This window comes from Paraburkholderia jirisanensis (assembly GCF_054782355.1).
The window spans coordinates 458,895-685,896 of sequence record NZ_BAAGSQ010000029.1 but is presented as its reverse complement, the minus strand read 5'-3'; the positions used below and the strand labels follow the sequence as shown (position 1 = coordinate 685,896).

Below are 227,002 nucleotides of genomic sequence, written 5' to 3'. Positions count from 1 at the left end.
TGATGTTCTCGCGCGAGATGATATGCGCGCCGATCGCCGCCTGGATCGCGACGTCGTACATCTGCCGCGGAATGATCTCGCGCATCTTCGCCGCCACTTCGCGGCCGCGATACTGGCTCTGCGAACGGTGCACGATCACCGACAGTGCATCGACCTTGTCGCCGTTGATCAGCATGTCGACCTTCACGACGTCCGACGAACGGTATTCCTTGAACTCGTAGTCCATCGACGCATAGCCGCGCGATACCGACTTCAACCGGTCGAAGAAGTCGAGCACGATCTCGGCCATCGGAATTTCGTAGGTCAGCTGCACCTGACGGCCGTGGTACTGCATGTTCACCTGGTTGCCGCGCTTTTGCGTGCACAGCGTGATCACCGAGCCGACATAATCTTGCGGCATGTACAGGTTCACGGTGACGATCGGCTCGCGCACTTTTTCCATGCGCGAAGGGTCGGGCATCTTCGCGGGATTCTCGACAGTGAGGATCGTGCCGTCGCGCAGCAACACTTCGTAGACCACCGTCGGCGCGGTGGTGATCAGGTCCATGTCGAACTCGCGTTCGAGCCGCTCCTGCACGATCTCCATGTGCAGCAGACCCAGGAAGCCGCAGCGGAAGCCGAAGCCGAGCGCCTGCGAGACTTCCGGCTCGTACTGCAGCGACGCGTCGTTCAGCTTCAGCTTTTCGAGCGATTCGCGTAGCGCGTCGTACTGGTTCGCTTCGACTGGATAAAGGCCGGCGAACACCTGCGGCTTCACTTCCTTGAAGCCCGGTAGCGGTTCCGGCGCGGGGTTCTTCAGCGTCGTGACCGTGTCGCCGACGCGCGCAGCGGTCAGCTCCTTGATGCCCGCGATGATAAAGCCCACCTGGCCGGCCGACAGCGATTCGAGATTCTTCGATTTCGGCGTGAATACGCCGAGGTGCTCGACCGGATATTCGGCGCCGCTCGCCATCATGCGAATGCGGTCTTTAGGGCGCAGCGTGCCGTTGACGATGCGCACCAGCATCACGACGCCCACGTAGTTGTCGAACCACGAATCGATGATCAGCGCCTGCAGCGGCGCATCGACATTGCCCTTGGGCGCCGGCACCTTGGCGATCAGCGCCTCGAGCACGTCTTCGACGCCCTGGCCCGTCTTCGCGCTGCAATGCGTCGCGTCAGTGGCGTCGATGCCGATCACGTCTTCGATTTCGGTGATCGCGTTTTCCGGGTTGGCGGCCGGCAGGTCGATCTTGTTGAGCACCGGCACGACTTCGACGCCGAGTTCGATAGCCGTGTAGCAGTTAGCAACCGTCTGCGCTTCGACGCCCTGGCTCGCATCGACCACCAGCAGCGCGCCTTCGCACGCCGACAGCGAGCGGCTGACTTCGTACGAGAAGTCGACGTGCCCGGGCGTGTCGATCATGTTCAGGTTGTAGATCTTGCCGTCGCGCGCCTTGTAGCTCAACGCCGCGGTTTGCGCCTTGATGGTGATGCCGCGCTCGCGCTCGAGATCCATCGAATCGAGCACTTGCGATTCCATTTCGCGGTCCGACAGGCCGCCGCAAATCTGGATGATGCGATCCGCGAGCGTCGACTTGCCGTGGTCGATGTGCGCGATGATCGAGAAATTACGAATATGATCCATTAAGGCCGCTATCAAGCGAAAAAGGCGCGCTCGAGGGGTAGCGGAGCACGCCTTGTAAACAGACTGAAAAACCCACCTATTTTAGCCGAAAAGGGGTTCGACAGGCGGATTTGCGGGGAGGGAGGACGCCGCGCGTCAAACCCCACGCAGCGCAGCGCGGACACGCGCCTCGTCCAGGTGATAGCGGCACAATTCGATGCCGCCCAACTCCAGTACCGGTACCAGCTCGTTATAGCGCGCTTCGAGCGCCGGGTCTGCATCGATATCGATGACGTCGACGCGCGCGCCGAACTCGATCAACAACGGCTCGAGCGCGGCGCGCATGTCGTCGCACAGATGGCACCACGCGCGTCCGTACAGCGTCAACGCCGCCGGCGCGCGCGCAGCAGAACCCGTCACTTCTGCGACGACGAACGCGGGCGAATTGGCACGAACTGCGTGTTGTCGTTACGACGCACCAGCAGCGCAACCATCTTCTGCGGATCGAGATGCGCGGTGAGTTCATCGAACTGCTTCGCGCTGGTGATATCCGTATCGCCGACCCGCATGATGATGTCGCCCTTCTGCATACCGACCCGCGCCGCCGGTCCGTCCACCACATCGACCTGCACGCCGTTGCGGATCTTCAGCGTCTTCAGCTGATCCGCCGGGATATCGCTGACCGCGATGCCCAACGCATTGGTGGCCTGCGGCTTCGGTGCGGGCGGCTTCTTCGAATCCGCTCGGGTGGTCTTGTCCGGCTGCATTTCGGCGATGGTTACCGGCAGATCGCGCGTCTGGCCTTTGCGCCAGATCGTGATGCTGGTCTTGGTGCCCGGCTTCGTGTCGCCGACCATGCGCGGCAGATCGGTTGCCGTATCGACCGAATGGCCATTGAACTTCAGGATGATGTCGCCCGGCTGGACGCCTGCCTTGTCCGCCGGACCGCCCGGCTCGACGCTGCTGACCAGCGCGCCTTGTGCCTTCGGCAAACCGAGCGAATCGGCCACGTCCTTCGTCACTTCGCCGATCGCCACCGCGATGCGGCCGCGCACCACCTTGCCCGACGTCTTCAGCTGATCGGCCACGCGCATCGCCTCGTCGATCGGAATCGCGAACGAGATGCCCATGAAACCGCCGGTGCGGCTATAGATCTGCGAGTTGATGCCGATCACCTCGCCTTGCATGTTGATCAGCGGACCGCCGGAATTGCCCGGATTCACCGCGACGTCGGTCTGGATGAACGGCAGATAGTCGCCGGTGTCGCGCCCCTTCGCGCTGACAATGCCGGCCGTCACCGTATTCTCGAGGCCGAACGGCGAGCCGATCGCCACCACCCACTCGCCCACGCGCACCTTGTTCGAATCGCCGATCGTCACGACCGGCAGGTTGGTTGCGTTGATCTTCACGACCGCGACGTCGGTGCGCTCGTCGACGCCGATCAGCTTCGCCTTGAACTCGCGCTTGTCGGTGAGCGTCACGTAGATCGAATCGGCGTCGTCGATCACGTGTGCATTGGTCATCACGTAACCGTCGGCCGACAGGATGAAACCCGAGCCGACGCCGCTATTGGTCTCGGAATCGCTGTTGTCCTGCTGGTCGCCCTGGCTGCTGCCGCCCTGGCTGCCGTCGTTGTTGTTGCTACCACCACCGCCGCCACTGCCACCGCCGCGCGGCGTGCTGCCGGGCGGCGTCTGCGGCATCGGAATACCGAAGAAGCGGCGGAAAAATTCGGACATGTCGCCGTCATCCATCCCCGGCGGCAACCCGCGCGGGCTGCTCGACACGTGTGCGGTAGTGCGGATGTTCACGACCGCCGGGCCGACCTTGTCGACGAGATCAGTGAAATCGGGAAGGCTGGCTGCCGGCGCCGCCGCCGACGCGGTGTGCGGCGTAAACGGCAGACAAGCCAGCAGCAACGCGGCCGCCAGAAATTTGCGCACCGAGGATGTCGTCATGTCGTAGTAGACCGATGGATTACTTGGGAGCCTTGTATTCTATGGCAGACGCAAATTGCTGCAACGTCGCCTGGGGCACTTCGCCAAGCAGCGTGATCCAGAAATCGCCGCGACGCTTGACCAGCACGTGAGTCGCCCCACTGCTGCCTGCCCCTTCCTTGCGCGTATTTTTTTCGACTGGCTCGACAAAGATCGAGATAGCCGCAAGGCCATCGGAGAATACCATCTGATCGACCGGAATCGGCGGATTGGCCGGATCGAGCGCCGCCATCGGCCGGCGCAGCTCGCGAATCTTCCTGAAACCCGGCACATTCGGCGTAATCTGCCAGCCTTGCGCTTCCATATCCACCGATTCGACCGGCGGACGCACGACCGTCCAACCTGCCATATTACGAATGCCGGCGGCGATCGGCGCCTTGTCGACCGGCACGCCGACGCGGATCTGCGAGAACGACACCTGCTCGAGCACCTCGCCGCTCGGGTCGAGCGTCTGCGCGCGCAGCAGCAAGCCTGTCTTCGTGTCGGCCCACAGCTTGTGGGTGTAACGGTACTCGTCCTTCGGATCGAGCTCGATCACATTGGCTTCGAGCCCTGCGACGCGGTCGTTGCCGAGCAGCTTCGGCTCGTACACCGCCAGCACCTGGTCGCTGCTGGCGGACAACAGCGCCGGGAACGAATCCTTGTTCTGCCGTGTTTCGACCACGCACAGATGGCGCTCCGGCACGAACGTGTACAGCTCGTCGTTATGGCGCAGCATCTTGCGCGGCTTGCCGTCGAGGCTCTCGAGCTGCTCGTACTCGCCGTCGTTGCGGGTTGCGTAGTGCGTGATGCGCGAGGTCTGCACGAAGGTGCCGCGCTGATAGACGAAGGCGCCCTCGTAGTTCTGCTGCTGGGCGGCCTGATGGATCCGGTTGAGCAGTTCGGCCGCCGTGTGGCGGGCCGACGAGTCGTCCTGCGCGAGCGCGCGTGGCGAGATGGATAACGCTGAAAGCAATGCGGCTGCGCAGAACATGAACGCCGGCAGCCGACCCCAGGTTGTCGTTTTATTGAACCGCAGAGTCTGCATCAAGCTTATCGGCCTTGCGTAGTCACGGCGGCGGCACGCAACAGCGGCATCGAGCCAGCCATCACCGGCTGTTGCGCGAATTGCTGGTGGGCTTCCAGATATTGATCGAGACTGGCGTCGCGAATGATGTTCGAATCCTGCACGGCAGGCCGGGCGCTAGCCACGGTCACCGCCGCGGGCATCGATGCCACCATCGCAACGTGCTGCAGCGAGTCGCTGCCCGACGACGCCACTTGCGACGCACCGGTGTTCACGCCCTGCAGTTGCGGCACAACGATCCACGTCAGCGTGGCGGCGGCCGCGGCGACCGCGAAGGCCGGTGCGACACGGTTGCGCAACGCGAACAGATGCCGCCCGGCAAACGACTTCGTGGGCGCCAGCACGTGCGCTTCGCTTTCGAAGCGCGCGGCAAAACCGCTCATGAAGGCCTGGCTGGCAGCCGGGTTCATCGCCAGATCGTCGGAACGCAGCGCGTCGCCGATCAGGTGATAACACGACCAGGCGGCCCGATCCTCATGATCGAGCCCAGCCAAAACATTGTTTGGTTCGTCGCCGTGCAATTCGCCGTCGACGAAAGCGGAAAGACGCTCGCCGCGCGAGCTCGTTGGCGAATTCGCTTGTGCATGCATCGAAACCGACCCCATGATGCTCCCCATCTTACAGACACCCCGTAGTGACACCACCTGACCCAGAGATTGCCCCGCCGCCCCGCCAGCATGCTGGAAAGCCCCGGCCGACTATCGATATCGACCGCAAGCCTGCGCGCCATTCATGGCGCCACTACCAGCGTTTGCCTTCGGGTGTGTCCAGCAACGGACGCAATTTTGCCGCAATGGCCTCGCGAGCACGAAAAATTCTCGATCTGACGGTGCCGATCGGGCAACTCATCATTTCGGCGATTTCCTCGTAGCTCAAACCCTCAATTTCACGAAGAGTAATGGCAGTGCGCAGTTCTTCCGGTAAAACCGCCATCGCAGCATTGACCGTCTCTGCGATCTGTTTGCTCATCAACATCGACTCGGGCGTGTTGATATCCCTTAGTTGGTCGGCATCCGAGAAAGTTTCAGCTTCTTCTGCGTCCGCTTCGGTCGAGGTCGGCGCACGCCGGCCCTGGGTCGCAAGGTAGTTCTTCGCCGTGTTCACGGCAATCCGGTACAACCACGTATAGAAAGCGGACTCGCCGCGGAACTGCGGCAACGCCCGGTACGCCTTGATGAACGCGTCCTGCGCCACGTCTTCGACCTCGGCGGGATCCCGCACGAGGCGCGAGATCAGCCGGATGATCTTGCGCTGGTACTTCGTGACCAGCAGCTCGAATGCCGCCTTGTCGCCCTTCTGTACGCGTTCGACCAGCACCTGATCAATTTCTTTTTCGCTCACCTGATAAATCCGTTAGCTAGGAGGCCCGCGGGGGGACCATTGTAGCGTCCCCTTCATCTGCCGACGTTACAGCGGTAACCGCTGCCGGTAACAGTCGTTACAGCGACTCGTTACAACGCGCCGTGCGCGGCGCGCCGCGCCTCGACCGCCAGTTCGCGAAACGGCTCGGGGTGCAGCATGTCGGCGGCCACCAGCAGCGTGTGGGTGCGGCCATTGTCGCCTACAAGCGCGATCGACAGCAGCGAACCGCTCCACTGCGCGCAACCGGCGACGCGGCCCTGTGCGATCTGGCGCCCGGCGCCGTTCCATACGGTCAAACCATCGGGCCCGATTTTAAGCGACGCGGGCCGGCGGCGGTCGTAATGCGCGAAAGCGGTGCGCAGCACGGCGAGCGCCACTAGCGCTGCGACTGCGGCATCAACCAGGGCAAAGCGTGCGGCGAACGTGGTGCAGACTGCCACAACGGCAAGCGCAATGAATCCGGCCGTTGCGCCAAACAGCAAGGCGGACCTGCGCAACGCAATGCGTTGTACAGATCCGCCATTCGATAGAGCCAGGTGAGCGCCCGGGCCTGCCGGCGGCACCGCCTGCATCGGTCCGATCGACTGGATCGACTGCGGCGCCTTGCTGGCCTGCCCCGACGGGTAAGACTGAAGCGACTGCGTCAAACGGTCGAACGCACGCTCAGGTGCGCTTGAACACCAGCGTACCGTTGGTGCCGCCGAACCCGAACGAGTTCTTCAGCGCCACGTCGATCTTCATCTGCCGCGCGGTGTTCGCGCAGTAGTCGAGATCGCACTCCGGATCCTGGTTGAAAATGTTGATGGTCGGCGGCGACACCTGATGATGCACGGCCAGCACCGTGAACACCGATTCGAGGCCGCCCGCGCCACCCAGCAGGTGCCCGGTCATCGACTTCGTCGAGTTCACGACGATGTTCTTTGCGTGATCGCCGAACGCGCGCTTGATGCCGATCGTTTCCGCGAGGTCGCCCAGCGGCGTGGACGTGCCGTGCGCATTCAGGTACTGGACCTGATCCGCATTGATGCCGGCGTTTTTCATCGCCGCCAGCATGCAGCGGCGCGCGCCGTCGCCGTCTTCGACCGGCGCCGTCATGTGATACGCGTCGCCGCTCATGCCGTAGCCCGCCACTTCCGCGTAGATCTTCGCGCCGCGCGCCTTCGCATGCTCGTACTCTTCGAGCACCATCACGCCCGCGCCTTCGCCGAGCACGAAGCCGTCGCGTTCCTTGTCCCACGGACGGCTCGCGGTAGCCGGATCGTCGTTGCGTTGCGACAGCGCACGCGCCGCCGCGAAGCCGCCGATGCCGAGCGGCGACACGGTCGATTCCGCACCGCCCGCGATCATCACGTCCGCATCGCCGTATTCGATCAGGCGCGAGGCCTCGCCGATACAGTGCAGACCGGTGGTGCACGCGGTCACCATCGACAGATTCGGGCCTTTCAGGCCGAACTTGATCGACAGATGCCCGGAAATCATGTTGATGATCGAGGCCGGCACGAAGAACGGCGAAATCCGGCGCGGGCCGCGATTGAGCAGTTCGGTTTGCGTGATTTCGATCATCGGCAACCCGCCGATGCCCGAACCGACCACCACGCCGATGCGCTCGGCATTCTCAGCGGTGACTGCGAGGCCGCTGTCCTGCATCGCCTGCATGCCGGCCGCGATGCCGTAATGGATAAACGTATCCATATGGCGCGCTTCCTTGGCGGGCATGTAGTCCTCGACAGCGAAGCCCTTGACCTCACCCGCGAAGCGGGTGGAGAAGTTCGACGCATCGAACTTCGTGATGTCGGCGATGCCTGATTTGCCGGCGACCAGATTGGCCCAGCCATCAGCGACATTATTGCCAACAGGCGAAATCAGCCCCAGGCCTGTAACAACAACACGACGGCGGCTCACGGTAACCCCTTTTCCATAGAATGACGAAAGCAAAAACTGCTGGATGCCAACCGGACAGCGTCTGCAACAGCAGCGGCCAAAGCAAAAGCCACAGCGGCCACAGGAACCGAACCTGTGAGCCCTGTGGCTTTGAGCGCGGCTAGCATGCCGGTGGCGGCGGCGTGCCGCGGTTCCTGCGCTTGCCGGTAACCGGCGCGACAGCGGAACAACGCAGCAGACGCGGCGGTGCGCTGGCGAATGGCCTTACGCCTTGACGTTGGCGCGCGCGTAGTCGATCGCTTGCTGCACCGTGGTGATCTTTTCGGCTTCCTCATCCGGAATTTCCATGCCGAATTCGTCTTCGAGAGCCATCACGAGTTCGACGGTATCGAGCGAATCGGCGCCCAGATCGTTGACGAACGACGCTTCGTTCTTGATTTCGGCTTCTGCGACGCCCAGTTGTTCTGCAACGATCTTTTTAACGCGTTGTTCGATGTTGTCCATTACCCCTCCAAGGGAAAGAAGTTCATAAATACAGGTGCGCGCATTTTATCAGGTTTGCCCCGCAGAAAAACGGCGCGCACATTGCTGCGAAGGCATGTGTCACCAGCGCGCGAAACTGCAAGGAAACGACATCGCGGCGCGGATAGTAACCGAATTTGATTACGCCATGTACATGCCGCCGTTTACATGCAGCGTGGTGCCTGTGATGTAGCCGGCCTGCGGCGATGCGAGGAACGCAACCGCATGCGCGATGTCTTCCGGCGCGCCCAGACGCCCCGCTGGCACTTTGGACTTCAGCGCGGTTTGCTGCTCTTCGGACAGCGCGCGCGTCATGTCGGTGTCGATGAAGCCCGGCGCCACGCAGTTCACGGTGATGCCGCGGCTCGCGATTTCCTGCGCCAGCGCACGCGACATGCCGGCTACGCCAGCCTTCGCGGCGGCATAGTTCGCCTGCCCCGGGTTGCCCGATGCGCCGACGATCGACGTGATGTTGACGATCCGGCCGCCGCGCGCCTTCATCATCGGGCGCAGCACCGCGCGCGACAGGCGGAATACGGCCTTCAGATTGGTGTCGAGCACCGCGTCCCAGTCTTCGTCCTTCATGCGCATCGCGAGCTGGTCTTGCGTGATGCCCGCGTTGTTCACCAGCACGTTGAGCGCGCCGAATTCCTTCACAGTGCCGTCGATCAGTGCTTCGATCGCAGCGGCGTCGTTGACGTTCAGCACCGCGCCGCGGCCGTTCAGTCCGGCTGCCTTGAAGGTTTCGGTGATCGCCTGCGCACCGCTTTCGCTGGTCGCCGTGCCGATCACGGTCGCGCCGCGACGCGCCAGTTCCAGCGCGATGGCGTTGCCGATGCCGCGCGAAGAGCCGGTCACCACGGCGATCTGTTTGTCGAGAGAGTTGTCCATCATTGCGTTCCGCTTATTGCCTTCTACTCATCGTGTGCCGCCCGGCGACGCACTGCGCGCGACCGGCGGTTTGACTCATTGCTACTGCGCGTTGACCAGCTTCAGCGTTTCTTCCAGCGAAGCCGGATCGAACACCGCCGCGCCGACCAGATTGCTGTCGATGCGTTTGGTCAGCCCCGCCAGCACCTTGCCGGGACCGCATTCGATCACGTGCGTGACGCCCTGCTGCGCAATCGCCTGCACGCATTCGACCCAGCGCACCGCGCCGGCCGCCTGGCGCACCAGCGCATCTTTGATCGCGGCCGGCTCGTTGACGATCGCGACGTCGACGTTATTGACCACAGCGATCGACGGCACGGAAAGATTGACGTTGGCCAGATACTCGCGCAGCTGATCCGAAGCCGGCTTCAGCAGCGACGAATGGAACGGCGCCGACACCGGCAGCGGCAGCGCGCGTTTCGCGCCCTTTGCCTTCGCGATCTCGCAGGCCTTCTCGACCGCGGCCTTGTGGCCGGCAATCACGACCTGGGAGGGCGCATTGAAGTTGACCGCCTCGACCGTGCCCGCCGATGCCGCTTCGCTGCACACTTCGCGCACGGTTGCGTCGTCCAGGCCGAGCAGCGCCGCCATACCGCCCTCTCCGACCGGCACCGCGGTCTGCATCGCCTGCGCGCGAAAGCGCACCAGCGGCACCGCATCGCTGAACTTCAGCGCGCCGGCCGCGACCAGCGCCGTATATTCGCCGAGACTGTGGCCGGCCACGATCGACGGCGCCGGGCCGCCCGCCGCCTGCCACGCGCGATAAATCGCGTAAGCGGCCGTCAGCATCACCGGCTGCGTGTTGGTGGTCAGATTCAGGTCTTCGATCGGACCTTCGGCGATCAGCTTGCCGAGATCCTGGCCCAGTGCATCGGAGGCTTCCTGCAGCGTTTCACGCACCACAGGATGATCGCCGAACGCATTCAGCATACCGACCGTTTGCGATCCCTGGCCTGGAAAAACGAACGCAAATTTCATAACGTCCCCAAAATCGTTGATTCGAGTGGGCGTGGCCGCGGCGGGCATACAGGTGGTTTGCCGTATGCCGCCTGCGAGCCCGGCAGCAGCGCTGGTGCGTGCGCGTATCGCGCGCGAAGCGCCGGTCTGAAGTTGCCGGGTATCCCGTTTTGCCGGTGTCTAGAAGCGAATGACCGACGCGCCCCAGGTAAAGCCGCCGCCGACGCCTTCGAGCAGCACGTTTTGGCCGCGCTTGATGCGACCGTCGCGCACCGCGACGTCGAAGGCGAGCGGAATGGAGGCAGCGGACGTATTGCCGTGCTCGTGCACGGTGACGATCATCCGTTCCTGCGGCAAGCCCAGCTTGCGGCAGGTGCTCTGCATGATGCGGATATTGGCCTGATGCGGAATCAGCCAGTCGATCTGTTCGGGCTTCAGGCCGGCTTTCTCGATCGCTTCGATCGCGACCTTCTCGAGCACGCCGACCGCGAGCTTGAACACCGCCTGGCCATCCATATGCAGAAACGCGCTGCCGCTGACGATGCCGCCGTTCACATTGCCCGGCGTGCACAGAATGTTCGAATAGCTGCCATCCGCATGCAGCGCGCTCGACAGCACGCCCGGCTCATCCGATGCCTGCAGGATCACCGCGCCGGCGCCATCGCCGAACAGCACGCAGGTGGTGCGATCGTTGAAATCGAGAATGCGTGAGAAGGTCTCTGCGCCGATGACCAGCGCCGTACGATGCTGGCCGCTGCGGATGAAACTGTCGGCGGTTGCCACCGCATACGCGAAACCGGAACACACCGCCTGCACGTCGAATGCGGCGCCGTTGTTCTTGATGCCGAGCTTGTTCTGCAGCAGGCACGCGGTACTCGGGAACACGAAGTCCGGCGTGGACGTGGCGACGATGATCAGATCGATCGACTGCGGATCGACGTCGGCGGCTTCGATCGCGCGTTGCGAGGCGATCAGCGCGAGGTCGCTGGTGGTGACGTTGGGTTCGGCGAAGTAGCGCGCATGAATGCCGGTGCGCGCGACGATCCATTCATCGCTCGTCTCGACACCCTGCTTCGCGAGACGGTCGGTCAGTTCCTGATTGGAGACGCGACCGGGTGGCAGATAGCTGCCGGTGCCGAGCACGCGGGAATATAGAGTCGATTGAGCCATTATGCCTTCGAGGATGATGCAGCGTAGGGCCCGGCCTGACCTGCGATCGGACCACCCGGCCCGACCGGGTTTGCGAGACCCGCGCCGCCGCTTGTGCCACCTACGGTGCCACCTGCAGTGCCACCTACGCCGCCCGCGACGCGTGCCGCCTGCTCGAGCGAGCCCGCGTTCTCTTCCATTGCGCGTGCGAGGCGTTCCAGCACGCCATTTTTGACGGCATCATACCCGCGTTTGATAGCCCACTCAAACGCATAAGCGTCCGCAGAACCGTGGCTTTTGATCACCAGACCACGCAGGCCGAGCAGCGCCGCGCCGTTGTACTGGCGATGGTCGACGCGCCGCTTGAAGCGCAGCAGCACCGGCAGCGCAAGTACGGCCATCACCTTGGTGAGCCACGAACGGCCGAACTCTTCCTTGATGATGTTCGACAGCATCTGCGCGAGACCTTCCGACGTTTTCAGCGCGACATTGCCAACGAAACCGTCGCAGACGATCACATCGGTCGTACCTTTATAGATGTCGTCGCCTTCGACGTTGCCGCGGAAATTCAGTGTACTCGCGCGCAGCAGCTCGCCGGCGCGCTTGATGGTCTCGTTGCCCTTGATGACTTCTTCGCCGATGTTCAACAGGCCGATCGTCGGACGTTCCTTGCCTTCGAGCGCCGATACCAGCGCGTGCCCCATCTCCGCGAACTGCAGCAGATGCTGCGGCTCGCAATCGACGTTCGCGCCCAGGTCCAGCATCATCGTGTAGCCGGTCGGATTCGGCAGCGCGAACGCAATCGCCGGGCGCTCGATGCCCGGCAGCGTTTTCAGCACGTAGCGCGACACGGCCATCAGCGCGCCGGTGTTGCCGGCGGAGACACAGGCCTGCGCCTCTCCTTCCTTGACGCGATTGAGCGCCACGCGCATCGACGAATCTTTCTTCTTGCGCAGCGCGACCTCGACCGGATCGTCCATTGCGACGATCTCGGTAGCCGGCACGACCGTCAGCGCCGGCTCGTCTGAAGCCTTGAGTTTTTTCAGTTGCGCCCGGATCGCACTTTCGATGCCGACCAGCAACAGCTGCGCATCGGGGTGCGAGCGAACGAAATTGACGGCGGCGGGAACGGTCACAGATGGACCGTGGTCGCCTCCCATGCAATCGATCGTGAGCTTAACAGTCATGGAATGCGACGATTTTCACGCACAAAAAAGCGGCAGTTGAATGCCGCCTTTTCGATGTACCGGAAAGAGTGTCAAGCGAGCCGGTCGCCACGCGAAACGCCATATTGAGTGCGCAACACACCCAGGCGTTTAGTCGTTTTTCGTCTTGACGACTTTCTTGCCGCGATAGTAGCCGTTCGGGCTGATGTGGTGACGCAGATGCACTTCACCGGTGCTCGGCTCAACGGCCAGCGGCGCTGCGTTGAGGAAATCGTGCGAACGGTGCATGCCGCGCTTGGACGACGACTTCTTGTTCTGTTGGACTGCCATGATAACTCCTGAAAATTTTCCGAATTCTAACACAGCCCGATGTCGCCACAGCCATCAGCCGTTTGGCTGACTGGCCTGCTGCCTGACACTCAGGCTACCCTTGCAACGTGTTCAATGCCCGCGTTGATACTCGCGCTAATGCTTGTTGCCGCGCTTGTTGCCGCCCGAACCGTCCGATCCATCCGGATCGTCCGTCTTCAGGCTGCGCAGCGCAGCGAACGGATTGGGCCGCTTGGGCTCGTCGTCCGCTGCGGCTTCGTCCTGCACTGCTTCGCCGCCTTCTCCGTCTGCCCCGCTCACGCCCGACACGAGACTCTCGTGCACTTGCGGACAGACGTCATGCTTCGGTATGAGCGGCAGCGAAAGCAGCAATTCATCTTCGATCAGATCGATGAGATCGAACTGGCGCGAGCCCACGATCACCTCGACCTCATCTTCGTCGAGCGGAAACTCTTCAGCCTCCGCTTCAGTCGCAACGATCCGATAGGTCGTGTCGACATTGAGCGCCTGCTCGTACGGCGTCAGGCAACGCTGACATTCGAGCCACGCGACACCGTGAACCGCAAGCCGCAAATACGGTTGCGGGCCCTCGGTGCCGTCTTCCTGCAATTCCGTCTGCGCCGACCCTTCGACTTGCCAGGTGAACGCGGTATCGCGTTGTTCAGCCGACACTTCCGCCGGGACTTCGTTTAACATGCGCGGCAACTGCGAAACCCGCACCACACCCGCTGCCTGCCGGCCACTGCGCGCAAACTCGAATACGTCGAGCTGCCGTGGGTCGATAGCAGCGGTGGGTTTGCCAGCAGGTTTGCCAAGACTGCGATTCGTATCCGTCATGTGCACTCCTGCTGGGCGATTGCGTGGCGAGCTGCAGTTGGGCTTTGTAGCCGGAATCGCAACTCTTATAGCGCGCGGTTGCTGCGGCTTGTGGGCTTGTGTTCAACGCGCTTCAGCCGCCCTGCTTACGACTACAACAAGGCGCCGCTAGAAAAGCCCAAGACTATATCCGTATTGTCTTTTCGAGTCAAACACTTAAGCCCCGCTGCAGCGCGCCTTCCGCAGCCTGTGTTGCAGACACCCATTTAGCATCTGAATCCAGCATGTCCGAACCCGCCGAAACCGACGCACCCACCGCAAATCGCCCGCCTCGCCTGATTCTGGCATCGAGCTCACGCTATCGCCGCGAACTGCTCGAACGCCTGCGCATTCCGTTCGACGTCGCGGTACCCGCCATTGACGAAACGCCGCTGACCGGCGAAACCCCTGAAGCCACCGCACTGCGGCTGGCGCAGGCGAAAGCACGCGCCGTCGCCGCGAGCCTCGCCAGCACGGATACGGCGCTGGTGATCGGCTCCGATCAGGTCGCGACCTTCGACAACCTGCAGATCGGCAAACCCGGCACGCATGAAAAAGCCCTCGCCCAGTTGCAGGCGATGCGCGGCCGCGAAGTGCTGTTTCACAGCGCGCTATGCCTGTTCGACAGCCGCTCGGGCGACGCGCAGAGCATCGACGTGGTGACCCGCGTGCGCTTTCGCAATCTGCCGGACGCGGCGCTCGACGCCTACCTGCGCGCCGAAACGCCGTACGACGTGGCCGGCAGCGCGAAATCCGAGGGGCTCGGCATCGCGCTACTCGAAGCAATCGAATCCGACGATCCGACCGCGCTGATCGGCCTGCCGCTGATCGCGCTGTCGAGCATGCTGCTTGCAGCCGGTTATCCACTGTGGGAGACGCGATGAGCGGCGTACTGTATCTGATCCCGAACACGCTCGGCGACGGCGACACGGACGCACTGGCCGCCGTGCTGCCGGCACCGGTCCGGGCGCGCGCCGCGGCGCTGCACTATTACATAGGCGAAAACGCGAAAACCACGCGCGTGTTCCTGAAGAAAGTCGGCACCGAGCGGCCGATCCAGGAAATCGAGGTGCGCGAACTGAACGTCAACACGCCGCCCGGCGCGATCGAAGCGCTGTTGAAACCGATTCTGGCGGGCACCGACGCGGGCCTCGTCTCCGAGGCCGGCTGCCCGGCGGTCGCGGATCCGGGCGCGCTGCTGGTGCGGCGCGCGCACGAACGCGGCGTCAAGGTCGTGCCGCTGGTCGGGCCGAGTTCGATCCTGCTGGCGCTGATGGCGTCCGGGCTGAATGGCCAGAGCTTCGCGTTTCACGGCTACCTGCCGATCGATGCGGCCGAGCGGGTAAAGCGCCTGCGCGAGCTGGAGCAGCAATCGCGCAAGGCTCGGCAAACGCAGATCTTTATCGAAACGCCGTATCGCAACAAGGCGCTGCTCGACACGCTGATCGCGACCTGCGCGCCGTCGACGCTGGTGTGCGTCGCGGTTGATCTGACGATGGAAAATGAGACGATCGCGAGCCGTGCGATCAGCGACTGGAAGAAAAAGCCGGCGCCTGATCTGCACAAGCGTCCGGCGATTTTTCTGCTGCTGGCCAACTAGGCGGCGACCGGGCGAAACCAGGCGGAACGGGCGGAAACGGGCCGCAATCACGCCGCAATCGGGCGGCACCCAGGAACCATCTGGGCCGCAATCAGACCGCAAACCGCTGCGCCAGGCAAAGCAACCCGAGGCAAAGCGGCGCCAGGCTCGGCGCCGCACAACCGCCCCACAAGCGCGCCGCTCAACGCAGATTCAGCTTCCCGCCCAGAATCAGCGCATGCACCGCCGCACCACCGACCGCCGCACCGAATTTGCGCGCGACGCGGTCGGTGATGCTTTCCTTCACCGTGTAATCGACCACGTCGGGCGCCTTGATGATCTCGCGCGCAACGTAATCGGTATCGCCAAAACCATCCGCAAGACCGAGTTCGACGCTCTTCTCGCCGGTCCAGAACAGCCCGGAGAAAATATCGGGAGTCTCGTGCAGCCGCTTGCCGCGCCCCTGGCGCACCGCGTCGATGAATTGCGCATGAATTTCGTCGAGCATCTGCTGCGCGTGCGCGTCCATCTTCGGCGTCTCCGGCGAGAACGGGTCGAAGAAGCCCTTGTTCTCCCCAGACGTATGCAGCCGGCGCTGCACACCAAGCTTGTCCATCAGGCCGGTGAAACCGAAGCCGTCCATCAGCACGCCAATCGAACCGACGATGCTCGCCTTGTCGACGTAAATCTTGTCCGCCGCCGCAGCCGCGTAATACCCGCCCGACGCGCACATATCGCCGACCACCACATACAGCGGCACCGAAGGGTGCTTCGCGCGCAGCCTGCGGATCTCGCTATAGATGATGCCCGCCTGCACCGGGCTGCCGCCCGGGCTGTTACAACGCAGCACGACCCCCGCCGTGCCGGCGTCTTCGAACGCATCTTGCAGCGCGGCGTCGACATCTTCGGCGTTCGCGTTCGTATTGGCGGAAATTTCGCCATCAAGCGTGACGAGCGCGGTATGCCGGCCGGTCGCTGCGACCTTGTCGCCGGACAGATCGAACACGCCCCAGCCGATCACGACCAGGATCGCCAGAAACACGAACCGGAAGAAAATCCGCCAGCGACGCGCGGTGCGCTGCTCGGTGATCGCGGCCAGCGCAATACGCTCGAGCGCCGCGCGCTCCCAGCCGGGCTCGCCAGCGGACGCAGCCGGACGGCTTGCGGCAGGCTCTTTGGAATCGGGATTGAAATTGTCGGACATGCGTTGCCGCCAGAGTGAATCGGGGTTTCAGGGCGCTTCGGGTTGCGCTGCCGGTTGCCCTTCAGGCGCCCCGTCAGGCCCGGCATCGGCCGGCCGGAGTTCGCCGTCGGGCAGCCAGAATACCGCGCGACCGTCGGGCGTGTCGCGTTCGTCGACCTGCAGCGCGCGCAATCTGCCGCCGCGACAAGGTCCGCCGACGCACTTCCCCGTGTCCGGCGCGTAGATCGCGCCGTGGGTCGCGCACATCAGATACAGGCCGGAGGATTCGAAGAACTGACCTTCGTTCCAGTCCAGTTCCATCGGCACATGCGCGCACTGGTTCAGATAGCCGTACGCGTTGCCATCGTAGCGGACGAAAAATACAACGGCGTTACCGCCGCCCCAGCGCGCGGCGCGCCGCACGCCGGCGCCGCCGTCGACCAGTTCCGCCGATGCGCAAACGCGTACTGCCTCGGGCGCGGTATCGCTCATGCGTGCTCGCGCAGCCACGCGGCGAGCGAGACAACGCTCTCCGCGACGAACTTCGGCTGCAGCGCGGCGAGCGAATTGGCCGGATGCGCGCCGTACGTGACGCCGATGCCGGCGATGCCCGCATTGGCCGCCATCTGCAGATCGTGCGTGGTATCGCCGATCATCACGGTGCGCGCCGGATCCTGGCCGAGTTCGCGGGTCAGCTCGTGCAGCATTGCCGGATGCGGCTTCGAGAAGGTTTCGTCGGCACAACGAGTGCCGTCGAACAGGCTGGTAAGCCGCACGGTATCGAGCGCGCGGTTCAGCCCGACGCGGCTCTTGCCGGTCGCGATACCGAGCAGATAACCGGTATCGCGCAGTTCGGTGAGCATTTCGCGCACGCCGGTGAACAGCTCGGTGGTTTGATCCTTGATCAGGTAGTGAAACCGGTACCGCTCGGCGAGCCGCGGATACTCGGCCGGGTCGAGCGTCGGCGCGGCGATCTGCAGCGCGTCGCGCAGACCGAGGCCGATCACATAGCTGGCGGCCTCGGTGGCCGGCACCGGCAGGCCCAGATCGCGGCACGCCGCCTGGATGCTGCGCGCAATGTGCGCGGTCGAATCCATCAACGTACCGTCCCAATCGAAGACGATCAGATCAAATTGCTGTCGGGCCATGCGTGGCTGTCTCACTATTGTTTGGACTATTTGATGGATTATCGGGTGCGGCCTCACCGTTCAGCTCGGCCAGTTGTGCGACGAAACGCTTGCATTCGGCCGGCAGCGGCGCGTCGAACTGCAACGTGTCGCGCGTGGCCGGGTGCGTCAATTTCAGGCGATACGCATGCAGAAACATCCGCTTGAGGCCGGGCACCGCGTTCGCGCGGGCGAGCGCCTTGTTCAGCGCAAAATCGCCGTACTTCGCGTCGCCGATGATCGGCAGCCCCAAATGCGCGAGATGAACCCGTATCTGATGAGTCCGACCCGTTTTCAGTTCCGCTTCGAGCAGCGCATAGCCGGGCCAGCGGTTGATCAGGTTGAAAATAGTGTGCGAAGGCAAACCGTCCGGCTGAACCCGCACGCGGCGCTCGCCGTCCGGCAGCAGATATTTGTGCAGCGGCTCCTTCACCGCGCGGCGGCGGCCCCAGTCGCTTGCCCATTCGCCGTGCACGCACGCGTAGTAGCGCTTGTCCATGCGGTTTTCGCGGATCTGCTCGTGCAGGTCGACCAGCGCCGCGCGCTTTTTGGCCAGCATCAGCACGCCGGAGGTTTCGCGGTCGAGCCGATGCACCAGTTCGAGGAATTTCGCGTCCGGACGCGCCGCGCGCAACTGCTCGATCACGCCGTAGGCGACGCCGCTGCCGCCATGCACCGCCACGCCGGCGGGTTTGTCGATCACCAGCAGGTGGTCGTCTTCGAACAGCACGCTGAAATGGGCGGAAGTCGGCACCGGCGGCGCGACCGCCGCCTGCGACTCGGCAATCCGAATGGGCGGCACCCGCACCAGATCGCCATGCGCGAGCCGGTACTGGGCATCGACGCGGCCCTTGTTCACGCGTACTTCGCCGCTGCGCAAAATGCGGTAGATATGGCTCTTGGGCACACCTTTACAGACGCGCAACAAAAAGTTATCGATGCGCTGACCGGCCGCGCTGTCGTCGATCTCGATCATCGAGACCTGATCACTTGCGACCTTTTTCTGGGAAATTTTGCCTAACTCTTTCATTCTGAATATAATTTGCCCAGCAGTCTGCGGCGGCCGGCGGGTTCGACCGGCGCGATGGAACCGGCGCATTAGCCGAACCGCGGGCGGATTGCGCAGGTGCAAGCGTTAAACCGACATTTTACTTGCGCCCGGGGCTGGTTGCTCGTCCCGAAAAACGAGATGCAACAAGTTGCACGCACGGCAACCATGTCCGGCAGGGACGGCGCCCACAGGCGCGTTCGGTCGGCAGGTAGCTGACGGTAACGGAATTTTGGTCAAAAAGAATTTGACTGGCGAGCCGAGGCAGCGGGCGGCGCCCACCGGGTTGAAGTTCCGGAGGCGGTCCGCGGCGCAGCGCGCCAGTGGCGAAGTTACGGCGAGCGCCTGAAGGGTTCCGCGAAGAAATGCGGAACAGGGCGACGTCAAAAATCAGGCGAGGCACCCCCCGAGCGGGAAATCGCGAATTTGAAGCGAACCCCGCTGCGGCTAACCGCAGCCCCTTCGCCCGTCCGGTCATGCGCCCATCCTGGCGCACCGGCGGGATATGGAAGAAGGCGTAAGCAGGCGGTAGTCCGGGGCTCGTGGCGTGTCGCGCGGTTATTTGAAGCCGTATTCGCAGGTGCCCTGCGGCAGTCGTCCATTTCTGGCGGACGGCGCCCTCTTGCGGCAATTCTCCCGCCAACTTTCCCGCTCCAGCGTGCTTGTGAAAACACAATAAGGCGCGGCCTGCCGCTGCCCGTTCGTCCGGCGCTGAGGTCACAAGCCTCGTCGCATGCCGGCGTATGGGTTGCGCGAAGCCGCTCTGGAGCCGTTCAATGAAACGCATGCTGTTCAATGCGACGCAGCAGGAAGAATTGCGCGTCGCCATCGTCGATGGGCAGAAGCTCATCGATATCGACATCGAAACCGCCGGGCGCGAACAGCGCAAAGGCAACATTTACAAGGGCATCGTTACCCGCATCGAGCCGTCGCTCGAAGCCTGCTTCGTCAATTACGGCGAAGACCGGCACGGCTTCCTGCCGTTCAAGGAAGTCGCCCGCCAGTACTTCCGCGACGGCGTCGAGATGCGCTCCGCGCGCATCCAGGACGCGCTGAAGGAAGGCCAGGAGCTGATCGTCCAGGTCGAAAAGGAAGAGCGCGGCAACAAGGGCGCGGCGCTCACCACCTTTATCTCGCTGGCCGGCCGGTACCTGGTGCTGATGCCGAACAACCCGCGCGGCGGCGGCGTGTCGCGCCGTATCGAGGGCGACGACCGACAGGAACTGCGCGAAACGATGGCGCAGCTGCAATTGCCCGAGGGCATGAGCATCATCGCGCGCACCGCCGGCATTGGCCGCAGCGCCGAAGAGCTGCAGTGGGACCTGAACTACCTGATGCAGCTGTGGCGCGCGATCGAAGCCGCGTCGCAAAGCGGCAACTCCGGTCAGCCGATGCTGATTTACCTCGAATCGAGCCTCGTGATCCGCGCGATTCGCGATTACTTCCAGCCCGATATCGGCGAAATCCTGATCGACACCACCGAAATCCATGACCAGGCCCGCGCCTTCATGGACATCGTGATGCCGGACAACGTCAACAAGGTGAAGCGCTACCACGACGACGTGCCGCTGTTCTCGCGCTTCCAGATCGAGCACCAGATCGAAACCGCGTACTCGCGTACGGTGCCGCTGCCGTCGGGCGGCGCGATCGTGATCGACCACACCGAAGCGCTGGTCGCGATCGACGTGAACTCGGCGCGCGCCACCAAGGGCGCCGACATCGAGGAAACGGCCGCACGCACCAATCTGGAAGCCGCCGACGAAGTCGCGCGCCAGTTGCGTCTGCGCGACCTGGGCGGCCTGATCGTGATCGACTTCATCGATATGGAGTCGGCCAAGAGCCAGCGCGAAGTCGAGCAGCGTCTGAAAGACGCGCTCAAGCACGACCGCGCGCGCGTGCAGATGGGCAAGATCTCGCGCTTCGGCCTGATGGAGCTGTCGCGTCAGCGGCTGCGTCCGGCGCTGTCCGAAGGCAGCCACGTCACGTGCCCGCGTTGTAACGGCACGGGCCACATCCGCGATACCGAATCGTCCGCGCTGCAGGTGCTGCGGATCATTCAGGAAGAAGCGATGAAGGAGCACACCGCGGCGATCCACTGCCAGGTGCCGGTCGAGGTAACCGCCTTCCTGCTCAACGAAAAGCGCTCGGAAATCAACAAGATCGAGTCGCGCTTCAAGGTCAACGTGGTGCTGGTGCCGAACAAGCACCTCGATACGCCGCACTACAAGCTCGAGCGTCTGCGTCACGACGATGCGCGTCTCGACGACCCGCGCGCGTCGTGGAAGATGGCCGAAGAAGCGGCTCGCGAGCTCGAATCGGAAACCGGCTACAGCAAGCGCACCGAAGAGGTGAAACCGAAGCAGGAAGCCGCGGTGAAGGGCATCACGCCTGAAAAGCCGGCGCCGAGCGCGCCGGTCCGCCCCGCTGCTGCGCCGACGCCCGCGCCGGTCGCGGTGACGCCGGCTGCCGGTGGCTTCATCGGCTGGCTGAAGGGCCTGTTCGGCGTGAAGCCGGCGGCACCGGTAGCAACGCCGGTCGAGGCTGACAAGACTGCACGTCCGGCACGCACCGAGCGTACCGAACGTGGCGAGCGTCCGGGTGAACGCGGCGGCGATCGTAACCGTAACCGCCGTGGCGGTGCGGCCCGCGACACCGTGAGCCGTGGCGAAGGCGCCGCAGCCGGTGCCCGTCCGGCCCAGCCGGCGCCGCGCCGCGAAGAGCGCGAAAACCGCGACGGGCGTGAAAATCGCGAGGGCCGCGAAGGTCGTGAAATCCGCGACAACCGTGAGCCGCGCGAAGCACGCGAAGGACGTGAAGCTCGCGGCAGCCGTGAGGGTCGCGAAGGACGTGAAGCTCGCGACACGCGTGACAATCGCGAAACCCGCGAACCGCGCGAGAACCGCGAAGGCCGCATGGAGCGCGCCGAACGCGGTCAGGACCGCACCGCCGAGCGCACCGATACGGTGGAAGCCGGCGCACGCGGCGAGCGCCAGGAACGCCGCGAACGTCCGGACCGCGTCGAGCGCGGCGAGCGGCGCAAGCCGCAGCAGGAAACGGCCGAAGCGCTGAATCAGAACGATGCGGAGCAAGACGCCGACACCGCGCTGCAGGCCCAGGCCAACCTGACGGGGGGCGCTGCGCCGCTCGATCAGGACGCTGCACGTGACGGCGAAGAGCGTCGTCGGCGCCGGCGCGGTCGTCGTGGTGGCCGTCGCGAGCGTGAAGAAGACGGTCTGAACGTCAACACCGCAGCCGATGTCGCTGAAGCAGAAGGCGATGCTGCGTCCGTGCCTGCAGAAGTACCGCACCGCGCGCCGGAGCACACTGGCCGCCACGAGGCACCGCAGCAACCGGTGGTACCGGTGGAAGTGGTGGTCGCCGCAGTCGCGACGGAAACGGCTGTGGTCACCGAGTTGCACGCCACGGCGGACACCCCGATGCTGGCTGCCGAGAAAGCGGCAACCGCCGAAGCAGTCGTACCGGTCGCGCAAGCGCCGGTAGCCGTCGAAACGGTACAGCCGCAAGCACCAGTTGCACCGGCGCAGGTGGAATCGGCTTCGTTTAGCACGCCGTTCGCATCCGAAGCCCCCGCCACGTCGTTCGCACCGGTCGCATCGGTTGAGGCAAACGAGGCGCCGGTCGCTGCGCCGCAGGCCACGCACGTGGAAAGCGAAGTGCAGAACGCGCCGTCCGCTGCGCCTGAAGCGCCGCAAGCTGCGCCAGTGGCCGCTGCGTATGAACCGGTCGCGCAAGCCGCACCGGCTGTGCAGGCGCCGGTTGAGCCGGCAACCGTCAGCGCGCCAGCGCCGGCCGAGCCCGCACCGCACGTTGCCGCCGAGCCGGTCGTACCGGCACAAGCGCCCACGGCACAACCGGCACCCGCCGAAGCCGCCGAAGCTGCCGCCCCGGCCGCCGAGGTAAGCAGCGTCGCGGTGCAACCGGCCGCACCCGCGGTGCAGGAACCGGCTGTCGAAGTCGCTGCTCCGGCAACGGCCGCCACCCCGGCACCGGCAGCAGCCGCGGCTCCGGCAGCGGCTCCGGCAGCGGCTCCGGCAGCGGCTCCGGCAGCGGCTCCGGCAGCGGCACCGGCAGCCGAACCGGCTCCGCCCGCACGCGCCAACGGTGCAACCAGCGCAAACGGCATCCACGTGACGCCCGCGCTGTCGCCGGAAGCACTGCAGCCGATGCTGGAAAGCGCCGGCCTCGTGTGGGTGAACACCAGCGCCGACAAGCTGCGTGCCGCACAGGAAGCCGCCGCGCAGCACGCCGCGCCGGCGCGCGTGCCGCGTGAGCGCAAGCCGCTGCCGCCGGCCGACAGCGCGCCGATGCAGCAGGTCGAAACGGTGAAGCATCCGCAGTAACGGCGGTTAGTCGTCTCGCCTCATCCCGGCGCGTATCGAAACATCGAAGCGCGCCGGGACCGAAGCCCGCCCGTCAAAAGGCGGGCTTTTTCGTAAACAGCAGGCATTTCCCGAATCGAGACAGGCCGGGCATTCCGCTAGAATGAATAGCTTGAGCCAGATAAACAAACCATGTCCCGACGCATCATTCCCCTCACCGATATCAGCGCTGTGCCGATGGTTTCCGGCCCGGCGCACGCGCCGCGTGGCCAACTGCACGACATGCTGGCGCGGCCGCTGCGCGACCTGCGCATTTCGGTGACGGATCGCTGCAATTTCCGCTGTGTGTATTGCATGCCGCGTTCGGTATTCGACAAGGATTACCCGTTCCTGCCCCACAGCGCGCTGCTGACGTTCGAGGAGATCGAGCGCGTCGCGCGTCTTTTCGTCGCGCACGGCGTCGAAAAAATCCGGCTGACCGGCGGCGAGCCGCTGCTGCGCAAGAACCTTGAATTCCTGATCGAGCGGCTCGCGAGCCTGACGACGCCCGCCGGCCACCCGATCGATCTGACCCTCACCACCAATGGCTCGCTGCTCGCGCGCAAGGCGCGCAGCCTGAAAGACGCAGGCCTCACACGTGTGACGGTGAGCCTCGATGCACTCGACGACGCGCTGTTCCGCAAGATGAACGACGCCGACTTCGCGGTCGAAGACGTGCTCGCCGGCATCGAAGCCGCGCAGGCGGTCGGCCTCGCGCCGGTGAAGGTGAACATGGTCGTCAAACGCGGCACCAACGACACGCAAATCGTGCCGATGGCGCGGCACTTCAAAGGCACCGGCACGGTGCTGCGCTTTATCGAATACATGGATGTCGGCACGTCGAACGGCTGGAACATGACAGAGGTGCTGCCGTCCGCGGAAGTCGTCGAGCAGATCGGCGCGCACTTCCCGCTGGTGCCGCTCGAGCCGAACAGCGCGGCCGAAACCGCGCAGCGCTGGGGCTACACCGATGGCAGCGGCGAAATCGGTGTGATTTCGAGCGTGACGCGCGCGTTCTGCGGCACCTGCACGCGCGCGCGGCTCTCGACCGAAGGCAAGGTTTACCTGTGCCTGTTCGCATCGTCCGGCCATGACTTGCGCACGTTGCTGCGCAACGGCTCCAGCGACCCCGACATCGCCGCCGCCATCGCCCACGTGTGGCAGATGCGCACCGACCGCTATTCGCAGTTGCGCGGCAGTTCGCGTGCACAGCCGCGCACGGACGAACGGCGCGTCGAAATGTCGTATATCGGCGGCTAGCGCGCGGCAACGCCACGCCGCGCACGCCTTCGCCACCCTGCTCCGCTCACGATCATTCAAAGCCCCATGCCGATTCCCTCCCACCAGATCACCGGCCTGCTGCTGGCGGGCGGTCGCGGCATGCGCATGGGCGGCGTCGACAAAGGGCTGCAGGTCCTGCACGGCAAGCCGCTCGCACAACACGTGATCAGCCGCCTCGCGCCGCAAACCGGCGCGCTGCTGATCAGCGCAAACCGCAATGCCGGGCGCTACGCCGAACTGGGCGCGCCATTCGGTGCAACCGTGATCGCGGATACGCTGCCCGACTTTCCCGGCCCGCTGGCCGGCCTGCTCGCCGGTCTCCGCAGCGCGCGCACGCCATTCGTGCTGAGCGCGCCGTGCGACACGCCGGCCTTCCCCGTCGACCTCGCAGCGCGTCTGGCCGATGCACTCGACGCCGCGCAAGCCGACCTCGCCACCGTCACGACCACCAACGCGCGCGGCGAAGTATCGCTGCACCCGGTGTTCGCGCTGATGCGCACCTCGCTCGCCGACGATCTCGCGGCCTGGCTGGGCGCGGGCGAGCGCAAGGTACGCGCGTGGTACGCGCGCCACAAGACAGTCGAAGTCACTTTTGCCGATGAACGCGCGTTTTACAATGTCAATTCTTTGCAGGAACTGGCCGACCTCGAACGAATTTGAGGTTTCTGCTATCCATGCCGCGATTGTCCGGCCTCGGCCGAACCCGCATCCGGTCGCGACGCCTCCCCATTCATGACCACGTCTAACGAACTTTCTCGCAGCGTCGCCCAGTTCGACCCTCAAGCATTGCCGGTCTCAGCCGCCCAGGCGATCGTTCGCCAATGGGCGACGCCGGTGACGACTGTCGAGCGCGTGCCACTTGTCGATGCGCTCGATCGCGTGCTGGCCGAAGACATCGTGTCGCCGATCGACGTGCCGGCGCACGACAACTCGGCGATGGACGGCTACGCGTTCAGCAGCGCGGCGCTCGATGGAGCAGTGTCGCCGCAAGCCGCGCCGCACGGCGAGGCCCGCCAGCACACTCAGCAGCAGCTCACCCTCACGATCGCCGGCAAGGCGCTCGCCGGCCATCCATTCGCCGGCGCGGTGGATGCCACGCAATGCGTGCGCGTGATGACCGGCGCACTGATGCCCGCGGGCTGCGACACGGTCGTACCGCAGGAACAGGTCGAAGCAGCAGACGACGGCCGCACCATCCGCTTCGCCGCCGGCGCCCTGCGCGGCGGCTCAAACCGGCGGCGCGCCGGCGAAGATCTGGCGCGCGGCGCGGCGGCGCTGCACATCGGGCGGATCGTGCGCGCGTCGGACCTCGGCCTGCTTGCGTCGCTTGGGATCGGCGAAGTCGCGGTGCGGCGACGCCTGCGCGTCGCGTTCTTTTCGACCGGAGACGAACTCCGCTCGATCGGCCAGCCGCTCGACGCCGGCTGCGTGTACGACAGCAACCGCTACACGCTGCTCGCGATGCTGCGGCGTCTGAACTTCGATGCGATCGATCTGGGTGTGGTGCGCGACGAGCCCGCGGCGCTGGAAGCCGCGCTGCTCAGCGCAGCGGCCAGCGCAGATGTGATCCTCACGTCGGGCGGCGTATCGGTCGGCGAAGCGGACCTGACCAGGCAGTTATCGCGTGCGCTCGGCGACGTCGCCTTCTGGAGCCTCGCGATGCGCCCGGGCCGGCCGATGGCGTTCGGCCGCGTATGGTCCGGCGGCCGTGCCGGCGTGGGCCAGCCGGCGCTGTTCTTCGGCTTGCCGGGCAATCCGGTCGCGGTGATGGTGACGTTCTACCAGATCGTGCGCGACGCGTTGCTGCTGATGGCCGGCGCCACGCTGCAACCGCTGCCGCTGATCCGCGCGGCGAGCACCACGCCGATCCGCAAGCGCGCCGGGCGCACCGAATATCAGCGCGGCGTCGCGAGCCGCGCGGCCGACGGCGGCTGGCACGTCGTGCCGACCGGCTCGCAAGGCTCCGGCGTGCTGAGCTCGATGAGCGAAGCGAATTGCTTCATCGTGCTCGCACACGACCAGGGCGATATCGACACTGGAGACACGGTCGATATCATGCCGTTCGACGGTTTAATTTGAAGCGCGCGGTTTCACACCCCGCTTCACGCACACTATGCACGCAAGCTACACCGCTCACACACGACCTACGGGTAAGACCTCAATGAAAAAACAGATCTCGTCCATTGCACCGGGACAAACCGCCAAGGCACTGATCCTCGTGTACCTGACATTCAGCGTGCCGATCGTGCTGCTCGGCGTGCTGGTTGCCTTTATCCGCTACGGTTCGGTCGAACTGAGCACGGTGTTCAGCGCGCTGCTGCTGAACGCGATTCTCGGCTTCGTGCTGCTGTGGATCGCCTGCCATGCGTACAACTGGGTCGCGTCGCGCTTCGGCGGCATCGAGATCCAGCTGAGCGACGTGCCGGAGGAAGCGTGATGACCGCAACCGCGCCAACCATCCGTGCCGCGACCGCCGCCGATGTCGAGCCGATGCTCGCGCTGATGCTCGAACTGGCCGAATACGAAAAGCTCACGCATCTGTTCATTGCGACCCCGGCCAGCCTGCACGATGCGCTGTTCGGTGCGCAGCCCGCGGCGGAAGCGCTGGTCGCGCAACGCGACGGACGCATCGTCGGCTATGCGCTGTTCTTTCATAACTTCTCGACCTTTTTGGGCCGACGCGGGCTGTATCTCGAAGACCTGTACGTGCAGCCGGCCGAACGCGGCAGCGGTCTCGGTTCGGCGATGCTGCGGTATCTGGCCGCGCTCGCGCTCGAGCGGCAATGCGGACGCTTCGAATGGACCGTGCTCGACTGGAACCAGACGGCGATCGACTTCTACGAAAAAATGGGCGCGAGCGTGCTGCCTGAGTGGCGCATCGTGCGGATTACCGGCGATGCGCTGGAGCAACTGGCAGGGGCGGGTAACGGCGCTCAATAGCGTCATGTGCGGCGCAGTTGCACCTGTGGTTGCGGGGCGTGGCGGCAAGCGCGGTTGAGGCCGCGCCTGCCGCATTACCGCTAACGCCGGTTCAGCGTCTCGTCTGCGTCACTCGTCCGCATCCGCACCTGACAGCGCGTCGCCCAGCAACTCTTTGGCTTCTTCGCCCGGCAGCGCCTCGACGTCGCGCAACTTGCGGTTCATCGCGCGCGTGCGGACTTCCGCCTTTTCGATCGAGCGCGTGACCGTTTCGAGCTGCGCCTTGGTCCGCGCCAGCACGTCGCCGAACTGGCTGAACTCGGTCTTCACCGCGCCCAACACCTGCCACACTTCGCTCGACCGCTGCTCGATCGCCAGCGTGCGGAACCCCATCTGCAGACTGTTCAGCAACGCCGTCAGCGTAGTCGGCCCGGCCACTGTCACGCGGTAGTCGCGCTGCAGCAGATCGGTCAGCCCCGGACGGCGCAGCACCTCCGCATAGAGCCCTTCGGTGGGCAGGAACAGCAGCGCGAAATCGGTCGTATGCGGCGGCGCCACGTACTTCTCCGAGATCGTGCGTGCCTCGGCGCGGATGCGCGCTTCGAGCGCGCGCGACGCCTCCTCCACCGCGACCGGATCGGCGCGTTCCTGCGCGTCGATCAGGCGCTCGTAGTCTTCGCGCGGGAATTTCGCATCGATCGGCAGCCACACCGGCACGTCGACGCCATTCACCGACGACCGCCCCGGCAGCTTGATCGCAAATTCGACGCGCTCCGCGCTCTTGGGCACCGTCGCGATGTTCTTCGCGTACTGGTCCGCAGTCAGCATCTGCTCGAGCAACGCTTCGAGCTGCACTTCGCCCCACGTGCCGCGCGTCTTCACGTTGGTCAGCACCTTCTTCAGGTCGCCGACACCGGCCGCCAATGTCTGCATCTCGCCGAGGCCGCGATGCACCTGCTCGAGCCGGTCGGAGACCAGCTTGAACGATTCGCCCAGGCGCTGTTCGAGCGTCGCGTGCAGTTTTTCGTCGACGGTGCGACGCATCTCTTCGAGCTTGGTTGCGTTGTTCGCCTCGATGTCCTTCAGACGCTGCTCGATCGTCGCGCGCACTTCGGCGAAGCGCCGGTCGTTCGCTTCGGTCATCTGCACCAGTTGCTGCGTCAGCGTGTCGCCGAAGCGCTTCAGCGTGATGCCCTGTTCGTCGCGCGCCTGGTGCGCCTGCAGTTGCAGGCTCTGGCGCACTGCGTCGAGCTGTTGCGCGTTGGTTTCGGTCAGCTTCACGAGTTGCTGTGCAAAGCCGTCGATCTTGCCGCCCTGCACCGTCGTCATACTGCCGAACTGCGCGGCGAGCGTCTGCTGGAATTGCGAGAAGCCGCCGCTTTGTTCGGTACGCGACACGCGCGCGGTTTCGGTGATGTCGTTACGCAGTTCGCGCTCGAGCCGCTCGAACTCGCGTGCCTGCGCGTCGGCACTCGCGACGATGCGCTCGCCCAGCTGGTCGAGCTGCTCCGTCTGTTGCATGTGCTGCGCGCGGTTGCCCCCGCGCAGCAGCACCACGAGCGCGATTACAAGCGCAACCGCCAGAACCACGACGGCTGCCACCAGGGCGAGGGTCATGAACGCGCCTTCCCGATCACATCCGGGTTGATCGGATTCGGCGGACGCCCGGCGCGCGGACCTTCGCCGAGGCCTGCGATCAGGTTGTCGGCGGCCAGATTGGCCATCGCGCGACGGGTCGCTTCAGTCGCGCTCGCAATATGCGGCGTGAGCACGATGTTCGATACGCTCAGCAGCGCCGGGTTCACGCTCGGCTCGCCTTCGAACACGTCGAGGCCGGCGGCCGCGATGCGCTTCGTGCGCAAGGCTTCGGCCAGCGCCGCATCGTCGACGATGCCGCCGCGCGCGAGATTGGTCAGCGTTGCGGTGGGCTTCATCAACGCGAGTTCGGCCGCGCCGATCGTGTGGTGGCTGTCCTTCGTGTACGGCAGCACCAGCACGACGTGATCGGCGCGCTTCAGCAGATCTTCTTTCGATGCGTACTGCGCGTTCAGCTCAGCCTCGATCTCCGGCGCGACGCGCGAACGGTTGTGATAGATCACCTGCATATTGAAGCCGCGCGCGCGGCGCGCCAGCGCCTGGCCGATGCGGCCCATGCCGATCACGCCAAGCGTCGCGCCGTGGATGTCTGCGCCGAGAAAGCTGTCGAACGACCACTTGCGCCACTCGCCCGCACGCAGCCAGTGTTCGGATTCGGTGATACGGCGGGCGGTGGCCATCATCAGCGCCCAGCCGAAATCGGCAGTCGATTCGTTGAGCACATCCGGCGTGTTGGTGCCGAGCACGTTGGCCGCGTTGAACGCGGCCATATCGAAATTGTTGTAGCCGACCGCCATGTTCGCCACGACGCGCAGCCGCGGCGCGGCCGCGAACACCGAAGCGTCGATCATGTCGCCGGCGGTCAGCGCGCCGTCCTTGTCTGCGAGGCGTTGCTTCAATTCGCCGGCGGCGAGCACCTCGCCGTTGTTCCACTCGACGTCGAAATACTGCTTGAGCCGCTCGACCACGTCCGGAAAAATTCCACGTGCGACCAGGATCTTTTGCATTGCGCTTCTCCGAATAAGGCGCCGGGCTCAGCATGCACCGGCGCAGCAAGACGTCTTAAAAAAACAGCCACGACAGCGCGGCGAACAGCGGCAGCAACACGATGCCCGACCACGCGAGGTACGCGAAAAAACTCGGCATGCGGATGCCGCGCGACTCGGCAATCGCCTTCACCATAAAGTTGGGCGCGTTGCCGATATAGCTGTTCGCGCCCATGAACACCGCGCCGGCCGAGATCGCCGCGAGCGTCGACGCGCCCGTGGTCATCAGCGTCTGCGCATCCCCACCCGCCAGGTTGAAGAACACGAGGTAGGTCGGCGCGTTATCGAGAAACGACGACAGCAGACCGGTGGCCCAAAAGTACATCGCATCGTGCGGCTTGCCGGACGCGTCGTTGACGAGCCGCACGATGCCGGCGAACGCGCCCGATTCGCCGGCGCGCAACATCATCAGCACCGGCGCGATCGTCACGAAAATACCGGCAAACAGCTTCGCGACTTCTTCGATCGGCGCCCAATCGAACGCATTGCCGGTGCGCGCCGAACGCGGCGTGAGAACCAGCGATGCAAGCGTGAGCGCGACCAGCGCGAGGTCGCGCAATGCATCTTGCAGCGCGACGTGCGTGCCGAACAGGTCGAACGCGATGCCCGGTTTCCATACGCCGCTCATCAGCACCAACGCGATCACTGCGGCCAGCAGCACGAAGTTGATCTTGCCGTCGATCGACCACGCTTGCGTGTCGGGCGTCGGGTCGAGGCGCGGCGCCCGCGCTTCCCCGTCGCGCCGGAAATGGTACGAATCGAGCGCATAGAATAGCGCGAGCAGAATCGCGCAAAGGAACAGCATCGGCAACGCGAGATGCACCGTTGTCCAGAAAAAACCGACGCCGTTCAGAAAGCCGAGGAACAGCGGCGGATCGCCAAGCGGCGTCAACGAACCGCCTGCGTTGGCAACCAGAAAGATAAAGAACACGACTACATGCACGACCTGCTTGCGGTGGTCGTTCGCGCGCAGCAGCGGGCGAATCAGCAGCATCGCGGCGCCGGTCGTGCCCATGATGCTCGCGAGCAGCGTGCCGAGTGCCAGCAGGCCGGTATTCAGACGCGGCGTGCCGTGCAGATTGCCGTTGATGCAGATGCCGCCGGCGATCGTATAAAGCGCGACGAGCAACACGATAAACGGCACGTACTCCTCGAACAGCGCGTGCATCAGCGCACCGAACGCGGCACCCGAGCCGAAGGCGCATGCAAACGGCGCGAGAAACGCCAGCGCCCATGCCGCGGAAATCTTGCCGAAATGGCGATGCCAGAGTCTCGGCGCGAGCAGCGGAAAGATCGCGATCGACAGCAGCATGCAGGCAAACGGCACGCCCCACCACGCCGACAGTACGGCACCGTCGATGGTCGCGGCCTGCGCGCAGCCGGGCGATGCTGCGCATGCGGCTGCCAATGCAGCCAACACGACGCGCCACGCCGCCGGGTGGGTGCCGCAGTCGTTGCGGACATCACGAGAGGCACGCGCACTACGAGCACGAACACCGGCAGCGCCCCCGGCAATAACGTCAGCACCGGCATGCGCCGCAACGCACGGCAATGGCGGGCGGTTCGCATGGCCGCCGCGCAGCGCGGTCAAACGCTGCGCGGACCTCGTCGCACGCAGGCCGGAATGACGGAATGCAAGCGAAGCGACGGGCAGCACGCAATCGGCAAAAGCAGAGACAATCGACTGCACAAGCGAGGACACAAACGCGCGGCTCAAGCGCAACTCAAGCGCCACGCACGATCAACGCATGCACGCGATACGGCCCATGCGCGCCGAGAACGATGGTCTGCTCGATATCGCCGGTGCGCGACGGCCCGGAGACGAAGTTCGTCGCGCGCGGCAGTTCGCCCCGCTCGGCACGGATCAGATTGAACGCGTCTTCGTGCGCGCCGACGATGCGCGACGCGGGCACGATCGCGATATGCGTTTCCGGCAGCAGCCCGGCCGATGCATATGTTTCCGGGCCCGACAACAGCGCCAGCGTGCCGGTCTCGGCGATCGCGCAAAAGCAGCCGGTGATGCCGACCCGATCAAGATCTTGCGGCTTGCGAAACTCGACCGCAACGCCCGCCTCAGCCCACGGCATATCCTGCAGCGTCTGCCATGCGATCGCCTGCGGCGGCAAATTCAGTTGCGCCAGATAGCGCTGCACGGCCGCTGGTACATCGGCAAGCGATTCGACGGTATCGACCGTGGTAGCCATCAATTGCGCGCGCTCGACGAAGCATGCAACCAGGTCGTCCGGCAGCGGCGGCCGCGGCCCTTGCGGATGAGCTTGCAGATAACTCTCGACAGCCGCGCGCTCGGCGGCGGCCGGTTCGGGCTCACGCCCTTGCGCCGCGCGAATGCGCGCGAGGATGTTGCGGCGGGCAGCGGATGTATCCATGAGCGAAATCCCCGTATCGGTCCTGCATGCCTCTTTGCACATGCGACATCTGGCGGATTATACCGGCCGCCCCATGCGCGTCACACTCGTCCGTTCGGCAGATGTACACGCCGTTTGCAGCGAGCTACGATGCGTCTTCTTCGGCGGGTTGCGGAATGCCGAATACCTGGCGCAGGTAGGCAAGATAGGCCTTGTCGTCGCACATGTTCTTGCCCGGCGAATCGGACAACTTCGCCACCGGCTGGCCATTGCAGCGAACCATCTTGATCACGATCTGCAGCGGCTGGTAGCCGAGGTCGTTGGTCAGGTTGGTGCCCACGCCGAACGCCAGCTTGCAACGGCCGCGAAAGCGTTCGTACAGCTGCAGCACCTTCGGCACGTCGAGCGCGTCGGAAAACACCAGCACCTTGGTACGCGGGTCGCAGCGGTTCGCCTCGTAGTGCCGCAGCAGCCGCTCGCCCCAGTCGAACGGGTCGCCGGAATCGTGGCGCGCGCCGTCGAACAGCTTGCAGAAGTACATGTCGAAGTCGCGCAGGAACGCCTGCATGCCGTACACGTCGGACAGCGCGATGCCGAGGTCGCCGCGGTATTCCTTGGCCCACATCTCGAAGCCGTAGATCTGCGAATCGCGCAGCCGCGGGCCGAGCGCCTGACACGCCTGCAGGTACTCGTGCGCCATCGTGCCGAGCGGCGTCAGGCTGTGCTTCATCGCGTAGTACACGTTGCTGGTGCCGGCGAACTGGTCGTGCAGCCCTTCCTTGAGCGTGAGGATCACTTCCTCGTGCCACTGCTTTGAGAAACGGCGGCGCGTGCCGTAGTCGGCGATCTTGCAGTCCGCGAATTCCGGCTTCGCACCGAACAGCTTGATCTTGTCCTTCAGGCGAGCGCGCCCTTCGGTGTAATCCGGCTGCCGCTGCGTGTTGCGAAAGTACACCTCGTTGACGATCGCGAGCACCGGGATTTCGAACAGGATCGTATGCAGCCACGGGCCGCTGATGTCGATGTCGATTTCGCCGTTGCCCTTCGCGGAGGGCGTTACCGAGATGTACTTCTCGTTCAGATGGAACAGCGCAAGAAACTCGACGAAGTCGCCTTTGATAAAGCGCATGCGCCGCAGGTAGTCGAGCTCGTCGTCGGTGAAGCGCAGCTCGCAGAGCTTGCGCAGTTCGTCGCGAATCTCGCCGATGTACGGCACGAGGTCGATCTTCGGCGTACGGCAGCGGAACTTGTATTCGACGGAAGCCGCCGGGAAATGATGCAACACCACCTGCATCATCGTGAATTTGTACAGATCGGTATCGAGCAGCGAAGTAATGATCATGGTGATGTTGCATGCCGGACTGCGGACAATCGATGGGCGCGTAGGCCCGCGTGGGTCTTCCTTCAGAAATTCAGAAGCTACCGCTGTCACTGTGCACCGGGTCTCGCGGCGGTGCTGTCGGATGTTACCCGAAGCGCGCGCATTCGCGCCCGGATAGCGCAGATGAACGGCCCATGGCCACCATAAACTAATCACCAAACGATATAAGGGGCGCGGAACTGTGCCACATGCGCAGGTTGGCGTTACGTTACAATACCGCTTTTGGCGTTTTTGCCACCCCGTTTTGCGATCCCAATACCCACGAATACCGCATGCAGGAGCTGCCTGAATGACTCACGTTGTAACCGAGAGCTGCATCAAGTGCCGCTATACCGATTGCGTCGATGTGTGCCCGGTGGACTGCTTCCGTGAAGGTCCCAACTTCCTCGCCATCGATCCGGACGAGTGCATCGATTGCGCCGTCTGCGTCGCCGAGTGCCCGGTGAACGCCATTTACGCAGAAGAAGACGTCCCGTCGGACCAGCAGCACTTCACGCCGCTCAATGCAGAACTGGCAAAGGGATGGCCGAGCATCACGAAGACCAAGGCGCCGTTGCCGGAAGCCGACGAATTCAAGGACCTGAAAGAAAAGCTCGCGCTGCTCGAGCGTTGATTCCGAACCTTGGGCCCGTCGCAGTGAGGCTATTGGTGAAGCCTCTATTGGTGAAGCGTCATCAATGAGGCCCATTGTTCACAGCAGCCCCGCGCGTTAGCACAACCTATCGAGATGCCCGCTGCCTATTGACAGGTCCCGCGGCACCTCATACAATTTCGCTTCTCTGCTGTTCCCCGATAGCTCAGTTGGTAGAGCGCCGGACTGTTAATCCGTAGGTCCCTGGTTCGAGCCCAGGTCGGGGAGCCAAGAATTGCAAAGGCCCGTTCGCCATAACGGGCTTTTTTATGTACCGAATGAAGTGAAGCTGTAACTGCTGTTCCCCGATAGCTCAGTTGGTAGAGCGCCGGACTGTTAATCCGTAGGTCCCTGGTTCGAGCCCAGGTCGGGGAGCCAAATTTGCAAGGCCCGCATGCGTGCGGGCCTTTTCTTTTTGTGTCCGCGATTCACGCTGAGCCCAATATTCTTCGCGATGATCGCCTTTTACTAGTTCGGCACAACGAAACCGAAAAGGTATGACGCCAACAAGGTTTCGACAGTCCCCGTAGTCGATACAGCAGTCTCAAGGACACACACCGCACTCATGGCATAATCTGCCATTCACGTGTTCTCGAGGACCTAACGTCATGCCCACTCGCAATGTCGTGCTGACTACCCACCAAGCCACCTTGGTGGACCGCCTTGTCAAATCCGGTCGCTATCAGAACGCGAGTGAGGTGCTACGCGAAGGCCTGCGGCTAATCGAGCGTGAGGAGACTGAGGCGCAGGCCCGCATCGAGGCATTGCGAGATGCTGCACGCCTCGGTCTTTCTGACGTTAAGGCTGGCCGGCTGCGCAGTTTTGGCTCGGCGCATGAGCTAGATCAGCATCTTGCCGGGCTCACGGAAGACGCGCTCACGCCGGCGGCCAAATCAAAACTAACCCAGTGACCAGCCAGACGACGGGCTGGACGATTCGCCTTACGGAATCTGCGGAAGACGACTTCAGCAGCATCATCCGCTGGAGCGCGGACCAATTCGGCAAAACGCAAGCGCGCGCCTATGCAGCCACGCTCTCGACGGCCTTGCAAGATCTGGCGGCAGGTCCGACGCTGGCTGGCGTTGCTATACGGGACGAGATTGCTCCCGGCCTGCTGACTCTCCACGTAGCACGCAAGCGGCGCAAGGGGAGGCACTTCATCATGTTCCGCGTCGCCGACCACAACCAGCGCGTAATCGACGTGCTCCGGATTCTCCACGATGCGATGGATCTGCCCAGGCATGCGCCTGCTGCAATCGATGCCAAATGAAAGCGCCGCCAATCCAATGGGATCAATGACAACAGCTAGCGCTTCTATATTGCAGGGCTAGCAACACGCGGCGATCAGCGCACCTGCGCCCGCCATCCACGCTGGTATACGATGTGGCTTTTTTCCGGTGTCCCGATGAAAGCTACCCTGCTTCGCACGCTGTTCGCCGCGCTCACCGCGAACGTCACGCTAGCGGCGCTGCTTGCCGCGCAACCCGCCGGCGCCGAGGAAGTCGCGAGCGTCAACACCAACTTCCGCATCACCGGCTCGGACCGCGTGGTGGTCGAGGCGTACGACGATCCAGCCGTGACCGGCGTGACCTGCTACGTGTCGCGGGCTCGCACCGGCGGCATCAAGGGCACGCTCGGCATTGCCGAAGATCCGACCGAAGCGTCGATCGCGTGCCGTCAGGTCGGCGCGATCCGCTTCGAGGGTGGGCCGCTCAAGCAGCAGGCCGATGTGTTCACCGAGCGCATGTCGCTGATCTTCAAGACACTGCATGTGGTACGCGTGGTCGACACGAAGCGCAACACGCTCGTCTATCTGACCTACAGCGATCGCGTCGTCAGCGGCAGCGCGAAAAACAGCGTGACCGCGGTGCCGATGCCCGCCGGCACGACCATCCCCATCAAATGAACTGAAGAACCGAAGCCAGCGCCGGCGACGCGACGCATGCCCGGCGCGCTAAACTGGTGGATCCTCCGGACCGCACGATGACCACCACCCGTTTCCGCGATTCCGCCCGTTACTGGCGCACGCCGCTGTTGCCCGGCGCCGATCTGCTGACGGCCGAATACCACGATCACGCGTTCACGCCGCACTGGCACGACGCGTACACGATTCCGGTCATCGAAGCCGGCGCGGAGACTTACCAGTACCGTGGCTCGCGTTATACCGCGGAGGCCGGCAGTGTGCCGGTCATCAACCCGGGCGAGGTGCACACCGGTTCGCGAGCGATGGACGAAGGCTGGCGCTATCGCGTGCTGTACGCGCCGGTCGACTATCTGCAACAACTGGCGACGGACATCGCGGGTACGCCGCAAGCGCTGCCATGGTTCGATGCCGACGTGATCCGCGACGCCGATCTGGCGCAGCGCCTGTCGCACGCACATCGGCTGCTCGAAACCGAGCGCGACCCGCTGGCCGCGCAGGCGGCCATCGTCGATGCGTTGTCGGCGCTGCTTACGCGCTATGGCCGCACCCGCCCCGACACGCTGCAGGCAGGGCGCGACGACGCACGCGTCGCGACGATGAAAGAGCGCTTGAGCGGCGAACTCGCCGCTCCGGTTTCGCTGACCGAGCTGGCGGACACGGTGGGCTTGTCGCCCTTTCACGCGGCGCGGCTGTTCACACGCAGTACCGGCTTGCCGCCGCACGCGTGGCGCAATCAGATGCGCCTGCAACGTTCGCTCGGGCCATTGCGCGCGGGCGTGCCGGTCACGGACGTCGCGGCGGCGAGCGGCTTCACCGATCAAAGCCATTTCACGCGGCACTTTCGCCGTATGTTCGGCGTGCCGCCAGGACGGTGGCAGGGTAACTAGACGGGCATCGCGCCGGCGGGACATGGCAAGGTCGAGCCAGGCCATGCGTTCACACACAGCGATTGCGACAGCGGCGGCGCATGACCTGCATCGATCGGGTGCATCGCGTGCATCGGCTGCGGCTGCGGCTGCGGCTGCGGCCACATCGCATCGCCGCAACGCGCTCCCAGCAGCAAGAACGTACAAGCGCCGCCGGCCCCGTCGCGCTACGCTCCTCATTCAGAGGAGAACAGCGTGTCCCATCCCAACCGTCTTCGTGAATTCACCTCCGGCGCGCGCGATACGATCCCGATGCTGGTCGGCGCCGCACCGTTCGGCGTGATCTTCGGCACCCTTGTCGCGTCCGGCCCGCTGCATCTGTGGCACGGCCAGTTGATGTCGCTGCTCGTGTTCGCCGGCTCCGCGCAGTTCATCGCGCTCGGCCTGATCGCAGGCCATGCGAGCTTCGCGGTGATCTGGGCGACGACCTTCGTCGTCAATCTGCGCCACCTGCTGTACAGCGCGACGCTCGCGCCGTACGTCGCGCATCTGCCCGCACGCTGGCGCTGGGCGCTCGGCGGCCTGCTCACCGACGAGGTATTCGCGGTCGCGTGGGCACATTACCGGCTACATCCGCCGGGTGCGATCGGCCCTTACTATTTTCTCGGCTCGGGCCTGTCGATGTATCTGAACTGGCAAGTCTGGACGCTCGCCGGCCTGCTGTTCGGCGCCGCGTTTCCCGGCCTGCAATCGCTCGGGCTCGACTTCGCGATGGTCGCCACCTTCATCGCGATCGTCGTGCCGCAACTCGTCGCGCTGCGCTACGTCGCCGCGGCCGTGACGGCCGGCGCACTGGCGTTCTTCTGGCAGGCGTGGCCTTACAAGCTCGGCCTGCTGGCCGCGGTGTTCGTCGGCGTGGCCGTCGGCGTGATGTTGTCGCGGCCGCAGACACCGCGCCGCACCGCAGCGGGGGTGTCGCGATGAGCAGCGTATTGCTGATTGTCGGCATGGCGCTGATCACCTGGCTGATCCGCGCGACCGTGTTCGTGCTCGGCGAGCGCATCGCGTTTGCGCCGCTGGTGCGCACCGCGCTCGGCTTCGTGCCGGTGACGGTGCTGACCGCGATCATCGTGCCGATGGCGGTGGCGCCGCACGGCGGCGGCGCCGAACTCAGCTGGCGCAACCCGCAACTGGTCGGTGCGCTCGCTGCAGTGGCCGTCAGCGCGCTGACGCGGCGTCCGCTGCTGACGATCGCGGTCGGGCTCGCGGTGTTTTTCGTCTGGCAGGGCGTCGTGCTCAAGTAGCGGATTGCGGTGCTGCGCCGCGTCGCATACCCCTGCCCAGGCAGCAAGCCGCCCGTCAGCTCCCCTCAAGTTTCGCCGCTCGCCGCCGTTAAATCAGTCGAGTCCGTCAGCCTGGCAAGCTTCCGAGCGCCGCGGCTGACCAACCAGGATACGACATGGGGCAAATCACCCTTTTACTGAAAGACGAAACCATCGCGTCGCTGCGCAAGGATTTCGACGCGTTCGTGCGCGTCTCGCTCAAGCTCGATCCGCAGTTCGCGACGCCGTCTTTCGAAGATTTTCTGCGCGCCAAGCTGCTCGACAGCATGGTGCCGCTCACCGAACACGCCGTGCAGCGGATGCTGCAGGGCGGCCAATACGCATGGGCAAAACGTACGCTGGACAAGGAGTTTCCTGACGTCGTCGCGATTTTGATGCGACAGGCATCGGAATTCGGTTTTGGTTTCGCCGCGCGTTCAGAATGGACGCCGGAAGAGCTCGCCAAGCAAAGCCGCGAGTGGGCCACCGCGATCGTCAACGAGGCGCAGGCCGCGCCGAATCTGGTCGATCCGCTCGCCGCGCAGATCAAGTCGGCCGCGCAAGACATCCAGGTGCTCGAGGAAGCGATGCAGACGCCCGCGTGGCGGCTTGCCGAATCGCTGCGCCAGCGCGTGTATGAAGCAAAGGTGGCGTGCGAAACCAGCGTCGGCAGCACCGCGCGCGAAAAGCTCGGCGAATTGCGCGGGCTGTTGCGCCTGGGCATCACGCACGGGTCGTTTCAGAAGCAGGAGGCGCAGCAGATCATGGAGTATCTGCGTTTGCTGAAGCCGGAGATCTTCGTCGAGGAACCGTACGACGTGTTCGCCCGGCTGGCCGCCTGGCTGCGCAACTTCTTTATGCCGCCGCCACCGGCGCGGCCCCCGCAGCAGCGACCGCAGCCGCGCCAGCCGCAGTAGCGGTGCGACCGGCCGCACGGGCGGCGTGCACAGGCTGCAGGCACGCACCGCAAACGCACTGCCCACGCCGTCACGTCATAGGCGCTTGCGGCTCCGTCTGCCGGCTGATACGGCGGACGCAGGGAGCACAAGCACCGCCTGCGTACCGCGTCAGTCCCACATCTTCCTGAGCTTCGCCGCGATCTCGACTTTGGCCTTCGCCGCCGCCGCGCGGCCGGCCTCGCTCGGCGCGGTCGGCTGCGGGACGGGCGGCCATGCGTGGACGTCGAACAGCGGCAGCAGATCTGCCGGAATGAAGCGTGTGCGCGACGCCCACACGTGCCGGTCGCCGAGCTGCGTCTGGTTGTGCACGTAAAAACGCTGCGGCACGACGACGTGCAGGTCTTCTTTGGCACGCGTCATCGCGACGTACAGCAGACGCCGCTCTTCGTCGATCTCTTCGTCGCTGCCCGTGCCGAGATCGGACGGAATGCAACCGTCGACGCCGTTCAGCACGAACACGTTGCGCCACTCCTGCCCTTTCGCCGAGTGGATCGTCGACAGGATCAGATAGTCCTCGTCGAGTAGTGGCACGCCGGATTCGCCGCTGGTCGCGTCGGGCGGATCGAGCGTCAGTTCGGTCAGGAACCGCTCGCGCGACGCATAGGTACCCGCGATGCTTTCCATCTGCATAAGGTCCGCGTGACGCACCAGCGCGTCTTCGTGATTGCGCTCCAGATGCGGCTCGTACCAGCGGCGGATCTGCTCGAATTCGGCCGGCCACGACGACGCGTCGCCGCACAGCGTCGACATCAACGCGACGAACGGCTGCCAGTCTTCCAGCGTGCGCGCGGGCGGTGCGAAACTGGCTAAGGCGTGCGCGGTGCCGTTGATATGTGCCGCCTCCACCTGCAACCCCGCCCGCTCGCCCACCACATCGAGCACACGCGCCGCAGTCGCCGGCCCGACGCCCGGCATCAGCTGCACGACGCGAAAACCCGCGACCCGGTCGCGCGGATTTTCGGCCCAGCGCAGCACCGCGAGCACGTCCTTCACGTGAATCGAATCGAGGAATTTGAGCCCGCCGAACTTGACGAACGGGATGTTGCGCCGGGTCAGCTCGATCTCGAGCGCGGCGCTATGGTGCGCGGCGCGAAACAGCACCGCCTGCGCCTTCAGCCTGACGCCGGCTTCGCGCGCCGCCAGCACCTGTTCGACCACGTAGCGGGCCTGCGTGGCATCGTCGGCGACCGTCACGAGCCGCGGCAACTGCGCGGACGCCTTGTCGGTCCACAGATTCTTCGTATAACGCTCGCTGGCGAGGCCGATCACCGCATTCGACGCGGCGAGAATCGGCTGCGTCGAACGGTAGTTGCGCTCCAGCGCGACCTGCCGCGCCGGCGGATCGAACTGCGCGGGGAAATCGAGGATGTTGCGCACCGTTGCGCCGCGAAACGAGTAGATCGACTGCGCATCGTCGCCGACCACGGTCAAGCCGCGGCCGTCCGGTTTCAGTGCGAGCAGGATCGACGCCTGCAGACGGTTGGTATCCTGGTATTCATCGACCAGCACGTGATCGAAGCGCTCCGACAGTTCGGCGGCAATCGACGGTTCGGCCGCCATATGCGACCAGTACAGCAGCAGATCGTCGTAGTCGAGTACGCCTTGCTTTTGTTTCGCCTCGACGTACGCGGCGAACAGCACGCGCAAGTCGGCCTCCCATTCGCGGCACCATGGGAAGCTGCTGTGCAGCGCGTCGGCGAGTGTCGAGCCCGTGTTCACGACGCGCGAGTAAATCGCAAAGCATGTCGACTTCGACGGAAAGCGCCGCTCCTTGGCCGAAAAGCCGAGCTCATGGCGCACGAGGTTCATCAGGTCCGCCGAGTCTTCGCGATCGTTGATCGTGAACGACGGCGTCAGGCCGATCAGATCCGCATATTCGCGTAACAGCCGTGCACCCACGCTGTGGAACGTGCCCGACCAGACGAGGCCCTGCGCGAGCGAGGCGCGCGCACCGAGCGCCTCGCCGGCGATGCGGGTGACGCGTCGCGTCATTTCCAGCGCGGCGCGACGGGAGAACGTGAGCAGCAGGATGCGGTGCGGGTCGGCGCCCTTCACGACCAGATTCGCGACGCGGTGCGCGAGCGTATTGGTCTTGCCGGAGCCGGCGCCCGCGATCACCAGCAGGGCGCCGGCGGGCTGTGCGAGGTCTGCGGTGCCGTGTTCGACCGCTTCGCGCTGTGCGTCGTTGAGCCTGGCGAGCCAGGCGGCGGCATCAGGCGGAGAAGAAGCGGCGGCGGAAAGCACGGCGGACGGATCGGCGAGAGTGGAGGCGACGCATACTGTATATCCATACAATGTGCGGCGACAAGCGCCCCTTTTTTCGGCAGCCCTGGATGGCAGTTCGCGGCCACAGCGAAACGACCGCAGTTGCGCGGTCGCTTAGTCACGCCAATCGCCCCGATCCCTCAGCCTCATCAATCAGACTGCTTCTTCGCATCCTTCACGCGCGCATCGGCGGCGGCCTTGTCCGCGTCCGACTGCGCTTCAGTCTTTTCCTTATCGGCCTTCGCCTGCGCGACCGCCCCCTTCTTGTCAGCCTTCGCCTGTTCCTTGGCGGCCTTCTTGTCCGCATGCGTGGCCGGATCGGTGGCCGGATCGTGCGTTGTCTGCGCGAACGCGGCGGTGCCGGCGCTACCCGCAATCAAGGCCGCCAGCAGCAGATTGATCGATTTTTTCATCGTGTCCTCCCTTCGTGAATGATTCGTCGCCGGATGCGGGCCACCATCGCCTGTCCTGTCGAACGGGCTCATGTCAGGCCAGCCCGCGCTCCATCAGTGCTTCGTTTCGTCGTCCGGCACATGCGGGCCCTGGCCCGCCTGCGTATCGGCGTTCAACTGGTTCCGTGCGGCCTGCTTGTCCGCCTGGCGGTTCACCTTTGCGTTGTTCACCTGTTCCTTGTATTGCGCCTTCGATGTCTGCTTTGCGCTGCGGTATTCGGCGTTGGCCTGTGCGTCGGCATTACGTTTCTGTACCAACGGATCGGGTGAAGTCGGCGCGGCGAGCGTTTGCTGCGCAGGCGTCGGCGCGGGCATCTGCACGCCTCGCGCGGCAGGCGCGCTGGGCGGCGCGATATGGCCGGCGCCCGGTGCGGGCGTCGGCACGGCGGGCGCCATCTGGCCGTTCTGCGCGGGCGCCGTCGCCGAAGGTGGTTGCATCTGGCCGATCGGCGGCGCAGGCATCACCGGCGCAGAAGTCTGCGCAACAGCCGCCGTAGTGGCCAATGCAGCAAACGAAGTACCGATCAAAAGCGTACGAAGCTGGCTCATGGCAATCCTCTCTGAAAGTTCGTCGGCACGGGCGTGCAAAGCCGCGCCAACTGGCGCGTTACCGCCCTGCCTTTGTCTACCCAATGCAAAAGCGCAGCAGGTTATTCCAATGACCCCGCCCTTCCGAGTGAAGTTCACCGAAATGACCCGCTGTTACTTGCGGTTTCATTTTCTGACAATTGAATAACCTCGCCAGCTGATCGCCCGCGATCCACGCAGCAGGCACGCAGCACACCAGGCGGCATAAGCGGGTCAAGATGGCTTACGCTTTGGCTTATGATGCGAGTCCTTTTCGATTCCTCTACGCCAAGGTCGCAACCGTCATGCCCAATCTCGATTTCACGCTGACCGGCGAATTCGTCGAACTGCACAACCTGCTGAAAATCACCGGTCTCGCGGACAGCGGAGGCTCTGCAAAAGCGCTGGTCGCGTCCGGCGCCGTGACGGTCGACGGCAACGTTGAACTGCGCAAGACGTGCAAGATTCGCGGTGGCCAGGTGATCCTGCTCGGCGACACGCGCATCGCCGTTCACCACGCGTAACGCGCAGCCGGCTGCCCCGCGCAGTGCGCACCGGCCCGGGCCAGCCCGGACGCCATCATCGCTGCAGCGCGCCCGCGCAGCCCCGCACCAAAATCGTGCCGGCTGATCGACAGCTGTCGCGCAACGCAATAAGCTGTTCGTTTTGACAAAAAGATTACGCACGGCACGCACTTGCGCGTGCCGCGCTGCGCCCATGTCCCAAACCGGTCTATCCCGTCCGCTCGCCGGCCACCCGACGCTGTCGCGCCACGCCGCCGACACCGCGCGCCTCGCCGCGCCGCTCGCCATCGCGCAGCTGTCGCAGATGGCGATGAGCGTCACCGACACCGTGCTGCTCGGCTCGCTCGGCCCCGACGCGCTGGCCGCCGGCGGCCTCGGCGCGAACCTGTTCTTCGTGGTGGTCACGCTGCTGCAGGGCGTGCTGACGTCGGTGAGCGTCAGCGTGTCGCACGCGCGCGGCGCGCAGGACGAAGGCCGCGTGCCGCACATTTACTGGACCGGTTTTCTGCTGTCGCTGTTGCTGGCCGTGCCGGCCTTCGCGCTGCTGTCGTTCGCCGCGCCGATCCTGATCGCGTTCGGCGAGCCCACCGTGCTCGCGCAGCACATCGGCGAATACTGCGCGGTGCTGCGCTGGGGCGCGCCGGCCAGCCTGATCGGCGTGGGGCTGATGCGCTCGTTCCTGCCGGCGATCGGCGCGGCAAAGCGGCTGCTGTGGGTATCGGTCGGCAGCGTGGTGATCAACGGCTTTCTGAACTACGGGATGATTCACGGCGCGTACGGTCTGCCGCGGCTCGGCTTTCTCGGCTCCGCCGCGGCCACCACCGTGACGGTGTGGCTGAGTGCGCTCGTCCTGATGATGCTGCTGCATCTGCGTCCGCGTTACCGGCACTTCGTTGCGGCCACGCGACCGAACGTGCCGCTGATGGGCGAGCTGTTCGGCATCGGCTGGCCGGTCGCAATCACCTATGGCGTCGAATCGCTGCTGTTCCTCGCCACCGGCCTGATGGTCGGTCTGCTGGGCGAAGCGCAGCTCGCCGCGCATCAGATCGCGCTGAATATTGCGTCGGTGACGTTCATGGTGCCGCTCGCGATCGGCCAGGCGGCCAACGTGCGGGTCGGCTTCTGGTCGGGCGCCGGCGCGCCGCTCGCGGCACGACATGCGGGCTTCGTCGCGCTCGGGCTCGGCATAGCGTTCATGTCGCTGTCCGGGCTGATGATGGTTACCGTGCCGCAGTGGATCGTCGGGCTTTATCTGCATCTGGACGATCCAGCCAACGCGACCACGGTCCGGCTCGCCAGTTCGCTGCTGCTGGTTGCCGCGCTGTTCCAGATCGTCGACGGCATGCAGACGGTCTGCTCGGGGTGCCTGCGCGGACTCAAGGACACGCGCGTACCGATGCTGGCCGCGACCTTCGGCTATTGGGTGATCGGCTTTCCGACGGGCTACGTGCTGGCATTCCATGCCGGGCTCGGCGCACGCGGGCTGTGGTGGGGGCTGGCAGCGGGCCTTGCAAGCGTCGCGCTGCTGATGACGCTGCGCTTTCACCGCATCAGTTCGCGCAGTATCGCGGCGCAGGCGCGCGCGGCGAGCCACAGCGGCAAGCCATAAACGCAAGCCGCGGCTGCAGCGGCAATCGGGGCGTGCGCGCGGTACTTGCCCGGTTGCTTGCCGGTTGCTTACCGGTTGCATGCCTGTTGCTCGCCCGGTTTCTCGCCCGTCGCAGTCGCCTGATCGACCCACCGCAAACCACCCGCTCCGCGCCGCGGTTAAAATGCACGCCCGGCCGCCGCGCCGCGCGCGTGCGCGTCACGCTATGGCACGCGCCGCCACGGCCCGCACCACGCACGCTGCCGTGCTGCCCGGCGCATCGCGCGATCCCACGATCCCACGATCGACACCCTCCAGACCAACAGGAACGTCCTCCATGCTCGCCCGCGTCACCCGCCTCTTTCCGCTTTGGGCCGTGCTGGTTTCGCTCGGCGCGTATCTGTCGCCCGCCGCGGTCACCGGCATCGCGCCGCACGTCACCGCGCTGTTGACGCTGATCATGCTGTCGATGGGCGTCACGCTTTCGATCGGCGATTTTCAGCGCGTCTTCACGCGTCCCGCGCCGGTGGTCGCCGGCATCGTGCTGCACTATCTCGTGATGCCGCTCGCCGCCTGGCTGATCGCGAAAGCGCTGCGCATGCCGCCCGAGCTGACCGCCGGCATGGTGCTGGTCGGCAGCGTCGCGAGCGGCACCGCGTCGAACGTGATGATCTATCTGGCGCGCGGCGACGTCGCGCTGTCGGTCACGATCAGTGCGCTATCGACATTGGTCGGCGTGTTCGCCACGCCGCTGCTCACGCGGCTGTACGTCGACGCGTCGATCGCCGTCGACGTGCGCGGCATGCTGCTGAGCATCCTGCAGATCGTCGCGCTGCCGATCGTCGTCGGGCTCGCGATCAATCACCTGTGCGGCAAATGGGTGCGGCGCATCGAACCGGTGCTGCCGCTCGTGTCGATGGTGTCGATCCTGCTGATCATCGCCGCGGTGGTGGGCGGCACGCAGAAAAGCATTGCGTCGGTGGGGCTCGTGGTCGGGCTCGGTGTGGTGCTGCATAACGGCATCGGGCTGCTCGGCGGCTATTGGGGCGGCCGTCTGCTCGGCTTCGACGAGACCGTGTGCAGGACGCTCGCGATCGAAGTCGGCATGCAGAACTCCGGTCTTGCGGCGACGCTCGGCAAGCTTTACTTCGCGCCGGTCGCCGCGCTGCCCGGCGCGTTGTTCTCGGTGTGGCACAACCTGTCGGGGTCGCTGCTTGCGGGCTTTTGGGCGGGTCGGCCGCCGCGCACTGCCACGCACGAAGACCGCGCCGCGGCACTCGGCGCGAAGCGCGGCTGAAGCCAGCCGGCCGCAAGTTCCCGGATCGACCGGCGCGGCAACCAGCCAGACACGCCGCGCGGTAGCGCCCGCCACTAGCCCCTGCACGCCGTCAGTCTTACAAGCCCGCTCCCCCAAATCCCCGTAGAATGGCCATCCCAATATAACGCCCGGCATCCTGGCGTTAGTGCGACGACCATCCGGAGGGACCAGCGTGCCGCCGTACGACAGTCATCCCCGCCACACCTCGCAGCATCGAACGTGGCACGCCGCATTTGCTGTTCTGACTGCCGCCCTGTTTCACGCGCCGCGCGCCACACGCAGTGTGCTGACGCGCTTCGCGCTGCTCGTCGCGGTCACCGCCGCGGCAATCGCCGTCACGGGTTGCGCGACCCGGCCGCCGGCCGATGCGTTCGAGCGCCCGGTCACGCACGCGCTGCCGCAAACCGCCGCGACGCCGCTCGCCACCGCCCTCGCCGCGCCCGAACGCGCGCATCCGGACCAGTCCGGCTTTCGCGTGCTGCAAAGCGGCACCGAAGCCCTGCAGATGCGCATCGCGCTGGCGCGCGCCGCGACGAAGACGCTCGACATGCAGTACTACATCGCGAACGAGGACACCACCGGCAAGCTGCTGCTCGGCGCAGCGCTGTACGCGGCGGATCACGGCGTGCGCGTGCGGATGCTGGTCGACGATCTGAATTTCAAGGATCTCGACGACATCATGGCGGCGCTGAACACGCACGACAACATCGAGATCCGCGTGTTCAACCCGTTCGGCAGCGCACAGCGCAGCACCTACGAGCGCACCCAGAATTTCCTCACGAAGATCGGCGCGTTCACGCGCCGCATGCACAACAAGGCGATGATCGCGGACAACCAGATCGCGATCGTCGGCGGCCGCAATCTCGGCGACGAATACTTCAGCGCCAGCGAGACACTGCAGTTCCGCGATATCGACGTGCTCGCGGCCGGTCCGGTCACCGGCGATATTTCGGCGAGCTTCGACCAGTACTGGAACGACAGCAGCGCGTATCCGCTGCGCGCGCTGAACAAGCAGAAGTTCGATCCGCAGCAACTCGACCAGACGCGCGACGCGCTGCGTCAGCACTGGCGCACCAACGCCGACCCGTACAACGCAAAGCCGCTGAACGCGACCCCGCTCGCGTCGCAGATCGCGCAGGGCGAACTCGGGCTGGTGTGGGCCAACGCCGAATTCAGCGCGGACACGCCGGACAAGGTGCGGCTGCCGCAAGACCAGTATCAGAGCCCACCGCTCGCGCGTATCACCGAACTCGCGCAACACGCGCAGCAGGAGCTGCTGATCGTGTCGCCGTACTTCGTGCCGCATGACGCCGGCGTGAAAACGCTCGGCGCGCTCACGGCACGCGGCGTGAAGGTGAAGGTGCTGACCAACTCGCTCGCCGCCACCGACGCGGTCGCCGTGCAGGCCGGCTACAGCCCGTACCGCGAGCCGCTGTTGCGCGCGGGCGTCGATCTGTACGAATTCAAACCGGTGCAAGGCGACGGCAACAGCGGCCGGGCCGGTGTGTTCGGCTCACGCTCGCGCTCGAGCCTGCACGCCAAGACACTGGTCTTCGACCGCAAGACGCTGGTGATCGGCTCGATGAATCTCGATCCGCGCTCCGCGCATCTGAACACCGAACTCGCGCTGGTGATCCACAGCCCGCAACTGGCGGATCAGGTCGCGCAGATTTTCGACCGCGTCACCGGGCCCGGCGCGAGCTACCACGTGACGCTCGCGCCGCCCGGCCCGAAGCTGAGCCGCGGGCCGGCCAATGTGCAGTCGAACCTGATGTGGACCGACGTCGAAAACGACGTCGTCACGACCTACACCGTTGACCCGAACGCCGGTTTCTACCGGAACGCGCTGACAGGTTTATTCTTGCTTCTGCCAGTCGACGATCAGCTTTGACGGTGCGTCCGCCGCGCCGTCTTCATTCACCCAATTCAGCCAAAGCGGAGTGAACACCATGACCGAAGATGTACGGATGGAACGCGACACGTTCGGCGAGATCGCCGTGCCGAACGCTCGTCTGTGGGGCGCGCAGACCCAGCGCTCGCTGCAGAACTTCAAGATCTCGACGGAGAAGCAGTCGCCCGAACTGATCAACGCACTGGCGGTGATCAAGCGCGCCGCCGCCGAAGTGAACCAGGGCCTCGGCGTGCTCGACGCGAACAAGGCGAAGGCGATCCTGCACGCCGCCGACGAAATCATCGAAGGCAAACATCCGGAAGAGTTTCCGCTCGCGGTCTGGCAAACCGGCTCGGGCACGCAGACCAACATGAACCTGAACGAGGTGATCGCCAACCGTGCGAGCGAGTTGCTCGGCGGCGAACGCGGCGAAGCGCGCCTCGTGCACCCGAACGACGATGTGAACCGCGGCCAGTCGTCCAACGACGTGTTCCCGACCGCGATGCACGTGGCGGCGGCAGTCGGCATCGAAAAGCATCTGGTGCCGGCGCTGAAGACGCTGCGCGACACGCTCGACAGCAAGGCGAAGGCGTTCAACGACATCGTGAAGATCGGCCGCACGCACCTGCAGGATGCGACGCCGCTCACGCTCGGCCAGGAATTCTCCGGTTACGTCGCGCAGCTCGAACAGGGCGTGCGCCATCTCGAAGCGACGCTGCCGCATCTGTATCAGCTGGCGCTCGGCGGCACGGCGGTCGGCACCGGCCTGAACGCGCACCCGAAGTTTGCCGTGCAGGTGGCCGAAGCGATCGGCAAGCTGACCGGCCTGCCGTTCGAAACCGCGCCGAACAAGTTCGAGGTGATGGCCGCAGCCGATGCGCTGGTTTTCGCGCATGGCGCGCTGAAGACGGTCGCCGCGAGCCTGATGAAGATCGCCAACGATATCCGCTGGCTGTCGAGCGGCCCGCGCTGCGGTCTGGGCGAACTGTCGATTCCGGAAAACGAGCCGGGCAGCTCGATCATGCCGGGCAAGGTGAACCCGACACAATCCGAAGCGATGACGATGCTGTGCTGCCAGGTGTTCGGCAACGACGCAGCGGTCAACTTCGGCGGCGCGAGCGGCAACTTCGAACTGAACGTGTTCCGCCCGATGATCGCGCACAACGTGCTGCAATCGATCCGTCTGCTGGCCGACGGCGCGCACAGCTTCAACGACAACTGCGCGGTCGGCATCGAGCCGAACCGCGAGCGTATCGATACGCTGCTCAACGAATCGCTGATGCTGGTCACCGCGCTCAATCCGCACATCGGCTACGACAAGGCCGCGAAGATCGCGAAGAAGGCGCACAAGGAAGGCACGACGCTGAAGGCATCGGCGCTGTCGCTCGGCTATCTGACCGAAGCGCAGTTCGACGAGTGGGTGCGGCCGCACGAGATGGTCGGCAACGCGAAGGGCTAGTCAAGTCGCAAGACGGATGCTGGATCGCTGAAAAAAAGCGCGCCCGGACCTGAACGGTTCGGACGCGCTTTTTTTAGCCTGCTGCCGGCGCGCTCAGACCTTCCCTTGCGCCACTTCTTCCGGCTTCAGCTCGACGATCGCGTCGAGTGCCGCCTTCACATCCATCGCGTATTTGGCCAGACGCTGCTGCTCGTCGGTGACCGGCTCGAACGACGGCACCTGCACCGGATGGCCATTCTCGTTGACGGCCACCATCACGACGAGGCAATCGGTGGTTTGCAGCAGTTCGCCGCCCTTCGGGTCGCCCGCAAACACCGACACGTGGATATGCATGCTGGTGCGGCCGGTCGCCACCACGCGCGCGCGCAGCTCGACCAGGTTACCGACCAGAATCGGCCGGCGAAAGCGGATGTTGCCGACGCTCACCGTCACGCAGTAGCGGCCGGACCAGACCGCGGAACATGCGTAGGCGGTTTCGTCGATCCACTTCATCAGCGCGCCGCCGTGCACCTTGCCGCCAAAATTGACCGAGGTTGGCTCGGCGAGGAAGCGGAAGGTCGTTTCCGAACGCTCCAGCGGTGCGGTGGGTGCGTGGCTCATGTTGACTCCGGCGATCTGCGAATGATTGAAAGGAGGCGATTATACGAGCGTGGCGGCGCGGCGGGCGGGGGACGTCGGATGGTGGGCTGCTCATCGCGCAACCCATGCGTTGCGGCAGCGCGCTCACGCCGAGGCGCACAAGCAGGGCTGGCGGAACAAACCCTGCGCTATTTGCGCACGGACACGCCTTCGTCGATCGTGCCGTACATCGTGATGCTGCCCGAGCCGGCGCCCGGCGAACTCGCGCCGCCTTGCGCGCAAGCGGCGCATGACAGCACGGCAAAAACCGCGAGGGCGGCAAGAATGAGCTTCATCGACTGCACTTCTCGTTCGGGAGATCAGAGTCCGATTCTAGCCTGGCAGCCCACCGTTGCTCCGGATGCGCTGCAATCGCGGCAGGGGAAGCGGACGCATCGCGCGGGGCTGCCTGATCGCCCCTCATCGCGCATTCGACGCTTCACGCCGGACTGAAACGTCGAATGCGATGCTCGCGTTACAGTGCATCTGTCCGCGCTCGAGTGTCACTACAGCTTTCATTGCAGTTGTCACTCCAGCTGGCACCCCGGTTGCCGCCTACTGCGGCATCCATGCCGCCCAAAGGAGCCCCAGATGACCTCCCCGCTTACCGACGAAACCGGCCATTTCCCGGGCCTGAGCCGGCTCGGCGCGCTGCTCGCCGACCCGGGCCGCGCGGCGATGCTGTGGGCGCTGATGGACGGCAGCGCGCGCCCGGCCGGCGAATTGACGCTGATCGCGGGCCTGTCGCCGTCGGCCGCCAGCGCGCACCTCGCGAGGCTGACCGAAGGCGGTCTGCTCGCGCTCGAAGTGCGCGGCCGGCATCGCTATTTCCGCATCGCGTCGGCGGATATCGCCGCGTCGATCGAGGCGCTCGCCAACGTCGCGCAGGCCACCGCGCCGCAGCGGCCTACGCCGCGCGCGGCGCGTACCGTGCCGGTCGAGATGCGCTATGCGCGCACCTGCTACGACCATATGGCCGGCGAACTGGCGGTGCGCGTCTACGAGCGGCTGGTCGGCGACCGCCTGCTGACGCGTACCGGCAGCACCCTCGAGGCCACCTCCGCCGGCACCGAGCGCCTCGCCGGCTGGGGCATCGATGTGGCCGGCCAGCGTGCGCACCGGCGCCGCTTTGCGTGCACCTGCCCCGACTGGAGCGAGCGGCGCCCGCATCTGGGTGGCGCGCTCGGCGCCGCGCTGCTCGATTCGTGGACCTCGCACGGCTGGGTCGAACGGACGACGCGGCCGCGCATCCTGCGCGTGACGCCCGCCGGGCAGCAGTATTTCGACGATTTCCTGATGCAGCGCACGTAATGCGAAGCGAATTCGCAACGCGCGACACGTCTTGTTACAGCGCGGCGGGGATGGCTTACAAATGAGCGGGCCTTGAAACAGGCGGCGCGGGTACAGTGATTTCCACACGGTGCCGATATTGCGTGGGCACCCGACGGAGTCATCAATGAGATCACGAACCCTTACTACGCGCCGTTCATCGCCCGGTTTCAAAGTCGCACGTGCCGGCGCTCCCGCCGGATCGCTCGCCGCCGCAGTCAGCACGGTCGCGATCGCTGCGCTCGCCGCGTTTGCCACGTATCCGGCCTATGCACAGCAAGAAGCGCCTCCGCCACCCGACGTCGCAGACGCAGCCCCCGCACTGCCGCCCGGTTCTTCCACCACCGCGCAGGACGCCGATCCGCCGGGACGCGTGGCGCGTCTGAACTACACGGCGGGCACCGTCACCACGCAACCGGCCGGTGCCGACGACTGGTCATACGCGCAGGTCAACCGCCCGTTGACCACCGGCGACCAGCTGTGGAACGACAAGGGCGCGCGCTCCGAACTGCATATCGGCTCGACAGCAGTCAGGCTCGGTGCGACCACCAGCGTCGACGTGCTCAATCTCGACGACGACAGCACCCAGCTGAAGGTCGCGCAAGGCACGCTGTCGACCCGCGTGCGCGAATTGCCATCCGGTACCGCGTATGAAATCGACACGCCGAATCTCGCGCTCGGTATCGGCGGCCCCGGCGACTATCGCGTCGACGTCGCGCCGGACGGCAGTTCGACCACCGTGACGGTGCGCAGCGGCAGCGCGACCGTGTATGGCGACGGCAATCAGATACCCGTCGCAGCGGGCCAGCAGATCCGCTTCGCCGGCACCAACCTGCAGCAGGTCGCCAGCAACGGCGCGCCCGCGCCCGACAGTCTCGACCAATGGGCCGCGAGCCGCGACGCCGCCGAAGACCGCTCGGTGTCGGCGCGCTATGTATCGCGCGACATGCCCGGCTATCAGGATCTCGACGCGAACGGCGCGTGGCGCGAAGACCCGCAATACGGCGCGGTGTGGACGCCCAACCAGATGCCGGCCGACTGGGCGCCGTATCGCGACGGCCACTGGATCTGGCAGGCGCCGTGGGGCTGGACCTGGGTCGACGATGCGCCGTGGGGCTTCGCGCCGTATCACTATGGACGCTGGGCCTATATCGGCAACGCGTGGGCGTGGGTGCCGGGCGCGGACGTCGCCAGCGCGCCGCCGGTGTATGCGCCGGCGCTGGTCGCGTTCGTCGACGACGGCGGTGGCGCCAGTGGCGGGGTCGACTGGGGCGTGAGCCTTGCGGTCGGCGGCGTCGCGACCGCGGGCCTCGCGTGGTTCGCGCTCGGCCCGGGCGAGCCTTGGCATCCGCACTGGGCGCACGGCTGGAGCCCGCGCTATTACGAGCGCGTGAACCGTCCGGTCTATGGGCACAACTCCGTCACCAACATCCACAACACGTACGTGAACTACCGCGCGCCGCATGCGGTGACCTGCGTACCGGCCACCGCGTTCGTGCATGGACAGCCGGTCAATCGCTTCGCGCAGAAGATCAATCCGCAGCAGTGGCACAACGCGCGCTTCAATGCAGGCGCGCCGGGTATTGCGCCGGTGCGGCAAAGCTTCCGGCCCGGCGTGCGTGAAGCCGCGTACCGGCCGCCGGCAGCGGCGATCGCGCGACCAGTGGTCGCGACGCGCCGGCCCGATGTGCCGGCCGCATGGCACGATCAGCTCGCGCAGCATTTCGCGCAAGGCGGCGGGCGCGTGCCGGGAGCGGGTAATCCGGTGGTGCATACGGCCGTGCCGGCGCATTTCGGCGGCCAGCGGATCGGCTCGGCTGGAGTGCCGGCGCAGAACGTACGGTTGGTGCAGGCGCGTGGGCCGGGGGCTGCGGCTGGGCCGGTGCGTAGCGCGACGATGGGTCCGCAGCAGGTGCCCGGCATGGCGCCCGCGGGGACGCCGCGTGGCGCGCCGAATGCGCTGAATGCGCCGCAGTCGGCCGGTAGCGCGGGACAAGGGCGACCCGGTGAAGGAAGAGCGCAGGCGGGCTCGCCGGAACGGCCACAACAGTCTGGTAATGGCGTGCCACGCCCGCCGCAGTTTGCGGGCGGCAACCATCCTGGCTACGGTGCGCCCGGCGGCGCGCTGCCGCCCGGTGCGCAAAATGGCGGGCAAAACGGCACACGGCCGGGCGCGCCGTCTGGTGGACAGCCGGTCTGGACCCAGCCGCATACGCCGATGGCTCAGCAGCGACAAGGCCAACCGGAGCAGCCATACGCACAACGTGCGCCGGGCGGCGGCAACCCTGCGGCCACCGGGCAGCAGCGCCCGGGCTTCAATCCGCAGGACGAGCAACATGCGGTGCCGCGCGTACATCAGCCGATGCCGACGCAGCAAAACGAGCCGCGCGCGCCGCAAGGACAAGCTGTGCCGCAGCAGGCGCAGCAGCCAAGGCCGGAGTTTCATCCGCAGCAGGTTCAACAGCCACAACAGGTGCAACAGCCACAACAGCCGCGGTCCGAGCCACCGCGACAGGTTCAACAACCGCAGCAGCCACGGCCCGAGCCGTCGCAGCAAGTGCAACAGCCGCAGCAGCCGCGGCCTGAATTTCACCCGCAGCAGGCACAGCAGCCGCGCCCCGAGTTTCACCCGCAGCAAGCACAGCAGCCGCGCCCCGAGTTTCACCCGCAGCAAGCGCCGGAGCCGCGGCCACAGCAAGTGCAGCAGCCGCGTCCTGAGTTCCATCCGCAGCCGGCGCCGCAGCCGCGGCCGCAGGTGCAGCAGCAGCCTCGTCCGCAGCAGCAGTCGCAGCAACCGCAACATCAGGAGCAGCGAGGGAACGGCGGCGGTCACGACGAGCACCGCCGCAGCTAGGGACGATACTTGCCCGTCACGGCAAGTACCGCACGACGACCACACGATACAAACAGGCCCGCTCGCAGCGCTAGCTGCGGCGGGCCTGATTTCATTGCGCGCAGTCGCGTCGCGGTATCGATTCGTGAACGCGCCCCGCAACAGCACCCGGGATGAGACATCGCAGTTCCCGCTGCGCCGCCTCGTCCGCGACGAGCACCGTTGTTCAGATACCCATCATTCGCCGCAGCGCGCAATGTGCAGCAAATTGGTCGTCCCCGATTCGCCGAACGGCAGCCCGGCGGCGATCACGATCGAATCCCCTGCTACCGCAAAGCCTTCCTCGGTAGCGGCGTGCTGCGCCAGCTTGATCATCTCCTGCACGTCATGAGCATTTTTGAACGGCAGCGCGTGCACGCCCCACGCCAGCGCCAGTTGCCGGCACACCTGCAGCGACGGCGACATCGCGATGATCGCAGTCGGCACGCGTTCCCGCGCGGCCCTGAGGCTGGTGAAACCCGACGACGTATAAGTCACCGTCACCGCAGGGTCGATCACCCGAACCACCTGACGCAGCGCGCTGCAGATCGCATCGGCAGGACCCGATTCCACCGCCGCGTGCGACGCATCGATACCGCGGCGATATTCCGGATCGAGCTCGACCTGCTCGATGATCCGGTTCATCACCGACACCGCTTCAACCGGGAACTGGCCGCTCGCCGATTCCGCCGACAGCATCACCGCGTCCGCGCCGGCGTAAATCGCGCCGGCCACATCGGAGGTTTCCGCGCGCGTGGGCACCGGCGACGCGACCATCGATTCGAGCATCTGCGTGGCGACGATGACCGGTTTGCCCGCTTCGCGGCAAGCCCGAATGATGCGCCGCTGAATCTCGGGAATCTTCTCAGCCGGCAGTTCGACGCCAAGATCGCCGCGCGCGACCATCAGGCCGTCGCAACGCTCGACGATGCCGGCCAGATGATCGATCGCCAGCGGCTTTTCCAGCTTGGCCATCACCCACGCCTTCGAACCGATCAGACGGCGCGCCTCGTCGATATCCTCCGGCCGCTGCACGAACGACAGCGCGACCCAGTCGACACCATGCTCGAGACCGAACGCGAGATCTTCGCGGTCCTTCGCCGTCAGCACCGAGATCGGCAGCATCACGTCCGGCACATTGACGCCCTTGCGGTCCGAGATGCGGCCACCGACGAGCACCTGCGTGTCCGCAAAATCGCGCTCCTTGCGGATCACCCGCAGGCGAATCTTGCCGTCGTCGAGCAGCAGTTCCGAGCCGATCTGCAAAGCGCTGAACACTTCCGGGTGCAACAGCGGCGCACGGCTGCTATTGCCCGGCGTCGGATCGAGGTCGAGGCGGAAATGCTCGTTCACGGACAGCATCGCAAAGCCGCCATTGAACGTGCCGAGACGAATCTTCGGCCCTTGCAGGTCCAGCAGTACCGCGATCGGCCGGCCGCATTCCGCTTCGACTTCGCGGATCGCCTTCAACCGCCGCAGGTGATCGTCCTGGGTGCCGTGGCTGAAGTTGAACCGGAATACGTCGACGCCCGCGTCGAACAGCTTCCGGATAATCGCCTTGTCGGAACTGGCGGGGCCGAGGGTTGCCACAATCTTGGCGTTGCGTTGCCGCTTCATCTTTTATCCTCAAACACGTACGCAGACGGAAATCTCCTTGATGCGGCGGTGCCATGTCAGGCTGGCCGCCGCCGTCGGGCGCGAGGGAGAAGCTTAGAGTCAGACCGGCAAGAGCGGAACGCAAAGTTAAGTCGTAGGAGAACAGACTTAAAGTATCGAATCGCGCTGGCTCACCACGCCATGCCGCGTGCCTCGATCGGCCAGACCGCTTCGACCCGGCCCCCGCGATGACACACGTAAGCATCGTGAAGGTTGACGGTGGGGTCGACGTGCCCCGGAATCAGCCGCAGCTGACTGCCCCAGGCGGGCGCTTCAGGTGACGAATGCTGCGGCGCGCGCCTCAGAATGCCGTGCTCGTCGTTGGCGACCGCGTAGTCCCACCCCTGCAGCGCGGGCGCGTTACGGTCGTGCGCGAGCGCCGGCAAGCCGGCGTCGACGGTGAGGCTCTTCAGACCCGCATCGCAAACCACCCGGTCGGCCGCCGGCGTGCTCATGATGGTCGCGCTCAGATGCAGCGCGTGGGCCGGCCTGAAGCTATCGCGCCACTCCAGTTCGCCGTACTGGCGATCCATCAGCGCGTAGCTGCCGGCCTGGATCTCGGTGAACACGCCGCTCGCGACGTCGAACTCGATGCTGCCGGTGCCGCCACCCGTGACAGTCAGGCCGCGCAAACCGCGTTGCTCGAGCGCGGCGACGAAATGTGCGGCGCGCGCTGCCGACTGCTGCGCCAACTCGAGCCGCTGCTGCCACGCATGGATATGCTGCAAGCCGCCGTGATAGGCCTGCAAGCCTCTGAACGACAGCGACGGATGCGTTGCGATCTCGTCCACCAGTTCCAGCATGGCCTCTACCGTCGACACGCCGCAGCGGTTCTGGCCGATGTCGACCTCGACCAGCAGTTCGATGCGCGAGCCCGCGCTGGCAGCCGCGACGCCCAGTTGCCGGACCGATTCCGCGTGGTCCACGCACACGCTGAGCTTCACCTGCGCGGCGAGTTGCGCAGCCAGCGTAGCCTTGCGGGCGTCGGCGAGTTCGTTCGACAGATGGATGTCGGTAACCCCGGCGGCGGCGAGCGCAAACGCTTCCGCGAGCTTCTGGCAGCACACCCCCACCGCACCGGTGGCGATCTGCCGTTGCGCGATCGTCGCGCACTTGTGCGCCTTGGCGTGAGGTCTGAGCGACACGCCATGCGCCGTGGCCAATGAAGCAGCGAGCGCGAGGTTGTGCTCGAACAGGTCGAGATCGATCAGCAGCGCCGGCGTGGCGACGTCGTCGACGGGATTGCCGATATGCAAGCCAGGCAGCGGTACATCGAAGCGGTAGGGTTCTGTCATGAAGGTCCTTCGGCAAGGGCATGGAAGCGGGACGCCGACCGGCATTGCGATGCGTTGCGGCGAAACAGACCGCGGCAACGGATCATCTCACCAGACAAGGGGAATCGCGCGCAGCAGCGTCTCGCGCGGGAAGTAGCAGCGGCACAAAGCGGCCGGAAGCGCCCAGACGCACCCAGAAGCGGGATGCCTGCCACCGCGCGAATCGGCATTCATCAGGACGATACCTGCACTGCCGCCGGCAATCCAGTGCCGGCGGCAGTGTGCCAGCGAAGCGCGCGGGGCAGCGCGTTCGCCGGCGGGCTGAGAGCGCGCGTGCGCGTGGGGCCGCGCGCACGCGCCGCGCATCACGACAACAGATGCGTGTCGGCGCCATACGGCGCGTCCGGGGCCTGGCCATTGCGCGCCGGCTGCGCCGCGGCGTCGTCGCTTGCGTCGTCGTGGAAATGCGCGGGACGGTGCGCGCGGCGATTCACCTTGAATTCGAACACGTCGAAGCGGTTGTAGTAGCCGACCACGTCCTGGAACTGCTTCGGCACGACGCAGCGGGCCAGATCGAGCTCCGCGTAGGCAATGCCTTCGTCTTCGCGGATCACTTCGCTGATCGGCTGACCATCCGGACCGAGAATCATCGACACGCTCTTGGGCGACTGTTCGAGCAGATCGCGCACGCCCTTGTCGCCGCGGCTGATCATGTCGATGGCGTCCTGCGGCAAAAAGCCCGACGCAACGAGGTTGAACAGCTTGCCCTCGAACGCATGCGCACCGGCGCGCAGGCGAATCGCCGCTTCGAGGTCGTAGCCGCCTTCGCCGAGCGGGTGGGTCGGCCAACGCGGCGAAAACGACGACACGTGAACGTTCTCGCCTTGCGCGAGCAGCGCGAAACGCGCCAGTGCATTGGTGTTTTCACCGCACACCAGCGCGCCGATCCGGCCGATGCGCGTATCGGCCACGCGCAGGCCGCTGCCGTCGCCCATCGCCCACGCGAGCTTTTCCCAATGCGTCGGCATCAGCTTGCGGTGCACGTTCAGCAGCGAGCCGTCGTCGCCGATCAGCAGGTTGGTGTCGTACACGCAGCCGAAGCTGTTGGGGGTGCTCTCGTTGATCCCGATCGAAACGAATACGTTGTGACGGCGCGCCGCATCGCGAATCCGCTGGATCTCCGGGCCGTCGACCAGCACCGCGCTCGCCACCATCTTTTCGAAGAATTCGTGCGTGTGCACCGGCGCCCACACGCCGCACCACACCGGAAACGACGACAGATACGCTTCTGGGAAAGCGATCAGCTCCGCGCCGTGCGACGCGGCTTCCCCGATCCACGCGACGGCCTTCTCGACGCAGGCTTCCGCATCGAAATAGACCGGCGCGATATGACAGACGGCCGCTTTGAATTTCGGGTATTGCTTCATCTACATCTCCATGTCTGATAGTGAAGAACCTTTCCGTACGCTTGAAATTGTCTGACGCAGCACTCCTGGTCGAAACTTCAATCCAGATCGGCCCGATAGCGCGCTACCGCTTCCTCATTCCACTCGATGCCGCTGCCCGGCGTATCCGGTGCGGTGACGTAGCCGCCGTGCGCCGGCAACGGCGCGGCGAGCACCCCGTCGGCAATGCCGAAGTACTCGAGGTAATGCGCCATCGGCGACAGCGCCAGCAGATGCGCGCTGGTCTCCTGGAAAAAGTGGTTAGACACCGGCATGCCGTGCGCCTCGCACAACGCGACGGTATCGAGCCATCCGCTGACGCCGCCGGCTTTCATCAGATCGGGCATCGCGAGGTCCGAGGCGCTTTCGCGGATCATCGCCAGCATGCCTTTGGGCCCCCACGCGTTCTCGCCTAGCTGCAGCGGCGTGCTCATCTCGCGCGCGATCTGCGCGTGGCCGCGCAGGTCGTCGCACAGCACCGGCTCTTCGATCCACGCAAGCCCGAAGCCGTCGAGCGCGCGCGTGCGGCGCAACGCCTCGGGTACGCTCAACGCCTGGTTGTAATCGACCATCAGCTCCGCTTTCGTACCGAGCGTGTCGAGCACCGCCTGCACGACTTCGAGATCCTCACGCAACGTCGCGTAGCCGATCTTGATCTTGATCGCCTGGAAGCCTGCGTCGACGCTGCGTTCCACGGCTTTCACCGCATCCGCGAGTCCGTCCATGCCAAAGCTCGCGTACGCCTTCACCGGGCGCGGCGCGCCGCCGAGCAGGCGCGACAGCGACAGCCCGGCCGCGCGTGCATGCGCATCCCACAGCGCCATGTCCAGACCGGCGAGCGCCATGTCGAGCAAGCCCGGCGTGCCGAGCAGCACGAAGCGGCGGCGCAGCGCGCGGATCGCTTCGCGCGGACGCAGCGCTTCGCCCTGCAGCAACGCGCCGGCTTCGGTCGCCAGCCGGGTCGCGGCGGCCAGCACGGTCGGCGTGTAGGTGAAGAAATACGCGCGTCCGGTCACGCCCGCGTCGGTCTCGATATCGATCAGCACCAGCGGCGCATGCGTCATCGCACCGCTCGCGGTGCGCAACGGCGGCGTGAGCGGCACGCGTACCGGGCGCGCCGTCACACGCGTCACCACAGGCGCCAGCGAATCGGCATGAAGATTCGATGCAGAGGAAGTCATATGGACCGATCCGGTAGAGGTTCAGATTGATCAGGCGCAGATGCCGGCGCAGGACGGCCGCCATCGCGTGCTTCGAGCGCGTCGATCGTACTGCAGCAACCCGCCAGCGGCACTTGAAAAAAATGCGCTACGCCGCCGCAATAAATTTCAAGCGGTATCGGTTTCAGGACAGATGAGGTTCGTGCGATCGCATGCTGGCGCAACCGGAGGTTTGATCCGGAAATTTTCTTCGGCTAAGCTTCGACGGGCGCGAAGCGTCCGGTCCGCGCAGCCGATATGGATGTCCGGCGACATCCGAACCGACATCTGAACCCGCAGGCAGCCCTCCGGTCCCGGCAGCAACCGTGCATCCGGTGACACGCAACGCTTCCCGGCCAATCATGAAACGTTTTTCCCGCCTGCCCCCGCTGCATTGCCTGGTCGCCTTTGAAGCCGTGGCCCGCTTGCGCAGCGGTGCGCTGGCCGCCGCCGAGCTGTCGGTTACGCCGAGCGCGGTCAGCCATCGCATCAAACAGCTTGAAGAATCGCTCGGCGTCGGCCTGTTCACGCGCGCGCAGAACGAGCTGAATCTCTCTGCGGCCGGGCTGGAGTATCTCGACGTGGTGCGCGAGTGCCTCGTTGCGTTGAGCCGCTTTCCGGCGCGCAGCACGGGCTCCGACGAACGGCCGCAACTGCGCGTCTCGTCGCCGCCGACCTTCGCGCGGCAGATCATCGTGCCACGGCTGCAAAACTTCCAGCACCTCTACCCGGACGTCGACATCACGCTTCAGTTGTCGGTGCCGTTCGTCGGTCTGAAGGCCGACGATGCCGACGTCGAAATCCGCTTTGGCAGCGGTAAGTATCCCGGGCTGAATGTGGAAGCCGTGCTGAACGAGCCGGTGTCGCCGGTGTGCAGCCCCGCCTACCTGAAGCAGAGCGGGCCATTCGAGGTGCCGTCCGACCTCGCGCGCGCCAACCTGCTGCGCTGCCCGATCGAACCGTGGCGATCCTGGCTAAAAGCCGCGGGCCTCGCGCTGGGTGAGCCCAGCTCCGGGCCGCAGTATGTGGATGTCGGCTTGCTGGTCGAAGCCGCGATCAGCGGGCACGGCGTCGCGCTCGCGCGCCGCAGCATGATCCAGAGCTGGCTCGATACCGGCATGCTGAAGTTTCTGTTCCCGATCGACGCGCAAGGACAGCATGCCTACTACGCGACCTGGTCGAACGTGTCGCCGCAATTCGGCTATGTGGAAAACTTCGTGCAGTGGTTGAAGCAGGAACTATCGGACAAATGAAGCGGGGCCCGCCGTTCGATGTTTCACCGGTGCCCCGCCTGATGCGTCAGACTGCCATCGGCGCCGTCAACGGCGCGTGATGCTGATAGCCTTCGAGTGAAAAATCAGCGGGCTCGATCTTCTCGAGCCACTCGGGCTCGTATTGGCCGGTCACCGCGTAATCCGGAACCCGATCGGCAATCAGCAGTTTCGGCGCCGGGAACGGCTCGCGCGTCAACTGCTCCTTCAGCATGTCCATGTGGCTTTCGTAGATGTGCGCGTCGCCGATGAAGTAGCTGAACCAGCGCGGCGTGTAGCCGGTCAGCCGCCCGACCAGGTGCAGCAGCGCCGCGCCCTCGGTCAGGTTGAACGGCGTGCCGAGGCCGACGTCGTTGCTGCGGATATACAGGCACAGCGAGATCTCGCGCTTCGATGCATTCGGCAGGAACTGGTAAAGCAGATGGCACGGCGGCAACGCCATCTCGTCGAGTTGCGCCCAGTTCCAGCCATGAAACAGAATGCGGCGGTCCGACGGATTCTTGATGATCGTATCGAGGCACTGACGAAGCTGGTCGACCGCCTTGTAGAGCAGCACCTTGCGCGCACCGTGTTCTTCGAATTCGGTCACGCGTGCGAAGCCGGACTGCAGCGCCGCGTCGATCTGCGCCGATCTGGTCGCGTCGAGCAGCTTGTAGGCGGGCCATTGGCGCCATTGCACGCCGTAGATTGCGCCCAGATCCGAGTCGGACTCGCGGAACGGGTTGGCCAGCCACTGTTTGTTTTCATTGGCGTTCTGGTCCCACACCTTGCAACCCAACGCGCGAAAATCGGCGGCATTGCGCGCCGCGCGCAGGAAGCCGACCAGTTCGCCGATGGCGGACTTGAACGCGAGCTTCTTGGTCGTCACAGCGGGAAAACCCTGTTGCAGATCGAAGCGCAACGCGGCGCCCGGAAAGCTGAGCGTGCGCACGCCAGTGCGGTTCTCCTGCCACGAGCCGTTTTCCATGATGTGCCGGACGAGGTCAAGATACTGTTGCATGTCGGTGGTTCCCAATGTGTGGCGGGTATCGCGGATGTGCAGCGCGCGGCCGGGCCGGCTGCGTGCCTCACCAAACCTGCAATGATAACGTGACTGCCGCGATGGCCGGGCGGCGGTGCTTTCGGGAGATCGGCATGGCTCGCCGCGGCGGTGGCAGACTGCGCATCCGCAAAACAAAACGCCGGCCCCAAGGCCGGCGTTTTGTATCAGAACGGGATGAGATCGGGGGGCGATCAGAGATGCTGCACAGTCGGCGGCGGCATGCCGGCGTGCGGCGCCACCATCGGTTCGCTTTCCATATGCCGCATGCCATGCGAACACAGCAGACGATACAGCGTGACACGCGAGATGCCGAGCTCCTGCGCGGCGTCGCCGAGGCGCCCGCGATGACGCAGCAACGCGAGTTCGATCGCCTGCCGCTCGGCCGCCTCGCGTGCCTGCGCGAGCGACACCGGCACGATCTCCACGTACTCGGACAATTCCAGATCGCGCGCAGTAATGGCGCGCCCTTCCGACATCACGATTGCGCGCCGCACGCGGTTGATCAGTTCGCGTACGTTGCCCGGCCAGCTGTAGTTATGCAACGCCGCGATCGCATCCGGCGAAAAGCCGCGCAGCCGACGGCTCGCATCTTTTCTGAAACGTTCGAGCATATGCCGCGCGAGCAGTTCGATATCCTTGCCGCGCGCGCGCAGCGGCGGCTCGTCGATCTGCAGCACGCACAGCCGGTGATACAGATCTGAACGAAAGCGCCCTTCGATCATCGCGGTATTCATATCGACGTGCGTCGCCGAGATAATGCGCACGTCCACCTCGATCGAGCCGTGGCCGCCCAGTCGCTCGACCTTGCGCTCCTGCAAAAAGCGCAGCAGGCTCGCCTGGCTTTCGAGCGGCAAATCGCCGATTTCATCGAGAAACAGCGTGCCGCCGTTGGCCGCTTCGACGCGCCCGATCTTGCGCTGGTTTGCGCCGGTAAACGCACCGCGCTCGTAACCGAATAGTTCGGATTGCAGCAGATGCGGCGGAATCGCGCCGCAATTGATCGGCACGAACGGCGCATTGCGGCGCGCCGAGCGCTCATGAATCGCAACCGCGGTCAGTTCCTTGCCGGTGCCCGATTCGCCGGAGATAAACACCGGTGCATCGGTCATCGCGACCTTGCGGATCGAGCGGAACAGCGCCAGCATCGCATCGCACGAACCGACCATTTCGCCTTCGGTGCCGCCCGGTTGCGCCGCGTCGTTCGACGCGCTTTCGCCCAGCGAGATCATGCCGTACGCGTGGCCAACCGAATCCACAATGCGGTCGCCGGAATAAGGGACCGTTACGTAATCGAAACAGTAGTCGCGCACGAGCCGGCGCAAAGCGGCGTCCTGCAATTGCCCGGGCATGGTCGCGGCGACCCAGCCTACATTAGGCATCGTCAGGCAGGATTCAAATGCAGCGATTTCATGCTGCTGGAAACAGCTCGACAGATCGAGCAGGCCACCGGCGGCGCTGTTGGCTCGCACCGCGCGCCGCACATCGCGCGCCGAACCGACTACTTCGACATGCCAGCCGCGTTCATGAAAGCGCGCATTGAGGTCAGCACTGGGATCTCTTGAAACATATATCAGTTGCCGCGTTGCGGATTCCATTATTCAGATCCTCTCGTCAACGAACGTTAAGGATGACGCACGCACCTGAAGCGCTATTCTCGTATTCCTCAGATACGTCGATCGCATCGGGATTCGCAAAACCACGAAAACCGAACGGCCATTCCATTCCGTACGGACAGCTGATCCCCGACAAACGGCGCGTGTTATTGGACGGCCCAGTTCGGGCTTTTTTTGAAAATTTTTGTGCTGTGTTCGAGAGCTTACTATACGTACGGGACTTCGAAAAACAAATATGCAAATTAATTCAGTAACCCTTGATTAGGTAAGGCTGACCGCCAATTCGATAAACGACGGTAAGTTCTTTCTGCATAAAAACTCCATATCCAGAGCTTTCTGCATACTTAACTAGTCTCTGAAAAATTCCCGCTTTACTGTTTTTTGTCTGGTTTGCCCGATCCGGCAGGTGCCGTATCAACGCTGAAACGTTTTCCCGCGATTTAGACACATGCGCGCCGCATCGCATCGGCCCGCCCGTTCTGCAGCAACGCTTTGCCCGCTATGGCATACGTTTCGCTAAATGTGCCTCACCAAGGAGACACATCATGCGACTCGTTTTCCGCGGCAATGCGAGATCCCGTTCGGGACTCGCCCCGAGCCCGGCACTGCATGCTTCATTGCGCATGTTCACTTGCGCCGCACTGCTTGGCGGCACCCTTTCCCTGCTCGCGCTGCCGCTGGCCGCGCGCGCCGAAGAACCCGCTTCGTCGCTTTCGTCCGACGCCGGCTTCGTTGCCCTCGCAGGCCTGACGCCTGCAGCGGCAGCGACGCCGGAAACGGCGGTTGCCGACGCGGCCACGATCGATGCGTCCGCAACGATCGATTCCTCCGCCACCGTCGATGCTTTAGCAACCGACGGGCCCGCACCGCTATTGAACACGCCCGCCGATGTCGTTTCGATGACCGCCAATCCACTCGACGACCGCGTGCTGGCGCAACAGCGCGGCGGCGCGAGCGGACTCACGATGATCGCCGCGACGCCACGCTCGATGGGCAACGCCGTGACGCTGTGGGACGAAATCGCCCCGCCGGCGCCGCTGCCGGTACCGGTGGATGCCGCGCGCACCGCGCAGGGCAATGCGGCCAGCTACATCAGGAAATGACAGAGGAAACGAATCAGGAAACGACTGACGAAATGACATCGACTTAAAGCAAGTGCAGCCCCGCGAGAGACCACTCGATTCGGCAACACAGAACAGAACGCTATTGGGGAAGACATGATCGCCTCATTCAATGCTTCGTTTCAAACGTCGCAGCGCCGCCGTGCGCGCGTCCCGACGATGCTCGCCGCAATGTGCGGCGCCGCAGCCGTCCTGACGTTCGCCAGCATCCCGGCGCAGGCCCAGCAGAGCAATCCCGGCGACATCGTGCTGATGCGCGCAGTCGAACCGCGGATCGCCTACGACTCGGTGCCGAAAAACCAGCAACCGGTGATCGCCAGCGCCAGCACCTTCCCCGCTAACAGTTTCAATCCGACGATGGCGCAGCTCGCATCGGATACCGATCTGACCAATGCGCGCGGCTCGTCCGGCGTGGCCACCAGCGGCGTGCTGGTCAACTCGGGCATGCAGGCTGTCACGCAGATTCTCAGCGGCAGCGCGAGCGGCAACAACATGGCGTTGAAGTCGAGCGGCATCGCTCCGGTGGCCGGCATCGGTTCCACCGTGTCGTCGACGGTGACTGGCGCGCTGGCGCCGCTCGGCAGTGTGCTGAGCGGCGCGCTCGGAGGCCTGAAATGAGCGCGCGCCAGCAGCAGCATCAATCCCATCCGCACCACCTGCGGCCCCGCCGCGCAGCACGCGCCGCCTCAGCCGCCGCCGCGCTGACCCTCCTGTTCGCCTGCGGCGCGCTGCACAGCGCCCACGCGCAATCGGTCGCGCGCATCACCGGCGACGCCGGCATCGCCACCGGCGCGGCGGTCGGCGCGAACGGCGCGATCACCGTGAACGAAGCCGCCGGCCTGAACAACGTACAGGCCAACCAGCTGACGCTGACCATCGGCAACACCGCAGCCGCCAACGACAACCCGAGCGTGCAGAACGCCAGCGCGTCGGCGCGGGTAACGAGCGCGCGCACCACGATTTCAGGCAATGCGTTTTCGAATACATCCGGCGCCGTGCTGGTGAACCAGTCGGCGGGCGCGGGAAATATCCAGCGCAACAGTGTGCAACTGAACACTGCTGCAGTGGGTGTCGAGACCGTTTCGGATAGCGTGCTATCCGCAGCGGTCCCGAAGGGAGGCGGTCTGGCCCAGTCCAACGGGGTTCATGACGTGCGCGAGGCGACGATTTCCAACGAGGCCTTCAAGAACGTCAATGGGGTCGTGCAGATCAACCAGACAGCCGGCGCCGGTAACGCTACGGCAAACAGTTTTGTGCTCCGTCCCCCGGCGGGCACTCTTTTCTAAATGACCACAACTAGTATCGGAGCGAGATCATGAAGCGCACTTTGATTGCTGCAGCCGTCTTTGCCGTCGCGTCGACCAGCGCGTTCGCAGGTTCGATGAAAAACCCCTACCTGTTCAACGCCACGATGGTCGGCACCCAGGTCGGCATCGAAGGGTTTGTCCGCCTGTTCGGCTGTGTGTCCGTGTCGAGCACCGCCGGCGCCGTCGTCAACAACAACCAGTCGGTTTCCGTGCATGCGTCGCTCGACCCGATGGCGCAAAGCTACATGAGCGGCGCGATCACGACCCGCGTCAACAATCGGACGACCGGCATTTCCGGCACCGGCGCCAACAGCGTGTGGAGCAACAGCTCGTTCGCCACCGCGTCGCAGAGCGCATCGGCGCATCAGTCGTCGAGCTCGCATACCGCCAACTCGACCACCACGGTCAGCGCGGCGGCAGCCTACGCGTACGCCAATCAGGCGGCCTCGAGCGGCTCGAAGAGCTCCAGCCAGTCGAGCGACAGCGGCCACAACAGCAACAGCTCGTCTTCGTTCGACGCTGCGATCGCTCACAACGACGGCAACACGCACACCAGCTCGCAGTCGGGCAACTTCAGCGGCACGGTGTCGCAAGGCGCGTCCGGTTCGGTGTCGTACAAGGAGCAAAGCAGCAAGGGCTGGGGCAACAAGAGCTTTATGGCCAGCGGCTCCGAGCAATCGTCGGCCGGCGCGAGCGGCTCGAACAGCAAGAACCATATGTCGACCGCGTCGAATTCGTGGGGCGCATCGGATTCCGGCCACCTGAACACGGCTCACACCGATACGCAAAGCGAACACAAGAACAGCTCGAAGAACTGGGCGTCGAATTCGGCCAACAGCGGTTCGGGCAGCGCGGCGGCGGCAGCCACCACGACTTACGCGCATAGCGATTCGAAGACCAGCCAGGATGCGCACTCCAGCTCGTCGTCGTATGGCACGGCTTCGGCGGCGTCGAAAAACTGGGGCTATAACGTCAACGATACGTTGACCACCACCGACACCAGGACCACCGGCAGCGTCACGCAGTACGTCAACACGCAGGCAGCCAGCACGCTCAATGCCGGCACCGGCAACAACGCAGCCTCGGGTGTGTCGGGCAACCTCGGCGTGAACATTGCGCAAGGCATCAGCAATGCGCAAAGCAACGACGTGGCGCTCGCTTCGGTCGACATCGGCAACGTGTTCGGCAATGCGCAGATCTTCAGCACGCAATCCTCGGCGGGCATGGCGAAGATCAACAACGTCAACCTGAATGCGTCAGTCGGCGATGGCTCGCTGTCGGGCGTGTCGGGCAACGTCGGCGTGAACGTCGCGTCGGGCATCGGCAACGTACAGAACAACAGCCTTGCCGGCGCCGTCACGACGACCAACGCAGGCACCGCGATGACCACCGCAATGGTCGCCACGGATGACAACGCGCAAAGCGCCACGATGTCGGTCAAAGGCCAGTTCCAGGGTACCGCGATGCTCGGCGCCAACACGCTGGCAGGCGCGTCCGGCAACATCGGCGTGAACATCGCCGGCGGTGCGGGCAACCTGCAGCACAACGGCATGTCGATCGCCGCGCTGCGCAACGGGCACTAAGCCGCAAGGCACGCAACACGCTGTAAGCAGTTCATCGAAGTAAAAGCAGTGTAGCCATCACGACGGCTCGCGCCGGCTGCCAGAGAAGCAGCCGGCGCTTTTCAGGAGACCAGCATGTCCGGGTGTGTTCGCTTCCCGGCGTTACCGCTCGCCCTGGCGTTTGCATGTAGCACTTTATGTGCGACAGCAAACGCACAGGCGACCATCGATACGTCTACGCTCGCAGGTATTCCGCTGCACAAGACGGTGCGTTCGATGAGGGACATTCGCTACAGCAATATCGTCAGCCAGCAGTACGACTACAGCTGCGGCGCGGCTGCGCTCGCCACGATGCTGAAGTACGGCTACGGCATCGACATTCCGGAAACGGAACTGATCCAGCGGATGATGGCCTTCTCGTCGCCCGAGGTGGTGGTCAAGAACGGCTTCTCGATGCTCGACATGAAGAAATTCGTCGAGACCATCGGGCTGCGCGGCCGGGGCTTCCGGGTCGGCGCAGACGCGCTGTACCACCTGCAGATCCCCGTGATGGTGCTGATGAACATCGACGGCTATGAGCACTTCGTGATCGTCAAGCACGCCGAGAACGGCCGCGTGTTCATCGCGGACCCGGCGCTCGGCAATCGCATCCTGCTCGAGGAAGACTTCGCGAAGACATGGAACGGCCTCGTGTTTGCCGTGGTCGGCAAACCGTTCAGGGAGGATTCTCCGCTGTTGCAGGACAACGAGTCACTGGCGCTGAAGCTGCGTGAGCGGGCGCTCGCGACCGGCACCGCCATGACTCCCTTTGTCGAATTCGGCTTGACCAGGGCAGACCTGTTCTGACAAGACATGAAAAAACCATACTCAACCATCCGCCGCACCTTGTTAGCCTCCGCGCTGGCGTGCGGCTGCGCGGGTGCGGCACAGGCCGCGTCGGCCGCGGCCGATGCGGCGCCGGCGTTTCTCGCGGCACGTGATACGGGATCCGAATCAATCAAGTGGCAGGCAGTGGGCGACGACGTGCTGGCCCATCAGACCGGCAAGTTCGCCAACGGCCAGATGATCTCCGGCTTCGTGCTGAACCTGCTGTCGCAGTGGAACCTGCCGAACGGCTCCAACGCACTCGCGCAGGGGTCGCTGACGGTCGCGCAGAATGCGGCCAACCAGATGGGCGCGAGCGTCAACACGATGGCGCGAGTGACCGACGGTAGCAACGGCGGCATGGGCGCCAATCCGTCGGCAACCGTCAACGGCGGACAGAGCATCTCGGTGAACGGTGTATCGCAGGTCACCCAGGTGGCGGGCGATCGCAACCTCGGCATGAATGCGGCGCAGATCGACTTCAGCAACGGCGTGCCGCTTGCCGGCGGCAGCAATGCAACCAGCGCGAGCGCAAGCAACCTCGCCGGCAACGTCACGGCGAACATCACGTTCGGCAACGGCGGCGTAAACCTCGCACTGCGCACGCCCGCCGGCCTCGCGACCCAAAACATCGCACCGGGCGGCGCCAGCCAGGCCGGCTCGATTGCGCAGCTGGTGCAGATCGCCGGCAACAGCCAGCAGGTCACCAACCAGTTGCAGTTGCATCTGCAGACCGCGCAGATGTCGCCCGCGATGCTGCGCCAGGCCGGCGTAATGCAGGCGCTGCAAAACGCAATCAACGCCAGGAGATAGCGCGGGCCGCCACCCGCAGCACAACAAAAGCACCAGGGGGCAGTAAACAGCAGGACGAAGAGACAGGCTGCACAAAGCACAACAAACAGCGGCGCGCAGCCAGAAATACCGGGGGAATAACAAGATGATTACGGAGACGAAGGCCAGAAGGCCGCGCGTCAGGCTCGCGGCCATCCCGGCCGCGGCAATGATATTTGCGTTCTCGCAGGGGGCGGCGGCACAGTCGCTCGCGAGTCAATCGATCGACGAGCGGCTGAATACGCTGATGCGCGTGATCGACGAGCAGCAGCGGCAAATTCAATCGCTAGAGAGGCAAGTGACGAATCTGGAGATGTCGCAGCGCGGCCGCGGTGCACCCGGTTATGGTGCGCCCGGCTCGACCGCCGTGGCCGAACAGCCCGGCGCCGACGGCTTGCCGATGCCGCTGCCGCCGCTTGCGCAGATCACGCCAGGTGCGCCGGCACCGGGCGCGCAGAGCGGCACCGCGACCGGCGTGCCGGTCAATCCGCCGGCCCCCGAAGGCTCGACACCGACCGGCTCGACCGCGCCCGGCGCGCCGGTGGCGCCGCCCACCGCGATCGGCGAAACCCAGAAGGCCGCCGAACCGGTGCGCACCCAGGCCGAGGAAGCGGTCGTGCAGCGCGAGCATGCGCCGCTGTTCGACCGCAAGCTGACGCTCGACTGGGGTATCAGCGATACCTATTACGACCGGCGTCAGTTGCAGCTGTCGGGCTTTCTCGCACTCGATGCGATCTTTCTCGGCAACATCAACCTGGGGCAGACCAAGTCGCACCAGCTGATGGCCGACCTCGACACGCGTTACGGCCTCACCGACCGCATCAGCGTCGACGTCGACGTGCCGTACGTGTACCGGCATAGCAGCTTCATCTCGGGCGGCGCGGGCGGCGCGGCCAGCACCTTGTCCGATGCGTCGGTCAGTTCGCATGCGATCGGCGACGTCAACTTCGGCATCTACTACCAGATCCTGAAGGAGACCAACGACTGGCCGGACGTAGTCGGCAGCCTGCGCGTGAAGGCGCCGACCGGCACCTCGCCGTTCGGCACCAAGGTGGTCCAGCAGACGGCGGACAACACCAACCTCGTCGCGCCCACCGAGCTGCCGACCGGCACCGGTTTCTGGAACGTCACCGCCGGTTTGTCGCTGCTGAAGACCTACGACCCGGTGGTGCTGTTCGGCAGCGTCTCGTACACGTACAACATCGCGCGCTCGTTCGCCGATATCTCGTCGGTGGTAGGCCAGACGCAGCCGGCCACCGTCAAGCTCGGCGACATCATCCAGCTCGGCGCGGGCGTGGCCCTGGCGTTTTCGGACAAGGACTCGGCCAGCATCTCGTACACGCTCGCGCTCGAGCCAGAGTCGAAGACCAAGGCGCCGGGCGGCACCTACCAGAGCGTGCCGGGCAGCCAGACCACCTCCGCGATGATGAATTTCGGCTTGAACCACGTAGTGAACAAGCACCTGACGATCAACGGCGCGGTGTCGATCGGCTTGACGCCGGATGCACCGAACTTCGTGGTCGGCGTGCGCTTTCCCTACACCTTTTGACGTGTCAACGATACGAGGCCGATCGTGCGCGACTTCTCTCACCTGACTACCGTTCCAAAGCCTGCGGTTGCTGCCGTGCCGCTTGCGGTGGCGCGCGTACCGGAGCCCGTGGACCGTCCCGGCGGCACGCCCGTGTCCGCGCATGATGCGCGCGCCGCCGGCACGGGCGAGCGGGCCGAGCGCACACTGCTGTACCTGACGCGCACGCCGGACGATACGCTCGTCGCGCATCTGAAGAGCCGCAGCTGGGCCGTGTGCGTGGCGCGCTCGGCGCACGAAATCGCGCGCCTGTTGAAGACCGATGCGACCTGCGCGGGCATCGTCGACCTGGCGAGCTTCGCGGTGCGCGATCTCGCGGCGCTGGAGGCGAGCCTGCGCCAGCAGCAGGTTGGCTGGATCGCGCTCGCCAATGCGGAGCGCCTCGCCGACCCGGAAGTGCGGCGGCTGATCCGCCACTACTGCTTCGATTACGTGAAGCTGCCGGTGGCGCATGCGACGGTCGATTATCTGGTCGGTCACGCGTTCGGCATGGTGACGCTATGCGACAACGAGCTGATGATCGACGCCTCGCACGACGGCGACGAGATGGTCGGCACCTGCGACGCGATGCAGCAGCTGTTCCGCACGATCCGCAAGGTCGCCAATACCGATGCGCCGGTGTTCATCTCCGGCGAATCGGGCACCGGCAAGGAACTGACCGCGGTGGCCACGCACGAGCGCTCGCCGCGCCGCCATGCGCCGTTCGTCGCGATCAACTGCGGCGCGATTCCGCATCATCTGCTGCAGTCCGAGCTGTTCGGCTACGAGCGCGGCGCGTTTACCGGTGCAAACCAGCGCAAGATCGGGCGGGTCGAATCGGCCGACGGCGGCACGCTGTTCCTCGATGAGATCGGCGACCTGCCGATGGAAAGCCAGGCGAGCCTGCTGCGCTTCCTGCAGGAAGGCAAGATCGAGCGGCTGGGCGGGCATGAATCGATTTCGGTGGACGTGCGGATCATCTCGGCTACTCACGTCGATCTCGAGAGTGCGATGCGCGACGGGCGCTTTCGGGCTGACCTGTTTCATCGTCTGTGTGTGCTGCGCGTCGACGAACCGCCGCTGCGCACGCGCGGCAAGGACATCGAAATTCTCGCGCACCATATCCTGCACAAGTTCAAGTGCGATAGCGCGCGCAAGATTCGCGGCTTCACGCCTTCCGCGATCGAGGCGATGTACAACTACAACTGGCCGGGCAATGTGCGCGAGCTGATCAACCGGGTGCGCCGCGCGATCGTGATGGCGGAAAACAAGCTGATCGCGGCCGAGGATCTCGATCTCGGGAACTACAGCCAGCAGGAAACCATGACGCTGACGCAGGCCCGCGAGGCCGCCGAGAAACGCGCGATCGAGGCGGCGCTGCTGCGGCATCGGCACCGGTTGAACGAAGCGGCAATCGATCTGGGTATTTCGCGGGTCACGCTGTACCGGTTGATGGGTGCGCATGGGCTGCGCGAGCCGTGTACGGACGACAAGGGGTTGTTTGGCAGCGAGGGGGAAGTGCGGGAATAGCGGCGTTGGTCGTGGTCGTGGTGCCGGGATGCGCGAGCCAGTGCGAACCGGTGCGAATGAGCGCGAGTAAGTGCGAACACGCGCGGAGCCGGCGCGCAATCGTGGCGCCGGGAAGCCGGGAAGCCGGGAAGCCGGGAAGCCGGGAAGTAAAGGGGCGCATTTCCGGCGCGAGGTCGTCATGGCGCCGCGCGCTCGGTTAAAATCGCTGCCACTCTACGCTTCCCGCTTCCCTTCCATGACGACGCTGACCCTGATCGTCGCGCGCGCCCGCAACGGCGTGATCGGCCGAGACAACCAACTGCCCTGGCGGCTTCCCGAAGACCTCGCGTTTTTCAAGCGCACCACGATGGGCGCGCCGATCGTGATGGGCCGCAAGACGCACGAATCGATCGGTCGCGTGCTGCCGGGCCGCCGCAATATCGTCGTGACGCGCGACGCTACGCGCCGCTACGAAGGCTGCGACACGGTGACGAGCCTGGCCGACGCGCTCGCGGTGGCGGCCGCGGATAACGTGCCGGAAGCGTTTCTGATCGGCGGTGCGCAGCTGTACGAAGAAGGATTTCGCCGCGCCGATAAACTGCTGATCACGGAAATCGCGGCGGATTTCGCGGGGGATACCACGTTCCCCGCGCCCGATCCACGCGAATGGGAAGAGGTGTCGCGGGAGCCGCATCGCGCGAATGCGCCGAATGAGTTCGACTACGCGTTTGTTGCGTATCGGCGTAGAGCGGGTTGAGTGTCGACTGGCTGCGCGTTGCCGCGTGTTGCGAAGCGCACGTGCGTAGCAGCACGGCAAAGTTAGGGGCGGCGCTGCGGCGCGGTCCTACAGGCCTGCCGCACCGCCGCCGCGCGGGCCGCACGGCCCGCGCATCACATCCGCTTACTGCCCGGCGATCGTCATCCGCTCGATCAGCACCGAGCCGGTCTGCTTGGTGCCGCGCACGATCGTATCCGCACCAATCGCGACGATATGGCGGAACATCTCCTGCAGCGTGCTCGCCACAGTGATTTCCTCCACCGGATACTGGATCTTGCCGTTCTCGACCCAGAAACCCGACGCGCCGCGCGAGTAATCGCCGGTCACGTAGTTGACGCCCTGCCCCATCAGCTCGGTCAACAGCAGACCGGTGCCGAGCTTCTTCAGCATCGCTTCGAAGTCGTCGTCGGCTTTCGTCAGCGAACTGCGCAGCGACAGGTTATGCGAGCCGCCCGCATTGCCGGTGGTCGGCATGCCGAGCTTGCGCGCCGAATACGTCGACAGGAAGTAGCCTTCGACCACGCCGTCCTTCACCACCGAGCGCTGCCGCGTGCGCACGCCTTCTTCGTCGAACGGCGCGCTGCCCATCGCGCGCGCGACGTGCGGATCTTCAACCACCTGCACGTGCGGCGCGAACACCGGCTGGCCCAGGCTATCGACGAGGAAAGTAGTCTTGCGGTACAGCGCGCCGCCACTGGTGGCCTGCACGAATGCGCCAAGCAGGCCCGCCGCCAGCGGCGCCTCGAACAGCACCGGCACCTTGCGCGTGTCGAGACCGCGTGCGCCGGTGCGCGCCAGCGCGCGTTGCGCCGCGTAGCGCCCGACCGCTTCCGGATCGGCAAGTTCGGTCGAGCTGCGTTTGGAGGTGTACCAGTCGTCGCGCTGCATGTTGCGGCCACTGCCGGCGATCGGCGCGCACGCGACGTAGTGCCGCGAATACGGGTAGCCGGCGAGGAAACCGCGCGTGGTGGCAAGCACGAACTGCGAATGCTGCGCCGACACGCTCGCGCCTTCCGAATTGCGGATCTGCGGGTCGGTCGCGAAAGCGGCGTCTTCCGCGCGGCGGGCGATCTCGACCGCCTCGTCGGCGGACAGGTTCCACGGATGATACAGATCGAGATCGCGGGGATCCTGCTCGAGCAGTTCCTCTTCCGCGAGGCCTGCGCAATCGTCTTCGGCCGTGAAGCGCGCGATGTTGTAGGCGGCCGTCACCGTGTCCTTCAGCGCTGCGGGCGAGAAATCCGACGTGCTCGCATTGCCGCGCTTGTTGCCGATGAACACCGTCACGCCGACCATCTTGTCGCGGTTGTGCTCGATCGTCTCGACCTCGCCGCGCCGCACCGAAACCGACAGGCCGTCGCCTTCGGAAATCTCGGTCGCCGCGTCGGTTCCGCCGATCGCCTTCGCATGCCGAAGAATGTCCGACGCGATCTGCTTCAGTTCATCCTGCGTGTGCGGGAAGAAGCGCTGCCGGGTATCCGTTTCGATGTCTGCTGCCATTGTCGTTGCCGTCCTGAGTTGACGTCCTGAATGTGCGTGCTGCACGGGCGCGCTGCAGGCGCCCGCGGTTACGCGTTCGGTTGCGCGGAAGCCCGCGCGTCATCGTGTCCAGCCTGGCAGATGCGGCTCGCCGGCGGTTATGCAAGCTGCGCGCGGACGCTACCTGAACGCCGCACGCGCGGCACACCGAAGTGCGGCATAGCCGGGCGCGATAGATCCCGGATCACGCAGCGCACGCAGGCTCGTTTGCACTGCCTGTGCCGATACGTATTCTGCTAAAAAAGCGGGCCACGATGCATCCCGCGATCATAGCAAGGTACGCGACGCTGCACCTGGCATTCACTGCGCGAAATGTGCGGCGCGCAGCAGCGGCGGCGGCCTGCGGAGGGCGGGTATACCGGTATGTCCTGACGCGCGGCGCGATCGTGCCAGCGATACTTTTCGGCACGCGCGGCGCCGCGCCGGGCGCTGCGGGGCAATGCAGGGTGATACGCGGCGCCGCGAGGTGATACGGCCGATGCCGCGTCGCCCCGCCGCCGCGAGACGAAGCAGCGAAGCCGCCGGCCCCGACCGCCGGCCCCCACGGCTGAGCGACGCCGCCAGGCAACGCCGCCGCAGCGAGGCAAACAGCGAAGCCGACCCGGCGCGGCAGACGTCGCAAGTTACAATATCGGCTATGTCACGTAAAACCCGTATCCAACCTATCGAGCCCCCTGCCGTTGTCGACGACAACGGCTACGATCGGCCCAGCAAATCACAGCTCAAGCGCGACATGCTCGCGCTGCAGGTGCTGGGCGAAGCGCTCGTCGACCTGCCCAAAGATGCATTAAAGCGCGTGCCGATGCCCGAAAAGCTTGGCGATGCCGTGCGCGAAGCGCGTCGCATCACCGATCACGAAGGCAAGCGCCGGCAGATCCAGTACGTCGGGCGCGTGATGCGCTCGCTGACCGACGACGAAACCGCAGCGCTGCGCACGGCCCTCGAAACGCATCGCGGCGTCAACCGCGCCGAGACCGCGAAGCTGCACTGGATCGAGCGCACCCGCGAGCAACTGCTGGCGGACGACGCCGCGCTGACCGAGTTCCTGCGCCGGCATCCGGGCGCCGACCCGCAAGAGGGCCGCACGCTGATCCGCAATGCACGCAAGGAAGCGTTGGCCGGCAAGTCGCCGCGCTATTTCCGCGAGCTGTTCCAGTGGATCAAGCAGGCCGCCGGCGTGCCCGCCGACTCCCCCGATTCCGACGACGAGGACCTCGACGATGACGACGATGACGACTCCCGCGCGTAGCCATCCCGACGAGCTGATCGTCGGCCTCGTGTCGATCAGCGACCGCGCGACCAGCGGCGTGTATGAGGACAAGGGCATCCCGTCGCTGCAGGAGTGGCTGGGCGGCGCACTCAGCTCGCCATGGCGCAGCGAAACGCGCCTGATCCAGGACGACGCGCCGACCATCACCGCGACGCTCATCGAGCTGGTCGACAAGGCCGGCTGCGACCTCGTGCTGACCACCGGCGGCACCGGCCCGGCCCGGCGCGACGTGACGCCCGAGGCGACGCTCGCTGCGGGTACGAAAGAGATGCCGGGCTTCGGCGAACAGATGCGGCAGATCAGCCTGAACTTCGTGCCGACCGCGATCCTGTCGCGTCAGGTGGCGGTGATCCGCGAGACCGCGGCGCGCGCGGCGTTGATCATCAATCTGCCCGGGCAGCCGAAGTCGATCCGGGAAACGCTGGAAGGTTTGCGCGACGAAGCCGGCGCAGTGAAGGTGCCGGGGATTTTCGCGGCGGTGCCGTATTGCATCGATCTGATTGGCGGGCCTTACATCGAGACCAATGCGGCCGTGGTGGCCGCGTTCCGGCCGAAGAACGCCGTGCGGGCGCCGCGCTGAGCGGCTAAGGCTGAGGCCGGCGCGGGCCATCTTTCGTTCGGGATGGCCATAGCCGCGTAGCCGCAGCCCGGTGCGTCTGGTGCGTCCGGTGCGCAGATTGGATAGCGCGATTGAAAACCGCGCAACTGAATGCGGCGGCGCGACGCCGGCACAAGCCAAACAGTCTGCTCGGCTATACGGCGCGCCCCTGTTACGGCGCGCGCAAGCCTGGTCAGGCCTGCGCGTCGCCCGGCGGCGTGCTCGCGGCCGGAATCAGGAAATGCTCGCGGTAATAGCGCAGCTCGTCGATCGATTCGTGAATGTCCGCCAGCGCCGTGTGCATCGCGCGCTTCTGGAAACCCTTGTAGATCGCAGGCTGCCAGCGGCGGCACAGCTCTTTCAGCGTGCTGACGTCGAGGTTGCGGTAGTGGAAAAACGTCTCGAGTTCCGGCATCCAGCGCGCCATGAAGCGGCGGTCCTGGCAGATCGAATTGCCGCACATCGGCGACTTGCCGGGCGGCACGTGCTCGCCGAGAAAGGTGCGGATCTGCGCGGCCGCTTCCGCCTCGCCGATCGCCGACGCGCGCACCCGGTCGATCAGGCCCGAGCGGCCATGCGTGTTCTTGTTCCAGTCGTCCATCTTGTCGAGCGTCGCGTCGCTCTGGTGCACCGCGATCACCGGGCCCTCGACGAGCCGGTCGAGCTGCGAATTCGTCACGACGACGGCGATTTCGATGATACGGTCGTGGTCCGGATCGAGGCCGGTCATTTCCATGTCCAGCCAGACGAGGTTCATGTCGCTGCGCACTAGCGGCGCGGCGGAAGCGAGGATATCGGTCATTGAGAGCAAATGGGTCAGCGGATTTCAGCAGGGGCCGGCGCGGCGGCGGCATGTGACGTCTCTAACGCAGGTCACGACACGAGGCAGCAGGAATCGGCAAGGAATCGGCAAAAAACTGCAAGAAGCAGCAACCCGCGCGTAACAAGCGGGCCGCCAGCGCGAACGACCTTATAATTGTCGCATAGTTACCACGCACCTCCGGATGCCTACCGTGTACTTCTCCATTCTGTTCGTAATCGCCGTGCTGGCGATGGTCGCAACGAAGCTGTGGCTGGCTTCCCGGCAAGTCCGCTTCGTCGCCGCGCATCGTGAAAACGTGCCGTCGCAGTTCGCGGAGAAAATCGCACTCACCGCGCATCAGCGTGCCGCCGACTACACCGTCGAGCGCACCCGCCTCGCGATGTTCGAAATTGTCGTCAGCGCCGCCGTGCTGATCGGCCTCACGCTGCTGGGCGGCGTGCAGGCGTTGGATCTGGCGCTGTCCGGCTGGCTCGGACGCGGCTACGTCGGGCAGATCGCGCTGGTCGCGGTGGTGCTCGCAATCACCAGCGCGATCGACCTGCCGTTCGACTACTACCGCCAGTTCGGCATCGAACAGCGCTTCGGCTTCAATCGCATGAGCAAGCGCATCTTTATCGTCGACCGGATCAAGGGCGCGCTGCTCGGCGCCGCGTTCGGCCTGCCGCTGCTGTTCGTCGTGCTGTGGCTGATGAACCAGGCCGGCAGCCTGTGGTGGCTGTGGACGTGGATCGTGTGGGTCGGCTTCCAGATGCTGGTGCTGGTGCTTTATCCGACGCTGATCGCACCGCTCTTCAACAAGTTCGAGCCGCTGAAGGACGAAGCGCTGCGCGGCCGCATCGAAGCGCTGATGAAGCGCTGCGGCTTCGCCGCCAAGGGCCTGTTCGTGATGGACGGCAGCCGCCGCTCCGCGCACGGTAATGCGTATTTCACCGGCTTCGGCGCGGCCAAGCGCATCGTGTTCTTCGATACGCTGCTCGCGCGTCTGTCCGGCAGCGAGATCGAAGCGGTGCTCGCGCATGAGCTCGGTCACTTCAAGCGCCGCCACGTGATCAAGCGGATGGTCGTGACGTTCCTGCTGAGCCTCGCGATGCTCGCGCTGCTCGGCTGGCTCACGCAGCGGGTGTGGTTCTACGAAGGGCTCGGCGTGCGGCCTTCGCTGAGCGGCAGCAACGACGGCCTCGCACTGGTGCTGTTCTTCCTCGCGGTGCCGGTGTTCCTGTTTTTCGTTACGCCGTTCGGCAGCCTGAGCTCGCGCAAGCATGAGTTCGAAGCCGATGCGTTCGCCGCGTCGCAAACCGATGCGAAGGACCTCGTTAGCGCGCTCGTCAAGCTCTACGAGGACAACGCGTCGACCCTCACGCCCGATCCGCTCTACACCGCGTTCTACTACTCGCATCCACCCGCGTCCCAGCGCATCGACCGTTTGCTGCAACACGCATGAGCGGCCGCTCGCCGAAAACGGCACGCCGCGCTTCCGTTGCCATAGCCGATGGCGGAGCGGGCCGAGTCGACCCGCAACGGCTGCACGGCCGCGTGATCGCCGCCCACGGGCGCCATTACATCGTCGCGCCCGCCACCGGCGGCGCGCTGCTGCAATGCTTTCCGCGCGGCAAGCGCAGCGAGATCGCGGTCGGCGATCAGGTGGTCTACGAGATGAGTTCGGCCGATCAAGGCGTGATCGTCGAGATCGGTACGCGTCGCAATCTGCTGTATCGCTCGGATCAGTACAAGGCGAAGCTGTTCGCGGCGAACCTCGATCAGTTGCTGATCGTGCTCGCGACCGAACCGTATTTCAGCGAGGATCTGCTCGGCCGCGCGCTGGTCGCCGCGGAGGAAAACCAGCTCAAGCCGCTGATCGTGCTGAACAAGACCGACGTGACAGTCGCACTGCCGGTCGCGCGGCAGCGGCTCGAGCGGTATCGCTCGCTCGGGTACGAGGTGCTCGAACTGTCGATCAAGACGCAGCCGGAAGCGGCGCGCGAACTGCTCACCGAACATCTGCACGGCCACGCGACGCTGCTGCTCGGCCAGTCGGGGATGGGCAAGTCGACGCTGGTCAATCTGATCGTGCCCGACGCCGAAGCCGCGACCCGCGAGATCTCGACGGCGCTGAACAGCGGCCGGCACACCACCACCTTCACCCGGCTCTACCCGCTCGCGGGCGCCGACGCCGCGCTGATCGATTCGCCCGGCTTCCAGGAATTCGGCCTGTATCACCTGACCGAAGGGCGCCTCGAGCGCGCGTTCCCCGAGTTCCGGCCACTGCTGGCGAACTGCCGGTTCTACAACTGCCATCACCTGCATGAACCCGGCTGCGCGATTCTCGAAGCGGTCGCCGATGGTCGTATCGCCCGGGAACGGCACGCGTTGTACGCGCAGCTGGTTCACGAGGCAAGCCAGGTGGTGCGCTGAATCCATGCTGAAGCTGATGCGCGCGCCGAATCTGCTGATCGGCCAGCACTGGATCAACGTGCTGGCCACCGCGGGTATTGCATGTGAACTGCATAACCGCTATTTGAACGGCGCGCTGGGCGACATTCCGGCGGATCAATGCGCGCCCGAGTTGTGGCTGGTCGACGAACGCGATGCGGTGATCGCCAGAAGGCTGATTGAGGCCGCATCGCGTGGCCCGGCGCGCGATGCGCCGGCGTGGCGCTGCGCGGAATGCGGCGAGACGCTGGAGCCGCAGTTCACCGTCTGCTGGCAGTGTGGGACGGCGCGCAATCCGCTAGATGGTTGAGGGATTTCTGGTTGCAACCGGGCTGCGGCGCCGCGCTCAGGACAACCACACCGCGATCGTCAGCATCAGCAGCAGGATCATCCATAGAATCACCGCGCGCCACACCAACCCCACCGCCGATTGCAGCGTGCGCGGCGTGCAGTCGTCGCCGACCGGCATCGGACCACCGTCGCCGGTGACGAGCGCATCGACGCTCGACGGCTCGGCCAACGGCCCTGCGAGCCGTGCGCCAAGCGCGCCGCTGCCAGCCGCGAGCAGCACGCCATCGTTCGCATCGGGCCATTGGCGCGCGTGATTGCGCCATGCATAGATCGCATCTTCGAAATTGCCGACGATCGCAAAACCCAGCGACGTCAGCCGCGCCGGCAGCCAGTCGATTACGAAAAAGGCGCGCTGCGCGAAGGTGGAGAATTCCGCGGTGCGATCCTCGACCGGTTGCGCCCACGTGCGCGACAGATACTCCGCAATGCGGTACAGCACCGCGCCGGCAGGCCCGATCGGCACCAGAAACCAGAAGAACACGCCGAACACATGCCGGTGCGAAGCCACCACCGCGTGAATCAGCGTGTGCCGCACGATCTCGCTGACCGGCATGTCGACCGTGTCGATACCGGTCCATTCGTTGAGAATTTCGCGCGCGCGCGGCACGTCGTCGTTGTTCAGCGCGAGATGGATGTCGGTGAAATAGTGGCTGAACTGCCGGAAACCGAGCGTGAAATAGACGATCACCACGTTGCACAGAAACGCCAGCGCAAAGTGGATCTGGTACAGCACGAAGTAGATCAGACCGACCGCAAGGGTCCACGGCAGCACGACCACCAGCCACGCAAGCACGCCGTGCCGCGGTTTGCCTGCATCGAACCCGTGCGCCGCCGACTCCGCATGGTATTGAAGCAACGCCGCCACCGGATTGCTCGATGACAACGCGCGTACCTGTTCGAGAATCAAAGCGAGCAATACGGAGAAGAAAGTCATGCGTGGCGCCGTGCTATTCGAGTTTTTGCCGAGTCTTTACGTTAGACCTTCAGGTTCGATCCGTACGATAGCACAGGGCCGAAGCTGTCTCACCAGCGGCAATTACAGTTGCACAACGGCAGCGGCCGGGCGCGCACACGGCGCAGCACGGCACGATGCCGTTATGCCGCGAGGAAGCGATAGAAATTGCGCAACATGCCGGCCGTTGCGCCCCAGATGAAATAATCACGGCCCGCCTCGCCCTGCCGCGCGCGTGGATACGGCATGGCGAAAAAGCGACGCTCGCCTTGCTCCCAACGCAGCACGCGCACCTCGTGATGGGCAGGGTTCATCAGGAAATCGAGCGGCACCTCGAAGATCTCGGCCACCTCGAGCGTGTCCGCATGCACCGTCAACGGCGGATGCACGAGGCTGACTACCGGCGTCACGCGATAACCGGTGCTTGTCAGATAGTCGGGCAGCGCGCCCAGCACCTCGACGCGCGACGGGTCGAGGCTCACCTCTTCCTGCGCCTCGCGCAGCGCGGTGGCGATCGGCGTTGGGTCTTCGGGCTCGTGACGGCCGCCCGGGAAACTGATCTGGCCGGCGTGATCGCTCAGATGGTCGGCACGCTGCGTCAGCAACACCGTCAGGCCGGTTTCCCGGACCACCAGCGCAATCAGTACCGCCGCCACCCGCGGATCGACGTCGTCGCGCCAGCGCACCTCGGTGGCCTCGGGTTCCCAGCGCAGGCGCTGCTCGAAACGGGCACGCAGCCCGTCCGGCGTCAGGCGGCTGGGCGCTACGGCAGGCAGATCGGCACCCGTCGATTCGACGGGCAAGCTTTCAGGCTCGAAGACGGGGCGGGCAGGACGGGACAAAGGGACTCTCGAAGCGGGTCGGGAAGGAGCACCCGACGGAACACCCGCTATTCTGAACCACCAAACAAAAAAGCACCCGAGGTGGGTGCTTTTTCTTACAGCTTTTACTCCTGAGCGGCGGAGGCAGCTGCGCGGTCTTTCGACACCAGCTTTTCCTTGATCCGGGCCGACTTGCCCGAACGCTCGCGGAGGTAGTACAGCTTCGCACGACGCACATCGCCGCGGCGCTTCACGACGATGCTGGCCAACAGCGGCGAATACGTCTGGAACGTACGCTCGACGCCTTCGCCCGACGAGATCTTGCGCACGATGAAGGCCGAGTTCAGACCGCGATTACGCTTTGCGATCACCACGCCTTCGTAAGCCTGAACGCGCTTACGGGTACCTTCGACCACGTTCACGTTGACGATCACCGTATCGCCGGGAGCGAAGTCGGGGATGGTCTTGCCATCGAGCGCGCGCTCGATTTCTTCCTGCTCGAGTTTTTCAATCAGATTCACAATGGACTCCTTATGCCATCTTGTCGGCGTTCGTACCTGCCTTGCGTGCAACGCGCGGCGACGGCCCCGATAGAGGATGGATTCACCACTGGAACCGCACACGCATGTGCGGCCCCGCCTATGCCCGCAGCCGTGCGGTGCAACCCTGAACCAGTGCTTCAGGACTGCGCCGTGCCGTTCGCGAGACTTGCGAGCCATGCCTCATCGGCACGGCTCAACATCTTGTTCTTTCTGGCCCGCTCGATCAGATCGGGCCGCTTCATCTGCGTGTTGCGCAGCGCTTCGCGCCGCCGCCACTGGCCGATTTCCGCATGATGGCCGCCAAGCAGCACATCGGGTACGCGCACGCCGTCATACTCTTCGGGCCGCGTGTAATGCGGACAGTCCAGCAGCACATCGACGAAACTATCCTGCACCGCCGACTGCGCATCGTTCAGCACGCCGTGCAGCTGGCGAATGACCGCGTCCATCAAGGCCATCGCGGGTAGTTCGCCGCCAGACAACACGAAATCGCCGAGGCTCACTTCCTCATCGACACAGCGCTCGATCAGACGCTGGTCGATCGCCTCGTAGCGGCCGCACAGCAAAACCAGACCTGGCTGCGCTGCGAAGCGCATGACGCTGTCGTGGTTCAGCGGCGCACCCTGCGGCGACATCATCACCACACGCGAGCCGGTCACGCCCTGCTCCGCCTGCGCCGCTTTCGCGGCACTGATCGCGTCTTCGAGCGGCCGTGCGAGCATCACCATGCCCGGACCACCGCCGTACGGACGGTCGTCGATCGTCCGATAGTTGTCGGTGGTGAAATCGCGAGGGTTCCACGTGCGCAGCGCGTAACGCTGCTGCTTCGCCGCACGGCTCGTGATGCCCCAGTCGGTCAGCGCATGAAACATCTCGGGAAAGAGCGTCACGACGTCAAACTGCATCGCTCTCTCCGTTCAGCGAATCATTCAATAGTCGGCTTCCCAATCGACGACGATGCGCTTCGCCGCCTGATCCACCGTTTTTACATAGACCCCGACAAACGGAATCAACCGCTCACCGGTGATGACTTGGCCGTCTTTGCCGGTGTCCGGATATTCGATGCGCAACACCGACTGCGCGCCGTTGTCGATCATATCCGCCACCTTGCCGAGTTCGACACCCGCCTCGTTGACTACATCGAGGCCGAGCAGGTCGACCCAGTAGTACTCATCGGCCTCGAGCGCCGGGAAATCGCTGCGGCGCACGTAGACGCTGTAGCCGCGCAACGCGAGCGCCTGATCGCGATCGGCCGCGGCGTCCAGATGCGCGACAATGCTGTCGCTGTGAATCTTCGCCTGGCGGGCCTGCACCAACTTGCGCTCATGCCCCTTCAGCAGCCACCAGCGCTTCGCGACCAGCAAGGCATCGCCCCCCCGACCAGCGTCCGCATGGGCGGCAACCTTGACCCAGCCTTTGAGACCATATGCGTCGACGATGGCGCCGACTTCGAGCACATCGTCCGGCCAGTTTTCGGCCGACTCGAGCCGGGTTACCCCGACTGCTTTCGCTGGCTTTGCATCAGGCTCGGCCGCGGGTTGGGCGGCACTCCGTTCGACAGGCTTGCGGACAAACGCGCCGAATGAGGCCTTGGCGGGCACCTTCGCGCGACCCGATGCGTCTGAATCACGCCCAGCCATCAGCCAACCTCACTACTGGAGCCATGCACTGGCGGCAGACAGGCCGCCGGCTGTAAGACAAGTGTATTGCCGTTGCACCGGACGTTCCGCGCAGCGCGCGCGGCTGGCCGCCGATGCGAATACCGACTGTCATCAGGCAGCCGGTTGCGCCTTTTGCGCTTCCTTCACGAGACGTTGCACCGTCTCCGACAGTTGCGCGCCAACGCTTTGCCAGTGGGTCAGACGATCTTGAGCGATGCGCAGTGCTTCGCCCTTCACAGCGACCGGATTGTAGAAGCCGATACGCTCGATAAAGCGGCCGTCACGACGGTTGCGCGAATCAGTAGCGACGATGTTGTAGAACGGGCGCTTCTTCGAGCCGCCACGAGCCAAGCGGATGATGACCATACGTAAGTCCTTGAAAACCGGGTTCGGAACTACTGAAACGCGAGATTATAGCGGGAAACCAACGCCATAACAAACACTTACCGCGATAAATGACCTGCCGGCGGTTAACCCGCATGGAAGCCGGGGGAAAGCCACAGGTAAATTTGCAGACGATTTTCCTGCAGCCAGTCCACGCTGGGCGCCACGCCGGCGCGTTAGAACCGCGGCTAAAGCCGCCTCAAGCCGGACCCGCGCCGGCCTCACAACAACCGGGCCACCAACCGGGCCATTGAGCGGCACCGGCAGGTCGCCCCCAAAACGGTGTCTGAACCATACAACAGCGCCGCCCGGCACGCGCAACCACGCGAGGCGGCCGGCAGCTACGGCGCTGGCCAGCGAACCGGCCCGCAATCTGCACGCAATCGGCGCACGACGCCGCGATGACGTACAGCGCCAGGCAGGCGCGTCATCATGTCGCTTGCCGCGCCACCGCCGCGCTGCACGTCGCGCGGCGTAGAATGCGCGTCGGCGTTTCCACTACGCGGCCGCCGGCCCGTTTGACCGCCCGTCACCTGTTGCTTAATTTCATGTCGACTGTCGCTTCGCATCCCGCGCGCTTCCGCTCCAAAACCGTCACGGCCGCCCTCGCGTTCTTTTTCGGCTCGCTCGGCGCGCACCGCTTCTACCTGTACGGATTGCGCGATCTGTTCGGCTGGGCGCACATCGTCGGCATGTTGTTCGGCGTGCCGGGCCTTCTGTTGCTGATGGCCACCGAACGCGCGTCGGCGCTCGGCTGGGTGCTGGTGATGCCCGGCGCAATCTCGCTGCTCGCCGCGTTCCTCGCAGCAATCGTCTACGGCCTGCGCCCCGACGAAAAGTGGGACGCACAATTCAACGCACAGACCGGCCGGTACAGCGAGTCGGGCTGGACCGTCGTCTTCATCGTGATCTTTTCGCTGCTGATCGGCGCGTTCCTGCTGATGACCGGTCTTGCGTTCTCGTTCCAGACCTATTTCGAGTCGCAGATCGAAGCGGCGAAGTCACTGTCGCAATAACGGCACGCGGCTAGCCGGCAGCCCTAGAACAAATCGAGCTGCGCATCGTCAGCGCGCGGCCGCTGCGGCTCCATACGCTGAAACAGCGACATATCGAGAATGCCGCGCTGCCGGGCGTTCAAACCAAGGCGACGGGTCGCCTTCGCAAAGCGCTGCTTCATCAGGTCGGCCCACAGCCCCTCGCCTTTCATCCGGGTCGCGAACGACGAATCGTAGTCTTTGCCGCCGCGCATATCGCGCACCCGGTTCATCACGCGGTCCGCTCGATCCGGAAAATGCGCCGCCAGCCAATCCTTGAATAACGGCGCGACTTCCCATGGCAAGCGCAGCACGATATAGCTCGCACTTGTCGCGCCGGCTTGCGCGCAGGCTTCCAGCACGCGCTCCATATCGGGCTCGGTGACGAACGGAATGATCGGCGCAATGCTGACGCCGACCGGCACACCCGCGTCGGCCAGCGTGCGGATCGTGCGCAGGCGCCGCGTCGGCGTGGCCGCGCGCGGCTCGAGCGTGCGCGCGATATCGGCATCGAGCGTCGTGATCGTGATGGCGACCATCACCTGACCGCGTTCGGCCATCGGCACCAGCAGATCGAGATCGCGCTCGATCAGCGACGACTTCGTGATTGCTGCGAACGCATGCTGCCGCTCATGCAGCACCTCGACCACGCGGCGCGTCAGCTGTAAATCCCGCTCGACCGGTTGCCACGCGTCGGTATTGACGCCCAGCGCGATCGGCTCCGGCACGTAGGTCTTCTTCGACAGCTCGTGCGCCAGCAACTCCGGCGCGTTGACCTTCGCATAGATCCGGCTCTCGAAATCGAGCCCCGGCGACAACCCGAGATAGGCATGCGTAGGCCGTGCAAAGCAATAAATGCAGCCGTGTTCGCAGCCGCGATACGGGTTGAGCGACACGTTGAACGGAATATCTGGCGACGCATTACGCGTGAGGATGCTTTTCGCACGCTCTTCGAACACTTGCGTACGCAGCGCGGGGCGCTCGCCGTTGCCGTCTTCGTCGGCCGACGCGGCCCAGCCGTCGTCGACCACCTCACGCTGGTCGACTTCGTAGCGGCCTCGCAGGTTCGTCACCGCGCCGCGCCCTTTGCGGGGCGCAGGCGGCGCGACCGGATATTCGCCGATCGGGAAGTCGATATCGGGATCAGGGTCGGCGTTGGGTTCGGATTTGGGCTTGAAGTCGCTCACGGCACACTGTCGAACAGCAAAAAACACCTGTATAAATATACAGTGTTTACGCCGTTTGTCGAGGCCACAAACGAGACCGCAAACGAGGCCACAAACGCGACAGGAAAACCCGTCAATCGCCAACCTCGATAGTCAGCGTCTCCTTGATCTCCTCCATCACCATGTAGCTCTTCGACTGCACCGCCCCGGGCAGCTGCAGCAGGATATCGCCGAGCAGCTTGCGGTAGTCGGCCATCTCGCCGATGCGTGCCTTGATCAGATAGTCGAAATCGCCGGACACCAGATGGCACTCGAGCACTTCCGGGATTTTGGTCACCTCGCGGCGAAACTGGTCGAACATGTTGCCGCTTTTGTGATCGAGCGTGATCTCGACAAATACCAGCAGCGCCGCGCCAAGCTCGGCCGGATTCACACGCGCGTAGTAACCGGTAATCACGCCGTCGCGCTCCATCCGCTTCACACGTTCGATGCACGGCGTGACCGAAAGGCCGACCTGCTCGGCGAGGTCTTTCATCGCGACACGGCCGTCCTGCTGCAGCACTTTCAGGATCTTGCGGTCGATTTTGTCGAGCGCCTTGACCGGCTGACGTTGGATTCGCATGATTCCGCCGAATTTACTAAAATTTGAAAAAATACAATAACAAAACCTGCTCAAACATCAATAGCATAGCGGATGAAACTGGGCATTCGGAAATTTACCTCGCGATTCGACCAAATCCGACCAAATCAGACGGAAGTCAGGTCACTCAAAGCGAAACGCACCGCCGAAGTCCGCAACATTCTCTGGAGCAGCTATGCGAGTCGTCGTGTTGGGCAGTGGCGTGGTCGGTGTGACAAGTGCCTATTATCTTGCGCGCGCGGGGCACGATGTGACCGTGGTCGATCGCGCCGCCGGTCCGGCGCTCGAGACGAGTTTTGCGAACGCCGGCCAGATCTCGCCGGGCTATGCGTCGCCGTGGGCCGCGCCGGGCGTGCCGCTGAAGGCCGTCAAATGGATGTTCCAGAAACATGCGCCGCTCGCGATTCGCCTCGACGGCACCCAATTCCAGCTGCAGTGGATGTGGCAGATGCTGCGCAACTGCACGTCCGAGCGCTATGCGGTGAACAAGTCTCGCATGGTGCGTCTGGCCGAATACAGCCGCGACTGCCTGCAGGCACTGCGCACAGAAACCGGCATCCAATATGAAGGCCGTACCGGCGGAACACTGCAACTGTTCCGCACGCAACAACAACTCGACGGCGCGGCGAAAGACGTCGCGGTGCTGAAAGAAGCAAACGTACCGTATGAACTGCTAATGCCCGGCGACCTGGCGCGTGCCGAACCAGCGCTCGCCAAAACCGCGCACAAACTCACGGGCGGCCTGCGCCTGCCCGGCGACGAAACCGGCGACTGCCAGCTGTTCACCACGCGCCTCGCCGCACTCGCCGAACAACTGGGCGTGAAATTCCGCTTCAACACGCCGATCGATGCACTGCTGATGTCCGGTGGCCGTGTCGCGGGCGTGCGCTGCGGCGAAGAAACCCTGCGTGCGGACAGCTTCGTCGTCGCGTTCGGCTCGTACTCCACGCAGTTTCTTGACGGCATCGTCAAGATTCCGGTCTATCCGCTGAAGGGTTATTCGATCACCGCGCCGATCGTCGACGCGAGCGCCGCGCCGGTCTCGACCGTGCTCGACGAGACCTACAAGATCGCGATTACGCGCTTCGACGACCGGATCCGCGTTGGCGGCATGGCCGAGATCGTCGGCTTCGACAAGAAGCTGAAACAGGAACGACGCGAAACGCTTGAAATGTGCGTGAACGATCTGTTCCCCGGCGGCGGCGACACGTCGCAGGCAAGTTTCTGGACCGGGCTGCGTCCGATGACGCCAGATGGCACGCCGATCGTCGGCCGCACTCCGGTGTCGAACCTGTTTTTGAATACCGGCCACGGCACGCTCGGCTGGACCATGTCGTGCGGGTCGGGACAACTGCTCGCCGATCTGATCTCGGGCAAGAAGCCGGCGATCCAGTCCGGTGATCTGTCGGTGCACCGCTATCTTGGCGATGTCGCCGGCACAGGGCGGCCTGCCTACGCATAAGCGCGGCTCGTCAGCTGCGCCTGAAAATCAAACGGCGCTCCGCACATTTGCGGAGCGCCGTTTTGCATGGCGTGCGTTAAAGCCATCAAGAGCCGCGAAGCACGCTACAGCTCAAAACTGATCCTCCGACAACGCCAGTACGCCCTCGCCGCCTCGCGCGCTGACGATCGCCGTCTCGAGCGAGCTTGCCTGCGACAGCACATGTTCCGCAAAAAACTGCGCGGTCGCGATCTTCGCGCCATAGAACGACGGATCGTCGGCCTGCTTATGCGCCGCAGCCAGCATCGCGCGCGCCATCTGCCAGCCGCCGAGCACGATGCCTGCCAGCGTCAGATACGGCACGCTGCCCGCGAACACCGCATTCGGATCGTTCTTCGCGTTCCACACCACGAAGTTCACCGCGGCTTGCAGCGCGCGATGCCCATGCGCCAGTTGCGTGCGCATCGATTCGAACGCCGCGCCGCGTTGCGCGCCGAGCGCTTCGACAGTCTGCGCGACCTGCTGCAGCAGCTGGCTCGCCACCGCGCCGCCATCGCGCAGCGTCTTGCGGCTGACCAGATCGTTGGCCTGGATCGCGGTGGTCCCTTCGTAGATCGGCAGAATGCGCGCGTCGCGGTAGTACTGCGCCGCGCCCGTTTCTTCGATAAAACCCATGCCGCCGTGCACCTGCACGCCGAGGCTCGTCACGTCGAGCGACAGCTCGGTGCTCCAGCCCTTGACGATCGGCACCAGGTATTCATAAATCGCCTGATGCTGCGCTTGGGCCGCCGGGTCCGGATGGCGATGCGCGAGGTCGCAATGCGCGGCCGCGACGTAGGCGAGCGCGCGTGCGCCTTCGGTCAGCGCGCGCATCGTCGCAAGCATGCGGCGCACGTCCGGGTGATGAATGATCGATACCGGCTGCTTCGCCGAACCGTCGACCGGTCGGCTCTGCACGCGTTCTTTCGCATAGGCGACGGCTTTCTGATACGCCCGGTCCGACACCGCGATGCCCTGCATGCCGACCGCAAAGCGCGCCGCGTTCATCATGATGAACATGTGTTCGAGGCCGCGGTTGGCTTCGCCGATCAGATGGCCGACCGCCCCGCCGTGGTCGCCGAACTGCAGTACCGCGGTCGGGCTCGCCTTGATGCCGAGCTTGTGCTCGATCGACACGCAGTGCACGTCGTTGCGCGCGCCCGCCGAGCCATCCGCTCCAACCACGAACTTCGGCACGATAAACAGCGAGATACCCTTCACGCCTTCCGGCGCATCCGGCGTGCGCGCCAGCACCAGATGGACGATGTTGTCCGCCAGATCGTGCTCGCCCCACGTGATGAAAATCTTGGTGCCGAACAGCTTGTAGCTGCCGTCCGGCTGCGGCTCGGCGCGCGTGCGCACCAGCGCGAGGTCCGAGCCGGCTTGCGGCTCGGTGAGATTCATCGTGCCGGTCCATGCGCCGGAAATCAGCTTCGGCACGTAGATCTGTTTCTGCGCTTCACTGCCGGCGGTCAGCAACGCTTCGATCGCGCCGTCGGTCAATAGCGGGCACAGCGCGAACGACAGGTTCGCCGCGTTCAGCATTTCGATGCAAGGGGTCGCGATCAGCTTCGGCAAGCCTTGGCCTTCATAGTCGACCGGATGCTGCAGCCCTTGCCAGCCGCCTGCGGAAAACTGGCGGAACGCATCGGCGAAACCCGGCGTTGCGGTGACCTTGCCGTCGCGCCAGCTGCTCGGGTTGCGGTCGCCTTCTACGTTCAACGGCGCCAGCACCTCGCCGCACAGTTTCGCCGATTCTTCGAGCACCGCCTGCGCGGTGTCCACGCTCGCATCGTCGAAGCCGGGCAGCGCCGCGATCTGATCGAGTCCGGCCAGTTCCTTCATCACGAACAGCATGTCCTTGATGGGTGCCGTGTAGCTCATCTCTGTCTCCTCCCTGCGGAAAAAAAGGGCGCCGGATTGCACATCCTTGCGCCCTTTGCCTGCTGACACGCGCCTCGTTCAGGCGCCGTCTTGCGTCAGCCGAGTTCGTTGACGAGCTCCGGCACCAGCGCAAACAGATCGCCGACGAGGCCGTAATCCGCCACGCTGAAAATCGGCGCTTCCGGATCCTTGTTGATCGCCACGATCACCTTCGAGTCTTTCATGCCGGCCAGATGCTGGATCGCGCCGGAGATGCCCACCGCCACGTACAACTGCGGCGCGACGATCTTGCCGGTCTGGCCGACCTGGTAGTCGTTCGGCACGTAGCCCGCATCGACCGCGGCGCGCGACGCGCCCATTGCCGCGCCAAGCTTGTCGGCCAGCGGCTCGAGCACCTTCGTGTAGTTCTCGCCGCTGCCCAGCCCCCGGCCGCCCGACACGATGATCTTCGCGCTGGTCAGTTCCGGACGGTCCAGCTTGGTCACTTCGCGGCTCACGAACTGCGACAGGCCGCTGTCGGCCACCGCGTCGATCTTCTCGACCGCTGCGCTGCCGCCTTCGGCAGCCACCGGGTCGAAGCCCGTCGCACGCACCGTAATCACCTTGATCGGGTCTTGTGACTGCACCGTGGCAATCGCGTTGCCCGCGTAGATCGGGCGCTCGAACGTGTCGGCGCTGTCCACTGCGGTGATGTCGCTGATCTGCGCGACGTCGAGTTTCGCGGCGATGCGCGGCGCGATGTTCTTGCCGTATGCGGTGGCGGGCGCGACGATGTGCGTGTAGTTCTTTGCCGCATCTTTCACCAGCGTCAGCACGGTCGCTTCGACGTTTTCCGCGAGGCCTGCGGCCAGTTGCGCGGCGTCGGCGTGCAGTACCTTGGCGACGCCCGCGATCTTCGCAGCGGCTTCGGCAGCACCCTGCGCGTTGTGCCCGGCCACCAGCAGATGAATATCGCCGCCGATCTTCTGCGCGGCGGCTACGGTATTGAGCGTCGCTGCCTTGATCGACGCATTGTCATGTTCAGCAATTACCAGAATCGTCATCTTTTGCGCTCCGCTCTCACAGCACCTTGGCTTCGTTTTTCAGCTTCCCGACCAGCGTCTTCACGTCCGGCACCTTCACGCCGGCGCTGCGCTTGGGCGGCTCGACCACTTTCAGCGTCTTCAGACGCGGCGTAACGTCCACACCGAGGTCGGCGGGCTTCAGCGTTTCGAGCGGCTTTTTCTTCGCCTTCATGATGTTGGGCAGCGTCACGTAGCGCGGCTCGTTCAGGCGCAGATCGGTGGTCACCACGGCGGGCAGCGTCAGCGTCAGCGTTTCGGCGCCGCCGTCCACTTCGCGCGACACCGTCGCCTTGCCGTCGGCGACCGTCACCTTCGATGCGAAGGTTGCCTGCGGCAGACCCGCGAGGGCGGCAAGCATCTGGCCGGTCTGGTTCGAGTCGTCGTCGATTGCCTGCTTGCCGAGGATCACCAGCTCCGGCTTTTCCTTGTCGACCAGCGCCTTGAGCAGCTTGGCCACCGCCAGCGGCTGCAGGTCTTCGCCCGATTCGATCAGGATTGCACGGTCCGCGCCGATCGCGAGCGCCGTGCGCAGCGTTTCCTGGCATTGCGTGACGCCAGCCGATACGGCGATCACTTCGGTCGCGATGCCCGCTTCGCGCAGGCGCACCGCCTCTTCTACCGCGATTTCGTCGAATGGGTTCATCGACATCTTGACGTTCGCGATGTCCACGCCCGTGTTGTCCGACTTCACGCGGACCTTGACGTTGTAGTCGACCACTCTTTTGACTGGCACCAGAATTTTCATGCACACGCTCCAAAGTTACGAATACGTCAACCTGACGGTCAATTATAACGACAGCCCTCGCGGCAGCCGCCCGTCGGTCGTGGATCGGGGATTTTCTCTCCAACGGCGTGACAACAATAGCGAACGATCGTGCGATTTAATCTCAAAAATGGCGCGAGCGCTAGTCCGGGCTTCGATCGGCGGCTCTAAACCGCTGTCAGGTGTCTCGGCAACGCTCGCTGCGTCGCCGACCCATGACCCGAAAGTGATCGTCAGGCTGGGCACGATAGTCGGCAGCACTTCCGGCAGCGGCACGGCCACGAAAAAGCGGCGGACCGATGCCGGCAAGCGCTGTGCGCTCCTAGCCATCGCCGCCGCTGCTTAGGTTCGGATTCGAGGACGTCGATTTTATCGCAGCCGCGCCATACCCTTTAATAATCGTTTTCGCTTCTTTCATAACGGCTGGGCATTAGAGGCCGGCGCCGAGCGGCTGCGCACGAAACTGCTGCAGCGCTCACATAAGATTGCGCGGCAGGCCCCAAAACGAACAACGACCACTCCCACCATGGCCGCAACGACACTGCAACCCGACCTACAGCGTTTGCCGGCTTATCCGGCGCGGATCTCGCGCATCGCGTCCGGCGATGGTACTGAATTGCCGTTGTACTGCTGGCCCGCGATCGGTCCGACTCGCGCGACCGTGGCGCTGCTGCACGGCCTCGCTGAACACGCCGGCCGTTATGCGGCGCTGGCGCGCGCGCTGAACGAGTGCGGGATTGGGTTGTGCGCGATCGATCTGCGCGGCCATGGGCTCGCGCCCGGCGTGCGCGCGTGGGTCGAGCGCTTCGACGACTATTTGCTGGACGCGCAAGCGCTGCTCGCGGCAGCACCGCGTGACGGCGCGCCGGTTTTCCTGCTGGGTCACAGCATGGGCGGCACGGTTGCCGCGCTGTACGCGATCGAACGGTTGCCGCGCAGCGGCCAGCCGCTTGCCGGGCTGATCCTGTCGAGCCCCGCGCTTGCACCGGGCCGTGACGTGCCGCGCTGGATGACCTCGCTTAGCCAGTTGATCAGCCGCGTGTGGCCGCGTTTTCCGGCGCTCAGGATCGACGCTGCGTTGCTGTCGCGGGATGCGGCGGTGGTGCAGGCGAATTTGCAGGATCCGCTGGTGCATCACGGTCCGGTGCCGGCTCGGACCGGCGCGGAGATGCTGCTTGCGATGGCTCGCATCGCGCGCGGCCGGGATGCGCTGCGCGTGCCGCTGCTGGTGTTTCACGGCAGCGCCGACAAGCTGACGGAGCCCGACGGCAGTCGCGCGTTCCATGCTCATGCCGGGTCGACGGACAAGACGCTGAAGATCTTCGACGGCAGCTATCACGAGACGATGAACGATCTGGAACGGGAGCGCGTGATTGGCGAGGTGGTGGCGTGGGTGCTGGCGCGCGCGGGGTGAGCGTGGGGTGAGCGCGGGGTGACTCTGCGGGGTGACTCTGCGGGGTGACTCTGCGGGGTGACTCTGCGGGCTGACTCTGCGGGCTGACTCTGCGGGCTGACTCTGCGGGCTGACTCTGCGGGGTGACTCTGCGGGGTGACTCTGCGGGGTGACTCTGCGGGCTGACTCTGCGGGCTGACTCTGCGGGCTGACTCTGCGGGCTGACTCTGCGGGCTGACTCTGCGGGCTGACTCTGCGGGCTGACTCTGCGGGCTGACTCTGCGGGCTGGGTCCGCGGGGTGGGTCCGCGTTAAATCCCTGCCGGCGCGCTCAGCGCGGCCATGCAGGTGGCCGCTTGTCGACAAACGCCTGCACGCCCTCAAGCGCCGACGCCTCCATCATGTTGCAGGCCATCGTCTGGCCGGCCAGTTGATAGGCCGCATCGATTCCCATCTCGAGCTGCCGATAGAACAACGCCTTGCCCGCTTGCACAGCCTCGCGCGGTTTCGCGCAGATGCTCGATGCGAGCTCGGCCACTTGCGCATCGAGCGTGTCGAGCGGCACCACCCGATTCACCAGCCCGCGTTGCTGCGCGGCCAGCGCATCGATGAATTCTCCCGTCACCAGCATCTCGAACGCGGCTTTCTGCGACACGCTGCGCGACAGCGGCACCGCCGGCGTCGAGCAGAACAGGCCCAGATTGACACCCGATGTTGCGAAGCGCGCGCTATCGGCTGCGACGGCAAGATCGCACATCGCGACCAGCTGACATCCGGCCGCGGCCGCGACGCCGTGCACGCGCGCAATGACCGGCTGCGGCATACGGCGAATCGTCAGCATCATCTTCGAGCAGCGCGCGAACAGTGCCTGATAGTAGTCGCGCGAAGGCGACGCGCGCATCTCCTTCAGGTCGTGCCCCGCGCAGAAAGCGCGTCCCGCGCCGGCCAGCACGACGACGCGCGCAGCGGATTTTTCGATTGCCGAGAGCTGCGCCTGCAAATCACCGAGCAGCGCTTCTGAAATCGCGTTGAACGCGTCGGGGCGATTCAGCGTTAGTTGCACGACGCCGGCGATGCCGTAGGCGTCGCGGGTGACTTCAACGAGGCCGCCCGTCGCGGACGAAGGATGAGACTGAAGCGATGCGCTCATGACTGTCTCCTGCCGATACGTTGTGGCGTGATCCCGTGATGCGTTACGGCGTGCGGCGATGCGCTGCTGCGCTGATGCGTTACCGAGCTAATGTATTGCTGCCCTACTACGCTGCCGCATTGTTTGCGCTGACGCACCGTGCGCCTGAGTCGGGCGCCACGGTTACATCGTGCGCCGGCAGCGCGCAGCCCCATCAAAGACCGGCGAGCGCCTTCACATGCGCGGCGACACTGCGACCCAGCGCCGACAGGTTATATCCGCCTTCGAGACAGCTGACGATGCGCCCTTGCGCATAGCGCCCGGCGATCTCGCGAACCTGCTCGGTGAGCCACGTGTAATCGGCTTCGACAAGGCCCATGTTGCCGAGGTCGTCCTCGCGATGCGCGTCGAACCCCGCCGACACGAACAGCATCTGCGGCTTGAACTCATGCAGACGTGGCAGCCACATCAGATCCACCGCCTCGCGCACCACCACGCCTTTCGAACGCGCGGAGATCGGCACGTTCACCATATTGGCGGCCTGGTTCTCAGTGCCGCTGTACGGATAAAACGGATGCTGGAAGATGCTGCACATCAGCACACGCTCATCGCCCGCGAACACCGCCTCGGTGCCGTTGCCATGATGCACGTCGAAGTCGATGATCGCGACGCGCTCGAGCCCGTGCACTTCCAGCGCATGACGCGCGGCAATCGCGACATTGTTGAAAAAGCAGAAGCCCATCGCGCGCGCCGGCTCCGCATGATGTCCCGGCGGCCGCACGCTGCAAAACGCGTTGTCGTAGCGGCCTTCAAGCACCGCACCGGTCGCCGCCACCGCCGCGCCCGCCGCGCGCAGCGCGGCTTGCAGCGTGTAATGATTCATCGATGTGTCGGGGTCGATCGCCGCGTAGCCGGATTCGGGCGCGCACTGGCGCAGGTAGTCGATGTGCGCCTGGGTGTGCACGCGCAGCAGGTCGGCCTCGTCAGCAAGCGGCGGCGACTCGCGCTCGATCAGCGGCGCGATGCGGCTTGCGATCAGTTGGTCTTCGATGGCCTGCAGCCGGGCGGGACACTCGGGATGCCAGTGGCCCATCTCGTGCAGCAGACAGTCCGCGTGCGAATAGAAACCGGTTGCCATGAATTTGCCTTCGGGCATTGACTTGTGTCGGCGCGAGCCCAGGGACCGGGCCCGATGCCGCAGCAGCGCGTCAGCGCCGTGCTGCCCGCGCGATATCGCCAACTTACCACAGCGCACGCGTAGACCGCGCCCTGCCCTACTCCTGCATCATTTTGCGACACCATCGTCGGGTATACTGCCCCGGTCCGCTTTCGCAGCTTCTTCTACCGATCTCTCACGCATCGCGAACCCCGCTCATATGACCGTCACGCCCGCTCTGCCCGCACGACATCGGCTACGTGCAACCACCGTAGCCGCCGCACTGTCCATCGCATGGTGCATGTTCGCGGGAGCCGGCCCGGCAGCGGCGCAAACCAGCGGCGGCGCGTCGAAGCCGCGCGCGCTGGTCGCCCAGGCGCAGCCGCAGCAACCGGTCCAGCAAGGGCAAACCTTCGAAGAAGAAATCATCCCGCAGCGCTACGCGAACAACGGCGATGTCGAAGCGTTCATCAACGACATGGTCGCGCGCTACGACTTCGATGCGGGTGCGCTGCACGATCTTTTCGCGCACGTCAGCTACTCGGCCACCGCGGTGAAGCTGGTCACGCCTGCGCCCACGCCGGCGGCGAAGAACTGGCGCGCGTACCAGGCACGCTTTCTCGACCAGGTGCGCATCAACGCCGGCGTGAAATTCTGGCGCAACAACCAGGCCACGCTGCAGCGCGCGTACGAGCAGTTCGGGGTGCCGCCCGAAGTGGTGGTCGGCATTATCGGCGTGGAAACGCTGTACGGCCGCTACATGGGCAACTTCCGCGTGCTCGACGCGCTGACCACGCTGAGCTTCGACTATCCGGACACGCCGAACCGCGCGGACCGTCAGGCGACCTTCCGCAAGAATCTGGCCGACTATCTGGTGTGGACGCGCGATTCGCAACTCGATCCGACCTCGGTGCTCGGCTCGTACACGGGCGCGATCGGCATTCCGCAGTTCCTGCCGAGCAGCATCGTGCAGTACGCGGTCGACTACGACGGCGACGGCACGATCGACCTGCGCACCAGCCAGGCCGATGCGATCGGCAGCGTCGCCAATTATCTGAAGCAGAACGGCTGGGAAACCGGCCGGCCGGTGGTATGGAACATCGCATCGGATGCCGGCAGCCAGGGCATCGCACAGGCGGCCGCGACTGGCCAGCCGGAGCCGCGCTGGACACTCGAGCAGCTGCTGCGGGCGGGCCTGTTGATGAATGAACCGTCGCTGAACCTCACCGCCGAAGCGAGCTCGCCGGTGACGGTGGTCGATCTGCCAACGCCGGGACGGCCGACCGAGTATGTGCTCGGGCTGAAGAATTTCTACGTGCTGACGCGCTATAACCGCAGCTTCTTTTATGCGCTGACGGTGTATCAGCTGGGGCAGCGCGTGAAGGCGCAGATGGCCGCGAGCAATCCGGTCAATCCGAACGGCAACGGCGCTGCAGGCGGCGTGAACGGCGGTGCTTCCGTGCCGGCCATGCAGTAACGAAAAGCTTGGGGCGAGCGCGGACGCTCGCCTCGTCTTTACGCCGGGAACACGCCCGTCGACAGATAACGGTCGCCGCGATCACAGACGATAAACACAATGGTCGCGTTCTCGACCTGGCGCGCGATACGCAGCGCCACTTCGCAGGCGCCGCCCGACGAAATGCCGCAGAAGATTCCTTCGACCGCCGCGAGCCGGCGCGCCGTCGCTTCGGAAGCCGCCTGGCTGACGCTCTCGACCCGATCCACGCGGCTGCGATCGAAGATCTTCGGCAGATACGCTTCGGGCCATTTGCGAATGCCCGGAATGCGTGAGCCTTCTTCCGGCTGTGCGCCGATGATTTCGATGCCCGGGTTGCGCTCTTTCAGATATTGCGACACGCCCATGATCGTGCCGGTGGTGCCCATTGCGGATACGAAGTGCGTGATGCGCCCTTCGGTGTCGCGCCAGATTTCGGGGCCGGTTGCTTCGTAGTGCGCAAGCGGATTGTCGGGATTCGCGAACTGGTCGAGGATGATGCCCTTGCCTTCGCGCTGCATCTGCTCGGCCAGATCGCGCGCGTATTCCATACCACCCTTGACCGGCGTCAGCATGATTTCCGCGCCGTATGCCGCCATGCTTTGACGCCGCTCCAGCGACAGGTCTTCCGGCATGATCAGCACCATCTTGTAGCCTTTGATCGCCGCCGCCATCGCAAGCGCGATACCGGTGTTGCCGCTGGTCGCTTCGATCAGCGTGTCGCCAGGCTTGATGCGGCCGCGCGCTTCGGCCTTTTTGATCATCGACAGCGCGGGACGATCCTTCACCGAGCCCGCAGGATTGTTGCCCTCGAGCTTGCCGAGCACGACATTGTTGCGGCTGCGGATTTCGTCGTCGATCACTCGCACGAGCTGCACGAGCGGCGTGTTGCCGATCGTGTCTTCAATCGTTTTGTAAGTCATGTCGGTCGCGTACTGCTGTTGCGGTGGGTTCTGGGATGCTCAGATTCTAAACCACGCTGCGTGCCCCTGCCGGCTGGCGCCCAGATGTGCACGAGCCGTGTGCCGGTGCTTCAGTCGCGCAAAAAGCCCGCGGCTTGCGCCGCGGGAAGCCAGTCGTCTCAGTCGCGCTCGCCTCAGTCGTCCCAGTCGGGCCATCTAAGCCGAGTCGCCCAATCGACAGCTCAAAGAGGCAGATGGCGCCGCCTCTACCATGAAGAGCCCAAATGAAGCCGCAGGGCAGCGCGCACCAGCGCCGCACGCTGCCCTGAGCGGCTATTTCTTCACCACCACGGCAGGCTCGGTCTTCGCGCCGGCTGCGGGCTTGTCGCCCGCGGACGCCGCAGCCTGTGCGCCAGAAGCAGCTGCAACCGTCGCACTAGCGCCGACCGCGAGCCCTTCCGCCTGCAGGCGTTCGACCGTGTGGCCGCCCAGCCCCTTGACGCGCTTCGCAAGGTCGGACGGATCCTTGTAGGGACCGTGCGCCTCGCGCTCGTCGAGTATCGACTTGGCCTTCGCCGGGCCAATACCCTTGATGGTGCGCAACGCGTCTTCGTTCGCGGTGTTGACGTCGACCGCCGCATACGCGTGGCCGAATGCGGCCAGCATCGCCGCAGTGACAAGAATTTTTCGAAGCATGTGAAACCTCCCTCAACAACCGGCCGGTGACGATCACCGACCGAACCGTTAGTTTAGAGAGGCATACGAAATATTTACACCTGGCCGAATAGCCAACGCACGTAGCGATCGACACCTTGCTGCACGGTCAAAAACGGCGCGTCGTAGCCGGCAGCGCGCAGCTTCGTCAGGTCCGCCTGCGTGAAGCACTGGTACTTGCCGCGCAGCGCGTCGGGAAACGGCACGTACTCGATCAGCCCGCGCTGCACCTGCTCGGCCAGCGACAGCGCCGGTTCGTTGCGCAACGCGCGCAACGTATTGACCGCGCTCGACGCGATGTCGTTGAACGGCTGCGCGCGCCCGGTGCCGAGATTGAAGATGCCCGACTTGTCCGGATGATCGAAGAAGAACAGGTTCACCTTCGCGACGTCTTCGACCGACACGAAATCGCGCGTCTGCTGCCCCGCTGGATAGCCGTTGTATTCGCCGAACAGCTTGACCTTGCCTTCCGCGCGGAACTGGTTGAAGTTGTGAAACGCGACCGAAGCCATACGCTCCTTGTGCGATTCGCGCGGCCCGTACACGTTGAAATAGCGGAAACCGGCGATCTGGCTTTTCGCCTGCGGCAGCACGCGGCGGATCACCTGGTCGAACAGGAACTTCGAATAGCCGTACACGTTGAGCGGCTGCTCCACCTCGCGCTCTTCGACGAAACGGTCCGAGCCGCCGTAAGTCGCCGCCGACGACGCATACAGAAACTGCACGCCTTGCGCCAGACACGCGTCGAGCACCGCGCGGCTGTAGCGGAAGTTGTTGTCCATCATGTAGCGGCCGTTGTGCTCCATCGTGTCGGAGCACGCGCCTTCGTGAAACACCGCGCGGACCTTGCCGAAATCGCCGCGCGCGAAGCGTTCGACGAACTCGGTCTTGTCGAGGTAGTCGTCGATTTCGCAATCGACCAGGTTCTTGAATTTGTCCGCGCGCGTCAGATTGTCGACTGCGATGATGCGCTGTTCGCCGCGCTCGTTGAGCGCCTTGACGAGATTGCTGCCGATGAAGCCGGCCGCGCCGGTGACGATGAGTGTCATGGTCGTCCTGCGTGTAAAGAGGGAGTTGCACGAATCGCGACGTGCGCCGCGGCGTTATCACTGCTGTGGGCCGCTGCGGCGCGCTCGCTGCTGCTGTTTGTTGCAGGGCTTGCGCTCGCGGCGCAGGCCCGCATCAGTTGAAGAGTTCGTCGTAGTCGACGGTGGCGGTGCCGAGCTTGCCGACCACGATGCCCGCTGCGCGATTGGCCAGCGAGACCGCTTGCGCCAGAGGCAAACCCGCGCCCAGCATCGCGGCGAGCGTCGCGATCACGGTATCGCCCGCGCCCGACACATCATACACTTCGCGTGCAACCGCCGACGCGTGCAGCACGCCGTCGTTCGAGAACAGCGTCATGCCCTCTTCCGAGCGCGTCAGCAGCAGCGCATCGATGTCGAGTTCGAGGCGCAGCTTCGTCACGCGGGCGAGCAGATCGGTTTCGGATTTCCACTGGCCGACCACTTCGCGCAGTTCGGCGCGGTTCGGCGTGATCAGCGTGGCGCCCCGGTAGCGTTCCCAGTCGTCGCCCTTCGGATCGACCAGCACCGGCTTGCCCGCGGCGCGCGCCTTTTCCATCATCTTCGTCACATGCGTCAGACCGCCCTTCGCATAGTCCGACATCAGGATCACGTCGTGGCCGGGCAGCAGCGCGTCGAAGCGCGCGAGACCCGCGAGCAGCGCTTCGTGCGCCGGCGTGTTCTCGAAGTCGACGCGCAGCAGTTGCTGCTGACGCGACAGCACGCGCAGCTTGATGGTGGTCGGCAGCGCGGGGTCGCGCTCGAGGTGCGCTTCGACGCCGCTGTCGCCGAGCAGTTGCACGATGCGCTCGCCGGGTTCGTCGTGGCCGACCACGCACAGCAACCCGGCCCGCGCGCCGAGCGCCGCCGCGTTGCGCGCGACGTTCGCCGCGCCGCCCAGACGGTCTTCCTGGCGCTGCACGTGCACCACCGGCACTGGCGCTTCCGGCGAGATGCGGTTCACGTCGCCGAACCAGTAGCGGTCCAGCATCACGTCGCCAACTACCAGCACGCGCGCGCCGGCGAGGCGTTCGCGCGGCACTACACCCGCTTCGGGCACCGGCGTCGCGGTTTCGGGGATCGCGTCACGCATGGCCGGCACCGTTGGTTGGCTGGGTTGGCTGGGTCGACCCGCTTACGTACGGGCGGCCGATCGAATGATAGTCGATGCCGAGTTCGGTCATCGCGTCGGGTTCATACAGATTGCGGCCGTCGAAAATCAGCGGCGACTTCAACTCCGATTTCAGATGAACGAAATCCGGGCTCTTGAATTCCTTCCATTCGGTCACGATCACCAGCGCGTCGGCGCCGGTCAGCGTGTCGTCCTGGGTCGTCACGAAATGCAGGCGCGCGCGCGCTTCGGGCGCCTCCTGCAGGTCCATCGCGAACACGCGGCGGGCTTCGTCGATCGCCACCGGATCGTACGCGCGCACCGTCGCGCCGCGCGCGAGTAAAGCCGCGATCACGCGGCGGCTCGGCGCTTCGCGCATGTCGTCGGTGTTCGGCTTGAAGGCGAGGCCCCAGACCGCGAAGGTGCGCCCGTGCAGATCTTCGCCGAGCGTCTGCGTGATCTTGCGTACGAGCACTTCCTTCTGCTCATCGTTCACTTCCTCGACCGCTTCGAGAATGCGCAGGCCGTGCCCCGACTCGCTGCCGGTGCGGATCAGCGCCTGCACGTCCTTCGGAAAGCACGAGCCGCCGTAACCGACGCCTGCATACAGGAAGTGGTAGCCAATGCGCGGATCCGAGCCGATGCCGCGGCGCACCGCGTCGATGTCCGCGCCGACGCGTTCGGCCAGGTTCGCCATCTCGTTCATGAACGAGATGCGCGTGGCGAGCATCGCGTTGGCCGCATATTTGGTGAACTCCGCCGAACGCACATCCATGTACATCGTGCGCTCGTGATTGCGGTTGAACGGCGCGTACAGGCGCTTCATCAGTTCGCGTGCCTTTTCGCCGGGCACGTCCTCGTCGCTGCCGATCACGATGCGGTCCGGGCGCATGAAGTCTTCGACCGCGGCGCCTTCTTTCAGGAACTCGGGGTTCGACACGACCGAAAACGCCTGTTCCAGGCTGCCGGCGCGCCCGCGCGCGGCGAGCTGCTCGGCGATCACGTCGCGTACGCGCGCGGCCGTGCCCACCGGCACCGTCGATTTGTCGACGATCACCTTGAAGCCGTCCATATAGCGGCCGATGTTGCGCGCCGCCTCGAGCACATATTGCAGATCCGCGGAGCCGTCCTCGTCGGGCGGCGTGCCGACGGCGATGAACTGGATGTCGCCATGACGCACGCTGGCTTCGATATCGGTCGAAAAAGTGATGCGGCCCGCCGCGCGCGTGCGCGCAATGATCTCCTGCAGGCCGGGTTCGTGAATCGGCACGCCGCCGCTATTCAGGATGTCGATCTTGCGCGGGTCGACGTCGAGGCAAAACACGTCGTTGCCGATTTCCGCGAGGCACGCGCCGGTAACGAGACCGACGTAACCCGTGCCGATGATGGTGACTTTCATACGCTTTCCGGTAGTTGGTCCGGTAGTTAGGTCCGGTAGGTGAGGCCGGTATTCGCGCTCCGGATTCGTGCCGGAGCGCTGTTTCATTTGTCATGCGGCGCCGTCATGCGGACGCGGGGTTCGCTGTAATCGCGTTGCTGCTCGACCGGTTCGCTGCGTCAATGCGTTGCTGTCTTTACGTTTGGTTGCCGCATCGGTGCCGCATTCTGCTGCAGCATCCGGTCGCCACGCGCCGACGCTCAGCTTGCGCCAGCTATCGGCTCGACGCGGCGCGGCGCATAGGTTTCCCAACCGCTACAGCCCGGGCACTGCCAGTAGAAAAGACGCGCGCGGAAACCGCAATTCTGGCACGTATACCGCGGCAGATTCTTGGTGCGCTGGCGGATCAGCGTGCGCATCAGTTCCAGTTCGCTGCGGCGCGGCTCCTCGGCGGTAGCCTGCTGCGCTTCGAGCAGGCGCGTCATGCCGGCCAGATTCGGCGACTTCTGCATCTGCGCGCGCGCCAGCGCATGGGCGGAGTCGAGGCCACGCAGCGCGGCGACGTGCTGATAAGCGACGTCGAGCAGATCGTTCGACGGGTAGCGGTCGACCCATTGCGTCAGCAGGTCGGCGCCGTCTTCCTGGCGGCCGAGCGCTTCGTATGCCTTCATCAGCTTTTCCGCAACCAGCGGCAGATACGCGGAGTTCTGCTCCTCGACGCGCCGCCAATGCGCGATCGCCTTGTCATACTCGCCGGCGGCCGCATCGACGTCGCCGTACAGGATCGTCGCGCGCACGTTCTGCGGGTTCGCATGCAGCGCGAGATCGAGCTGGCGATGCGCCTCCTGCGGATTTTTCTGCTGCAGCGCTTCCTGCGCGAGCTCGCAATGGAATTGCGCAATCTCCCGGCCGAGCGGCTCGGCGCCCATCGTTTCGAGCTGTCGCGCGGTATCGATCGACTTGAGCCAGTCTTTTTCGATCTCGTAGATCGTCTGCAGGGCGCGCTGCGCGCCAAGCGCGTGATCGCCGCTTTGCAGCATGCGGAAGGTTTCTTCGGCGCGATCGAGCAAACCGGCCTTCAGAAAATCCTGGCCCAGCTCATACAGCGCGTGATCCCGCTCCTTGACCGGCAGATCGGAACGGCTCAGCAGATTCTGATGCACGCGGATCGCGCGATCGGTTTCGCCGCGGCGCCGGAACAGATTGCCAAGCGCGAAGTGCAGTTCGATGGTTTCCGGATCGAGCTTGACGACTTCGATAAACGCGTCGATTGCCTGGTCGGGCTGCTCGTTCAGCAGGAAATTGAGGCCGCGAAAATAGGAGCGCGGCAGGTTGGAGCTTTCCGAAAGCAGCGCCTTCAGGTCGTAGCGCGCAGCCACCCAGCCGAACGCAAACGCGACGGGTATGACCAGCAGCCACCAGAAATCGAGATCCATGCGTGTGAGCGGAAAGACGTGGACATGAGCCGCACGCGACTGCGCGCACGGCGTGAAAGGGGCTTAAATGAGCGGCGGCATCGGCGGTTCTTCGACCGGCACCGGCGTCTCGCGCGCGGTGCGCAGTTCGCGCTTCAGGCGGCCGTTTTCGAGCCGCATGCGAAACACGCCAGGCAAGGCCGACACCAGCCCGGCCAGCAAACCGACCACGAAGAACGCGAGGCCGATCAGGATCAACGGCGCCTGCCATGCATAACCGGCGAGGAAATTCAGCGTGGCGTTTTGCGTATTGGACAGTGCGAGCACCAGCAGCAGCACGAACACCAACACGCGGACCAACCAGACGATAAATTTCATTGATAAGTCTCTTGACGGCGGTTGCAGGGACGACGCCGGCCTGATGACGCGTCGCGCCACGGTGTTTGCCCGCGCCGAAGTGACCCGTATTGTAATGGAAGCCCTCGGTGGTGAGCGCACGCTCGTGCGGCGATGCAACGGCACATCGCCGGGCCCGTGCCGCCGCCGGCGAAAGCCGGAACGCCAGCGCCGCCGAAACACGGACGAAAAAAAAGCGCCTCGAGGCGCTTTTTCTGGTCTTTGCCGTACTGCCTGGCTTTGCTGCCGGCCGACGAGCCGGAGGAGCCGACGGCGCCGCGCGCATCAGACGACGCACACGGCACACGGTATTTCTACTGGTCCTCGTCCGGCGTATCGTCTTTCAGCGGCTCGCCTGCCCGCCGGTCGACGCGCTCGCGCAACTCCTTGCCCGGCTTGAAGTGCGGTACGTACTTCTCAGGTACCAGCACCTTTTCACCCGACTTGGGATTGCGCCCAACGCGCGATGGACGGCGATTCAGGCCGAAGCTGCCGAAGCCGCGAATTTCGATGCGATGGCCGTTGGCAAGCGCCTCCGACATCGCATCGAGCATCGTCTTCACCGCGAAATCCGCATCTTTCAAAACAAGCTGCGGAAATCGCGTAGCCAGCTGGGCGACCAATTCCGATTTGGTCATTCTGCAGCAGACCTCTCAGGACTTACTGGTTCTGGCCGTCGAGCTTGGCCTTCAGCAGCGCGCCCAGGTTCGTCGTGCCGCTTGCTGCCGCGTTGGTATCGGACGCCAGGCCGCGCATCGCTTCCTGTTGTTCGGCCGAATCCTTCGCCTTGATCGACAGGTTGATGCCGCGCGACTTGCGGTCGATGTTGATGATCATCGCATTGACCTTGTCGCCTTCCTTCAGCACGTTGCGAGCATCTTCGACGCGGTCTTGTGCGATTTCCGAAGCACGCAGGTAGCCTTCGACTTCCGCGCTGAGCGTAACTACCGCGCCCTTCGCATCCACGGCCTTCACCACGCCGTCGACGGTCGAACCCTTGTCGTTCATCGCAACGAAGTTGCTGAACGGGTCGCCTTCGAGCTGCTTGATGCCCAGCGAAATGCGTTCCTTCTCGACGTCGATGCCGAGCACGACCGCTTCCACTTCGTCGCCCTTCTTGTACTTGCGCACGGCTTCTTCGCCGGTTTCGCTCCACGACAGGTCCGACAGGTGAACCAGACCGTCGATGCCGCCCGGCAGACCGATGAACACGCCGAAGTCGGTGATCGACTTGATTGCGCCCTGGATCTTGTCGCCCTTCTTGAAGTTGCGGCTGAAGTCATCCCACGGATTCGGCTTGCACTGCTTCATGCCGAGCGAGATACGGCGGCGGTCTTCGTCGATTTCGAGAACCATGACTTCGACTTCGTCGCCCAGCTGCACAACCTTCGACGGTGCAACGTTCTTGTTGGTCCAGTCCATTTCCGACACGTGGACGAGGCCTTCGATGCCCGATTCCACTTCGACGAATGCGCCGTAGTCGGTGATGTTGGTGACCTTGCCGAACAGACGCGTGCCCGACGGGTAACGGCGCGAGATGCCTTCCCACGGATCGTCGCCCAGTTGCTTGATACCGAGCGAAACGCGGTTCTTCTCTTGATCGAACTTGAGGATCTTCGCGGTGACTTCCTGGCCAACCGACAGCACTTCGCTCGGGTGACGCACACGACGCCATGCGATGTCGGTGATGTGCAGCAGGCCGTCGATACCGCCGAGGTCCACGAACGCGCCGTAATCGGTGATGTTCTTCACCACGCCTTCGACGATCGCGCCTTCCTTCAGCGTTTCGAGCAGCTTGGCGCGCTCTTCGCCTTGCGTGGCTTCGATCACTGCGCGGCGCGACAGCACGACGTTGTTACGCTTGCGGTCGAGCTTGATGACGCGGAATTCGAGCGTCTTGCCTTCGTACGGGGTCGTGTCCTTGACCGGACGCGTGTCGACCAGCGAACCCGGCAGGAACGCGCGGATGCCGTTGACCATCACGGTCATGCCGCCCTTCACCTTGCCGGTGATGGTGCCGGTAACGAGTTCGTTGTTGTCGAGGGCTTTTTCCAGCGACAGCCACGAAGCGAGGCGCTTCGCCTTGTCGCGCGACAGGATCGTGTCGCCATAGCCGTTTTCGAGCGCGTCGATCGCGACCGAAACGAAGTCGCCCGCCTGCACTTCTACCTCGCCCGCGTCATTCAGGAACTCTTCGAGCGGGATGTAGGCTTCGGACTTGAGACCAGCGTTGACGACCACGAAGTTGTGGTCGACACGCACGACTTCGGCGGAGATCACTTCGCCGGCGCGCATGTCTTGCTTGGTCAACGACTCTTCGAACAGAGCCGCAAAAGATTCGGTATTCGGGGTAGAGGTTTGCAGGTCGGACATAAAAATCTGAATTTGCATGGCTGTTTCGCGTTGCTACCGGTCTTGCTGATCGAGACTCGGCAATATGCAATCGGGCGAAGGCCACACGGGGTTAAAGGGTTAACAAACACGCCCCGCCATTTCCGGAAATGCGGGGCACCAACTCCACTGCTTAAAGTTCTACTGCTTTGGCATTACTGCTGGATTCTGCTGCTTTGCGACTGCCGATTCGTACCACTGCGCCACCTGAGCGACGGCCTCGTCGACCGACAAGGTGGAGGTATCGAGCAGCTTTGCATCCGGCGCAGGCTTGAGCGGCGCGGCTGTGCGCTGACTGTCGCGCTCGTCGCGCGCCCGCAAATCCCGGAGCAAGTCATCCATATTAGCAGAAAAACCTTTTTGGATCAATTGCTTATGCCGGCGGGCTGCGCGTGCCTCGGCGCTCGCGGTCAGAAACACTTTCAGGCCGGCGTCCGGGAAGATCACCGTGCCCATGTCGCGGCCGTCGGCCACCAGCCCCGGCTCCTTGCGGAACGCGCGCTGGCGCGCGACCAGCGCGGTTCGCACGGGGCCATGCACGGCAATCGCCGAGGCCCGGTTGCCGATTTCCTCGGCGCGAATTTCGGCCGACACGTCCGCGCCATCCAGTTGGGCAATCCCTTCGCGAAACGTAATGTGCAGTTCGCCAATCAGCTTCGAAAGAGCTTCTGCATCGTCCGGCGCGATGTCGTAGCGCACACTCGCGAGCGCCGCCAGCCGATACAGCGCGCCGCTATCGAGCAGGTGGAAGCCGAGCTGTGCGGCCACCAGTGCGGCCACGGTGCCTTTGCCGGAGGCAGTCGGGCCGTCGATCGTGATGACGGGCGTCTGGTGAAATGGCCGGGTGTGTTTCATCTAATGTATCGGGTCAGTCGCGGGTCAGTCGGCGGCGGCTCGTCGAGCACGCTCAGGGTTGCGCGAGCGCGATAAAGCGCTCGAAGTAATCGGGGAACGTCTTCGCGACGCATTTCGGATCGTTGATGCGCACCGGCACGCCACCCAGACTCACCAGCGAGAAGCACATCGCCATCCGGTGGTCGTCGTAGGTGTCGATGACGGCGTTCGGCGTCAGTTTTGCCGGCGGCACCACCACCAGGTGGTCTTCGCCTTCGGTGACGGTCGCGCCGACCTTGCGCAATTCGGTCGCCATCGCGGCGAGGCGGTCGGTTTCCTTCACGCGCCAGCTCGCGATGTTGCGCAGCGTGGTCGCGCCGTCGGCGAACAGCGCAGCCACCGCGATCGTCATCGCGGCGTCCGGGATCAGGTTGAAGTCCATGTCGATCGGCTCAAGCTTGCCGTCGTCGCGGCCCACGCCGCGCACTTCGATCCAGTCTTCGCCCATCAGCACGTTGGCGCCCATCCGGTTCAGCGCGTCGGCAAAACCGACGTCGCCCTGGATGCTGGCGCGGCCGACGCCCTCGACCCGCAGCGGCCCGCCGCCCAGCACGCCCGCCGCCAGAAAGTACGACGCCGTCGACGCATCGCCTTCCACCATGATCCGGCCCGGCGATTGATAGCGCACGCCAGCCGGCACCGTGAAGCGGTGCCATTCGTCGCGCTTCACCTCGATGCCGAAGCGCGCCATCAGCTTGATCGTAATTTCGATATACGGCTTCGAGATCAGCTCGCCATCCACTTCGATGACCGTCACGCCGCTGTCGGTACGCACCAGCGGCAGCGTCATCAGCAGCGCGGTGAGGAACTGGCTCGACACGTCGCCACGCACGCGGATCGGCCCGTCGACCTTGATCGGCGCCGAGCGGATGCGCAACGGCGGATAACCGTCGTTTTCCTCGTAGTCGATCTGCGCGCCGATTTGCCGCAGCCCGTCGACGAGGTCGCCGATCGGCCGCTCGTGCATGCGCGGCACGCCGTGCACGCGGTAGTTGCCGCCGTTGACCGCGAGCGCCGCCGTCAGCGGGCGCACCGCGGTACCGGCATTGCCGAGAAACAGGTCGGCGGTTTTCGCGGTAAACGCGCCGCGGGTGCCGGCCACCACGCAGGTGTCGCCGTCGCGCTGCAGCTTCACGCCGAGCTTTTCGAGCGCGGCGAGCATCACGCGCGTGTCGTCGGAATCGAGCAGGTTCGTGATCGTCGTCTCGCCCTCGGCCAGCGCGGCCAGCAGCAACACACGGTTCGAAATGCTCTTCGAGCCGGGCAAACGAACCGTGCCGGACGCACGGGAGAAAGGTCCGAGATCGAGGTAGTCCATGAGGGGTCCAGGTTTGCTGTTATTTCGCCGGCTCGGTGCCTGCCGGGCCGGGGGGCGCCGCGTGCGCCTGCCAGTCGCTGCGCGCAGCGCGCGAGCGGGCGAACACCGCTTCGAGCGCGGCGCCGTCGCCCGTTTCGATCGCTTGCCGCAATTGTGCGAGCACCGCCGTATAGCCGTCGAGTTCTTCGAGCAAGGCCGCGCGGTTCGCGACGCAGATGTCGCGCCACATTTCCGGGCTCGACGCCGCGATCCGCGTGAAATCGCGGAAACCGCCCGCCGCGAACCCGAAGCGCAGCGCGGCATCAGGTGTGCGGATGATCTGTTCGATGTAGGCGAACGCCAGCACGTGCGGCAGATGACTGACCGACGCGAGCACGCGATCGTGCTGCGGCGTGGCCATCTCATGCACCCGCGCGCCGGCCGCGCGCCACAGGTCGGCTACCCGCGCCACCGCGGCCGGCGAATTCTCCGGCAGCGGACACAGGATCACGTTACGGTCGACATAAAGATCCGGCAAGGCCGCATCGACGCCGCTCGCTTCGCGGCCGGCGATCGGATGCCCCGGCACGAACTGGCCGATCCGTTCGCCGAGCGCCGCGCGCGCCGCCGCAACGACATCCGACTTGGTGCTGCCGGCGTCGGTGACGAGCGTCGCCGCGCCGAGGAACGGCACGATGCGCTCGAGCAACGGCTGGGTCTGCGCGACCGGCGCCGCGAGCAGCACGAAATCGGCACCTTCGAGCGCCGCGGCCAGCGCTGCGTCGTCGTCGAGCGTGGCCGCGCCGTCGATCACGCCGAGCTCGAGGGCCCGCGCGCACGACTGCGGCGAACGGCCGACGCCGATCACCTTGCGCGCGCCCGCCGCCGCGCCGCGCTCACGCAACGCGCGCGCGAGCGAGCCGCCGATCAGCCCGACGCCGAAAATCACCAGTTTTTCAAAAGAGAACGCAGCCACGTGAAATCGCATTAAGGGCGCGCCGGCAGGTCTGGTTCCGGCACGCGAGTCGATGTGAGGCGCTCAGACGGCTGCAAGCGTCTTTTCGAGCGCCGCGAGGAATGCGTCGTTTTCTTCGGGCAAGCCGATCGACACGCGCAGCCACTGCGGCAAACCATAACCGCCGACCGGACGCACGATCACGCCCTGCTTCAGCAGCCCGAGATTGACGCGATTGCCGGCGTCGTCGTCGTTGCCGACGCGCACCAGCACGAAGTTGCCGTACGACGGCACGTATTCGAGGCCGAGCTTGTCGAACGCCTCGGTCAGGCGGCGATAGCCTTGCGCATTGAGCTGCGCGCTCTTCTCCAGAAACGCCTTGTCGTTCAGCGCGGCCACCGCGGCGGCCTGCGCCAGCGTGTTCACGTTGAACGGCTGACGCAGACGGTTCAGCAGATCGGTCAGATGCGGCTGCGCGATCGAGAAACCGACGCGCAATCCGGCCAGACCGTAGGCCTTCGACAAGGTCCGCGACACCAGCAGGTTCGGATAGCGGCGCACCCATTCGATCGAGTCGTAACGGTGCTCTGGCCTCAGGTATTCGGTGTAGGCCTCGTCCAGCACGACCACCACGTGGCTCGGCACTTTCGCGAGGAACGCGTCGAGCGTCGGGCCATCGATGAAGGTGCCGGTCGGGTTGTTCGGGTTGGCGATGAACACGAGACGGGTGTCGTCGGCGATCGCGGCCAGCATCGCGTCGAGATCGTGGCCGTACTGCACTGCCGGCACCACGATCGCGCGCGCGCCGAGGCCTTGCGTGGCGAGTGCGTACACCGCGAACGAGTACTGCGCGTAGACCACCGACTGCGTCTTCTCGACGAACGCATGGGCGGCCATCTCAAGAATGTCGTTGCTGCCGTTGCCGAGCGTGACCCACTCGGGCGGCACGCCGTAGAGCGCGGCCAGCGTGGCCTTTAGTTCGAATGCGTTCGAATCGGGATAGCGGCCGAGTTCGCTCGCGGCCTGCGCCATCGCGCGCTGCGCGGACTCGGGCATGCCAAGCGGATTCTCGTTCGACGCGAGCTTCACGATGCGTGCTTCGTCGAGACCGAACTCGCGCGCCACTTCGGAAATCGGCTTGCCGGCGACATAGGGCGCAATTGCGCGTACGTAGGAAGGACCGTAGGTAGTCATGTGTAACTCCGGATCGACGATCTGTTGGATGTGTCTATGTTGGGCTGCGCGACGGTGCTGCTACCCGGCGCCGCTATCGGCGGCAGCAGCGAGCAATGCAGGATGCGTCAGATAGCAACAGACGCGGCACGCATTGTGCATCCGGCTGGCGGGTGCGCGCGCACCCCGCCCGCTTATCGCGCACGCGGATACGAGCCGAGAATCTTCAGCAACGCGGCTTTCTGCCCCAGCTCCGCCAGCGCGGCCGCCACGTGCGGCTCGTCGCGGTGGCCTTCGACATCGATGTAAAAGTAGTACTCCCACGTGCCGACGCGCGCCGGACGCGACTCGAAACGCGTCATCGATACGCCGTGGCGCGCGAGCGGTTCGAGCAGCTTGAACATCGCGCCCGGCTCGTTGGCCACCGATACGATCAGCGACGTCTTGTCGTAGCCGCTCGCGCCGGTCGGCTGCTTGCCGATCATCACGAAACGGGTTCGGTTGTGCGGATCGTCCTGGATTAGCGCGGACACGATCTGCAGGCCGTACTGCGTGGCGGCACGGTCGCCGGCAATCGCGGCGATGCTGGGATCTTCCGCCGCCATGCGCGCGGCTTCAGCATTGCTCGAGACCGCCTGGCGCTCGAGGTGCGGCGCGTTCGCCGACAGCCAATGCTGGCATTGCGCAAGCGCCTGCGCATGCGCGCATACGCGCTTGACGCCGGCGAGATCGCCGCTTTGCGCGAGCAGATTGTGGTGGATCGGCAGCGCCAGCTCTCCGCCGATCAGCAACTGCGTTTGCAGCAGCAGATCGAGCGTGCGCGACACCGCGCCTTCGCTGGAATTCTCGATCGGCACCACGCCGAACTCGGCCGCGCCCGCTTCGACCGAACGGAACACTTCGTCGATCGACGCGCACGCGAGCCCTTCGACCGACTGGCCGAAGTATTCGTGCATCGCCTGCTCGCTATACGTGCCGGCCGGCCCGAGAAACGCGACGTGGATATCCTGTTCGAGCGCACGGCTCGCGGCCATGATCTCGCGCCAGATCGCGCTGATATGGTCGTCCGCGAGCGGCCCGTCGCTCATTTCCTGCAGCCGCGCGATGACCTGCTGCTCGCGCTCCGGGCGAAACACCGGCGCGTTGAAATGCTTCTTGACCTCGCCCACTTCGAGCGCAACGGCAGCCCGCTGGTTGAGCAGCGCGATCAGCTGCGTATCGATCACATCGATCTTTTCGCGCAGCGGTTTGAGTCGTGAGTTGAGTTCGTCGTCCATGCTTGTGACTTGCAACGGCTTGATGGGCAGATGCGCTGCACACCACACCGTAGCGTGCCTGGCAAAATGCGCGTCAAAAGAAGCGCGCCCCCGAGCGGATCTTGCTCCGCTCAGGCGCTGCGCCGTTCGAATTCCTTCATGTACTCGACCAGCGCCTTGACGCCTTCGAGTGGCACCGCGTTGTAGATCGACGCCCGCATGCCGCCGACGGACTTGTGGCCCTTCAGCTGCACCAGCCCGCGCGCCTTCGCGCCGGCCAGAAAATCTTCGTTGCGCGCTTCGTCGGCGAGGAAGAACGGTACGTTCATCCGCGAGCGCACGCCGCGCTCGACCTTGTTCAGATAAAAGCTGCTGGCATCGATCGTGTCGTACAGCAGCGTCGCTTTCTCGACGTTGCGCGCCTCGATCGCGGCAAGGCCGCCCTGCTTTTTCAGCCATTTGAACACGAGCCCGGCGATGTAGATCGCGTAGGTGGGCGGCGTGTTGTACATCGAGTTGTTCAGCGCGACCGTCTTCCATTCGAACGCCGACGGGCAGACCGGCATCGCGTGGTCCAGCAGATCCTCGCGCACCACCACGACCGTGACACCCGCCATGCCGATGTTCTTCTGCGCGCCGCCGTACAGCACGCCGTACTTCGCGATGTCCATCGGACGCGACAGGATGTGCGACGACGCGTCCGCCACCAGCGCAATGTCGCCCAGATCGGGAATCTCGAAGGTCTCGACGCCGTGGATCGTCTCGTTCGTGCACAGATGCACGTAAGCCGGGTCAGCCGACAGCTGCCATTCGGCACGCGCCGGCGAACGCGTGAAGCCGTCTGCGGTCTGGCCGCTCGCGGCGATATGCACGCTGCCGTACTTCTTCGCTTCGTTGAGCGACTTTTGCGACCACGAACCGGTGATGATGAAATCCGCGCGCGGCTTCGTGCCGAACAGGTTCAGCGGCACGATCGCGTTTTCGCCGAGGCCGCCGCCCTGCAGAAACAGGATCTGGTGGCTCGCCGGCACCGCCAGCAGCTCGCGCAGATCCAGCAGCGCTTCTTCGTGGATCGACATGAACTCTTTGCCGCGGTGGCTCATCTCCATCACGCTCATGCCGCTACCGCGCCAGTCGAGCATTTCGTCGGCTGCCTGGCGCAGCACTTCTTCGGGTAGCGCCGCGGGGCCGGCGGAGAAATTGAACACGCGCATCGAGAGGATCCCGGAAACAGGCGCGCGATGGGCAAAAGACCGGATTCGCGCCCAGAAAAGAAAACGCCCAAAAACAAAACGGCCGTCTGCGCGCTCGCGCAAACGGCCATTATCGCATCGCCGCCCGGAACCCGCTACGCGGATGCCCGTCGGCGCGTCGACAGCAAGCTTACTTGGCTGCCGGCTTGACCGAAGCGACTTCCTTGTCCGCCTGATCGCGCGTTGCCTTGATCGATTGCGGCATGTACTTCTGCATCAGACCGTTGACCACGTCGCGGCCCACCTGATCTTGCACGGCGATGAATTTCTTGCCGGTCTGGCTGCGGTAGAACGCCGTCAGATCCTTGATTTCGCCGATGCTGTAGTACTTCGCGTACGCGTCGTACTGAGCTTGCATCGCGTCCTGGCGGAACGAATCGGTAGCGAACACCTGACCTGCCGAGTCAACCAGCTTCGGCACAGCGTTCTTTTGCAGCGCCGGCACCGAAGCCTGCTTCTGCTTGTCGTTCAGCGACTTGTTTTCCGACAGCGCGTCCGACAGGATGGCCGGCACCAGCTGCTTGGCTTGCATCTGCGCGCTGTTGCCGATCGCGCCGACCAGCTTCTGCGCGTCGATCGCGTCGAGCAGGTCCTTGATCGCGGCCTGCTTGGCCGGATCCACCGGAGCCGGGGACGTCACAGCCGCCGGGGCCGCATTCGGATCCTGGCTCTGCAGTGCCTGAGCCATCGCGAAGGTCGGCACGAACGCGGCCAGCAACATCCACAGTTTGAATCGTTTTTGCATCACTACTCCCTAAGAGAAATTAGTCCAAACGCTTGCCGCACTGCTCGCGCACCGGCATCTTCCGATGCCCTGGATGCGCGTCACGCGGCTTGACTCGTTACTTGAAAAGCATCGACGCGATTCAGGCGTTTTCGCCGCCGTCGCCGTTGACACCGCCGTCAGGCGTTTCATCATCCCCGCCGGTGCCGGTTTCGGCCGGACCCTCGGCTTCGCCGTCTACGTCGGCTTCCGCTTCGGCAATATGCTGCAGACCGGAAAGCTTGGTGCCTTCATCAAGGCTGATGAGTGTAACACCTTGCGTGGCGCGCCCCATTTCGCGAATCTCCGACACCCGGGTGCGGATCAGCACGCCGGTATCGGTGATCAGCATGATCTGCGCTTCCTGATCGACCAGCGTTGCGGCGACAACCTTGCCGTTGCGCTCGGAGGTCTGGATCGCGATCATGCCCTTTGTACCGCGCCCATGACGCGTGTATTCGGAGATCGGGGTGCGCTTGCCGTAGCCGTTTTCGGTTGCCGTCAGTACCGACTGCTGCTCGTCGCCGGCCACCAGCATCGCGATCACCCGCTGGCCGTCTTCGAGCTGCATGCCGCGCACGCCGCGCGCTTCGCGGCCCATCGGGCGGACGTCGTTTTCGTCGAAGCGCACCGCCTTGCCCGAATCGGAGAACAGCATCACGTCGTGCTGGCCATCGGTGATCGCGACGCCGATCAGGTAATCGCCGTCATCCAGACCGACCGCGATGATGCCCTTGCGCAGCGGCCGGCTGAACTGCTCGAGCGGCGTCTTCTTGACGGTGCCGAGCGCGGTGGCCATGAATACGTATTTGTCTTCCGTGAAGCCCTTGACCGGCAGCACCACGGTAATCTTTTCGCCGTCCTGCAGCGGGAACATGTTGACGATCGGCCGGCCGCGCGAATTGCGCGAGCCTTGCGGCACCTCGTACACCTTCACCCAGTAGACCCGGCCGCGATTCGAGAAGCACAGGATGTGGTCGTGCGTGTTGGCGATGAAGAGCGTGTCGATCCAGTCGTCTTCCTTCATCGACGTCGCCTGTTTGCCGCGACCTCCGCGCTTCTGGGCGCGATATTCCGACAACGGCTGCGATTTCACGTAACCGGTGTGCGACATCGTGACCACCATGTCCTGCGGCGTGATCAGGTCTTCGGTGTTCAGCTCGGTTGCGTTCATCTCGATCTTCGAGCGGCGTTTGTCGCCAAATTCGCTCTTGATCGCGGTGAGTTCGTCGGTGATGATCGCAGCAATGCGTTCGGGCTTCGCGAGAATGTCGAGCAGATCGGCGATCTGCGCCATCACCTCGCGGTACTCGCCGATGATCTTGTCCTGCTCGAGACCGGTCAGGCGTTGCAGACGCATCTGCAGGATTTCCTGAGCCTGCGTGTCCGACAGCCGGTACAGGCCATCGCCCTGCATGCCGAACGCAGCGGCCAGACCTTCCGGCCGGTACGCTTCGCGGCCGCCCACGGTCGAATTCTCGGTTTCCGCACGCTGCAGCATTTCGCGCACGAGCGACGAATCCCATGAACGGGCCATCAACTCCTGCTTGGCGATCGGCGGCGTCGGCGCGGCCTTGATGATGCTGATGAATTCGTCGATATTCGCGAGCGCGACGGCCAGACCTTCGAGCACGTGGCCGCGCTCGCGCGCCTTGCGCAGTTCGTAGATCGTGCGCCGCGTCAGCACTTCGCGACGGTGCGCGAGGAAATGGAACAGCATTTCCTTCAGGTTCAGCAGCTTCGGCTGGCCGTCGACCAGCGCGACCATGTTCATGCCGAACGTGTCCTGCAGCTGCGTCGCCTTATATAGATTGTTGAGAATCACCTCGGGCACTTCGCCGCGCTTCAGCTCGATCACGACGCGCATACCGCTCTTGTCGGATTCGTCGCGGATATCGGAAATGCCTTCCAGCTTTTTCTCGTTGACCAGCTCCGCGATGCGCTCGAGCAGCGAACGCTTGTTCACCTGATATGGCAGCTCGTCGACGATGATCGCCATGCGCTGGCCGCGATCGATTTCTTCGAAGTGCGTCAGCGCGCGCATCACCAGACGGCCGCGGCCGGTGCGATAGCCATCGCGCACGCCGGTCACGCCATAAATAATGCCGGCGGTCGGGAAGTCGGGCGCCGGGACGATTTCGATCAGCTCGTCGATCGTCGCGTCCGGGTTCTTCAGCAGGTGATGACAGGCGTCGACGATCTCATTCAGATTGTGCGGCGGGATGTTGGTCGCCATGCCGACCGCGATGCCCGACGAGCCATTGATCAGAAGATTCGGGATACGCGCCGGCAGGATGCCCGGCTCGTTTTCGCTGCCGTCGTAGTTCGGCTGGAAATCGACGGTTTCCTTGTCGATGTCGGCGAGCAGCTCGTGGCCGATCTTCGCCATGCGGATTTCGGTGTAACGCATCGCCGCGGCGTTGTCGCCGTCGACCGAACCGAAATTGCCCTGCCCGTCGACCAGCATGTAGCGCAGCGAAAAGTGCTGCGCCATCCGCACGATCGTGTCGTACACCGCGGTGTCGCCGTGCGGGTGGTACTTACCGATCACGTCGCCGACGATACGCGCCGATTTTTTATACGCGCGGTTCCAGTCGTTATTCAGTTCGTGCATCGCGTAAAGTACCCGGCGATGCACCGGCTTCAGGCCGTCACGGACATCGGGAAGTGCGCGCCCTACGATCACGCTCATCGCGTATTCGATGTACGAGCGGCGCATTTCCTCCTCTAGGGAGATAGGCAGAGTCTCTTTGGCGAATTGATCCATGTGCGTGTCGTAAACGTGCGGGTACGTGCAGGTGAGCGAGCGGCAGCCAGCAATTGATTAGCCGGCGTGCAATTTTTGCGCAGCTTACGCTCAGTTTACATATCGTAAGAAAGCCGTAAAATTGTGCCCCGCGGCGGCGCTGTGATTTCAGCGCATCACGCGATTCTACCATGCCACGCATCCGCGCTCGGCCGCGTACGTATACCTATTAGAGGAACGCCCCGCGAAGGCGCCTGGAGACGATTTTTACAGCGCTAGCGGGTCCGTTTTCTGCTCCGTGTGCGCGGCGCTCAAGCTGTGTGCAACGGTTGTTGCGCATGCACCACATTCGACAGGGGGTGGAAATAGGGGAAGGATTTTTTTATCGTCGGAAGGGAACGATATGGCAAAATGCCAACGCAAATGCCTAGACGCGGCTCGATGTATGGACTGAAACGTCTTTTGTTCCGCACCAATGTTATACTTCGAGCAATGTATGACTTGTCTAGGGTCAACAGGCTCGCAGTAAACCTGCGGTAATCTCAATTTCGAGAGGAGAAATATGAATAAACTTTCAAAGCTCGCGTTCATTGCGGCTACCGCAGTGATGGCCGTGTCGGCCTCGGCGCAGTCAGTGCCGGCCTCGCGGCAGGCTGTCAACGACAACTGGGTGAATGGTACCGGCGAATACGTGTGGATGAACGGCACGAACGAACTGTGCTGGCGCGACGCGTTCTGGACGCCGGCAACGGCTAACGCAAAGTGCGACGGCGCACTGGTCGCTCAGGCTCCGACCCCGCCGGCACCGGCAGCTCCGGCAGCTCCGGTCATCACGAGCCAGAAGATCACGTATCAAGCCGATACGCTGTTTGACTTCGACAAGGCTGTCCTGAAGCCGGCTGGCAAGGCCAAGCTGGATGATCTCGCATCGAAGATCCAGGGCCTGAACCTCGAAGTGGTGGTCGCCACGGGTTACACGGACCGTATCGGTTCGGACAAGTACAACGACCGTCTGTCGCTGCGTCGTGCTCAAGCTGTGAAGGCCTATCTGGTCAGCAAGGGCATCGAAGCCAACCGTATCTACACGGAAGGCAAGGGCAAGCGCGACCCGGTTACGACGGGTTGCAACCAGAAGAACCGCAAGTCGCTCATCGCCTGCCTCGCACCGGATCGTCGCGTGGAAGTCGAAGTTGTCGGTACTTCGAAGCAGTAAGCAACAAAATACCGCAGCATCGAAGCCCCGCCACGGCGGGGCTTTTTTTATCGATTTTTAATCTTTTTGTCGCATTTTTGTCGCGCGAGGCGTTGTGCAGGTCATCGGGCAGACTTTCCCGCGCATCGAACTCGACACCGCGATCCGTAACAGCCAATAGCATCCGCCGCCGCGCCGGGCACGCACCGCCGGGCAGGCTTTTGCCGCCCTCTGCCACGGCCTATATACTCTGGGCTTGCTCTCCGGGCTTGCTCCCCCACCCGTTCATTCGCCATCAGGCCGACTGCTCATGACCAACGCCGACCCCCACGAACTACGCAAATTCAGCGATCTCGCGCATCGCTGGTGGGACCCGAATGCCGAATTCAAACCGTTGCATGAACTGAATCCGGTACGGCTTGGCTGGATCGAGTCGCAGGCACAGCTGGCCGGCAAGCGGGTGCTCGATATCGGCTGTGGCGGGGGAATCCTGTCAGAGTCGATGGCGAGACTCGGCGCATCGGTGAAAGGCATCGATCTGTCGCATGAAGCGCTCGGCGTGGCCGATCTGCACAGCCTCGAGAGCGGCATCTCCGTCGAATACGAAGAGATCGCCGCAGAGGCGCTGGCCGCGCGCGACCCATCCAGCTTCGACGTCGTCACCTGCATGGAAATGCTCGAGCACGTGCCGGACCCGTCGCAGGTGGTGCAGGCCTGCCTGACGCTCGTGAAGCCGGGCGGCTGGGTGTTCTTCTCGACGCTGAACCGCAACGTGAAGTCGTATCTGCTGGCCGTGATCGGCGCCGAATATATCGCGCGCATGCTGCCCAAAGGCACGCACGATTACGCGCGCTTCATCCGCCCGTCGGAACTGGCCGGCTTCGTACGCGCGGCCGGGCTGCTGGTGGCAGACATCAGGGGCATCGTCTATCACCCGCTGACCAAACACTTCACGCTGTCGTCCGATACGGACGTCAACTACATGATGGCGTGCCGACGCCCCGTCTGACCCTCTTCGTCACCGATTCCCTATGAGCGATCCCACGCCCCTGCCGCAACGCGAAGACGACGACACGCCGGTCGGCCTTTGCCAAGGCATTCTGTTCGACTTCGACGGCACGCTCGCCGACACCGCGCCCGATCTGGCCGCGGCCGTCAACAAGATGCGCCACGATCGGGGGCTCGAAATGGTGCCGCTCGAGCGGCTGCGTCCGCTGGCGTCGGCCGGCGCGCGCGGCCTGCTGCATGGCGCATTCAACATCGGACCGGAAGATCACCAGTTCGCATCGATGCGCGAAGAGTTTCTCGCCAACTACGAAGCCGATCTGTGCATTGAAACCACGCTGTTCCCGGGCATCGCCGAACTTCTCGACGATCTCGACGCGCGCGGCATACGCTGGGGCATCGTGACCAACAAGGTCACACGGCTGACCGAACCGCTGGTCGCGCAACTGGGTCTCGACACGCGCGCGGGCTGCGTCGTCAGCGGCGACACCACGCCGCATGCGAAGCCGCACCCAGCGCCGCTTCTACACGCCGCGAAGGAACTCGCGCTGCGCCCCGAGCGCATCGTCTATATCGGCGACGACCTGCGCGACGTGCAAGCTGGTTTCGCCGCCGGCATGGTGACCGTCGCCGCTGCCTACGGTTACTGCGGCAGCGACCTGCCGCCGACGCAGTGGCATGCGCAGCATGTCGTAGAATCGACGGCCGCTTTACAGGCGCTGCTGAACGAAATCGCCTGACCAGGTGAAGCCAGCCACGAGATGTCCGTGACGTGACAGGGTGGCTGTTGTAATATCTCCAATCGCCCGTACGATTTGGGCGATTTCCACACCGCGGGGGCGACCTGGTTTCGACAGGGGTTGCGAAGCGGCTAGGGCATGTCGAGGACCCGTCACCTCGTTAATCAATGGGAAAAACGTAACTGCAAACGACGATACGTTCGCACTGGCAGCCTAAGGGCCGCCGTCCTCTGCCTAGTTCACTGACGGACTAGCGTCGCAAGACCGGTAGCAATACCGCCAGAGGTCATACACGTCAGTTAAGCCTGGGTGGCGTCACGACGCCAAGGTCGAAAATTTAGTGAATCGCCGTCATGCAGCGTGTTCGTCCGCGTCGTGGCGGTTAAATCAAATGACAGAACTACACATGTAGAACTAGTCGTAGAGTGCTTCTGGACGCGGGTTCGATTCCCGCCGCCTCCACCATCTTTCTGTCCGCAGTCGGCTCGACCGGCGCGGCATCCCGTTGACCACGGTTCACCGTTCGTGAACCGGCGCGAAGTAGCGCAAAGCCAGGGGCGACCCAACGCCAACCCGCGTGAACCCGGCCCACACCCGGCCGCGTTCCGGCTTGCCGCGGCGCACCACCCCACCCCATCCACAGGGCACAACCGACTATCGTTGCGATCGAACGGAATAAGTTTGTCCTACGATTCGTTTAGTCTGCGCGCGTCGCCGAAATCGGGCCCGCGCGCCGATATCCAACGCATACACTCCGCTATACAACGTCCAGAACAGGAGCAGCATCATGCGCAAGACCATTCTTCTTCTCGCAGCCGTGGCCATTTCGCAGACGGCCTTCGCCGAAGCACCGAAAACCATGGATGGCCGCTTCGTCGACGGCCAGGGCAGAACGCTTTATACGTTCGACAACGACAAGACGCCTGGCCAAAGCGCCTGCAGCGGCGGCTGCGCGAAAAACTGGCCGGCCGCGGCAGCCGACGCGAACGACAAGGCGTCCGGCGACTGGAGCATCATCAGCGGTGCAGATGGCGTGAAGCAATGGGCCTACAAGGACAAGCCGCTGTATCTCTACGCAGCGGACAAGAAGCCGGGCGACACCGCCGGCGACGGCTTCAAGAACGTGTGGCACACCGCGAAGCCGTAACCTGCAGCGCATAGCCGCACGGCGGCACATGCGCATCAGGTCATCGTGCCGGACGCCGCCTAGTTGCTAGTCGGATCGTCCGGGCACTTCAGATTGCAGCCATCCGGATCGCCGTCGTCGCCGCGTTTGCGAAGTTTCGACGGCGCGCCGCGCTGATACTTGCCGGTGGGTGCCGACGCGGCGAATTGCAGCTGCGGGTGATCCTTAAAATGAAACTCGTCGGACAGCACGCCGCCGGGCACGCCCGGCGAATTCTGCGCAAACGCGACGGAAACGGTAGCGACCAGCGCACCTGCCGCCGCAGCGGCAGCCAAAGCCTGAATATGAAATTTCATGTCGAACCCGGCACGGCCCGCAGGCCATGCAATCAGAACAAAAGATGAAGTCGTAAAGGTTAGCGCAAAAGCGCGGCCACGCGCAGCTTCTGACGCAGCCTGGGCGGCTGCGCAACGCGTATAGCCTTATGCAATGGCGCTGTGCGACATATTACACACGCTTACAGCAGCGCCCGTCCATCACGACAACACATCGGTCCTCATCGTCCACCCATCGTCGAGTTCGACCAGCCGCCCGCACTCCTGCGGATCGTAGCCGTCGAGTTGCGCTACGCGCCGCCGGAATGCACCGCCGCGCAGCACGTCGATGACGGCGGCAAACGGAGCTCGCTCGACCTGCGCGCGGTCGCACGCAAAGTAATAGTCCTCGTCGACGATCGGTACGAAGTCGAGCCCGAAGTGATGCGCGGCCGGTTCGACGCCGAAGCCCACGTCCGCCATCCCGCTGGCGACAAACGCGGCAATCGCCGAATGCGTGAGCTCGGTCGACGCATAGCCGTTGACCCGATCCGGATCCACTCCGATGCGCCGCAACGCCAGATCGAGCAGCATCCGCGTACCCGAACCCGGTTGCCTGTTAACGAAGCGGATATCGTCGCGCGCGAGATCGCCGAGCCCTGCGATGTTCTTCGGATTGCCCTTGGCGAGAAAAAGCCCTTGCTTGCGGCGCGTCAGATGCACCAGCACATGTCGCTGCGGATCGAGCCAGCGCCGGTACTTGTCGACGAAGGCCGCGCGGAACTCGCCGCGCGGCATGTGAAAGCCCGCCAGATCGCACTCGCCGTGCGAGAGCGCAACGATCGCTTCGGCACTGTCGCGGTATTTGATATCGAGGGGTACATCGTCGGCCACCAGCGCGGTGACGAGCGCCGCCACCGCATAACCGTGCGACGCATGGATACGCACGTCGTCGCGCGGCGGAGCGAGCCAGCGGTTCAGGTCGCTGGCGACTTCGCTGGCGAGCGCCTGCATGTTGCCGTCGAGCCGCTCGCCGCACAGGCGCTGCCCGCGCAGTACGGCATGACCCAGCTCAGACAGGACGGAGCCGCGCCCACGTTCCTTTTCGACCAGCGCGCCGCCCAGATAAGTCTCGATGCTGCGCAGCAAACCCCACGCATGGCGGTAGGACAAACCCTTAAGCGTGGCGGCCTGCGCGATGCTGCCCGTTTCGGCGACAAGCGCCAATAATGGCACGACGTCAGTCAGGCTGGTGGTCCGCCCGGTTGCGTCGCGCACGATGAGCTGCGCCTGACATTCGATTCGGATCATATATGCCGAGTTTGTTCCTATTGCAGAAGGCGATTCACACGCCTATCGTTCGCTGTAACCGTATTCAACAAACAAAGCATAGATGCACACTTTATGAAACACAAGTGCATATTTGACTTTGGAGGAGCCCCCACTGTGGATAAAACCACCACCCTCGCGCCGGACGAACTGGTGCAGCGTCACGCGCGACCCGGCATGTCGCTGGTCGCTGTACTGCACGCCATTCAGGATGAAACCGGCTATGTGCCGCCCGCCGCGGTGGCCCCGCTAGCGAAAGTGATGAACTTGTCGCGCGCGGAAGTCCACGGTGTCATCACCTATTACCACCACTTCCGCCAGCAGCCGGCCGCACCGGTCACCGTGCAGCTATGCCGCGCGGAAGCCTGCCGCAGCATGGGCACCGAAGCGCTCGCGCAACACATCGAAGCGCGCACTGGTTGCAAGTTCGACGCGCACAAGCACAGCAACGGCGGCGGCAATCATACGCATGGTCCGGTGGGACTCGAATCGGTCTACTGTCTGGGCCAGTGTTCGCTGTCGCCGGCCCTGATGATCAACGACGAATTGCACGCGAAAGTCACGCCGCAGAAGTTCGATGCGCTGCTCGCCGCCGCAATGAAGGAAGTGGAGGCCACGGCATGACACGCATCTACGTTCCCCGCGATTCCGCCGCGCTCGCGCTCGGCGCTGACAAGATCGCTGCGGCGATCGCCAGCGAAGCCGCCACGCGCGGCGTGTCGATCGAATTGATCCGCAACGGCTCGCGCGGCCTGCTGTATCTCGAGCCGCTGGTCGAAGTCGAAACGCCCGCAGGCCGCGTCGGCTACGGCAATGTCGAAGTGGAAGACGTCGCCTCGCTGTTCGACGCTGGCTTCGTCGAAGGCAAAGCGCATGCGCGCCACGTCGGCCTCGTCGAAGAAATTCCGTATCTGAAAAAGCAGCAACGTCTGACCTTCGCGCGCATCGGCATCACCGATCCGCTGTCGACTGAAGACTACGTCGCGCACGGCGGCATCGAAGGCCTCAAGCAGGCACTCGCGATGGACCCCGCCAAGGCGTGCGAAGCGCTGATCGAATCGGGCCTGCGCGGCCGCGGCGGCGCAGCGTTCCCGGCCGGTATCAAATGGCGCACGGTGCTCGGCGCGAAAGCGGATCAGAAGTACATCGTCTGCAACGCCGACGAAGGCGACTCGGGCACGTTCTCCGACCGTCTCGTGATGGAAAGCGATCCGTTCGTGCTGATCGAAGGGATGATCATCGCGGGCATCGTGGTCGGCGCAACCGCGGGCCATATCTACGTGCGCAGCGAGTATCCGCATTCGATCGCAACACTCGAAGCGGCGGTCGCCAAGGCGCGCGCCGCCGGTTGGCTCGGCGACAGCGTGCTCGGCTCGCAGCACCGTTTCGAACTGTTCGTCGCGAAGGGCGCGGGCGCTTATGTGTGCGGCGAAGAAACCGCACTGCTCGAATCGCTCGAAGGCAAGCGCGGCATCGTGCGCGCGAAGCCGCCGCTGCCGGCGCTGTCGGGCCTGTTCGGCAAGCCGACTGTGATCAACAACGTGATCACGCTGGCCACGGTGCCGATCATCTTCGCGAAGGGTGCCGGGTTCTACAAGGACTTCGGCATGGGCCGCTCGCGCGGCACGCTGCCGTTCCAGATTGCCGGCAACGTCAAGCAAGGCGGCCTCGTCGAACTCGCGTTCGGCTGCACGCTGCGCGAATTGATGTACGACTACGGCGCCGGCACCGCAAGCGGCCGGCCGGCGCGCGCGGTACAGGTCGGCGGCCCGCTCGGCACCTACCTGCCGGAAAGCCAGTGGGACATCCCGCTCGACTATGAAGCGTACGCGGCAGTCGGCGCAGTGGTTGGCCACGGCGGCCTCGTGATTCACGACGACACGTCGAATCTCGCCGACCTCGCGCAATACGCGATGCACTTCTGCGCGCTCGAATCGTGCGGCAAGTGCACCCCATGCCGGATCGGTTCGACGCGCGGCGTCGAGGTGATCCAGCGGATCCGCAACGGCGACACATCGACCAAACAGGTGCAGCTGCTGCGCGACCTGTGCGACACGATGATCTCCGGTTCACTGTGCGCGATGGGCGGCATGACGCCCTACCCTGTGGTATCCGCGCTCGATCATTTCCCCGAAGACTTCGGTCTTGCCACTGTCGCCCCGAAAGCGGCTGCTTGACCCAGGAGCCCACCATGTCTGACGCGATCAACCCTTCCGCTGGCGGCTGCGGCTCCGGCAATTGCGCCTGCAAATCGCAGGCCGTACAACGCGCGGCGAGCCGCTCGCCATTCGACGACACCGACTACGGCACGCCGCTGCGTCACGCCGACGTCGACGTGACGCTGGAAATCGACGGCGAATGCGTGACGGTGCCGGCCGGCACCTCCGTGATGCGCGCGGCGATCGAAGCCGGCGTGAACGTACCGAAGCTGTGCGCGACCGATTCGCTCGAGCCGTTCGGCTCGTGCCGTCTGTGCCTCGTCGAAATCGAAGGCCGGCGCGGCTATCCGGCGTCCTGCACGACGCCGGTCGAAGCCGGCATGAAGGTGCGCACGCAAAGCGACCGCCTGCAATCGCTGCGTCGCAACGTGATGGAGCTGTACATCTCCGATCACCCGCTCGACTGCCTGACCTGCCCCGCCAACGGCGACTGCGAACTGCAGGACATGGCCGGCGTCACGGGCCTGCGCGAAGTGCGCTACGGCTTCGACGGCGACAACCACCTGAAAGACAAAAAAGACGAGTCGAACCCGTACTTCACGTACGACCCGTCGAAGTGCATCGTCTGCAACCGCTGCGTGCGCGCCTGTGAAGAAACCCAGGGCACCTTCGCGCTGACGATCGCCGGCCGCGGTTTCGAATCGCGCGTCGCCGCCAGCGAAAACCAGCCGTTCATGGATTCCGAATGCGTGTCGTGCGGCGCGTGTGTCGCTGCATGCCCGACCGCGACGCTGCAGGAAAAGAGCGTCGTGATGCTGGGCCAGGCCGAGCATTCGGTGGTGACGACCTGCGCGTATTGCGGCGTCGGCTGCTCGTTCAAGGCTGAGATGAAGGGCAACACCGTCGTACGCATGGTGCCGAACAAGAACGGCGATGCGAACGAAGGCCACGCCTGCGTGAAAGGCCGCTTTGCATGGGGCTATGCGACGCACAAGGACCGCATCACGAAGCCGATGATCCGCGACAAGATCACCGATCCGTGGCGCGAAGTGAGCTGGGAAGAAGCGCTGACGTATGCTGCGACGCGCTTCCGCCAGATCCAGGACAAGTACGGCCGCGATTCGATCGGCGGCATCACGTCGTCGCGTTGCACGAACGAGGAAACGTATCTGGTGCAGAAGCTGGTGCGCGCCGCGTTCAACAACAACAACGTCGACACCTGCGCCCGCGTGTGCCACTCGCCGACCGGCTACGGCCTGAAGGCGACGCTCGGCGAATCGGCCGGCACGCAGACCTTCGCATCGGTCGCGAAAGCGGACGTGATCGTCGTGATCGGCGCGAACCCGAGCGAAGCGCACCCGGTGTTTGGCTCGCGACTCAAGCGCCGCGTGCGTGAAGGCGCGAAGCTGATCGTGGTCGACCCGCGCAAGATCGACCTTGTCGATACCGCGCACGTGAAGGCGTCGCACCATCTGCAACTGCGCCCGGGCACCAACGTCGCGATCGTCAATGCGCTCGCGCACGTGATCGTCACCGAAGGCTTGCTCAAGGAAGACTTTATCGCCGAGCGCTGCGAAACGCGCGCGTTCCAGCAATGGCGCGACTTCGTCTCGCTGCCGGAAAACGCGCCGGAAGCGACGGCTGAAATCACCGGCGTGCCGGCCGCGACGGTGCGCGAAGCCGCACGCATCTACGCAACCGGCGGCAACGCAGCGATCTACTACGGCCTGGGCGTCACGGAACACGCGCAAGGCTCGACCACCGTGATCGGTATCGCCAACCTCGCGATGGCGACCGGCAACGTCGGCCGCGAAGGCGTCGGCGTGAATCCGCTGCGCGGCCAGAACAACGTGCAGGGTTCGTGCGACATGGGCTCGTTCCCGCACGAACTGCCGGGCTACCGCCACATCAGCGATCCGGTCACGCGCGCACTGTTCGAAGATGCATGGAACGTCGAACTGCAGCCGGAACCGGGCCTGCGCATTCCGAACATGTTCGATGCGGCGCTGCACGGCACCTTCATGGGCCTGTACTGCCAGGGCGAAGACATCGTGCAGTCGGACCCGAACACGCAACACGTGGGCGCGGCGCTGTCGGCAATGGAATGTATCGTCGTGCAGGACATCTTCCTGAACGAAACCGCGAAGTTCGCGCACGTGCTGCTGCCGGGCTCGACCTTCCTCGAAAAGGATGGCACCTTCACCAACGCCGAGCGCCGCATTTCGCGCGTACGCAAGGTGATGCCGCCGCTCGCGCGCTACGCCGACTGGGAAGTGACCATCATGCTGGCGCAGGCGCTCGGCTACGAGATGCACTACAACCATCCGTCCGAGATCATGGACGAGATCGCGCGCCTTACGCCGACCTTCCACGGCGTGTCGTATGCGAAGCTCGACCAGCAGGGCAGCATCCAGTGGCCGTGTAACGAGGAAGCACCGGACGGCACGCCGACCATGCACATCGACGAGTTCGTGCGCGGCAAGGGCAAGTTCGTGATCACCAAGTTCGTGGCTTCGCCGGAAAAGGTTACGCAGAAGTATCCGTTTATCCTGACCACCGGCCGGATCCTGTCGCAGTACAACGTCGGCGCGCAGACGCGCCGCACGGAGAACTCGCGCTGGCACGAAGAAGACCGCCTCGAGATTCACCCGCACGACGCAGAAGAACGCGGCATCAAGCAGGACGACTGGGTCGGCATCGAATCGCGTTCGGGCACCACGGTGTTGCGCGCGAAGGTCACCGAGCGGATGCAGCCGGGCGTGGTGTACACGACGTTCCACTTCCCCGAATCGGGCGCCAACGTGATCACCACCGACAGCTCCGACTGGGCCACCAACTGCCCTGAGTACAAGGTGACCGCGGTGCAGGTGACGCCGGTCGAACAGCCGTCGCAGTGGCAGAAAGACTACTCGCGCTTCAGCAACGAACAGCTGGATCTGCTGAAGAAGCGCGAGCTGGCCGCGACTTCGGGTAAGTGAGGCACGCCATGGACGAGAACAACCTGATCGACATGGCAAACCGGATCGGCGATTTCTTCGAGTCGATGCCTGACCACGAAGAGGCGCTCGAAGGTGTCGCCGATCATATCCGCCGCTTCTGGGAGCCGCGCATGCGGCGCATGCTGGTCGTCGCGATCGATGAAGGCCGCGCACTCGACATGACGCCGTTCACGCGCGAGGCCATCACGCGCTTCCGTGAAAAGCTGATGCCGGCTACGCCGGCGACGGCCTGAGTTTTCCTGTTTGCTTGCGCGCGCGGCGAGCCGCGCGCGCAACGCCCGCTGTCCGCGTTTTGGGCTCGCCTTCGTCCCGCTTCATTCTTCAGACTCGCCTTTCCGCTTCCTTTTCCCGTACGCTGCGCGGCGCTTAACCGAGCGGCAACGGCGGTAGCGGCGGCGACTCCTCCGGCTGGCCTTTCACGAGCCACGCCTCGCAGTGGCGCAGCAAGCCGTTCAGATCGGATGCCGCGCGGCCACGCACGCACACATAACCGTCCGGCCGCACGAAGTAGAACGACGGGCGCGTACGCCCATACGACTCGGCCAGCGACGGGCCACCCTCGCCGCTTGCATCGGTGACGCGCCAGATGCGCACGGTGTCCGGCAGCAGCGCCCCCACCTCCGCAGTGAAGCGGTCGAGATCCGCCGTTGCGAAGCGCGCCGGCTTGTGCGGCACGCCCGGGCCGACGGCGCCGTGCGGTGCGCCATGCAGTGCATCGTCTGCCGCGTCCGGCGGCACGAGGATAAACAGCGAGAAGTACGCCGGATCGTGCAGATCGAAGATGCAGCCGGTGCCCGGCGCACGGCCGAGCGGCCCGTCGACGACGTGCACCAGCGCATCGGGCGCGCGTTCGCCGGCACGCGGACCGCCGTCGAGCACCCGTTCGAGCGTCAACGGGCTGCGCCGGTACTGGATCGCCAGTTCGCTGACCCGCAACCGCGCCGCATCGCGCAGCGGCCCGAGCGACGCGAGCACTGGCATCACCCGCTCGCGCAGCAGCTTCAACGGACCGTGATCGGCCTCGGCCACATGCGTGAGGAAGCTCGATTGCCGCAGCACTTCACGCTCGATCGGATGGCGTTCCAGATGGTAGGTATCGAGCAGCCGCTGCGGCGCGCCGTGGCGCAATACGCAGGCAAGCTTCCAGCCTAGATTGAGCGCTTCCTGGATGCCGGCGTTCATGCCTTGCGCGCCGGCCGGGCTGTGCACGTGCGCGGCATCGCCGGCGAGAAATACGCGGTTCACGCGCAACTGCTCGACCATCCGGCGGTGCAGGTGGAGATAGCCTGACCACTGCAGATCGGTCAGCATCATCGGATGATGGACGCGCTTCGCCACGATCTGGCGGCACTCGTCGAGCGTGGGGGCAGGCGCGGCGGCGCGGCGCTCGCGGGGTGCGGTTGCGGGTCGATCGGGCTGCGCGGACGTGTCGCGCGCGTGCGGCGACGTGTGGCCGAAGGTCGACAGGCCGGGCACCGGGTTGCCGTCCGGGTGCCGCAGCGCGCTGTCTTGCATGTCGCCATGGCTCGGCCCGTGCGCGTCGGCGGACGGCCCCGCATGATCGGCAATCAGCCGGTAACGTCCTTTGCCGAGCGGAAACAGACCCGCAAGCCCATCGCCGGACGCGAAGATATGGAACTCGTCGTCGGGCCAGTCCATGTCGGCCTGCAGGTCCGCGAGCAGGTAGGTCTGCTCCGCGCTCTTGCCCGCAAAGCTGAGCCCGAGCCGCTCGCGAATCGTACTTTGCGCGCCGTCCGCCGCGATCATGAACGACGGATGCAATGTTTCGGTATGGCCGTTCGAGCGCTCGAGCGTCGCGTTGATGCCGGCCGAGCCTTGCGAGAACATCGCCAGCGTGACGCCGCGTTCGATCTCGACGCCGAGTGTCGCCAGATGCTCGGTCAACAGCCGCTCGGTCACCGACTGATCGAGAAACAGCAGATACGGATAGCGCGTTTGCAACGGGTCGAAGTCGAGGCGCGCGAGACGCTGGTTATTCGAGTAGAGGTTCGCGGCGCGCGCACGATGCCCCCGTTCGAGAAACGGTTCGATCAGCCGATGCTGTTCAAGCAGTTCGAGCGTGCGTGCCTGGATGCCGATCGCGCGCGAATGCGGATCGGGTTGGGTGGCCTTGTCGATGAGCCGCACCGGAATGCGCGCACGCGCAAGACCCAGCGCCGCGGCAAGGCCAGTTGGACCCGCGCCGACGATCAGCACAGGCGGCATGTCGAAGAAAGCGGCGGCCATGCAAAGACCTCCGGGAATCAATCTGCCGCCTAGTGTACGCCGCCACTTTGCGGCATGACGCATCGTTGCGGCGCGAATTTGCGGTGTGTTGACGTGGCGATGCGGTTGGGCCGGTGCGGCTGTGCCAGTGCCAGTGCCAGTGCCGCTGTGCCGATGCCGCTATGTCAGTTCGGTTGCGTCACATCGGCCGTGTCAGTGCCGTTGCCTCGGTGCGGCTGTGTTCGCAGTAACCTCGTCAGTGCGCGTGCGGCGGATGGTCCAGCGTGCAATGGTGCGAAGTCGTACCGATATCCACCTGCAGCGTCGCGTGATGCATCTGAAACTGGTCGCGCAGCATCGCGACGATGCTGTCCATGCGCGGGTCGCCAGGATGGCCGGCCGGCATCACCAGATGCGCGGACAGCGCATTGCCGGTAGTCGACAGCGCCCACACGTGCAGATCGTGCACGTCGATCACCCCCGGCTGCGCGGCAAGGAACGCGCGAATGCGCTGCAGGTCGACGCCGGGCGGCACCGCGTTCAGCGCGAGGCACAGCGAATCGCGCAGCAGGCCCCATGTGCCGTACACGATCACCGCGACGACCACGATGCTCATCGCCGGGTCGAGCCAGGTCCAGCCGCTGAACAGGATGATCAGGCCGCTGACCGCGACCGCCGCCGAGATCGCCGCATCGGCTGCCATATGCAGGAACGCGCCGCGAATGTTCAGATCTTCTTTCTGCCCGCGCATGAAGAGCCACGCGGAGAAGCCGTTCACCAGCATGCCGACGGTCGCGACGATAAACACATCGAAGCCGGCCACCGGCGCCGGGTGGAACAGCCGGTCGAGCGCTTCCGCGACGATCACGCCGCACGCGAACAGCAGTAAGCCCGCATTGGCAAGCGACGCGAGAATCGACGAGCTGCCGAAGCCGAACGTATAGCGTGCCGACGGCTTGCGCTTCGTCAGCCAGATCGCGCCCCACGCGAGCAGCAGGCCCAGCACGTCAGACAGATTGTGGCCGGCGTCGGCAAGCAGCGCGGTGGAATGGGCGAGCACGCCATAGACCGCCTGGACCACGACGATCACGACGTTCAGCGCAACGGCAACTGCGAATACGCGGCCCTGGCCAGCGACCGGCGCGTGGTGATGGTGGTGATGGCCGCCGGCGCCGTGCTTGTGGGTATGGTCGTGGCCGTGATCGTCAGCGTGGCCCGCGCCCCCCGCCGTGTGGTGCGCGCGGTCGTGGGTAGGGTCGTGGCTGTCATCGGCAGCGCGGCCAGCGACGCTCGCCGTGTGATGCGAGTGGCCGTGGGTATCGCCGTGGGTATCGCCGTGGGTATCGCCGTGGGTATCGCCGTGGGTATCGCCGTGGCTATGATCGTCAGTGCGGCCGGCTGCGCTGGCCGCGGGCTGCGAGTGGTCGCGGTGCGCATGCCCGGCGCCAGCACAGCCTTCATCATGACGATGCGCACCGGACGTCGCCTTGCGCAGTCCATCGCGCGCGACGCCGGATGGCGTGGAACCAGGGGTGTATTTCATCGCTCGTCCCGTGGAAGATCGGAAACCGGTTCGGCCACGTGCTCCAGCATGTCGGCGAGCATACCGCTGATATGCCGGTCCGCGGCGACGTAGAACACCTGCTTGCCGACGCGCTCGGCACGCACGACCCGTGCCGCGCGCAGCAGGCGCAGGTGATGGCTCACCAGCGATTGCGACAAACCCAACGCTTCGGCAATCGCGCCGACCGCGCGCCGCTCGTTCGCGCAGGCGAGCACGATGCGCAGGCGCGTCGGATCGCCAAGCAGGCGGAACAGATCGGCGACGGGGACGACGCGGTCATCGGCAATAAAGGGCAGATCGGCAGACATGGCGAAGCAGGTTGGAAGCGCCCCGTGCGCAAGGCGCGGCACAGAAGGCATGAGAGGCATGTGGCAGTTAAACCGGTTGCCAGAATGGCGGACTCGACAGACTCGACCGGTGCATCAAAGCCACACAACAACGACAACATATGAACACATATTCATATGTTACATATCGCCCGCTAACCCGTCAATTCCGGACGCACTTGCCGAGTATGGGAAAATGCGCGTTTGCCTTGCACTACCCGGCTTTTTCCCTTCATGCATCCTGTATTTGACCGCGCCTTCGCCGCGCACCGTGACGGCCGCCTCGACGACGCTGAACGCGACTATCGCGCGACGCTCGATAGCGATCCGGTCCACGTTGACGCGCTGCATCTGCTCGGCGTGCTGCGCCATCAGCAAGGGCAGCACGCCGAAGCGGCCGAGCTCGTGAAGCGCGCGGCCGATCTGCGTCCGCAAGATGCCGCACTGCAGCTGAACCTCGGCAATGCGCTGAAGGCGCTCGGCCAGCTCGACGGCGCGATCGAGCGGTTTCGCAACGCACTGACGCTGGCCCCGACGTTTCCGATGGCGCACTACAACCTCGGCAATGCGTACGCGACGCTCGGCCGTCACGAAGATGCCGCCGATGCGTTTCGCCGCTCGCTCGAACTGCAGCCGGCCGATGCGTCGTCGCACAACAATCTTGGCAATGCGTTGCACGCGCTCGGCCAGCACGAGGAAGCGATCGCCGCATTCGAGCAGGCGCTGACGCTGCGTCCAGGCCATGCCGGCGCGCACAACAATCTCGGCATGGCGCTGAACGCGCTCGACGAACCGGCGCAGGCGATCGCCCAGTTTCGCGCGGCCCTCGCCGCCGAACCGCGCTTCGTCGCCGCGCATTTCAACCTCGGCAACACGCTGCATGCGACTGGCGAACATGCGGCGGCGATCGCGTCGTTCGAAGCAGCGTTGACGCTGCAGCCGCAATTGCCACCGGCGCTGTTTGGTCTCGGCAATGCGCTCGCGGCAACCGGGCAGTACACCGACGCACTGCCGCGCCTCGAACGCGCGATCGGCCTCGACCCGAAGTTCGCGCTTGCGTGGCTCAGTCTGGGCACCGCGCATCAGGCGCTCGGTGCCTACCCGGCGGCGCTGCGTGCTTTCGACGAAGCGCTGCGGCTGCGTCCCGATCTCGGTCTCGCGCATATGCATCGCGCGGTGACGCGGCTCACGCTGCGCGACTTCGCGCGCGGCCTGCCCGAATACGAATGGCGGCTCGAATCGGCCGCCCCGCACGATGCGCCGCGCATGCCGCGCTGGCGTGGCGAGCCGGCCGCCACGCGCACGCTGCTGGTCCACGCCGAACAGGGCTTCGGCGACACGCTGCAGTTCGTGCGCTTCGTCCCGCTCGCGGCACAGCGCGCCGGGCACGTGGTGCTCGAGGTCCAGCCGCCGCTCGTGCCGCTGATCGCGCCGGCCGCGCAGCAATGGGGCATCACGCTGATCGCGCAAGGCGCGCCGCGGCCGCGCGCGGATCTGCAGATTCCGCTGTTGAGCCTGCCGTATGCGCTCGGCACGACGTTCGAGACGATCCCCGCCGCCACGCCGTATCTCGCCGCACCGCCGGCATACGGGCGCAAATGGCGCGGCTCGCTGGGCGGCCACGCGAAGCGCAAGATCGGCCTTGCGTGGTCCGGGCGCTTGCAGAAGCAGGAAAACCGCACGATGCCGCTTGCCACGCTCGAACCGCTGTTCGCCATCGAAGGAATCGACTGGATCGTGCTGCAGCCCGATCTGAGCGCCGCGGAACAGGACGCGCTCGCGGCCCATCCGCATGCACACCGCATTCATTGCTTCGGCCCGCGGCTCGCCGATTTCGCCGATACCGCGGCCGTGATCGAGCGGCTCGATGCGGTGGTATCGGTCGATACGGCGATCGCCCACCTTGCGGGCGCGCTGCGCAAGCCGCTGTGGGTGATGCTGCCGTTTTCGGCCGACTGGCGCTGGTTCACTAACGACGCCCGCAGCCCGTGGTATCCGGGCGCGCGGCTCGTGCGCCAGCCGCGCCTGAACGCGTGGGACGCCGTGGTCGCGGCTGTGGCCGCCGCACTGCGGGCCGGCGAAGCGTAGCGGGCCGCGGGCTGCGACGGCGCGACGCTGCCGCAACATTTCAGACTGGTCTGATCGCTCGCCGATACCGGTCGCGGCATCATTCTGGCCACTCGCTGGCTTTCTCGATCATGTCGTTTCCCATCAAGGCCGGCACGCGTGTCCAGCCAGCATTCCGTTTTCTCCGGCACGGCCACGCATCTGACCCAATGGATGCCCTGACATGTCGACCACTATTCCTTTCACGTTGATCGAAGGCGCAATGGCGCTGCCTTCCACGCGGCCGCTCGGCCCGGTCTCCCGCACGTTCGGCCGCGAATGGGCGCTGCTGCCGCCGAACGTTAGCCTGCGCATCGAGCTGAAGGCCTTGTACACAGCGGTGTTGCGCACGTTTTGTCTGTCGTCGCAGGCCATGCGCTCGATGTGCAAATGGGATCGCCAGCCGGCCACGGCAGAAGCACAGCAATTGCATGCGCCAGCGGTGCAGACGACAGAGCCCGCGGCGGCGGTCGCGTCGGCCGCGTCTGTGGCATTTACGGTAGCTGCAACGAGCGCCACGGCGGGGGCAGCCGGCGTTGCGGCCGGTGTTGCGGCTGCGGGCGCGTCGCCCGGAAGCGGCGCCACGCGGCCCACGCGGGCGCCGCTCACGTCGCATCGAAAATCCAACTTCCCGCTGGGCAGCGCGTTTGCGATTGGAGGCGCGGCCTTGCTCGCGTGGATCGTGCTCGATCATCCGCAGCGTCATCCGCCAGCCCAGCCCGTAGCGGCGCCGGTGAAGCCGGTCGCGCCGGTCGTTACGTCGCCGGTGCTCAACGCGCCGCGAACCGCCGTCGCCGCGGAGCAGTTGGTCAGTGACGTGAAACCGGTGACGGAGGCCGGGGCATCGGAATCGGTCGCGGCATCGGCAGGGGTCGCGGCATCAGCATCAGCATCGGCATCGGCTCTGCACGACGCGCAACCGGCAGCGCTCACAGCACAAGCCGGGTCATCAGCGCTTAACGTCGCTGCGTCGCACCCGCTGGCCCCAGCGCCTGCCGACCCACAGTCTGCAAGCAGCAACGATGCAAACACCACCAGCAGACCCACGCCTGTCAGCAGCACGCGCGTGGTCGCGCATGTCGTTACGCCGAACACATCCGCGACATCGGCGCGTGAAGTTGCACACTACCCCGCACGCCGGCACAACCCGGCACATGCCACTACCCGCAACGCAGTGCCGCAACCGTCCGCTGCCGTCTATACCGCGTCGCCGGTCGCGCGACCATCGGCAGCCGGCGACTACTCGCCCGTCCAGCCGAGCGCGCTCGGCGCCAGCGAATACGCGAGCGTTCACACCTTCGCGCGCACTGACGGCGCAGATCACACACGACACGCAGATCGCACGCTGCCCCAGCGCTCAGCAAGCGGCGCGGACTCGAGCGTCGAAACAAGCTGGATGAGCCACATGTCGCAACGACGCGTGACAGAAGTCCCGGAACAGTTCTCGCAATAAACGCGAACACCAACGCCAACACGCACCGCGATACCTGGCGACACATGTAAAAAGACGCAGGTAAAAAAATTGCCCGGCCAAAAGCCGGGCAATTTTTCGTTTAGCCACGCGCAACCCGCACATCCCACCTACACGGACACGTACGCCGCCGGCATGCCCACCGCTACTTCCGCGCTGCGGGCAAGCCGGCCTCCGTCTGCCGTTGTAGCTGCTGCACCTGTTGCTGCACGTTGCGCAGCTCGGCCTGCGCCTTCTGCTCTTCGTCGTGCAAAAGCGCTGTCTCGCCACGCACCTGCCGCTGGTACTCCGCAGCCTTCGCCTGCTGCCCTTGCGCGACATCGAGATCGGCCTGCAGACGCTTTGCGCGGTCTTGCGAAAGATCGATCACGCGCTGCAGAAACGCCGTCTGCGCCTGCAGTTTGGTCCGACTGATTTCGGCCTCCGCCAGTTGGGCCGTTTGCTGCGCAAAGTTTGCATAGATCTGCTCTGCGCGCACATCGTCTTGCGACTTGATCACGCGCCAGAACTGCTTGTCCTGGAACAGCGCGACGTAGTAAGTGAGCTCTTGCGGATAGAAGAACAGTGACGCGCCATAGCCGCCGTTGTACGTGGTGCGCAGCTCGTTCAGCGCGCCACGCTGGATCAGCCGCGTGAGCTCGGCGACGTCGCCCTGCATGCCTTGCACGGCAGCGGTGCCCGCGCTTTGCTCACGGCCGGTGCCGCTAGCGGGCGCCACATCGGCGGACTCCGCGAACGAGGGTTGCGCGTCGGCGCCGGCCAGCGCGATACCGCCATGCTGAAGCAGCGCACAGGCGGCAGTGAGCAGCACGGCACGCTGCATGGTCAAGGGGGACTTCATCACTGCAAGCTCCAGACTGATACCGAATCAGCTGTGGATTATCGCGCGGATTTGCAGTGAAGCGACAGGCTCCGCCAAGACTTTAAATTGAGATAAAACAACAGGTTAGCAACGCTATTGCAGCGGCTGGCGCGGTCTGCGGCGTGCACGCGGACCGCGCCGGACACGGCGCAGCCCACGTCCCCCGAACCTAGAAGCGCGTTTCGCGCGCCACGCGCAGGAAGGTATCGAGCAGCGGCGTGCAGTCGAGCAGTTCCGCGCCGCCGGCACGGTGAAACTCAGGGTGCCATTGCACGCCGACCACGAACGGCGCACGCCGGTAACGCACCGCTTCGATGATGCCGTCTTCGGCGGACACCGCCTCGATGTTCAGGTCGCGGCCAAGAATATTCACCGCCTGGTGGTGGATCGAGTTGACGATCGCCTCGCGCCGCCCCGGGAACATATTGGCGAGCGTCGAGCCCTCCGGGAAATGAACCGAGTGCCGATGCTGGTCGTACTGCTCGTTGACGTGAATGCCGGCGGTCGGCACGTCGGTCGCAATGTCCTGATACAGCGTGCCGCCGAACGCGACGTTGATCAGCTGGCAGCCGCGGCATACGCCGAGCACCGGCTTGCCCGATTCGACGAATTCGTGCAACAGCTCGAGCTCATACATATCGCGCACGCGGTCGCCTGGCCACTCGGGGCGAGACGACTCCGTGTACGACTGCGGCGAAACGTCGGCGCCACCTTGCAGCAGCAAACCGTCCAGATGCTTCGCGTAGTCGCGCAGGCGGATGTTGCTCGGGTGCAGCATGCCCTGATGGCCGACGGTCGGAATCATGAACACCAGCACGTCGCGCGACATCACCCAGTGGGCAATCGATTCTTCGAGGTACTGCAGCGTTTTGCCGCGCAATCCTCGCGCGCCTGGCTCCGGGTGGAACAGCCGCGCCGACACGCCGATACGCAGCGTACGCTGCGTGATGCGCCGGCCGGCGCGATCGAATACCTGCCGGGCCCGCGCGGCGAGCACACGGCCGAACACCGACCACGCGGAATCGCTGCGCTTCAGGTATGCGGGCTGCCCGGGAGGAATCGCACCCGGCGGCGGCGGATGATACGCGCCGAAATCGGGTGCCGCGCCGAAGCCCGGCGGCGGCGAACCGGCCGGATTGCCGTCCGGCGTGCTGCGTGCCGCATCGGCGGCCGCGCGCGCGCTGGCAGCGGCCGCCACCGCCTGGGCACTGGCGGCATCGGCGGCCGCCGCCGCCGCGGCGGCGCTCTCCACTGTCGATTGCGCGCTCACCGCGGGACGCGTTTCCTCGGTCGCGTAGGCGGCCTGCTGCACGTTAGCCGCGGCTTGCGGGCTCAACGTTGCCTCGGCAGCAGCGACGCGCGTGGGTGCGGCACCGGCGCCTGGCTGCGCGCCTGGCGAGCCCTCACCGCGACGCACCGGCTGCGTAGCGGCGCTGCCGTGCACACCCTGCGCGGCCTCGGCACTGCCAACCCGTGACGCGCCTTGCGCCCCGTCACCGCGACGCACCGGCTGCGCACCGTCACCGGCGCCTCGTGGCGTGACGTTCGATGCGCTTTCGGGGGAATCGGTCGCAGCCGCTACCTTGGCTGCTTGCGGCGTGGCCGCCGCAGAGGTTGCTTCGGGCTTCGAAACGCCCGGCGTGGAAGTGGAAGATGGGGCGCCGGCTGATCCGGCATTGTCTGCTTCGTTGTCGCTCATGTGACAGGCGCGCTCGTTGCGCGCGAACGAATTAACATGGACCGATTATCCGCCAGCCGGCGATCAGCGGCAAACAGGCACACAATTCGTCACATCGAGGCTCACATCAGGTTACATCCGCGGCCTGCGCTAGCCCGCTCCAAGCCGCTCCAACCCGATTCCGCCGCGCCCCGCCACATCCCGCCGCCGCCTCCGCGCCCCGCCGCTTTCCACCGCACCACCCCGCCATTGAAAGCCCACTGTCAAGGATCCGGCTGCTCGTCGAGCGTCTCGCGCAGCGCGATCTGCATCGTCGCGTGGATCCGCACGCACCAGCGCCACAGCACAGTGAGCAGCAGCGCGGCGCAGACCAGCACGACCACCAGCAGGCCGGTCGGCGGCAAGATCGCGCCCGACAGCGCGGCAACCAGCAAAAATACCCCGATCATCGACGCCACCGGCACCAGATCCGAAATCGCATAGCGCAGCGCCGCGGTGAGGCGCCCGGCTTTCGCCGGCTGCACGCTCACTTCGGCCAGCAGCAGCGCGAGCGACTTGGTCTTGCGATACACCGCGACCAGAAACGGCATCGAGACCAGCAGCGCCGCGCTCCATAGCACCACGCGCTGCATCGGCTCGGACGGCACCCACGCGGCCAGCAAGCCGCTCACGCGCGGCGCGCCATACGAGGCGCCGAGAAAAATCGCCACCACCAGCGCCAGATTCACCGCGATCTGCACAATGATCCGCCGCGTCATGCTGAACAGCGTCGGCGCGCCGCTCGCCGGCCGCAGGCTGCTCAGCCACTGCCCGTACAGGCCGAACACGTTGGCCACCGAGCGCGGCATCGCATGCCCGAGGCGGCGCGTCAGCGGATCGGCGGCGCGGATCAGATACGGCGTGAACAGCGTGGTCAACGCCGACACGGCCACCGCGATCGGATACAGAAACGCGCTCGTCACCTTCAGCGTCAGGCCGAGCGACGCGATGATGAACGAGAACTCGCCGATCTGCGAAACGGTCATGCCGACCCGCATCGCGGTGCGCCCGTCCTTGCCGGCGAGAAAGGTGCCGAGTCCGCACGACACGATCTTGCCAACGATCACGGCCACCGTGATCACCGCGATCGGCCACGCGTAATCGACCAGCACGGCGGGGTTCAGCATCAAGCCGATGGTCACGAAGAAGATTGCGGAGAACGCGTCGCGCAACGGCGCGATCAGATGCTCGATGCGATGCAGATGGCGCGATTCCGCCATGATCGCGCCGATCAGGAAGGCGCCGAGCGCAATGCTGTAGTCGAGCTTGACGACCAGCAGGCAAAACGCAAAGCAAAAGCCCAGCACCGCCACCAGCAGCATTTCGTCACTGCGCGACTGCGCGACGTAATTGAGCGCACGCGGCACGACGAGGATGCCCACGATCAGCGAGACGGTCATGAACAGCAGCAGCTTGCCGAGCGTGACCAACGCGACGCCGGCGCTCAGCTGGCCGGTCTGCGCGATGCCGGACAGCAGCACCAGCATCGCGATCGCGAGAATGTCTTCGACGATCAAGATGCCGAACACCAGCTGCGCAAAACTTTCGCGCTTCATGCCGAGTTCGGAGAGCGCCTTGACGATGATCGTGGTCGACGAGATGGCGAGGATCGCGCCGAGGAACACCGAGTCCATCGAACTCCAGCCGAATGCGCGGCCGATCTCATAGCCGATCCACAGCATCAGCACGATCTCCGACAGCGCGGCGACGATCGCGGTCGCGCCGACGCGAAACAGCTTGCGCAGACTGAACTCGAGCCCGAGCGAGAACATCAGGAACACCACGCCCAGTTCGCCGAGCGTCTGGATGGTCTGCTCGTCGTGGATCAGCTGGAACGGCGGCGTATAAGGCCCGATGATCACGCCCGCCGCGATATAACCGAGCACCACCGGCTGCTTCAGGCGATGAAACAGCACCGTGACGACGCCCGCTAGCGCCATCACGACTGCCAGATCCTGAATGAAGCCGATACCTTGGTGCATAGTCGAAATCCTTACAGAAAGTAAACTTCAGAGGTCGATGGTATCGCACAAAATGTGACTGCTGAATCGCGTCGGGCTGTCACACCGACATTTTTGCCAACGTGCAGAACCATTGCTGATCGGGCGACAATAAGGGCCGCTCTGGCTGAGCTTTTCAACCGGACCCGGCGCAAACGCATGCAAGCCGCTGCGGCATCGGCCGTCGCGCAACTGCATGCCGCACGTGCCGTCGCGCTGCATCCGTACCGTGAGATTCGCGCCGCGCATTCATACCGCATGCGCAGCACCCATACCGCATCCGAACCGCATTCGCCCCCAACCGAACCGCATCCGACCCGCCATGACCGCCGAATTCAAGCCCTTCCCGCCGCTCGCCCAACTCGCCGCCGACCTCGCCGCCGGACGTACGACCAGCCGCGCGCTCGTCGAAACCGCACTCGAACGGATCGCCGATCCGGCGGGCCAGGGCTCGAGCGTCTTTATCGCCAGCGATGCAGACGGCGCGCGTGCCGCTGCCGACGCACACGATAAATTGCGCGCCGCCGGCACCGTACTGTCGCCGCTTGCGGGCATTCCGGTATCGATCAAGGATCTGTTCGACATCGAAGGCGAGGTCACGCGCGCCGGCTCGCGCGCGCTCGCCGACGCGCCGCCCGCCAGCACGGATGCCGTGGCGGTCGGCCGCCTGCGGCGCGCCGGTGCCGTGCTGATCGGCCGCACTAACATGAGCGAGTTCGCGTTCTCCGCGGTCGGCCTGAATCCGCATTACGGCAATCCGCACTCGCCATACCGGCGCGGCGTCCCAGGCGACGCACGGATCTCGGGCGGCTCGTCGTCGGGCGCGGCGGCCTCGGTGGCCGACGGCATGGCGGCGGTGGCGCTCGGCACCGACACCGGCGGCTCGATCCGCGTGCCCGCCGCGCTGTGCGGCCTGACCGGCTTCAAGCCGACCGCCGCGCGCATTCCGCGGCAAGGCGGCGTGCCGCTGTCGACCACACTCGATTCGTTCGGCCCGATCGGCGTCTCGGTGGCCTGCTGCGCGCTGGTCGACCGCCTGCTGGCCGGCCTCGAGCCGGTAGTGCCGGCCGCGCGGCCGCTCGAAGGCGTGCGGCTCGGCGTGCTGACCAACTATGTGAACGAAGGTCTCGATGCGGAAGTCCAGCAAGCACTCGACACGGCGCTCAAGCATCTGGAGGCAGCCGGCGCGATCGTCTCGGAGGTGCGCTTCGCCGCGCTCGAGCGGCTGCCCGACGTGAACCGGATCGGTTTTTCGTCGATGGAAGCGTATGCGTGGCATCGCAAGCTGCTTGAAAAGCATCGCGACAGCTACGACCCGCATGTGCTCCATCGCATCATGCTGGGCGAACCCGCAAGCGCCGCCGACTATCTCGATCTGCTTGCCGCGCGCGAAGCCATGCTGGCGGAAGCACGACCGCTGTGGCAACGCTTCGATGCGCTGGTCGCGCCGACCATCCCGCTGGTGCCGCCGCGCATCGCCGACGTCGAGCGCGACGACGCATCGTTCTTCCGCATTAACGGCATGATCCTGCGCAACCCGAGCGCGTTCAATTTCCTCGATGCATGCGCGCTGTCGCTGCCGTGTCATCCGCGCGATGGTGCGCCGGTCGGCCTGATGCTCGCCAGCGCGCCGTACAGCGATGACGCACTGCTCGCGGTGGGCCGTGCGGTCGAAGCGGTGCTCAATACGATTCGCTGAGCACAGCAAGCCCGATGGGGTCGGCGGGGCCGGGTGCGAGCGCGCGTCGCAAGCCGCGCCAGCCCTCCTCCGCCGGGCCCACACGCACACCCACGCACACCCAAACGCACACCCGCACGAGCCTCCCAAATCCCGCTTACAAATGTCGCGGCAGCGCATGCGACGCCGCGTGGGTTCGCGCTAGAATCGCGGCACCCGTCCGGGTTCCACGCTACGGCTACCGCTCATGTACAACGATAACGCCCTGCTGCGCCGCGAGCGCCGCCTGTTGGTCCTGCTGGCCCTCGTCTGCGTCGCGCTGGTGGGCGGCGCACTCTATCTGCAGTTCGTCGAGCACCAGGATCCTTGCCCGCTGTGCATCATCCAGCGCTACTTCTACCTGCTGATCGCGATCTTCGCGTTCCTCGGCGCGCGGCTGCGCGGCTGGGGCGGCGTGCGGCTGCTCGAATTCCTCGCGCTGCTGTCCGCGCTCGGCGGGATCGTCACGGCCGCACGGCACGTGTTCGTGCAATCGCATCCGAATTTCAGCTGCGGCTTCGACGCGCTGCAACCGGTCGTCGACGGCCTGCCGCCCGCACACTGGCTGCCGAGCGTGTTCAAGGTCGCCGGCCTGTGCGAAACCGCTTATCCGCCGCTGGTCGGCATCTCGCTGCCGGGCTGGTCGCTGATCGGCTTCGTGCTCGCCTTCATCGCACTCGCGTCGAGCCTGTGGCGGCGTCGCCGCGCGCGCTGAAGCCGGGTTTGTCAGCCGCCTGCCGAACCCCGCAACGGTGTTCGGCCTAGCGAACCTCGCTGCTCGCGCGCACCTGTCGCGCATGGGTTCGCGTAAACACCTGGCCGCGCGGCGCACCTCCGCCAGTCGCCGCGCGAATCGCGCCTGCCGGCCGCCGAGCCTTGCCCCGCGCGGCTTTGCGCGATCGGCAAGCGCTTGCGCCGCGCCCCGCAGCGGCCTCGACCCAGCAGGCATGGCCGCTGCTGAATAGCCCTCATGTGGTCCCCGCAATATTTTCGGGACAAGCTGGTGCTATCTTCCGCTAATGGATGGCGATCTACGTGCGCGAGGCAGTGTCATGCGGCCTCAATGCGTAACGCGCGCCCGGTCCGCAATGTCTTTCCGTTTTCGCCATGACAAAGCACACCATCCGCATCTTCCAGCAAGGCGCCGTGCACGAAGTGCACGAGCTGCCTGCGTCGCGCACCGTACTGCAGTATCTGCGCGAAGACCGGCATTGCACTGGCACCAAGGAAGGCTGCGCAGAAGGCGACTGCGGCGCCTGCACGGTGGTCGTCGGCGAACTCGATACGCAGGGCGCGCTCGCGCTGAAAGCGGTCAATGCCTGCATCCAGTTTGTCCCCACGCTCGACGGCCGCGCGCTGTTCACGGTCGAGGATCTGCGCGCCGCCGACGGCACGCTGCACCCGGTGCAACAGGCACTGGTCGACTGTCACGGCTCGCAATGCGGGTTCTGCACACCGGGCTTCGTGATGTCGCTGTGGGCGATGTACGAGAACCGCGCGGCAGACGCAGGCCCGCCGCCGCGTGACGAAATCGCGGCCGCGCTGTCCGGCAATCTGTGTCGCTGCACAGGCTACCGGCCGATCGTCGACGCCGCGCAACAGATGTTCGACTACCCGCGCGCGCCGTTCGACCGCGCCGCGGTGACGCGCGCGCTCGCATCGATCCGGCGCGACGATACGTTCGAATACAGTGCACCCGATGCGCGCGGCACCGCACTCGGCACGCCGACCTTTTATGCGCCACTCAGCGCCGCCGCGTTTGCCGAGCTGCGGGCCGCGCAGCCGCAGGCGCGCATCGTCGCGGGCGGCACCGATGTCGGCTTGTGGGTGACCAAACAGTTCCGCGATCTCGGCGACATGCTGTTCATCGGCAATGTCGACGAACTGAAGACCATCGAGCGCGACGCGAGCACGCTGACGATAGGCGCAGCGGCGTCGCTCGAAGCGGCCTATGCCGCGCTCACAGCTGAATATCCCGAACTCGCGGAGCTTTGGACACGCTTCGCGTCGCTGCCGATCCGCAATGCGGGGACGCTCGGCGGCAACGTCGCGAATGGTTCGCCGATCGGCGATTCGATGCCTGCGTTGCTCGCGCTCGATGCGCAGGTCGTGCTGCGGCATCGGGCGCAGACGCGCACGCTGCCACTCGATGCGTTCTACACCGGCTACCAGAAAACCGCGCTCGCGCCAGGCGAATTCGTCGCGGCGCTGCGCGTGCCGCGCGCGACGACTGATCTGCGTTTTCGCACTTACAAGATTTCGAAGCGCTACGACCAGGATATTTCCGCGGTCTGCGCGGCATTTGCGTTGCGCGTGAACGATGGCCACGTCGTCGAAGCACGCATTGCGTTCGGCGGTATGGCCGCGACGCCGCAGCGCGCCGCACATACGCAAGCCGCACTAAACGGTTCAATGTGGGACGAAGCCGCGGCGCGGCGTGCGATGGACGCACTGGCAAGCGACTATCAGCCGCTCACCGATATGCGCGCGAGCAGCACCTACCGGTTGAAGGTCGCGCGCAATCTGCTGTGGCGTTTCTATCTCGAAACGCGTGCCGAAGCGCCGCTTTCGCGTATCGACGTCAGCGCGTTCGAGTACGCGGCCAGCATCGACGCCCATGCTGTCGCAGTCGAGAAGGAGCCGCTGTGATGAACCAGCAAAGCGAAGCGCGCGTCGCGACCGGCGCGGCCAGCACGGATCCAGCGGCAGCGGTATCTGCTTCGGCCCCCGCGACCGCGCCCACCCGCTCCCCCCCTGCGGACGACTCCGCCCAGGCCGCGATCGGCGTACCGCTGCCGCACGAATCCGCCGCGCTGCATGTCGCCGGCGAAGCAACCTACACCGACGACATCCCCGAACTGCGCGACACGCTGCACGCCGCGCTCGGCCTGTCGCGGCATGCGCACGCGCGCATCGTATCGCTCGATCTCACGGCAGTGCGCAGTGCACCGGGCGTGGTCGCGGTCTTCACCGCCGCCGATATCCACGGCGAAAACAACTGCGGCCCGGTCATCCATGACGACCCGATCTTCGCCGAAGACGAAGTGCTCTACCTCGGCCAACCGGTCTTCGTTGTGCTGGCAACCAGCCACGAACTCGCACGCCGCGCCGCGGCCTTGGCGAAAAGCGACGACGTGCTGCGCTACGAACCGCTCGAAGCGGTGCTCACCGCCAGCGAGGCGAAAGCGCGCAAGCAGTTCGTGCTGCCGCCGCTGCATCTGAAACGCGGCGACCCCGCAGCGCAAATCGCCGCGGCACCGCACCGGCTTGCCGGCAGCTTCGAAGTCGGCGGCCAGGAGCAGTTCTATCTGGAAGGCCAGATCGCCTATGCGATCCCGCGGGAAATGGACGGCATGCTCGTCTACAGCTCGACCCAGCACCCGAGCGAGATGCAGCAGGTGGTCGCGCACATGCTCGGCTTGCCAGCGCATAGCGTGGTCTGCGAATGCCGGCGCATGGGCGGCGGCTTCGGCGGCAAGGAATCGCAATCGGCGCTGTTCGCATGCGCCGCAGCGCTGGCCGCGCACGCGCTGCGCCGCCCGGTCAAGCTGCGCGCCGACCGCGACGACGATTTCATGATCACCGGCAAGCGGCACGACGCCGTGTACGAATATGAAGCAGGCTTCGACGAGCGCGGCCGGATTCTTGGCACACGTGTCGAAATTGCGTTGCGTGCGGGATTCTCAGCGGATCTGTCCGGCGCAGTCGCGACGCGTGCGCTGTGCCACTTCGATAACGCGTATTACCTGTCCGACGTCGACATCGTCGCGCTGGCGTGCAAGACCAACACGCAGTCGAACACCGCGTTTCGCGGCTTTGGCGGCCCGCAGGGCGCGCTGGTGATGGAAGTGCTGATGGACGATATCGCGCGCGAGCTGAAGCTGGATCCGCTCGACGTGCGGCGCGCGAATTTCTACGGCATCGGCGAACGCGATACGACTCCGTATGGCCAACACGTCGCAGATAACGTGCTCGCGCCGCTTACCGACGAACTGCTCGCATCCAGCGACTATCGCGCGCGTCGCGCCGCGCTCGCGCCCTTCAATGCGCACAGCCCGGTGCTCAAACGCGGCATCGCGCTGACGCCGGTCAAGTTCGGCATCTCGTTCAATGTGCCGTTTCTGAACCAGGCCGGAGCGCTGGTGCATGTCTATAAGGACGGCTCGGTGCTGGTCAATCACGGCGGCACCGAGATGGGCCAGGGGCTCAACACGAAGGTCGCGCAGGTGGTGGCGAACGAGTTCGGCTTGCCGCTGTCGCGCGTGCGCGTAACGGCAACCGATACGTCGAAGGTTGCGAACACGTCGGCCACCGCCGCATCGACCGGCAGCGATCTGAACGGCAAAGCCGCGCAAGCCGCCGCGCGCACGATACGCGAGCGGCTCGCCGCACTCGCCGCGCAACAGTTCGGCTGCACCGCGAGCGACGTGAGGTTCGCGAACAGCGCGGTGGAAGCTGCGGGCGCGTCGATGCCGTTCGCGCAGCTCGTCAATGCCGCGTATCTTGCGCGCGTGCAGTTGTGGTCCGACGGCTTCTATGCGACGCCCAAAGTGCATTGGGATGCCAAAACCCTGACCGGTCATCCGTTCTACTACTTCGCGTACGGCGCGGCGGTGTCCGAAGTGGTGGTCGATACACTGACCGGCGAATGGAAACTGTTGCGCGCCGATCTGCTGCACGATGCGGGCCGCTCGATCAACCCGGCCATCGACATCGGCCAGATCGAAGGCGGCTTTATTCAAGGCATGGGCTGGCTGACCACCGAAGAGCTCTGGTGGAACCGCGACGGCCGCCTGATGACGCACGCGCCTTCGACCTACAAGATTCCCGCGGTCAACGACACGCCTGCCGCGTTCAACGTCAAGCTGTACCGCAACGACAACGCCGAGCCGACCGTATTCCACTCGAAGGCGGTCGGCGAGCCGCCGCTGCTGCTGGCGTTCTCGGTGCTTCTGGCGATTCGCGACGCAATTGCCGCCGCGCTGCCCGATCTGCACGGCGCGCCGCCGTTGCGCGCACCGGCTACGCCCGAAGCGATTCTCGATGCGCTGGAGGCTTTCGCAGCAGCGCAGCAAACCACGCCGCAAACGACGCAGCAGCCCGATCAAACGAATCCAGCGGCGGCCAGTCCAACTGCCGAAGCAGCGGCCACGCACACCTAGGCGGACACCGTCGCTGAAGGTGAAGGCCCGCCAGCCCTCATCAAAGTAGCCCGACAAAACACATAGAGAACCTGAGAGACCCACCGTCCGCCGCGCGCCACCCGCGCGCGGCGCCCCGAACAACCCGCCGCCGGACAACCCGCGCGGCACCGCAAGGAGTACGGCCCGATGCATGCGTGGCTTACCGATCTGCAGCAACTGCTCGCGCACGGCGACGCCGTCGTGCTGGTCACCGTCGCGCGCGCCGAAGGCTCGGCGCCGCGCGAAGCCGGCACCAAGATGATCGTCACGCGCGAGGCTGCGCGCCACACGATCGGCGGCGGACATCTCGAATGGAAAGCGATCGAGACCGCGCGCCAGGTGTTGCGCGACGGCATGCGCACGCCGCACACGCGCCGCCTCGAACGCTTCGCGCTCGGCCCGAGCCTCGGACAGTGCTGCGGCGGCGCCGTGGTGCTGGCCTTCGAACGGCTCGACGTCGGCGACCTCGGCTGGGTCACGTCGCTGGCCAAGCGCCTCGCCGCGGGCCAATCGACGCTGCGCAGCGTGTCGTTCGGCCCGGCGCCCGACGCGGTGATGGTGTCCGAGCCTGAGCCCGGCGTCGAAAGCGCCGACTGCCTGCTGTGGGATGGCGCCGGCTTCGACGACAGCGGCGCACTGCTGACCGAAACCATCGCGCCACGCGACTTCGCCGTCGTGCTGTTCGGCGCCGGACACGTCGGCGCGGCGCTGGTGCGCGTGCTCGGCACCTTGCCATGCCGCGTACGCTGGGTCGACACGCGCGACGCGCAGTTTCCGCCGGCGGAAGCGCTGCAGGTGCGCAACCTGACGATCGACCCGAACGACGCGCCCGACGAAGCGATCGACGAGGCCGCGCCGCACACGTACTTCATCGTGATGACGCACGATCACCAGCTCGACCTCGCGCTCGCCGAACGCATCCTGCGGCGCGGCGATTTTGCATTTTTCGGCATGATCGGCTCGCACACCAAGCGCAAACAGTTCGAGCATCGGCTCGCCGCGCGCGGCATCGACCCGTCGCAGATCGCGCGGATGAAGTGCCCGCTCGGCGTGGACGGCATCGTCGACAAGGCGCCGGAGGTGATCGCGATCTCGGCCGCCGCGCAGCTGCTGCAGGCCGTCGAGGCCAACGCGCACGCACACGCGGCACAAAGCGCCTGAAGCACAGCAAAGCATATTTACAGCAACATCATTTGACCGACCCAGAGCCGCTAATGACTACAACCATCCGCTCCCCACTCGCCCAGAAGGTTGCGGGCGCACCGAAATCCGAGCTGCACATTCACATCGAAGGCTCACTCGAGCCCGAACTGATTTTCCAGCTCGCACAACGCAACCACGTGCAGCTTCCGTATGCGTCGATCGACGCGCTGCGCGCCGCATACGCGTTCACCGATCTGCAATCGTTTCTCGACATCTATTACGCCGGCGCCAGCGTGCTGCTGCACGAGCAGGATTTCTACGACATGACGATGGCCTACGCGGAACGCGCGCTGGCCGACAACGTCGTGCACAGCGAGATTTTCTTCGATCCGCAAACGCACACCGAGCGCGGCGTGCCGATCGCGACGGCGGTTGCCGGCATCGAGCGCGCACTCGCGGATGCCGAACAGCGCGGCCTGTCGAGCAAGCTGATTTTGTGTTTCCTGCGCCATCTTTCCGAAGCCGATGCGCTCGCCACGTTCGAAGCCGCGCTGCCGCTTTTCGAGCAATACCGGCACCGGCTGATCGGCGTCGGCCTCGACTCGTCCGAGCGCGGGCATCCGCCTTCGAAGTTCGAGCGGGTGTTCGCGAAGGCCCGCGCGATGGGCCTGAAACTCGTCGCACACGCGGGCGAGGAAGGCCCGCCGTCGTACATCTACGAAGCGCTGGACCTGCTGAAAGTAGACCGCGTCGATCACGGCGTGCGCAGCATCGAAGACCCGGCGCTGGTCGCGCGCCTCGCCGACACGCGCGTCGCGCTGACCGTCTGCCCGCTGTCGAACCTGAAGCTGTGCGTGTTCGACGACCTGACCCAACATACGCTGAAGGCACTGCTCGACAAGGGCGTGGCCGTCACCGTGAATTCCGACGACCCGGCGTACTTCGGCGGCTACGTCAACGACAACTATTTCGCGACCCTCGACGCGCTGCAACTGAGCGATGCCGAGGTCTACACGATCATCCGCAACGGCTTCGAGGCGTCGTTCGTCACGCCGGCCGAACGCACCGCACTGATCGCGCGCCTCGACGCGCACTGGCACGGCAAGCCCGCGCACTGAACCACGCGCGGCGTGCGCGCCGCGCGCGCATCACCTCAACAATACGGAGACGTTTTCTGTGATGAATCAATCGGCTTTTCGCGCGCAACTTCTGACGTTCAACGGCGACCCTGCGCACTCGTCCAACGCGGCGGTCTTCGAAGAAGACGGCCTGTTGATCGTCGCAGACGGCCATGTGGTGGCGGCCGGCTCTTATGCCGCTCTGGCTCACCGGCTCGCAAGCGGCACGCCGGTGCAAGACCTGCGCGACAAGCTGATCGTGCCGGGCTTTATCGACACGCACATCCATTTTCCGCAGACCGACATGATCGCGTCGCCGGCGCCCGGGCTGCTGCCGTGGCTCGATCAATACACGTTCCCGACCGAGCGCGGCTTCGCCGATCCGGTCTACGCGCGCGACACCGCGCGCTTTTTCGTCGACGAGCTGCTCGCCTGCGGCACCACCACCGCGCTGGTCTACTGCACGGTGCATAAGGATTCGGCCGATGCGCTGTTCAGCGAAAGCGCATCGCGCAATCTGCGCATGGTGGCGGGCAAGGTGTTGATGGACCGCCACTGCCCCGACTTCCTGCGCGACACGGCGCAATCCGGCTACGACGACAGCGCCGAGCTGATCGGCCGCTGGCACAACCGCGGCCGGCAAATGTATGCGCTGACGCCGCGCTTCGCGCCGACCTCGACCGACGCGCAGCTGCGCGCATGCGGCGAGCTCGCGCGGCTGCATCCGGACGTGTTCATTCAAAGCCATGTCGCGGAGAACACCGACGAAGTGAAATGGGTCGCCGAGCTGTTCCCGGGCCACCGCAGCTATCTGGACGTGTACGACCACTACGGGCTGCTGCGCCGTCGCGCGGTGTACGGCCACTGCATCTATCTCGACGACGAGGACCGCAAACGGATGGCGCAAACCGGCGCGATCGCCGCACATTGCCCGACCTCGAACCTGTTTCTCGGCAGCGGCCTGTTCGACTTCGCGAAGGCGGATCAGACCGGCCTGCCGCTCGCGCTGGCCACCGATGTTGGCGGCGGCACGTCGTTTTCGATGCTGCAGACGATGAACGAGGCACACAAGGTGGCGCGGCTTGGCGGCTATCACCTGAGCGCAACGCGGATGTTCTGGCTTGCGACCGCGGGCGCGGCACAGGTGCTCGATCTGGGCGACAAGGTCGGCACGCTGAAACCGGATAGCGAAGCGGATTTCGTCGTGCTCGATCCGCAGGCGACGCCGCTGCTCGCGCGCCGCACGGCGCGTACCGGGACGCTCGAAGAATTGCTGTTTGCGTTCGCGCTGCTCGGCGACGACCGCGCCGTGTACGAAACCTATGCGGCGGGCGAACGGGTGCATCAGCGCGATGCTGTGCGCGAGCGCAGCGCAGTGCGCCAGACGGCACGGGCGGCGCACGCCGTGGCATGAGCGAAAGCCGTGGCGCGAGGCAAAGCAGCCTGGCCGCCTCGGCTAGCGCATTGCGCAGCGGCCGGCCTGCGTCGCGCCGGCAGCAGCCGCGTGCTGCGTGTGCTGCGTGTGCTGCGTGTGCCGCGTGTGCGGCGCGTGCCGCGCTCGCTGCGTCGGCCGCTTACTTCTGCGCGAGGCCCATGCAAGCCACCTCATGCAGCGCATCGAGCCGCCGCACCGGATCCGCCACATACGGATTGGTCTCATCCCATGCATAGCCCGCGAGAATCGCGCTGATCATCCGGCGAATCGACGGCGTCTGCTCGGGATAGAAAATGATGTCCGGCAACTTGCCCGAGTACCAGCGTTCGACGAACGCACGGAACGTGTCGATGCCCTTGCGCAATGGCACATCGTAGTCCGCGAGCCAATCGACGGCCGCGCCATCCAGTTGCTTGAGCAACGTCTTCGCCGCCAGATGCGCCGAGCGCAGCGCGATCGTCACGCCCGACGAAAACACCGGATCGAGAAACTCACCCGCATTGCCAAGCAACGCATAGCCCGGCCCATGCAGTTTTTCGACGTTGGCCGCATAGCCGCCGATCTGCCGCACCGGCATCAGGAACGGCGCGGTGCCGATCAGCGCTTCCAGCGTCGGCTCTTCGTGCAGCAATTCACGCAGTTTCGCTTCGCGTTGCGCGTCCGGCACGTCGAGAAAGCTCGCCTCGCCAACACAGCCGACCGACATCCGGCCGCCCGCCAGCGGAATCAGCCAATACCAGACATCGCGGTGCTGCGGATGCACGGCAACCGTGATCTTGTTGCGATCGTAAGTGCCAGGCGGATTGGTGTCGCGGGCATGAGTGAAGATCGCCGCGCGCGTCGGCATGCGGGTCGGCGCTTCGAGATTGAGCAGGCGCGGCAGCACGCGGCCAAAGCCGCTCGCATCCAGCACGAAGCGCGCCTCGACCCGATACGCATGACCGGCTTCGTCTTCGACGTCGAGCACCGGCGTGTCGCCCGTTTGCATCGCCCGCACCGTGTGGCCGAAGCGTACTTCAGCGCCCTGCTGCGCTGCGCAGCGAATCAGCAGATCGTCGAACACGGCGCGCTCGACCTGGTACGTGGTGCCCCAGCCGCCCGTATGCTTGTCGCGAAAGTCGAACGAAGCAGCCTGCCCGCGATACACGAAATGCGCGCCGTTCTTGTACTGAAACCCGGCTTCGACGACCGCCTGCAGCATGCCTGCTTCTTCGAGGTACGCCATGCTTTGCGGCAGCAGGCTCTCGCCGATCGAAAAGCGCGGGAAGTGCTGACGTTCGAGCACCAGCACTGAACGTCCGGCTTTTCTCAGCAGCGCGGCAGCCACCGCTCCCGACGGACCGGCGCCGATGATGGCGACGTCGGCGACCTGATTCTCTGCGCTATGCGTGTTCGTATTCATCGATCCTGGTTTACCTTTCGTCAAATTCCGCTGCAATTGCAGGAGCATGCTGCCGTTGGCCGGCGGCCGCGATTACAATGGCGGCAACATCACAATCAGACCTGCAAACGGGGGGATCCCATGCCGTCGTCCGAAACTTCCCACGTGCCGTTCGTGCCGGAATCGGCGTTCGGCATCTGGTTTTTGCGCACCTATACGTGGGAACACCACGTGCTGCGCGTCGCGATCAACGACCTCAAACGGCTGATCGACACGCCGCTGCCAAGGCGCCCGGTCATCGTCGATGTCGGCTGCGGCCAGGGCATTTCCTTCAAGCTGCTCGCTACCGCGTTTGAACCGTCGCGCATCGTCGGCATCGACTACCACGAACCCTCGCTGGCACTCGCCGCCGATGCCGCGCGCGCCTGCAACAGCGGGCCCGCCGCGCCGCAATTCGAGCTGCTGCATGGCGACTGCGCCGCGCTGCCGCTGCCCGATGCCAGCGCCGATATCGTGTTCTGCCATCAAACCTTCCATCACCTCGTCGAGCAGGAGCGTGCGCTCGCCGAGTTCCGCCGGGTGCTGAAGCCAGGCGGCGTGCTGCTGTTCGCCGAATCGACCGATGCGTACATCAGGTCGTGGGTGATCCGCCTGCTGTTCCGCCACCCGATGCACGTGCAGAAAAGCGCGGACGGCTATCTGCAGATGATCCGCCACGGCGGCTTTTCGTTCGGCGAACGGAACGTGTCGCTGCCGTATCTGTGGTGGAGCCGCGCGGCGGATTTCGGCCTGCTCGAACGGCTCGGACTGCATCATCCGAAGCCGGGCAAGCGGCGCGAAACGCTGGTCAACGTGGCGGCAGTCAAGACACGCTAGACTGCCGCCGCTTTAGCCTTTGTTACGCTGCAGGCCTTGGCGCCGCGCTCATCGTCGCATTACTTCTTCAGCGTCACTACGTCGCCTTTCAGCGCTACGCCAGCAATCACCGCACCCGCGCCGCACGTGTATTCGGTCGCGCTCTCGCGCTCTTCGTTACGGTAGTTGCTCTTGATGTTGATCACCGCGTTGCCGCCTTCCTTGCGCGCGCGGTCCTGCAGTTCGATCACAGCCGACAGGAACACGTGCTGGCAGGCCTTCTCGTCGGTCTTGCCGAACGCGTTGGTCTTCTTGTTGGTGGCGAACTCGCCGTACGACTTCGCCACCGAAGGATGACGCTGCCCCGCGAAATACAACGCGACGTCGTCGGTCACTTTGCCGGGTTCGCTTTTCAGCGCTTCGTCGATCGGGAAATTGGCAACCGTGTCGCGCGCATACGCATGCGACGCGGCGACGGTTGCGCACACAGCGGTCAACAGGACAAGCAACAGCGGGTGTTTCTTCTGGTTCTTCATGACGCTCTCCTCTTCGGGTTTTGATTGCCTGGGTGTTACTGCGGTTGTCAAAAAAATCAGCGGGGCCCACCGTGCCACGCTTCGAACATCAGGCTCGCGCAACTGCCGCCAAAGCCGAACGACACCGACATCACCCGCTCGAGTGTCGCCGCACGCGTGTCGCGTACCAGCGGCATCGTTGCGGTACACGGTTCCAGCGTGTCGATCGGCGCGGTGCCCGCGATAAAGCCGTCGCGCATCATCAACAGCGCGTAGATCGCTTCATGCGCACCGCAGGCGCCAAGCGGATGCCCGGTCAAGCCCTTGGTCGACGAAAACGGCGGCACGTCGTCGCCCCACACGTGCCGCAGCGCATGCAATTCTTCGAGGTCGCCCAACGGCGTCGATGGTGCGTGCGTGTTCACATAGTCCGGCCGTGCCTGCGCGGCATCGAGCGCGCCCTGCATCGCCCGCGCGATGCCCGGCGCGCCAGGCGTCACCATCCCCGCGCTGTCGGTGCACTGGCCGAAACCGGTCAGCTCCGCGTAAATGCGCGCGCCGCGCGCCAGCGCATGGTCGAGCGCCTCGAGCACCAGCACCCCGCTGCCGGACGCGATCACGAAGCCATCGCGCGCCGTGTCGTAGGGTCGCGAGGCATAGAGCGGCGAGTCGTTCCAGCGGCGCGACAGCGTATGCATCGCATCGAACATCAGCGCCGCGTGATCGTGCAATTCTTCGCTGCCGCCGGCCAGCACGACGTCCTGCGCACCGCTCTGGATCAGCTGCATCGCCTGGCCGATCGCGAGCGCCGACGTCGTGCACGCGGACGACGGCGAATACGCAATCCCTTCGATGCCGAACACCTGCGCGACATTGGCCGACGCGGTGCTGCTCATCGCCTGCGGCACCGTGTACGGCGGCGCCTTGTCGATACCGCGCGCCAGCACGACGGCCATCGCCGCGTCGTATGCGGACAGCGCGCCGACGCCCGAGCCGATCACCGCACCCACGCGCGGCGAGTGCAACGCGGATGGATCGAGTGCCGCGTCGTCGAGCGCTTTGCGCGCCGCGTGGCACGCAAAACGCGCGGTGTCGCCCATAAAGCGCTCGAGCTTGCGCGAAAACGGCGGTTCGTCGTGCGTGCTGGCTACGCCGGCCACCTGGCTCGCGAACTGCCGCTCGCGCCAGCGCTCGACCCGCACGATCCCGCAGCGGCCGTCGCGCAATGCAGTCGACACGCCGTCGAGCGTGTTGCCGAGGCACGACACGATGCCCATGCCGGTCACGACCACACGCACGGGCTCGCGCGGCTGCGATCGCGTCATCGCACGCGCCTGAAAATCAGCGACGTATTGATGCCGCCGAACGCGAAGTTGTTGCTCATCACGTAGTCCGCGTCGATCGTGCGTCCATCGCCGACGATGTAGTCGAGCGGCGCGCAGGCCGGATCGACCTGCGTCAGGTTCAGCGTCGGCGCGAACCAGTTGCGCTTCATCATCTCGATGGTCCACCACGCTTCGAGCGCGCCGCACGCACCGAGCGTATGGCCGACGTAGCTTTTCAGCGAGCTGATCGGCATGCGCGCGCCGAACACCTGCGCGGTGGCCGCGCTTTCAGCGACGTCGCCACGATCGGTCGCGGTGCCGTGCGCGTTCACGTAAGCGATCGCATCGGCGGACAGTTGCGCGTCGTCGAGTGCGAGCTGCATCGCGCGCGCCATCGTGTCGGCGGTCGGCTGCGTCATATGCGCGCCGTCCGAATTGCAGCCGAAGCCGACGATCTCCGCATGGATGCGCGCACCACGCGCCCGCGCATGTTCGTACTCTTCGAGCACCAGCGTCGCCGCGCCTTCGCCGACCACGAGGCCGTCGCGCGCCGCATCGAATGGACGCGGCGTCTGCTGCGGTTCGTCGTTGCGGGTGCTGGTCGCATACAGCGTATCGAACACCGCGACCGCCGGGCCCGACAGCTCTTCAGCGCCGCCCGCGAACATCAGCGTGGCCTTGCCGGCCGCAATCGTCTCGTATGCGAAGCCGACCGCCTGGCTGCCCGACACGCAGGCGGACGAGGTCGGCAGCACGCGGCCCTTCAGGTCCCAGAACAGGCTCACGTTGACCGCGGTGGTATGCGGCATCATCTGCACGTAGCTGTTCGACGTGACGCTCGTCATCGAGCCGGTTTCGAGCATCGTGCCGAACGCGCGGATCGGCTCGACCGAGCCGGACGACGAACCGTACGCGACGCCCATGCGCCCATCGCTGATCGACGCGTCATCGGCGAGGCCCGCGTCGGCCAGCGCGAGCTCGCTCGCGCGCACCGCGTACATCGACACCGGGCCCATCGAGCGCGTCTTCTTGCGCGGATAATGCGCGGGCACCTCGAAGCCGGGCAGCGGACACGCGAGGCGCGTATGCAGCGACTCGAAATAATCCCATTCGCTGAGGCGGCGCACGGCGTTGCGGCCACGCCTCAGCGCCGCTTCGATATCGTCCCAGTGGCTGCCGAATGCGGTCACGCCGCCCATGCCGGTAATCACGACGCGTTTCATCACACCATCCCGCCGTTCACGCCGATCACCTGGCGCGTCACGTAAGAAGCTGAATCGGACATCAGGAAGCTAACCGCCGCGGCCACTTCGGCCGGCTGGCCGACGCGGTTCATCGGCACGGTCTTCAGCGCGTGTTCGAGCGGCATCTCGTCGAGCATGCCGGTTTCGATCAGCCCGGGCGCCACGCAGTTGACCGTGATGTTGCGCGACGCGAGTTCCACCGCGAGCGCCTTGCTGGCGCCGATCAAACCGGCTTTCGCCGCGCTGTAGTTGACCTGGCCGCGATTGCCCATCACGCCCGAGACCGACGCGATCGTGACGATCCGGCCGCCCTGCTTTGCGCGCACCATCGGCATCGTCAGCGGATGCACGACGTTGTAGAACGAGTCGAGACCGGTTTCGATCACGATGTCCCAATCTTCGTCGGTCAGCGCGGGAAACGCGGCGTCGCGCGTCACGCCGGCGCTGCAGACGATGCCGTAGTACGCGCCATGTGCGGCGACGTCTGCTTCGAGCACCGCGCGGCACACCGCGCGCTCGCGCACGTCGAACTGCAACACGCGCGCGGCGCCGCCCTGCGCGGCGATGCCGGCCGTCACCGCCTCGGCTTCGCTGCGACCGCTGCGGCAACCCACCGTCACCGCGAAGCCATCCGCGGCCAGTTGATACGCAATCGCGCGGCCGATGCCGCGGCTTGCCCCGGTAATCAGAACCCGCCGGCTCATGAGTCGTTGCTCCCTTCGATGAACGTCTGAAAATCGGTCGGCTGGAACACCTTGATGACGGCTTCGGCCACGCATACGTCACCGTGGCCGATCGTGCATTCGTATGCGCCGTGGCCTTCGGTGCTGCGCAAGACTTCCGTCACGTCGATCCGCAACGCGGCGCCGCGCGCGAATGCCGGCACCTGCGCCGCGTAGCTGCGCGAGCCCAGCAGCACGCCAGGACGGGCACGGCCGCCGGCGCGCATCGCGAGCAGCGACACGTGTGCGGCAATCGCCTGCGCCATCAGTTCGATGCCGATCCATGCGGGCATCGCGCCGTCGGCGTCGGCGTACCACGCGTCGGGTTGAACGGTCGCGTGGGCGGTCAGCGTCGTGTCGCTGCAGGCGCTGACGCGCTCGACCAGCAACATCGTGCCGCGATGCGGCAGGATGTCTTCGATCGGCTCGAACTGCTGGCCTGTCGACACGGCGCTGGCGGCGGTGGTTGGTGTCAGGTTCGTCATGCGCGTTATCCGGCCAGAATCAGGCTGACGTTACTGCCGCCGAACGCGAACGAATTGCTCATCACGTGACGCGTGCCCGCATGCTGCGGCAGAAAACGCTCGTGCTCCACCAGATCGAGCGGCGGCAGCGCCGGGTCGGCCGCGCCGTCCCAGCAATGGCGCGGCAGCGGCATGCGCTCACGCGCCAGCGTAAGCCATGCGAAACCGAGTTCGGTCGCGCCGGCCGCGCCCAGTTGATGCCCGGTGTACGGCTTCGTGCCGCTCGTCGCCACGCCGTCGGCGAATACACGCGCCATCAGGTGTGCTTCCATGTCGTCGTTCTTGCGCGTTGCGGTGGCATGCAGATTCACGTAATCGATTGCTTGCGGCGCGAGGCCCGCGTCCTGCAGCGCGGCGCGTAGCGCAAGTTCGCCGCCTATGCCTTGCGGATCCGGTGCGGAAATGTGATGCGCGTCGCTCGATTCGCCGGCGCCGGCCAGCGCGACCGGCGCTTCGTCACGGCTCATCAGGAACACCGCCGCACCTTCACCGACGTTGATGCCGCAACGATTCACGCTCATCGGATTGGTACGCGTCGCGCTGGTCGATTCGAGCGACGCAAAGCCCTGCACGGTCAGCTCGCATAGTGAATCCACGCCGCCCACGATCACTGCGTCGCACAGGCCCAGTTGCAGCAGCCGGCGTGCCGACACGAAGGCTTTCGCGCTCGACGTGCAGGCGGTCGACACCGTGAACGCCGGGCCGTCGATATCGAGCGCCGCGGCCGCGAACGGCGCCGCGGTGCCGATTTCCATCTGCGCGTAATGAAAGCTGTCGGGCAACGCACCCGCCTGCGCCTGATGCACCAGCGCGGCTTCAGCTGCGTCGATGCCCGACGTGCTGGTGCCGAGCACCACGCCGATCCGCTGCCGGCCGTAGCGCTCGCGCGCCGCTTCGACAGGCTGCGCGATCTGCGCGAGCGCGGCGAGCAGCAGGCGGTTGTTGCGGCAGTCGTAATGTTGCAACGCAGGCGACGGCGTGCGGGCAAGCGCGCCGGTCACGCGGCCGACGAAAGCCTCGCCGAGGCCGGTATGCATCGCGCCCATGCCCGGCGCGTGGCCGGCGGCAAGCGCGTGCACAATCGACTCGACGTCGTCGCCGAGCGCGTTGACCATGCCGAGCGCGTGCAGGTAGACCCGCGGAAATATCGTGGAAGCGCTCATGCAGTTCTCCGTGAATGCGCCGGCATGCCGAGCGGCGCGAGCAGCACCGCCACCGCGATGCCCAGTGCCAGCGTCGAGCCGAAGCTGCGCAGCGCCGGCATCGCGCTGGTGCCGAGCAGGCCGAACGACAACAGCGTGGTGGCGGCGGACAGCAGCACGCCGGTCCATACCGCGCCGAGTTCGGCGCCTTCGCGCAGACAGCCTTCGCGCAGGAATACAGCGTAGTTTGCGCCGACCCCGAGCACCAGCATCAACGCGAGGCAGTTGAACAGATTGAGCGGCACGCGCGCATAGCCGAACACCGCCAGCGTGACGACCACCGCGAGCAGCACCGGCAGCGTCACCGCGATGCCGCCGCGCACACCGTAGCGGAATATCAGCAGCAGCAACACCAGCGCGAGCGCGCCGGCCAGCCACAGCGCGCTGTCCACGCGATACGCGCCGAACAGCTTCGACACGCTCGCTGCCTTGTCGACGAACACCACGCCCGGCAACGCGTGAGCGAGCGCGCTCAGGTCTGGCAGATTCGCGTCGGCCACGCGTCGCGGGATGACGAGCGCGGCGTAGTCGTGTTGCGGCGTGTGGGTCGCGCCGAGCCATAGATGGCGATACGGCTGCGCCCACGGCGTGGCGAGCCAGCGCTCGACTGTGAGCGGCGCCGTGTCGGCCGACTGACGGTAGGCGGCCAGCCAGGCATCGGCGACTTCGTCGCGAAAGCCGGCCTGGACCAGCGTCGCGCGTAGTTTATTGGGATCGTCGAATACGCGCTTCGCGAGCAACGCGCGATCGGCCGTCTGTTGCTGCGCCGGCGGCACGAACGACGACACCGACTGCCAGCCGTCCACCGCTGCCGCGCCGCTCAATCCGTCAAGCTTCGCGCCGAGCGCCTGCGCGCGCTGCAGCACCGCGTCGGGCGTCGCGCCGCGCACGACGAAGAACTGCGCGGTGTTGTCGACGCCGATCGCCGCGCGGATCTGGTTTTCCTGTGCAGCGAGCACCGGGTCACGCTGGATCAGCAGATGGATGTCGTCGTCGCTGCTCAGACGCAGCCAGCCGGGCGCCGCGAGCACCAGTAGCAGCGCAGCCACCCACCATGCGCGGCGGCCGCCGAGCAACGCGTGCCAGCGCTCGAGCAGACGCGCTGCCGCATCGAACAACTGGCGACGGCCGTGATTAGGCTTGTGTTTCAGCTCACGCGGCAACAACGCAGGCAACAGCGTCAACACCGAAGCAAACGCCGTGCAGATACCCACCATCGCAAAGCACGCAATCTGCCGCAGCGCCGGAAACGGCACCCACGCGAGGATCGCATAGCCGAGCAGGCTGGTGGCGAGCGCCACCGTCAGCGCGGGGCGCACCGCGCGCGCGCCGCGTCGCGCGTCCCACGGTGTTTGAGAATTGCGTGCCGCGCCGAGCGTGACGACGAAATACTGGATCGAATAATCGACTGCCTCGCCGATCAGGCTCGCGCCGAACACCAGCGTCACCAGATGCAGCTTGCCGAATACGATCAGCGTGGCGGCCAGCGCGCAGACGATGCCGAGCGCGGTCGATACGAAACCGAGCAGCAGGAAACGCGGCGAACGGAACACCCACAGCATCAGCAACGCGATGCCGCATGCGGACGCCGCACCGATCAGATGGACGTCGCGCTCGGCGCTGCTGCGTGCTGCCTGCGCGTAGAACACCGCGCCGGTGCGGGCCAGCGTGACGTCGGGGAAGTGTGTTTTGAGTTGCGCGGCGCCCTGCGCGGTCGCGGTGAGCACCGCCTGTTCGAGCGGTGCTTCGTAGGCCGAGCCGGGCAAGGTGGCAACCACCAGCACGCTGGTCGCATCGTCGTGGTGCGCGACCAGCAGGTTGTCTTCGATCGACAGGTTCGAGGTGGCGAGCGGCAGGCCGGGCAGCCAATGCTCGAGCCAGCCGAACGGGTCGTCGGCGAGCTGCGTGGCGAGCGGGCCGCGCAGCGGGTTGTACAGACGCTGCGCGAGCGCATCGGGCAGCGAGTATGAGTCACTCGCCAGCGCTGTGCGGTCGGCGGGCGTCAACAGGCTGAAGCGGTACGGCAGATAGAGCGTGCCGATCTGCGACAGATCGAACGGCGGTAGTTCGGCCGTTACCGAGCGGAACGTGCCGCTCTTCGTCAGCGTCGTGGCCAGCTGTTTCGCCGCGGCTTTCGCATGCGCGGCGTCGCGGCTCGTCACAACGTACACGGTGCGGTCGCCGAGCGCGGCGGCAAGCTTGTCGACCGCCTGTTCCGCGACGGGGTCCGCTTCGGTTTGCGGCAGCAGCTCGAGCAGGTTGGTCTGCAGCGGCGAGCCGGCCGTGAAACGCCATCCGCAATACAGCGCCGCCGCCAGCGCGAGCAGCAGCCAGGCGGCACGCATGCCCCAGCGCTGCCGCGTCAGCCGGTGCTGCGCCATGAGCTGCATCACGATGCTCCGAACAGCGCGCGCTCGGCGGGCGTCAGTTCGTCGACCGCCGTGCTGCCGGTGAAGTCGAGTTGCGTGACGTCGCCGTTGGCGAGCGTGATGCGCAGCGTCTGCAAGTACGCGCCGCCGCTCATCTGCAATGTCTTGATCGACTGCGCGAGTTGTGGCTGGTTCGGCGTGAGTTGCATCTGCCAGTGTTCCGGCGTGCCCTGTGCGGCGACGTCGAACTGCGCATACAGCGCCGACAGGTCGCCGCCGAGCATCGCGCGCATCATCTTCGAGACTTCGGCGACGCCTCGTGCGCCGTTCGCGTGTTGCGTGCCGGTGCTCTTTACGCGCTGGCCGTTGGCGTTCAATTCGCTCACGCCGGCGTCGTCGATCACGTAGCCTGCCTTGTAGGGCGTATCGATCTTCCAGATCACGCCGCGCTCGCGGAAGAACAGCAGCGAGCCCGTGCTCACGAGCGGCTGGCGCATCGCGGAAAGCGTCTGCGTCTGTTTGAACTGCGCCCGTATGCCTTTGACCTGGCCGAGGCGCGATGCAACCGACGATACCAAGGCCGGATTGCCGGCCGCGGCGTCGCCAGCTGCGGCTGCGGTCGCTGCATGGGCGCTCTTGGGGAACGTGGCGAGCACGACGAGGCCGCATACCGCGACGAGCGCTGCTGCCGTACAGGCCACACGCGTTGCGGCTGCAAGCGTGCGCGCGCGCCGCTTCAACGTTTCCATGCGCGCTCCAGCTTTTCGAAGACGACCGGCGGCGACACGAATTGCAATTCCTGGGTCGCCGCATCGACGGCGACCTGGATCGTGTAGCCCTTCGTCAGACGCGTGCCCGATGCGCAATCGACGATCTCGTAGCCGATCTTCAAACGGTTCTGGTATTCGAGCAGTTGTGCGCGCACTTCGAGTTGCTGTCCGTAGATGGCCGGCCGCACGTATTTCAGATGCGCCTCGACGATCGGCCACAGATAGCCGGAATCGCGCATCTGCAGATAGTCGTAGTCGAATGCGCGCAACAACGCGGCGCGGCCGATTTCGAAGTACTTCAGGTAGTTGCCGTGCCAGCAGACGTTCATCGCGTCGACGTCGTGAAACGGCACTTCGACGAGGCCGCTCGCGCTTAATACCGGGGCTTGTTTATCGGGCGCGTTCATCGTGCGCCTCCCCGCGTGGCTTGCCGTTCGGCTCGCCGTTCGGCAAGCCGCTCCGCTCGATCAGCGCGCACGCGGCAATCTGCGCCGTCAGCGCGCGCAGCTCGTGTTCCAGCGCGCGGTCTTCAACGACGAATGGCGAGATCGCTTCGACACGCTGCGCAAATGCCTCGAGAGGCGCAGGCACCGGCGTATCCGCCGCGTCGCGCACGCGCAGCCTGAGCGCCTGCAGCGCCGCCAGCGTATGCGCGGCCGCTACCTGCTCGGTCAGTTCGAGCACGCGCAGGCAGTCGCGCGCGGCGATCGTGCCCATGCTGACCTTGTCCTGATTGTGCGATTCCGTCGAGCGCGAAAACACGCTCGCCGGCATCGTCTGTTTCAACGCTTCCGCCGTCCACGCGGACGACGAAATCTGCACCGCCTTGAAGCCGTGGTTGATCGGCGCGCGCTCCGGCGTCGCGCCGGTCAGGTTGCGCGGCAAGCCGTTGTTGAATTTTTCGTCGACCAGCAACGCGAGCTGCCGGTCCATCAGGTCCGCCAGATTCGCGACCGCGGTCTTCAACGAGTCCATTGCGAACGCAATATGGCCGCCGTAGAAGTTGCCGCCGTGCAGCACACGCTCGCCGTCGGGGTCGATCAGCGGGTTGTCGTTGGCGCTGTTCAGCTCGTTTTCGATGTCGCGCCGCACCCATGAAAGCGCGTCGCGCGCCACGCCGATCACGTGCGGCGCGCAACGGATCGAGTAGCGGTCCTGCAGGCGATGCCCCGGCGTATCGGCGCGGCCCGCGAGATCCGCGCGAATCCATGCGGCAGCTTCGGCCTGGCCGGCATGCGGTTTCGCCTCGAAGATCAGCGGATCGAAATGCGCGGCGCGGCCGTCGAGCGCGACGGTCACCACGGCGGTCAGGCGCGAGGCAAGGCGCGTCAGATGGTCGGCGCGCGCAAATGCGAGGCACGCGAGGCCGGTCATCACCGCCGTGCCGTTCATCAGCGCGAGGCCTTCCTTCGGCGCGAGCGTGAGCGGCGTGTGGCCGAGTTCCGTCCATACGTCGCGCGCATCGCGCAGCACACCGCCGAAGCTGACGTCGCGTTCGCCGACCAGCGCCGCCGCCACGTACGACAGCGGCGTCAGATCGCCGCTCGCGCCGACCGAGCCTTCGGATGGAATGCGCGGCAGGATGCGCTGGTTGATCAGGTCGGCAAGGCGCTCGAGCAGCACCGGGCGTACGCCGGACATCCCGCAGGCCAAGGAGTTGAGCCGTGCGGCGACGACCGCGAGCGTCTGCGCGTCGTCCAGATATGCGCCCATGCCGCAGCCGTGATAGCGCGTGAGTTGCAGCGGCAATGCTTCGACCAGCGCCATCGGCACGTCGACCACGCAAGCTTCGCCGTAGCCGGTGTTCACGCCGTACACGGTTTCGCCGGCCGCCAGATGACGGCGCAGGAATTCGGCGCCGCGTTCGATGCGCGCGCGCCACGCGGGGTCGCCTGTCAGCGCGACCGGCGCGGCGTCGCGCGCAATCGCGACGACTTCCTCGATGGTCAGGCGCCGGTTGCCGATCACGATCGGGGTGACGCCGGGTTGCGGCGCGGCGGCCAGGTGCGGATGGGCTTTTGCGTCGGCTTTTGCGTCGGCCGGCATCGCAGATTGCGCGTCGCCGGCGCCTGCGTTGCCAATCAGATCATGCTCGGCCATTCGCTTCTCCATTGGATTGCGCCGACTTGCGCGCAAGGTCCGCGCGTGCCTGCGCTGCGCGCGCGGGGCGCGCCCAGAAATCGTAGAAATTGAACCATTGGTAAGGCGCCTTGCGGCAATAGTGTTCGAGCCGCTGCGCGTAACGCTGGGCCCATGCGGCGAGCTGCTCGGCGCGGGCGGCGCGCGGCAGTTCGATACGCTGCGCAAACGATTCGAAATACACGCGGTAAGCGCCGCGCTCGCGCAGGCAGAAGAACAGATACACCGGACAGCCAAGCGCGTGGGCGAGGATATACGGCCCTTGCGCAAACGGCGCGCTTGCACCGAGAAACTGCGCATCGGTAGTGCGGCCCGATTCGCTCGCCGGCACGCGGTCGCCGACGATCACCAGCAGTTCGCCTGCGTCGATGCGCTCCTGCATCAGCATCGACGTCTGCGGTCCGAAATCGCGTACTTCGACGAGGTGGTGCCCGAAACGCTCGTTTGCCGCGGCCAGCACGCTGTTGAAGCGGCGCGCATGCCCGGTATAGACAATCGCGGTGACCTTTGCGTACGCATGGCGTGCGGCGAGCGCGCGCATCATTTCGAGGTTGCCCAGATGCGCACCGATCACGAGCGCGCCGCGGCCGCTGTCGGCGAGCGCCTCGAACGCGGCTGGGTCGTCGAAGGCGATTTCGTCGCCGTTGATGCGGCCGGACCATGCAGCGAGTTTGTACAGGCCCGCCTGGGCGAACGCGAGCATCTGCAGGTAGGCGGAGCGCCAGCCGGGGCGGGGTGTGTTGCCATCCGGAGTCGCGTCGGCCAGATGCGTGAAGTAGGTCCGCGATGCGGCGCGCGCGGCGCGTCCGGTCAGCAGGAAATACGCGACCACCGGATGCAGCCACCAGCCGGTGACGCGCAGGCCGAACACGCGGCAGCTCAACGCGAGCGTCAACATGCCGAGGCGGCTGCCGCGCTCGGCGATGCGCGACCAGTTGCGATTTTGGGTTTCGCCGGCGGGCGCGGCCGATGCCGGTTTGGTGCCGGTGGTGCCGGTGGTGTTGGCGTGTGCGCGCGTGCTGCCGCTGCCACTGTCGTTGCCACTGTCGCCATTGTGGCCTTCATCGGCGGGCATCGCGACCGGCACACCCGCGTTGCGCGGCATCAGCTTGTGCGCGAGCAACATCGGCAAGCGCCACAGCATGCCGAACACCAGCCGCGTATGGCTGCGCGAAATGCGCACGTTGTCCCACAGCACATCGAAATGCGACACACCGTCCGCCGCATAGGTGACGCGCGTCGCGATCGAACGGAACGCGACGCGCCGCCAGTACAGGCGCACCAGAATCTCGATATCGAAGTCCATCCGGGTCGGCAGTGCGACGCTGTCGAGCAGCGCGCATGCGGCATCGAGCGGATAGAGCCGGAAGCCGCACATCGAATCGCGGATCGTCGGCGATAGTGTTTCGATCCACACCCACACGTGCGTCAGATAGCGTCCGTACAAACGCGCCTTCGGCACGCTTGCGTCGTACACCGGCCGGCCGATGATCACCGCAGCCGGCGCTGCGTGCGCGGCCTCGATGAAACGCGGCACGTCGGCCGCATCGTGCTGGCCGTCGGCATCGATCTGCAACGCGTGCGTGAAGCCCGCGGCGCGCGCGGCGCGCAATCCGGCCATCACGGCCGCACCCTTGCCGCCGTTCACCGGTAACCGCAACAGCGTCATGTGCGCTGCGTACTGCACGCGCAGCGCAGCCAGCACCTGTTGCGTCGCGTCGTCGCTGCCGTCGTCGACGACGAACATCGGCAAACCATGCACCGCAAGACGCGCGAGCGTGCCGCCAATCGCGTCCTTGTGGTTGTAGATCGGAATCACGATGCACGCGGCGAGGCTCATGCGTGCTCCCGGTAGACGATCACGCCCGATGCGCAATCGCGTGTGCCGAGCCGGTAAGCAAACTGCACACGGCGGCGCACCGCATCGTGCGACAGCGTCAGCATCAGCAGCGCGCCCGGCCGTACCGGCGCGGTGAACTTCAGGCGATCGATCGATGCGATATCGCGTACGCCAGCTATGTGTTCGGCCGCGAAACGGATCGCCCAGTCGAGCTGCACAATGCCCGGCAGAATCGGCACGCCCGGAAAGTGGCCGGCGAAATGCACGAGGGTCGACGGTACACGCAGTTCGTAGTGGAACTCGTTGCCGCGACGCGCTTCGGTCAGCACCTCGACACCTTCGGCTCGCGCTCCGAAAGCTTCGGCCAGTGCCGCGGCCGGCAGCTTGCCGCGCGCATCGAACGGCAGCGCAATGCGAAAGCGCCAGCGGCGCGGCAGCACGACCGCGTCGAAATAGTCGGCCAGATGCCGGTGCAAGGTTTTCGCGAGCGCGACGCGGCCTTCGCCGCACAGCGCCGCGCTACCCGCTTCGGTCAGCGCGACCAGCACGCCGACGCGCTCGCGCGAAGCCCCCGCGAGCGGCACCGCCGCCGCTTGCGTCACATACGGATGCAAGGCGAGACGCGCTTCGAGCTCGGGCAGCGACACACGCTTGCCGTCGAGCTTCACGATGCGGTCGAGCCGGCCACGCAGGTTGAAGCGGCCATCGGCGTCGAATTCCACGGCGTCGTCGGTGCGGTGCCAGGCGTCGTGGCCGAGATGCGGCGAGCGCACTTCGAGCGCGCCGTCTGCGCCGTGCCGTGCTTCGATGCCGTTGAGCGGCTGCCATGCCGGCGTGTCGTTCTGCCGGCGCCAGGCGATGCCGCCGGTTTCGGTGCTGCCGTAGATTTCGGTCGGCGCTGCGCCGAATGCCTGCGCGTAGTCGAGCGCGGCCTCGTTCGCCAGCGGACCGCCCGACGAAAAAAACACGCGCGGGGCTGGGGTCAACGTGGCGAAACCAGGCAGCGCGGGCCAACGCGACAGTTGCGCAGGCGTGGCGACCACGGCCGTCGCGCCGTAGACGTCGATGCGCGCCTGCAGTTGCTGCGGTTCGCCAATCGCGTTGCGATCGAACGGGCGGCCGGCCGCAAGCGGCCACAGCACGCGAAACAGCAACCCGTAGATATGCCGGTGCGGCACGCTCGCCAGCACGGTTGCATCGCCAAGCGTTGCGCCCCATTCGCGTTCGAGTGTTTGCACCTCGGCATCGAATTGCGCGAGCGTTTTGTGGACCGGTTTGGGCACGCCGCTGCTGCCCGACGTGAAAAGCGTGAGCGGCGCGATGGGCGCGATCGCGCCGAAGTCTGGTGCAAGGGCTGCGAGCGTCGTGCGCTCGTCTTCGAGCGCTTGCAGGTTGGCGTCGGTCAGCACCGCGTCGAATGCGCCCGCGAGATCGGCAAGATAACCGGGCGTCGCACTGGCCGGAATCACCGGCTCCTTGCCGCATGCAAGAAGTGCAAACAGCGCGCACGCGAAATCGAAGGTATCGTCGATACACAATGCGTAGCGCCGCGGCGCATCGGGCGCCTGAAGAACCTGCGCCGCGATGGCCGACACGCGCGCGCGGAACGCGGCAAAGTCGAGCGTCGTTGCGGGCCCCGCGCGCGCCGCGTCGCGGCAAACCGGCGTGGATGCCGCATGTGCGCCGCGCAGCAGTTCGTGCAGCGCGATCATGCGGCCTCCGAACGAGCCACGCGCGGCAGCACCACCAGGTAGCGCCAGACGATCTCGGCTACCAGCAGCACGCCGATCAGGCCGTAAGCAATCGCGCCGTTATACAGCGACCACGCCTCGCGCGGCCAGTACAGCGCGGTGTACAGCGAAAACGCGCCGTTCAGCACAAAGAACACGCACCAGATCTTCGTGACGTGACACGTATAGCGAATCGCCGGTGCGCTCAGTTGCGGCGTGCGGATGCGCGCGAACTTCTCGATCATCGATGGTCCGCGCACCAGCGTCGCGCCGAAGGCGATCAACAAACCGAGATTCACCAGCGACGGATAGACGCGCAGCAGCAGTTCGCTATCGGTCGCGACGATTGCCGCCGAACCGCAGCCGAGCAGCGCCGCGACGCCCCAGTCGATCGGCGAAAAGCCTTTCAGCGAAAGCGCGAATGCGCCGCTGCCCGCAAACCGTTGCAGACACAACAAACCGAACAGCATGCAGCCGACGTAGCGCGGCGTATCCCAACGCCACGCGCACAAAATGACCAGCGGATAAGCCAGCTTCGCCACGACCGCGAGCACGCCGCCTACCCGGCGCCGCATGGCGCCACCGGCCTGGTGCTGGCGCGGCCGATCTGCGCGCATCAACCCTGCGCCGCAAGCAGCGATTCGACCGCGACGATTACGTCGCCCACCGTGCGCACCGATTTGAATTCTTCCGGCTTGATGCGCCGGCCGGTCATTTCCTGCAGCTTGATCGCGAGGTCTACCGCATCGATGCTGTCCAGATCGAGTTCCTCGAACAGGTGCGCCTCGGGTGTCACGCGCTCCGGCTCGATGGCGAAGTTCTCTTTGAAGATCGCGCGGATGCGTTCCAGAATCTCTGCGTCGGTCACGGTCTACTCCCCTTTCTTTGTTGTTTCGTTGCCGGCGTGCACCGGTTCGCGCTGGCTCGCTACCAATGCGGCAAGCGTATTGATCGAGCGAAAGTGTTCGCGCGTGCTTTCGTCGTTGGCCGCGATGGTCAGCTGATAGTGCCGGCGCAGCACAATGCCGATTTCCAGCGCATCGATCGAATCGAGGCCGACGCCGTCGGTGGCGAACAGCGGCGCATCGTCGTCGATGTCGGCGGGTGTCAGGTCTTCCAGATCGAGTGCGTCGATCAGAAGCTGTTTGATCTCAAGCTTTAAAGAATCCATAGTCGAACAGGTGCTGAGTAATGTGAGCTTCGATCGCGCTCGTGACGTGACGCGCCGCGATCGCGGCGGGCACGTCGCGCACCGCGAATTCGTCGACGCCGCGCGGCGCAAGTACGTTGACACGCATGTGAAACGGCCGTGGCGGCACGTGATACCAGCGCATCCCTTTGGTGAAAGCCGGTGGGTCGCAATCCATCAGCACCGGCAGAATCGGCGCATGCGTATCGAGCGCCATGTAGGCGAAACCGCGCGAGAACGCATGCAGCCGGTTGCGTGCCGGGCTGCGCGTGCCCTCGGGAAAAATGATCAGCGTGTAGCCGGCGGCGAGCTGCCGCGCGCCCGCTTCGACCAGCGCGACCGGATCGGAATTGCTGACGTATTCGGCGGCCCGCACGATGCCCCAGAACACCGGGTTGCCCCAATGCGCGCTTTTGACGACGCAGCAGGCGCGCGGCGTCAACGACAGCAGCACCATCACGTCGAGCCATGTCGGATGATTCGCGACCACGATCGCCGCGCGGCGCGCAAGCAGTGTTTGCGCGCCGGTGGTGCTGAGTTTCATGACGCCGATACGGCACAGCACCCAGACCAGCGCACGAAAGTACACGTGGATCACGTCGGACACCGCGCGCTGGCGCGACGCGCGATGCGGCCACAGCGCGGCGAGCGGAACAGCGAGCAGCGAAAACGCCAGCCCGCACAGCCCGAATGCCACGAAGCTCATGCCGGTGGCAAACAGCCGCCAGGGGTAATCAAGCCGCTCCGTCATGCCATTGCCACTCCCATTGCGCGGTACCGCGCCGCCAGTGCGTCGCGCCGTGTGTGTCCAGACAGTGCAGCAGCGCTTCGCTCTGCGTCGCGAACAAGGCGTGGGCGGCGGCTGGCGGCGAACCTTTCATGGGATTCGCCGCGTGGGGGCCTGATGCCGCGTCCGCTACCGCGTCCGCTTGCTCCGATACCGCGCTTGTTACCGCGCCTGTTACCGCACTTGTTACCGCGCACGATAGCCGGCCCTGCGCGGCCGGCGCGTCGAGCAGCAGCGCGAGCGCGCCGCCCTGCACTTCGTTCTCGATCGCACCGTACGCGGCATCCGCCGGCTCGTCCGCATAAACCAGCAGCACCGGCGTGGCCGGGTCGCTTGCGTACTGCGCGTGCGCCTCGAGCAACGCGTAGCCGAGCGTTTCCGCACCCGCCGATACCGCGCTTGCCGCCGAGCGGTCGCCGCGCGCAATGCCGAACACGCCGGTCATCGCATTGAGCACCGACAGGCTGAACGAGGTCGGCGAAACCGGCTCGCCCGCGCCGATCGCACGCAGTATTTCGGTAGTGCGGCGCAATTCGCCGTGCCGCGACGCGAACAGCACGCGCACGTGGCTGCGATCGGCCGCGCAATCGTGCGCGACCTTCAGCGCGATGCGCGACAAACTGCTCAGACGGCGCCGCACCATCGGCTCGATAAAGCCGAGATCGGGGGCGGCGGTTGCGGCGACAGGCCAGAAAGACCAGCGAGCAACCGGAATAGTCCAGTGCAGATTGGGCATGTCGGGGTTCGCGCATACGGGCTGCTGATGCCTGAAAAAGGGGTGCCTACGCTGGCAATGACGCCAGCGACCGCGCCGGCGACTGCACGCATGCACCTTCTTTCTGGAGATTAATCGCCGCTCAGGAGGTCAGCCTTTTATCCGGTTTAGCGAGGTAACGGCACTTTGTGCCGATTATTTAGGGGCGGGTCGCCAAACCACTCTATATTGTGTGGCCGGGTTGCTTCCGACCGCCCGAAATCATACTGAACATTCTTAAATAAATCAGCCAGAAAAGACGTATCCAACTGTATCTGTGTCCGAATCGCGACGGGAAAAATCGCCGCCCTCGTGTGCACGGGGCTGTCGCGAAAATGGGCAAAGGCCGTGCGGTGGCGCATGGCTGATTGCTGCGTCGCCGCAGTGCGCGCGTTTTCGCGAAACTCGCTAAAAGACGGGACAATCGCCGTCGTTTTGCAATGAAATGTCTTTGTTAGCTGCCCACACGAACAAAATCGCGATGAACCGGGGCTGGCACGCTAGCCGCCCATGCTATAATCCGCCCCTCATTGGGGAGTAGCCGCCCCGCCAGATGCTCCACCGAACGGCCGGAAACGATTGGATTTCCCAGGTATTCGCTACCTGATCGTTCTGCGTGCTGCGCGCATCGATGGCGGGGGCGTCTGTCAACAAACTTGGCCGCATGCGGCCATGGCAGACGCAGCCTTTGGCCTGGCGAGACTGATGGTTTACTGCGCGCCGCAACAGGGCCCGGCGCGCGGTAGATCGTCGCTCGTTCATATCCGGCCCGAGGAAACACGTACACGTGGATCAAGCTCTTCTCATCTCGACCGGTGCGGTCGCGCTTGCCGAAATCGGCGACAAGACCCAACTCCTTTCGCTGGTCCTCGCCGCGCGCTATCGCAAACCGCTGCCGATCATTTTCGGCGTACTCGTCGCTACGCTGGTCAACCACGCGGGCGCCGGTGCGCTCGGTGCCTGGCTCGGCTCGCTCGTCACGCCAACCATCATGCGCTGGGCGCTGGCCGCTTCGTTTGTCGGCATGGGTTTGTGGATTCTGGTGCCCGACAAGCTCGACGACGAAGAAGCCAACACCAACCGCTCGCGTCTCGGCGTGTTCGGCGCCACGGTCGTCACGTTCTTCCTCGCGGAAATGGGCGACAAGACCCAGCTCGCCACGGTTGCGCTCGCCGCGCGCTTTCATGATTTCTTCGGTGTGGTGGGCGGCACGACGCTCGGGATGATGATCGCGAATGTGCCGGCGATTCTGCTGGGCGACCGCTTTGCGCACAAACTGCCGACCAGACTGGTGCACGGTATTGCCGCGGTGATGTTTGTCGTGCTCGGCACGCTCGCGCTGTTCGGCGTGGGGCTCTGAGCAAGGCGATGTTGTCCGGCGCCGGCCGCGCCGCTGTGACAGCGGGCAGCCGGCTGGTCTGCTGCATGTGTGGCCGCTGCAGCCAGCGTTCCTGACGCGCTACTGCGCGCGACCGACCCGCTACCGCTATTGCACCGTCTTGGCCGCCGACGCGGGTACCGCCGGCGCGGCGCTGCCCGCCGCCACTTCGTTCGGCACGGCGCCCGCGCCGCGCCCGTCGAGCGGAATCTTCACCGTACGCACCACGCCGTTGCCGAGCGGGAAATCGGCCAGCGCGCTTTGTGCGAGGAACGGCATCGCGTGCACCAGCGACGAGTCTTCGCTGGCACTGCGCGCGGTCACGTTATAGAGCTCCTTGCCGCTCGCCCTGTCGGTGATGCGCACGCCGAGCGTCTGCGTATAGACCGGATAGCTCTGCGTGACGTAACCGCCGTAGCCACCGCCGAAACCGCCGCCGCCGTACGGGCCCCACGGACCCCAGCCGCCCCAGCCGTACGGGCGGCCCCAGGCATACGGGCCGACCCACGGGTCGTAGTAATAGGCGGGCGTCGACGTGATCGCCATGTCCGAGCGGGTGTTATAGGCAATCGCAACCAGATAGTGCGCGCGGTCCATGTCGACCTGGCGGAACGCGTGCGTGGCCAGCGCGTTCGCGACCACCTGCTCGTACGTGGACTGCTCGATGCTCGCCTGTTGCGCGCCGCCGCGTTGGAACGCATAGGTGCGGGTAGCGTCGCTGCCGCCGTCCCAATCGGAGAATGCGGTGACCTGCGTGGTCACGTACGACGTGCAGCCGGCCAGCAGCGTAGCCAGCACCGCCAGCGTCACGATAACGGGGCGGGTCCAACGGTCGAGCTTCATGGTCTTTCCTCTTCTTCGCTGTCGTCGCCCGCACACGCCGCGCAGGCGGCCCGATAATACGCTGACCGCTCATCAAGGTAAAAAGTTCTGGTCGCAGACGCGCCGCGCCTTTGCTTTTACAATGGTCCGATCAGCCCCGCCCGCACGCCGCGCGGGCGGGCTTCAACGCTCCTCATTTTCCTCCGACCATGGCCGATACCGCTACGCCCAACGTGATCCGCCGCGCCGCTTACGCGCCGCCCGCCTTTCTCATCGATACCGTCGCGCTGGAGTTCGATCTCGAGCCCGAACGCACCATCGTCAAGAGCACGATGCGGGTGCGGCGCAACCCCGATGCGGTGCGCGCCACGCACCTCGAGCTGATGGGCGAGCAGCTCGAATTCGTCAGCGCCACGCTCGACGGCAAGCCGTATGCGGCCACCCGCGCGCATGAGCACGGCCTCACCGTCGAAGAGGTGCCCGATGCGTTCGAGCTGACGCTGATCGGCATCTGCAACCCGGCGACCAATACGACGCTGTCCGGCCTGTATGTGTCGAGCGGGAATTTCTTCACGCAATGCGAGGCCGAGGGGTTTCGCCGCATCACGTGGTTCCTCGATCGCCCGGATGTGATGGCCACCTTCACCGTAACGCTGCGTGCGGACAAGGCCGCGTGTCCGGTGCTGCTGTCGAACGGCAATCTGCTCGAACAGGGCAACCTGCCGGATGGCCGGCACTTCGCGCGCTGGGAAGATCCGTTCAGAAAACCGAGCTATCTGTTCGCACTCGTCGCCGGCAAGCTGGTCGCGCTCGAAGAACGCATCCAGAGCGGTTCGGGCAAGGAAAAACTGCTGCAGGTATGGGTCGAGCCGCACGACCTCGACAAGACGCGCCACGCGATGGACTCGCTGATCCATTCGATTCGCTGGGACGAGCGGCGCTTCGGCCTCGAGCTCGATCTGGACCGCTTCATGATCGTCGCGGTCAGCGACTTCAACATGGGCGCGATGGAGAACAAAGGTCTCAACATCTTCAACACGAAGTACGTGCTGGCGAACCCGGAAACCGCCACCGATACCGATTTCGCGAACATCGAAGCTGTGGTCGGCCATGAGTATTTCCATAACTGGACGGGCAACCGTGTCACCTGTCGCGACTGGTTTCAGCTGAGCCTGAAGGAAGGCTTGACCGTGTTCCGCGATCAGGAATTCTCCGCCGATATGGCCGGCGGCCAGAGCAACGGCAGCGACGAAGCGGCGCGCGCGACGAAGCGCATCGAGGACGTGCGCGTGCTGCGCCAGATGCAGTTCGCCGAAGACGCCGGCCCGATGGCACACCCGGTACGGCCGGAAAGCTACGTCGAGATCAACAACTTCTACACGATGACAGTCTATGAGAAAGGCTCGGAAGTCGTGCGGATGTACCAGACACTTTTCGGTCGCGACGGCTTTCGGCGCGGCATGGACCTGTACTTCAAGCGGCACGACGGGCAGGCGGTAACCTGTGACGATTTCCGTCATGCGATGGCCGATGCGAACGGCCGCGACCTCGCGCAGTACGAGCGCTGGTATAGCCAGGCGGGCACGCCGCGGGTGACGGTCGCGACCGCGTACGATGCCGCGCAACGGCGCTACCGCGTGACGCTGAAGCAGGGCTACGGCGACGCGTCGGCCGCGGCGCGCGAAACGCAGCAAGGGCCGCTGCTGATTCCGTTCGCGATCGGCCTGATCGGCGCCGACGGGCGCGACCTGCCGTTGCGCCTGGAAGGCGAAGCGCAGGCCGCATCGACAACCACGCGCGTACTCGAATTCACCGCGACCGAGCAGACCTTCACCTTCGTCGACGTGGCGGAAAAGCCGCTGCCATCGCTGCTGCGTAATTTCTCGGCACCGGTCATCGTCGAATACGACTACACCGGCGACGAACTCGCCTTCCTGCTCGCGCACGACAGCGATCCGTTCAACCGTTGGGAAGCCGGCCAGCGGCTTGCAACGCGTGAACTGCTGACGCTGTCCGACCATGCGGCCTCCGGTGCGCCGCTGCAGCTCGACCCGGCCGTGGTCGCGGCGTTCGGACGCGTGCTTGCCGATGAAACGCTGTCGCCGGCGTTTCGCGAGCTCGCGCTGATGCTGCCGTCGGAAGCGTATCTCGCCGAGCAGATGGCCGAATCGAATCCGGCAGCCGTGCACCGCGCGCGACAGTTCCTGCGCAAGCAACTCGCCAACGCGCTGCGCGACTCGTGGCTCGCGATCTACGAACGCCACCAGACACCCGGCGAGTATCAGGCGACACCCGAAGCCTCCGGCCACCGCGCGTTGAAGAACCTCGCGCTTGGCTACCTCGCCGAACTGGACGATCCGCGCGACGCAGTGCGGCATGCGCGCGCGCAGTACGACGCGGCAAACAATATGACCGATCGCGCTGCTGCGCTGTCGGCGTTGCTGACCGCGGCGACCTCCGGTGCGGGCACGAGTGACGCGCAGCAGGCACTGGACGACTTCTATCGCCGCTTCGAAAAAGAGCCGCTGGTGATCGACAAGTGGTTCGCGTTGCAGGCCACGCAGCGCGGCACCCCGCAGCGCCCGGTGATCGACATCGTGCGCCGCCTGATGACCCACCCGGCGTTCAACCTGAAGAACCCGAACCGCGCACGCTCACTGATCTTCAGCTTCTGCGCGGCCAACCCGGCGCAGTTCCATGCGCAAGACGGTTCCGGCTATGCGTTCTGGGCCGAACAGGTCATCGCACTCGACGCGCTGAATCCGCAAGTGGCGGCGCGACTCGCGCGCTCGCTGGAACTGTGGCGCCGTTTCACGCCGGCGTTGCGCGATCAGATGCGCGCGGCACTGCAAAAGGTCGCCGCCGAAGTGAAGTCGCGCGACGTGCGTGAGATCGTCGAGAAAGCGTTGGGCTGATCGGTCGAACGAGGTTTCATTGGTATCGAAGCCGGCACACGTTGCCGGCTTTTTTATTTGTGCCGTGCGCTGGTCGGTCCGTGTCGCACTGGCCATTTGGACGACTGTTCAAGGCCGCCTGAACAGCACAAAGTAAACGCACCCTTATAACAGTTTACATTTAACGCAGTGCGTTATACGATACCTATGATTTCAAGTTTTGGCGACAAGGCAACGGCATTGGTTTTTACAGGTGGCTTCGCGCGCTCTCTGCCTGCTCACATACAGGCCATTGCGCATCGCAAGCTCAAGATGATCGACGCGGCCATCTCGGTAACGGACCTGTTTGTGCCGCCGGGCAACCGGCTCGAGGCACTGCACGGGGAACGGAGCGGACAGTGGAGCATTCGCATCAACAGCCAATGGCGCATCTGCTTTTATTTTGCCGACGGCGAGGCGCAGAACGTAAGCATCGTCGACTACCACTGATTGATTAAATGGAGGACCGTATGGTTATCAAACGCTCCGAGCTGGAAAGCACGGACTTTTCCGACATCGCCACCGGCGAACGCATCAGCGCCGTTCACCCAGGCGAAGTATTGCGTGCGGAGTTTCTGGATCCGCGCGGCATGTCGGTGAATGCACTGGCGCTTGCGTTGCGCGTGCCGGCGCCGCGCATCAACGATGTCGTGCGCGGCAAGCGCGCGGTGTCGCCGGAAACTGCGCTGCGTCTCGCGCGCTATTTCGGCACGAGTCCGCTGTTCTGGATGAACCTGCAGGTCGCCTATGAGCTGCGCGTTGCCACAGAGGCATCGGCTGCGCAGATCGAGCGCGACATCGAACCGCTACCGCCGCGCGAGCGGCCCAGACCGCCGAAAACCCAGGCAGCGCAAGTGCGCGCGATGTCGCTCGCTGCGAACGCCGCGCGGCGCGTTGCATCGACGTAGCGACCCTGCTGTCGCGCGGTCCTGAGGTCGCGCGCGGCGCGCTGCGTCCGGGCGCACTGCGGTGACGGCGTGATGACGTGTCGTTATATATTTTTGCCGCGAATTTTCCGGAGGCGTTTTCGGGGCGCATTTTCGGGGTGCATTTTGTTAACGCGGGAACTGCCGTGCGAGCGGGTAAAATCGCGCTATTCCCATTGCCTTCCGGAGTACAGCAATGTCACTGCAACGTCGTACCACACTCACGAAGTATCTGATCGAGCAGCAGCGAGAAAACAATAACCTGCCGGCAGATCTGCGTCTTTTGATCGAAGTCGTTGCGCGCGCGTGCAAGGCAATCAGCTATCACGTCAGCAAAGGTGCGCTCGGCGAAGCACTCGGCACGGCCGGCAGTGAAAACGTGCAAGGCGAAGTGCAGAAGAAGCTCGACATCCTGTCGAACGAAATCCTGCTCGAAGCGAACGAATGGGGCGGCAATCTGGCGGGCATGGCATCGGAAGAGATGGAACAGTTCTTCCCGATCCCGGCCAACTATCCGCGCGGTGAGTATCTGCTGGTGTTCGATCCGCTCGACGGCTCATCGAACATCGACGTCAACGTATCGATCGGCACGATCTTCTCGGTGCTGCGTTGCCCGGACGGTCAGCAACCTACCGAGGAATCCTTTCTGCAGCCGGGCACGCAACAGGTCGCCGCAGGCTATGCGGTGTACGGGCCGCAGTCTGTGCTGGTGCTGACCACCGGCAACGGTGTGAACTGCTTCACGCTCGACCGCGAGCTGGGTTCGTGGGTGCTCACGCAAAGCGACATGCAGATTCCGGTTGAGACACGCGAGTATGCGATCAATGCGTCCAACTCGCGCCACTGGTACGAACCGGTTCAGCAATATATCGACGAGTTGAATGCCGGCAAGGATGGCCCACGTCAGGTCGACTTCAACATGCGCTGGATCGCGTCGATGGTGGCAGACGTGCATCGCATCCTGAATCGCGGCGGCATCTTCATGTATCCGGCCGACAAGCGCACTCCGGATCGTCCCGGCAAGCTGCGCCTGATGTACGAGGCAAACCCGATGGCGTTCATTGTCGAGCAGGCCGGTGGCGCGGCCACCAACGGCGAGAAGCGCATCCTGGATATCGAGCCGAAGTCGCTGCACGAGCGTGTTGCCGTGTACCTCGGCTCGAAGAATGAAGTCGACCGCGTGACCCGCTATCATCTCGAAAGAAAAAAGTGAGCAAGGGGCTTGCCAACCGGACAAGGAACTCCCTATAATCGCGGTTCCCTGATGCCGGAATAGCTCAGACGGTAGAGCAGCGCATTCGTAATGCGAAGGTCGGGGGTTCGATTCCTCTTTCCGGCACCAACCAAGCTTCAAACAAAAAGCCCAGTCTTTGACTGGGCTTTTTGTTTGCCGGTGTTTGCCGGTTTCTCGTTTGCGGCGGTTTGCGAGAGTTCAATACAGTCGCTTCACTGATAACACGACGCTCGCAAGTTCCGCGAACACGATGCCGTATTGTGTTGCGCAGTACGCTGAGCTTTCATCGAGAAACGCGCCTTCCGATGTGTCTTCCGGGCAGATAAATTTCTCTATCCCGCGCGTCGCTTCGCGAAGGAAAAGGGTGAAGGTTTCACTGTACAAACGCCCAGAAGCGCGTACGATGGGTTTCGTTGGCGTCGCGTTTATCCGGCGTTTCTTCCAGCCCAAAGTCAGTGCCGCCGGAGTTCTCATCGGCGGCAATCTTTTGAATCCCGCCATGCGGTTGTATATGCCGCATCAGCCTTCCCTATCAGCGCAGTCGCCAATCCGCGACTGCTGAGGTATTTCCATGGCAACTGCCACGTACGTGTACAGGGGACTGCAGGTCTGTCCGCTTGTCTATCCGCGCCGCGCCACCAGGTCCGGTTACGCTCATAACTACGACGACGGCTTCGACGCCGCGGTCCGCATCAATGAGCTCGAGTCCGCTGAATCCGAGATCCGCAGCCGGGTGTTTCGGCTCCCCGCCGAAAGGCCATTTAGTAATAGCGGCGATGCGCGTCGTGCGTCGATCGCCTTCGCTGAGAACCTGATCGATGGATGTCCTTCCGGGCAAACGATCTGGGATCGCGAATAACGGCAATCGCAATGGGCGCTCGATGTCTGCCGTGCAAGCTCGCAAGCGGTGAAGCTGCGCGAGTGTCATCCGCGTGCAGCGGTGTGGAGCGGTATATGAATTTCGATCCTGCTGTATTCCTGATTGATCCTACGCCGCGGCGCGCCGATGGCGAGTACATGGCTCACGCCAGAATCAGTGGCACTGCGGCGGGCGGCATCGCATTCACCCACGTGAGCGGCGACCTCGCAGGTTTCGATCTTCGCGACGATGCAATCCGTTACGCACACCATTGGGCAACGCAATGGCTCGAAAAGCGTTATGGCTAGCGCCCCGGGCCCCAGCAGTTCTCCGATGCCTGTGCATGAGTCACTTCTCAGCCTGGCCGAATATCTCCAGCTGCCCCTGAATGCCGGGGAGAGCATCATCATGATGCAAGAGTGCGACGCGTCCTGCGCGATGTACGTCGGCAACGCATCGAGAGATCAAGGCTTGCTGATTTTTCACGGGACTATCGCCGCGTCCGTTGCAAAAGAAATCGTTCGGCGCACCCGCGCCGGCCGGAACCGCATCGAAGTCGCCGGCCAGGTGTTTCGCTTCGTGCGTAGCGCCATCCACTTTGAAGACCGCGGCGCTGTGATGTTCGATCCGGCCTGACGCGCCAGGCATTCGGCACGAAGCACATCGCGCTACAGCAAGCAGCCCTTTCGTCCGCCCCCTCCTTCGCATCGATCATTCTTGTGCACGGCTTCTCGCCGCATTGCCCCGGGTCAAGCGCATCCGCGCGCAGCCAGGGAATACCAGAAGTCACCATCCCATCATCGGCATGCATTAGCGCGGCACCCGCGAAGCCCTTCGCAAAATCGCGGCAACGGAATACGGAATTGCGATCGCCGGTAAAGCGTTTACCTACCAGAGCCCCGAGGTTGTCAACGACGTAGCCGGATCGGTCGTTAAGCTGGAAGGCGCGCACCTTTGCGACATCGCTAGAACCGTTGTCCGCCAAGACAACGCGCAGCGCATCTGCAGCACGGCACAATTCGACGGACAATAGCTCACGAATGGCAGGCACGCAGCGCAGTGCAGCAAGTGGAAGAATTTGCCGCGTTCATGCAGCGGATGGGAACATTCAGGACAATCGATAAATTTTATGCAAGCTCGTTCAATCGTGGAACCAGTGTGCCGTTAAAGCAACAGGAGACGACGAAACGCGAGTTTTGCGGTCGAGCGCACTAGTGGCGAACGGGGACTGCAGCAGATAATCGATTCGTAAAGGAGAAAAGATCATGGACAGCAAACCGCCGAAGATTCCGACCCCCGACAAGGTGTTCAGCCCGGATCCGGAACCCGCAGGCGTCGAGTTTCTGGGAGCTGAATTGCCCGAGCACGTACGTGCGTTCTTCGACGAACAGCGCAAGTCGTGCGAACAGAAGTAACGACGAACGGGGATTTTGCAACGAATCGCGCACAGTGAAGATGCTGCGAACGTTGGAAGCGTTTTCACGTTGTGCGCGGCATGTGCGCGCGACACGACCGCGCGCGCGTTGATGACTGCATGCCGGGAACGGCACGCTGCGTCGATGAGCGACCGGGTCAAACGATCTGCCGCGAGCTGATTTGTTACGTGGGCGACGAACGGCCCGCGTATGCAACTGCGCTACCGCTGCATCGGTTTCATTGTGTCTTTGCTATTTGGTCCGACCACCCGTTCGCCGTTGCTCCGCTTTTCTTCCTCGCTTTTTCCTGATTCTGTCCATGTCCCGTTCAGCCTGTGCCGGCGCACTTTGCATGCTTGTCTCGATCCTCACGCTCGAGTTTGCTCCCACTCCATCGCGCGCGGATTCCGATGACACCGCTCTGACCAACCTCATCTCGCTGGTCTCGCAGCGCCTCGCGCTTGCTGAGCCGGTCGCCCACTGGAAGTGGGTCAATCAGCGTCCCATCGACGACACGCCGCGCGAAGTCGCGCTGTTGACTGATGTAGCGAAGCGCGCGCGCACGGCCGGTGTCGATCCCGAATTCGCGCGCGAGTTTTTTCAGGATCAGATCGACGCCAACAAGGAAATCCAGCATGCGCTGTTCGAGCAATGGCGCAAGCTGCACCCGCCCGAGGGACCCGCGCCGGACCTGAACACACGCACGCGTGCCCAGCTCGATCGCCTGACGCAATCAATGACGGCTGGACTTGCTCGCGTGCAGGCTCTGCGCGAAGCGCCCGATTGCCCGTCACGCGTCGCGCAGGGTGTCGCGAACTGGAAATCGCTGACGCGCTATGACGCCGCGCAAACGGCCGCATTGACGCACGCGCTGGGACATGTCTGCGAGTCCGGCGGGGTCGGCGCGACCGGCTAAGTCAGGCTAGTCCTGATGCGCGGAGGCAGTCTCGGTGGTTTCAACCGCGCCGGGCGGCGCGGTAACGGGTGCATCGAGTGGTGCCACCCGCAAACCGCGCGCGAGGTGCGTCTGCAGCAGACGGTAGGTCGACAGCTCGAATGCTGGCGGCGGCGCGCTGCCACGCTCGAGTAGCGCAGCCGCTTCGGCCGCCGTCGGCGCGTGGCCCAGATAACACCAGCGATGCACCACATGAAACGTGCGAGAAGCCGGTTCGTCGCCGCATTCGTCAAATACGATCGCACCGGCAAACGGCCACGGCGCGTCGACCGGATCCGCGCGCGAGACCCGCGGTGTCCGGTTATGGGTGGGACGCAGCGTTGCGACCCACTGCGCCTCAGCCAGCAGCGCACCCACTTCGCCGCCCGTCGCGCGCCACTCGACGCGCCGCACCTGTTGCGCCAGCCGCAAGTCCTTTGCCGAGCGCCGCTCACCGGTAAGATGCGCGCGAATCCGCTGGCGCACACGCACGCTGCGCCCGACGTACAGCGGTGCATCTTTTTCGTCGAAGAACGCATAGACACCGCAGCCCGATGGCGCGGAATCGACCAGATCCTCCGTGATGTCGCCGGCCAGCCGGTAGCGCCGCATGGTCCGGTCGATTTGCGCGCGCAGCGCGTCGAGCGGCACCAGCGCAGGCAGGCGCTGCCAGAATTGCCAGATCAGGTCGGCATCCGCGAGCGCACGGTGCCGGTCGGACGGCACGAGCGCATGGCGCGCCACCAGCGCATCGAGACCGTGGCGCTTTTCCGCCGGAAACAGCGCTCTCGACAAACGAACCGTGCAAAGCACGTCGGGATTGAACGTCAACCCGGCGCGCTGGAATTCGACACGCAAGAAGGAACGGTCGAAACTTGCATTGTGGGCAACGAACAGCTTGCCGTTCAGCCGCTGATAGAGGCTCGCGGCAACCACGTCGAAAGTCGGCGCACCCGCCACCATCGCGTCGGTGATGCCGGTCAGTTGCTGGATGAATGGCGGGATCGGCCGCAGCGGGTTGATCAGGGTGCTCCAGCGGGAAACGCCGGCAGGTCCGATTTCGACCACCCCAACCTCGGTAATCCGGTCTTGACCGGCCATGCCGCCCGTGGTCTCAAGGTCGACGAAAACGATAGGTACATCGAGCGCCGCGGACGACGACAGGAACAGTTCAGACATAAATAGGAAAAGTCTTCGAGCGACGGTTTGGGGGCAAGTATGCACTATCGCTCCGCTCGCATGCTTGAGACTTTGACGTCCGAGCACCGGAACACATCAGATCAAATGGACAGACCCTTAGATCGCAGCGCGTCATTCGACATGGCCCGAACTTATCAACAGATTATTTTAGACTCAGTCCCAAGAAATCGATGTCGCCTCTCATCTATTCTTATTAATGCCTTTCCAAAAGCCACTTTCTGATAACGCCTCAAACTGAACAGCCATCTTCCAATAAAAAGCCCTCGACATGCGAGGGCTTCGTTCACTATAGGGTGACGCCTACGGATTACAGCGGCTGGATGTTTGCCGCCTGCTTGCCCTTCGGGCCAGTCTTGACTTCGAAAGAGACACGCTGATTCTCTTTCAACGATTTAAACCCTTCCGAGCGGATTTCGGAGAAATGGGCGAACAGATCGTCGCCACCCGCATCCGAAGTGATAAAGCCAAAGCCCTTAGCATCGTTAAACCATTTCACGATACCGGTTTCCATATACAGTTTCCTCAAATTTGTTTTGACACAGGTAATACAAACTCCGAATCCAAACGCAGCGATATCGGCCTCGCATTTATACGGGCGCGCGATTGAATCGTCAAGGCCATGTTTACCAGCGTAGCAAGGCATTCAAACAAAGGATGCGTAGCGCATACAAAAGTACTGTTGTTGATGCACTTACTGATTATTGACAGCGCTTTTTACCGGCAATCGATATATCAAGAAAAATATACCGATGTGTAACTAAATGTGAATTTGGTAAGTGTTTCCACGGGTTGTTATGCCAGTGCCCGCCGCCGATGATGACCAATAGCAGTGGCTTCAGGGAGGCTGTCATGCTGTCAGATATTATTCACCGCGTTGTAGCTCGTTTCGCACATTCATCAGAAAAATCGGCGGAACAAAAGAAACATGACTCGCCCGCCGAATTCCAGGTCGATCCTGTCTGGCACGGAGATCACTGGCAAAACCTGCTGTCCTCCCCGATGGACGCCCGACATTACGTAATGGAAGATTGGAGCGTCACCCCCAGGTTCGAATTGACGCCCGTGATTCCTGTCAGGTCGCGCCGCTAGGCCACATCCGCTCGCAACCGCAGAAACAAAAAAAAGCGCGACTGGGAAGTCGCGCCGACAAAGTTTGGAGATCTTTTTCGTCAACGAAAAAGTCTGCTTCGGAAAGCAGAAATTTCAGTATAGCGTGCCTCATCAGCACGATTAGCTATACAAATCGCAAACATTCGTTTCGTAATTTGAAATAATCGCCGGCTTTGCCAAAGATATTTGTTGTTTTTGCGCATCATTAGCCGTAGCAATTACACAACGCAACGTCGCTGACACAGACCCCAGGGTCATCCCTGACACGCCGTAAGGCCTTTGCCAGTAAGGCGACGGGGAGTCGCCCCCATCATTTCCCTTCACGTAATACTTTATTGCGGAAATTGGAACGGTCACAAACCGACCGCATCTCTACACTTTGCCTACTCGGAAAACGAACGTGTGTGGTGCACCGCGCGTTTCCACGCGAACCTTCGCCTCTCGCAGCGTTTCGCGTGACTGTTTTCTACAAGCCTGGGTTTCCAAAACCCATCCTGTTCTCGGAGTTACAAAGATGAAAAAGACACTCATGGTCGCCGCCCTGACGGGCGTTTTTGCTACTGCTGCTCACGCGCAGAGCAGCGTCACGCTGTACGGTTTGATCGACGCCGGCATCACCTATACCAACAACCAGCACGGCCACAGCAACTGGCAGGAAACGAGCGGTTCGATCAACGGGAGCCGCTGGGGTCTGCGCGGCGCTGAAGACCTCGGTGGTGGTCTGAAGGCAATCTTCACGTTGGAAAACGGCTTCGGCATCAACGACGGCACGCTCAAGCAAGGTGGTCGTGAATTCGGCCGCCAGGCTTTCGTCGGTCTCGCAAGCGACCAGTTCGGCGCCGTGACCCTCGGCCGTCAATATGACAGCATGGTCGACTACGTCGCTCCGCTGGCTCTGACGGGCACGCAATACGGCGGCACGCAGTTCGCCCACCCGCTCGATAACGACAACCTGAACAACTCGTTCCGCGTGAACAACGCGATCAAGTACCAGAGCGCCAACTACGCCGGCTTCAAGTTCGGCGCGTTGTATGGCTTCTCGAACCAGGCTGCCGGCTTCGCGAACAACCGCGTGTACAGCGCGGGCGCATCGTATAGCTTCTCGGGCTTCAACCTCGCCGCAGCGTACTTGCAGGTTAACAACAACGGCAACGTCAACGCCGCAAACGTCAACTCGAGCGGCGCAATCGCCAGCGACAACACGTTCTTCGCTGGTCGCCAGCAAACGTGGGGCGCAGGTGCGAACTACACGTTCGGCCCGGCAACCGTCGGCGTCGTGTACACGCAGACCAACCTGAACTCGCTGAACGCAATCGGCGCGGGCGCATCGGGCAACAGCAATCCGCTGGCCGTCGGCGGCGGTCAAAGCGCTCACTTCCAGAACTTTGAAGGCAACGCACGCTATGCTCTGACGCCGGCTCTGAGCCTCGCGGGTAACTACACGTACACGCGTGCGAACATCCAGGGCCAAGGCGAGCACTGGAACCAGGTCAACCTGCAAACGGACTACGCGCTGTCGAAGCGTACGGACGTGTACCTGCAAGCTGAATACGTGACGACCAACGAAAACGGCCTCATCAAGCCGGTCGTCAACGGTCTCGCTGCTTCGGCAACGGACAACCAGGTCGCCGTGACGGCTGGTCTGCGTCACCGCTTCTAAGCTTTAGCTGGATCCGCAGTATTGAAGGCGCCGCTTGCGGCGCCTTTTTTGTTTAGCCTGTTCCGTTTAGCTTTTACCGGCTTCAACTCGAAGAGAAAGAACAAGAAGTCCCTGGCCGTGCCGAAGCCCATCAATCCGCAGCTTCCTGTTCCGCCGTCGGATAGCGCACATCCAGCACATCAATCGACTCCGGCCCCGCCGGAGTATGCAGCGTCACCTGATCGCCGACCTTCGCCTTCAGCAACGCACGGGCGATCGGCGAAATCCAGCTGACGTGCCCCTGATCCAGATCGACCTCGTCGACCCCGACAATCGTCACCGTATGCGACACGCCATCTGCGCTCGCATATTCGACAGTCGCGCCAAAGAACACCTGATCGGTGTTCTCCTGCCGGCTGCTGTTCACGACTTCCGCCAGATCGAGCCGCTTCGTCAGAAAGCGGATGCGCCGGTCGATTTCGCGCAGCCTGCGTTTGCCGTAGATGTAATCGCCGTTCTCCGAACGATCGCCGTTCGAGGCGGCCCACGACACCAGCTTGACCACTTCCGGCCGCGCTTCGTCGATCAGATGCAGCAACTCATTGCGCATCCGGCGCTGGCCGGCTGGCGTGATGTAGTTCTTGGTGCCTGCGGGAATGTCGGGTTGTGCGACGTCGAGGTCGTCGTCGTCTTCGTTTGATTCTTTGACAAAAGCCTTATTCATGATCGTCCGCCGTACAGCTGCAACTGTGGCCTGCACGCCGCCCATGCGGCAGCGGCACGCTCACAGCCCTCAAATCAAACAACTAGGGTACACGATTGCAGCAGTCGTACAAATCGCCGAATGACCCTTCCCTTTTCTTCCAGCTCTGCTATAATCTCGTTTCTGCGTGCGGCTGTAGCTCAGATGGATAGAGTACTTGGCTACGAACCAAGGGGTCGTGGGTTCGAATCCTGCCAGCCGCACCACTTATTCGAGGGCCTTCCTCCGGGAAGGCCCTTTCATTTGACCCAGTTTTATAAGTTGTCTGTAGTACCGGTTTTGCGTGCGGCTGTAGCTCAGATGGATAGAGTACTTGGCTACGAACCAAGGGGTCGTGGGTTCGAATCCTGCCAGCCGCACCACCTTTGAAAGGCCTTCCGCACAAACGGAAGGCCTTTTGTTTTTAGTGCACCCGTATGCGCGCTTGAGTGCGCCGCTCCTTGTTCGACCACCCTACCCGGAACGCGCCACTGATTTGATATCGCCGATCCTCGCGTCCGGCGATGGCGGGTCATTCACCATTCGTGCCGTCGATTGCTCGCCAACCGGCTCGGCACGCGTACCGAACAGCGCCTGAGACTGCATCAGCACATCGTCGACGGTGTCGCCGAAGCGGCTCGTCACGAACGCCCTGAGCAACGCGATCCGCAGCGATTCGCCGCGCGCCTCGACGCTGCGCTCTTCATCGCCATGAAACTGCGCGACACACCAGGCCGCGCCGGTACGTGCACGCTCGCGTATCTCGAGGCTTTGCGCCCGCTCGAGCACGACCGCCGCGGCCTCCCACGACGTGGATGGCGTGAAGCGCCCATCCCATGGGCGACCGTGATCGTTGCCGCGAATCGAAACCGTGCGGCCGCTATCGGTGAAATGGATCTCGCGTACGAAGTCATGCAGGCCGCGCGCGACCCAGTAATCGAGTGCGAGGCCGTTCAAGTCCGCTACGTTCATTGCATTCGCTCCCGCAAACAGGTGAACGCTCATCTGTGTCAGTACCGGCTCAGCAAACCACGGACCCAGCAACGTCAGGCGAACCGGGCAGCGGGACGGCTGCCGGCCGATCCCACCGCGTCAGTAATCCGCGCGCTCGCGGTCGATGCGCATGCCGCCGTCGTGCCGGTGATGTCCATCCTCGCTTGGCCGTTCGCGCGCAATGCGCATCACGTCGAGATTGGTGCGCACGCGCCGCATCACGTTCGCCAGATGGACCCGGTCGCTGACCTGAATCACGAAGCGCAGCATCGTCGATTCCTGAGTCTGGTCTTCGTCCATTGCGATATGGACGATGTTTGCGTCGGCGGACGTGATGTCGGCCGCGACACGCGCGAATACGCCCTTCGTATTCTTCACCAGCACCTTCACCGCGACGTCGAACAACCGTCCCGGCTGCGGCGCCCATGCGACGTCGATCCAGCGGCCCGGATCGCGGCGATGAATACGCTGCGCAACGCGGCAATCGGTGGTGTGGATCGCCATGCCGAGGCCGATGCCGATATAGCCCATGATGTCGTCGCCCGGAATCGGCCGGCAGCACGCGGACAGCTGCACCGACATCCCCTCGGTACCGGTAATGACGACCGGCGGCGCAGTCGACGTACCGTGCTCGGAACGCGAGTGCTCGTCGTCGCCGTCATGGCCGGTCATCAGCACTTCAATGCGCTTGGCCATCACCGCGGCCACGCGCCGGCCGAGCCCGATGTCGGCGAAGATTTCCTGGCGGTTCTTGTTACCGGTCCACTGCACGAGCTTTTCCCACGCTTCCGGCGTTACATCGGACAGCGCCAGCCCATAGCCCTTCAGCGACTGATCGACAAGCCGCTCGCCCAGCTGCACCGACTCATTCAGGCGCATCGTCTTCAGATAATGGCGGATCGCGGTACGCGCCTTACCGGTGCGCACAAAACCGAGCCACGCTGGATTCGGCTTCGAATAAGGCGCCGTAATCACTTCGACGATATCGCCGCTCTTCAATTCGGTACGCAGCGGCAGCAGCTCATTGTTGATCTTCACCGCGACGCACTGGTTACCCAGATCGCTGTGAATCGAATACGCGAAATCGAGCGCGGTGGCGCCGCGCGGCAGCGCCATGATGCGCGACTTCGGCGTAAACACGTAGACCGCATCCGGGAACAGATCGATCTTCACGTGCTCGAGGAATTCGCTCGAATCGCCGACTTCGCTTTGAATGTCGAGCAGCGACTTGAGCCACTGATGCGCGCGCTTTTGCACATCGTTCAGATCCGCGGCACCGTTCTTGTACAACCAGTGCGCGGCGACGCCAGCCTCGGCGATCTCATGCATCTTGCGCGTGCGCACCTGAAACTCGATCGGCGCGCCGAACGGTCCGACCAGCGTCGTATGCAGCGACTGATAGCCGTTGACCTTCGGAATCGCGATGTAGTCCTTGAACTTGCCCGGCACGGGCTTATACAGCGCATGCAGCGCGCCGATGCAGGTATAGCATTCGAGCGCGCTCTCGACGACCACACGGAAGCCATACACATCGAGCACCTGCGAGAACGACAACTGCTTGTCGCGCATCTTCTTGTAGATACTGAAGATGGTTTTCTCGCGGCCGGTAACTTCAGCGTCGATCTTCGCGTCGACGATCGCGCGCTGCACCGACTCCAGAATCTTGCCGACCACTTCACGGCGATTGCCGCGCGCGGCCTTCACGGCCTTTTCGAGCGTGGCGTAGCGATGCGGATTGAAGTTCGCAAAGCTCAGATCCTGCAACTCGCGATACGTATTGTTCAGCCCGAGCCGATGCGCAATCGGCGCATAGATATCGAGCGTCTCGCGCGCGACGCGCCGGCGCTTCTCCGGCGGCACGGCGCCGAGCGTGCGCATGTTATGCAGCCGGTCGGCCAGCTTGACGAGAATCACGCGCACGTCGCGCGCCATCGCGAGCAGCATCTTGCGGAAGTTTTCCGCCTGCGCTTCCTCGCGATTGCGAAACTCCATCTTGTCGAGTTTGGACAAGCCGTCGACCAGTTCGGCGACCTTCGCACCGAAGCGCTCGGCGAGCTCGGCCTTTCTGACGCCCTGGTCTTCCATCACGTCATGCAGCAGCGCTGCCATCACCGACTGCGCGTCGAGCTTCCAGGCCGCGCAGATTTCCGCGACCGCAACCGGATGCGTGATGTAGGGTTCGCCGCTCTGACGATATTGCCCGAGGTGGGCTTCATCGCTGAAGTGGAACGCCGCCTTGATGCCTTTGATGTCTTCCGGCGGAAGATAGGCAGATAACGCAGCGGTCAGCTTGGCGATCGAGACGACGTCATGCCGGCGCGGCTGCTCCGGCGTGGCGGTCGGCCCGAACAGATGGCGAAACGACTGTTCGAGGACCGCATCGATGTATTTGCGTGCGGACGAAGGCGCCTCGGTATCGTTCGCATCGTCTGCATGGGGTTCGACGTCCGACGTGGAGGGCGATGGGTGAGTGCTCATATCCGCCTCCTGATCGGCTTGAATAAACCTGCACGGTGCGCAGATTCCGCACGCACAGGTTCAATTACATGACAAACAACCACTGCACACCCAGTTGCCGGACTACGTGACGATTAAACCGGCACCTTCTTCAGCATTTCGACGCCGACCTGGCCGGCCGCGATCTCGCGCAGCGCGATCACGGTGGGCTTGTCGCGGCTTTCGATCTTGGGCGTGTGACCTTGTGCGAGTTGACGCGCGCGATAGGTGGCGGCGAGCGCCAGCTCGAAACGATTCGGAATCTGTTTCAGACAGTCTTCGACGGTAATGCGGGCCATGGCGAAATTCCTCTTTGTATGTTGCTCATTCTACCTGATGTGCTCGAACTCTCGCCCGATCAGCCCGCGTGCGGCAGGTGGATGCCCAACTGGAAGAACAGGTTGGTGTGTCGTGCGTACTGCGATGCGAAACGCAGACGCGTCGCGGCAACCAGACATTGCAGCTCGGCGAGCGCGCGATCGAAGTTCTCGTTGATCATCACATACTCGGCTTCGGCGGCATGTCCCATCTCGCCACCGGCTGCGAGCAGCCGCCGTGTGATGACGTTCGGCTCATCCTGGCCACGCTTTTTCAAACGCTCTTCGAGCGCTTCGAGCGACGGCGGCAGAATGAAAATCTCAACAGCATTGTGAAATTGCCGCTTCACCTGCTGCGCGCCCTGCCAGTCGATTTCAAGCAGCACGTCATGGCCGCTTTTCATCTGCTCTTCGATCCACACGCGCGACGTCGCATAGTAGTTGCCGTGTACTTCGGCGCTCTCGAGAAACTCGCCGGCCGTATGGCGTGCGACGAAATCCTCGACGCTGGTGAAATGGTAATGCTCGCCGTCCTGCTCTTTCGGACGCGGCGGGCGCGTCGTGTACGAAATCGACAGGCGGATCGCCGGATCCTGCGCGAGCAGCGCATTGACGAGGGTCGATTTGCCCGCGCCGGACGGCGCGACAACCATAAACAGATTGCCGGGATAAGTGCCCGCGTACGGATTGCGCGGCGCGTTGCTTTCGCGAGTGTGATCGATCATGCGTGTGGTGCTCCTGCGGTTACTCCAGATTTTGTACTTGTTCGCGCATCTGCTCGATCAGGAGCTTCAGCGTCATCGACGAATCGGCGAGTTCCTTGGCGGCCGCCTTCGAACCCAGCGTATTCGCTTCGCGGTTCAGCTCCTGCATCATGAAGTCGAGCCGCTTGCCGACCTTGCCGCCCTTCTGGATCACATGACGCGTCTCGTTCAGATGCGCGGTGAGACGCGACAGCTCTTCGGCGATATCGATCCGAATACCGTACATCGTCACTTCCTGACGGATACGCTCGGCGATTTCTTCGCGCGACACGATGGTGGCGGCCGAATCCGGCGCCGCCATGCCCAGCGCTTCCTGCAAGCGCTCGACGATCTTCTGCTGGTGCCTCGTGATCAGCTCCGGCACCAGCGGCGTGATCTTCGTGACGATCGCTTCCATTTCAGTGACGTTGGCCAGCAGCATCGTCGCCAGTTGCGCGCCTTCACGGGCGCGCACGTCGATCAGCTCGGTAATCGCCTGCTTGCCGCTTTCGAGCACCGCGTCGCGCAACACTTCCGGCGACACGCCGCTTTCCGCCAGCACGCCCGGCCAGCGCAGAATCTCGCCGGTGCGCAGCGCGCCGGCCTGCGGGAACGCCTCGAGCACCGCGCGCTCGAGCACCGCCAGCTGTTCGAGCGCATCGCGGTTCAACGCACCCGCGTTGGCCGCCTGCTCGCTGCGCTGCAGGTTGACGCGGATGTCGACCTTGCCGCGCGACAGCTTCGTCATCAGCATTTCGCGCAGCGTCGGTTCGCACACGCGTACGTCTTCGGGCATGCGGAAGTTCAGGTCGAGGAAGCGCGAGTTCACCGTGCGCAGCTCGACGGACACGCTTACGCCGCCGTTGCCCGAAGCCGCTGCGAGTTCGCGCGTGGCGCTCGCATAGCCTGTCATGCTGTAGATCATCGTTCGTCTCGCGATGGGGGCATGTGCGCTAGCTCGCACGTGCCCGTGGATACCGATCGCCCGGCGTGTACGAGACGCGGGGCGGGGAACGCGCATTATCCCATTTTTGGCGGAAAGGCCCGCGCCAGACGCGTTGCGGGCCGGCGACAGGATCGGCGGTAAAATCCGGGTTGGCAGCAGCACCCTCCTCCCCCGATCTCCGACCACCACCACGGCACCCAGACACCACGATGAACGACACCACGACCCGTCCCAGCGGCCGACGCGCCGACCAGCTACGCGAAGTGCGCATCACGCGCCATTACACGAAGCACGCGGAAGGCTCCGTGCTGGTCGAATTCGGCGATACGAAGGTCATCTGCACGGCCAGCATTGCCGAGCAGGTGCCGTCCTTCCTGCGCGACCGCGGGCAAGGCTGGCTGACCGCCGAATACGGCATGCTGCCGCGCGCCACCCACACCCGCAGCGACCGCGAGGCCGCGCGCGGCAAGCAGACCGGCCGCACCCAGGAAATCCAGCGGCTGATCGGCCGCGCGCTGCGCTCGGTGTTCGATCTCGAGAAGCTCGGCCCGCGCACGCTGCATATCGATTGCGACGTGATCCAGGCGGACGGCGGCACGCGCACCGCGAGCATCACCGGCGCGTTCGTCGCCGCGCACGATGCGATCGCGAAGCTGCTCGCCACCGGCCGCATCGAGAGCTCGCCGATCACCGACTATGTGGCGGCGGTTTCGGTCGGCATGTTCGACGGGCTGCCGGTGCTCGACCTCGACTACGACGAAGATTCGCAATGCGATACCGATATGAACGTCGTGATGACCGGTGACGGCGGCTTCGTCGAAATCCAGGGCACGGCGGAGGGCGAGCCGTTTTCGCGCAGCGAGATGAACGCGCTGCTCGACCTCGCGCAAACCGGTATCGAGGCGCTGATCGAGCGGCAGAAGGAAGCTTTGGAGCTGAAGGGTGAGTAACAGCAATAACGGGGGCGACAGCGCAGTGAAGCTGTCGGCCGGCAAGGTGGTACTGGCGTCGAACAACGCCGGCAAGCTGCGCGAATTTGCAGCGCTGCTCGGCGCGGCGGGCATCGAACTGATCCCACAAGGTAAGTTGAACGTGCCGGAAGCCGAGGAGCCGCATCCGACCTTTGTCGAAAACGCGCTGACGAAAGCGCGCCATGCGGCGAAGCTCACCGGCCTGCCCGCGCTCGCCGACGATTCCGGCCTGTGCGTGCGCGCGCTGCGCGGCGCGCCGGGCGTCTATTCGGCGCGCTACGCGCAGCTCGCCGGCGGCGAGAAGAGCGACGCCGCGAACAACGCGCGGCTGATCGCCGAACTGCGCGGCGCGACCGACCGGCGCGCGTACTACTACTGCGTGCTCGCGCTGGTGCGTTACGCCGACGATCCGGAACCGCTGATCGCGGAAGGCCGCTGGCAAGGCGAAATCGTCGATACGCCGCGCGGCACGCACGGCTTTGGCTACGACCCGTACTTCTTCATCCCGGCGCTCAACGCGACGGCGGGCGAGATGGAGCCGGCAGTGAAAAACGCCACCAGCCACCGCGCGATCGCACTGCGGCATCTGCTCGCGCGGCTCAAGGAGGAAGCGTGAGCCCGGCCCTTTCCAGCGGCGGCGTGATTCGGGCCTTCACGGCGCCCGGCAGCATCCGGCTGACCTCGCTGCCGCCGCTCGCGCTGTACGTGCATTTCCCGTGGTGCGTGCGCAAGTGTCCGTATTGCGACTTCAACTCGCACGAGTGGAAAGGCGACGCGTTTCCCGAAACCGATTATCTCGATGCATTGCGCGCCGATCTCGAACAGGCGCTGCCGCTTGTGTGGGGCCGCCAGGTGCATACGGTGTTTATCGGCGGCGGCACGCCGAGTCTGCTGTCGGCGGGCGGGCTCGACCGGCTGCTGTCCGACGTGCGCGCGCTGCTGCCGCTCGACGCCGATGCCGAGATCACGATGGAAGCGAACCCCGGCACCTTCGAGGCCGCGAAGTTCGCGCAGTTTCGCGATAGCGGCGTGAACCGGCTATCGGTGGGCATCCAGAGTTTCAACGAAGCGCATCTGAAAGCGCTCGGCCGCATCCACGACGCGACGCAGGCACGGCAGGCGGTCGAAATCGCCGCGCGCACCTTCGACAATTTCAATCTCGACCTGATGTACGCGCTGCCGCAACAGACGCTCGCGCAATGTCAGGCCGATGTGGAAACGGCGCTGTCGTTCGCGCCGCCGCACCTGTCGCTGTACCACCTGACGCTCGAGCCGAACACGCTGTTCGCGAAGTTTCCGCCAGCGCTGCCCGACGACGACGCATCCGCCGACATGCAGGACTGGCTTCAGGAACGCACGGCTGCGGCAGGTTACGAGCGCTATGAGGTGTCCGCGTATGCGAAGCCGCATCGGCAGAGCAAGCACAACCTGAACTACTGGCGCTTCGGCGATTACCTCGGCATCGGAGCGGGCGCGCATACCAAGCTGTCGTTTCCGACCCGGATCGTGCGGCAGGTACGCTACAAGCACCCGACCACCTTCATCGACGAAGCGAAGGCCGGCCGACCGGTGCAGGAAGAACACGAGGTGAGCACACGCGACCTGCCGTTCGAGTTCATGCTGAACGCGCTGCGGCTGGTGGAGGGGTTTCCGGTGCATCGTTTCATCGAGCGCACCGGCTTGTCGATGACGTCGATCGAACCGGCCTTGCAAGAGGCGGAACGGCGCAAGCTGATCACGCGCGACCACGAGAAGATCGCGCCGACGCCGCTCGGCCAGGCGTTTCTTAACGATCTGCAGGCGCTGTTTCTGAAAGACCCGCAATAAACGCGCGCCGCGCGGACGTCGCGATCGCGTTTCGGGTTACAATTTCGGGCTCGGAGGGCTGGCAGAGCGGTTGAATGCACCGGTCTTGAAAACCGGCAAGGCTTTACGGCCTTCGTGGGTTCGAATCCCACGCCCTCCGCCAGAACATAAATGAATACGGGCCTCTCGGCCCGTTTTCATTTCTACCCGCCAAAGAATTCACCAAACTCACTTCCAGGCCACTCGCTCAAGCCTGCAGCAACCGTTCCGTCTCTTCCTGCTTCCACCCTTTACCTGTGTCTTTCATCACGATGTTCAGAGCCTGCTCTGTGACATTAAGGGCTGTCACAAGGTTTTTGATCTTTTCATTACCATCGGCGTGCTGCTTATAAAGCACCCTAAGAGTAATGTCTGCCGTTCTGGGAACAGGGTCACCCGACTTTTCCCATTTTGCGATAGCTTGATTGGTCTTCTCCAGCAGCTGCCCGAGGGAAGCTTGTGACAGGCACAATGCCTGACGGAGATATCTAAACTCCGGCCCGGTTAGCGGAGTTTTCTTGTCTGTTAAAGCCTCGCAGATGGCTTTAATAAGGCCATCGAGGTTGTGATAGGACACCGCCTTACCATAAGGCGTCTCAACCTCTTGATAGCCGTTGACCAGCCATACATTGGTTAGGCCGCCATCAGTAAATTGATGCATCTCTTTCTCTCCGTCTATTTGCCCGTCACTTGAAGGCTGTGACAACTACACCGCTAGTGGCGTGGATGTTCGATACCGCAACCACAATTTTCACGTTCACGCCGGCGCAAAAATGCTCTAACCGACATTTGATGTCGCCAGTCTTCTTGTCAACTTGCGGAGGCCGAACAATGAGTCCCTTCCTGAGTGTCTCAAGCGCCATCTGCATTGAGATTGCGCGCTTGGCCATCTGTGCTAGTACCTGCGTGGAGAAATAAATTTTGACCGTGTTCTGGGCGAGCTCATGAATGAGCGCCTCCCATTGCTTGTTTGTCGTTGCCAATTAGCCACCATCCCTCCGCTGAATCTATAAAAAGTATAGATTAAGGCGGTCCGGCGCACAACCGAAATTTCGTCAATTGGGGACCGGCAGAGCCTCGTCATCGACCCGAAGCACGGGCCCGGCCGGGCTCAGGATGTGTCGGCAACGCGCCCGGTCAATGAGCCGCCAGAGGCTCAACCCTGTCGTTCAACCGATACCCACGCCCGCGCACCGTCTCAATCACCGAGCCGCGCCCGAGCGCCCGCAGCGCCTTCCTCAGATAGCACACGTGCAGATCGACGCTACGCTCGTCGTGACCCGCCTGCGTCCCACACAATGCGTGGATGATTTCCTTGCGGCTGTACACGCGCTGACCGTGAGTCAGAAAGAAATGCAGCAACTGGCATTCGAACGCACTCAACGGCAATCCCGTGTCGCCGAAGTCCGCGCTGCTCCCAACACGCATCGCAGCAAAGTCCAGCGTCAATCCCATCATCGAAATGCGCGTGCACGCCTGACGCTGCAGCATCGGCCGTAGCAGCACACGCAAGCGCAAGATCAACTCGCGCGACGAAAACGGCTTGCAGACGAAATCGTCGGCACCAGCGTCGAGCGCACGCACGCAATCGTCTTCGTCGTCGCGTGCGCCCAGCATGATCACCGGCAAACGCTCAGTGCGGCACTGCGCACGCAAATCGATCAGCAACGACAGCCCTGAACTGTCGGGCAACGACCAGTCGACGATCAGCGCGTGCGGCAAGCGCGACGCGATCATCCCGGCCGCATGCTGCGCCGTAGGCGCAACGCAAGGCTGATAGCCAGCCTGTTGCAATTGCACCCACAGCATCTCGCAGACGCACAGATCCGCGTCGACAATCAGAATTTCCTTTTTGGTGCAGCACGCACTGTGGTTCGACACGCGGCCGCGGACCATCGAATTGCTCATGGCGTGGGCCGGTAACCGTCAGTCAGGGTGCCTAGAAACGCAATCACATCGGCGATTTCCGCGTCGTTCAATGCGGGCGCCTGCCCCGCCTTGCGATCGAACGGCGCATCGACGACATCGATATTCGCGCGATACTGCGGCGGCAGATCGTCGTATTTGTTCACCACCCCGCGACGGTTTACCGGGTACCACTTGCGCGGATCGGTGTCGCGTTCCACGTACCAATGCAGCACGTCGTTCAGCGAATGAAAGACGCCGTTGTGAAAAAACACCCGACGCGTCGCAACGTTGCGCAGCGTCGGCGTCTTGAACAGTCCACAGTAGTTCTTCTGTTTCCGGTAATCGCCGCGCGTCGGGCCGCACAGCCCGAGGTCGAAATGGTGCGGGTCGCGATTGAGCGCGAGCGTCCGGTTGCGCGGCACGCCGAGCGCTTCGAACTGAAAGTCGGTGAAGGCGGCGGGAAACACGCCATCGCGTGAGGGCTTGTCGATATGGCACGCCGCACAGTTGCCTTTGGCCGGATCTTCGAACAGCTTGAGCCCGTGCATTTCCTGCGCGCTCAACTGCACCTTGCCCGCCAGATACCCGTCGTACTTGCTGTCGTATGGATGAAACGACACGTCTTCGGCCTGATAGCGTCCAAGCGCGAACAGCGCCTCGCCGATCAGCTGCCCGGGATTGCTGAACACATTGGGCCCGAACAGATCGGTGAAGCGCTTCGCGTAGCGCGCATGGCGCAGCTTGCCGGTCACGTCGTCGAGATTGCGGTTCGCCATTTCGCGCGGATCGAGCAAGGGACCGACCGCCTGCTCCTGCAGCGTGTTCGCGCGGCCGTCCCAATCGAAACCGCCTTGCGGCACCGGCGCCACTGCCGCGGCCTGCTGCGCCACACTTTTCGCCACCGAGGCGACCGTGCCGCTGACCGCGGCAGGCGGCACGTCGGGCGCATCGGTGTCAGGCACGATGTTCGGCACACCGATCGTGAACGTCGGGTTGTGGTCGAGATAGCGCAGCGACGGCACCGCCCGCGCGCCTTCGAGGTTCATGCCGATGCCGCCGAAACGCGCGGGACGCCCATCGGGCGGACCGTACGCATGGGCGGGACTATGGCAGGACGCGCACGATATCCGGCCTGAACCCGACAGGTGTTGATCGAAAAAGATTTCCTTGCCGAGTTGCGCCATGGCCGAGAGTGGCGGCTGACGGCGCGCGGCGGAATCCGTCGAATCGGCGGACGCGTTGCGAACGCCGGACGCCGTTACCGCAGCGAATGGATGCGCCATTAACACTTGCATCGCGCCGCGCGCGCCGGGTGGGCCGCCGAGCGCCCCCGACGCGTTTGCGCCAGATTGCACCGGCGCCGCTGCCGGTGCCGCTGTCGCTCCAACTGCGGCGCCGGGCACGACACCCGAGGCCAGCCCATGCAAAGCAGCGAAACGCGGCTTGCCATCGCCGCTCCACACGGCCGCCGCAAACGCGGCGAGCGTCACCACCGCAAGCGTCGCGCACAGCCCCAGGTCGGACCGCGAACTCAATACCTTCATATTTCCCGCCAGACAGGTTGCCGTTGTTGCGCGTACCGGGTCAGTTGCATCTCGAGCGAACGAGCGAGTGAGCGCGTCGCGCGGGCGCCCGACGCCTTACCCGCTACCGCGCGCCGCCGCGCCTAGCCTCCCGTCAACGCCGCCTGCGCGCCCGGCAACGCGCCGGAGTTCGGATCGAGAATCAGCGTCGGCGTATTCAGCGTGAAGTCGAGCAGGTTCGTCAGCGGCCCCGACAGCGCATCGTACGAACCCTGGCCGAGCCGTTGCCCGTTGAGCCAGTTGTCTTCGATGAAGTGAATCAGCGAGGTCTGGTCGGCCACCGTGTGATCGATGAAGTTCGCCTTCGCGAACGGCGAGATGGCAATCAGCGGCAAACGCGGACCGTAGCCGCAGCGTCCCTGCACCGGCAAGCCGTTGACGCCGGGCAGCGGCGTGGTCGCACCGCCGGCGACGGTGGTCGTGCAGGTGCCCGGGCCGCTCAGCGCATCGGCGCCCGAGCTCGACGGGTTGATCACATGCGGAACATGGTCGTACCAGCCATCGGAGTCGTCGTACGTAATGAACACGACGGTGTTCTTCCAGTCCGGCTGCTGCTCGAGGAAGTTCACGGTGTTGACGAGGTAGGTCTGCTCGCTCAGCGGATCCGACGTCGCCGAGTGACCGCTTTGCCACGACGGCGCCTTCAGAAAACTGACGGACGGGAAGTTGCCCGCCTGCACGGCCGCGAAAAAGTCGTCGGTGTCGTAGCTATGGTTCGCGCCACCGTCGTTGTTCGTGCCGATCGCCATCAGCGACGAAGGCCGCGTGTGCTGCGGATTGCGCGTCGACGCGTAGTACTGGAACGGCGCGTGTTCCGGATCGTAGTCGGGGATATAGCCGCCCACCTCTTGCGAGAAGCTCGAACGCGCACAACCCGTGGTGCCGTTCGCGTTGGTCTGGGTCAGATCGAAGCCGCCCTGGAACCAGCCCCACGTGATGCCGGACGCGTTCAGCAGGTCGCCGATGTTCTTGCTCGTCATCGAGCCCGTCGTGCCGGTGCCCGAGCAGACGTCGGCGGTCGGCGCGACGTCGCTCATCAGCGTGAACGTGTTGGTGTTCGTGCCGTCATCCATCGCGGCGCCCGTCGGTGCCGTCGTGACCACGCCGTTGGTCTGTCCGGACACGAGGTTGATCGCGCCTTGCGTCGACGAACCGAAAGTCGTGCCGTAGAAGTTGTCGCTCATCGCAAAGCTTTGTGCGTAGTTCCACATCGCGGTGACCGTGTTGCCGTCGTAGTAGCCCTCGACGAGGCCGGTCGTAAAGAACGGTCCGGTGCCGGTCGACAGCGTCACGGCTTTGCCCGTGAATCTGGGGAACAGATCCATCGCGGGGTTGAGCGGCGCGGCGACCGCATCGAAGGCTTCCTGCTCGTTCCCGTAACCGTGGCTCTGGTCGGCCGTCAGCGCTTGCGTGCGATCGAGACGAAACGGATTGGTCGCGCCCGCGCCGTTTTGCGTATTGAGCAAATTCGGATTCGTCGTCAATAGCGGGCTGTTTTTGATCGTGAAATTCGGTTCGATCAGGTTATTGACAGCCGGCGTATTCTTCGCGGCAATGAACGGCAGTTCGAGTGGGCTGCCAGGATTGCCCGCCACCGGATACGTGCCGAAGTAGTGATCGAAGGAGACATTTTCCTGATAAATGATCACGATATGCTTGATCGGCGTGGCGGTCGCAATAGCGTCCTGGACGCTCGTCATCGGGTTGGTCGACGGCGGAGAAGCAGGGGTGCCCGAGCCGGATGCAGTGGGGCTCGAGGACGAATCGGACCCGCTGCATCCGCACAGCAGCAGCGTCGCGCCGACTAGCGCGCCGGCGAACAGGTTGTATTTCATTTAAACCAATCCTTTTATTTCGAATGGCGGGCTTTAAAACAGCCGGCATACTGGGAGGCAAGCAGCGGCGAGAATGCCAGCCTTATATTCCTTATGCATGACAGTTATTTTTTCTGGAATATGCCCAGGGCTTTCTGAAATATAAAAAGATTGATTCAGTTACCGGAATGAGATGTTCCGGAAATAAAACCTTAAGTTAAGACATCAATCGCGCGAAGAACGACGCCATCGCTAACCCGCATCGCATGCGCAAGGTCTCCAGCGCCGCCGGACGATTGTTCGCCGAACCCGATCAACCCACACGAATAATTTGATTCTCGTTATATACCGTCGGATATAACATAAAGCCCTGGTTATCAGCAGAGTCCAATGAAGGAGATAGCACCATGACCCATCCGCGAGTGGGCGATCTGGTTATTCGCAATGCAGAGTTAATCCCTGACAAGACCGCGCTCATCGAAGGCGAACGCAGCATCACGTGGCAGCAGCTCGATACGCACACCAGCCAGCTTGCCAATGCGCTGGCCACGCTCGGCCTGCACAAAGGTATGCGCATCGCAACCATCATCCGCAACGGCGCGGCCGCCATCGAAGCGATTTTCGCGCTATCGAAAGCGGGCTTGCTGGCCATCCCTGTCAACTATGGATTGACGGCTGCGGAAATCGGCGTGTTGCTCGACGACTCGCAACCTGCGGCCATCGTGGTCGACGCGGAATTCGTCGAGCGCCTGCAGGCCATCATCACCCGCCCCGGCATCCAGATCATCGTGCGCGGCGACCACGCGCTGCAAGCGGGCTGGCTCGCCTACGGCGAGCTGCTGGCGAACGGTTCGCCGCACCACCCCGACGTATCGATCGATCCCGACGATATCCGGATGATCCGCTACACCAGCGGCACCACCGCGGCGCCGAAGGGTTGCCTCGGCACGCACCGCCAGATTCTGTCGAGCATCGACAACTTTCTCGCGCAAATCGACGTGCCGAACCACGGTCCGTTTCTGCAGATGCTGCCGCTGTTTTCCGGCGCCGGCATCTGGATGGCGCTCGCCGCCGCGCGCCTCGGCGTGGGCAACGTGATGCTGCCCGAGTTCAGCCCGCCGGCCGCGCTGCGCAACATCGAGCGACACGGCGTCACCCATACGTGCGGGGTGCCGACCATGCTCAGCCGCCTCGCCGACGAACTGACCAAAGACACGTACCGCATCGATTCGTTGAAGCTGATCGGCTACACCGGCTCGAAGATGCCGGCCGGCACGATCCGCCGCGTACTCGAGCGCTTCTCGTGCGATTTCTATCAAGGCTTTGGCGGCGGCGAAATGGGCGGCCTCGTGTCGTATCTGCTGCCTGACGATCATCGCGCGGCCACCAGCGGCAACGAACTGGCGGCCCGCCGGCTGGCGTCGGTCGGCCGTCCGGCGCGCTACGCGGAAATCTGCATCCGCAGCCTGCAGGACGGCACGCCGCTGCCCGCCAACGAAGCCGGCGAGATCACAGTGCGCTCGCCGAGCAACTTCTCCGGCTACCTGAATCGCGCCGACGACACCGCGAAAACGCTGCGCGGCGAATGGGTCTACACCGGCGACGTCGGCTATCTCGACGACGACGGCTATCTGTTCGCCGTCGACCGCGCGAAGGACATGGTCGTGACGGGTGGCATGAACGTGTCGTCGGCGGAAGTCGAAGCGGTGCTGGCCGAGCATCCCGCGGTGAAAACCGCCGCCGTGATCGGCCTGCCCAGCGAAGAATGGGGCGAACAGGTCACCGCGGTGGTCGAACTGCGCGACGGCCAGCAGGTTTCCGAAGCCGACCTGATCCGCTTTTCGCGGCAACAACTGGCCGGCTACAAGGCGCCGAAGGCCGTGCACTTCGTCACCTCGTTCCCGATGAACAGCGTCGGCAAGATCCTGAAGCGCGAGCTGCGCGACAGCCTCGCCGTGCGCAAGCCCTGAGCGGGCGTTTGCGCCTCTACTTTCTATCTCACAGGAGACACCATGCAGTGGACATTGAACCGCACCGCCGGTCCGCGCGGCTACCTCATCGAAAAAGACGCATTCGAAACGATCGAAATCACGATGCCGGAAGAAGGTATCGCCGTAATGAAGCTGAATCGCCCTGACAAGCTGAACGCGTTCAACTCGGCGATGATCGGCGAAATCCGCGCCGCGATGTGGCGCCTGAACTATGACGATAGCGTGCGCGTGATCGTGCTGACCGGCGCGGGCCGAGGCTTTAGCGCCGGACGCGACGTGAAGGAACTGCAAGGCGAGCGCGGCATGCCGCTGCCGCAATATCGCGCTTACGTGCGCGCCAATCACGACATGCTGAACGATTTCGAAGCGATCGAGAAACCGGTGATCGCGGCGATCAATGGCATCTGCGCGGGCGGCGGCATCGAAATGGCGGCGTCGTGCGACTTCCGCTTTGCATCGAAGGAGGCGACCTTCCTGTTGCCGGAAATCTTCATCGGCGTGATCCCGGCCTCCGGCGCGTGCTCGCGGATGATCCAGATGATCGGCATCGAAAACGTCAAAGACCTCGTGATGACCGGCCGCACCGTCGACGCCGACGAAATCCGCGAAATGGGCTTCGTGCGCCGCGTGGTGGCACACGACGAGCTCGAAACGAAGGTATTCGAATTCGCGCGGCTGTTGATGCGCGGTGCGCCGCAGGCAGTCGGCATCGGCAAGCACGTAACCAACACGTGCCAGAACGTCGATACCGAAACCGGCCGGATGATCGAGCGTCTCGCGCAATCGTCGCTGGTCGGCACTGCCGATTCGACCGAAGGCGTGCGTTCGTTCCTCGAAAAGCGCCCGCCGAAGTTCACCGGCCGCTAGGCGTCCAGCAGAAGCCATCGGGCCAGCCGCCCGCAGCGGGCGCAGCTGGCTTCCTTATCACTTCGTTGCAGAGGCATCGCGTTGAAACTGTCCGGCATCCGCGTTCTGGATTTCTCCCGCTTCATGGCCGGCCCGCTGGTCTCGTCGATCATGGCGGACCACGGCGCAGAAGTGATCAAGATCGAAGCCCCCGAAGGCGACCCAACCCGCGCAGGGCGCCGCAGCCGCGCCACGCAAAACGCCGGCGATTCGTTCGCGGTGCTCAATCGCGGCAAGCAGAGCATCGTGCTCGATCTGAAACAGCAACGCGACCGCGACGCGGCACGCGAGTTGATCGCCACCGCCGACGTGCTGGTCGAATCGTTCAGCCCGGGCGTGACCGCGCGCCTCGGTATCGACGCGGCCAGCGCGCATGCGCTCAGTCCACGTCTGGTCTACTGTTCGATCAGCGCGTTCGGCCAGCACGGGCCATTGCGCGACACCGCCGCGCACGATCCCGCGGTGCAGGCGCTGGCCGGCATCATGCCGCGCGATCGCGCAGGCAGGCCGGTGATTTCCACGGTGTCGATCGCATCGTGGTGCACCGCGCACAGTGCGCTGGCCGGCATCCTGATGGCGCTGATCGCGGCCCGCGAGACCGGCGTGGGCGACCATCTCGATCTGTCGATGCATGACATCGCGCTGAGCACGCGGCCGAATGCGGCGTTCGATGCGCTTTCGAGCCCGGCACCGGACGAGGCCGCGGCGCGCGATCTGACGCTCGGCTACGCAATGCTCGAGCCGTACCAGACTGCGGACGACGCGTGGCTGTGTCTCGGCGCAGGCGAAGCGCGCTTCGCGCGGCCACTGCTCGACGCACTGCAGCGCACGGACCTGCTCGATGTCGCGCTGGGTCAACCCGGCGACGCACAAAACCCGCTGCGCGATTTTCTCGCGACAAGCTTTCGCACGCGGCGCCTCGACCACTGGCTCGACTGGCTGCAATCACACGGTATTCCTGCGATGCCGGTGCTCAGCTACCGCGATGCGATGCGTCATCCGCACGTCGAGGCACGCGGCATGCTTCTGATCGATGCTGAAGGACATCGTCATCTGAACACACCAATCCGTTTCGCTCGCGAGCCGGGGCGGCCCGTGCTGCGGGTGCCGAAGCTCGGCGAGCATACGGCGTTGATTACCGCAGTGCGCAACGACGCATAGCACGCGGCGCAGGCCTCGACAGGCGCCGGCGCGCCAGCAGCTTCGCCCAACCACCGATACAATTCAACGAGACCCTTCCTCGCACGATCCTTCTCACCTGAAAGGAAGGAGACTCGAATGTTCAAACTTGCTCTTGCTGCCGGCGCGGCGGCACTGCTCGCCGGCTGCGTCGCGGTGCCCGGTTATTACGGCTACGATGCGTACGGCAATCCGTATGCGTACCCGTACGCCTACCCGTATGGCTATCCATATGGCGCATACGGCGCTTACGGCTATGGATACGGCCCGGGCTATTACGCGCCGTACTATCCCGCGTACAGCACCCTCAGCATCGGTTTCTGGGGTGGCGGCGGCTGCTGCTACTGGGGGCGCGGTTACTACGGCCGCGGTGGTTACTACGGCCGCGGTGGTTACTACGGCCGCGGCTGGTACGGTCGCGGCTGGTACGGCGGCGGCCACGGCGGGTGGCATGGTGGCGGCGGCGGCGGCTGGCACGGCGGTGGAGGCGGCAGCGGCTGGCATGGCGGCGGTGGCGGTTCGCGCCATTAGCGCGCCATGCGTGCGACATGCGCGCGACATGCCGGCAGCCAACCGTACGCCCCATGGTTCGCCATCCCTCGCATCGGTGCGAACCTGCATTGAATCGACGCGCGCTTGCGCTACGCTGCTGATAGCGGCCTCACGCCGCGTTCAGGGTCGAAGCGATGCCGGTTCGCAATCTTCACCGCGATTCACGCGCAGCAGATAGCCGCCACGCGCTGCGGCGTCTCTTTCCGTCATGCGGCGCGAGTGCGGCACTCGCCGCCGCGCTGATCGCCGGCGCCTGCACCGTTACGCCACCGCAGCGCCCGCTCGCCACCGTGCCGCTCGCCGCGATCAACAGCGCGACGCTCGATCAATACCGCAGCGCAGTCGCGCAACGCATCGTCGAACGCAATCCGTCGTACGTGCTGCAGGGCTCGCTGCAAGCGATGCTGCGTTCGCTGGTCGTGGTGTCGTTCGTCGTCGACAGCCGTGGGCAGATCGTCGCGTCGTCGGTGTATCGCACCAACGGCGACGACGAAGCGGAAAGCACCGCGCTGGCCACGCTACGCCGCGCCGCGCCGCTGCCACAACCTCCGACGAAGCTGCTCGACCGCGCCGGCCATCTCGAACTGTTCGAAGACTGGCTGTTCAACGACAACGGCAAATTCCAGCTGCGCACTTTCGCGCCGCCGCAAGCACAGACCATCGACTAGCGCGGCGTGCCGCAGGAGGTTGCGGGTGCGCGCGAGGCAAGCGCGCGGCGTGCGGCACATGTTCGATGCGCATGCACACATTTGCCTTTAATGTAGGCACACGCCGGTCCCGATATAATTTGGCACTCTCTGCCGGATCGTTCCGGCACGGCTATCGGCGCCGGCTCATCCGCTCGCGCCGCATCGCCCTGGGCATGGCGTGCCGCGTGATCCGCGCGTTCGCTCCGTCCCGCCTGCATCGGGCCGCACCTTGCGCGCACCGGTGGCAGCGCTTGCAACAGGCCGCGCAGCAGCGGCATGCGCTCGCACCCGCCGCCGACTCATTGCCAACTCGCGTTGCCAATGCAACGTGTTTCAGCGCGCGCCTCGCGCGGCCCGCACGTCCAATAAACAGAGATGCACCGGCCAGCTGCGTCACCTTACGGCCTGCCTTGAGGCCACGCCACGCACGGTCGCATCGCGACACCAGGAGTTACGCATGTCTTCACCGCCGGTCTCTGCCGCCGACCCAACCCTCGGCCGACAACAAAGCAAAGCGCGCATCATCTTCGCGAGCTTCATCGGCACCGCGATCGAGTTCTACGATTTCTACGTGTACGCGACTGCCGCGGCACTGGTCATCGGGCCGGTCTTCTTTCCGCACAGCTCGACCACCGCGCAGGCGCTGTCTGCCTTCGTCACGTTCGGCATCGCGTTTATCGCGCGGCCGATCGGCTCGTTCCTGTTCGGCCATTTCGGCGACCGGATCGGCCGTAAATCGACGCTGGTCGCGTCGCTGCTGGTGATGGGCGTGTCCACTACGCTGATCGGCTTCGTGCCCGGCTACGACTCGATCGGCAGCCTCGCGCCGATCCTGCTGTGCGTGCTGCGCTTTGGCCAGGGCATCGGCCTTGGCGGCGAATGGGGCGGCGCCGCGCTGCTCGCCACCGAAAACGCGCCGCAAGGCAAACGCGGCTGGTTCGGCATGTTCCCGCAACTGGGACCGTCGGTCGGCTTTCTCGCATCCAATGGCCTGTTCTTCGGCCTCGCGCTGTCGCTATCGGATGAGCAGTTTCGCAGCTGGGGCTGGCGTGTGCCGTTCATCGTCAGCGCGGTGCTGGTCGCGCTCGGCTTGTACGTGCGGTTGAAAATCGCCGAAACGCCGGCGTTCCGCGCCGCCGTCGAACGCAAGGAACGCGTGCGCGTGCCGGTCGCAACCCTGCTCGCGCGCCACTGGTGGCCAACGCTGCTCGGCTCGCTGTCGATGGTGGTGTGCTACACGCTGTTCTATATCTCGAGCGTGTTCTCGCTGTCGTACGGCGTGTCGACGCTGCACTTCACGCGCCCGGGCTTTCTCGGCATGCTGTGCGTCGCGGTGGTGTTCATGGCGCTCGCCACGCCGTTGTCCGCGTGGGCTGCCGACCGCTTCGGCCGCAAGCCCGTGCTGATCGTCGGCATTCTGCTGGCGGTGCTGTCGGGCTTCACGATGGAACCGCTGCTCGGCAGCGGCTTCATGCCGTTCGTGCAGTTGTTCCTGATCATCGAACTGTTCCTGATGGGCATCACGTTCGCACCGATGGGCGCGCTGCTGCCGGAGCTGTTTCCGACCAACGTGCGCTATACCGGCGCAGGCGTCTCGTACAACCTGGGCGGGATTCTCGGTGCGTCGGTCGCGCCGTATATCGCGCAGGTGCTGGCCGCCAAAGGCGGGCTTGCATGGGTCGGCGGCTATGTGTCGGTGGCCGCGCTGGTGAGCCTCGTCGGCGTGCTGTGCATGCGCGAGACACGCGACTCGCATCTGATGTGAGCTGATGCACGCGATGCAACGCGCGGTGATGCGATCTGCTGCATTGAGTGAGCGCACATCGCACGTCGCGCATCGCATCATGAAGAAAAAACCCGGGCGCGGTACAGGTGCACACAGCGCCCGGGGCCACGCATCGCCGCTACGGCAAAGGTGAGGCCGCCTCCCTGACGATCCTCAGACTCTCCGTGCGGATGCGCTGCATCACCGGTAGTAGTAGTCGTGGTGGTGATAGCCGCCACCACCCTCCGGCACGATGATGCAGCCACCCAGCGTACTCGCCAGCAACGCACCGGTAATCAACGTCAGTATCAAGCGTTTCACATCGTTCTCCCGTCGAAATCCTGTTGTCATTCGAGTGCATCTCGAATGATTCCGATTGAACACGAACGCGCTCACGTGGACCGTTGCAATTTGTAAGCAGGCGTGGGGCATCTGTTACAGGCGAAGCACGCGGCGCGCTGCGCGCGGCACGGCATTGACGCGGCACACCGCCTGGGCTCGCGCCTGAGCGCATTGCGGCAGGTGTTTGAGGCACGCGTATGGCACCGTTCGAAGACCAATCAATAGCGACAGTTTTAACAAGCCTGTAATGCGCGCAAGCGGGCGCAGCACGCACGTATCGCGGCTGTTCATCGCCGGCATCGATTGAACTCGGCGCGTGCGCGCCGGTCTCTATAGACATTACGAGCGACTCAGGTCGCTCATTGCCACAGCAGCTTTCCTCTCCGTCCGCGCGTTGCGTGGGCGTTCAGAGGCGTAGCGGAACGAGGCCCGTCAACATGGGCGAACGCGCGCTACGCCTCTTTTTTCTTTTCTGTCTTGCTTGCATGACGCGCGAAGCACGCGCTGCGGCGCGCGCGGGATGAACCGGATCAGGCGGCAACCGGGCGGTTTTGTCCGCCTTGCCCATTGCCGCCATCCGGTGAGCCATGCACATAATCGATCGCGCGCAGCGCTTCTGCCACCGGCGGCACCGAATGCCCATCGCCGATCGACGTCGAACGGAACGGCGCTTCGTTGCCGAAGATGACCGGCGAGGTGGCGATGAAGATCATCACCGTGCGCTTGCCGAGCGCGTGCGCAAGATGCACGAAGCCGGTATCGACACCGATCACGAACGACGCCGCATCGATCAGCTGCGCAATCGCGGTCACGCCCAGTTGCGGCAGCACGCTGGACTGCGGCACCCGATCGACGATCTGCTGCGCCTCGGCGCGCTCGCTGGCCGAGCCCCACGGCAGCACCAGATGAAACCCGCGCCGGACGAGTTCGTTGCCGATCTCGGCCCAATACGCGACGGGCCACTTCTTGTCGTCTTTCGAGGTGGCGTGAAACAGCACCGCTAACGGCTTGCCGCCGGTCTCGACGACCGGCTGCGCGGGCGGCGGGATATGCATGTCATAGACGGCCGGCCCTTCGACCCGATAACCGAGCGCCAGCGCGACGGTATCGCGCATCCCTTGCCATGCATTCGCATCCGCGCGCAGCGCAAAGCGCCCGGTATAAGCGAACGCGGCGCCGCGTTCGCCGAGATCCCTCGCGCGATAACCGAGCCGCTGTTTCGAGCGCGTCAGAAACGCGATGATCGCGCTCTTGTAGACACCGTGGATATCGAGCACCACGTCGTAGCGGTACGCGCGCAATTCGGCGATCGACGCGCCGATCGCCTTGAAGTCCGACCAGCGCCGCGCTTTCTTGAAGCGCCGCAGCGGCGCGCACAGCACACGCCCGACGCTCAGGTTCCAGCGCGCCACTTCCGCAAAGGCCTCGTCGCACGCCCAATCGACCTCGACACCCGGGAATGCGCGTTTCAGGTCCGCAACGACCGGTTGCGCCTGGATCACGTCGCCCAGCGAGGTGACTTTGATGACAAGGATTCGCTTCATTGATAACCCGTAGTTCGCTCCGAGATTTGCCGCACGTCACTGGCGAGATCGACCCCGCTCGCTCAGCCTAACCATCGATTTTAGCCGACCCGCGCTGTGTGCCGCTGCTGCTGGCACACGCGAGGCAAACGGCACAACCCATGGTTGGCACGGCCGATAATTCGCGTGATTCTATTGCAAACGCTTTCCCGACCACACCACCGCTTACACGCCGTTATAATTCCCGCTTCGTCCACGTACGAGTGATGACGCTTCGTTATGTTTCGGACACCCACTCCGTTCTCCTCGAACGTTGTTAAGCAGGCCCGGCGCCTGTGGCGCCAGTTCGGCATCTTCTGGCTCGGCGCGATCGCGGTCGGCCTCGTCGCTGTGTATTACGCGCGCCTGATCGACTGGGGCTACAACACTTTTCTCGGGCTGCAGCGGCAACATCCGTGGCTGCCGCTGCTGCTGACGCCCGCGCTCGGCGCGCTCGCCGCCTGGCTCACGCGGCGCTTTTTTCGCGGCTCCGAAGGCAGCGGCATCCCGCAGGTGATCGCCACGCTGCACACGCGCACCGCGGATACCGGCAGCCGGTTGCTGAGCTTGCGCATCCTGGTCGGCAAGATTCTGGTGTCGTTTCTCGGCATTCTCGGCGGCTTCACGATCGGCCGCGAAGGGCCGACCGTGCAGGTCGGCGCTGCGCTGATGTTCAACCTGCGGCGCCTGTACCCGCGCTCGAATACGCTGATCGAACGCCAGCTGGTGCTGGCCGGTGCAGCAGCGGGCCTGTCGGCCGCCTTCAACACGCCGCTCGCCGGCATCGTATTCGCGATCGAAGAACTCACGCGCAGCTTCGAAGCGCGTGCGAGCGGCGTGCTGATCACCGCGATCATCATTGCGGGCGTGATCGCGCTCGGCCTGAACGGCAACTACACGTATTTCGGCACGATCGACGTCGGCGCGCATTTCCCGAATCTGCTCGCGCTCGCTGTGCTGCTGACCGGCGTCGTCACCGGTATCGCCGGCGGCATCTTCGGCTGGCTGCTGCTCAACACCGCGCGCTGGATGCCCGCGCCGGTGCGCAAGCTACATGCGGAGCATCCGGTCATCTTCGCCGCGCTGTGCGGGCTCGTGATCGCCGTCGTCGGTCTGATCTCCGGCGGCACGACCTTCGGCAGCGGCTATTCGGAAGCGCGCGGCTTGCTGGACGGACGCGAGCAGTTGTCGATGTTCTACCCATTGCTGAAAATGGTGTCGATGGTCGGTTCGTATCTGCCGGGCATTCCGGGCGGCATTTTCGCGCCATCTCTATCGATCGGCGCCGGCTTCGGCAACGTGCTGCATACGCTGTTCAGCGGCATGCAGCTGCAGATGCTGATCGCGCTGGCGATGGTCGGGTACATGGCGGCGGTCACGCAATCGCCGATCACGGCGTTCGTGATCGTCGTCGAAATGATCAATGGTCACGCGCTGGTGATCTCGCTGATGGCCACTGCGCTGATCTCGAGCAAGGTGTCGGGCTTCTTCGCGCCGCCGCTGTATGAATCGCTCGCGGCACGCTATATGGCGCCGTTGCCGGCGCCTGCGGATGCGGCGGAACATCCGGAGCCGGTCGCGGATCCAGTGCATGCCAATACAGCCGCGGATGCTTCCGCCGATGCTTCTGGCGACACGCCGCGCCAGCCATAAGAGAAGATCGACCCAGAGGCGCTGCACGCAGAAGCAGTCGCCCCGGTAGCGCCAGACCCGGGAACGATCAACGCCGCAGCGCCCCACCCCGCAGCACCACAAACCCGCCGCTCAATAGACGACGACCGTCGGCACATGCACGGTCCGCACGGGCACCACGATGCAGCCGGCCAGCGTCAGCGCCAGCAGCGCGGCCGCGATGAGCCTTGTTTTCATTGTGTGGATCCTGGAAGTACGGGAAAGCGCGCGTCAGACGCGACGAGCGAAAGCGTTGCAGCCAGGCGCGTGTGCAGCGCCGCAGGCACAGCACACACCGCACACGCGCCGGCCCGCATCAGGCCCAGTGGCCCTGCACCCAGCGCCAGTTCGGACCGTGCGCGACCCAATGGCCCGGCACCCAGTGATAACCGACCCGCTCGACCTGCCAGTGCCCCGGCACCCACACATAGTGGCCGCGCTGCCAGCGCCAATGGCCGTGATCCCACACGTAGCCGGCGCGTGCCGCGGGCACTGCTTCATAGCGGACCGGCGGCGGCGCGCTCAGCGCATCGACCACCAGCACTTGCGCGGCCGAGGCCGGAAACGACAGCGTGATGGCAGAGCCACCCGCGGCAAGCAATGCAAGACCGGCAACCCACGTGCGATATGACTTTTTCATAGACTCCTCTCCGAATAACCGCGTAACGCGCGGCGTTACGTCTTCAATGCGCGAGGCTACCTGTGCGCTGACACGCGGCGCATTACAAAGGGGTCGGAAGTGCAACGGTTTGTTTCGCAGGCAGGCGGCGCGCGGCGGCGGCAGCGCACCGGATGCACCGCACCACAAGCAGCAACGCCCCTGCAGGAGAGCCTCCGGCAGGGGCGTTGCAGGTTGCGTCTGCATCGGGCGCAGGGACGCCGCGACTCAACTTTGTTTCAATCGGCGGCTACGCTTTTCACCGGCAGCCAGCCAGGCAAGTCCGCGCCAATCGCGGAGCTTGTCACGCGCGTCAAGAATCTCACCACTCTCAAGACTCTCAGGAAGCGAATGCCCAGGCGCCGCCGCGACGCTCAGGCCTGCGGAATCTCGATCTTGACCTCGAGCACTTCGAGATCGTCGTGACGTTCGAGATTGACGCGGATATCGTTATCCCCGATCTTCACGTACTTCGAAATCACGGCCACCAGTTCGCGTTGCAACGCGGGCAGATAATCGGCGGGCGCACGTCCGCCGGCGCGTTCGTGCGCGATGATCAACTGCAGGCGTTCCCTCGCTACCGACGCGGATTTCTTCTTCTCGCCCAGCAAAAACGAAAGAATCGACATACGACGCCTCCCTTTACTTGGTGCCGAAGAGGCGCTGCAGCAGGCCCGGCTTCTGGTAATCGGTAAAGCGAAGCGACTTCTGCTCGCCGAGGAAGCGCGCCACGATATCCTTGTAGGCCTCCGCCACATCGGTACCGTCCAGGTGTACTGCGGGCACGCCCTGATTCGAAGCATGCAGCACGGCTTCCGATTCCGGAACCACGCCGATCAGCTCGATACGCAGGATTTCCTGGATGTCGGTCAGCGACAGCATTTCGCCTTCGCTAACCCGCTTCGGGTTATAACGTGTGATCAGCAGGTGTTCCTTGATCGGCTCCTTGCCTTCGATCGCGCGTTTGGTTTTCGACGACAGGATGCCGAGAATGCGGTCCGAGTCGCGCACCGACGACACTTCCGGGTTGGTCACGATCAGCGCTTCGTCGGCGAAGTGCATCGCAAGCAGCGCGCCCGATTCGATACCGGCCGGCGAATCGCAAACGATAAACTCGAAATCCATCGCGATCAGGTCGTTGATAATCTTCTCGACGCCTTCCATCGTCAGCGCATCTTTATCGCGCGTTTGCGAGGCCGGCAGGATGAACAGGTTCTCGCACTTCTTGTCTTTGATCAGGGCCTGGTTCAGATTGGCTTCGCCCTGAATGACGTTGATCAGGTCGTACACCACGCGGCGCTCGCAGCCCATGATCAGATCGAGATTGCGCAGGCCGACGTCGAAGTCGATCACGGCCGTCTTGCTGCCGCGCAATGCAAGTGCCGACGCAAAGCTCGCGCTGGTGGTCGTTTTGCCTACGCCACCTTTGCCCGAGGTCACCACAATGATTTTTGCCATTACCCTTTACCTTGTGTTCGTCAATTTCGTCAAATGAGTCCGGCGTCAATCTGGACGCGGCGCACACGGGAAACGTATTACGTGAGCCGCAGCGGTTCGAACCTCAGCTTTTCTTCATCAAGCCATACCTGCACCGGCTTGCCCTGCACGTCGCCCGGCAACGGGTTTTCGGTGGTGCGGTAAATGCCGGCGATCGAGATCAGTTCGGGCTCGAGACAGGTACAGAAAATACGCGCGTCGTGATTGCCGTGCACCCCGGCGAGCGCGCGGCCGCGCAGCGGTGCATAGATATGAATGTTGCCTTCCGCGATCACTTCCGCGCCGTGGCTCACGAGCCCGAGCACGACGAGGTCGCCCTTCGCGTAAATGCGCTGCCCGGAGCGCAGCGGCTTGTCGATCACCAGCGTTTGCGACGCGTTGCTGCGCTGCGGCTCGTCCGGCGCGCCCGCCGGCGGCTGGGCGGCGGCTTGCGCCACTGAGGCCGCAGCCACTGCATCCGCCGCGGAAGGCACGGCCACCACTTCATGCGCACTTTCTTCGCTGCTTGCCTTCGGGGCCACGCGGCGATCGCGTGCTTCGAGCAGCGGCAGGCCGCTTTCCGTCACCCAGCCCTGGCGCGCCACATCGGCAACCACGCCGAGCGGGCGCATGCGCACGCTGTCGAGCAACTGCGAGATTTCGGCGAGCGGCACGCGCTCGTTTTCGGCAAGACGCCGCACGTCGATCGCGACGACGTCGTTGGCGAAGAATTCGGGCGTCGCCTCGAAGCGCCGCGTCAGTTCGGCACGCATGGCTTCGAGGTCGGTGGTCTTGACCACGAACAGAAGCGTGTCGACCGCACCGCTGCGCAGTTCGAAAAATGGCGATTTCTTGGGCGACATAGCGTTCGGCGAAAAATTTTGCGTATTTTACAGGCGTCCTGGCGCGAGGCGAATTTTTTCGGCGATAAACGCCGCGCGATGTACGCAGCTTCCTCGCGAATGTGTCGCGCGCGGTGCAGTGACGCGCGGCGGCGCCCTGCAGTTGGCCGCTGCTTTTAAGCTGCTGCGTTAGCCGGCCGGCGGCGTCTGCAGTGGCACGTCGCGCACCAGCAGCGTTTCCCACTGATCTTTAGCGCGCGCAGTCGGCTGGTGGTCGCCGGTGGGACCGAAGCCGAGGCGCTCGTAGAAGCGCATTGCGTTGCGGTTGCTGTCGGCAATCCACGCGAACACTTCAGCAGCGCCGCCGTGCGCAAGCCATTCGCTCGCGGTGTTGACGAGCAGTTCGCCGCCGCGCAGATGACGCACGGCCGGCGCCACCCACAGCTCGCTGACGAACGCGCGACGCTGCGGACTATCGACGAAGCAGGCGTCGATCAAGCCGGCCGGATGGCCTTCGGTGTAAAGAATGAAAGTCGTGGAGGTGGTGGAAGCCGCGTTCAGCGCGGCTCTGGCGTCGAAGGTGGCCGCATCGGCGGACGCTTCTTCTTCGAGCGTGGCGCCGAATGCATATGGCGCTTCGCGCAGCGAGGCCATGCGAAGCTCCCGGAAAACCGCGCCCTGGTGGGCAGCGATGCGCCGAACGGTGAGTGACGGACTCATGCAGACGTTGATCTCCGGACCTGAATGCGTAAAACCTGGCGTGATACAGGACGCGAAGTGCGGTGTAAATCGCCGCGACGAAATACCACTATGTGCACATGCGGACTCGCCTGGCGCACGCAACCGTTGCGAACCGGCTCGAGCCGGCGCCCGTTGCTCCCAGCGGTGCCGGGTTGCTCCCCTATTCACGCCACGACATAGCCTAACCGAACCGGCGTACGAGTCAAATCCTTATTTTTTCGACAACCTCGCCCGTTTGCCCGCACGCCGTGCCAATGTGCAACGCCGCTGCAGCGCCGCACTTCGCGCGCTTACGGCGCCTCGTAGCGGCCGGTTCCGTCCGGCCACGGGGTCAGCAGTTCGTAGCCGTCTTCGGTGACGGCGAGCATATGCTCCCACTGCGCGGACAGCGAGCGGTCTTTGGTGACCACGGTCCAGCCATCGCGCATGACAACCGTCGCGGCGCGGCCCGCGTTGACCATCGGCTCGATCGTGAACACCATGCCCGGCTTCAGCCGCACGCCTTGGCCTGGCTGGCCGTAATGCAGCACCTGCGGGTCTTCGTGATAGACCTTGCCGATGCCGTGCCCGCAGTAGTCGCGCACGATCGAAAAGCCGTCGCGCTGCGCGACCTTCTGGATCGCGCTGCCGACGTCGCCGAGCGTCGCGCCCGGCTTCACCTGGCGGATACCGGCCAGCATCGCTTCGTAGGTGGTGTCGATCAGCTGCTGCGCGTTCGCGCTCGGCGCGCCGACCGTGTACATGCGGCTGGTATCGCCGAAGTAGCCATCCTTGATCACGGCGACGTCGATGTTGATGATGTCGCCATCCTTGAGCACTTCGTTGCGGTCCGGAATGCCGTGGCACACGACCGCGTTGACCGACGTGCAGACCGTCTTCGGAAAGCCCATGTAGCCGATGTTCGCGGCGATCGCCTGTTGCGTGTTGACGATGTAGTCGCGGCATATCGCGTCGAGATCGTCGGTCGACACGCCGGGCTTCACGTGTTCGCCGATCATCGCCAGCACGTCGGCGGCGAGGCGACCGGACACGCGCAGTTTCGCGATGTCCTCAGGAGTCTTGTAGGTAATGGCCATTGCAGGGAATCGGAACGGAGCGGCAGCGCGCGTGGGGCGCCGCCAGGTGATCGATCAGTCATTGTACAGAGTCTGCCCGCGGGGCATGGGCAGGGGGTACCGGCCGGGCGCGGCGCGTCACGAATCGCAGCGCCATCAACAGCAGCGGCGTAGTCAGCATCGACAGCACGACCGCCAGCGACACGATCGACGACGCACGCGGCTCGACCACCCGCGCGGCGGCCGCCGAGGCCATCACGACGAATGCGAACTCGCCGCCTTGCGACAGCAGCAGCGCGAACTGCGCCCGCTGTCCACGCGGCACGCCGCAGCGCCGGGCGAGCAAGCCAAGCGCGGCGGCCTTCAACCCGACCACCGCGACCAGTACGATCAGCACGCGGTGCGTCTCGCGCAGCAGCACCGAAAAGTCGATCGACATGCCGACCGCGATAAAGAACAGCCCGAGCAGCAAGCCCTTGAACGGCGCGATATCGGTTTCGATCTGCTGCCGATGGCCTGAATCGGCCAGCAGCACGCCGGCCAGAAACGCACCGAGCGACATCGACAGATGCACGCCGCGAAACAGCAGCGCCACGCCGATCACCCACAGCAGCGCGAACGCGGTGAAGATCTCCGGCGCGCCGCTGCGCGCCACGATATGCAGCGCGCGGCGCAGCAACAGACGCCCGCCCAGCACGACCAGCGCCAGCATCGCCAGCGCCTCCCCCGCCGCGCGCCACTGGGCCGCCGCGCTCGCGCCGCTGTCGAGCGGGCTCAACAGCGGCAGCAGCGCGACCAGCGGAATCGCCGCGAGATCCTGGAACAGCAGGATGCCGAACGCGGCCTCGCCCAACGGTGTGTCCATTTGCCCGCGCTGCTGCAATTCGGACACGGCCATCGCTGTCGACGACAGCGCCAGCGCGAGCCCAGCCGTCAACGCGACGCGCAACGGCACCCCGAATGCCGCGAAAATCGCCGTCAGCAGCGCGGCGCACAGCGCCATCTGCATGCCGCCGTAACCGAAGATGGTCCGGCGCAGCGCCCACAGCCGCGCCACCTGCATCTCGAGGCCGATCACGAACATCATCAGCACGATGCCGAGCTCGGAGAAATGCAGGATCGAATCGACGTGCGTGACGAGCCGCAGCACTGACGGGCCGATCAGCACGCCAGCCAGCAGATAGCCGAGCACGGAACCGAAACCGAGGCGGATCGACAACGGCACGACGACGAGCGCGGCGCCGAGAAACAGCACGATCTGGGTGAGCAGGTCTTTCATCGGGACGGCATGATCCGCTGCCCCTCAGGCCGGCAATGCGCCGCGGATCGCCGCGGCAATATCGCGACTCACCCGGGCAAGCGCACGGCTTTGCGCGGCGACCAGCGGCGCGTCGCCGGCGCCGCTCACCGGCTCGCGCACGACGCTGCGGCCGGCGATCGGTGACGGCTTGCCCGGCACGCGCACGACCCACTGCGCATCGATCGTCACGGCTTCGCCCGGCAGCGCATCGAAGCGCACGACATCGACCCGCACGCGGCAGGTCTCCGGCACGAGCGCCGCCTGCCCCGGCACCGACACGCGCGCCGCGCCGAGCAGCAGCTCGAGATTCGCGGCGAGCGTGCGCGCCACGCCGCTCTTGAGCGGCTCGCCCCAGCGCGCGAACTCGTTCACGGCGACTTCGTTGTCGGACACCCGCGTGACGAGTTGCGGCCGGTCGAGCAACTCCGGCACCGTGACCGGCCCGACCAGCACGGTAATCGGCAGTGCCGCGCCGGTGCGCTCGAGCGATGCGTCGGGGCTCAGCGTGTAAAACGCCGCGCCGGGCGAACTGCAACCGCCCAACGCGATCAGCGCCGTCACGAGCAGCGCCGGCAACAGCGCCACACATCGCGCGCGATGCGGCGTCAAAAACCGCGTGGCCGCGGGCGCGGTTCGCGCGGCGGCGATGGCCGAACGCTTCATTTTCCGTCCCCCGCTTTACCCCGGAGCAGAGCCTCCGGATGCCGTTCCAGATAATCGGCCAAAGAACGCAGCGAGGCCGCCGTACGCGACAGTTCGCGCAGCGTGTCTGCCGTGTCCTGCTGCAGCTGCGAATCGGGCTGCAATGCGCTGTTGGCCGAATCGAGCGTCGTGCGCGCCGCGCCAAGCGTGTCGCGCGCCTGCGGCACCAGCTCGTTGTTGAAGTTCTGCAGCAGCGTGTCGGCGCGCTTCAACGTCTGCTGCGCGTTGTTGCCGATCGCCTCGAACGGAATCTTGTTCATCCGTGCGATCAGGGCGGTCACCGATTCCTGCAGCGACTGCAGGCCGCTCGACACGGTCGGCAGCTCGGGCGGATTGCGGGTCCAGTTCACCGTTGCTTTCGGCGCGTTGGGGAAAAAGTCGACTGCGACGTACAGCTGCCCGGTGAGCAGGCTGCCGGTCTTCAACTGCCCGCGCAGGCCGCGCGACACCAGCAGGTCGGCGGCTTCCTGCGGCGTGCGCATCAGCCGGCCGCCACGCGGCTCGTTTTCGTAGCGCGACGTAAAGCGCTCCGGATAGATGCGCGCCTCGACCGGAATGCTGAACTGCTTCGTAACCGGATCGAAGCGGGTGTGAATCGCCGTGACTTCGCCGATCGGAATGCCGCGGAACTCGACCGGCGCGCCGACCACCAGCCCGCGCACCGACTCCTTGAAGTCGAACACAAAGGTCTCGACGAGCCGGTCGTGCACCTTCATCGCGTTGGCGCGGTCGGCAAACAGCTCGAAGTTCGTGCGCGCCGCGGCGGGTACTTCGTCGGGCGAATCGGCCGGCGTCTCGAACGCGAGGCCACCGACGAGGATCGACACCAGCGACTGCGTGTTGACCTTCACGCCCTCGGTACTGAGCGCGACGTCGATGCCGCTCGCGTGCCAGAAGCGCGTGTCGCTGGTCACGTACTTGTCGTACGGCGCGTTGATAAACACGCGCAGCGTGATACCCCGGCCATTCGCATCGAGTTCGAAGGCCGTCACCTGGCCGACCTGCAGACGGCGGAAATAGATCGGCGAGCCGACGTCGACCGAACCGAGGTCGCGGCTCTTCAGCACGAATTCGCGGCCCGGCACGTCGCTCGCGAACACCGGCGGCGTCTCGAGACCGGTGTAGTCGCGCCGCTCCCGTTTGGTCTTGCCGATGTCCATGCCGATATACGCGCCCGACAGCAACGTGCCGATGCCCGACACGGTGCCGCCCGACACGCGCGGCCGCACCACCCAGAAGCGCGTATCGTCGACCAGCATGTTGTTCACGCCGTGCGTCAGCTCGGCGGTCGCCACCACGCGTTTGTAGTCTTCCGACAGCACCACGGACTTCACCACGCCGATATCGACGTCCTTGAACTTGATCTTGGTCTTGCCCGCTTCGAGGCCCTCGCCGCTGCCGAAGCTGATGGTGATCGTCGGACCTTGCTGCAGGATCGCCTGCGCGGCGAGCCACACGCCGATCAGCACGGCAATCACCGGCACCAGCCAGATCCATTGCAGACGCCAGCGCGAGCGCGGCACGGCGACCGCGTCCGGCAAGTCGGAGCGCCCGGGGGGCGGGTTTTCAGGCGGTCTGGCCATGGCCTTGCCTTGTGTCCCAGATGAGCCGCGGGTCGAACGACAGTGCGGCCAGCATCGTCAATACCACCACCGCGCCGAACGCGATCGCGGCCGGACCGGCGCTGATCGTGGCGAGCGCATTGAACTGCACGAGGGCAGTGAGAATCGCGATCACGTAGATATCGAGCATCGACCAGCGGCCGATCAGCTCGACTAGCCGGTAGATGCGCGCGCGTTGTTGCGGCTGCCATGTCGAGCGCAATTGCGCCGAGGCGACCAGAAAGCCGATCGCGAGAATCTTCAGCATCGGCACCGCGATGCTCGCGACGAACACCAGCACCGCGAGCGGCCAGGAGCCGGAGCTCCACAGGTAGACCACGCCGCTCATGATGGTGTCTTTCTGCGCACCGAACAGCGAACTGGTGTTCATCACCGGCAACAGGTTCGCGGGCAGATACAGCACCACCGCCGCCAGTAAAAAGGCCCACGTGCGCGCGAGGCTGTTCGGCTTGCGCAGATGCAGACGGCTGCCGCAGCGCGCGCAGCGCTGGTCGTGAGCGCCGGGCGTGTGGGACGCGCGTGACAACGGTTCCGACATCAGCCCGCAGTCGTGGCACACGCAGCGGCCGCAGGCGGCTGCCGTGTACGCGGGAAACCCCGCCGCCGGATGCGGAAGAACCGGCGCCGCGACATCGGGCGGCCCGCCGAGACGCATCCACAGATCGCGCGGATCGAAGGCGGTGGCCGCGGCGGCGATCAACAGCATCAACACGCCGAACGACCACAGCGCGACCTCGGGCACGACGCTCGCGATATGCGCGAGCTTCACCAGCGCGACCAGCAGGCCCAGAATCAGCACCTCGGTCATGCCCCACGAACGCGCGACGTGCAGCATGCGAAACACCAGATCGGCCCGATACGGACGCCGCCCGAACTGCAGCGGCGCGAGCAGCCAGACGATCGCCAGCACCTGCAATGCAGGCATCAGAAACGTCGTGATGAAGATCAGCCCGGCGAGCGGCCACATGCCGTCGCGATACAGCACGCGTACCGAGCCGAGCAGCGTGGTTTCGACCAGATCGCCGTTCACCGCGAGGCCGACGATCGGAAACGCATTGGCCAGCACGAACAGCACCAGCGCCGCGCTGGCAAACGCGAGCGGACGCTCGAAGCCACCGGTATGGCGCCGGTACAGCGACGCGCGGCAACGGCAGCAGCGCAGCACGCCATTGCGCGGCAGCGGCTGTTCGCGTTGTAGCAGATCGCATTCGCGGCACGCAATGACACCCGCCTGCGCTGCGGTGTCGGCTTGCGCGCCACGGGCGGCGGTCATTTGACACTCTCCGCCGCGCCGCTGTCGGGTGTGCCCGGCGCCGCGTCGCTACGCGACGACTGCTGCGTCGTCATCTTTTCCGCCTCGATCACCCAGCCGCCGCCGATCGCCTTGTACAGCGACACGTACGAGCTCAACACGCCCTGGTGGGTGCGCGTCTCGTCGAGCTCGGCGTTGAACAGGCTGCGCTCCGCATCGAGTACTTCGATGTAGCTGGTATAGCCGCCCTCGTAACGCAGCCGCGCCATCTTCGAGTAGGTGCGCAGCGCTTCGACCTGACGCCCCTGGATCACCAGCTGCTCGCGCAGCTTCTGCGACGAGATCAGCGCGTCGTCGACTTCCTGGAATGCCGTCTGGATCGCCTTCTGATACGAAAACAGCGCCTGTTGCTGCTGCGCTTCAGCCTGTCTGACCTGGCCCGTGATGTTGCCGCCGGTGAAGATCGGCTGCGTGATCGCGCCGGCGAAGGCCCAGATCTTCGATGGGCCGGTGAACAGGTTCGAGATCTGGCCGCTCTCGGTGCCGAGAAAGCTGGTCAGCGAAATCGACGGAAAGTACAGCGCGCGCGCCGCGCCGATCAGCGCGTTGGCGGCAACCATCTGCTGCTCGGCCTGACGCAGATCGGGGCGCCGCTCGAGCAGCTCGGACGGCAGGCCGGCCGGCACCTGTGGCATGCCGAGCCCGTCGAGGTCGCGGCCGTTGCGCAGGATCGGTTCGGGGTTGTGGCCGAGTAACACCGACAACGCGTCTTCCTGCTGCGCGATCTGCGCTTCGAGCTGCGGAATCGTCGCCGCCGATGCTTCGTATTCGGACTGGCTTTGCGCCAGCTCCATTTGCGACACCTCGCCACCCTTGAAACGGAGGTCGAATACGTGCACCGATTCCGCGCGGCTCGAGGTGGTCGCCTTGGCGATTTCGAGCTGGCGGTCGAGGCTCAGCAGCGTGATGTACGACGAAGCCACCGATGCCACCAGCGACAGGATCGTCGCGCGGCGCCCTTCTTCGGTCGCCAGCAGGTTCGCGCGTGCCGACTCGGTCAGCCGGCGGTTGCGGCCGAACAGATCGATTTCCCACGATGCATTCACCGACGCCTGGTAGTCGCTGAAGATCGCGCCCTGACCCGGCAGCACCGGCGTCGGTCCGGCCTGCGTGATACGTTCGCGGCCGGCGTTGAAGCCCGCGCCGATCTGCGGCAGCAGGGCCGAACGCGTGCTCCAGAACTGGCCGAGAAACTGGTCGACGCGGGCCGCGGCCACCTTCACGTCCTTGTTTTCGGCGAGCGCGGTGGCGATCAGCTGGTTCAGCACCGGATCGTTGAACTGCTGCCACCATTGGGTATTCGCGGTGTCGGCCACTTCGCTTTCCTGGAAGCGGTAGGTGGCCGGCGTGTCGACGGTCGGGCGCTGGTAGTTCGGGCCGAGCAGACAACCGCTCAGACCGGCCGCGAGCGCCACCGCGGCGCCAACTGTACGAAGCGTGTGCGAGCGGGCCATGTCATTCACCCTCGCGACGTGCGGACGGCGTGGGCTTCGGGCCGGACGGCGCGGATAGCGTCGCGCCGCCAGCCGCCGGGGTCGACGGTGTCGTCGAGGCCGACGGAGTCGACGGCGCCGCCGCATCCTTCGACTCACGCGCCGCAGCCGGCGCGCCGCTGCCCGGCACAGGCGTCTGCGGTCCCGGCGGCGTACCGCCATCCGCGCCACCGCCGGCCGCACCGGGCGCCTTCTTGCTGCGGCGCTTGTCCGACATCGTCTCCAGCACGTAGAAGAACATCGGGATAAAGAACACCGCGATCGCCGTCGCGCCGAGCATCCCGCCGATCACGCCGGTGCCGATCGAATGCCGGCTGTTGGCCGACGCACCGGTCGCGATCGCGAGCGGTACGCAACCGAGAATGAACGCGAGCGAGGTCATCACGATCGGCCGCAGCCGCTCCTCGGCTGCGCCCATGGCGGCGTCGTAAATGGACTTGCCGTTCTGTCGGTTCAGCACCGCAAACTCGAAGATCAGAATCGCGTTCTTCGCCGCGAGCGCGACCAGCATCGTCAAACCGATCTGGAAGTACACGTCGTTGTTCAGGCCGCGCAGCAAGACCGCCAGCAGCGCGCCGAAAATCGCGAACGGCACCGCCATCAACACACCGAACGGCAGGTTCCACTTCTCGTACTGCGCGGCGAGGATCAGGAACACCATCACGAGGCCGAATACGAACACTAGCCCCGAGGTGCCGCCCGACTGCTTCGCTTCGAAGGCTTCGCCGCTCCACGCGAGCCCGTAGCCGTCCGGCATCTGCGCGCCGATTTCCTCGAGCGCGGTGATCACCTGGCCGGAGCTGTACCCCGGCGCGGCATTGGTGGTCACCTTGACGGCCGGATAGTTGTTGAAGCGTGTCACGAGATCGGGGCCTGTCACGTACTTGTAGGTCACCACCGATTTCAACGGCACCATGCTGCCTGACTTGCTGCGCACGAACACCTGGGTGAGGTCTTCAGGCTTCAGGCGATAGCTCGGCTCGGCCTGCAGAATGACCTGCCACAGGCGGCTGTTGCGGTTGAACTGCGACACGTACAGCGAACCGAACATCGTCTGCATCGCGCTGTACACCGATTCGACCGGCACCCCGAGCGTCTCCGCCTTGTCGCGGTCGACGTTCACCAGCATCTGCTGCGACGACGCATTGAAGGTGGACGTCACGCCGGTCAGCTCCGGCCTCTTCTTCGCCTTCTCGACGAACTCCTCGATCACGGTCGCGTATTGCGCGACCGTCGCGTCGCCCTTGCTCTGAATCCACACCTCGGTGCCGCCGGTGGTGCCGAGGCCCGGAATCGCCGGCGGATTGAGCGGCAGGATAATGCCCTCCTTTACCTGCGACAGCGTCTTGTACGCTTTCTCGATCACCGCGCGCGCGTTCTCGGTGCGGATGTTCGCCGACGAATAACGGTCTTCGAAACTCTTGAAGCCGACGAAGAAGGTCGACGAATTGTTCTTGGTCTGGCTGTCGAGCAGGCTGTAGCCGTCCACCGTGGTGATGCTGTCTACGGCCGGCTGCTTCATGAAGTAGTCGGTGACGTGCTGCGACACTTCACCGGTGCGGTCGAGGCTGGCCGCGTCCGGCATGATCACCGCGCCGAGCAGATAGCCCTGGTCTTCGGGCGGCAGGAACGCGGTCGGCACCGCACGCATCATGAACACGGCCAGCACGATCATGCCGACGAACAGCAGCAGACCGATCGCAAAGCGTTTGATGATCAGCCGCACGGCACGCGTATAGCCCGCCGTCATCCGTGCGAACTGGTTGTCGAACCAGCGGAAAAAGCCGCGCTTTTCGTGATGACCGGGTTTGAGCAGCAGCGACGCCAGCGCCGGCGACAGCGTCAACGCGACGACCCCCGAGATCACCACCGAGATCGCAATCGTGATGGCGAACTGCTTGTACATCTGGCCGGTAATGCCGCCGAGAAACGCCACCGGCACGAACACCGCGCATAGCACCAGCACGATCGCCACCACCGGCCCGGCCACTTCGTCCATCGCCTGCTTCGCCGCGGTTTTCGGATCGAGCTTGTGGACCGTCATGTTGCGCTCGACGTTTTCGATCACGACGATCGCATCGTCCACCACAATGCCGATGGCCAGCACCATGCCGAACAGCGTCAGCATGTTGATCGAGAAACCGAGCGCGGCCATGCCCATGAACGTGCCGACGATCGACACCGGCACCGCCAGCACCGGGATCAGCGTCGCGCGCAGGTTCTGCAGGAACACGAACACGACGATCACCACCAGGATCACCGCCTCGAAGAACGTATGCACCACGTCCGAAATCGACGCACGCGTGAACTCGGTCGTGTCCAGCGATATCTTGTAATCGATCCCTTCGGGGAACGTTTTCTTCATGTCCGCGAGCGTCGCGCGTACCTGCTTCGATACGTCGAGCGCGTTCGCGCCCGGCTGCTGATACACCGCGATCACCGTGGCCGGCTTGCCCTGGAAGCTGCTGCGGATCGAATAGTCTTTCTGGCCCAGTTCGGCGCGGCCGATGTCTTTCAGCCGCACGATCGCGGCGCCGCCGCTTTCCGCGCGGATGATGATGTTCTCGAACTCCGCAGGCTCGGTGAGCCGCCCGGTGGTGGTCACCGCGAACGACTGCTCGACCGCAGCGCCGGTGGGCGACTGGCCAAGCCGCCCGACCGCGTATTGCTGGTTCTGGTTGGCCACCGCGGTCTGCACGTCCGATGCGGTGATGCCGAGTTGCGCCATCCGGTCGGGCCGCAGCCAGATGCGCATTGCGTAGTCGGGCGTGCCGAAGATGCTCGACTGGTTCGCGCCCGGAATGCGCTTTAACGCATCGAGCACATAGATATTCGCGAAATTGGCGATATAGGTGCCGTCGTAGCGCTCGGTCGGCGAATAGATCGCGATCACCATCATGAACGCCGACGACTTCTTCTGCACCGATACGCCCTGCGCCTGTACCGACTGCGGCAATTGCGGCAGCGCCAGGTTCACGCGATTCTGCACGTCGACCTGCGCGAGTTCCGGGTTGGTGCCGATCTCGAAGTACGCGTTGACCGTCAGGTTGCCGGTGGACGAGCTCGCCGAGCTCATGTAGATCATGTTGTCCGCGCCGTTCACCTGCTGCTCGATCGGCGCGGCGACGTTGTTGGCCACCACGTTCGCGTCGGCGCCAGGATAGGTTGCGGTGACCGTGATTTGCGGCGGCGTGATGTCCGGGTATTGCGCGATCGGCAGCGACAGCATCGTCAGCGCGCCGCCGAGCGTAATGATGATGGAAATGACCGACGCGAAGATCGGCCGGTCGATACAGAAGTGGGAGATATTCATCGGCGCGGCTCGCTTATTGGATCATGCCGTTGCCGGAGTCGCGCAGCGCGACGCGTATTGGGTGTGCTTCGTGTACCTCTGGCGCGTCCTGTGCGGCATATGCCGCGCGCACCTGGCGCCACTCGGGCGCGCGCGCCGCATTCGGCGCACTGGCGGCCTCCGGCGCGCTCGCCGGCGCTTGCGCGGCCGGCGCACTGGCGGGCGCCTGCGGTGCGCCCGGCGCAGCCGGTGCGGCGCTCACCACCTTGATCTGCGACTCCGCCGTGACGCGAATCGCGCCATCCACCACGACCCTTTCGCCAGCGCGCAGGCCTTGCGTGACGAACCAGTCGTCGCCATGCCACTCGCCCACCTCGACCACCCGCTGATGCGGTTTCGAGTCGCCATCGATCACCCACACGAAGTGGCTCTTCGAGCCCTGCAGCACCGCGCGCTGCGGCACCAGAATCGCATTCGGCCGGACCGCGCCGGACACCTTCGCGCGCACGAACTGCCCGGGGCGCAGCGTGCCCTTCGGATTGGCGAACACCGCACGCACGAGGAAGGTGCCGGTTTCGGAACTGAACGCCGGGTTGGTGAAATCGATGCGGCCTTGCTCCGGATAGATCGAACCGTCCGCCTGGATCACCGTGACGTCGAACTGGTTGTTCGGCGGAAAGCGCAGCGAGCCCTTCGCGATCTGCTCGCGATAGCGCAGCAACTCGTTCTCGGAGATGCTGAAGTTCACCCACATCGGATCGAGCTGATACACGTAGGTCAGCAAACCGCCCTGGGTCGGCGTCACATAGCTGCCTTCCTGCTGGCGCGCGAAGCTGGAGAGCCCCATCAGCGGCGAGCGGATGGTCGTATAGCTCAGATTGAGCTCCGCGGTTTGCACCTGGCCTTTCGCGGCAATGACCGAGGCCTCGGCTTCCTTTTCGTTGCCGATCGCATCGTCGAGGTCTTTCTTGCTCAATGCGTTCTGCGCAGCGAGCGGCACCACCCGCGCGAGATTGGCCTTCGTGACGGTGAGCCGCGCCTGCTGCTGCGCGAGCTCGCCCCTGGCGGTCTGCAGCGCCGCTTCGAAAGGCTTGCGGTCCATGATGAACATGACCTGGCCTTCCTTGACGAGCGAGCCTTCGGTGTACATGCGCTTGTCGAGAAAACCGTCGACGCGCGCACGGATTTCGACTTCGCGCGAACTCTGCGTCTGCGCAGTGAATTCGAAATCGACCGGAGTTTCTTTCTGTGTGACGGTGACCACCGTCACCTCGACGGGCGGCCGCGCCTGTTCGGCGGGTGGCTTCTTGCAGCCCCCTAAACCTAAAGTACCTAGCGCGGCCAGCGCGACGGCGCCCAGCGGCAGCCACGCGCGTGCGTGAATACACCGCCCGCGTTGCACGGCGCGCGCGACACAGGCGCTACGCCCAAACGACCGATTCATTGTTAACTCCGCGTGATCGTTACGCTATTGGATCGTGTAGCCCCGCCCGGTCATGCATGCCGACAATGCCCGGTTGAATGTAGCCATCTGCTGCGACACCTGCTGCTGGGAAGCCTGCTGTTGCTCCTGCTGCGCCGATGCCTGGCGGCGTTGCCGCATGCCGCCGCCGACCGCACCGCCGGCGGCGCCGATCGCCGCGCCCTTGCCGGCATCGCCGGCAATCGCACCGATTGCCGCGCCCGCCGCAGCGCCACCGGCCGCGCCACGCACTCGCCCGCCCTTGGGTTGCTGTGCGGGCGGCTGACTGGCCGCATGCTGCGCGATGGCAGCCGGATCGACACCGGTGTTCTGCTTCGCCCAGGCCTGACACTGGCCCATGTCGCTCGCCTGCTGTTGCGAGCTCTGCCCTTTGGCGGGATAGATGATCGGTTGCTGGGCGGCTGCGGGAGTGGTTACTGCGATTAGCGCTGCGCTTGTTGCTACGGTCGTCACTACGGTCATCGCTGCGCTTGTGACTACGGATGTCACCGCGCTTGTCACCGCGCTTGTCATCACCGTCAGCGCCGATGCCGCGTGCATCGACGCCCTGTGCATTACTGCTTTCATGATGCGTACTCCTCGGTTCACGCTCTTGTCCTGCATGCGCCGCATCCGCGGTATGCGTACATCGTGCGCACGCGCTCACACGCTCGCCTTCGCAGCGAGGGCAAGCCCGTTGCCATCCATATTGGAAGTGCGGCCAGTCGAACACAATTGGACCTTGGTCCAATACCTGGTGACGGTCGATGTGGGGTTTGCTGTTGTGCAACCTCGGCGGTGCCTGAGTGCGGTGCTCCAGTGCCGCACATCAA

At 64.8% G+C, this 227,002-nt stretch carries 208 protein-coding genes, 6 tRNA genes, 1 other RNA gene and 1 riboswitch (2 of these 216 only partly in view); of the genes, 90 read left to right on the top strand and 125 right to left on the bottom strand.

Annotation, left to right across the window (positions count from 1 at the left end):
* The 15 genes from lepA to ACYVNQ_RS28720 form a co-directional block, all read right to left on the bottom strand.
* A protein-coding gene (lepA, locus tag ACYVNQ_RS28790; protein WP_460907310.1) for a translation elongation factor 4 crosses the window boundary here: on the bottom strand, positions 1 to 1,627 show its 5' portion. It extends 167 nt beyond the left edge of the window; 1,627 of the gene's 1,794 nt are visible here — the first part of the coding sequence; the start codon lies at positions 1,625 to 1,627; its stop codon lies off the left edge, out of view.
* Positions 1,628 to 1,762: 135 nt separating this feature from the next.
* Positions 1,763 to 2,026, bottom strand: a complete 264-nt coding sequence (locus ACYVNQ_RS28785) for a glutaredoxin family protein (RefSeq protein ID WP_460907308.1) — start codon at positions 2,024 to 2,026, stop codon at positions 1,763 to 1,765.
* Complete coding sequence (locus ACYVNQ_RS28780; RefSeq protein WP_460907305.1) at positions 2,023 to 3,564, bottom strand: DegQ family serine endoprotease; 1,542 nt, start codon at positions 3,562 to 3,564, stop codon at positions 2,023 to 2,025. The genes ACYVNQ_RS28785 and ACYVNQ_RS28780 overlap by 4 nt, the downstream gene beginning before the upstream one ends.
* Before the next feature lie 19 nt (positions 3,565 to 3,583).
* The gene (locus ACYVNQ_RS28775) at positions 3,584 to 4,630 is read right to left on the bottom strand and encodes a MucB/RseB C-terminal domain-containing protein (protein WP_460907302.1); all 1,047 of its coding nucleotides are present in this window, start codon (positions 4,628 to 4,630) and stop codon (positions 3,584 to 3,586) included.
* 5 nt (positions 4,631 to 4,635) lie between these two features.
* Positions 4,636 to 5,274 (bottom strand): sigma-E factor negative regulatory protein, encoded by a 639-nt coding sequence (locus tag ACYVNQ_RS28770; RefSeq protein ID WP_460907299.1) that lies wholly within the window; start codon positions 5,272 to 5,274, stop codon positions 4,636 to 4,638.
* 136 nt (positions 5,275 to 5,410) lie between these two features.
* Entirely contained in the window at positions 5,411 to 6,010 is a 600-nt protein-coding gene (gene rpoE / locus ACYVNQ_RS28765; protein ID WP_460907296.1) for an RNA polymerase sigma factor RpoE, read from the bottom strand.
* A 110-nt stretch (positions 6,011 to 6,120) separates the two neighbouring features.
* A complete protein-coding gene (locus tag ACYVNQ_RS28760) occupies positions 6,121 to 6,678 on the bottom strand; it encodes a hypothetical protein (RefSeq protein ID WP_460907294.1) in 558 nt (185 codons plus the stop codon).
* Between the two features lie 16 nt (positions 6,679 to 6,694).
* Positions 6,695 to 7,933 (bottom strand): beta-ketoacyl-ACP synthase II, encoded by a 1,239-nt coding sequence (gene fabF / locus ACYVNQ_RS28755; protein ID WP_460907291.1) that lies wholly within the window; start codon positions 7,931 to 7,933, stop codon positions 6,695 to 6,697.
* A 243-nt stretch (positions 7,934 to 8,176) separates the two neighbouring features.
* Complete coding sequence (acpP, locus tag ACYVNQ_RS28750) at positions 8,177 to 8,416, bottom strand: acyl carrier protein (protein WP_004197638.1); 240 nt, start codon at positions 8,414 to 8,416, stop codon at positions 8,177 to 8,179.
* 159 nt (positions 8,417 to 8,575) lie between these two features.
* Positions 8,576 to 9,325 carry a 3-oxoacyl-ACP reductase FabG gene (fabG, locus tag ACYVNQ_RS28745; protein ID WP_460907743.1) on the bottom strand — a complete coding sequence of 250 codons (750 nt, stop codon included), beginning with the start codon at positions 9,323 to 9,325 and terminating at the stop codon, positions 8,576 to 8,578.
* An 81-nt stretch (positions 9,326 to 9,406) separates the two neighbouring features.
* A complete protein-coding gene (gene fabD, locus ACYVNQ_RS28740) occupies positions 9,407 to 10,342 on the bottom strand; it encodes an ACP S-malonyltransferase (protein ID WP_460907287.1) in 936 nt (311 codons plus the stop codon).
* Positions 10,343 to 10,501: 159 nt separating this feature from the next.
* Positions 10,502 to 11,491: a beta-ketoacyl-ACP synthase III gene (locus ACYVNQ_RS28735; RefSeq protein ID WP_460907284.1), complete on the bottom strand. Its 990-nt coding sequence runs from the start codon at positions 11,489 to 11,491 to the stop codon at positions 10,502 to 10,504.
* A complete protein-coding gene (gene plsX / locus ACYVNQ_RS28730) occupies positions 11,491 to 12,657 on the bottom strand; it encodes a phosphate acyltransferase PlsX (RefSeq protein WP_460907281.1) in 1,167 nt (388 codons plus the stop codon). The genes ACYVNQ_RS28735 and plsX overlap by 1 nt, the downstream gene beginning before the upstream one ends.
* 129 nt (positions 12,658 to 12,786) lie before the next feature.
* Entirely contained in the window at positions 12,787 to 12,966 is a 180-nt protein-coding gene (rpmF, locus tag ACYVNQ_RS28725; RefSeq protein WP_460907278.1) for a 50S ribosomal protein L32, read from the bottom strand.
* 135 nt (positions 12,967 to 13,101) lie between these two features.
* The gene (locus ACYVNQ_RS28720; RefSeq protein WP_460907276.1) at positions 13,102 to 13,803 is read right to left on the bottom strand and encodes a DUF177 domain-containing protein; all 702 of its coding nucleotides are present in this window, start codon (positions 13,801 to 13,803) and stop codon (positions 13,102 to 13,104) included.
* 263 nt (positions 13,804 to 14,066) lie between these two features.
* Here ACYVNQ_RS28720 and ACYVNQ_RS28715 point away from each other — a divergent pair, with 263 nt between their 5' ends.
* Together ACYVNQ_RS28715 and ACYVNQ_RS28710 are read left to right on the top strand one after the other, a co-directional pair.
* Positions 14,067 to 14,705 carry a Maf-like protein gene (locus ACYVNQ_RS28715; RefSeq protein WP_460907274.1) on the top strand — a complete coding sequence of 213 codons (639 nt, stop codon included), beginning with the start codon at positions 14,067 to 14,069 and terminating at the stop codon, positions 14,703 to 14,705.
* Positions 14,702 to 15,421 carry an SAM-dependent methyltransferase gene (locus ACYVNQ_RS28710; RefSeq protein WP_460907271.1) on the top strand — a complete coding sequence of 240 codons (720 nt, stop codon included), beginning with the start codon at positions 14,702 to 14,704 and terminating at the stop codon, positions 15,419 to 15,421. The genes ACYVNQ_RS28715 and ACYVNQ_RS28710 overlap by 4 nt, the downstream gene beginning before the upstream one ends.
* Before the next feature lie 181 nt (positions 15,422 to 15,602).
* Here ACYVNQ_RS28710 and ACYVNQ_RS28705 read toward each other — a convergent pair whose 3' ends face one another.
* The 4 genes from ACYVNQ_RS28705 to ACYVNQ_RS28690 are packed head-to-tail and all read right to left on the bottom strand — an operon-like array spanning position 15,603 to position 18,779.
* On the bottom strand, positions 15,603 to 16,604 hold the full coding sequence (locus ACYVNQ_RS28705) for a S49 family peptidase (RefSeq protein ID WP_460907268.1): 1,002 nt from the start codon (positions 16,602 to 16,604) through the stop codon (positions 15,603 to 15,605).
* Positions 16,605 to 16,631: 27 nt separating this feature from the next.
* On the bottom strand, positions 16,632 to 17,075 hold the full coding sequence (locus ACYVNQ_RS28700) for a Rieske (2Fe-2S) protein (RefSeq protein ID WP_460907265.1): 444 nt from the start codon (positions 17,073 to 17,075) through the stop codon (positions 16,632 to 16,634).
* Positions 17,072 to 17,731 (bottom strand): HAD-IA family hydrolase, encoded by a 660-nt coding sequence (locus tag ACYVNQ_RS28695; RefSeq protein WP_460907262.1) that lies wholly within the window; start codon positions 17,729 to 17,731, stop codon positions 17,072 to 17,074. The genes ACYVNQ_RS28700 and ACYVNQ_RS28695 overlap by 4 nt, the downstream gene beginning before the upstream one ends.
* Entirely contained in the window at positions 17,712 to 18,779 is a 1,068-nt protein-coding gene (locus ACYVNQ_RS28690; RefSeq protein ID WP_460907260.1) for an RluA family pseudouridine synthase, read from the bottom strand. The genes ACYVNQ_RS28695 and ACYVNQ_RS28690 overlap by 20 nt, the downstream gene beginning before the upstream one ends.
* 794 nt (positions 18,780 to 19,573) lie before the next feature.
* Here ACYVNQ_RS28690 and ACYVNQ_RS28685 point away from each other — a divergent pair.
* The 6 genes from ACYVNQ_RS28685 (at position 19,574) to ACYVNQ_RS28660 (ending at position 27,397) form a co-directional block, all read left to right on the top strand.
* Entirely contained in the window at positions 19,574 to 23,158 is a 3,585-nt protein-coding gene (locus tag ACYVNQ_RS28685) for an Rne/Rng family ribonuclease (RefSeq protein WP_460907257.1), read from the top strand.
* Between the two features lie 171 nt (positions 23,159 to 23,329).
* Positions 23,330 to 24,436, top strand: coding sequence for a GTP 3',8-cyclase MoaA (moaA, locus tag ACYVNQ_RS28680; protein WP_460907254.1), 1,107 nt, complete (start codon positions 23,330 to 23,332; stop codon positions 24,434 to 24,436).
* A gap of 66 nt (positions 24,437 to 24,502) precedes the next feature.
* Positions 24,503 to 25,117 carry a molybdenum cofactor guanylyltransferase MobA gene (mobA, locus tag ACYVNQ_RS28675; protein WP_460907251.1) on the top strand — a complete coding sequence of 205 codons (615 nt, stop codon included), beginning with the start codon at positions 24,503 to 24,505 and terminating at the stop codon, positions 25,115 to 25,117.
* Positions 25,118 to 25,189: 72 nt separating this feature from the next.
* On the top strand, positions 25,190 to 26,536 hold the full coding sequence (moeA, locus tag ACYVNQ_RS28670; RefSeq protein WP_460907248.1) for a molybdopterin molybdotransferase MoeA: 1,347 nt from the start codon (positions 25,190 to 25,192) through the stop codon (positions 26,534 to 26,536).
* An 82-nt stretch (positions 26,537 to 26,618) separates the two neighbouring features.
* On the top strand, positions 26,619 to 26,894 hold the full coding sequence (locus ACYVNQ_RS28665) for a hypothetical protein (RefSeq protein WP_075157757.1): 276 nt from the start codon (positions 26,619 to 26,621) through the stop codon (positions 26,892 to 26,894).
* Complete coding sequence (locus ACYVNQ_RS28660; RefSeq protein ID WP_460907245.1) at positions 26,894 to 27,397, top strand: GNAT family N-acetyltransferase; 504 nt, start codon at positions 26,894 to 26,896, stop codon at positions 27,395 to 27,397. Before ACYVNQ_RS28665 ends, ACYVNQ_RS28660 begins: the two co-directional genes overlap by 1 nt.
* A 108-nt stretch (positions 27,398 to 27,505) precedes the next feature.
* Here the strand turns inward: ACYVNQ_RS28660 and ACYVNQ_RS28655 are convergent, their stop codons facing one another.
* The 5 genes from ACYVNQ_RS28655 to pncB form a co-directional block, all read right to left on the bottom strand.
* The gene (locus tag ACYVNQ_RS28655; protein ID WP_460907242.1) at positions 27,506 to 28,993 is read right to left on the bottom strand and encodes a DNA recombination protein RmuC; all 1,488 of its coding nucleotides are present in this window, start codon (positions 28,991 to 28,993) and stop codon (positions 27,506 to 27,508) included.
* Positions 28,990 to 29,979, bottom strand: a complete 990-nt coding sequence (locus tag ACYVNQ_RS28650) for a 2-hydroxyacid dehydrogenase (RefSeq protein WP_460907239.1) — start codon at positions 29,977 to 29,979, stop codon at positions 28,990 to 28,992. The genes ACYVNQ_RS28655 and ACYVNQ_RS28650 overlap by 4 nt, the downstream gene beginning before the upstream one ends.
* Positions 29,980 to 30,034: 55 nt before the next feature.
* Positions 30,035 to 31,438 carry a sodium:proton antiporter gene (locus tag ACYVNQ_RS28645; RefSeq protein ID WP_460907236.1) on the bottom strand — a complete coding sequence of 468 codons (1,404 nt, stop codon included), beginning with the start codon at positions 31,436 to 31,438 and terminating at the stop codon, positions 30,035 to 30,037.
* A 304-nt stretch (positions 31,439 to 31,742) separates the two neighbouring features.
* Positions 31,743 to 32,405 carry a LutC/YkgG family protein gene (locus ACYVNQ_RS28640; RefSeq protein ID WP_460907234.1) on the bottom strand — a complete coding sequence of 221 codons (663 nt, stop codon included), beginning with the start codon at positions 32,403 to 32,405 and terminating at the stop codon, positions 31,743 to 31,745.
* A 124-nt stretch (positions 32,406 to 32,529) separates the two neighbouring features.
* Positions 32,530 to 33,726 (bottom strand): nicotinate phosphoribosyltransferase, encoded by a 1,197-nt coding sequence (gene pncB, locus ACYVNQ_RS28635; RefSeq protein ID WP_460907231.1) that lies wholly within the window; start codon positions 33,724 to 33,726, stop codon positions 32,530 to 32,532.
* Positions 33,727 to 34,054: 328 nt separating this feature from the next.
* On the opposite strand from pncB, the gene fdxA reads away from it, so the two are divergent.
* The 10 genes from fdxA (at position 34,055) to ACYVNQ_RS28585 (ending at position 39,425) form a co-directional block, all read left to right on the top strand.
* Positions 34,055 to 34,378, top strand: coding sequence for a ferredoxin FdxA (gene fdxA / locus ACYVNQ_RS28630; RefSeq protein ID WP_460907228.1), 324 nt, complete (start codon positions 34,055 to 34,057; stop codon positions 34,376 to 34,378).
* A 173-nt stretch (positions 34,379 to 34,551) separates the two neighbouring features.
* Positions 34,552 to 34,627: transfer RNA gene (locus ACYVNQ_RS28625), tRNA-Asn, on the top strand.
* A 71-nt stretch (positions 34,628 to 34,698) separates the two neighbouring features.
* Positions 34,699 to 34,774 (top strand) — tRNA-Asn (locus ACYVNQ_RS28620).
* Positions 34,775 to 35,004: 230 nt separating this feature from the next.
* Entirely contained in the window at positions 35,005 to 35,307 is a 303-nt protein-coding gene (locus tag ACYVNQ_RS28615) for a type II toxin-antitoxin system ParD family antitoxin (RefSeq protein WP_460907225.1), read from the top strand.
* Positions 35,304 to 35,666, top strand: a complete 363-nt coding sequence (locus ACYVNQ_RS28610; RefSeq protein ID WP_460907222.1) for a type II toxin-antitoxin system RelE/ParE family toxin — start codon at positions 35,304 to 35,306, stop codon at positions 35,664 to 35,666. The genes ACYVNQ_RS28615 and ACYVNQ_RS28610 overlap by 4 nt, the downstream gene beginning before the upstream one ends.
* 135 nt (positions 35,667 to 35,801) lie before the next feature.
* Positions 35,802 to 36,302, top strand: coding sequence for a CreA family protein (locus tag ACYVNQ_RS28605; RefSeq protein WP_460907218.1), 501 nt, complete (start codon positions 35,802 to 35,804; stop codon positions 36,300 to 36,302).
* A 77-nt stretch (positions 36,303 to 36,379) separates the two neighbouring features.
* The gene (locus ACYVNQ_RS28600) at positions 36,380 to 37,207 is read left to right on the top strand and encodes an AraC family transcriptional regulator (protein ID WP_460907215.1); all 828 of its coding nucleotides are present in this window, start codon (positions 36,380 to 36,382) and stop codon (positions 37,205 to 37,207) included.
* A gap of 291 nt (positions 37,208 to 37,498) precedes the next feature.
* Entirely contained in the window at positions 37,499 to 38,170 is a 672-nt protein-coding gene (locus tag ACYVNQ_RS28595; protein WP_460907741.1) for an AzlC family ABC transporter permease, read from the top strand.
* Positions 38,167 to 38,490 carry an AzlD domain-containing protein gene (locus ACYVNQ_RS28590; protein WP_460907212.1) on the top strand — a complete coding sequence of 108 codons (324 nt, stop codon included), beginning with the start codon at positions 38,167 to 38,169 and terminating at the stop codon, positions 38,488 to 38,490. Before ACYVNQ_RS28595 ends, ACYVNQ_RS28590 begins: the two co-directional genes overlap by 4 nt.
* 155 nt (positions 38,491 to 38,645) lie before the next feature.
* Entirely contained in the window at positions 38,646 to 39,425 is a 780-nt protein-coding gene (locus tag ACYVNQ_RS28585; protein WP_460907209.1) for a DUF4088 family protein, read from the top strand.
* A 150-nt stretch (positions 39,426 to 39,575) separates the two neighbouring features.
* Here ACYVNQ_RS28585 and ACYVNQ_RS28580 read toward each other — a convergent pair whose 3' ends face one another.
* The 3 genes from ACYVNQ_RS28580 to ACYVNQ_RS28570 form a co-directional block, all read right to left on the bottom strand.
* Positions 39,576 to 41,711, bottom strand: a complete 2,136-nt coding sequence (locus tag ACYVNQ_RS28580) for an ATP-dependent helicase (RefSeq protein ID WP_460907206.1) — start codon at positions 41,709 to 41,711, stop codon at positions 39,576 to 39,578.
* A 170-nt stretch (positions 41,712 to 41,881) separates the two neighbouring features.
* A complete protein-coding gene (locus ACYVNQ_RS28575) occupies positions 41,882 to 42,145 on the bottom strand; it encodes a hypothetical protein (RefSeq protein WP_460907203.1) in 264 nt (87 codons plus the stop codon).
* A gap of 93 nt (positions 42,146 to 42,238) precedes the next feature.
* Positions 42,239 to 42,733, bottom strand: coding sequence for a hypothetical protein (locus ACYVNQ_RS28570; RefSeq protein WP_460907200.1), 495 nt, complete (start codon positions 42,731 to 42,733; stop codon positions 42,239 to 42,241).
* A 323-nt stretch (positions 42,734 to 43,056) separates the two neighbouring features.
* Between ACYVNQ_RS28570 and ACYVNQ_RS28565 the strand changes: the two genes are divergently transcribed.
* The 5 genes from ACYVNQ_RS28565 to fumC all read left to right on the top strand — a co-directional run bounded on the left by ACYVNQ_RS28565 (position 43,057) and on the right by fumC (position 49,531).
* Positions 43,057 to 43,275 carry an RNA-binding S4 domain-containing protein gene (locus ACYVNQ_RS28565; protein ID WP_460907197.1) on the top strand — a complete coding sequence of 73 codons (219 nt, stop codon included), beginning with the start codon at positions 43,057 to 43,059 and terminating at the stop codon, positions 43,273 to 43,275.
* Positions 43,276 to 43,468: 193 nt separating this feature from the next.
* Complete coding sequence (locus ACYVNQ_RS28560; protein WP_460907194.1) at positions 43,469 to 44,884, top strand: MATE family efflux transporter; 1,416 nt, start codon at positions 43,469 to 43,471, stop codon at positions 44,882 to 44,884.
* A 316-nt stretch (positions 44,885 to 45,200) separates the two neighbouring features.
* Positions 45,201 to 46,160: a ketopantoate/pantoate/pantothenate transporter PanS gene (gene panS, locus ACYVNQ_RS28555; protein WP_460907190.1), complete on the top strand. Its 960-nt coding sequence runs from the start codon at positions 45,201 to 45,203 to the stop codon at positions 46,158 to 46,160.
* A gap of 262 nt (positions 46,161 to 46,422) precedes the next feature.
* Positions 46,423 to 48,072, top strand: a complete 1,650-nt coding sequence (locus tag ACYVNQ_RS28550; RefSeq protein ID WP_460907739.1) for a phospholipase D-like domain-containing protein — start codon at positions 46,423 to 46,425, stop codon at positions 48,070 to 48,072.
* A 58-nt stretch (positions 48,073 to 48,130) separates the two neighbouring features.
* Positions 48,131 to 49,531, top strand: a complete 1,401-nt coding sequence (gene fumC / locus ACYVNQ_RS28545; protein WP_460907188.1) for a class II fumarate hydratase — start codon at positions 48,131 to 48,133, stop codon at positions 49,529 to 49,531.
* Between the two features lie 93 nt (positions 49,532 to 49,624).
* On the opposite strand, the gene ACYVNQ_RS28540 is transcribed toward fumC, so the two are convergent.
* Positions 49,625 to 50,131 carry an acyl-CoA thioesterase gene (locus ACYVNQ_RS28540; protein WP_460907186.1) on the bottom strand — a complete coding sequence of 169 codons (507 nt, stop codon included), beginning with the start codon at positions 50,129 to 50,131 and terminating at the stop codon, positions 49,625 to 49,627.
* 167 nt (positions 50,132 to 50,298) lie between these two features.
* Positions 50,299 to 50,445 carry a hypothetical protein gene (locus ACYVNQ_RS28535; protein ID WP_460907183.1) on the bottom strand — a complete coding sequence of 49 codons (147 nt, stop codon included), beginning with the start codon at positions 50,443 to 50,445 and terminating at the stop codon, positions 50,299 to 50,301.
* 295 nt (positions 50,446 to 50,740) lie between these two features.
* Here ACYVNQ_RS28535 and ACYVNQ_RS28530 point away from each other — a divergent pair, with 295 nt between their 5' ends.
* Positions 50,741 to 51,460, top strand: a complete 720-nt coding sequence (locus tag ACYVNQ_RS28530) for an ArsR/SmtB family transcription factor (protein WP_460907180.1) — start codon at positions 50,741 to 50,743, stop codon at positions 51,458 to 51,460.
* 145 nt (positions 51,461 to 51,605) lie between these two features.
* Positions 51,606 to 54,332: a DUF6600 domain-containing protein gene (locus tag ACYVNQ_RS28525; RefSeq protein WP_460907177.1), complete on the top strand. Its 2,727-nt coding sequence runs from the start codon at positions 51,606 to 51,608 to the stop codon at positions 54,330 to 54,332.
* A gap of 216 nt (positions 54,333 to 54,548) precedes the next feature.
* On the opposite strand, the gene pyk is transcribed toward ACYVNQ_RS28525, so the two are convergent.
* The 4 genes from pyk to ACYVNQ_RS28505 all read right to left on the bottom strand — a co-directional run bounded on the left by pyk (position 54,549) and on the right by ACYVNQ_RS28505 (position 59,906).
* On the bottom strand, positions 54,549 to 55,967 hold the full coding sequence (pyk, locus tag ACYVNQ_RS28520) for a pyruvate kinase (RefSeq protein ID WP_460907175.1): 1,419 nt from the start codon (positions 55,965 to 55,967) through the stop codon (positions 54,549 to 54,551).
* A gap of 170 nt (positions 55,968 to 56,137) precedes the next feature.
* Positions 56,138 to 57,301 carry a DSD1 family PLP-dependent enzyme gene (locus ACYVNQ_RS28515; protein WP_460907172.1) on the bottom strand — a complete coding sequence of 388 codons (1,164 nt, stop codon included), beginning with the start codon at positions 57,299 to 57,301 and terminating at the stop codon, positions 56,138 to 56,140.
* 344 nt (positions 57,302 to 57,645) lie between these two features.
* On the bottom strand, positions 57,646 to 58,707 hold the full coding sequence (locus ACYVNQ_RS28510; protein ID WP_460907170.1) for a carbon-nitrogen hydrolase family protein: 1,062 nt from the start codon (positions 58,705 to 58,707) through the stop codon (positions 57,646 to 57,648).
* 77 nt (positions 58,708 to 58,784) lie between these two features.
* The gene (locus ACYVNQ_RS28505) at positions 58,785 to 59,906 is read right to left on the bottom strand and encodes an enolase C-terminal domain-like protein (protein ID WP_460907167.1); all 1,122 of its coding nucleotides are present in this window, start codon (positions 59,904 to 59,906) and stop codon (positions 58,785 to 58,787) included.
* Positions 59,907 to 60,286: 380 nt separating this feature from the next.
* On the opposite strand from ACYVNQ_RS28505, the gene ACYVNQ_RS28500 reads away from it, so the two are divergent.
* A complete protein-coding gene (locus ACYVNQ_RS28500; protein WP_460907164.1) occupies positions 60,287 to 61,177 on the top strand; it encodes a LysR substrate-binding domain-containing protein in 891 nt (296 codons plus the stop codon).
* Positions 61,178 to 61,223: 46 nt separating this feature from the next.
* On the opposite strand, the gene ACYVNQ_RS28495 is transcribed toward ACYVNQ_RS28500, so the two are convergent.
* Positions 61,224 to 62,195 (bottom strand): thymidylate synthase, encoded by a 972-nt coding sequence (locus tag ACYVNQ_RS28495; protein WP_460907161.1) that lies wholly within the window; start codon positions 62,193 to 62,195, stop codon positions 61,224 to 61,226.
* A 233-nt stretch (positions 62,196 to 62,428) separates the two neighbouring features.
* Positions 62,429 to 63,832, bottom strand: a complete 1,404-nt coding sequence (locus ACYVNQ_RS28490) for a sigma-54 dependent transcriptional regulator (protein ID WP_460907158.1) — start codon at positions 63,830 to 63,832, stop codon at positions 62,429 to 62,431.
* A 563-nt stretch (positions 63,833 to 64,395) separates the two neighbouring features.
* On the opposite strand from ACYVNQ_RS28490, the gene ACYVNQ_RS28485 reads away from it, so the two are divergent.
* The 9 genes from ACYVNQ_RS28485 to ACYVNQ_RS28445 all read left to right on the top strand — a co-directional run bounded on the left by ACYVNQ_RS28485 (position 64,396) and on the right by ACYVNQ_RS28445 (position 73,368).
* Complete coding sequence (locus ACYVNQ_RS28485) at positions 64,396 to 64,953, top strand: hypothetical protein (RefSeq protein WP_460907156.1); 558 nt, start codon at positions 64,396 to 64,398, stop codon at positions 64,951 to 64,953.
* A gap of 114 nt (positions 64,954 to 65,067) precedes the next feature.
* Complete coding sequence (locus tag ACYVNQ_RS28480; RefSeq protein ID WP_460907153.1) at positions 65,068 to 65,589, top strand: hypothetical protein; 522 nt, start codon at positions 65,068 to 65,070, stop codon at positions 65,587 to 65,589.
* Positions 65,586 to 66,257 carry a hypothetical protein gene (locus ACYVNQ_RS28475; protein WP_460907150.1) on the top strand — a complete coding sequence of 224 codons (672 nt, stop codon included), beginning with the start codon at positions 65,586 to 65,588 and terminating at the stop codon, positions 66,255 to 66,257. Before ACYVNQ_RS28480 ends, ACYVNQ_RS28475 begins: the two co-directional genes overlap by 4 nt.
* Before the next feature lie 29 nt (positions 66,258 to 66,286).
* Positions 66,287 to 67,861, top strand: a complete 1,575-nt coding sequence (locus tag ACYVNQ_RS28470) for a hypothetical protein (RefSeq protein ID WP_460907148.1) — start codon at positions 66,287 to 66,289, stop codon at positions 67,859 to 67,861.
* A 114-nt stretch (positions 67,862 to 67,975) separates the two neighbouring features.
* Complete coding sequence (locus ACYVNQ_RS28465) at positions 67,976 to 68,686, top strand: C39 family peptidase (protein ID WP_460907146.1); 711 nt, start codon at positions 67,976 to 67,978, stop codon at positions 68,684 to 68,686.
* Positions 68,687 to 68,692: 6 nt separating this feature from the next.
* A complete protein-coding gene (locus ACYVNQ_RS28460; protein WP_460907143.1) occupies positions 68,693 to 69,517 on the top strand; it encodes a peptidase C39 in 825 nt (274 codons plus the stop codon).
* Between the two features lie 124 nt (positions 69,518 to 69,641).
* A complete protein-coding gene (locus ACYVNQ_RS28455; RefSeq protein WP_460907140.1) occupies positions 69,642 to 71,084 on the top strand; it encodes a hypothetical protein in 1,443 nt (480 codons plus the stop codon).
* Between the two features lie 132 nt (positions 71,085 to 71,216).
* The gene (locus tag ACYVNQ_RS28450) at positions 71,217 to 72,632 is read left to right on the top strand and encodes a sigma-54 dependent transcriptional regulator (protein ID WP_460907737.1); all 1,416 of its coding nucleotides are present in this window, start codon (positions 71,217 to 71,219) and stop codon (positions 72,630 to 72,632) included.
* A 235-nt stretch (positions 72,633 to 72,867) separates the two neighbouring features.
* Positions 72,868 to 73,368, top strand: coding sequence for a dihydrofolate reductase (locus ACYVNQ_RS28445; RefSeq protein WP_460907138.1), 501 nt, complete (start codon positions 72,868 to 72,870; stop codon positions 73,366 to 73,368).
* Between the two features lie 144 nt (positions 73,369 to 73,512).
* Here ACYVNQ_RS28445 and pmbA read toward each other — a convergent pair whose 3' ends face one another.
* A complete protein-coding gene (gene pmbA / locus ACYVNQ_RS28440; RefSeq protein ID WP_460907135.1) occupies positions 73,513 to 74,889 on the bottom strand; it encodes a metalloprotease PmbA in 1,377 nt (458 codons plus the stop codon).
* A 676-nt stretch (positions 74,890 to 75,565) separates the two neighbouring features.
* Here pmbA and yjgA point away from each other — a divergent pair.
* A complete protein-coding gene (gene yjgA / locus ACYVNQ_RS28435) occupies positions 75,566 to 76,177 on the top strand; it encodes a ribosome biogenesis factor YjgA (RefSeq protein WP_460907735.1) in 612 nt (203 codons plus the stop codon).
* Positions 76,158 to 76,778 (top strand): molybdopterin adenylyltransferase, encoded by a 621-nt coding sequence (gene mog / locus ACYVNQ_RS28430; protein ID WP_460907733.1) that lies wholly within the window; start codon positions 76,158 to 76,160, stop codon positions 76,776 to 76,778. The genes yjgA and mog overlap by 20 nt, the downstream gene beginning before the upstream one ends.
* A 211-nt stretch (positions 76,779 to 76,989) precedes the next feature.
* Here mog and orn read toward each other — a convergent pair whose 3' ends face one another.
* The gene (orn, locus tag ACYVNQ_RS28425; RefSeq protein ID WP_460907133.1) at positions 76,990 to 77,598 is read right to left on the bottom strand and encodes an oligoribonuclease; all 609 of its coding nucleotides are present in this window, start codon (positions 77,596 to 77,598) and stop codon (positions 76,990 to 76,992) included.
* A 202-nt stretch (positions 77,599 to 77,800) separates the two neighbouring features.
* Between orn and ACYVNQ_RS28420 the strand changes: the two genes are divergently transcribed.
* The 3 genes from ACYVNQ_RS28420 to ACYVNQ_RS28410 are packed head-to-tail and all read left to right on the top strand — an operon-like array spanning position 77,801 to position 80,359.
* The gene (locus tag ACYVNQ_RS28420) at positions 77,801 to 79,060 is read left to right on the top strand and encodes a M48 family metallopeptidase (protein ID WP_460907130.1); all 1,260 of its coding nucleotides are present in this window, start codon (positions 77,801 to 77,803) and stop codon (positions 79,058 to 79,060) included.
* Positions 79,057 to 80,031 (top strand): ribosome small subunit-dependent GTPase A, encoded by a 975-nt coding sequence (gene rsgA / locus ACYVNQ_RS28415; RefSeq protein ID WP_460907127.1) that lies wholly within the window; start codon positions 79,057 to 79,059, stop codon positions 80,029 to 80,031. The genes ACYVNQ_RS28420 and rsgA overlap by 4 nt, the downstream gene beginning before the upstream one ends.
* Before the next feature lie 7 nt (positions 80,032 to 80,038).
* A complete protein-coding gene (locus tag ACYVNQ_RS28410; protein WP_460907731.1) occupies positions 80,039 to 80,359 on the top strand; it encodes a putative signal transducing protein in 321 nt (106 codons plus the stop codon).
* 36 nt (positions 80,360 to 80,395) lie between these two features.
* Here the strand turns inward: ACYVNQ_RS28410 and ACYVNQ_RS28405 are convergent, their stop codons facing one another.
* The 6 genes from ACYVNQ_RS28405 to rpsP all read right to left on the bottom strand — a co-directional run bounded on the left by ACYVNQ_RS28405 (position 80,396) and on the right by rpsP (position 84,742).
* The gene (locus ACYVNQ_RS28405; protein ID WP_460907125.1) at positions 80,396 to 81,334 is read right to left on the bottom strand and encodes a CobD/CbiB family protein; all 939 of its coding nucleotides are present in this window, start codon (positions 81,332 to 81,334) and stop codon (positions 80,396 to 80,398) included.
* Positions 81,335 to 81,495: 161 nt separating this feature from the next.
* Positions 81,496 to 82,194, bottom strand: coding sequence for a CoA pyrophosphatase (locus ACYVNQ_RS28400; RefSeq protein WP_460907123.1), 699 nt, complete (start codon positions 82,192 to 82,194; stop codon positions 81,496 to 81,498).
* A gap of 104 nt (positions 82,195 to 82,298) precedes the next feature.
* On the bottom strand, positions 82,299 to 82,694 hold the full coding sequence (gene rplS, locus ACYVNQ_RS28395; RefSeq protein ID WP_460907121.1) for a 50S ribosomal protein L19: 396 nt from the start codon (positions 82,692 to 82,694) through the stop codon (positions 82,299 to 82,301).
* Between the two features lie 158 nt (positions 82,695 to 82,852).
* Positions 82,853 to 83,620, bottom strand: a complete 768-nt coding sequence (trmD, locus tag ACYVNQ_RS28390; RefSeq protein ID WP_460907119.1) for a tRNA (guanosine(37)-N1)-methyltransferase TrmD — start codon at positions 83,618 to 83,620, stop codon at positions 82,853 to 82,855.
* 24 nt (positions 83,621 to 83,644) lie between these two features.
* On the bottom strand, positions 83,645 to 84,355 hold the full coding sequence (gene rimM / locus ACYVNQ_RS28385) for a ribosome maturation factor RimM (protein ID WP_460907117.1): 711 nt from the start codon (positions 84,353 to 84,355) through the stop codon (positions 83,645 to 83,647).
* Positions 84,356 to 84,487: 132 nt separating this feature from the next.
* Positions 84,488 to 84,742: a 30S ribosomal protein S16 gene (gene rpsP, locus ACYVNQ_RS28380; RefSeq protein WP_460907115.1), complete on the bottom strand. Its 255-nt coding sequence runs from the start codon at positions 84,740 to 84,742 to the stop codon at positions 84,488 to 84,490.
* Positions 84,743 to 85,308: 566 nt separating this feature from the next.
* Here rpsP and ACYVNQ_RS28375 point away from each other — a divergent pair.
* Positions 85,309 to 85,776, top strand: coding sequence for an NINE protein (locus tag ACYVNQ_RS28375; RefSeq protein ID WP_460907729.1), 468 nt, complete (start codon positions 85,309 to 85,311; stop codon positions 85,774 to 85,776).
* A 23-nt stretch (positions 85,777 to 85,799) separates the two neighbouring features.
* Here ACYVNQ_RS28375 and ACYVNQ_RS28370 read toward each other — a convergent pair whose 3' ends face one another.
* The gene (locus tag ACYVNQ_RS28370; protein ID WP_460907727.1) at positions 85,800 to 86,930 is read right to left on the bottom strand and encodes a PA0069 family radical SAM protein; all 1,131 of its coding nucleotides are present in this window, start codon (positions 86,928 to 86,930) and stop codon (positions 85,800 to 85,802) included.
* A 163-nt stretch (positions 86,931 to 87,093) separates the two neighbouring features.
* Positions 87,094 to 87,582: an Lrp/AsnC ligand binding domain-containing protein gene (locus ACYVNQ_RS28365; RefSeq protein ID WP_460907113.1), complete on the bottom strand. Its 489-nt coding sequence runs from the start codon at positions 87,580 to 87,582 to the stop codon at positions 87,094 to 87,096.
* A 193-nt stretch (positions 87,583 to 87,775) separates the two neighbouring features.
* On the opposite strand from ACYVNQ_RS28365, the gene ACYVNQ_RS28360 reads away from it, so the two are divergent.
* Positions 87,776 to 89,062, top strand: coding sequence for a D-amino acid dehydrogenase (locus ACYVNQ_RS28360; protein ID WP_460907110.1), 1,287 nt, complete (start codon positions 87,776 to 87,778; stop codon positions 89,060 to 89,062).
* 111 nt (positions 89,063 to 89,173) lie between these two features.
* Here ACYVNQ_RS28360 and ACYVNQ_RS28355 read toward each other — a convergent pair whose 3' ends face one another.
* The 3 genes from ACYVNQ_RS28355 to ACYVNQ_RS28345 all read right to left on the bottom strand — a co-directional run bounded on the left by ACYVNQ_RS28355 (position 89,174) and on the right by ACYVNQ_RS28345 (position 92,773).
* Complete coding sequence (locus tag ACYVNQ_RS28355) at positions 89,174 to 90,964, bottom strand: acyl-CoA dehydrogenase (protein WP_460907108.1); 1,791 nt, start codon at positions 90,962 to 90,964, stop codon at positions 89,174 to 89,176.
* A gap of 95 nt (positions 90,965 to 91,059) precedes the next feature.
* Positions 91,060 to 92,007, bottom strand: a complete 948-nt coding sequence (locus ACYVNQ_RS28350) for an electron transfer flavoprotein subunit alpha/FixB family protein (RefSeq protein WP_460907106.1) — start codon at positions 92,005 to 92,007, stop codon at positions 91,060 to 91,062.
* A 16-nt stretch (positions 92,008 to 92,023) separates the two neighbouring features.
* On the bottom strand, positions 92,024 to 92,773 hold the full coding sequence (locus ACYVNQ_RS28345) for an electron transfer flavoprotein subunit beta/FixA family protein (RefSeq protein WP_460907104.1): 750 nt from the start codon (positions 92,771 to 92,773) through the stop codon (positions 92,024 to 92,026).
* On the opposite strand from ACYVNQ_RS28345, the gene ACYVNQ_RS28340 reads away from it, so the two are divergent.
* Both ACYVNQ_RS28340 and ACYVNQ_RS28335 read left to right on the top strand, forming a co-directional pair.
* The gene (locus ACYVNQ_RS28340; protein ID WP_460907102.1) at positions 92,772 to 93,137 is read left to right on the top strand and encodes a hypothetical protein; all 366 of its coding nucleotides are present in this window, start codon (positions 92,772 to 92,774) and stop codon (positions 93,135 to 93,137) included. The two genes, ACYVNQ_RS28345 and ACYVNQ_RS28340, sit on opposite strands and share 2 nt — an antisense overlap.
* Positions 93,138 to 93,317: 180 nt before the next feature.
* Positions 93,318 to 94,205 carry a lysophospholipase gene (locus tag ACYVNQ_RS28335; protein WP_460907100.1) on the top strand — a complete coding sequence of 296 codons (888 nt, stop codon included), beginning with the start codon at positions 93,318 to 93,320 and terminating at the stop codon, positions 94,203 to 94,205.
* A gap of 309 nt (positions 94,206 to 94,514) precedes the next feature.
* Here the strand turns inward: ACYVNQ_RS28335 and ACYVNQ_RS28330 are convergent, their stop codons facing one another.
* Both ACYVNQ_RS28330 and ACYVNQ_RS28325 read right to left on the bottom strand, forming a co-directional pair.
* Entirely contained in the window at positions 94,515 to 95,333 is an 819-nt protein-coding gene (locus tag ACYVNQ_RS28330; RefSeq protein ID WP_460907098.1) for an enoyl-CoA hydratase, read from the bottom strand.
* Positions 95,334 to 95,526: 193 nt separating this feature from the next.
* The gene (locus ACYVNQ_RS28325; protein ID WP_460907096.1) at positions 95,527 to 96,450 is read right to left on the bottom strand and encodes a histone deacetylase family protein; all 924 of its coding nucleotides are present in this window, start codon (positions 96,448 to 96,450) and stop codon (positions 95,527 to 95,529) included.
* Positions 96,451 to 96,688: 238 nt separating this feature from the next.
* Between ACYVNQ_RS28325 and mltB the strand changes: the two genes are divergently transcribed.
* Entirely contained in the window at positions 96,689 to 97,945 is a 1,257-nt protein-coding gene (mltB, locus tag ACYVNQ_RS28320) for a lytic murein transglycosylase B (protein ID WP_460907094.1), read from the top strand.
* Positions 97,946 to 97,983: 38 nt separating this feature from the next.
* On the opposite strand, the gene cysM is transcribed toward mltB, so the two are convergent.
* The 17 genes from cysM to gyrA all read right to left on the bottom strand — a co-directional run bounded on the left by cysM (position 97,984) and on the right by gyrA (position 117,692).
* Positions 97,984 to 98,886, bottom strand: a complete 903-nt coding sequence (cysM, locus tag ACYVNQ_RS28315) for a cysteine synthase CysM (protein WP_460907092.1) — start codon at positions 98,884 to 98,886, stop codon at positions 97,984 to 97,986.
* 312 nt (positions 98,887 to 99,198) lie between these two features.
* Positions 99,199 to 99,561, bottom strand: coding sequence for a ComEA family DNA-binding protein (locus tag ACYVNQ_RS28310; RefSeq protein ID WP_460907090.1), 363 nt, complete (start codon positions 99,559 to 99,561; stop codon positions 99,199 to 99,201).
* A gap of 74 nt (positions 99,562 to 99,635) precedes the next feature.
* The gene (rfaD, locus tag ACYVNQ_RS28305) at positions 99,636 to 100,628 is read right to left on the bottom strand and encodes an ADP-glyceromanno-heptose 6-epimerase (protein ID WP_460907088.1); all 993 of its coding nucleotides are present in this window, start codon (positions 100,626 to 100,628) and stop codon (positions 99,636 to 99,638) included.
* Positions 100,629 to 100,761: 133 nt separating this feature from the next.
* Positions 100,762 to 101,736: a D-glycero-beta-D-manno-heptose-7-phosphate kinase gene (gene rfaE1, locus ACYVNQ_RS28300; protein ID WP_460907086.1), complete on the bottom strand. Its 975-nt coding sequence runs from the start codon at positions 101,734 to 101,736 to the stop codon at positions 100,762 to 100,764.
* Positions 101,729 to 103,153 (bottom strand): UDP-glucose dehydrogenase family protein, encoded by a 1,425-nt coding sequence (locus ACYVNQ_RS28295; RefSeq protein ID WP_460907084.1) that lies wholly within the window; start codon positions 103,151 to 103,153, stop codon positions 101,729 to 101,731. The genes rfaE1 and ACYVNQ_RS28295 overlap by 8 nt, the downstream gene beginning before the upstream one ends.
* A gap of 239 nt (positions 103,154 to 103,392) precedes the next feature.
* Positions 103,393 to 104,568, bottom strand: coding sequence for a lipopolysaccharide assembly protein LapB (gene lapB, locus ACYVNQ_RS28290; protein ID WP_460907082.1), 1,176 nt, complete (start codon positions 104,566 to 104,568; stop codon positions 103,393 to 103,395).
* Between the two features lie 63 nt (positions 104,569 to 104,631).
* On the bottom strand, positions 104,632 to 104,925 hold the full coding sequence (locus ACYVNQ_RS28285) for a lipopolysaccharide assembly protein LapA domain-containing protein (RefSeq protein WP_460907080.1): 294 nt from the start codon (positions 104,923 to 104,925) through the stop codon (positions 104,632 to 104,634).
* Positions 104,926 to 105,257: 332 nt separating this feature from the next.
* A complete protein-coding gene (locus ACYVNQ_RS28280; RefSeq protein WP_460907078.1) occupies positions 105,258 to 105,581 on the bottom strand; it encodes an integration host factor subunit beta in 324 nt (107 codons plus the stop codon).
* 22 nt (positions 105,582 to 105,603) lie between these two features.
* Entirely contained in the window at positions 105,604 to 107,334 is a 1,731-nt protein-coding gene (gene rpsA / locus ACYVNQ_RS28275) for a 30S ribosomal protein S1 (protein WP_460907076.1), read from the bottom strand.
* A gap of 141 nt (positions 107,335 to 107,475) precedes the next feature.
* Positions 107,476 to 108,189: a (d)CMP kinase gene (gene cmk / locus ACYVNQ_RS28270; protein ID WP_460907074.1), complete on the bottom strand. Its 714-nt coding sequence runs from the start codon at positions 108,187 to 108,189 to the stop codon at positions 107,476 to 107,478.
* 52 nt (positions 108,190 to 108,241) lie between these two features.
* The gene (gene aroA, locus ACYVNQ_RS28265) at positions 108,242 to 109,546 is read right to left on the bottom strand and encodes a 3-phosphoshikimate 1-carboxyvinyltransferase (RefSeq protein WP_460907072.1); all 1,305 of its coding nucleotides are present in this window, start codon (positions 109,544 to 109,546) and stop codon (positions 108,242 to 108,244) included.
* A gap of 19 nt (positions 109,547 to 109,565) precedes the next feature.
* Positions 109,566 to 110,513, bottom strand: a complete 948-nt coding sequence (locus tag ACYVNQ_RS28260; RefSeq protein WP_460907070.1) for a prephenate dehydrogenase — start codon at positions 110,511 to 110,513, stop codon at positions 109,566 to 109,568.
* Between the two features lie 51 nt (positions 110,514 to 110,564).
* A complete protein-coding gene (hisC, locus tag ACYVNQ_RS28255; protein ID WP_460907068.1) occupies positions 110,565 to 111,674 on the bottom strand; it encodes a histidinol-phosphate transaminase in 1,110 nt (369 codons plus the stop codon).
* Between the two features lie 173 nt (positions 111,675 to 111,847).
* On the bottom strand, positions 111,848 to 112,930 hold the full coding sequence (pheA, locus tag ACYVNQ_RS28250) for a prephenate dehydratase (protein WP_460907066.1): 1,083 nt from the start codon (positions 112,928 to 112,930) through the stop codon (positions 111,848 to 111,850).
* A gap of 110 nt (positions 112,931 to 113,040) precedes the next feature.
* Positions 113,041 to 114,123 (bottom strand): 3-phosphoserine/phosphohydroxythreonine transaminase, encoded by a 1,083-nt coding sequence (serC, locus tag ACYVNQ_RS28245; RefSeq protein WP_460907064.1) that lies wholly within the window; start codon positions 114,121 to 114,123, stop codon positions 113,041 to 113,043.
* 169 nt (positions 114,124 to 114,292) lie between these two features.
* A complete protein-coding gene (locus ACYVNQ_RS28240; RefSeq protein WP_460907062.1) occupies positions 114,293 to 114,907 on the bottom strand; it encodes a DUF2059 domain-containing protein in 615 nt (204 codons plus the stop codon).
* 121 nt (positions 114,908 to 115,028) lie between these two features.
* The gene (gyrA, locus tag ACYVNQ_RS28235; protein ID WP_460907060.1) at positions 115,029 to 117,692 is read right to left on the bottom strand and encodes a DNA gyrase subunit A; all 2,664 of its coding nucleotides are present in this window, start codon (positions 117,690 to 117,692) and stop codon (positions 115,029 to 115,031) included.
* 541 nt (positions 117,693 to 118,233) lie between these two features.
* Here gyrA and ompA point away from each other — a divergent pair.
* From ompA to ACYVNQ_RS28210, 5 genes are all read left to right on the top strand, one after another.
* Entirely contained in the window at positions 118,234 to 118,884 is a 651-nt protein-coding gene (ompA, locus tag ACYVNQ_RS28230; protein WP_460907058.1) for an outer membrane protein OmpA, read from the top strand.
* A gap of 289 nt (positions 118,885 to 119,173) precedes the next feature.
* The gene (ubiG, locus tag ACYVNQ_RS28225; protein WP_460907057.1) at positions 119,174 to 119,872 is read left to right on the top strand and encodes a bifunctional 2-polyprenyl-6-hydroxyphenol methylase/3-demethylubiquinol 3-O-methyltransferase UbiG; all 699 of its coding nucleotides are present in this window, start codon (positions 119,174 to 119,176) and stop codon (positions 119,870 to 119,872) included.
* 22 nt (positions 119,873 to 119,894) lie between these two features.
* Positions 119,895 to 120,608 carry an HAD family hydrolase gene (locus tag ACYVNQ_RS28220; RefSeq protein WP_460907055.1) on the top strand — a complete coding sequence of 238 codons (714 nt, stop codon included), beginning with the start codon at positions 119,895 to 119,897 and terminating at the stop codon, positions 120,606 to 120,608.
* Positions 120,609 to 120,703: 95 nt separating this feature from the next.
* Positions 120,704 to 121,073: a transfer-messenger RNA gene (ssrA, locus tag ACYVNQ_RS28215) on the top strand.
* Between the two features lie 322 nt (positions 121,074 to 121,395).
* A complete protein-coding gene (locus ACYVNQ_RS28210) occupies positions 121,396 to 121,755 on the top strand; it encodes a COG4315 family predicted lipoprotein (RefSeq protein WP_460907053.1) in 360 nt (119 codons plus the stop codon).
* Positions 121,756 to 121,814: 59 nt separating this feature from the next.
* Here the strand turns inward: ACYVNQ_RS28210 and ACYVNQ_RS28205 are convergent, their stop codons facing one another.
* Complete coding sequence (locus ACYVNQ_RS28205; protein ID WP_460907051.1) at positions 121,815 to 122,090, bottom strand: hypothetical protein; 276 nt, start codon at positions 122,088 to 122,090, stop codon at positions 121,815 to 121,817.
* A gap of 180 nt (positions 122,091 to 122,270) precedes the next feature.
* The gene (locus ACYVNQ_RS28200) at positions 122,271 to 123,359 is read right to left on the bottom strand and encodes a substrate-binding domain-containing protein (protein ID WP_460907049.1); all 1,089 of its coding nucleotides are present in this window, start codon (positions 123,357 to 123,359) and stop codon (positions 122,271 to 122,273) included.
* A gap of 93 nt (positions 123,360 to 123,452) precedes the next feature.
* Here ACYVNQ_RS28200 and ACYVNQ_RS28195 point away from each other — a divergent pair, with 93 nt between their 5' ends.
* The 4 genes from ACYVNQ_RS28195 to ACYVNQ_RS28180 are packed head-to-tail and all read left to right on the top strand — an operon-like array spanning position 123,453 to position 128,768.
* Positions 123,453 to 124,001 (top strand): NAD(P)H-dependent oxidoreductase subunit E, encoded by a 549-nt coding sequence (locus ACYVNQ_RS28195; protein ID WP_460907047.1) that lies wholly within the window; start codon positions 123,453 to 123,455, stop codon positions 123,999 to 124,001.
* Positions 123,998 to 125,554 (top strand): formate dehydrogenase beta subunit, encoded by a 1,557-nt coding sequence (locus tag ACYVNQ_RS28190; protein ID WP_460907045.1) that lies wholly within the window; start codon positions 123,998 to 124,000, stop codon positions 125,552 to 125,554. Before ACYVNQ_RS28195 ends, ACYVNQ_RS28190 begins: the two co-directional genes overlap by 4 nt.
* Before the next feature lie 14 nt (positions 125,555 to 125,568).
* Entirely contained in the window at positions 125,569 to 128,514 is a 2,946-nt protein-coding gene (gene fdhF, locus ACYVNQ_RS28185) for a formate dehydrogenase subunit alpha (protein ID WP_460907043.1), read from the top strand.
* Between the two features lie 8 nt (positions 128,515 to 128,522).
* A complete protein-coding gene (locus ACYVNQ_RS28180; protein WP_460907041.1) occupies positions 128,523 to 128,768 on the top strand; it encodes a formate dehydrogenase subunit delta in 246 nt (81 codons plus the stop codon).
* Between the two features lie 133 nt (positions 128,769 to 128,901).
* On the opposite strand, the gene ACYVNQ_RS28175 is transcribed toward ACYVNQ_RS28180, so the two are convergent.
* The 3 genes from ACYVNQ_RS28175 to ACYVNQ_RS28165 all read right to left on the bottom strand — a co-directional run bounded on the left by ACYVNQ_RS28175 (position 128,902) and on the right by ACYVNQ_RS28165 (position 132,633).
* Positions 128,902 to 130,782 (bottom strand): FAD-dependent monooxygenase, encoded by a 1,881-nt coding sequence (locus tag ACYVNQ_RS28175; RefSeq protein WP_460907039.1) that lies wholly within the window; start codon positions 130,780 to 130,782, stop codon positions 128,902 to 128,904.
* Between the two features lie 235 nt (positions 130,783 to 131,017).
* The gene (locus ACYVNQ_RS28170; protein ID WP_460907037.1) at positions 131,018 to 132,304 is read right to left on the bottom strand and encodes a cation diffusion facilitator family transporter; all 1,287 of its coding nucleotides are present in this window, start codon (positions 132,302 to 132,304) and stop codon (positions 131,018 to 131,020) included.
* Positions 132,301 to 132,633: an ArsR/SmtB family transcription factor gene (locus ACYVNQ_RS28165; protein WP_460907725.1), complete on the bottom strand. Its 333-nt coding sequence runs from the start codon at positions 132,631 to 132,633 to the stop codon at positions 132,301 to 132,303. The genes ACYVNQ_RS28170 and ACYVNQ_RS28165 overlap by 4 nt, the downstream gene beginning before the upstream one ends.
* Before the next feature lie 252 nt (positions 132,634 to 132,885).
* Here ACYVNQ_RS28165 and ACYVNQ_RS28160 point away from each other — a divergent pair, with 252 nt between their 5' ends.
* Together ACYVNQ_RS28160 and ACYVNQ_RS28155 are read left to right on the top strand one after the other, a co-directional pair.
* Entirely contained in the window at positions 132,886 to 134,739 is a 1,854-nt protein-coding gene (locus ACYVNQ_RS28160) for a tetratricopeptide repeat protein (protein WP_460907035.1), read from the top strand.
* Between the two features lie 202 nt (positions 134,740 to 134,941).
* Complete coding sequence (locus ACYVNQ_RS28155) at positions 134,942 to 136,210, top strand: hypothetical protein (protein WP_460907033.1); 1,269 nt, start codon at positions 134,942 to 134,944, stop codon at positions 136,208 to 136,210.
* Positions 136,211 to 136,373: 163 nt separating this feature from the next.
* Here ACYVNQ_RS28155 and ACYVNQ_RS28150 read toward each other — a convergent pair whose 3' ends face one another.
* From ACYVNQ_RS28150 to ACYVNQ_RS28140, 3 genes are all read right to left on the bottom strand, one after another.
* Positions 136,374 to 137,069 (bottom strand): DUF2968 domain-containing protein, encoded by a 696-nt coding sequence (locus ACYVNQ_RS28150; protein WP_460907031.1) that lies wholly within the window; start codon positions 137,067 to 137,069, stop codon positions 136,374 to 136,376.
* A gap of 190 nt (positions 137,070 to 137,259) precedes the next feature.
* Positions 137,260 to 138,789, bottom strand: a complete 1,530-nt coding sequence (locus ACYVNQ_RS28145; RefSeq protein ID WP_460907029.1) for a gamma-glutamyl-gamma-aminobutyrate hydrolase family protein — start codon at positions 138,787 to 138,789, stop codon at positions 137,260 to 137,262.
* A 242-nt stretch (positions 138,790 to 139,031) separates the two neighbouring features.
* Positions 139,032 to 140,789: a cation:proton antiporter gene (locus tag ACYVNQ_RS28140; protein WP_460907027.1), complete on the bottom strand. Its 1,758-nt coding sequence runs from the start codon at positions 140,787 to 140,789 to the stop codon at positions 139,032 to 139,034.
* Positions 140,790 to 141,129: 340 nt separating this feature from the next.
* Between ACYVNQ_RS28140 and ACYVNQ_RS28135 the strand changes: the two genes are divergently transcribed.
* From ACYVNQ_RS28135 to guaD, 7 genes are all read left to right on the top strand, one after another.
* On the top strand, positions 141,130 to 142,506 hold the full coding sequence (locus ACYVNQ_RS28135) for an amidase (RefSeq protein ID WP_460907025.1): 1,377 nt from the start codon (positions 141,130 to 141,132) through the stop codon (positions 142,504 to 142,506).
* A 226-nt stretch (positions 142,507 to 142,732) separates the two neighbouring features.
* Positions 142,733 to 143,239: a disulfide bond formation protein B gene (locus ACYVNQ_RS28130; protein WP_460907023.1), complete on the top strand. Its 507-nt coding sequence runs from the start codon at positions 142,733 to 142,735 to the stop codon at positions 143,237 to 143,239.
* A 392-nt stretch (positions 143,240 to 143,631) separates the two neighbouring features.
* Positions 143,632 to 145,173 (top strand): xanthine dehydrogenase small subunit, encoded by a 1,542-nt coding sequence (gene xdhA, locus ACYVNQ_RS28125; protein ID WP_460907021.1) that lies wholly within the window; start codon positions 143,632 to 143,634, stop codon positions 145,171 to 145,173.
* The gene (gene xdhB / locus ACYVNQ_RS28120; protein WP_460907019.1) at positions 145,173 to 147,686 is read left to right on the top strand and encodes a xanthine dehydrogenase molybdopterin binding subunit; all 2,514 of its coding nucleotides are present in this window, start codon (positions 145,173 to 145,175) and stop codon (positions 147,684 to 147,686) included. Before xdhA ends, xdhB begins: the two co-directional genes overlap by 1 nt.
* Positions 147,687 to 147,854: 168 nt before the next feature.
* Positions 147,855 to 148,868, top strand: a complete 1,014-nt coding sequence (gene xdhC, locus ACYVNQ_RS28115) for a xanthine dehydrogenase accessory protein XdhC (protein ID WP_460907017.1) — start codon at positions 147,855 to 147,857, stop codon at positions 148,866 to 148,868.
* Between the two features lie 53 nt (positions 148,869 to 148,921).
* The gene (locus tag ACYVNQ_RS28110; RefSeq protein ID WP_460907015.1) at positions 148,922 to 149,968 is read left to right on the top strand and encodes an adenosine deaminase; all 1,047 of its coding nucleotides are present in this window, start codon (positions 148,922 to 148,924) and stop codon (positions 149,966 to 149,968) included.
* 61 nt (positions 149,969 to 150,029) lie between these two features.
* Entirely contained in the window at positions 150,030 to 151,382 is a 1,353-nt protein-coding gene (gene guaD, locus ACYVNQ_RS28105; RefSeq protein ID WP_460907013.1) for a guanine deaminase, read from the top strand.
* A 160-nt stretch (positions 151,383 to 151,542) separates the two neighbouring features.
* On the opposite strand, the gene ACYVNQ_RS28100 is transcribed toward guaD, so the two are convergent.
* A complete protein-coding gene (locus ACYVNQ_RS28100; RefSeq protein ID WP_460907011.1) occupies positions 151,543 to 152,805 on the bottom strand; it encodes an NAD(P)/FAD-dependent oxidoreductase in 1,263 nt (420 codons plus the stop codon).
* 120 nt (positions 152,806 to 152,925) lie between these two features.
* Between ACYVNQ_RS28100 and ACYVNQ_RS28095 the strand changes: the two genes are divergently transcribed.
* Entirely contained in the window at positions 152,926 to 153,660 is a 735-nt protein-coding gene (locus tag ACYVNQ_RS28095; RefSeq protein WP_460907009.1) for a class I SAM-dependent methyltransferase, read from the top strand.
* A 59-nt stretch (positions 153,661 to 153,719) separates the two neighbouring features.
* Here the strand turns inward: ACYVNQ_RS28095 and ACYVNQ_RS28090 are convergent, their stop codons facing one another.
* Genes ACYVNQ_RS28090 through ACYVNQ_RS28010 form a run of 17 tightly spaced genes read right to left on the bottom strand, consistent with a single transcriptional unit; the run spans position 153,720 to position 170,731 of the window.
* The gene (locus ACYVNQ_RS28090; RefSeq protein ID WP_460907007.1) at positions 153,720 to 154,175 is read right to left on the bottom strand and encodes an excinuclease ABC subunit A; all 456 of its coding nucleotides are present in this window, start codon (positions 154,173 to 154,175) and stop codon (positions 153,720 to 153,722) included.
* Positions 154,176 to 154,231: 56 nt separating this feature from the next.
* Positions 154,232 to 155,479, bottom strand: coding sequence for a beta-ketoacyl synthase N-terminal-like domain-containing protein (locus ACYVNQ_RS28085; protein WP_460907005.1), 1,248 nt, complete (start codon positions 155,477 to 155,479; stop codon positions 154,232 to 154,234).
* Entirely contained in the window at positions 155,476 to 156,702 is a 1,227-nt protein-coding gene (locus ACYVNQ_RS28080) for a beta-ketoacyl-ACP synthase (RefSeq protein ID WP_460907003.1), read from the bottom strand. The genes ACYVNQ_RS28085 and ACYVNQ_RS28080 overlap by 4 nt, the downstream gene beginning before the upstream one ends.
* Entirely contained in the window at positions 156,702 to 157,427 is a 726-nt protein-coding gene (locus ACYVNQ_RS28075; RefSeq protein WP_460907001.1) for a 3-ketoacyl-ACP reductase FabG2, read from the bottom strand. The genes ACYVNQ_RS28080 and ACYVNQ_RS28075 overlap by 1 nt, the downstream gene beginning before the upstream one ends.
* A complete protein-coding gene (locus ACYVNQ_RS28070) occupies positions 157,424 to 157,930 on the bottom strand; it encodes a hotdog family protein (protein ID WP_460906999.1) in 507 nt (168 codons plus the stop codon). Before ACYVNQ_RS28070 ends, ACYVNQ_RS28075 begins: the two co-directional genes overlap by 4 nt.
* Positions 157,931 to 157,935: 5 nt before the next feature.
* Positions 157,936 to 159,132 carry a beta-ketoacyl-[acyl-carrier-protein] synthase family protein gene (locus ACYVNQ_RS28065; protein WP_460906997.1) on the bottom strand — a complete coding sequence of 399 codons (1,197 nt, stop codon included), beginning with the start codon at positions 159,130 to 159,132 and terminating at the stop codon, positions 157,936 to 157,938.
* Positions 159,129 to 161,561: an MMPL family transporter gene (locus ACYVNQ_RS28060; RefSeq protein WP_460907723.1), complete on the bottom strand. Its 2,433-nt coding sequence runs from the start codon at positions 161,559 to 161,561 to the stop codon at positions 159,129 to 159,131. Before ACYVNQ_RS28060 ends, ACYVNQ_RS28065 begins: the two co-directional genes overlap by 4 nt.
* Entirely contained in the window at positions 161,561 to 162,289 is a 729-nt protein-coding gene (locus tag ACYVNQ_RS28055; RefSeq protein WP_460906995.1) for a LolA family protein, read from the bottom strand. The genes ACYVNQ_RS28060 and ACYVNQ_RS28055 overlap by 1 nt, the downstream gene beginning before the upstream one ends.
* The gene (locus ACYVNQ_RS28050) at positions 162,277 to 162,717 is read right to left on the bottom strand and encodes an acyl-CoA thioesterase (RefSeq protein WP_460906993.1); all 441 of its coding nucleotides are present in this window, start codon (positions 162,715 to 162,717) and stop codon (positions 162,277 to 162,279) included. The genes ACYVNQ_RS28055 and ACYVNQ_RS28050 overlap by 13 nt, the downstream gene beginning before the upstream one ends.
* Positions 162,701 to 164,410, bottom strand: a complete 1,710-nt coding sequence (locus ACYVNQ_RS28045; RefSeq protein ID WP_460906991.1) for an HAL/PAL/TAL family ammonia-lyase — start codon at positions 164,408 to 164,410, stop codon at positions 162,701 to 162,703. The genes ACYVNQ_RS28050 and ACYVNQ_RS28045 overlap by 17 nt, the downstream gene beginning before the upstream one ends.
* On the bottom strand, positions 164,397 to 166,289 hold the full coding sequence (locus tag ACYVNQ_RS28040; RefSeq protein ID WP_460906989.1) for a glycosyltransferase family 2 protein: 1,893 nt from the start codon (positions 166,287 to 166,289) through the stop codon (positions 164,397 to 164,399). Before ACYVNQ_RS28040 ends, ACYVNQ_RS28045 begins: the two co-directional genes overlap by 14 nt.
* On the bottom strand, positions 166,286 to 168,001 hold the full coding sequence (locus ACYVNQ_RS28035) for an AMP-binding protein (protein ID WP_460906987.1): 1,716 nt from the start codon (positions 167,999 to 168,001) through the stop codon (positions 166,286 to 166,288). The genes ACYVNQ_RS28040 and ACYVNQ_RS28035 overlap by 4 nt, the downstream gene beginning before the upstream one ends.
* Complete coding sequence (locus ACYVNQ_RS28030) at positions 167,998 to 168,636, bottom strand: COG4648 family protein (RefSeq protein WP_460906985.1); 639 nt, start codon at positions 168,634 to 168,636, stop codon at positions 167,998 to 168,000. Before ACYVNQ_RS28030 ends, ACYVNQ_RS28035 begins: the two co-directional genes overlap by 4 nt.
* A complete protein-coding gene (locus ACYVNQ_RS28025; RefSeq protein ID WP_460906983.1) occupies positions 168,636 to 168,887 on the bottom strand; it encodes an acyl carrier protein in 252 nt (83 codons plus the stop codon). The genes ACYVNQ_RS28030 and ACYVNQ_RS28025 overlap by 1 nt, the downstream gene beginning before the upstream one ends.
* 3 nt (positions 168,888 to 168,890) lie before the next feature.
* On the bottom strand, positions 168,891 to 169,190 hold the full coding sequence (locus tag ACYVNQ_RS28020) for a phosphopantetheine-binding protein (protein WP_460906981.1): 300 nt from the start codon (positions 169,188 to 169,190) through the stop codon (positions 168,891 to 168,893).
* On the bottom strand, positions 169,171 to 169,959 hold the full coding sequence (locus ACYVNQ_RS28015; RefSeq protein ID WP_460906979.1) for a lysophospholipid acyltransferase family protein: 789 nt from the start codon (positions 169,957 to 169,959) through the stop codon (positions 169,171 to 169,173). The genes ACYVNQ_RS28020 and ACYVNQ_RS28015 overlap by 20 nt, the downstream gene beginning before the upstream one ends.
* Positions 169,943 to 170,731, bottom strand: a complete 789-nt coding sequence (locus ACYVNQ_RS28010) for a beta-ketoacyl synthase chain length factor (RefSeq protein WP_460906977.1) — start codon at positions 170,729 to 170,731, stop codon at positions 169,943 to 169,945. Before ACYVNQ_RS28010 ends, ACYVNQ_RS28015 begins: the two co-directional genes overlap by 17 nt.
* A 538-nt stretch (positions 170,732 to 171,269) precedes the next feature.
* Positions 171,270 to 171,483, top strand: a riboswitch (yybP-ykoY riboswitch).
* A 53-nt stretch (positions 171,484 to 171,536) separates the two neighbouring features.
* Here ACYVNQ_RS28010 and ACYVNQ_RS28005 point away from each other — a divergent pair.
* The gene (locus ACYVNQ_RS28005; RefSeq protein ID WP_460906975.1) at positions 171,537 to 172,109 is read left to right on the top strand and encodes a TMEM165/GDT1 family protein; all 573 of its coding nucleotides are present in this window, start codon (positions 171,537 to 171,539) and stop codon (positions 172,107 to 172,109) included.
* A 126-nt stretch (positions 172,110 to 172,235) separates the two neighbouring features.
* Here ACYVNQ_RS28005 and ACYVNQ_RS28000 read toward each other — a convergent pair whose 3' ends face one another.
* Positions 172,236 to 172,970 (bottom strand): DUF4136 domain-containing protein, encoded by a 735-nt coding sequence (locus tag ACYVNQ_RS28000; RefSeq protein ID WP_460906973.1) that lies wholly within the window; start codon positions 172,968 to 172,970, stop codon positions 172,236 to 172,238.
* A 188-nt stretch (positions 172,971 to 173,158) separates the two neighbouring features.
* On the opposite strand from ACYVNQ_RS28000, the gene pepN reads away from it, so the two are divergent.
* The 5 genes from pepN to ACYVNQ_RS27975 all read left to right on the top strand — a co-directional run bounded on the left by pepN (position 173,159) and on the right by ACYVNQ_RS27975 (position 178,150).
* Positions 173,159 to 175,864 (top strand): aminopeptidase N, encoded by a 2,706-nt coding sequence (gene pepN / locus ACYVNQ_RS27995; protein WP_460906971.1) that lies wholly within the window; start codon positions 173,159 to 173,161, stop codon positions 175,862 to 175,864.
* A 186-nt stretch (positions 175,865 to 176,050) separates the two neighbouring features.
* The gene (locus ACYVNQ_RS27990; protein WP_460907721.1) at positions 176,051 to 176,332 is read left to right on the top strand and encodes a type II toxin-antitoxin system RelE/ParE family toxin; all 282 of its coding nucleotides are present in this window, start codon (positions 176,051 to 176,053) and stop codon (positions 176,330 to 176,332) included.
* A gap of 20 nt (positions 176,333 to 176,352) precedes the next feature.
* Positions 176,353 to 176,790 (top strand): HigA family addiction module antitoxin, encoded by a 438-nt coding sequence (locus ACYVNQ_RS27985; protein WP_460906969.1) that lies wholly within the window; start codon positions 176,353 to 176,355, stop codon positions 176,788 to 176,790.
* Positions 176,791 to 177,004: 214 nt separating this feature from the next.
* On the top strand, positions 177,005 to 178,021 hold the full coding sequence (locus tag ACYVNQ_RS27980) for a class 1 fructose-bisphosphatase (protein ID WP_460906967.1): 1,017 nt from the start codon (positions 177,005 to 177,007) through the stop codon (positions 178,019 to 178,021).
* A 53-nt stretch (positions 178,022 to 178,074) separates the two neighbouring features.
* A tRNA-Thr gene (locus ACYVNQ_RS27975) sits at positions 178,075 to 178,150 on the top strand.
* Positions 178,151 to 178,240: 90 nt separating this feature from the next.
* On the opposite strand, the gene ACYVNQ_RS27970 is transcribed toward ACYVNQ_RS27975, so the two are convergent.
* A complete protein-coding gene (locus tag ACYVNQ_RS27970; protein WP_460906965.1) occupies positions 178,241 to 178,516 on the bottom strand; it encodes a hypothetical protein in 276 nt (91 codons plus the stop codon).
* A gap of 97 nt (positions 178,517 to 178,613) precedes the next feature.
* Here ACYVNQ_RS27970 and ACYVNQ_RS27965 point away from each other — a divergent pair, with 97 nt between their 5' ends.
* The 5 genes from ACYVNQ_RS27965 to ACYVNQ_RS27945 all read left to right on the top strand — a co-directional run bounded on the left by ACYVNQ_RS27965 (position 178,614) and on the right by ACYVNQ_RS27945 (position 181,232).
* Positions 178,614 to 178,901, top strand: coding sequence for a hypothetical protein (locus ACYVNQ_RS27965; RefSeq protein ID WP_460906963.1), 288 nt, complete (start codon positions 178,614 to 178,616; stop codon positions 178,899 to 178,901).
* A gap of 95 nt (positions 178,902 to 178,996) precedes the next feature.
* On the top strand, positions 178,997 to 179,209 hold the full coding sequence (locus tag ACYVNQ_RS27960; RefSeq protein WP_460906961.1) for a hypothetical protein: 213 nt from the start codon (positions 178,997 to 178,999) through the stop codon (positions 179,207 to 179,209).
* 25 nt (positions 179,210 to 179,234) lie between these two features.
* Positions 179,235 to 179,537, top strand: coding sequence for a hypothetical protein (locus ACYVNQ_RS27955; RefSeq protein WP_460906959.1), 303 nt, complete (start codon positions 179,235 to 179,237; stop codon positions 179,535 to 179,537).
* Positions 179,538 to 180,166: 629 nt separating this feature from the next.
* On the top strand, positions 180,167 to 180,316 hold the full coding sequence (locus ACYVNQ_RS27950; protein ID WP_460906957.1) for a hypothetical protein: 150 nt from the start codon (positions 180,167 to 180,169) through the stop codon (positions 180,314 to 180,316).
* A gap of 319 nt (positions 180,317 to 180,635) precedes the next feature.
* The gene (locus tag ACYVNQ_RS27945) at positions 180,636 to 181,232 is read left to right on the top strand and encodes a chorismate mutase (protein ID WP_460906955.1); all 597 of its coding nucleotides are present in this window, start codon (positions 180,636 to 180,638) and stop codon (positions 181,230 to 181,232) included.
* 6 nt (positions 181,233 to 181,238) lie between these two features.
* On the opposite strand, the gene ACYVNQ_RS27940 is transcribed toward ACYVNQ_RS27945, so the two are convergent.
* Together ACYVNQ_RS27940 and ACYVNQ_RS27935 are read right to left on the bottom strand one after the other, a co-directional pair.
* Positions 181,239 to 182,429, bottom strand: coding sequence for an exonuclease domain-containing protein (locus ACYVNQ_RS27940; protein WP_460906953.1), 1,191 nt, complete (start codon positions 182,427 to 182,429; stop codon positions 181,239 to 181,241).
* Between the two features lie 328 nt (positions 182,430 to 182,757).
* Entirely contained in the window at positions 182,758 to 182,961 is a 204-nt protein-coding gene (locus tag ACYVNQ_RS27935) for a cold-shock protein (RefSeq protein ID WP_299634936.1), read from the bottom strand.
* 338 nt (positions 182,962 to 183,299) lie between these two features.
* Here ACYVNQ_RS27935 and ACYVNQ_RS27930 point away from each other — a divergent pair, with 338 nt between their 5' ends.
* Both ACYVNQ_RS27930 and ACYVNQ_RS27925 read left to right on the top strand, forming a co-directional pair.
* A complete protein-coding gene (locus ACYVNQ_RS27930) occupies positions 183,300 to 183,539 on the top strand; it encodes a hypothetical protein (protein WP_460906951.1) in 240 nt (79 codons plus the stop codon).
* A gap of 535 nt (positions 183,540 to 184,074) precedes the next feature.
* Complete coding sequence (locus tag ACYVNQ_RS27925) at positions 184,075 to 185,220, top strand: porin (protein ID WP_460906949.1); 1,146 nt, start codon at positions 184,075 to 184,077, stop codon at positions 185,218 to 185,220.
* Positions 185,221 to 185,350: 130 nt separating this feature from the next.
* On the opposite strand, the gene greB is transcribed toward ACYVNQ_RS27925, so the two are convergent.
* Positions 185,351 to 185,923, bottom strand: a complete 573-nt coding sequence (gene greB, locus ACYVNQ_RS27920; RefSeq protein ID WP_460906947.1) for a transcription elongation factor GreB — start codon at positions 185,921 to 185,923, stop codon at positions 185,351 to 185,353.
* A gap of 168 nt (positions 185,924 to 186,091) precedes the next feature.
* Here greB and ACYVNQ_RS27915 point away from each other — a divergent pair.
* Positions 186,092 to 186,168: transfer RNA gene (locus ACYVNQ_RS27915), tRNA-Arg, on the top strand.
* A 79-nt stretch (positions 186,169 to 186,247) separates the two neighbouring features.
* Positions 186,248 to 186,324: transfer RNA gene (locus ACYVNQ_RS27910), tRNA-Arg, on the top strand.
* Between the two features lie 91 nt (positions 186,325 to 186,415).
* On the opposite strand, the gene ACYVNQ_RS27905 is transcribed toward ACYVNQ_RS27910, so the two are convergent.
* The 5 genes from ACYVNQ_RS27905 to ACYVNQ_RS27885 all read right to left on the bottom strand — a co-directional run bounded on the left by ACYVNQ_RS27905 (position 186,416) and on the right by ACYVNQ_RS27885 (position 191,415).
* Complete coding sequence (locus ACYVNQ_RS27905; protein WP_460906945.1) at positions 186,416 to 186,913, bottom strand: phage protein NinX family protein; 498 nt, start codon at positions 186,911 to 186,913, stop codon at positions 186,416 to 186,418.
* 120 nt (positions 186,914 to 187,033) lie between these two features.
* Positions 187,034 to 189,412 (bottom strand): RelA/SpoT family protein, encoded by a 2,379-nt coding sequence (locus tag ACYVNQ_RS27900; protein ID WP_460906943.1) that lies wholly within the window; start codon positions 189,410 to 189,412, stop codon positions 187,034 to 187,036.
* A 113-nt stretch (positions 189,413 to 189,525) separates the two neighbouring features.
* Complete coding sequence (gene rpoZ / locus ACYVNQ_RS27895; RefSeq protein ID WP_114176401.1) at positions 189,526 to 189,729, bottom strand: DNA-directed RNA polymerase subunit omega; 204 nt, start codon at positions 189,727 to 189,729, stop codon at positions 189,526 to 189,528.
* Between the two features lie 59 nt (positions 189,730 to 189,788).
* Complete coding sequence (gmk, locus tag ACYVNQ_RS27890; protein WP_460906941.1) at positions 189,789 to 190,472, bottom strand: guanylate kinase; 684 nt, start codon at positions 190,470 to 190,472, stop codon at positions 189,789 to 189,791.
* A 19-nt stretch (positions 190,473 to 190,491) separates the two neighbouring features.
* A complete protein-coding gene (locus ACYVNQ_RS27885) occupies positions 190,492 to 191,415 on the bottom strand; it encodes a YicC/YloC family endoribonuclease (protein WP_460906939.1) in 924 nt (307 codons plus the stop codon).
* A 230-nt stretch (positions 191,416 to 191,645) separates the two neighbouring features.
* On the opposite strand from ACYVNQ_RS27885, the gene rph reads away from it, so the two are divergent.
* The 4 genes from rph (at position 191,646) to ACYVNQ_RS27865 (ending at position 194,376) form a co-directional block, all read left to right on the top strand.
* On the top strand, positions 191,646 to 192,386 hold the full coding sequence (gene rph, locus ACYVNQ_RS27880) for a ribonuclease PH (RefSeq protein WP_460906937.1): 741 nt from the start codon (positions 191,646 to 191,648) through the stop codon (positions 192,384 to 192,386).
* The gene (gene rdgB, locus ACYVNQ_RS27875; protein ID WP_460906935.1) at positions 192,379 to 193,023 is read left to right on the top strand and encodes an RdgB/HAM1 family non-canonical purine NTP pyrophosphatase; all 645 of its coding nucleotides are present in this window, start codon (positions 192,379 to 192,381) and stop codon (positions 193,021 to 193,023) included. The genes rph and rdgB overlap by 8 nt, the downstream gene beginning before the upstream one ends.
* Positions 193,020 to 194,234, top strand: a complete 1,215-nt coding sequence (hemW, locus tag ACYVNQ_RS27870) for a radical SAM family heme chaperone HemW (RefSeq protein ID WP_460906933.1) — start codon at positions 193,020 to 193,022, stop codon at positions 194,232 to 194,234. Before rdgB ends, hemW begins: the two co-directional genes overlap by 4 nt.
* A 52-nt stretch (positions 194,235 to 194,286) precedes the next feature.
* Positions 194,287 to 194,376: transfer RNA gene (locus ACYVNQ_RS27865), tRNA-Ser, on the top strand.
* Between the two features lie 84 nt (positions 194,377 to 194,460).
* Here the strand turns inward: ACYVNQ_RS27865 and ACYVNQ_RS27860 are convergent.
* From ACYVNQ_RS27860 to ACYVNQ_RS27840, 5 genes are all read right to left on the bottom strand, one after another.
* Positions 194,461 to 194,913, bottom strand: a complete 453-nt coding sequence (locus tag ACYVNQ_RS27860) for a helix-turn-helix domain-containing protein (protein WP_460906931.1) — start codon at positions 194,911 to 194,913, stop codon at positions 194,461 to 194,463.
* A 25-nt stretch (positions 194,914 to 194,938) separates the two neighbouring features.
* A complete protein-coding gene (locus tag ACYVNQ_RS27855; RefSeq protein WP_460906929.1) occupies positions 194,939 to 195,235 on the bottom strand; it encodes a hypothetical protein in 297 nt (98 codons plus the stop codon).
* Positions 195,236 to 195,389: 154 nt separating this feature from the next.
* Positions 195,390 to 196,160, bottom strand: a complete 771-nt coding sequence (locus ACYVNQ_RS27850; protein WP_460906927.1) for a response regulator — start codon at positions 196,158 to 196,160, stop codon at positions 195,390 to 195,392.
* Entirely contained in the window at positions 196,157 to 197,704 is a 1,548-nt protein-coding gene (locus tag ACYVNQ_RS27845) for a cytochrome-c peroxidase (RefSeq protein ID WP_460906925.1), read from the bottom strand. The genes ACYVNQ_RS27850 and ACYVNQ_RS27845 overlap by 4 nt, the downstream gene beginning before the upstream one ends.
* Before the next feature lie 122 nt (positions 197,705 to 197,826).
* Positions 197,827 to 199,578 (bottom strand): phospholipase C, encoded by a 1,752-nt coding sequence (locus ACYVNQ_RS27840; RefSeq protein ID WP_460906923.1) that lies wholly within the window; start codon positions 199,576 to 199,578, stop codon positions 197,827 to 197,829.
* A gap of 386 nt (positions 199,579 to 199,964) precedes the next feature.
* On the opposite strand from ACYVNQ_RS27840, the gene ACYVNQ_RS27835 reads away from it, so the two are divergent.
* The 6 genes from ACYVNQ_RS27835 to ACYVNQ_RS27810 all read left to right on the top strand — a co-directional run bounded on the left by ACYVNQ_RS27835 (position 199,965) and on the right by ACYVNQ_RS27810 (position 206,639).
* Positions 199,965 to 201,527, top strand: coding sequence for a class I adenylate-forming enzyme family protein (locus ACYVNQ_RS27835; protein ID WP_460906921.1), 1,563 nt, complete (start codon positions 199,965 to 199,967; stop codon positions 201,525 to 201,527).
* A gap of 42 nt (positions 201,528 to 201,569) precedes the next feature.
* Entirely contained in the window at positions 201,570 to 202,415 is an 846-nt protein-coding gene (locus ACYVNQ_RS27830) for an enoyl-CoA hydratase/isomerase family protein (RefSeq protein WP_460906919.1), read from the top strand.
* 81 nt (positions 202,416 to 202,496) lie between these two features.
* Positions 202,497 to 203,615 carry a CaiB/BaiF CoA transferase family protein gene (locus ACYVNQ_RS27825; protein ID WP_460906917.1) on the top strand — a complete coding sequence of 373 codons (1,119 nt, stop codon included), beginning with the start codon at positions 202,497 to 202,499 and terminating at the stop codon, positions 203,613 to 203,615.
* 117 nt (positions 203,616 to 203,732) lie between these two features.
* Entirely contained in the window at positions 203,733 to 204,164 is a 432-nt protein-coding gene (locus ACYVNQ_RS27820; RefSeq protein WP_460906915.1) for a hypothetical protein, read from the top strand.
* 155 nt (positions 204,165 to 204,319) lie between these two features.
* The gene (locus ACYVNQ_RS27815; RefSeq protein WP_460906913.1) at positions 204,320 to 204,853 is read left to right on the top strand and encodes an energy transducer TonB family protein; all 534 of its coding nucleotides are present in this window, start codon (positions 204,320 to 204,322) and stop codon (positions 204,851 to 204,853) included.
* Positions 204,854 to 205,331: 478 nt separating this feature from the next.
* Positions 205,332 to 206,639: an MFS transporter gene (locus ACYVNQ_RS27810; protein WP_460906911.1), complete on the top strand. Its 1,308-nt coding sequence runs from the start codon at positions 205,332 to 205,334 to the stop codon at positions 206,637 to 206,639.
* A gap of 435 nt (positions 206,640 to 207,074) precedes the next feature.
* Here ACYVNQ_RS27810 and ACYVNQ_RS27805 read toward each other — a convergent pair whose 3' ends face one another.
* Both ACYVNQ_RS27805 and waaC read right to left on the bottom strand, forming a co-directional pair.
* Positions 207,075 to 207,272 carry a hypothetical protein gene (locus ACYVNQ_RS27805; protein ID WP_460906909.1) on the bottom strand — a complete coding sequence of 66 codons (198 nt, stop codon included), beginning with the start codon at positions 207,270 to 207,272 and terminating at the stop codon, positions 207,075 to 207,077.
* Between the two features lie 239 nt (positions 207,273 to 207,511).
* Positions 207,512 to 208,525, bottom strand: a complete 1,014-nt coding sequence (waaC, locus tag ACYVNQ_RS27800) for a lipopolysaccharide heptosyltransferase I (RefSeq protein WP_460906907.1) — start codon at positions 208,523 to 208,525, stop codon at positions 207,512 to 207,514.
* 258 nt (positions 208,526 to 208,783) lie between these two features.
* Here waaC and ACYVNQ_RS27795 point away from each other — a divergent pair, with 258 nt between their 5' ends.
* Positions 208,784 to 210,196: a chloride channel protein gene (locus ACYVNQ_RS27795; RefSeq protein ID WP_460906905.1), complete on the top strand. Its 1,413-nt coding sequence runs from the start codon at positions 208,784 to 208,786 to the stop codon at positions 210,194 to 210,196.
* A gap of 334 nt (positions 210,197 to 210,530) precedes the next feature.
* Here the strand turns inward: ACYVNQ_RS27795 and ACYVNQ_RS27790 are convergent, their stop codons facing one another.
* From ACYVNQ_RS27790 to ACYVNQ_RS27720, 15 genes are all read right to left on the bottom strand, one after another.
* Entirely contained in the window at positions 210,531 to 210,854 is a 324-nt protein-coding gene (locus ACYVNQ_RS27790) for a YXWGXW repeat-containing protein (RefSeq protein ID WP_460906903.1), read from the bottom strand.
* A gap of 392 nt (positions 210,855 to 211,246) precedes the next feature.
* On the bottom strand, positions 211,247 to 211,501 hold the full coding sequence (gene minE, locus ACYVNQ_RS27785) for a cell division topological specificity factor MinE (RefSeq protein ID WP_460906901.1): 255 nt from the start codon (positions 211,499 to 211,501) through the stop codon (positions 211,247 to 211,249).
* A gap of 13 nt (positions 211,502 to 211,514) precedes the next feature.
* Positions 211,515 to 212,330 carry a septum site-determining protein MinD gene (gene minD, locus ACYVNQ_RS27780; protein WP_460906899.1) on the bottom strand — a complete coding sequence of 272 codons (816 nt, stop codon included), beginning with the start codon at positions 212,328 to 212,330 and terminating at the stop codon, positions 211,515 to 211,517.
* A 77-nt stretch (positions 212,331 to 212,407) separates the two neighbouring features.
* The gene (gene minC, locus ACYVNQ_RS27775; protein WP_460906897.1) at positions 212,408 to 213,211 is read right to left on the bottom strand and encodes a septum site-determining protein MinC; all 804 of its coding nucleotides are present in this window, start codon (positions 213,209 to 213,211) and stop codon (positions 212,408 to 212,410) included.
* Positions 213,212 to 213,379: 168 nt separating this feature from the next.
* Entirely contained in the window at positions 213,380 to 213,910 is a 531-nt protein-coding gene (locus ACYVNQ_RS27770; protein WP_460906895.1) for a GNAT family N-acetyltransferase, read from the bottom strand.
* A gap of 311 nt (positions 213,911 to 214,221) precedes the next feature.
* Positions 214,222 to 215,007, bottom strand: a complete 786-nt coding sequence (gene map, locus ACYVNQ_RS27765) for a type I methionyl aminopeptidase (RefSeq protein WP_460906893.1) — start codon at positions 215,005 to 215,007, stop codon at positions 214,222 to 214,224.
* 58 nt (positions 215,008 to 215,065) lie between these two features.
* Positions 215,066 to 216,265, bottom strand: coding sequence for a monovalent cation:proton antiporter-2 (CPA2) family protein (locus ACYVNQ_RS27760; RefSeq protein WP_460906891.1), 1,200 nt, complete (start codon positions 216,263 to 216,265; stop codon positions 215,066 to 215,068).
* A gap of 24 nt (positions 216,266 to 216,289) precedes the next feature.
* Positions 216,290 to 216,949, bottom strand: a complete 660-nt coding sequence (locus tag ACYVNQ_RS27755; protein WP_460906889.1) for a PqiC family protein — start codon at positions 216,947 to 216,949, stop codon at positions 216,290 to 216,292.
* On the bottom strand, positions 216,946 to 218,571 hold the full coding sequence (locus ACYVNQ_RS27750) for a PqiB family protein (RefSeq protein WP_460906887.1): 1,626 nt from the start codon (positions 218,569 to 218,571) through the stop codon (positions 216,946 to 216,948). The genes ACYVNQ_RS27755 and ACYVNQ_RS27750 overlap by 4 nt, the downstream gene beginning before the upstream one ends.
* Complete coding sequence (locus ACYVNQ_RS27745; protein ID WP_460906885.1) at positions 218,555 to 219,883, bottom strand: paraquat-inducible protein A; 1,329 nt, start codon at positions 219,881 to 219,883, stop codon at positions 218,555 to 218,557. The genes ACYVNQ_RS27750 and ACYVNQ_RS27745 overlap by 17 nt, the downstream gene beginning before the upstream one ends.
* Positions 219,880 to 221,376, bottom strand: a complete 1,497-nt coding sequence (locus tag ACYVNQ_RS27740) for an efflux transporter outer membrane subunit (protein WP_460906883.1) — start codon at positions 221,374 to 221,376, stop codon at positions 219,880 to 219,882. Before ACYVNQ_RS27740 ends, ACYVNQ_RS27745 begins: the two co-directional genes overlap by 4 nt.
* Position 221,377: 1 nt before the next feature.
* Positions 221,378 to 224,728, bottom strand: coding sequence for an efflux RND transporter permease subunit (locus ACYVNQ_RS27735; protein ID WP_460906881.1), 3,351 nt, complete (start codon positions 224,726 to 224,728; stop codon positions 221,378 to 221,380).
* 13 nt (positions 224,729 to 224,741) lie between these two features.
* A complete protein-coding gene (locus ACYVNQ_RS27730; RefSeq protein ID WP_460906879.1) occupies positions 224,742 to 226,151 on the bottom strand; it encodes an efflux RND transporter periplasmic adaptor subunit in 1,410 nt (469 codons plus the stop codon).
* 24 nt (positions 226,152 to 226,175) lie between these two features.
* Positions 226,176 to 226,652, bottom strand: coding sequence for a YMGG-like glycine zipper-containing protein (locus ACYVNQ_RS27725; RefSeq protein WP_460907719.1), 477 nt, complete (start codon positions 226,650 to 226,652; stop codon positions 226,176 to 226,178).
* A gap of 346 nt (positions 226,653 to 226,998) precedes the next feature.
* A protein-coding gene (locus ACYVNQ_RS27720; RefSeq protein ID WP_460906877.1) for a response regulator transcription factor crosses the window boundary here: on the bottom strand, positions 226,999 to 227,002 show its end. 383 nt of this gene lie beyond the right edge of the window; the window shows 4 of its 387 coding nt (coding positions 384–387); the start codon falls outside the window, past its right edge; it ends in the stop codon at positions 226,999 to 227,001.

Coding starts and splice junctions, on each gene's coding strand:
- ACYVNQ_RS28780 (WP_460907305.1), bottom strand. CDS start 3,564: ATGACGACATCCTCGGTGCGCAAATTTCTGGCGGCCGCGTTGCTGCTG.
- ACYVNQ_RS28775 (WP_460907302.1), bottom strand. CDS start 4,630: ATGCAGACTCTGCGGTTCAATAAAACGACAACCTGGGGTCGGCTGCCG.
- ACYVNQ_RS28770 (WP_460907299.1), bottom strand. CDS start 5,274: ATGGGGTCGGTTTCGATGCATGCACAAGCGAATTCGCCAACGAGCTCG.
- acpP (WP_004197638.1), bottom strand. CDS start 8,416: ATGGACAACATCGAACAACGCGTTAAAAAGATCGTTGCAGAACAACTG.
- fabG (WP_460907743.1), bottom strand. CDS start 9,325: ATGGACAACTCTCTCGACAAACAGATCGCCGTGGTGACCGGCTCTTCG.
- fabD (WP_460907287.1), bottom strand. CDS start 10,342: ATGAAATTTGCGTTCGTTTTTCCAGGCCAGGGATCGCAAACGGTCGGT.
- ACYVNQ_RS28735 (WP_460907284.1), bottom strand. CDS start 11,491: ATGGCTCAATCGACTCTATATTCCCGCGTGCTCGGCACCGGCAGCTAT.
- plsX (WP_460907281.1), bottom strand. CDS start 12,657: ATGACTGTTAAGCTCACGATCGATTGCATGGGAGGCGACCACGGTCCA.
- rpmF (WP_460907278.1), bottom strand. CDS start 12,966: ATGGCAGTCCAACAGAACAAGAAGTCGTCGTCCAAGCGCGGCATGCAC.
- ACYVNQ_RS28720 (WP_460907276.1), bottom strand. CDS start 13,803: ATGACGGATACGAATCGCAGTCTTGGCAAACCTGCTGGCAAACCCACC.
- ACYVNQ_RS28715 (WP_460907274.1), top strand. CDS start 14,067: ATGTCCGAACCCGCCGAAACCGACGCACCCACCGCAAATCGCCCGCCT.
- ACYVNQ_RS28710 (WP_460907271.1), top strand. CDS start 14,702: ATGAGCGGCGTACTGTATCTGATCCCGAACACGCTCGGCGACGGCGAC.
- ACYVNQ_RS28705 (WP_460907268.1), bottom strand. CDS start 16,604: ATGTCCGACAATTTCAATCCCGATTCCAAAGAGCCTGCCGCAAGCCGT.
- ACYVNQ_RS28700 (WP_460907265.1), bottom strand. CDS start 17,075: ATGAGCGATACCGCGCCCGAGGCAGTACGCGTTTGCGCATCGGCGGAA.
- ACYVNQ_RS28695 (WP_460907262.1), bottom strand. CDS start 17,731: ATGGCCCGACAGCAATTTGATCTGATCGTCTTCGATTGGGACGGTACG.
- ACYVNQ_RS28690 (WP_460907260.1), bottom strand. CDS start 18,779: ATGAAAGAGTTAGGCAAAATTTCCCAGAAAAAGGTCGCAAGTGATCAG.
- ACYVNQ_RS28685 (WP_460907257.1), top strand. CDS start 19,574: ATGAAACGCATGCTGTTCAATGCGACGCAGCAGGAAGAATTGCGCGTC.
- moaA (WP_460907254.1), top strand. CDS start 23,330: ATGTCCCGACGCATCATTCCCCTCACCGATATCAGCGCTGTGCCGATG.
- mobA (WP_460907251.1), top strand. CDS start 24,503: ATGCCGATTCCCTCCCACCAGATCACCGGCCTGCTGCTGGCGGGCGGT.
- moeA (WP_460907248.1), top strand. CDS start 25,190: ATGACCACGTCTAACGAACTTTCTCGCAGCGTCGCCCAGTTCGACCCT.
- ACYVNQ_RS28665 (WP_075157757.1), top strand. CDS start 26,619: ATGAAAAAACAGATCTCGTCCATTGCACCGGGACAAACCGCCAAGGCA.
- ACYVNQ_RS28660 (WP_460907245.1), top strand. CDS start 26,894: ATGACCGCAACCGCGCCAACCATCCGTGCCGCGACCGCCGCCGATGTC.
- ACYVNQ_RS28655 (WP_460907242.1), bottom strand. CDS start 28,993: ATGACCCTCGCCCTGGTGGCAGCCGTCGTGGTTCTGGCGGTTGCGCTT.
- ACYVNQ_RS28650 (WP_460907239.1), bottom strand. CDS start 29,979: ATGCAAAAGATCCTGGTCGCACGTGGAATTTTTCCGGACGTGGTCGAG.
- ACYVNQ_RS28640 (WP_460907234.1), bottom strand. CDS start 32,405: ATGGATACATCCGCTGCCCGCCGCAACATCCTCGCGCGCATTCGCGCG.
- pncB (WP_460907231.1), bottom strand. CDS start 33,726: ATGATCATTACTTCGCTGCTCGATACCGATCTGTACAAATTCACGATG.
- fdxA (WP_460907228.1), top strand. CDS start 34,055: ATGACTCACGTTGTAACCGAGAGCTGCATCAAGTGCCGCTATACCGAT.
- ACYVNQ_RS28615 (WP_460907225.1), top strand. CDS start 35,005: ATGCCCACTCGCAATGTCGTGCTGACTACCCACCAAGCCACCTTGGTG.
- ACYVNQ_RS28605 (WP_460907218.1), top strand. CDS start 35,802: ATGAAAGCTACCCTGCTTCGCACGCTGTTCGCCGCGCTCACCGCGAAC.
- ACYVNQ_RS28600 (WP_460907215.1), top strand. CDS start 36,380: ATGACCACCACCCGTTTCCGCGATTCCGCCCGTTACTGGCGCACGCCG.
- ACYVNQ_RS28595 (WP_460907741.1), top strand. CDS start 37,499: ATGCTGGTCGGCGCCGCACCGTTCGGCGTGATCTTCGGCACCCTTGTC.
- ACYVNQ_RS28590 (WP_460907212.1), top strand. CDS start 38,167: ATGAGCAGCGTATTGCTGATTGTCGGCATGGCGCTGATCACCTGGCTG.
- ACYVNQ_RS28585 (WP_460907209.1), top strand. CDS start 38,646: ATGGGGCAAATCACCCTTTTACTGAAAGACGAAACCATCGCGTCGCTG.
- ACYVNQ_RS28575 (WP_460907203.1), bottom strand. CDS start 42,145: ATGAAAAAATCGATCAATCTGCTGCTGGCGGCCTTGATTGCGGGTAGC.
- ACYVNQ_RS28570 (WP_460907200.1), bottom strand. CDS start 42,733: ATGAGCCAGCTTCGTACGCTTTTGATCGGTACTTCGTTTGCTGCATTG.
- ACYVNQ_RS28565 (WP_460907197.1), top strand. CDS start 43,057: ATGCCCAATCTCGATTTCACGCTGACCGGCGAATTCGTCGAACTGCAC.
- ACYVNQ_RS28560 (WP_460907194.1), top strand. CDS start 43,469: ATGTCCCAAACCGGTCTATCCCGTCCGCTCGCCGGCCACCCGACGCTG.
- panS (WP_460907190.1), top strand. CDS start 45,201: ATGCTCGCCCGCGTCACCCGCCTCTTTCCGCTTTGGGCCGTGCTGGTT.
- fumC (WP_460907188.1), top strand. CDS start 48,131: ATGACCGAAGATGTACGGATGGAACGCGACACGTTCGGCGAGATCGCC.
- ACYVNQ_RS28540 (WP_460907186.1), bottom strand. CDS start 50,131: ATGAGCCACGCACCCACCGCACCGCTGGAGCGTTCGGAAACGACCTTC.
- ACYVNQ_RS28535 (WP_460907183.1), bottom strand. CDS start 50,445: ATGAAGCTCATTCTTGCCGCCCTCGCGGTTTTTGCCGTGCTGTCATGC.
- ACYVNQ_RS28530 (WP_460907180.1), top strand. CDS start 50,741: ATGACCTCCCCGCTTACCGACGAAACCGGCCATTTCCCGGGCCTGAGC.
- ACYVNQ_RS28525 (WP_460907177.1), top strand. CDS start 51,606: ATGAGATCACGAACCCTTACTACGCGCCGTTCATCGCCCGGTTTCAAA.
- pyk (WP_460907175.1), bottom strand. CDS start 55,967: ATGAAGCGGCAACGCAACGCCAAGATTGTGGCAACCCTCGGCCCCGCC.
- ACYVNQ_RS28515 (WP_460907172.1), bottom strand. CDS start 57,301: ATGACAGAACCCTACCGCTTCGATGTACCGCTGCCTGGCTTGCATATC.
- ACYVNQ_RS28510 (WP_460907170.1), bottom strand. CDS start 58,707: ATGAAGCAATACCCGAAATTCAAAGCGGCCGTCTGTCATATCGCGCCG.
- ACYVNQ_RS28505 (WP_460907167.1), bottom strand. CDS start 59,906: ATGACTTCCTCTGCATCGAATCTTCATGCCGATTCGCTGGCGCCTGTG.
- ACYVNQ_RS28500 (WP_460907164.1), top strand. CDS start 60,287: ATGAAACGTTTTTCCCGCCTGCCCCCGCTGCATTGCCTGGTCGCCTTT.
- ACYVNQ_RS28495 (WP_460907161.1), bottom strand. CDS start 62,195: ATGCAACAGTATCTTGACCTCGTCCGGCACATCATGGAAAACGGCTCG.
- ACYVNQ_RS28490 (WP_460907158.1), bottom strand. CDS start 63,832: ATGGAATCCGCAACGCGGCAACTGATATATGTTTCAAGAGATCCCAGT.
- ACYVNQ_RS28485 (WP_460907156.1), top strand. CDS start 64,396: ATGCGACTCGTTTTCCGCGGCAATGCGAGATCCCGTTCGGGACTCGCC.
- ACYVNQ_RS28480 (WP_460907153.1), top strand. CDS start 65,068: ATGATCGCCTCATTCAATGCTTCGTTTCAAACGTCGCAGCGCCGCCGT.
- ACYVNQ_RS28475 (WP_460907150.1), top strand. CDS start 65,586: ATGAGCGCGCGCCAGCAGCAGCATCAATCCCATCCGCACCACCTGCGG.
- ACYVNQ_RS28470 (WP_460907148.1), top strand. CDS start 66,287: ATGAAGCGCACTTTGATTGCTGCAGCCGTCTTTGCCGTCGCGTCGACC.
- ACYVNQ_RS28465 (WP_460907146.1), top strand. CDS start 67,976: ATGTCCGGGTGTGTTCGCTTCCCGGCGTTACCGCTCGCCCTGGCGTTT.
- ACYVNQ_RS28460 (WP_460907143.1), top strand. CDS start 68,693: ATGAAAAAACCATACTCAACCATCCGCCGCACCTTGTTAGCCTCCGCG.
- ACYVNQ_RS28455 (WP_460907140.1), top strand. CDS start 69,642: ATGATTACGGAGACGAAGGCCAGAAGGCCGCGCGTCAGGCTCGCGGCC.
- ACYVNQ_RS28445 (WP_460907138.1), top strand. CDS start 72,868: ATGACGACGCTGACCCTGATCGTCGCGCGCGCCCGCAACGGCGTGATC.
- pmbA (WP_460907135.1), bottom strand. CDS start 74,889: ATGGCAGCAGACATCGAAACGGATACCCGGCAGCGCTTCTTCCCGCAC.
- yjgA (WP_460907735.1), top strand. CDS start 75,566: ATGTCACGTAAAACCCGTATCCAACCTATCGAGCCCCCTGCCGTTGTC.
- mog (WP_460907733.1), top strand. CDS start 76,158: ATGACGACTCCCGCGCGTAGCCATCCCGACGAGCTGATCGTCGGCCTC.
- orn (WP_460907133.1), bottom strand. CDS start 77,598: ATGACCGATATCCTCGCTTCCGCCGCGCCGCTAGTGCGCAGCGACATG.
- ACYVNQ_RS28420 (WP_460907130.1), top strand. CDS start 77,801: ATGCCTACCGTGTACTTCTCCATTCTGTTCGTAATCGCCGTGCTGGCG.
- rsgA (WP_460907127.1), top strand. CDS start 79,057: ATGAGCGGCCGCTCGCCGAAAACGGCACGCCGCGCTTCCGTTGCCATA.
- ACYVNQ_RS28405 (WP_460907125.1), bottom strand. CDS start 81,334: ATGACTTTCTTCTCCGTATTGCTCGCTTTGATTCTCGAACAGGTACGC.
- trmD (WP_460907119.1), bottom strand. CDS start 83,620: ATGCAGTTTGACGTCGTGACGCTCTTTCCCGAGATGTTTCATGCGCTG.
- rimM (WP_460907117.1), bottom strand. CDS start 84,355: ATGGCTGGGCGTGATTCAGACGCATCGGGTCGCGCGAAGGTGCCCGCC.
- rpsP (WP_460907115.1), bottom strand. CDS start 84,742: ATGGTCATCATCCGCTTGGCTCGTGGCGGCTCGAAGAAGCGCCCGTTC.
- ACYVNQ_RS28375 (WP_460907729.1), top strand. CDS start 85,309: ATGTCGACTGTCGCTTCGCATCCCGCGCGCTTCCGCTCCAAAACCGTC.
- ACYVNQ_RS28365 (WP_460907113.1), bottom strand. CDS start 87,582: ATGCGAATCCAACGTCAGCCGGTCAAGGCGCTCGACAAAATCGACCGC.
- ACYVNQ_RS28360 (WP_460907110.1), top strand. CDS start 87,776: ATGCGAGTCGTCGTGTTGGGCAGTGGCGTGGTCGGTGTGACAAGTGCC.
- ACYVNQ_RS28355 (WP_460907108.1), bottom strand. CDS start 90,964: ATGAGCTACACGGCACCCATCAAGGACATGCTGTTCGTGATGAAGGAA.
- ACYVNQ_RS28350 (WP_460907106.1), bottom strand. CDS start 92,007: ATGACGATTCTGGTAATTGCTGAACATGACAATGCGTCGATCAAGGCA.
- ACYVNQ_RS28340 (WP_460907102.1), top strand. CDS start 92,772: ATGCACACGCTCCAAAGTTACGAATACGTCAACCTGACGGTCAATTAT.
- ACYVNQ_RS28345 (WP_460907104.1), bottom strand. CDS start 92,773: ATGAAAATTCTGGTGCCAGTCAAAAGAGTGGTCGACTACAACGTCAAG.
- ACYVNQ_RS28335 (WP_460907100.1), top strand. CDS start 93,318: ATGGCCGCAACGACACTGCAACCCGACCTACAGCGTTTGCCGGCTTAT.
- ACYVNQ_RS28330 (WP_460907098.1), bottom strand. CDS start 95,333: ATGAGCGCATCGCTTCAGTCTCATCCTTCGTCCGCGACGGGCGGCCTC.
- ACYVNQ_RS28325 (WP_460907096.1), bottom strand. CDS start 96,450: ATGGCAACCGGTTTCTATTCGCACGCGGACTGTCTGCTGCACGAGATG.
- mltB (WP_460907094.1), top strand. CDS start 96,689: ATGACCGTCACGCCCGCTCTGCCCGCACGACATCGGCTACGTGCAACC.
- cysM (WP_460907092.1), bottom strand. CDS start 98,886: ATGACTTACAAAACGATTGAAGACACGATCGGCAACACGCCGCTCGTG.
- ACYVNQ_RS28310 (WP_460907090.1), bottom strand. CDS start 99,561: ATGCTTCGAAAAATTCTTGTCACTGCGGCGATGCTGGCCGCATTCGGC.
- rfaD (WP_460907088.1), bottom strand. CDS start 100,628: ATGACACTCATCGTCACCGGCGCGGCCGGCTTCATCGGCAGCAATCTC.
- rfaE1 (WP_460907086.1), bottom strand. CDS start 101,736: ATGCGTGACGCGATCCCCGAAACCGCGACGCCGGTGCCCGAAGCGGGT.
- ACYVNQ_RS28295 (WP_460907084.1), bottom strand. CDS start 103,153: ATGAAAGTCACCATCATCGGCACGGGTTACGTCGGTCTCGTTACCGGC.
- lapB (WP_460907082.1), bottom strand. CDS start 104,568: ATGGATCTCGATTTCTGGTGGCTGCTGGTCATACCCGTCGCGTTTGCG.
- ACYVNQ_RS28285 (WP_460907080.1), bottom strand. CDS start 104,925: ATGAAATTTATCGTCTGGTTGGTCCGCGTGTTGGTGTTCGTGCTGCTG.
- ACYVNQ_RS28280 (WP_460907078.1), bottom strand. CDS start 105,581: ATGACCAAATCGGAATTGGTCGCCCAGCTGGCTACGCGATTTCCGCAG.
- rpsA (WP_460907076.1), bottom strand. CDS start 107,334: ATGCAAATTCAGATTTTTATGTCCGACCTGCAAACCTCTACCCCGAAT.
- cmk (WP_460907074.1), bottom strand. CDS start 108,189: ATGAAACACACCCGGCCATTTCACCAGACGCCCGTCATCACGATCGAC.
- aroA (WP_460907072.1), bottom strand. CDS start 109,546: ATGGACTACCTCGATCTCGGACCTTTCTCCCGTGCGTCCGGCACGGTT.
- ACYVNQ_RS28260 (WP_460907070.1), bottom strand. CDS start 110,513: ATGCGATTTCACGTGGCTGCGTTCTCTTTTGAAAAACTGGTGATTTTC.
- hisC (WP_460907068.1), bottom strand. CDS start 111,674: ATGACTACCTACGGTCCTTCCTACGTACGCGCAATTGCGCCCTATGTC.
- pheA (WP_460907066.1), bottom strand. CDS start 112,930: ATGGACGACGAACTCAACTCACGACTCAAACCGCTGCGCGAAAAGATC.
- serC (WP_460907064.1), bottom strand. CDS start 114,123: ATGCGCGTGTTCAATTTCTCCGCCGGCCCCGCGGCGCTACCCGAAGAA.
- ACYVNQ_RS28240 (WP_460907062.1), bottom strand. CDS start 114,907: ATGCAAAAACGATTCAAACTGTGGATGTTGCTGGCCGCGTTCGTGCCG.
- gyrA (WP_460907060.1), bottom strand. CDS start 117,692: ATGGATCAATTCGCCAAAGAGACTCTGCCTATCTCCCTAGAGGAGGAA.
- ompA (WP_460907058.1), top strand. CDS start 118,234: ATGAATAAACTTTCAAAGCTCGCGTTCATTGCGGCTACCGCAGTGATG.
- ubiG (WP_460907057.1), top strand. CDS start 119,174: ATGACCAACGCCGACCCCCACGAACTACGCAAATTCAGCGATCTCGCG.
- ACYVNQ_RS28220 (WP_460907055.1), top strand. CDS start 119,895: ATGAGCGATCCCACGCCCCTGCCGCAACGCGAAGACGACGACACGCCG.
- ACYVNQ_RS28210 (WP_460907053.1), top strand. CDS start 121,396: ATGCGCAAGACCATTCTTCTTCTCGCAGCCGTGGCCATTTCGCAGACG.
- ACYVNQ_RS28205 (WP_460907051.1), bottom strand. CDS start 122,090: ATGAAATTTCATATTCAGGCTTTGGCTGCCGCTGCGGCGGCAGGTGCG.
- ACYVNQ_RS28200 (WP_460907049.1), bottom strand. CDS start 123,359: ATGATCCGAATCGAATGTCAGGCGCAGCTCATCGTGCGCGACGCAACC.
- ACYVNQ_RS28195 (WP_460907047.1), top strand. CDS start 123,453: ATGAAACACAAGTGCATATTTGACTTTGGAGGAGCCCCCACTGTGGAT.
- ACYVNQ_RS28190 (WP_460907045.1), top strand. CDS start 123,998: ATGACACGCATCTACGTTCCCCGCGATTCCGCCGCGCTCGCGCTCGGC.
- fdhF (WP_460907043.1), top strand. CDS start 125,569: ATGTCTGACGCGATCAACCCTTCCGCTGGCGGCTGCGGCTCCGGCAAT.
- ACYVNQ_RS28180 (WP_460907041.1), top strand. CDS start 128,523: ATGGACGAGAACAACCTGATCGACATGGCAAACCGGATCGGCGATTTC.
- ACYVNQ_RS28175 (WP_460907039.1), bottom strand. CDS start 130,782: ATGGCCGCCGCTTTCTTCGACATGCCGCCTGTGCTGATCGTCGGCGCG.
- ACYVNQ_RS28170 (WP_460907037.1), bottom strand. CDS start 132,304: ATGAAATACACCCCTGGTTCCACGCCATCCGGCGTCGCGCGCGATGGA.
- ACYVNQ_RS28165 (WP_460907725.1), bottom strand. CDS start 132,633: ATGTCTGCCGATCTGCCCTTTATTGCCGATGACCGCGTCGTCCCCGTC.
- ACYVNQ_RS28160 (WP_460907035.1), top strand. CDS start 132,886: ATGCATCCTGTATTTGACCGCGCCTTCGCCGCGCACCGTGACGGCCGC.
- ACYVNQ_RS28155 (WP_460907033.1), top strand. CDS start 134,942: ATGTCGACCACTATTCCTTTCACGTTGATCGAAGGCGCAATGGCGCTG.
- ACYVNQ_RS28150 (WP_460907031.1), bottom strand. CDS start 137,069: ATGAAGTCCCCCTTGACCATGCAGCGTGCCGTGCTGCTCACTGCCGCC.
- ACYVNQ_RS28145 (WP_460907029.1), bottom strand. CDS start 138,789: ATGAGCGACAACGAAGCAGACAATGCCGGATCAGCCGGCGCCCCATCT.
- ACYVNQ_RS28140 (WP_460907027.1), bottom strand. CDS start 140,789: ATGCACCAAGGTATCGGCTTCATTCAGGATCTGGCAGTCGTGATGGCG.
- ACYVNQ_RS28135 (WP_460907025.1), top strand. CDS start 141,130: ATGACCGCCGAATTCAAGCCCTTCCCGCCGCTCGCCCAACTCGCCGCC.
- ACYVNQ_RS28130 (WP_460907023.1), top strand. CDS start 142,733: ATGTACAACGATAACGCCCTGCTGCGCCGCGAGCGCCGCCTGTTGGTC.
- xdhA (WP_460907021.1), top strand. CDS start 143,632: ATGACAAAGCACACCATCCGCATCTTCCAGCAAGGCGCCGTGCACGAA.
- xdhB (WP_460907019.1), top strand. CDS start 145,173: ATGAACCAGCAAAGCGAAGCGCGCGTCGCGACCGGCGCGGCCAGCACG.
- xdhC (WP_460907017.1), top strand. CDS start 147,855: ATGCATGCGTGGCTTACCGATCTGCAGCAACTGCTCGCGCACGGCGAC.
- ACYVNQ_RS28110 (WP_460907015.1), top strand. CDS start 148,922: ATGACTACAACCATCCGCTCCCCACTCGCCCAGAAGGTTGCGGGCGCA.
- guaD (WP_460907013.1), top strand. CDS start 150,030: ATGAATCAATCGGCTTTTCGCGCGCAACTTCTGACGTTCAACGGCGAC.
- ACYVNQ_RS28100 (WP_460907011.1), bottom strand. CDS start 152,805: ATGAATACGAACACGCATAGCGCAGAGAATCAGGTCGCCGACGTCGCC.
- ACYVNQ_RS28095 (WP_460907009.1), top strand. CDS start 152,926: ATGCCGTCGTCCGAAACTTCCCACGTGCCGTTCGTGCCGGAATCGGCG.
- ACYVNQ_RS28090 (WP_460907007.1), bottom strand. CDS start 154,175: ATGAAGAACCAGAAGAAACACCCGCTGTTGCTTGTCCTGTTGACCGCT.
- ACYVNQ_RS28085 (WP_460907005.1), bottom strand. CDS start 155,479: ATGACGCGATCGCAGCCGCGCGAGCCCGTGCGTGTGGTCGTGACCGGC.
- ACYVNQ_RS28080 (WP_460907003.1), bottom strand. CDS start 156,702: ATGAAACGCGTCGTGATTACCGGCATGGGCGGCGTGACCGCATTCGGC.
- ACYVNQ_RS28075 (WP_460907001.1), bottom strand. CDS start 157,427: ATGAGCCGGCGGGTTCTGATTACCGGGGCAAGCCGCGGCATCGGCCGC.
- ACYVNQ_RS28070 (WP_460906999.1), bottom strand. CDS start 157,930: ATGACGAACCTGACACCAACCACCGCCGCCAGCGCCGTGTCGACAGGC.
- ACYVNQ_RS28065 (WP_460906997.1), bottom strand. CDS start 159,132: ATGAGCGCTTCCACGATATTTCCGCGGGTCTACCTGCACGCGCTCGGC.
- ACYVNQ_RS28060 (WP_460907723.1), bottom strand. CDS start 161,561: ATGCAGCTCATGGCGCAGCACCGGCTGACGCGGCAGCGCTGGGGCATG.
- ACYVNQ_RS28055 (WP_460906995.1), bottom strand. CDS start 162,289: ATGGAAACGTTGAAGCGGCGCGCGCGCACGCTTGCAGCCGCAACGCGT.
- ACYVNQ_RS28050 (WP_460906993.1), bottom strand. CDS start 162,717: ATGAACGCGCCCGATAAACAAGCCCCGGTATTAAGCGCGAGCGGCCTC.
- ACYVNQ_RS28045 (WP_460906991.1), bottom strand. CDS start 164,410: ATGGCCGAGCATGATCTGATTGGCAACGCAGGCGCCGGCGACGCGCAA.
- ACYVNQ_RS28040 (WP_460906989.1), bottom strand. CDS start 166,289: ATGAGCCTCGCCGCGTGCATCGTGATTCCGATCTACAACCACAAGGAC.
- ACYVNQ_RS28035 (WP_460906987.1), bottom strand. CDS start 168,001: ATGATCGCGCTGCACGAACTGCTGCGCGGCGCACATGCGGCATCCACG.
- ACYVNQ_RS28030 (WP_460906985.1), bottom strand. CDS start 168,636: ATGCGCGCAGATCGGCCGCGCCAGCACCAGGCCGGTGGCGCCATGCGG.
- ACYVNQ_RS28020 (WP_460906981.1), bottom strand. CDS start 169,190: ATGGATTCTTTAAAGCTTGAGATCAAACAGCTTCTGATCGACGCACTC.
- ACYVNQ_RS28015 (WP_460906979.1), bottom strand. CDS start 169,959: ATGACGGAGCGGCTTGATTACCCCTGGCGGCTGTTTGCCACCGGCATG.
- ACYVNQ_RS28010 (WP_460906977.1), bottom strand. CDS start 170,731: ATGCCCAATCTGCACTGGACTATTCCGGTTGCTCGCTGGTCTTTCTGG.
- ACYVNQ_RS28000 (WP_460906973.1), bottom strand. CDS start 172,970: ATGAAGCTCGACCGTTGGACCCGCCCCGTTATCGTGACGCTGGCGGTG.
- pepN (WP_460906971.1), top strand. CDS start 173,159: ATGGCCGATACCGCTACGCCCAACGTGATCCGCCGCGCCGCTTACGCG.
- ACYVNQ_RS27990 (WP_460907721.1), top strand. CDS start 176,051: ATGATTTCAAGTTTTGGCGACAAGGCAACGGCATTGGTTTTTACAGGT.
- ACYVNQ_RS27985 (WP_460906969.1), top strand. CDS start 176,353: ATGGTTATCAAACGCTCCGAGCTGGAAAGCACGGACTTTTCCGACATC.
- ACYVNQ_RS27980 (WP_460906967.1), top strand. CDS start 177,005: ATGTCACTGCAACGTCGTACCACACTCACGAAGTATCTGATCGAGCAG.
- ACYVNQ_RS27970 (WP_460906965.1), bottom strand. CDS start 178,516: ATGAGAACTCCGGCGGCACTGACTTTGGGCTGGAAGAAACGCCGGATA.
- ACYVNQ_RS27965 (WP_460906963.1), top strand. CDS start 178,614: ATGGCAACTGCCACGTACGTGTACAGGGGACTGCAGGTCTGTCCGCTT.
- ACYVNQ_RS27960 (WP_460906961.1), top strand. CDS start 178,997: ATGAATTTCGATCCTGCTGTATTCCTGATTGATCCTACGCCGCGGCGC.
- ACYVNQ_RS27955 (WP_460906959.1), top strand. CDS start 179,235: ATGCCTGTGCATGAGTCACTTCTCAGCCTGGCCGAATATCTCCAGCTG.
- ACYVNQ_RS27950 (WP_460906957.1), top strand. CDS start 180,167: ATGGACAGCAAACCGCCGAAGATTCCGACCCCCGACAAGGTGTTCAGC.
- ACYVNQ_RS27945 (WP_460906955.1), top strand. CDS start 180,636: ATGTCCCGTTCAGCCTGTGCCGGCGCACTTTGCATGCTTGTCTCGATC.
- ACYVNQ_RS27940 (WP_460906953.1), bottom strand. CDS start 182,429: ATGTCTGAACTGTTCCTGTCGTCGTCCGCGGCGCTCGATGTACCTATC.
- ACYVNQ_RS27935 (WP_299634936.1), bottom strand. CDS start 182,961: ATGGAAACCGGTATCGTGAAATGGTTTAACGATGCTAAGGGCTTTGGC.
- ACYVNQ_RS27930 (WP_460906951.1), top strand. CDS start 183,300: ATGCTGTCAGATATTATTCACCGCGTTGTAGCTCGTTTCGCACATTCA.
- ACYVNQ_RS27925 (WP_460906949.1), top strand. CDS start 184,075: ATGAAAAAGACACTCATGGTCGCCGCCCTGACGGGCGTTTTTGCTACT.
- greB (WP_460906947.1), bottom strand. CDS start 185,923: ATGAATAAGGCTTTTGTCAAAGAATCAAACGAAGACGACGACGACCTC.
- ACYVNQ_RS27905 (WP_460906945.1), bottom strand. CDS start 186,913: ATGAACGTAGCGGACTTGAACGGCCTCGCACTCGATTACTGGGTCGCG.
- ACYVNQ_RS27900 (WP_460906943.1), bottom strand. CDS start 189,412: ATGAGCACTCACCCATCGCCCTCCACGTCGGACGTCGAACCCCATGCA.
- rpoZ (WP_114176401.1), bottom strand. CDS start 189,729: ATGGCCCGCATTACCGTCGAAGACTGTCTGAAACAGATTCCGAATCGT.
- gmk (WP_460906941.1), bottom strand. CDS start 190,472: ATGATCGATCACACTCGCGAAAGCAACGCGCCGCGCAATCCGTACGCG.
- ACYVNQ_RS27885 (WP_460906939.1), bottom strand. CDS start 191,415: ATGATCTACAGCATGACAGGCTATGCGAGCGCCACGCGCGAACTCGCA.
- rph (WP_460906937.1), top strand. CDS start 191,646: ATGAACGACACCACGACCCGTCCCAGCGGCCGACGCGCCGACCAGCTA.
- ACYVNQ_RS27860 (WP_460906931.1), bottom strand. CDS start 194,913: ATGCATCAATTTACTGATGGCGGCCTAACCAATGTATGGCTGGTCAAC.
- ACYVNQ_RS27850 (WP_460906927.1), bottom strand. CDS start 196,160: ATGAGCAATTCGATGGTCCGCGGCCGCGTGTCGAACCACAGTGCGTGC.
- ACYVNQ_RS27845 (WP_460906925.1), bottom strand. CDS start 197,704: ATGAAGGTATTGAGTTCGCGGTCCGACCTGGGGCTGTGCGCGACGCTT.
- ACYVNQ_RS27840 (WP_460906923.1), bottom strand. CDS start 199,578: ATGAAATACAACCTGTTCGCCGGCGCGCTAGTCGGCGCGACGCTGCTG.
- ACYVNQ_RS27835 (WP_460906921.1), top strand. CDS start 199,965: ATGACCCATCCGCGAGTGGGCGATCTGGTTATTCGCAATGCAGAGTTA.
- ACYVNQ_RS27830 (WP_460906919.1), top strand. CDS start 201,570: ATGCAGTGGACATTGAACCGCACCGCCGGTCCGCGCGGCTACCTCATC.
- ACYVNQ_RS27820 (WP_460906915.1), top strand. CDS start 203,733: ATGTTCAAACTTGCTCTTGCTGCCGGCGCGGCGGCACTGCTCGCCGGC.
- ACYVNQ_RS27815 (WP_460906913.1), top strand. CDS start 204,320: ATGCCGGTTCGCAATCTTCACCGCGATTCACGCGCAGCAGATAGCCGC.
- ACYVNQ_RS27810 (WP_460906911.1), top strand. CDS start 205,332: ATGTCTTCACCGCCGGTCTCTGCCGCCGACCCAACCCTCGGCCGACAA.
- ACYVNQ_RS27805 (WP_460906909.1), bottom strand. CDS start 207,272: ATGAACAGCCGCGATACGTGCGTGCTGCGCCCGCTTGCGCGCATTACA.
- waaC (WP_460906907.1), bottom strand. CDS start 208,525: ATGAAGCGAATCCTTGTCATCAAAGTCACCTCGCTGGGCGACGTGATC.
- ACYVNQ_RS27795 (WP_460906905.1), top strand. CDS start 208,784: ATGTTTCGGACACCCACTCCGTTCTCCTCGAACGTTGTTAAGCAGGCC.
- ACYVNQ_RS27790 (WP_460906903.1), bottom strand. CDS start 210,854: ATGAAAAAGTCATATCGCACGTGGGTTGCCGGTCTTGCATTGCTTGCC.
- minE (WP_460906901.1), bottom strand. CDS start 211,501: ATGTCGATTCTTTCGTTTTTGCTGGGCGAGAAGAAGAAATCCGCGTCG.
- minD (WP_460906899.1), bottom strand. CDS start 212,330: ATGGCAAAAATCATTGTGGTGACCTCGGGCAAAGGTGGCGTAGGCAAA.
- minC (WP_460906897.1), bottom strand. CDS start 213,211: ATGTCGCCCAAGAAATCGCCATTTTTCGAACTGCGCAGCGGTGCGGTC.
- ACYVNQ_RS27770 (WP_460906895.1), bottom strand. CDS start 213,910: ATGAGTCCGTCACTCACCGTTCGGCGCATCGCTGCCCACCAGGGCGCG.
- map (WP_460906893.1), bottom strand. CDS start 215,007: ATGGCCATTACCTACAAGACTCCTGAGGACATCGCGAAACTGCGCGTG.
- ACYVNQ_RS27760 (WP_460906891.1), bottom strand. CDS start 216,265: ATGAAAGACCTGCTCACCCAGATCGTGCTGTTTCTCGGCGCCGCGCTC.
- ACYVNQ_RS27755 (WP_460906889.1), bottom strand. CDS start 216,949: ATGAAGCGTTCGGCCATCGCCGCCGCGCGAACCGCGCCCGCGGCCACG.
- ACYVNQ_RS27750 (WP_460906887.1), bottom strand. CDS start 218,571: ATGGCCAGACCGCCTGAAAACCCGCCCCCCGGGCGCTCCGACTTGCCG.
- ACYVNQ_RS27745 (WP_460906885.1), bottom strand. CDS start 219,883: ATGACCGCCGCCCGTGGCGCGCAAGCCGACACCGCAGCGCAGGCGGGT.
- ACYVNQ_RS27740 (WP_460906883.1), bottom strand. CDS start 221,376: ATGGCCCGCTCGCACACGCTTCGTACAGTTGGCGCCGCGGTGGCGCTC.
- ACYVNQ_RS27735 (WP_460906881.1), bottom strand. CDS start 224,728: ATGAATATCTCCCACTTCTGTATCGACCGGCCGATCTTCGCGTCGGTC.
- ACYVNQ_RS27730 (WP_460906879.1), bottom strand. CDS start 226,151: ATGAATCGGTCGTTTGGGCGTAGCGCCTGTGTCGCGCGCGCCGTGCAA.
- ACYVNQ_RS27725 (WP_460907719.1), bottom strand. CDS start 226,652: ATGACCGTAGTGACGACCGTAGCAACAAGCGCAGCGCTAATCGCAGTA.